The organism is Stutzerimonas nitrititolerans (assembly GCF_003696285.1).
In the GTDB taxonomy this organism is placed as follows: Bacteria; Pseudomonadota; Gammaproteobacteria; order Pseudomonadales; family Pseudomonadaceae; genus Stutzerimonas; species Stutzerimonas nitrititolerans.
Window position 1 is genome coordinate 170,506 of record NZ_RFFL01000004.1, and the last position, 163,430, is coordinate 333,935.

The following is a 163,430-nucleotide window of genomic DNA, read 5'->3' on the forward strand; positions in this document are numbered from 1 at the left end:
TCGCAACCGCCGCCACGCTCGCCGCCGCGCTGGATATCCCGCTCGACCAGCAGCGCCGCCAGATCGGCCGCCAGCCGGCCCAGGCCCAACCCATGACCACGCAGCAACAGATGGGCGATGCGCGGATGAGCCGGCAACTCGGCCATGGCCTGGCCATGCTCGGTCAGTTGCCAGCCACCACGGGCATTGCGGACCAGCGCACCGAGGCGTTCGAGCAGCGCCTGCGCCTGGGCATAGGCGGCGGCCGGCGGCCGGTCCAGCCAGGCCAGCTCGTCCGGCTCGACGCCCCAGCGCACCAGTTGCAAGGCCACGCCCGCCAGATCGGCCTGGAGGATTTCCGCCTCGTCGTAGGCGGCCAGCTGCGCATGCTGATCTTCCGACCACAGCCGATAGCAGACACCCGGCTCCAGCCGCCCGGCACGGCCGGCGCGCTGCGTCGCGGAGGCGCGGGAGATGCGCCGCGTCTCGAGCCGCGTCATGCCGCTACCGGGGTCGAAGCGCGGCACGCGCGCCAGCCCGGCGTCGATCACCACCCGCACGCCCTCGATGGTCAGGCTGGTCTCGGCGATGTTGGTGGCCAGTACCACCTTGCGCATACCTGTCGGCGCGGGCTCGATGGCCGCGCGCTGGTCTGCCAGATCCAGCTCGCCGTGCAGCGGGCAGAGCAGGATATCGCTGCGCCCTTCCAGCGATTCGGCCAGCGCCTCGTTGACCCTGCGGATCTCGGCCTGGCCCGGCAGGAACACCAACAGGCTGCCCGGCTCTTCGTCCAGCGCCTGCAACACCGCCTGCAGCACCCACGGTTCGATCCGCTCGCCCGCCTGAAACGGCCGCGACCAGCGCTGCGCCACCGGGAACATGCGCCCTTCACTGCGCACCACGGGCGCGTCGTTAAGCAGGCTCGACAGCCGCTCACCTTCCAGCGTCGCCGACATCAACAGCAGCTTGAGCGGCTCGTCGCGCAACATCAGACGCGCGTTGAGCGTGAACGCCAGCGCCAGGTCGGCATCCAGGCTGCGCTCGTGGAACTCGTCGAAGATCACCAGACCGACGCCTTCCAGGCCCGGGTCGTCCTGCAAGCGACGGGCGAGAATGCCCTCGGTGACCACCTCGATGCGGGTCCTGGGGCCGACCTTGCTGTCGAGGCGAATGCGATAGCCCACCGTCTCCCCGACCTTTTCCCCCAGTTGGCTGGCCAGCCGCTCGGCCGCCGCCCGCGCCGCCAGCCGCCGCGGTTCGAGCATCAGGATGCCCTGCCCGGCCAGCCAGCTTTCATCCAGCAGCGCCAGCGGCACGCGGGTGGTCTTGCCGGCGCCGGGCGGTGCCTCCAGCACGGCTTCGTCACGCTGATGCAGCGCCTGGCGCAGGGCCGGCAACGCCTGTTCGATGGGCAAGGGGGTCATGGCTACTCCGCGGTCGAGGCGGCGATTATAAGGGTGCGGGATGATAAAGCCGCTGGCCGAACAGGGCAGCATCGGACCTGTCTGATATCAGCGAAATATCAACGCCGTGCTTGTATAGTTGCGCCACTTTCCATGGAGGTCCCTATGCGTACTCGTTCCCGTGTCATCGGCGGCGTGCTGGCCGTCTCCCTGTTCACCCAGCTGGCCGCCTGCGGCACGCTGTTCTACCCCGACCGCCGCGGGCAGATCGACGGCAAGATCGACCCCGCCATCGCCGCGCTGAATGCGGTCGGGCTGCTGTTCTATGTCATCCCCGGGCTGATCGCCTTCGGCATCGACTTCGCCACCGGCGCCATCTATTTCCCCGATGAGAACTACAGCGTGGCGCCCGAGACGCTGCACGAAGCCATCGGTGCCGATGGCCAGATCGACATGCTGCGCCTGAAGGCCATCATCGAAGACCAGACCGGCCGCAGCCTGCCGCTGGACGATCCGCGCCTGATCCGGCACAGCGGCAGCGTCGAACAGCTCGCGGCCTTCGGCCTGCGACCGGCGGCCTGATGACTCACACACGATGAGCATCAACGCCGAACACGCCCGACTGCTGCGCCGCGCCACCAGCGCGGCGCTGGCGACCGCGATGCTGCTGGCCCTGAGCAAGGCGGTGGCCTGGTGGCTGAGCGGCTCGGTGAGCCTGCTGGCGGGCCTGACCGACTCGCTGCTCGATGGCGCCGCCTCGCTGCTCAACCTGCTGGCCGTGCACTACTCGCTGCGCCCGGCCGACGACGATCACCGCTACGGCCACGGCAAGGCCGAGGCCCTGGCCGGACTCGGCCAGGCGGCGTTCATCTGCGTCAGCGCGATCCTGGTCGGGGTGCAGGGCGTCGACCGCCTGCTGCATCCACAGCCGCTGGGCGCGCAGGGCGTGGGTATCGCGGTGATGGTCTTCTCGCTGGTGATGACCGCCCTGCTGCTGAGTTACCAGCGCCACGTGGTCAAGGTGACCGGCTCCACGGCGATTCGCGCCGACTCGCTGCATTACCGCTCAGATCTGTTGCTCAACGCCAGCATCCTGCTCGCCCTGGTGCTCGCCGGTTTCGGCTGGGAACGCCTTGACGCGCTGTTCGGCATGGGCATCGCGTTCTACATCCTGTGGAGCGCGGTGAGCATCGTGCGCGAAGCCGGCGCGGTGCTGATGGACACCGAACTGTCGCCCGAGATCAGCGAGCACATGCAGCAACTGGTTCGCGACATACCCGGCGTGCACGGCTGCCATGACTTTCGCACGCGCATCTCGGGTACCCGCTGGTTCGTCCAGCTGCACCTGGAGCTGCCTGGCGAATTGCCGCTGTCGCGTGCTCACGACTTGTGCGTGGCAGCCGAAGAGGCGATCAGCAGCCGCTATCCGCAGGCGGAGGTGCTGGTGCATGCCGATCCGCTGGAGGTCACGCCTGGGGATCGGTAAGAAGCAGCAAACTCGCCAGGCCGGCCTTCATGATCCACAACGAAAAAGACCACGCCGAGGCGTGGTCTTTTCGATTCGGTCAGCCGATGGTAACGGCTTCTTCTCGCGGCGCCTCGTGAGTGCCGGGGGCCCGGACCGTCGACCAGGGTAAGGTCTTCGGCAGTCATGGCGGGATCGCTTGCCAGGACCGTTCTTGCCGGGGGCTGAAGTTGAATAAAGCTTACGCCCCGCCAGGCGAAAGATGTTTGCGAATATTGCTGATAACAGCCCCTCTTGCGCAATTAATGCCAAACGCATGATGATTCGCCGCAACCAAACAACGCCCGGGTATCGAAATGAGCAAACTGGACCGCTATGACCTGCGCATCCTCGCCGAATTGCAGCATGACGCGCGCATCTCCAACCAGGACCTGGCCGAACGCATCGGGCTGTCGCCCTCGCCCTGCTCACGGCGAGTCAAGCAGCTCGAGGACGATGGCTATATCGCGCGCCAGGTCGCCCTGCTGGACCGCAAGCAGCTCGGCCTGACGCTGACCGCCTACGTGCTGATCGGCATGGATCGCCATACACCGGAGCGCTTCGAGCATTTCGAAGCCGTGATCGGCAAATGTCCCCAAGTGCTCGAATGCAGCCTGGTCACCGGAATGGACGCCGACTACCAGTTGAAGGTGGTGGTGCCCGACATGGATCACTACCAGCAATTCCTGCTGGGTACCCTGACCCGTATCGAAGGCGTTTCCAGCGTGCGTTCGAGCTTCGTGCTGCGCCAGGTGGTTTCCAGTACCGAGCTGCCGCTGGAGCACTTGCGAAGCTGAGACACAGCTCACACCTCTTACCCAGGCATTTCGAAGGGTTACTTCCTATAATCCGCGCCCCTCTGCCGGCCCGCCCTCGGACAGCCTCCGCTGGGCGACCGAGCACCCTATCGCCTCGCGCCGCAGCAGGCGCGCCTTCGTCAGCCACAGGAATGCCCATGAAAAACACCAACCGCGTCATGCAAAGCTACGGCCGCTGCTGCGCGAGCCCCGGCTTCTTCGACGACTTCTATACGACCTTTCTGGCCAGCTCACCCGCCGTGCGGGAGAAGTTCGCCCAGAGCGACATGGCGGCGCAGAAGCATCTGCTGCGAGCCGGCATTCTCAACCTGGTGCTGTTCGCGCGCGGCATGCCGGACACCAAGCTTCGCGCCCTTGGCAAGAGCCATTCGCGCGAAGGCTTCGACATTCATCCGCAGCTTTACGACATCTGGCTTGAATCCCTGCTGCAGACCATACGCCAGCATGATCCGGAGCTGCAGCAGCAGGATCAGCTGGCCTGGACCGAAGTGCTCGGCAAGGGCATCGACATCATCAAGTCCTACTACTGATCCCGTGCCGATTCGCTCGTGAGCCCGGTCGCCAGAGGCTCACCGCTTTTCGCTCACCACGACGAAACGATAGGGTCTGTTGCCATTTCGTTCGCGGTCGCGCCGGGGCCGGTTTTTGCGCGAGGCAAGGCATGAGGAGAGAAATTTGGTCATCCAAATGAGCGACGAATAACGCCGCATCGCGCAAAAACAGGCCCGGCCCAAAGGGTTGCGCGTCAAATATCGCCATGCGGCGTTGCGGGACTTGGCAAGGGAATGACCATTGCCTGCGCCCCGCGCCTTGCCTGGCGATATTTGACGCAGCAACGCGGCCCGCGACGAAACGACAACAGACCCTAAGGCTCCTGCAAGCCCCGGTGCGGGCGTATACTACGCCGCGCGCCGGCCTGCCGAGCGTGATTCGTCGATGCCAGTCAGGAGAACCATGTGGAACCCGAAGTATTCGAAAAGTGGATGATGATCGCCCTCGTCGGCGGGTTGATCGCCTTCATGGCCTTCATCATCTGGGACCTGGCGAAGAAATCGAAGGCTGGCCGCCTGGGCACCGCGATCCTCTTCCTGGGCCTGGGGCTGTGCCTGTTCGCCTTCCTCGCCAAGCCGGTCATCGGCTACATCATCGAAGTATCCCAGGGCATTCCGCACTAGGGTCTGTTGCCATTTCGTCCGCGACCGAGCCGGAGCCTGACGGTCAGGTACAGGTCGAACGCGCCGCGCCTTCGCGGGCCAATACGATACGCAACACGTTCGCTCGCCCGCTGACGAACCCCACCCGCCCGCCGGCGTTCTCGACGATCCGCCGGACGATGGCCAGGCCCAGGCCGGTGCCCTCGCTGCCCTGGCGGCCCTTGCGGAAGCGCTGGAACATCGCCTCCTGCAGCTCTGATGGCACGCCGTCACCCTGATCGGCGATGTCCAGAATCACCTCGTCGCCCTGCGCGCGAAGCGTCAGCCGCACTTCGCCAGCGCCGTGCACCAGGGCGTTTTCCAGCAGGTTGACCAGCGCCTCGCGCAACTGGTCGGGGTTGCCGCGGCATTCCAGGCCTTCGGCGATATCCACTTCAATACTGCGCCCCTGGGCCTCGAACAGCGGTAGCAGCGCCGCCGTGGCCTCGCGGGCCACGCGCGAGACGTTCGCCCGCTGGAGCGGCCCGTCGCGGCGCTCCACGGCGGCGCCATCCTGACGCGCCAGTTCCAGCAGTTGCCCCACCAGCCGGCGCATCTGGCGCATTTCCATGTTCAGCGCCGGCCAGTCGGGCTGCCCTGTCTGGCGGGCATCCTGCAGACGCAGATCCAGCACCGTCAGCGGTGTACGCAGCTCATGGGCGGCATCGGCGACGAAGCGCCGCTCGGCGGCATAGGCCGCGGCGAGCCGGTCGAGTGCGCTGTTCGCCGCTTCGGCCAGCGGATGAACTTCCCGCGGCAGATCGTCGAGCGGAATGCGCCGTTGCGGCTCGTCCGGGCCAATTCCCCGCGCCAGCAAGGCGGCGCGGCGCACCGGGCGCAATGTCCAGTCGAGCAATAGCAGGATCAGCACGACCGAGATCAGCCCCAGCGGCAGCATGATCACCAGGCTCTGGCGCAGGCGGTCCTGCAGCAGGTCGTCGAGCAGCTCGCGCTCGGCGGCATCGTTGCGCGAGACCATCAGGATGGCGCCGTCTTCCAGGCGCACCGGCACATTGACCACCCGCCCGCCGTAGGGGCTCCAGCGCCACCAGCCCGGCTCGCGCTCCAGCAGCTCGGTGCGCAGCCGCCGTGGGCGCTTCAGATTCTCGGAAAACCACAGCAGCTGCCCATCGGCCGAATACAGGGTGTAGCCCAGCTCGGCACCGGCGTAGTCGCGCGGCAACGTGCTCAGGTCGCTGTCGCTGCGCAACCCCTCGCTGACCGCCCGCGCCTGGAGCGACAGCACCACGCGCCGCAATTCGTCCCGGGTGCCGTACAGGTGCACGGCGATGTTGCCGAACCCCAGCATGAACACCACCAGCAGTGCGACCAGGATGCGTCGATACAGGCTGCGCCGCTTCGGTGCCGTCAGGTTCACGTCAGACAGGGATGACATAGTTGCGACCCTTAATAATGAGATTCATTACCATTCTTACTTGAAACACCGGGGAGTTCGCTTCATGTCTGCGCTGCACATACGTCACCGTCTTTTCCTTCGCTCCACGCTTGCCATCGCCATCACCGTCTGTGCAGCTCCGCACGCTGCGGCAGCCGACGCCAAGGCCGTCAATCTCGACGACATCGTCGTTACCGCGGCGGGCTACGAACAGCAACTGATCGACGCGCCGGCTTCGATCACGGTCATCCGCAAGGAGCAGCTGGAAGGCAAATACTACCGTGACGTGACCGATGCGCTGCAGGACATTCCCGGCGTGTCCATCGAGGGCGGTGCCGGCGGCAAGCTGGAGTCGACCTCGATCAACATCCGCGGCCTGGGCGAGGAGTACACCCTGTTCCTGGTCAACGGCAAACCGCTGGGCTCTTCTGGCGAGGCCTATTACAACGGTTTCGGCAGCGCCACCCAGTTCGGCTGGCTGCCGCCGATGTCGGCCATCGAGCGTATCGAGGTGATCCGCGGGCCCATGTCCTCGCTGTACGGCTCCAGCGCGCTGGCGGGGGTGATCAATATCATCACCAAGAAGGCCACCGCCCGCGAATGGTCCGGCAGCATCAGCTACGACCGGCTGCTGCACGAGGATAGCGACGCCGGCCCCGCCAACCAGGCGCGCTACTACCTGAGCGGCCCGCTGCTGCAGGACCACCTGGCCCTGAGCCTGTATGGCTCGCGCAACCATCGCGACGAGGACGAGATCACAGGCGGCTATGCGCAGAAGACCAGCATCGACAACACCGCGCTGCTCGACATCGTGCTCAACGAGATGCACAGCTTCCAGCTGGAAGCCGGCCGTGGCGAAAGCGACAACGAGCGCACCGAGAAGAGTGGCGCCGCCGGCGAGATGGACAACGTCCGCACCCATTATGGCGTCAGCCATGCGTTGAACTGGGGCAACGATTTCCATACCGACACCTTCTTCATCAGCGAAGAGGTGGAGATCGAGAACGGCGCGGCCTACTCCGAATATTCCAGCACCCTGCTCAACAGCAAGACAGTGCTGCCGTTCGAACGCCACACCATGACCCTGGGCGGCGAGTACAAGTGGGAAACCACCGACCACGACACCGGCCGCTTCTACGGCAGCGACATGGAGCTGGAGCGCTGGCAACGCGCGCTGTTCGTCGAGGACGAATACTACCTGACCGACGCGTTTTCGCTGACCGCCGGCCTGCGCTATGACGAGAACGAGCACTACGGCGAGGAGTTCACCCCGCGCCTGTACGGCGTCTATCGCTTCAGCGACGAATGGGTGCTCAAGGGCGGTGTCAGCGGCGGCTACAAGACGCCGACCCTGAAGCAGGCCGACAGCAGCATCGTCGAGAACGCCGGCCGCGGCCGCTCCTACGACATGGGCAACACCGCGCTCAAGCCGGAGAACAGCGTCAACTACGAGATGGGCCTGATGTGGGATGCAACCAACGGCATCCGCTCGGGCGTCACCGTGTTCTACACCGAGTTCGAGGACAAGATCGGCAAGCGCCTGTACTGTACCAGCCCCGCCAGCGCGCCGGCCTGTACCGTCAACGGCATCGCACCGCGCCAGACCATCAACCAGTACATCAACCAAGACGCCGCCGAGCTGCGTGGCGTTGAAGCCTTCTTCAACACGCCGCTGGGCGAGACGCTGGACCTGAGGGTCAACTACACCTTCTCCGACAGCGAGATCACCGAGTCCGAGGCCTCTCCGGACGATATCGGCAAGCCGTTCAACAACCTGCCCAAGCACATGTTCAACGTCGGCCTGGACTGGCGCACCAGCGACGCCCTGAGTTTCTGGACGAAGGCGCGCTACAAGAGCAAGACGGTTTCCGACGAGGATCTGCAACAGCGTCCGGCCTACACCCTGGTCGACCTGGGCGGCCTGTACCGGATGAGCGAGAACATGGACGTCTACGCCGGCCTCTACAACGTCTTCGACAAGGAGGTCTCCAGCACCGACTACGGCAAGACCCTGGATGGCCGCCGGCTCAACGTCGGGGTGGCGCTGAGCTTCTGAGAGCCTTTACACGATCTTGCGAGCTAGAGCCATGCAAGGCAAAAACAGGTGAGGAAGCGGAGTTTACGGATGTAAATGAGCATGACTCACTTCGTTCGCCCTTCGGGCCGCGCTCAAGCGCGTTAGCCGCAAGCGGCTTGCCGAACCTGTTTTTAACGCAGCAGGGCCGACGCGCAGCAGATCCGAGGCCTCGCTCAGGAAGCGTTCGCCACCAGCCGATAACCCAGCCCGCGCAGGGTCTCGATGCTGCTGTCGGCGCCGGCCGCCAGCAGCTTGCGCCGCAGCCGCGAGACCAGCGCCTCGATGGCATTCGGCGTGACGGCGGCGTCCAGCGAATACAGGCGTTCTTCCAGATGATCCTTGATCACCACCCGTGGCGCGCTGCGCAGCAGCTCGCCGAGCAGTGCCACCTCCCGCTTCGACAGAAGCAGCGGGCGCTGCGCGACCTGCACGTCACGGGTGTCCGGGCAGAGGCTGAGGTTGCCCAGGCGCAGACGTCGTTCGCTGCGCATGCCGGGGCGGCGCAGCACCGCACGCAGGCGCGCCTCCAGTTCGGGCATCTCGAACGGCTTGAGCAGGTAATCGTCGGCACCGGCATCGAGGCCCGCGACGCGGCTTTCCAGCGCGTCGCAGGCGGTGAGGATGATACAGGGCAGGTCGTTGTTGCGCGTCGCACTGCGCGCCGCAAGCAGCGACAGACCGTGCATGTCGGGCAGACCGAGGTCGAGGATCATCGCGTCGTAGCGGCTGAGGCCCAGCATCGCCTGGGCCTGGCGACCGTGTTCGGCCGTATCGACGACGAAACCGGCACGTTGCAGATGTTTGTGCAGCAGCCCGCGCAGCGCCGGATGGTCTTCAACGACAAGCAATTTCATGAGCGTTACCGGGGCCCGGACCGGTGTCAGGCTCCGGTCAGCCAGTGCTGGGATAGTGAATGCCAATCGGATTGATTGAAACATATTATGATTATTATTCTTATTTCCACAAAAATTCCAGCTACTTCCGCGACAGACAGGCAGGGCACGACATGCTCTCGCTGACCCGCATCGCCTCCGCCTGGACGGATGCTCCGCGGCTACGCCAGCGCCTCGCCATCGCCTCGCGGACGATTCTCGCCATTTTCGGCGGCTACGCATTCGCTGCGCTGGCCACCGCGAGCCTGGCCCTGGCATTGCCACTGACGCGACCGCAGGCGGTGCTCGCCGCCACCCTGTCGTCGTTCGCCCTGTATTGCGCCCTGGTGATCTGGGCCTTCGCCGCCGCCAGCGCGACACGCGCCTGGTTGGTGGCCGGCGCGCTCTGCTGCCTGCCGGCGGCCCACCTGCTGCTGACCGGAGCCCGGCCATGAAGCCCCTGGGTTTTCGCCAGGCCAACGCCTGGCTGCATACCTGGACCGGCCTGCTGCTCGGCTGGCTGCTGTATGCGGTGTTCCTCACCGGCACCCTGAGCTTCTTCCAGGAAGAAATCAGCTACTGGATGAAGCCCGAGCTGCATGTCTCGGTAGCGGATAACGGCAGCGCCCTGCGCGCCGTCCACAAGATGCAGGAGCTGGCCCCGACCGCCGCGCTGTGGAACATCAGCCTGCCCAGTGAGCGCAACGCCGCGCTGCAGGTGCAGTGGTTCGACCGGGGCGAACGCATCGGCAAGGGCGGCGGTCAGCGGCGGGTGCTGGATGCCGTGAGCGCGGAGCCGCTCCAGATACGCGAAACACGCGGCGGCGGTTTCCTCTACCGTTTCCATTTCGAGCTGTACGGCCTGCCGCGCGTGGCGGCGCGCTGGATCGTCGGCATCGCCACGATGGTCATGCTGGTGGCCATCGTCAGCGGGGTGATCACCCACAAGAAAATCTTCAAGGACTTCTTCACCTTCCGCCCAAGGAAAGGCCAGCGCTCCTGGCTTGATGCGCACAACGCCACGGCGGTGCTGGCCCTGCCCTTCCACCTGATGATCACCTACAGTGGCCTGCTCCTGCTGATGTTCATGCTGATGCCCTGGGGCGTGGAAAGCGCCTACCAGGGCGACACCCAGCGCTTCTTTGCCGAGAGTGGCGGACGCGGCGGGCGCGGCGCGCCAGTTGGCGAGGAACGGCAGGCGACACCGCTCGTACCGGCGCCACTGACCGATGTCGCGCCCTTGCTGGAACAGGCCGAGCGACGCTGGCCGCGCGGAGTGGCGAGCATCTCGGTGAGCGACCCGGGCACTTCGCGGGCAGTGATCGAACTGCGCGAGCGTGGCGGCGACAGCCTGATCGACCGTGGCGCCAACGAACGGCAGCGCTTCGACGGCGTCACCGGCGAGCCGCTGGCAAGCCCACCACCACCTGAGATAAGCGGCATCAGCGCCACCTACAACGTGTTCAGCAGCCTGCACCTGTTGCGTTTCGCCGGCGCCCCGCTGCGCTGGTTCGCCTTCCTCAGCGGCCTGCTGGGTACCGCGATGATCGCAACCGGCCTGGTGCTGTGGGTGGTCAAGCGCCTGCCGGAACGCCAGAAGCTGGGCCGCACGCCGCTCGGCCAGCGTCTGGTGGAAGCGCTGAACGTCGGCACCATCGCCGGCCTGCCGCTGGCCATCGCGATCTATTTCTGGGCCAACCGCCTGTTGCCCTCGACGCTGGCGCAGCGTGCCGACTGGGAAATCCGCAGCTTCTTCATCGCCTGGGCGCTGTGCCTGATCCATCCACTGCTGCGCCCTCACAAACGCGCCTGGATCGAACAGTTGCAGCTGGCCGCCGTACTGTTCGCCGCATTGCCGGTGTTCGGCCTGGGCCTGCCGCACAGCCACCTGCCAGCGGCACTGTTGCGCGGCGACTGGTTGCTGGCCGGCATGGACCTGACACTGCTGGCCAGCGCCGCGCTATTGGGCTACGCCGCCTGGAAGCTCGCCCGGCACCAACCCGCCCAGCGCCCGCAACGCCAACCGCGCCCCGCGCGCACCACGGAGGCGAGCACGACATGATCGGTCTGAGTCTGGTGTTGTGTTTCAGCGGCTTCAGCGCCCTGTGCCTGGGCCTTGCCCGTCATCACGAACAGGTCTTCGGCCGCAAGCCTGCACAGCGCACGGCATGGGCGCTGCGCCTGCTGGGCTGGCTGCTGCTGGCCTGCGCCATCGTCCCCGCCGTGATGGCGCTGGGCATGTCGGTGGGCCTGGCGTGCTGGGCCGCCCTCCTCAGCCTCGCGGCGGCCCTGCTGGTGTTGCTGCTGACGTACCGGCCTCGGCTGATCGTGCCCCTGGCGCTGGGCGCACCGCCGCTGGTGCTTCCCTTCCTGCTGTTCTGACGAACGTACGGCCCGCCTGTCGCCGTTCAGCGCAGGCGTGCCGGCACTTCCTTCCACTCCCCCGGCTGCAGGCCATCCAGCGTCCAGGGGCCGATACGCACCCGCACCAGCCGCAGCGTCGGCAGCCCGACCGCGGCGGTCATGCGCCTGACCTGGCGATTGCGTCCCTCGCGAATCACCAGCTCCAGCCAGCTGGTGGGCACGCTCTTGCGAAAACGCACCGGCGGATTGCGCGGCCACAGCTCGGGCTCGGCCAGCAGCCTGGCTTCGGCCGGCAGCGTCATGCCGTCGTTGAGTTCGACGCCGTCGCGCAGGCGCTGCAGCTGCTCTTCGCTCGCCTCGCCTTCCACCTGCACCCAGTAGGTCTTGGCCAGCTTGTGCTTCGGATCGGCGATGCGTGCCTGCAGCTGGCCGTCATTGGTCAGCAGCAACAGCCCCTCGCTGTCCCGGTCCAGGCGCCCCGCCGGATAGACGCCCGGCACCGGCACGAAGTCCTTCAACGTGGCACGGCCCTCGGCATCGTTGAACTGGGTCAGCACGTCGAACGGCTTGTTCAGCAGCAGCAGACGCGGCTCGGCGGGACGCGCCTTCGCCACGCGGCGAGGCGTCCCGGATGCGGGACGATGTTTAGGGGACATAAGCGATGTCGGCAAGGAACAGGGCCGGCGATGCTAGGGCCTGTTCCCGTTTCGGCGCAAGCCGGGCCGGCTCACCAGCGCAGGTAGAACATCGCCTTGGCCAGCACCACGATGCCGATCATCTGGGCAAAGATCGCCCAGTGGATCAGGCGGTAGCGCGCCGGCGTCATCCGTCCGCTGCGCAGCAGCATGGCCACGGCGCCAAAGCTGAAGAAGACGCCGATGGCGAGCAGGATCTTCAGCGACAACAAGGTGCCGAAGCTGCTGGCGAACGGATCGGCCAGCGCCTGGCGGTAGTGCCAGGCCAGGCCGATCCCCGCGCCGTAGACGAACAGCACCACCCAGTGCAGCACCATACGCAGACGTGCCCCCACCGCCTTGTCGACACTCTGCATCGCCTCGGGGTCGACCTGCTGGCGCACACGGGCCAGCACGGCCACTTCGACAAACAACGTGCCGATGAAGAAGATCGCGCCCAGCAAATGAACGACGTGCAACAGGGAATAACCGCTCATCTTCACCCCTTGGTTTGTTCAGGTTGCCAGCCTAGCCCCACCACCGAATGGATGCCACCGACCGCCCCGCGCCTCAGGGACGCACCGCAGCCAGGCGGGAGCCGTCACGCTCGACCTGCTGACCCGGCACGAAGCCCTCGGCGGAAGTGCGCAGCCTGGAGGTATTACCCTCGGCATCCTCGAGTACATAGAGGTTATGCTCAAGCCCTGCCGCCTTCTGCACGCCCTGCCCGGTGAAATAGCCCACGCCGCCGCCCACCAGCGCGCCTATCGGGCCGCCGACGGCTGCGCCCAGCATGAACCCGCTGAGACCACCGAAGCCACCGCCCACCGCGCGGTCCTTCTGCACGGAAACCACTTCATCGGCATGCACGGCGGTATTCGCCAGCAGCATTACACTGAACAGAATCGACTTTTTCATACGGAACGCTCCTTGGGATTTTTTCGAGTTGCGCTCATCCTTTATCACGAAGCGTGCCGTATTTTTATCATCTGATATCAATAAGTTACCGACGCAAAGGTTCTATGAACCACAAGCAATGCGGTATTTATGACAATCAGATAAGTAATTAATACCCTTCGGGTTGTTTCTACACTGGCGAGTTCTGGAGAACCACATGATCCAATGCAAACGCGCCTACGAAAGCCCCGCGCCCGACGATGGTCAGCGGGTTCTGGTCGATCGCCTCTGGCCGCGCAACTGCCGCAAGGAAGCGCTGAAACTGGATCAATGGCACAAGGAACTGGCGCCCTCTACCGAGTTGCGGCGGACATTCAAGAGCGGCGAACTGACCTTCGAGGTCTTTCGCGAGCGTTATCGTCAGGAGCTTGCGGCGCACCCGGAATACTGGTGGCCACTGCTGGGGATCGCCGAGCACGAACGCGTCACGCTCATCTATGCCGCGCACGACGAGCGGCAGAACAATGCCCAGGTGCTGGCCGAATGGCTGGAAGAACAGCTCGACCGCCAGGGCCGGCAGAGCTCACCGACGTGCTACGCCGGCGAGCGCTTGTCGTGAAGCGGCTCAGCGCCGGCGATTGACCGTCAGCGCCGCGCGAATCACGTCGGCACCGATTTCCTCTTCGTAGGCCTTCCACACCGGAACCATCTGATCGCGCCACTTCTGGCGCTGCTCCGGCGTCAGCGTGACCAGCTGGCTGCTGCCGCTGGCGAGGATGCGTTCGCGGTCGCGTCGATTGAGCGCGGCCGCTTCCCGGTTCACCATCTGCGTGACTTCCAGGAGGATGCCTTCCAGCTCGGAACGTATCGCGAACGGAATGCTCGTCCAGAACGACGAACTGGTCACCACCATGTAGTTGAGCACCCCGTGATTGCTCTCGGTGATGTACGGCTGAAACTTGTGCATCTGCTGGCTGGCGATGTTCGACCAGGGGTTCTCGGCGCCCTGCACGACGCCGCTCTGCAGCGACTTGGTCACTTCGGAAAAAGGCAGGCGCACCGGCTTGGCGGCCACGGCGGAGAACTGCGATTCCAGCACGGCCGAGTTCTGAATCCGGAAGGCCAGCCCGGCGGCGTCCTTGGGCTCGACCAGCGCACGGGTCGCGGAAAGCTGCTTGAGACCGTTGTTCCAGTAGGCCAGGCCATAAATGCCGGAATCGGCCATCGAGCGAAGCAGCTCGCGGCTCATCTCGCGTTTCTGGAAGCGATCGACGGCCGCCTCGTCGTCGAACAGGAACGGCAGGTCGAACACCTGCAGTTTCTTGGTGTACTTGTCGAATTTGGAAAGCGAAGGCGCGAGCAACTGCACACGACCATCGAGCAGGGCCTGCATCTCGTCGGCGTCGCCGACCAGCGTAGAGTTCGGATAGACCTCGACCTTCACCTTGCCGGCCAGGCGTTCGTGCGTCAGCTTCTGGAACAACAGCGCACCCTTGCCCTTGGGCGTGTCGTCAGCGACCACGTGGGCGAACTTGATGACGATCGCATCGCCCTCGGCCGCCATGAGCGGCGTACTCGCCAGACAAAGACCTGCGACCAGCGCAGCAACACAAGACTTGAACATCTGCCCCCCAACGGGAAAAGCTCGACCCAGCGCCTCGGCAGCACCGTTCGAGTGGTTATCGGATTGCGAAGCGACCGTTTCACACTGCCGTGAACGGGTCGGATTCGAATGGAACGGCCTGATCTGCAACCCCGGGGGCGGCGTCTGGCCTTATTGGAATGCGGTTCGTGAACTGCAGACGCCACTGGCGTCGTCCCGAGCCAAGACGAGAAGTCTTGGGCATCGAGCTCTGCCGCACAAGCGCAGGAAGTCCAACCAGCTCTCAAAAACGGCATGTCGCGCTTATCCGGGCGCACGAACTTTATCGGCGAGGGGCGCTTCTACTGTCGACACCCTGCCCGACCCACCCGCATGAACGAAACCCATACTTCGAGTCCAGACGAAATCGACTGCCTGATCGTCGGCGGCGGCCCGGGCGGGCTGACGGCGGCGCTTTACCTCGCCCGCTTTCATCGCGACTGCCGGGTGGTGGACGCCGGCGCCAGCCGCGCCTCGCTGATTCCTCGCACGCGCAACTACCCCGGCTTCCCGCCCGGCATATCCGGCGAGGCGCTGCTGGCCAGATTGCGCGAGCAGGCAACCGGCTACGGCGCGCAGGTCGAACAAGGCTGCGTGGAGCGGATCGAACCCCATACCGAGGGCTTCACCGCGCATTACGCAGGTAAAAGCTGCATCACCCGCCGCATCATCCTCGCGACCGGCATCGAGGACACCCTGCCGGCAATGCCCGACGCCCGCACCGCCATCGCAGCGGGCAACCTGCGCCTGTGCGCCATCTGCGACGGCTACGAGGTCGACGGCGACAACGTCGCGGTATACGGCGAGGCCGAAGACACCATCCGCCACGCCGTCTTCCTGCGGACCTTCACCGACCGGGTGACCGTCGTGGTTCACGGCGAACGATCGGCCTGCGACGCCGCCATGGAGCTGGCCAGCCACTATGGCATCCGGCTGATCGGCGACGAGGTCGAGGCCCTGCACTGCTGCCCTCAGGGCATCGAGCTGGTCACACGCAATCAGGGCACCCATCACTTCGACATCATCTACCCCAACCTGGGCGCACGCTTTCGCTCCAGGCTGGCGATGGACCTGGGTGCGGCCTGCGACGACAAGGGCGCGCTGATCGTCGACGCCCACCAGGAGACTTCGGTGCCCGGGCTCTATGCCCTGGGCGATGTCGTTTCCGGCAGCCTCAAACAGATGAGCGTCGCCATCGGGCACGCCGCACAGGCTGCCACCGCCGTGCACAACAGCCTGGAAAGCAATCCCTGGGGCGGACCGAACCGATAACGGCGCCACGCGATGCCTTCGACTCGACGAGCAGGCATACTGCCGCTCTCGACCAGGGCCGGAACACATGCGCATCCACGTAACCTTCATCGACCGTATCGGCATCACCCAGGAAGTACTCGCCCTGCTGGTGGCGCGCAACCTGAACCTCGATGCCGTGGAGATGGTGCCGCCCAACGTCTATATCGACGCGCCCGCGATCGACGCGGACGTGCTCGACGAGCTGCGCCAGGCACTGCGCGGCGTGCGTGGCGTGCAGGACATCCAGGTGGTCGACATGCTGCCCGGCCAGCAGCGGCGCCTGCAGCTCGATGCGCTGCTGCAGGCCATGCCGGACCCGCTGATGGCGGTCGACGGCGCAGGCAAGATCCTGATGGCCAACGCCGCGCTGATCGGCCTGGTGGGGCGCGACCCGGAGGGCCAGCTCGTCGGCGAGCTGTTCGATGCGCCCGAACTGCAGGCCGCGATGCTCGAACAGGGCTTTCGCCTGCCCATGCGCGAGATCATCTTCAACGGCCAATCGCTGCTGATCGACGTGATGCCGCTCGCCGAAACGCTTGCCGTCGACGGTGCCCAGCCGGCCGCCGGCGCCCTGCTCACCCTCTATGCGCCCAGTCGCCTCGGCGAGCGCCTGGCTGCGCTGCATCCACACCATGCGGAAAGTTTCGAGGCACTGCTCGGCGACTCGCCGGCCATCCGCACGCTCAAGGCGCGCGGCAAGCGCGTGGCGGCGCTCGATGCGCCCCTGCTGATCCAGGGTGAAACCGGCACCGGCAAGGAACTGGTCGCCCGCGCCTGCCACGCCGCCAGCCCACGCAGCAATGCGCCCTTCCTGACGCTCAGTTGCGCCGCCGTGGCGGAAAACCAGGCCGATGGCGAACTGTTCGGCTACGCGCCGGGCGTTGCCAGCGGCACCCAGCGCGGCGGCAAGCCCGGCCTGCTGGAACTGGCCAACGGCGGCACGGTGTTTCTCGACGAGATCGCCGAGATGTCGCCTTACCTGCAGGCCAAGCTGATGCACTTTCTCAGCGAGGGCAGCTTCCGCCGCATCGGCGGCGAACGCGAGATTCGCGTCGACGTGCGCATCCTCAGCGCCACCCACCGCGAGCTGGAGCAACTGGTCGGTGAAGGCAGCTTCCGTGAGGATCTGTTCTACCGGCTCAACGTGCTCAACCTGAGCGCCCCGCCGCTGCGCGAGCGCGGCGAGGACATCCTGCTGCTGGCCCGGCACTTCCTGCTGCAGGCCTGCACGCAGATCCAGCGCCCACCGTGCCGGCTCGCCCCCTCGACCTACCCGGTGCTGCTCGGCAACCCCTGGCCCGGTAACGTGCGGCAATTGCAGAACATCATCTTCCGCGCCGCAGCGATGTCCGACAGCAGCATGATCGGCCTCGACGACCTGGATATCGCCCGCACCCGATTGGCCCGCGAGGAGGATGAAATCTCCAGCCTGAGCGAGGCCATGGACGCCTTCGAGCGCTCGATCCTGGAAAAGCTCTATGCGAGCTACCCCTCCACCCGGCTGCTGGCGGCCCGGCTGAAAAGCTCGCACAGCGCCATCGCCATGCGCCTGCGCAAGTACGGTATCGGCGGACACGGCTGAGGGCTGAAAGACCAGACCTCCGGCTTCCGTAAACGTCACCGTCGGAAACAGTCGCCCCAGCGCACCTGTCCGCGATCGACCCACCACTGCGCCAATCTGTCGCAGCGATGTATCGATTCAGATACGGCGTATCGAAATGAATACGAACGCTCCACGGCAGCAAACCGAGACTACCGAAAGCATCTGTATCGAATTCAATACAGCGTAATCGAACAACAGGTTGCTGAAAATTCTTAACCAATTGATAAAAAAAGATTTTCTGCAAAGCTGGCATTCCTGTTGCGTTGCTATTCCCAACGGGTTCGGATGGTGACCGTGCCGCCCAGTGGTAACAAGGGCGCACGCCAGCCGGAACCTCGGATGGGTGCCTTGTCTTTCGCACACCGACATGCCGTAAACCAAAACAACAAACGGAGTCGACATGCAATTTCTGAATAATCTGGTCAATGAAATAAACGCGCTGGTATGGGGCCCACCGATCCTGGTGCTGATCCTCGGCACCGGGCTGTTCCTGATGATCAGCCTCAAGTTCATGCCCTGGCGGACCATCCCCCGTGGTTTCCGCCTGATGTGGCAGGGGCGCAGGAACGAGCCCGGCGCCGATGGCGAGATCAGCCCCTTCCAGGCGCTGATGACCTGCCTGGCGGCCACTGTCGGTACCGGCAACATCGCCGGCGTTGCCACCGCCATCTTCCTCGGCGGGCCGGGTGCGCTGTTCTGGATGTGGTGCACCGCCCTGGTGGGCATGGCCACCAAGTACTGCGAAGTGGTGCTGGCCGTGCACTACCGCGAGAAGGACGACCGCGGCGAGCATGTCGGCGGGCCGATGTACGCCATCAAGAACGGCCTGGGCAAGAAGTGGCTCTGGCTGGGCGGCGCCTTCGCCATCTTCGGCGGGCTGGCCGGTTTCGGTATCGGCAACATGGTGCAGGTCAATAGCATGGCGCAGGCCATGGAAACCACTTTCGGCGTGCCGATGTGGATCACCGGCGTGGTCTCGATGGCGATTGTCGGCCTGGTGATCCTCGGCGGCATCAAGCGCATCGGCAAGGTCGCTGCGTCGCTGGTGCCCTTCATGTGCGTGGCCTACATCATCGCCGCCCTGGTGGTGTTGGTGGTCAACTTCGAGGCCATTCCCGGCGCGTTCGCGCTGATCTTCCAGTCCGCCTTCAACCCGGTGGCGGCCACCGGCGGCTTTGCCGGCGCGGCGGTGATCGCGGCGATCCGTTTCGGTGTGGCGCGCGGCATCTTCTCCAACGAGGCGGGCCTCGGCACCGCCGGTATCGCTCAGGCGGCCGGCACCAGCAAATGCCCGGTGCGCTCCGGCCTGATCGGCATGCTGGGTACCTTCATCGACACCATCATCATCTGCTCGATGACCGGCCTGGCGATCATCTGCTCGGGCGTCTGGACCAGCGGCGAAAGCGGTGCGGCGTTGTCGGCGGCGGCCTTCGAGTCGGCGATGCCGGGCTTCGGCGGCGCCATTCTGACCATTGCGCTGGTGGTCTTCGCCTTCACCACCATCCTCGGCTGGAGCTACTTCGGCGAGAAATGCTGGGAATTCATGGTCGGCACCAAGGCAATCTGGCCGTTCCGGGTGGTCTGGGTGCTGGCCGTGCCCTTCGGCGCGATCGCTCAGCTCGACTTCGCCTGGCTGGTGGCCGATACGCTCAATGGCCTGATGGCGATTCCCAACCTGATCTCGCTGCTGATGCTCAGCCCCGTGGTGGTCAAGCTGACCAACGCCTACTTCGCCGAACGCAAGACGCAGGAAGCGCTCGCCAGCGTTCCCCAGTGAATCAGCGTCTAAGCTGATAACAGCCCCAGGCACCTGCGGTCCCTGGGGCTGTCGTTCTTATCGTCGAGCATCCCTCATGTCCCTGAGCACCTTTGATCTGTTCAAGATCGGCATCGGCCCCTCCAGCTCACACACTGTCGGCCCCATGTGCGCAGCCGCGCGGTTCGCCGCGGGTCTGAAGCGGGACGGCCTGCTGGATGCGACCGAGCGCGTGCGCGTCGAGCTGTACGGCTCGCTCGGCGCCACCGGCAAGGGCCATGGCAGCGACAAGGCGGTGATCCTCGGCCTCGAAGGCGAACAGCCGGAACAGGTCGATACCACCCGCATCCCGGAACGGCTGGCGGCGATCCGCGACAACGGCAGCTTGCGTCTGCTAGGAGAAAAGCCGATCCGTTTCGTCGAGAAGGAAGACCTGGCGATGATCCGCAAACCGTTGGACTTCCATCCCAACGGCATGGTCTTCCGCGCCTTCGACGCCGCCGGGCTGCAACTGCGCAGCCGCGAGTATTACTCGGTGGGCGGCGGCTTCGTCGTCGACGAGCAGGCGGCCGGCAGCAACCGCATTGTCGAGGACCAGACACCACTGCCCTACCCCTTCCACAGCGCCCGCGAGCTGCTGGCGCTGTGCGATGCCCATGGCCTGTCGATCAGCCAGTTGATGCTGGCCAACGAAGCGGCCTGGCGCCCGGAGGCGCAGACCCGCGCGCGGCTGCTGCAGATCTGGCAGGTCATGCAGGACTGCGTGAGCGCCGGCTGCCGCACCGAAGGCAGGCTGCCCGGCGGGCTCAAGGTGGAGCGCCGCGCCGCCCGGCTCTATCGCCAGCTCAGCGCGAGCCCCGAGGCCAACCTGCGCGACAACCTCAACGTGCTCGACTGGGTCAACCTCTATGCCCTGGCCGTCAACGAGGAAAACGCCGCCGGCGGTCGGGTGGTGACCGCTCCGACCAATGGCGCTGCCGGCATCATCCCGGCGCTGCTGCATTACTACGCACGCTTCGTACCCGGCGCCAACGACGACGGCGTGGTGCGCTTCCTGCTCACCGCCGCCGCCATCGGCATGCTCTACAAGGAAAACGCCTCGATTTCCGGCGCCGAGGTCGGCTGCCAGGGCGAAGTAGGCGTCGCCTGTTCCATGGCCGCCGGCGCGCTGTGCGAGGTGCTCGGCGGCACACCGCAGCAGGTGGAGAACGCCGCCGAGATCGGCATGGAGCACAACCTCGGGCTCACCTGCGATCCGGTCGGCGGCCTGGTGCAGGTGCCCTGCATCGAACGCAACGCCATGGGCTCGGTGAAGGCCATCAACGCTGCGCGCATGGCCCTGCGCGGCGACGGCAGCCATTTCATCTCGCTGGACAAGGTCATCCGCACCATGCGCCAGACCGGCGCCGACATGAAAAGCAAGTACAAGGAAACCGCCCGCGGCGGGCTAGCTGTCAACATCATCGAATGCTAGGGTCTGTTGACGTTTCGTCGCGAGCCACGTTGCTGCGCCAAATATCGCCAGGCAAGGCGCGGGACGCAGGCAATGGCATTCCCTTGCCAAGTCCCGCAACGCCGCATGGCGATATTTGCCGCGCAACCTAGGCGGCCCCACCCGAAGGGCCGGGACTGTTTTTGCGCGGCGCGGCGTTATTCGTCGTTCATTTGGAATGACCAAACTTCTCTCCTCATGCCTTGCTCCGCGCAAAAACAGGCTCCGGCGTGTCCGCGAGCGAAACGTCAACAGACCCTAGGCCCCTGTTGCCACGGGGCGGCATGTGGCGGCGCGAGATAAAGGCTCGCCACCGGGCCGCTGTTTTACCTATGCTGTCGAACCTGCATGCCAACATAACAATACCGAATGCCGACGAATAACGGCCCAGAGCCCTCCAGCCCGAAGAACACCCACCTGGCCCGAAGCACGCTGGACTATCCCGTGGTGGGCATCGGCGCCTCGGCGGGCGGCCTGAAGGCGCTGATGACCTTCTTCGAGCACATGCCCAGCGACTGCGGCATGGCGTTCGTGATCATCCTGCACCTGTCGCCCCGGCACGAGAGCAGCGCCGACAAGATCCTCCAGAACGTCACGCGGATGCCCGTGCGGCAGGTCACCGGGCCGGTGCCCATCGAGCGCAATCATGTCTACGTGATTCCGCCGGCGATGGTCCTGTCGATGAACGACGGTTACCTGCGCCTGCAGAAACCCACCCGCGCACGCGGACCGCAGGTGGCAATCGACCTGTTCTTCCGCGCCCTGGCCGACGTGCACCACACCCATGCCATCGGCATCGTGCTGTCCGGCAGTGGGGCGGATGGTTCGGTCGGCCTGTCGCGTATCAAGGAACAGGGCGGCGTGACCCTGGCGCAGAGCCCGGAGGATGCCGAGCACGACTCGATGCCCCTGCACGCCATCGAAACCGGCATGGTCGACATCGTGCTGCCGGCGGCGGAAATGCCCCAGCGCCTGATGGAACTCGGCGGTAACCTTGAATCACTCATCGCCCGCAGCCACCCGATGCCGCAGCCTGGCGAAACCGAGCAGGCCGGCACGGACCAGGGCCGGATCGAAAACGAGCATGCGCGCAGCCAGTCCCGCCCCAACGAACTGGCGTTACGCGAGATTCTCGAACTGCTGCGCAATCGGACCGGTCATGATTTCCAACATTACAAGCAAGCCACGGTGTTGCGGCGCATCGAACGCCGCCTGCAGGTCAACGCGCTGCACGACATGCCCGCCTATGCCAGGTTCCTGCACGCTCGACCCGAAGAAACCGCCGCGCTGCTGGCGGACATGCTGATCGGCGTGACCAACTTCTTCCGCGACCGGGAAGCCTTCGAAGCGCTGGAGCGCGACGTCATCCCGGTGCTGTTCGAGCAGAAGGCCGAGGACAAGTCCCTGCGGATCTGGGCCGTCGCCTGTTCGAGCGGTGAGGAAGCCTACTCGCTGGGCATGCTCTTCGCCGACCAGACGCAGCTGAGCGAGCCCAACAGCGAAGTCCAGCTGCAGCTGTTCGCCACCGACATCGACGATCGCGCCCTGGAAACCGCGCGCACCGGCATCTACCCCGAAGCCATCGTGACCGATGTGCCGCCCAGCCGCCTGCGCCAGCATTTCATCAAGGAGCCGGGGCACTACCGCATGCGCAAGGAGCTGCGCGAGCGCATCCTCTTCGCCCGCCACGACATCCTTCGAGACCCGCCCTTCTCCCGGCTCGACCTGGTCTCCTGCCGCAACCTGATGATCTACCTGGACCGGAACATCCAGGTCGAAGTGCTGCGCATGTTCCACTTCGCGCTCAACCCCGGCGGCTACCTGTTCCTCGGCAGCTCGGAGACCGCCGACGCCTGCAGCCAGCTGTTCGAGCCGGTGGACAAGAAGAACCGCATCTACCGCGCCAGGAACCTGGGCTCGGGGGTTCGCAACAGATCCGCCTACCCTTTCCAGGCACTGGTCAACACCCCTTCTCCCAAGGCGCCACTCAGACAGCAGCCTAACGGCGACCGCAAGCGCTCGTTCGCCGAGATGCACCAGCGCGCCCTCGAACAGTACGCCCCGCCCAGCGTGATCATCGATCGCAAGTCGGAAATCGTGCACATGTCCGACCGCGCCGGGAATTTCCTGCGCTACGTCGGCGGCGAGCCCTCGCTGAACCTGATCACCCTGGTCCATCCGCAGCTGCGCTCGGATTTGCGCACCGCACTATGCCAGGCCAGCCACACCGGCAAGAGCGTCGAGGCGCGGCGGGTGAAGCTGGAACGCGACGACCGGCACTGCTACGTGAACATGGTGGTGCGGCCCTTCCAGGACAACGAAGCCGGCGACGAGTACATGCTGGTGATCTTCGATGAAGTCGAAGATTGCATGGACGGCAGCACGCTGGAAAATACCGACCTCAAGGACAGCGTGCTGCTCCAGCTGGAAGCCGAACTGCAGCGGACCAAGGAACAGCTGCAGGTGACCATGGAGCACTCGGAAACCGCCAGCGACGAACTGCGCGCCTCGAACGAGGAACTGCAGGCGATCAACGAAGAGTTGCGTTCGGCCACCGAGGAACAGGAAACCAGCAAGGAAGAGCTGCAATCGATCAACGAAGAGCTCACCACGGTCAACTTCGAACTCAAGACCAAGGTTGACGAAACCAGCAAGATCAACGACGACCTGCAGAACCTGATCTCCTCGACGGACATCGCCACCCTGTTCGTCGACCGCGAGATGCGTATCAAATGGTTCACGCCCCGAGCGCGGGACATCTTCAACGTGATCGGCGCCGACGCCGGTCGCTCCCTGCTGGACATCACCCACCGCCTCGATTATCCGCAGCTCTACCAGGACGCTACGCAAGCCTTCGAAGCGCTGCATCTGGTCGAGCGCGAAATCTGCAATCGCGACGGCGACCACTGGTACCTGGCGCGCTTCCTGCCCTACCGCACGCTGGATGACCGCATCCAGGGCGCCGTGCTGACCTTCATCGACATCACCGACCGCCGCCTGGCCGAAGAACAGCTGCGCGCCGGCGAGGACCACCTGCGGCTGCTGGCACAGAGCACCAAGGGCTATGCGCTGATCACCATGGATTGCGACGGGCTCATCACCAGTTGGAATCGCGGCGCCGCCTATATCTTCGGCTATCGCGAAGAAGAGGTGATTGGCCGCAACATCAGTATCATCTACACCGAAGAGGACCGCCTGGCCGGCATACCGGAAGCCGAGCGCAAACGCGCCCTGGAACAGGGCCAGGCCACCGACGAGCGCTGGCACATGCGCCGGGACGGAACGCGGTGCTTCTTCAGTGGCCTGGTCAATCCGCTGGTGAACAACGACGGCGAAATCACCGGCTTCGCCAAGATCGCCCGCGACGTCACCGAAGATCGACAGCGCAGCAACAGCCAGCAGAATGAGCTGGAAATCATCCAGGCGGCCAACCAGCAGAAGGACGAGTTCTTCGCCGTGCTCTCCCACGAGCTCAAGCACCCGCTCAACCTCATCCAGCTCAACACCGACCTGATCGCGCGCTCCCAGGCCGCCAAGAACACGCCGAACCTGCTCAAGGCCACGCAGGCGATCCAGAGCGCGGTGCGCAGCCAGTCACGGATCATCGACGACCTGATGGACGTCTCGCGCATCCGCACCGGCAAGCTGAAGCTCAACTTCACCACGCTGCAATATCAGGATGTGCTCGGCAGCATCGAGGCGGTGTTCAGCCCGCTGGCCCAGGCCGAGGGCGTCACCTTCGAAAGCTTCAGGCCGGAGCAACCGGTCTTCGTTCGCGCCGACCTGACGCGGCTGGAGCAGATCATCTGGAACCTGCTGAACAATGCCTGGAAATTCACCAAGGCCGGCGATCGCATCTGCATGGAACTCGAGCGCGACGGCGACCAGGCGCGACTGAACGTGATCGACACCGGCGAAGGCATAGCCGCCGACTTCCTGCCCAAGGTATTCGACATGTTCGGCCAGGCCGAGATGCAGCACGCCCAGCGCTCCAAGCACGGCCTGGGCATCGGCCTGGCGCTGGTCAAGCAACTGGTCGAGGCCCACGGCGGCCGTATCGAGGCCTTCTCCGAAGGGCTCGGCCGCGGCGCGCGGTTCAGCGTCTGGCTGCCGATACACCTGCAGACCGAGCTGGCGCTCAACGACCAGGGCAACGCCACCGAACTGGGTGCGTTGGTCGGCATCGACATCCTGCTGGTGGACGACTCGGCGGAAATCCTCGCCACCCTCTGCGAGCTGCTGGAAAGCGAAGGCGCGAACGTGACCACCGCCGACGGAGGCGCCCGAGGCATCGAACTGGCCGAGCAGTCGCGCTTCGACGTGATCCTCTCCGACATCGGCATGCCGGACGTCGACGGCCACAGGATGATGAGCGAGATACGCCGCGGCACCACCAACGCCGATACCCCCAGCATCGCCCTGACCGGCTACGGCACCCTGCGCGACGTGGAAAAGGCCAGGGCGGCAGGCTTCAACCTGCACCTGCGCAAGCCGATCGACCTGCAGGCACTGATCGACGCCGTGACCCAGGCCGTGCATTGAGCTGACCGCAGCCTCCGGGAGGGCCGCGCTCGACGCTAAGCCTTCAGGCCTTGCAACCCGATGGTTCCCGCGCTCCCGCGTGGGAACCCAGCCGGGGCGCTCTGCGCCCAGCGACGCAAAGCATCGCAAGGTGCGCTCCCACGCGGAGCATGGGAGCGATCGAATTGAGCTGACCGCAGCCTGCAGAAGGGTCTCCTCTCGGCGCTAAGCTTTCAGGTCTTGCAACCCGACCCACCGATGGTTCCCGCGCTCCCGCGTGGGAACCCAGCCGGGGCGCTCCGCGCCCAGCGACGCAAAGCATCGCAAGGTGCGCTCCCACGCGGAGCATGGGAGCGATCGAAATCTCCCAAGAGGGCCTCAGGCTTCCTTGCCAATGCCGTACTCACGCAACTTGTTGGCGATGGTGGTGTGTGACACGCCGAGGCGCTTGCCCAGCAGGCGGCTGCTGGGGTGTTCGGCGTAGAGGCTTTCCAGTACGGCTTTCTCGAAGCGGCCGACGATGGCGTCCAGGTTGCCGTCCATGGAGAACTCGCCCAGCGGCTGCGCGGCGCCGTAATCCGGCAGGCGGATGTGCGCCGGTTCGATCACCCCGCCTTCGCACAGCGATACCGCCTGGAACAACGTGTTCTCCAGTTGCCGCACGTTACCCGGCCAGTGGTAGCCGGCCAGCCGTTCCAGCGCCGCAGGAGACAGGCTCGGCAAGGCACAACCGATCTGCCGGCTGGCCTGGTCGAGGAAGTGCAGTGCCAGCGGTTCCAGGCCATCCAGGCATTCGCGCAGCGGCGGGATATGCAGCGACAGCACGTTCAACCGATGATACAAATCACCGCGAAAGCGCCCCTGGCCGCAGAGTTCGGACAGGTCGACCTGGGTCGCGCAGATCACCCGCACATCCAGATAGACCTCCTCGTCGCTGCCCACCCGGCGGAAGCCGCCATCCTGCAGAAAGCGCACCAGCTTGGCCTGCAGCCGTGGGCTCATTTCACCGACGCTGTCGAGGAACAGCGTGCCGCCGGCGGTCAGTTCCAGCAGGCCGAGCTTGCCCTCCGGCCGCGCGCCCTCGAAGGCACCGGGGCCATAGCCGAACAGCTCGGTCTCGGCCATGGATTCGGGCAAACCGGCGCAGTTGAGCGCCATGAACGGCGACTGCCCGCGCGGGCTGGACAGATGGCAGGCGCGGGCCAGCAGTTCCTTGCCGGTGCCGGTCTCGCCCTCGATCAGCAACGGCGCATCCAACGGCGCCATGCGTCGCGCCTCGCGGACCACCGCCATCATCACCTTGGAGCTCTGGAAGATCCGGTCGAAGCCGCGCAGCTCCTGCTTGCGCACCTGGTAGATGCGCTCACCGACACGGTCGGCGCGATGCAGCGTCAGCACGGCGCCGGCCAGCGCCTCGCTGTCGTCGTTGTCCGCTTGCAGCGGAGCGATGTCGGCGAGGAAGACATCGCCCTTGATGGTCACCCGCAGGCCGTTGATGCGCGCCCGGTTCGCCCGTACCAGCTCCGGCAGGTCGAAATCCTCGGCGTAGCGCGACAGGCTCATGCCCGGCACCTCGTCGACCCGCACGCCCAGCAGCTGCGCCGCCGCCCGGTTCGCCGCCACGATGGCGCCGTTCATGTCGATGGACAGTACCGGGAACTCCAAGGCGCCGAGCAGCGCATTGAGCTCCAGCGAATGCCGCTCGCTGGGCATCAGCCCAACCTTGCGCACCTCGAAGACGCCCTGCAGCGCCTCCATCTTCGGCCGCAGCGCCTGCAGTTGCAGGTTCATCAGGTTGGGGCAATGCAGGTAGACGGCATTGCCATGCTCGCCCCCTACCTCGCCGCGGGCGACGTTGATGCCGTAGTCCACCAGCAACTCGAGCATGTCGCGCAGGATGCCGACACGGTTCTGGCAAAGAATCTTGATTCGCATGCAAGGCACCTGATTGTTGTTATGGGCGCGACTATCTGCCGCACACACTTGATTTACGTCAAGATTATTTGACAGTCAATCCGCCGAAGCATGTGATCAACCCAAGGCAGCAGAAGGTCGTAATCATTTCTTTACAAGACCACCTTGTGATCGCGCCTTTCGAGCGCCTGCAAGCGCTACCCAAGGCGCTCACCGGGGTATCAGATGGAGGCATAACAAGATTCAGTCGGCCATCGCGCTCAGGAGGTCAGATGAAACATACGCAATACGTCGCCCGCGAACCGGACGCGCACGGCCATATCCATTACCCGGACGCCGAGCACGCCGTCTGGCAGACCCTGATCGAACGCCAGCTGAAACTGCTCGACGGCCGCGCCTGCCAGGAATACCTGGACGGTATCGAACAGCTCGCCCTCCCCCACGAGCGCATTCCGCAGCTGGACGAAATCAACCGCGTGCTCGCCGCGACCACCGGCTGGCAGGTGGCGCGCGTGCCGGCGCTGATTCCCTTCCAGACCTTTTTCGAGCTGCTGGCAAGCAAGCGCTTCCCCGTTGCCACCTTCATCCGCACGCCGGAAGAACTGGACTACCTGCAGGAGCCGGACATCTTCCACGAAATTTTCGGCCACTGCCCGCTGCTGACCAACCCCTGGTTCGCCGAGTTCACCCATACCTACGGCCAGCTCGGCCTCAGGGCCAGCAAGGAGGAGCGCGTCTACCTGGCGCGGCTGTACTGGATGACCATCGAATTCGGCCTGGTGGACACGCCAGCCGGCCGGCGCATCTACGGCGGCGGCATCCTTTCTTCGCCGAAGGAGACGCTCTATTGCCTCTCGGACGAGCCCGAGCATCAACCCTTCGATGTGGTCGAAGCCATGCGCACGCCATACCGCATCGACATCCTGCAGCCGGTGTACTTCGTCCTGCCGCAACTGCGCCGGCTGTTCGACGTGGCCCACGAAGACATCATGGCCCACGTGCGCAGTGCCATGCAGCTGGGCCTGCACCAGCCGAAGTTTCCGCCGAAAGCCGCGTAGGGTGGAAAACTGCGAAGCATTTTCCACGCGTAGGTTTGGCCGCCACTAACCCGTAGGGTGGATGACGCCGGAAGGCTCATCCACCGCCCACAACGAGGCCTCTTCACAACGTGGCAGACCGAACCCGGCGCGTGGACAAGCCTGCGGCGTTGTCCACCCTACGCTGCTTGACTCTTATCAACCTCACCACAAGGACCGATCATGACTTCTCTCAACCAAGCCCATTGCGAAGCCTGCCGAGCCGATGCGCCGAAAGTCAGCGATGACGAACTGGCCGAGCTGATCAAGCAGATCCCCGACTGGAACATCGAAACCCGCGACGGCCACATGGAGCTGGAGAAGGCCTTCCTGTTCAAGAACTTCAAGCACGCGCTGGCCTTCACCAATGCCGTCGGCGAGATCGCCGAAGCCGAGGGCCACCACCCGGGTCTGCTCACCGAGTGGGGCAAGGTCACCGTCACCTGGTGGAGCCATTCGATCAAGGGCCTGCACCGCAACGACTTCATCATGGCCGCGCGCACCGACGAAGTGGCGAGCCAGGCGGAGGGTCGCAAGTGAGGCATTTCGGCCAGGTCGGACGGGTACCCGGCGATCCCATCCTGGGCTTGCTCGACGCCTATCGCGCCGATCCCAATCCGGCCAAGCTCGACTTGGGCGTGGGTGTCTACAAGGATGCCGAGGGCATCACGCCGATTCCCCAGGCGGTGAAACTGGCCGAACAGCGTTTGATCGCCACCGAGCTGACCAAAAGCTACATCGGCGGTCATGGCGACCCACTGTTCGGCGAGCAACTGCTGCGCCTGGTGCTGGGCGAGCATTCGCCTGCACTGAGCGAAGGTCGCGCCGGCTGCACCCAGACGCCGGGCGGTACCGGCGCACTGCGGCTGGCGGGAGATTTCATCGCCCGATGCCTGCCGGGCCGCAGCCTCTGGCTCAGCGACCCGACCTGGCCGATCCACGAAACCCTGTTCGCCGCCGCACGCCTGCCGGTGCGGCATTACCCCTACGTCGGGGCCGACAATCGCCTGGACGTCGCCGGCCTGCTCGCCACGCTGGTCGAGATTCCGCCCGGCGACGTCGTGCTGCTGCATGCCTGCTGCCACAATCCGACCGGCTTCGACCTGAGCCACGACGACTGGCGCCAGGTCCTGGAAGTGGTGCGCGCACGCGAGCTGCTGCCGCTGTTCGACTTCGCCTACCAGGGCTTCGGCGACGGGCTGGAAGAAGATGCCTGGGCCGTACGGCTGTTCGTCGAGGCGTTGCCGGAAGTGCTGATCACCAGTTCCTGTTCGAAGAACTTCGGTCTCTATCGCGAACGCACCGGCGCGCTGATCGCCATCACGGCGGACGCCTCATCGCTGCAGGACGTGCGCAGCCAGCTCGCCGCGCTGGCGCGCAACCTCTGGTCTACGCCGCCTTCCCACGGTGCCGCCGTGGTGGCGACCATCCTCGCCGACGAACAGCTGCGCCAGCTCTGGCAGCAGGAAGTCGCGGCCAAGCGCCAGCGCATCGCGGGGCTGCGTAACGGCCTGCTCGAAGCGCTGCAGCCCTACGGACTGGCCGAACGCTTCGCACATATCGGCGCGCAGCGCGGGATGTTTTCCTATACCGGACTCACCGCGGCCCAGGTGCGACGCCTGCGCAGCGAGGATGCGGTGTACCTGGTGGAAAGCGGCCGCGCCAACGTCGCCGGGCTGGATGCCGAGCGGCTGGACGACCTTGCGCGCGCCATCGCCCGGGTGGTTTCGGACTGAGCAGCCTAGGGTCTGTTGCCGTTTCGTCGCGAGCCGCGTTGCTGCGAGAAATGGCGCCAGGTTAGGCGTAGGACGCAGGTAATGGTCATTCCCTTACCAAGTCCTACAACGACAGCTGGCGCCATTTCCCGCGCAACCCTTCGGGCCGGGCCTGTTTTTACGCGATGCGGCGTTACTCGTCACTTATTTGGAATAACCAAACTTCGCTTCTCGTGCCTTGCCTCGCGTAAAAACAGGCTCCGGCGCGGCCGCGGACGAAATGGCAACAGACCCTAGCGCCGCAGCCGCCACCGCCTCAGATACGCGCCCGCACCTGCTTGGGGCTGATGCCGAACTGTCGCTTGAAGGCCGTGGCGAAGTTGGCCGGGCTGTTGTAGCCGGCCAGCCAGGCGGCCTCGTTCACGCTGACGCCATCGCGCTCCAGCGCCTGGCGCGCCTGCAGCAGGCGCCGTGTGCGCTGGTACTCGAACAACGTCATGCCATGCAGCGCACGGAACTGGCGCTGCAGCGTGGTGGCATTGACGCCCATCTCCCGGGCGATGCGCTCCTGCGTCCAGTCATCCGCCACGCCGCTATCGAGCAATTCCACCAGCCGCTGCACGCGCTGATGCTCGTGTGGGCGCAAGTCGCCGCTCGGCAGCGTGTCGCCAAGGCTGACCAGCGCTTCGCAAGTGATATCCAGCGCCCGGCTCTCCAGGTACAGACGCTCTAGCAGCGGATCGTAGCCCGGCGGATTGAGCATCTGCTCGGCCAGGGTCAGCAGGCGCGCCGAGGGTTGCCAGGCGCGCGGCGCCAGGTGGCTCTGCATGAAGCGATGCGTCGTGCCGCCGATCTCGGCTCCGGCGGCCTCGAACCACTCAGGCGTCAGGCTGATCACCAGTTTGCGGATGTGCTGGCCGCGCCGGGCCTGGCGGCGGAACAGCACCGGCTCGTTCATCGCCAGAGCCACCCCCTCGGGACGGCAGCGGCGGTCCGGCCGACCGAAAGTGAGCGGCAGCTCGCCGTAACTCACCTCGCTCTGCCCGTCGAGAAACAGCACGAACGACAGGCGCGGACCGACGACGCTCTCGGTGACGAAGTCCTGCAACTCCTCGTAATCCGACCAGTGCAGCGACAGCCCATCGCGCAATTGCAGCCAGCCCACCCGACCATAGAACAGGCGATCGTCGTCGGGCCGCGCCAGGCGCAGACCCGGCTGGCTGGTGACGGGCAACTCGTCGCGGCGGATGAGGTGATCAGGCTGCTGCATGGCGCATATCCCCGGCAATGGAAGATCGCAAAGCAAATGTTGGCTCGCGCAAAGGCTCGGCCCACGGCGTGGTGGCAGACTACGCGCCGTTACATATTGATGCAAATCATTATCATTACTGCGATCACGGGGACAGCCGCCAACCTGCCCCGCCACCCGCGACAGGAGCCGCCGCATGGACAGAACCACCCGCCCCTTCCTTTCCCATCGTTCCCGGCACTGGTTGTTCGTCGGCCTGCTCGCGCCCTTTCCGCTGAGCGCCCTGGCCCAGAGCGTCGCGCCGCAGGACGAGCCGGTCCAGCTGGAGAGCATCACCGTCGAGGGCAACCGGCTGTACGACATGCCATCCTCGGAAGAGAGCGGCGGCTATACGGTGGAAGCGGCGACCGTGGGCACCAAGACGCCCGCCGCGTTGCGCGACATTCCTCAGTCGATCACGGTCTACACCGACGATTACATCAAGGACCGGCAGTTCGTGAACCTGGACGACCTGGCCAAGTACACCGCCGGCCTGCGCACCCTGACCAACGACAGCGGCCGCTCCTCGATCTACGCCCGTGGCTACGAATACGACGAGTTCAATATCAATGGCCTGCCCGCGCCCATGGCCAGTATCAACGGTACCGTGCCCATGCTGGCGCCGTTCGACCGGGTCGAGATCATGCGGGGGCCATCGGGGCTGTTCAACAGCACCAGCGAGATGGGCGGCATCGTCAACATGGTGCTCAAGCGCCCGACCCGTGACTTCCAGGGCAGCGTCACCGGCCGCTATGGCAGCTTCGACACCAGCTACCTGGAAACCGACCTCTCGGGTGCACTGACATCTTCCGGCAACGTACGCGGCCGTACCGTGCTGGCCCAGGCCGACACCAATGGCGAGGTGGACTACAACACCAACACCGCGCAAAACTTCTATGGCGCCCTGGAGTTCGACCTGACCGACAGCACCATGCTGTCGCTGGCTCTCCTGCACCAGAAAAAGGACATCACGCCGCACAACGGTTACCCGACCGACGCCTCCGGCAATCTGCTGAATCTGGACCGCGATACCTTCCTCGGCGCGGACTGGAACTACTTCGACGGCAGGACCACCGATCTCATCGGCGAACTGACCCATCGTTTCGACAATGGCGGCTTCGGCCGGGTTGCCGTGCGCAGTTCGCAACGCGACACCGAGTTCTACTACGCGTTCACCGGCGGTGCCCCGAATGCCGCCGGCAACGCCTCGCTGACCAGCACCGCCCGCGACCTCGACCAGGATGCCCTGGCCCTGGATGCCAGCTACAGTCAGCCGTTCGAGACCTTCGGCCAGGTCAGCGAATTCGTGGTCGGCACCGACTACAAGCGCTACGACACCGACTACCGCGCCGGCGGTGCCTCCACATCGCTCGGCGCCATCGACATCAACAACCCTGCGTCGTCCTCGATTCCCAAACCGGCCGTCAATTACCGCCAGCGGGTAACGAGCGACGAAAAGGAGTTCGGCCTCTATTCCAAACTGACCTTCCGCCCGGTGGAGCGCCTGGCACTGATCGGCGGTGCTCGGGTCAGCTGGTTCGATGGAGACACCAGCACCACGACACTGGCCAACGGCGCCCGAACCAACGGCGACGTACGGGAAAACGCCAAGATCACGCCCTATGGTGGCCTGGTCTTCGACCTGGACCAGTGGCACTCGCTGTATGCCAGCTATTCCAAGGTGTTCAAGCCGCAGACCAATGTCGACGTCGCCGGCGATGTCATCGACCCGCGCGAGGGCGAGCAATACGAGGTGGGTGTCAAGGGCAGCTACTTCGGCGGCGCGCTCAACACCCGGCTCTCGCTGTTCCAGTTGACCGACGAGAACCGCGCGGCGCGTGACCAGAACAACCTCACCGGCACCTACTACCTGTCGATCGGCGAGGCCCGCATCCGTGGTGGCGAAATCGAAGTCAGCGGCAACCCGCTGCCGGGCTGGGAACTGATCGGCGGCTACACCTACATGGACACCGACATCATCAAGGGCGACGCCAACGCCGTGTTCGAACTGATGCCGCAGAACCAGTTCTCGCTGTGGAGCAACTACGAGCTGCAAGGCGGCCCACTGGCCGGGTTGGGGCTTGGCACTGGCATCACCGGCATGAGCCACTTCCAGACCGCAACCGGCATCGAGGCTCCCGGCTACGCCGTGGTGGACGCCAAGCTGTCGTATCCGCTCACGCCCAAACTGACCGCCACGTTCGACGTCAACAACGTCTTCGATCGCGAGTACTACTCGCGCGTGGGATCGACCACCACCTTCAACTTCTATGGTCCGTCGCGTACCTTCCTGGTCGGCGCCCGCTACGAGTTCTGATCCACCCGAGTCGCCGACGCTCATGGCGTCGGTGACTTCATCATGGAGATCCCCATGCCCCAGTTCCACGCCGTGGTACCCACGCCACGCGCCTCGCGCAACATGACCCGCCTGTGCAAGCACTTCGCCCACAAGGCAGAAGTACAGGCGGACGCCGCCCATGCTCAGATCGCCTTCGCCTTCGGCGACTGCCGGATGCACGCCGAAGCTGATCACCTGCTGATCGACTGCCAGGCCGAGGCAGGCGAAGCGCAAAAGCGCCTGTGCTTCGTCATCGCCGATCACCTCGAGCGCTTCTCCGGCGAGGAGGCCCTGCAGGTCGTCTGGCAGGACGGCCCGCTGCCAATCGCTGGCGACGCCCAGCCATGAAGCGGCTCGCCATGGCGACCATCGCCGCACTGGCTACGCCCCTGGCGCCAGCAGCCGCACCCCATGACTGGCAGCCGGTGACCCTGCCGCAGGCCGAACAGCGCATCCTGCATTCGACGCATACCGGTCGCGACTACCGCATCTTCGTCTCACAGCCACGGCATGCACCGCCGCCCAGCGGCTATCCGGTGCTCTACGTGCTCGACGGCAACGCCCTGTTTCCGTCGTTGGCGATCCAGGCCCAGGCACTGGAAGCCCGCCCCGATCCCACGCTGCGCAACAGCGTACTGGTGGTCGGCGTGGGCTATCCGGGCGAAGCACTGTACGACTTCAAGGCTCGCGCCGAGGACTACACGCCCGACGCCGAGGACCGCCAGCGCCTGCCCGACCGCGAGCCGCCACCCTATGGCGGTGCCGAGCGCTTCCTGGATTTTCTCGAAAGCGAACTCAAGCCGATGATCGCCGCGCGCCATCCGGTCGATCCGCAGCGCCAGACGCTGTTCGGCCATTCCTATGGCGGGCTGTTCACCCTCTATGCGCTGCTCAACCGGCCGCAGGCCTTCAGCGGCTACGTCGCGGCGAGCCCGTCGATCTGGTGGTATCAGGGTTATATCGAACGCACGCTGGCAGCCTTCGAAGCACGCGCCCGGCAGCAACCGCTGGACGCCCGCCTGCTGCTCACCGTCGGCAGCGCGGAAGAACCCGCCGCCGACGCCCCGCTGACCGTTCCACGCCAACGCCACATGGCCGAGCGGCGCATGATCGGCAACGCGCGGGACCTGGCCGAACGACTGGAATCCACACCGGGGCTGGAAGTCGGCCTGCGCATCAACGCCGGCGCCAACCACGGCACCAACGGGCAGTTCAGCAGCGTGCAGGCCCTGGAGCTGGCGAGTTCAGGAATGGGGAGCGAGACGAAGGAGGAGAATTGATCGGTTACTGGGCTTAGCGAAGCGCCGGGAGAGTATCGGTTCGCGGCATGCGCTAGCCGAGCCCCCTCTCCCCCGCCCTCTCCCGCAAGGGGAGAGGGAGTAGACCGAGCGAGATGGGATGGTGTACTGGGCCAACAGCGCTTAGCTGCCTAGCTACAGCACAAATGCTTAACCAGTGCAGGAGCTCTTTCTCTTCTCTCGAGAAAGGGTTTTCAAACTGAGAGGTTCTGGGAACAACGGGCTGACTGGCTCAGCACAAATGCACAACCAATGCAGGGCCTGCTTTTCCCCCTCTCCCCTCGCGGGAGAGGGCCGGGGTGAGGGGGCAGCCCCATCGCACCATGCGAGGTGCCACTCGCCAATTAATGCGCGAGCGTCCGCTCCCTATATCCGGAAGCTGCCCACCAGGTGCTTGAGCCGCTCGGCCTGCTGTTCCAGGTCGTTGCAGGCGCGCAGGGTGGATTGCAGGTTCTCCACGCCTTCCTGGTTGAGGGTGTTGATCTCGGTGATGTCCATGTTCAGCGACTCGATCACCGAGGTCTGCTCTTCGGTTGCCGTCGCCACGGACTGGTTCATGCCGTCGATCTCGCCGATTCGCTGGGTGACTTCGCCCAGGCGTTCGCCGGCCCGGTCGGCAATGGTGACGCTGTCCTCGCTCTGCCGCTGGCTGGCGGCCATGTTTTCCACCGAGGCATGCGCGCCGACCTGCAACTCTTCGATCATCTGCTGGATTTCCTGCGCAGAACTCTGGGTGCGATGGGCGAGGTTGCGCACCTCGTCCGCCACCACCGCGAAGCCCCGGCCGGCTTCGCCTGCCCGCGCGGCCTCGATGGCGGCGTTGAGGGCCAGCAGGTTGGTCTGCTCGGAAATGCCCTGGATCACTTCGAGGATGTGGCCGATGTCCACGGTCTTGGCGTCCAGCGCTTCGATCTCGGCGCTGGACGCCCTGATCTTCTCGGACAGCTCGCGCATGGCGGCGATATTCTGCTGGACGACCTCGCGCCCGTCCTCGGCATCCTGGCGCGCACCGCTGGCCTGTAGCGAGGCGTCGGCCGCGTTGCGCGCGATTTCCTGGGCGGCGGCGCCCAGCTCGTTGATGGCCGCCGCCACGCTGTTGGTGCGGCTGGCCTGCTCGTCGGAATTGACCATAGAGGCATTCGAGGCGTTGAGCACGCGTTGCGCCACTTCGTGGACCGCCTGCGTCGCGGACGAGACCTCGCGAATCGAGCCGTGGATACGCTCGACGAAGCGGTTGAAGGATGTCGCCAGTTCACCGAATTCGTCGCGCGACTGCACATCGAGCCGACGCGTCAGGTCACCCTCGCCTTCGGCGATATTGGCCATTGCGCGGCCCATGTCGGTGAGCGGGCCCATCAGCACGCGGATGAGCATGCCCAGCAGCACCAGGATGAAGACCACGGCAACCACGGTCACGATCAGCGCCGAGGTGCGAAAACTCGTCAAGCTGGCGTAGGCCTTGTCGCGGTCCAGGGAAATGCCGACATGCCACTTCACCGATGGCAGGCCGGTGACCGGGCTGAAGCTGAGAATACGGGCATTCCCCGCGTGGCTGGCTTCGCTGTAGCGGCTGTCCAGGCTCGGCGTGTCCTGCGGATAGAGTTCGCGCAGGTTCTTGCCCACCATGTTCTGGTCGGGGTGCACCAGAACCTCACCCTTGGCATTGACCAAAAACGCGTGGCCCATGCCGCCGAAATCCAGCGCATTGATGGCATCCACCATGGTCTTCAGGCTCAGGTCGCCGCCCATCACGCCCAGCGTCTGGCCAGCACGTACCACGGGCGTGGCGACGGTCAGCACCAGGTCCTGGCCGACGTCATCGATGTAGGGCTCGGTGAGGCTGGACGCTTTTGCCGCAATCGCCATCTTGTACCAGGGGCGATCACGTGGCTCGTAGTCATCGGGCAGCTTGGTGAAGGGACGCAGAATCAGGCTGCCGTCCTGCCCACCGAAATAGGAAAGCCTGAACGTCGAGGCCATGGATTGTTGCTCGAGCAGCGCGACGACAGAGTCCGGCTGGCTGTCGTTGGCGACGGATTGCGCCATGCTCTCGACCAGCAGGATGCGCCCGGAGAGCCAGTTCTCGATGTTCTGCGCGGTGATATCACCCATCGCCTTCAGGTCACTTTCGAGACCTGCACGAATGGTATTGCGCTGCTGGTAATCGTTGTAGAGCGTGAACAGCGCAAACGCAGCGGTTACGACCAGGCACGCCGCCAGGAGGATTTTCTGGCTGAACTTGAGACGACTGAACATGAGAGGGCCCCCGCATACAAACCGGTACGTAGTGGCTCCTGCCAGCGCAATCGTCCTTGATATCGATCAGTTTCTCGGCCGTGCGGGGAATAACTTTAAAGCGAGCGTAATAACCACCCATTCATGGCGCTTATGTTTCCTACCCTGAATGGAAAAAACCAGCCGTACGCTCGGCTGGTTTTTCCTGGACGGATGCGGATCAGCGATCTGCCAACGCCGGCATCACTCTTGGTCGCAAGGCCTCGCCAAGCACCGTCAGCAGACCAATCCCGCCGGCGATCCAGTACCAGCGCTGCAAGGGGTCGAAGCCCAGCCAGCCGAGGGCGTGCAGGAACACCATCAGGATCAGCACCGGGCAGACGTAGCGCACCATGTACAGCCACAGCGCATGGCCCAGCGGCGGCAGGTCCAGCTCGTCGCGCATGATCTCGGCACGCAGGCAGTAGCCAGCCAGCAGGCTCATCAGGATGCCACCCAGCGGCATCATCCAGCGCGAGGTCAGGTAGTCGAGCGCATCGAACAAAGTCGTGCCGAACAGCTTCCAGTCCGCGCCGACGTTGAACGACAGCATCGCCAGCAGGCTGATGGTCAGCAGCACCGCGCCAGAACCGATGGCGGCCTTGGTCCGGCTGACCCCGTGCTTCTCGTTGAGGTAGGCGACGGTCGCCTCGATCATGGAAATCGCCGAGGTCAGCGCGGCAATCGACACCATGGCGAAGAACAGCACGCCGAACGCGGTGCCGAACGGCATCTGCTGGAAGGCCAGCGGCAGGCTCATGAAGATCAGACCCGGCCCCGCGCTTGGATCCATGCCGTTGGCGAAGATGATCGGGAAGATCGCCAGCCCTGCCAGCAGCGCCACGCAGGTATCGATGATGGCGACCATGAAGGAGGTCCGCACGATGGATTGGCCGTCAGGAATGTACGAGCCGTAGGTGAGGATCGCACCGGAGGCCAGACTCAACGTGAAGAACGCGTGGCCAAGTGCCGCCAGCAGCGCTTCGCCGGTGAGTTTGGAGGTGTCGAAACTGAACAGGAAGGCGAAGCCTCGATCGAAGCCGCCACTGGTGAACGCATAGCCGACCAGGATCAGCAGCATCACCGCCAGCCCCGGCATCATCCAGCGGAAGGCCCGCTCGACCCCGGCCTGCACGCCCTTGCCGACGATCCACAGCGTCAGCAGCGCGACCAGCACGCTCCAGCCGCCGAGCGCCCAAGGGTTGGCGTTGTGCGCCTCGAAGACCTGCGCCAGGCCTTCGACGCTGCTCGCCGCCAGCGAGCCGTCGAGCATTTTCCAGGTGTAGGCGAAGGCCCAGCCTGCCACCACCACGTAGAAGCAGAGGATCATGAAGCCGGCCAGCATCGCCATGCTGCCCACGGCCTTCCACGCCGGATGGCCGCCACCCTCGCGCACCACACGACTGATGGCGTCGATCGGGCTGCCGCGGCCGCGCCGGCCGATGGCGATCTCGGTCATCATCACCGGAATGCCAATGGCCAGGATGCACGCCAGATACATCAGCACGAAGGCGCCGCCACCGTACTCGCCGGTGATGTAGGGGAATTTCCAGATATTGCCGAGGCCGACCGCGGAGCCGGTCGCAGCGAGGACGAAGCCCCAGCGCGAAAGCCAGAGATTCTTGGGTTTTTCACGAGTCATGCGTCACCTGTTTGTTTTTATCTGTGACGGAAATCGAACCCGCCGCGCTCGTGGCACGACGGAATATGCAAGGCGGATAAACCTTATTGGGCGTCGGGCTGCACCTCCGGAGCGGCGTTACGGAACGCGTCCAGCTCTTCGCAGCGCGCGACCATCTGCAGAATGCGCGGGTAGGCGCCGAGGTCACAGGCAAAACGGCGCGCATTGTATACCTGCGGAATCAGGCATGCCTCCAGATAACCGGGCCGTCCGCCGAGTGACAGCTGGCCGTCGTAGTCGGCGAGCCCCTGCTCGAAGCCGGCCAGGCCGGTGGCGATCCAGTGGCGGACCCACTGCTGTTTCGCCTCATCGTCGACACCCAGCGTGCCGCTGAGATACTGCAGCACGCGGGTGTTGTTCAGCGGATGCACATCGCAGGCGACATGTAGCGCCAGCGAACGCACCCGTGCGCGATCGAGTGGGTCATCGGGCAGCAGCGACGGCAGCGGGAAGATCTCTTCCAGATATTCGATGATCGCCAGGGACTGGCCGATGCGCACCTGGCCATCGACCAGCAAGGGCACCAGCTCCTGCGGGTTGAGCGCCTTGTACTCGGCCGAATGCTGCTGGCCGCCGTCCTTGAGCAAATGCACCGGCACGGTTTCGTATGCCAGTCCCTTGAGGTTGAGCGCGATGCGCACGCGGTAGGCGGCGCTGGAGCGCCAGTAGGAATAGAGGGTCAGCATGAGGGCTCCGGTTCCGATTTTCGGTTCAATCGAAGGGGGACGGCGGATGTGCTTCGCGACATCCACCCTAGGGTCTGTTGCCATTTCGTCCGCAGCCGCGCCGAAACGGCAACAGACCCTACGCCTCATTCGCCGATCACGCCCCGGCGCAACTGGTCCTCCTCGATGGATTCGAACAGGGCCTTGAAATTGCCCTCGCCGAAGCCCTGGTTACCCTTGCGCTGAATGATCTCGAAGAAGATCGGGCCGATCACCGTGTTGGTGAAGATCTGCAGCAGGATGCCGTCGTCGCCCGGCGCGCCGTCGATCAGCAGGTTCAGCTCGCGCAGCTCGTCCAGCGGCTCGCCGTGACCCGGCACGCGGCTATCGACCTTCTCGTAATAGGTGTCCGGGGTGGACATGAAATCCACGCCGTTGGCGCGCAGGCGCCGGACCGTCTCGTAGATATCGTCGGTGGAGAGCGCGATGTGCTGGATGCCCTCGCCGTGGTACTCGCGGATGAATTCCTCGATCTGCGACTTGTCGTCGGCCGACTCGTTGATCGGGATGCGGATCTTGCCGCAGGGCGCGGTCATCGCTCTTGAAAACAGCCCGGTGAGCTTGCCCTCGATATCGAAATAGCGAATCTCGCGGAAGTTGGCGATGCGCTCGTAGAAGCCGGACCAGACGTCCATCTGCCCACGCATGACGTTGTGGGTCAGGTGGTCGATGCAGGTCAGGCCCACGGCGTTGTCGTTCGGCGTGCGGCCCTCGATGTATTCGAAATCGACGTCGTAGATACTCCGGTCACCATAGCGGTCGACGAGGTACAGCAGCGAGCCGCCGATGCCCTCGACGCAGGGGATGTTCAGTTCGCCGAAGTTGGCATGGCTGCCCACCAGTTTCGCGCCCTGGGATTCGACGTAGGCGGCGGCCTGGGCGGCGTTCTTCACGCGGAAGGCCATGGCGCAGGCGCTCGGCCCGTGCTTCTCGGCGAACTCGCGCACATGACCGCTGGGACTGCCGTTGAGGACGATGTTGATGTCGTTCTGCTGGAACAGCCAGACAGCCTTGGAGCGGTGCTTGGCCGTTTCGGTGAAGCCCATCTGGGTGAACAGCGTACGCAGCTGCTCGATGCCTTCGGCGTTCGGCGCGGTGAATTCAACGAACTCGAAACCGTCGGTGCCGATGGGATTGTGCTGCTCGATCTTGTTCACGGCGTTCATTTCGCCTCCTGATTATTGTTGTGAGGGTTAGGGTCTGTTGACGTTTCGACGCGAGCCGCGTTGCTGCGCCAAATATCGCCAGGCAAGGCGCGGGACACAGGCAATGGTCATTCCCTTGCCAAGTCCCGCAACACCGCATGGCGATATTTGCCGCGCAACCTAGGCGGCCCCACCCGAAGGGCCGGGCCTGTTTTTGCACGGCGCTGCGTTATTCGTCGTTCATTTGGAATGACCAAATCTCTCTCCTCATGCCTTGCTCCGCGCGAAAACAGGCTACGGCGCGGCCGCGACGAAACGTCAACAGACCCTGGCTACACGGCTTTGGCTGGCCTCATCACAACCCGGCGCCAGGCACCGGACAACCCCGTATCGAGTCTCCGGGCGACTGGTGATCACGGACTGGCCGTCAGTTTTTCCTTACAGCATCGAACATGGCGGGAAATCTGGTTCCGGGGCTTGCCAGGCGTAACGAAAAACTGACAAGCCGGTGCGGTGGGATGTCGCGGCCTTCGAACGGCCGAATGAATTCGGCCCTACAGTGGCCAAACCGTAGGGCCGAACTTGTTTGGCCTGAGAGCCTCGTCTGCTGCTGACCCGCGGGTGGTGGAAAAGCGCTTCGCGCGTTTTCCACCCTACGGCGAGCCATCGATCACCCGCGTGCTGCCGGTGCCTGTCAGGAAGCCTGGCGCTTGAACGCTTCGGGCCGCGACTCACCACCGGCCTGCAGGCGCTCAAGCGCCAGGCGGTCGGCGATGACCGAGGTCGGCTCGCCACTGGCGGCGGAGCGGGTGAAGATTTCCCGCAGGGTGTCGCCGATGCCCTGGACATGGGCATCGGCCTGCGCGGCGGCGCCGCCAATGCGCTGGTAGTAGACGTCGATGATGCCGCCTGCGTTGATGGCGTAATCCGGTGCCCAGAGCTGGTTGCGCCGCTGCAGCTCGGCGCCGATCTCGGGCGTGGCCAGCTGATTGTTGGCGGCCCCGGCGATCACCGGGGCGCGCAGCACCTCCAGCGTCTGTTCGTTGAGGATGCCGCCCATGGCGCAGGGGGCGAACACGTCGACGTCGAGGCCGTAGATGTCCTGCGGACGAACCACGTTGGCGTCCAGTTCATCCATGGCCTGTTGCACGTTGGCGTCGAAGATGTCTGCCACCCACAGCTCGGCGCCGGCCGCCTTGAGATGGCGTGCCAGGCCCAAGCCGACATGGCCGACGCCCTGGATCGCCACCTTGAGCCCGGCGAGGTCGTCATGTCCGAGCCGATGCCGCACCGCCGCCTGGAGCCCGACGAACACGCCGAGCGCGGTGGACGGCGAGGGGTCGCCGCTGGCGATGCTGCCATCCAGGGTGGTGCGTGGCGATGCGCCCATCACATGGCGGGTGCGCTGGGCGAAGGCCTGCATCTCGGCATCACCCGTGCCCGAGTCGGCGGCGGTGATGTAGCGCCCGCCGAGGCTGTCGACGAAATCGCCCATGGCGTGCAGCAGCGCCTGGCTCTTGCCCGTGTGCGGATCGCCGATGATCACCGCCTTGCCGCCGCCCAGCGCCAGGCCGGCCAGGGAGGATTTGAGCGTCATGCCGCGCGACAGGCGCAGCACGTCGCGCAGGGCGTCGTCGTCATTGGCATAGGGAAACATCCGGCAACCGCCCAGCGCAGGGCCGAGTCGCGTGTCGTGGATGGCGATGATGGCCTTGAGACCCGATGCCTTGTCGTGGCAGAAGACCACCTGTTCGTGGCGGTCGAAATCGGGATGCGCGAATACGGACATGGTTTACCTCGTTTGTTGTCATCAAGTCCGGGCCCTACCGCCGGGCCCACTGAAAGCTTCGCCCCGAGGGCGGGGCTCCCACAAAAAAGCAGCCGGCACACACCGAACCCGTAAAGCCACGCCCCCGCGGCGATTGCGCCGCCCTACAGCTGGCTCATGAATTCTGATCGTGCCCACGCTCCTGCGTGGGCACGTCCCCGGGAGACGCTCCGCGTCCTGAACGCCGAAGCTTTCTGCAAGAGGTTCCCACGCTGGAGCATGGGAACCATCAGACGGAGGCACGTCACGCCGCCGGCTGGAACAGCCGCACGCTCTGTACCTCATCGCCTTTGTCGAGCTGTTCACGCAGCACCTTCTCCTGCTGACGGGCCTTGGCGATGGCGCGCTCCTTCACCGGGCCGTAGCCGCGGATCAGCTCCGGCAGCGCGGCGATGGCCACGGCGGTGCGGTAGTTGGTCGGTTTGAGCTTGGCCAGGAGGTCGTCGACGGTCTTCTCGTAGTCGGCGATCAGCTGGCGCTCCACCCGGCGGTCATGACCATAGCCGAACGGGTCGAGCGGTGTCCCGCGCAGGAAGCGCAGCTTCGCCAGCACACCGAAAATATCCAGCATCCAGGGGCCGAATTCGCGCTTGCGCGGCTCGCCGGTCTTCGGGTCGGCCTTGGCCAGCCAGGCCGGCGCCAGGTGGAACTGCAGCCGATAATCGCCCTCGAACTGCGTCTCGAGTTGCTGGCGGAATTCCGGCTCGCTGTACAGCCGCGCCACCTCGTACTCGTCCTTGTAGGCCAGCAGCTTGAAGTAGTAGTGCGCCACCGCCTTGGACAGCGCCAGGTCGTCGGCCGTGTCGGCCTCGCGCACGCGCTCCACCAGGTAGCGATAACGGCGCGCCAGATCGGCGTTCTGGTACTGGGTAAGGAAGTCCACGCGCCAGTCGACGATCTCTTCGAGGGTCTTGCAGATCGGTCCGGCCAGGCTAGGCTCGGCGGTTTCCACCGGCCGTGCCAGCCGCTCCACCGCGTCGCGCTCGAGCACCGCGCGGCGACCCCAGCGGAAGGCCTGGCGGTTCAGCTCGGTGGACACGTCATTGAGCCCGATGGCCTTCTCGATGGCCTCGGCCGACACCGGTAGCAGCCCCTGCTGGTAGGCGAAGCCGAGCAGGAACAGGTTGGTGGCGATGCTGTCGCCCATCAGCCGCGTGGCCAGCCGGGTAGCGTCGACGAAGTGAGTCTTTTCCGCACCTACCGCATCGGCGATCGCCTGGCGCATGGCCGCACCCGGGACCTGGGCGTCGGGATTGCGGGTGAATTCGGCGGTGGCTCCCTCGAAGCTGTTCACCACAGCGTTGCTGATCCTGTCGTTCAGGCGGGTCAGCGCCTCTTCACCGGCCGCGACGATCAGATCGCAGCCCAGCAGCAGGTCGGCTTCGCCGGCGGCGATGCGCACAGCGTAGATATCGCTCTGCCTGGCGGCGATCCGCACATGGGTGGTCACCGGGCCAAACTTCTGCGCCAGGCCCGCCTGGTCGAGCACCGTGCAACCCTTGCCCTCCAGGTGCGCGGCCATGCCGATCAACGCACCGAGGGTGGTCACGCCGCTGCCGCCGACGCCGGGGATCAGCACGTTCCACGGTCGCTCCAGCGAGGGATGTTGTGGCTCGGGCAACTCGGCCGCCTCGATGCCGCCGGCCACCGCCTCGGGCTTACGCAGCTGGCCGCCGTGCACGGTGACGAAGCTCGGACAGAAGCCCTCGACGCAGGAGTAGTCCTTGTTGCAGGCGTTCTGGTCGATCTCGCGCTTGCGTCCCAGCTCGGTCTCCAGCGGCAGCACCGACAGGCAGTTGGATTTCTCGCCACAGTCGCCGCAACCCTCGCACACGGCGGGGTTGATGAACACGCGCTTGGCCGGGTCCTCGAGCTTGCCGCGCTTGCGCCGCCGGCGTTTCTCGGTGGCGCAGGTCTGGTCGTAGATGATCACCGAGACGCCCTTGAACTCGCGCAGCTCGCGCTGCACGGCGTCCAGCTCGCGGCGGTGATGGAAACTGGCGTTCGGCGCGAAGCTGTCGCGGCTGGGGTACTTGTCGGGCTCGTCGCTGACGATGGCGATGCGCTGGACGCCCTCGTCATGCACCTGGCGGCTGAGCTGGTCGACACGCAGTTCGCCGTCGATGGGTTGGCCGCCGGTCATGGCCACCGCATCGTTGTAGAGAATCTTGAAGGTGATGTTGACCCCCGCCGCCACCGCCGCGCGCACCGCCAGGCTGCCTGAATGGAAATAGGTGCCGTCGCCGAGGTTCTGGAACATGTGCGGGGTGTCGGTGAACGGCGCCTGGCCGATCCAGTTGACGCCCTCGCCGCCCATCTGGGTGAAGGTCTCGGTACGACGATCCATCCACTGCACCATGTAGTGGCAACCGATGCCGGCCGAGGCGCGGCTGCCCTCGGGCACCTTGGTGGAGGTGTTGTGCGGGCAGCCGGAGCAGTAGTGCGGGGTGCGCACGGTGCTGTAGCTGCGCGCGGCCAGGGCCTTCTCCTTGGCGTCGAGAAAGGCCAGGCGGGTCAGGATGCTCTCGCTGGTGTAGATCGGCGCGAGGCGTTTGGCGATCACCCGGGCGATCATCGCCGGGGTCAGTTCGCTGAGGTTGGGCAGCAGCGAACGGCCCTGCTCGTCGAACTCGCCGACCACCCGCGGGCGCTTGTCCACCGGCCAGTTGTAGAGCTGCCCGGTAAGCTGGTCCTCGATGATGCTGCGCTTTTCCTCGACCACCAGGATCTCGTCCAGGCCACGGGCGAACTCGTGCACCGAGACCGGCTCCAGCGGCCAGCTCATGCCGACCTTGAGCACCCGCAGGCCGACCTGGGCGCACAGCGCCTCGTCGAGGCCGAGGTCGTCCAGCGCCTGGCGCACGTCGAGGTAGGACTTGCCGGTGGTGATGATCCCCAGGCGCGGATTGGGCGAGTCGAGCATCACCCGGTTGAGGTGGTTGGCGCGCGCAAAAGCCCGGGCGGCGTAGATCTTGAACAGGTTGAGGCGCTTTTCCTGGGCCAGCGGCGGGTCCGGCCAGCGGATGTGCACGCCGTCCTCGGGCAGCTCGAAGTCCTCGGGGATGCAGGTCTGCACGCGCAGCGGGTCGACCTCCACCACGGCGGAGGAATCGACGTTCTCGGCGATGGTCTTGAGCGCCACCCAGCAACCGGAATAGCGCGACAACTCCCAGCCGATGATGCCGTAGTCGAGGATTTCCTGGACGTTGGCCGGATTCAGCACCGGAATCGATGCAGCAATGAAGGCATGCTCGCTCTGATGCGGCAGCGTCGAGGACTTGCAGCCATGATCGTCGCCGGCCAGCAGCAGCACGCCGCCGTTGGGCGAGACGCCGGCGGCGTTGCCATGTTTGAAGACGTCACCGGCGCGATCGACGCCCGGCCCCTTGCCGTACCACATGGCGAAGACGCCGTCGTGGCGGGCGCCGGGAAACAGATTGGTCTGCTGGCTGCCCCACACGGCGGTGGCGGCCAACTCCTCGTTCAGGCCCGGCTGGAAATGGATGGCGTTCTGCTTGAGGTAGTCACGGGCTTCCCAGAGGCTCTTGTCCAGCCCGCCCAGCGGCGAGCCGCGGTAGCCGGAAATGAAGCCGCCGGTATTCAGGCCACAGGCCTGGTCGCGCTGGTGCTGCAACATCGGCAGGCGGGTCAGCGCCTGGGTGCCGGTGAGGTACAGATGACCGGTTGCAAGGCGGTACTTGTCGTCCAGACGGATCTCGGCCAGGGACATGTGGCGCTCCTCTTTGTTGTTATCGGAGTCAGGGCGGCGTTGTACGCCACCCGCCTGGGCGCAATCGGCGAGGGGTGGCCCCACCGCTGCGCATTTGACTTGCAGTGTGGCCGTGACGGCGGGAGATTTTCTTTCTACTTTTGTAAGGAAACGGCCATCCTGTGCATGAACGTTTCGCCCATAACAACAAAACAGGAAGAAACATGCAGATCCCCCTGAGCAGCATCGACCGCAAGATCCTCCTGCTGCTGCAGCACAACGCCGACCTCTCCGCCGCGGAAATCGCCGACAAGGTGGAGCTGTCGCAATCGCCGTGCTGGCGACGCATTCACCGCATGCAGGAGGAAGGGCTGATCGAGCGCAAGGTCGCCCTGCTCAACCCGAAGAAGCTCGGGCTGAACATGACGGTATTCGTCAACATCAAGCTCTCCGCCCACGGGCGCAGCAATCTGGACGAATTCGAACAGGCGGTAGTGGGCTACCCCGAGGTGCTGGAGTGCCACACCATGGCCGGCGAATCGGACTACCTGCTCAAGGTTGTGGCCAAGGACATCGATAGCTATGAACGCTTCCTGCGCGACCAGTTGCTGCAGCGCCCCCATGTGCAGGAGGCGCATTCGCACATCGCCATGAGCGAGGTGAAGCGGACCACGGAACTGCCGCTGGATTGAGCCCGGGCAAACGGTGGACAAGGCTCCGCCGTTATCCACCCACCGAGCCGGCAGCCGTAGGGTGGATAACGGCGAAGCATTTTCCACGCGTCCAGCCGAACCACGCACAGACCATCGCCGCACAGACAGAATCGACTTAAAGCCCACCCGCCGCTGGTCGATATAACACCATCGCCTGCTCACCCTGGCCCCTCCTTCCCCCAACGATACTTGACGGCAGGTCCGCTGCCGGGAGCCCCCTTGCATGTTCGCCAATATCCGCATCGGTCAGCGCATCGCGATCAGCTTCGTGCTGTTGCTGATCGTGACCGTCACCGTCCTCGCTTCGCTGTTCTTCGGCCGCTTCGAGAATCTTCTGGCCGATGCCGAGCGCCGCGAGTTGCGCAGCATCGTCGATAACGTCAGCACCGCGATCGCCTCGGAAAGCCTCACCGCCGAGCGCCTTTCGGCACTGGTCGCCAGCGTTCCCGAGGTTCAGCAGGCGATGGCCGGGAACGACCGGCAGCGCCTCTCCGAGCTGTTCGTGCCCGGCTACCAGCAGTTGGCGAAGGACTACGGCCTGAGTCAGTTCCAGTTCCACAAGGCGCCGGCGACGTCCTTCCTGCGGGTGCACAAGCCGGCCCAGTTCGGCGACGACCTCTCCGCGATCCGCCAGACCATCGTCGAGACCAACAGCCGTCAGGCGCCCGTGCGGGGCGTGGAATCCGGCGTGGCCGGGCTGGGTATTCGCGGCCTGGTACCGGTCAGGCACGAAGGCCGTCATGTGGGCTCGGTGGAGTTCGGTCTGTCCTTCGGCCAGGCCTTCTTCGACACCTTCAAGACACGCTACGGCGTCGATGTGGGCCTGGTGCTGCGCGACGCAAACGGCGCTTTCGAAACCTTCGCCAGCACCTTCGAAAGTGGCGCCCTGATCAGCGACCGCCAGCGTGCCCAGGCCTTCGCCGGGCAGGACGTGCTCTTCCGGACGGACCTCGGCGAGCGGCCCCTGGCGATACTCGTCGCGGCGGTGCAGGACTTCTCCGGCAAGCCCCTGGGCGTGCTGGAAGTCGCCATGGACCGCAGCCATTACGCCGACGCGCTCGCGGACATGCGCAATACCGCGCTGATCGTCGCCGGTATCGCCATTGCCCTCGGCCTGCTCGTCGCCGCTCTCGTGGCGCGCGGCATCGTGCGGCCGATCCGCGTGGCGGTCGATGCGATGCGCGACATCGCCGCCGGTGAAGGCGACCTCACCCGCCGCCTGGAAGAGCGCGGGCGCAACGAGGTGGCCGAGCTGGGCCAGGCCTTCAACCAGTTCGCCGAAAAAGTGCGCCGGCTGGTCAGCGAAGTGGCGGGCTCCACGTCCCAGGTGGCCGCGGCAGCCGAGGAGATGTCGGCGATCACCGACGAATTCAACCGCGACGTCGCGCAACAGCGCCATGAGATCGAGCAGGTGGCCACGGCGATGAACGAGATGACCGCGACCGTGCAGGATATGGCACGCAACGCCGCCCAGGCCGCAGCATCGGCCCAGGCAGCCGACCGCGAAGCCCAGCAGGGCCAGCAGGTGGTGCACGAGACGGTCAGTTCGATCGAAAGCGTTTCGGTCGAGGTCGAACACACCGCCAGCGCCATCCAGCGCCTGGAAACCGACAGCCAGAGCATCAGCGCCGTGCTGGAGGTGATTCGCGGCGTCGCCGAGCAAACCAACCTGCTGGCGCTGAACGCGGCCATCGAAGCGGCGCGGGCCGGTGAGCAGGGTCGCGGTTTCGCCGTGGTGGCGGACGAGGTGCGCACGCTCGCCTCGCGCACCCAACAATCGACCCTGGAGATTCAGCAGGTGATCGAGCAGCTGCAATCCGGCGCGCGCAACGCCGCCGAGGTGATGCATCGCGGCAGGGCCCAGGTCGATTCCAGCGTGCTCCAGGCCCAGCAGGCCGGCAGTTCGCTGACCAGCATCACCAGCGCGGTGGCCAGCATCAGCGACATGAACGTCCAGATCGCCAGCGCGGCAGAGCAACAGAGCGCGGTGTCCGACGAGATCAGCCAGAACGTGGTGAACATCAACCAGGTGGCCGACCGGGTGACCGAGGCCGCCGGCCAGACCGCGCAGGCCAGCAGTCAGCTCGCCCATCTGGCGGCAGGCCTGCAATCGCTGGTGGGCCAGTTCAAGTATTGATCGAGGCAAACGGCAACGGTGGATGAGGCTGCGCCGTCATTCACCTGCGTCCCGTTCCGTAGGGTGGAAAACGGCCAATGGCCTTTTCCACCTGCGGCCGGACTATTGGCCCGGAATCCCCTGCACCCGTGCGCCCACGCCGATCCTCTGCTCCGCGAACCAGCCCCGGTTGACCTCCAGCGCATAGCGGGCCGGCTCCCGCGAGCAGCGGATCGCCTTGCTCAACGGCTCCAGGTCGATCAGATCGACGACCCTTCCCGCCTCGTCCAGAAAGGCGGCGGACAGCGGCAGCGGGGTGTCCTTCATCCACAGGCAGTGGCGGCGGAAATCGTCGAAGCGAAACAGCATGCCGCGATTCGCCGGCAGCTCGGTGCGCTCCATCAACCCGCGCTCCCGCTCTCGGGCGGTGACGGCATATTCGGCCTGCAGTTCGGCAGCGCCGATTCGCAGCGCCAGCAAGGACTGCGCCTGACCCAGCGAAGGCAGCAGCATCAGCAATAACAGGAAAACCGGCATCGGAGCCTCTCGAAACGCCAAGCAGTGCCTATCCTGTACTGCAAGGCAACGGAGGGACAAGCATGCGACTCGACGGCAAGACCGCTTTGGTCACCGGCTCCACCAGCGGTATCGGCCTGGGCATCGCACGGAAACTGGCCGCGGCAGGCGCGCAACTGATCCTCAACGGCTTCGGCGACAGCGACGCGGCGCAGGCCGAGGTGGCACGATTCGGTGGCCAGGTCGGCTTTCACCCGGCCGATCTTGCACATCCCGAGCAGATCGCCGAGCTGTTCGCCTACGCCGCCCGCGACTTCGCCGGAGTCGACATCCTGGTCAACAATGCCGGCATTCAGCACGTCGCACCGGTGGAGGAATTTCCGCCGGAGCGCTGGGACGCGATCATCGCGGTCAACCTGTCGGCCGTTTTCCATGCCACCCGCCTGGCGCTGCCGGGCATGCGCCAACGGGGCTGGGGACGCATCATCAACATCGCCTCGGTGCATGGCCTGGTGGGATCGTCGCAGAAGGCCGCCTATGTCGCCGCCAAGCACGGCGTGGTCGGCCTGACCAAGGTGGTGGCGCTGGAAACCGCCACCACCGACATCACCTGCAATGCGCTCTGCCCCGGCTGGGTACTGACGCCGCTGGTGCAGCAGCAGATCGACGAGCGCGCCCGGGCCGACGGCGATGTGCAGCGCGCCCGCCATGACTTGCTGGCCGAGAAGCAACCCTCGCTGGAATTCGTCACCCCCGAACAGCTGGGCGAGCTGGCACTGTTTCTCTGCAGCGATGCCGGCCGGCAGGTGCGCGGCGCCGCCTGGAACATGGACGGCGGCTGGGCCGCGCAATGACTGGGTCAGTGCGCGTCAGCCGCTTCCCTTTCGGGCTCGTTGCCATATAGCGAGCGCACCAGCGGCCCCACCGTCAGGCCCTGCAACAGGATCGAGACCAGCACGACGATGTAGGTGAGGTTGAGCAACAGGTCACGCTCCTCGCCCAGCGGCAGGGACAGCGCCAGCGCCACCGAAACTCCTCCCCGCAGGCCGCCCCAGGACAGGATACGAACGGTGCCGCGGGTGATCTGCCGATCGGCGCTGCTCCTCAGCTTGCGCAGCGCCATGATCATCGGCGCCACGGTGAGCACGCGCGACAGCAGCACCGCGCCGCCCAGCAGGAAGGCGGCCACCACGTGCAGCCAGCCGAACGGCAGGATCAGCAGTTCCAGCCCGATGAGCGCAAACAGCAACGCGTTGAGGATTTCGTCGATCAGCTCCCAGAAGCCGTCGACGTAGCGCCGGGTGCTTTCGGTCATCGCGGTCTTGCGGCCCTGGTTGCCGATGATCAGGCCGGCCACGGCCATCACGATCGGCGCCGAAACGTGCAGGTGCGTGGCGACGGCGGAGCCGCCGAACACCAGCGCCAGGGTCAGCATCACCGAGGGCTGATGTTCGCCCACCTGGCGCAGCAGGTAGAACACGCCGTAGCCCAGCGCGATGCCCAGCAGGATGCCACCGACCGCCTCCTTGGCGAACAGCAGGCCGAAGCCGCCCAGGGTCGGCATCTCCCCGAGACTCAGCACCCCCAGCAGGATGCTGAACAGCACCACCGCGGTGCCGTCATTGAACAGCGACTCGCCGACGATGGTGGTCTGCAACGGCTGGGGCGCCCCGCTGCTCTTGAGAATGCCCATGGCCGCGATCGGATCGGTCGGCGAAATCAGCGCGCCGAACAGCAGGCAGTAGATGAAATCGATATGCCAGCCGAACAGCTCGAAGATGAAGAAGGCCAGCCAGGCCACCACGAAGGTCGAGATCAGCACGCCACCAGTGGCCAGTATCCCGATGGGCCACTTGTAGCTGCGCAGGTCGTCGAGGTTGACATGCAAGGCACCGGCGAACAGCAGGGCTGGCAGGAACCAGGTCATCAGCACCGAGGAGAAATCGATGCGCCGCACGATTTCCTGCATCTCGGTTTCGAGAACCGGATAGCCCAGCGCCGAGAAACCCAGTGCGATCAGCGAGAGAACCAGGGCCGTCAGCATCACGCCGATGGTCGGCGGCAGGCGCAGGAAGCGGTAATTGATGTAGGTGAAGAAGGTCGTGAGGGCAATGAACGCCGCTGCGAGGTCAAGCATCGATGGGCTCCGAATCGGTAGGTGACTATCTTATCGCCGCCGATCTTCGTGCGTCTCAGACCTGTACCGGTTTTTCCGCATGGGCGTCGTCGCCATCGCCATAACGCTTCTGGCAGCGTTGGCAAAAGAACGCCCTGCGTTTGCTGCGTCCCAGCGCCTTGGCCTTGCTGAACGGGATGTTGCAGCGCGGACAGATATCCCGACCGTGTGCGAGCCAGTGCGCCTTGAGCGTGCCTTCGCGCTTGTACTGCAGGAACTCGAAGCTGTAGCGCCGCACGTCGGCCACCAACTCGCGCAATTTGCGTGGCGGCAATGCACCGATCGGCGACAGCGGATGGACGCGGATGCGAAACAGCACCTCGTTCTTGATGATGTTGCCGGAGCCGGCGAACAGCGTCTGGTCCAGCAGCGCGTCGCAGGCCAGCATCTGCGGATGCGCACGCAGGCGCTTGAGCGCCGCGCGCGGCGTCCAGCCGTCGGCCATGACATCGACGCTCCAGTCATAGGCAGCATCCAGAAGCCCCTCGATCGTCTGCACCGAACAGCCGTAGAAATTCAGCTCGCCATCGGCGAAGCCCAAGCTCAGGCGTGGCGGCGACTCCTTGCGCTGATTGATCCGGTAGCTGCCGAACAACAGCAGGTGGACACGCAGCGAGACATCCTCCAGCTCGATCAGGAAGTGCTTGCCCCAGCTGCGGAACGAGCGCACCGACTGGCCCACCAGGCGCGTCTTGTCGAGCTTGGCGCTGCCCTGCGCTCGCTCGATGGTCTGGCCGGTGAAGACAGCGGCTTGCTCGCGAAGAATGACGATGGAGGGACCTTCGGGCATGACGATCTCGCTTCGGTCGGACGATATCGTTACGACCGAAGGCGAACACGAAAGGTGCGCTCTGGGCGATCAGGAGCATTTCTGCCGGTGGCGCGGAAGCCCCAGGCACTGCGCAACCAGCGACAGGGAGCGACGCGGGCAACGTTCCCACGCGGATGATTGATGGCTCCCACGCTCCTGCGTGGGAGCCCCAGACACCGCGCAAACAACGACAGGAAGCAACGCGGGTGGCGTTCCCACGGGAGCCTGGGAACGAGCGATGTCACCACTCCAGCTGCAGCTCGCTCTCGAAACGACGCGGCTCGCCGGTCAGCGGATCATCGAATGCCAGCCCGCGCGCCAGCAGTTTCAGCGGCTGCGAATAGTCGTCCCGCTCGCGCAGGTTGCGCTCCAGCAGGTGCGGATAGAAGGGATCGCCACAGATGCCGGCACCCAGCGAAGCCATGTGCAGCCGCAGCTGGTGCTTCTTGCCACTGACGGGAAACAGCGCGTAGCGCCAGAACTCGCCACGGCGCTCCAGCACCTCGATGCGCGTCTCGCTGTTGGGTTCGCCCTCGCCTTCGCGCATCAGGAAGAACGGCTCACCCGGCACCATGCGCAATTGACGCCGCAGCGGGAACTGCAGATGCGGCAGCGCCGGGCAGATCGCCTCGTAGCGCTTGTGGATCGCCCGCTCGCGAAACAGCGCCTGGTAGGCTCCGCGGCTCTGCGGGTTGACCGAAAACAGCACCAGCCCGGCGGTCAGCCGGTCGATGCGGTGGATCGGCACCAGATCCGGGTTGCCCAGCCGTTTGCACAGCCGGGCCAGCAGCGTCTCCTCGACATATTCGCCGGCCGGCATCACCGAGAGGAAATGCGGCTTGTCGGCGACCAGCAGGTGTTCGTCGAGATGCAGGATGCGCTCTTGGAAGGGTACCGGCGTCTCGTTCGGCACCTCGCGAAAATAGTGGATGCGCAGGCCGACCCGGTAGGCATGCTGCGGGCCGATCGGTTGCTGCCGGGCATCCAGCACACGGCCACGCGCCATGCGGTCCAGCCAAGTCGCCCGGTCGATCGCGGGAAAGTGATCGCACAGGCAGTCGAGCACCGTGCGCCAATCGCCGGCTGGCAGATGCAAGGTGCTCGGGCGGGAGTTGGAAGCGGACATGGTGCAAGAACGGCCGGCGATGGAACAGGGTCGCCGATGATACCCGCTCTCGCGCCGAACCCGCGCGGTTCACGACAGCCGCGTGCAGCCCACACGATGCTCGCCGCGAACACGGTGGGAAACCCTCGCCGCCTGGTCCGGTCCAGAGTAGACATCGGGCCGCGAAGAGCGCGTCCAGCGCGCCTCCGGTGGACCAGCCTTCCCTTATGGCTGAATGGCTTTCAGCCCTGCTCAGACGAGGTTTCCATGGCGATGACGGTCGGCGACTTTCTTGTTGAACGCCTGTACCAGTGGGGCGTGCGGCGCATCTACGGCTATCCGGGCGATGGCATCAACGGTGTGTTCGGCGCGCTCAACCGGGCCAACGGCAAGATCAGGTTCATCCAGGCCCGCCATGAGGAAATGGCGGCGTTCATGGCCGCCGCCGATGCCAAGTTCGGTGGCGGCCTGGGCGTCTGCATCGCCACCTCCGGCCCCGGCGCCTCGCACCTGCTGACCGGCCTCTACGATGCGCGCATGGACCATATGCCGGTGCTCGCCATCGCCGGCCAGCAGGCGCTTGCCGCCCTGGGCGGGCATTACCAGCAGGAATTGGACCTGCCGGCGATGTTCAAGGACGTCGCCGGCGCCTTCGTCCAGCAGGCCAGCGCGCCGGCGCAGGTGCGCCATCTGGTCGACCGGGCGATTCGCATCGCCGTCGGCGAGCGCAGGGTCACCGCCATCATCCTGCCCAACGACCTGCAGGAAGCCGAATACAGCGAGCCGCCCCGCGCCCACGGCACCCTGCACTCCGGCATCGGCTACACACGACCGAAGATGGTGCCCTACGAGGCCGATCTGCAACGCGCGGCCGAGGTGCTGAATGCCGGCGAGAAGGTGGCGATCCTGGTCGGCGCCGGCGCGCTGAGTGCCACCGATGAAGTCGTCGCGGTCGCCGAAAGGCTGGGCGCCGGCGTCGCCAAGGCGTTGCTCGGCAAGGCCGCGCTGCCGGACGACCTGCCCTGGGTCACCGGCGCCATCGGCCTGCTCGGCACCGAGCCGAGCTACAAGCTGATCACCGAATGCGACACCCTGCTGATGATCGGCTCGGGCTTTCCTTATTCCGAATTCCTGCCCGAAGAAGGCCAGGCGCGCGGCGTGCAGATCGACCTCAAGGCCGACATGCTCGGCCTTCGCTACCCCATGGAAGTCAACCTGCATGGCGACGCAGCCGAGACCCTGCGCGCCCTGTTGCCGCTGCTCACGGAGAAGACCGAGCGTAAATGGCGTGGCGAGATCGAGCAGTGGCGCGCCGACTGGGAAGAAAAGCTCGAGGCGCGCGCCATGGTCGCGGCCGACCCGATCAATCCCCAGCGGGTGGCCTTCGAGCTGTCGCCCCGGCTGCCCGACCAGGCGATCATCACCAGCGACTCCGGTTCCTGCGCCAACTGGTACGCGCGCGACGTGAAGATCCGCCGCGGCATGATGTGCTCGCTGTCGGGCGGTCTGGCCTCGATGGGCGCCGCCGTGCCCTATGCGATCGCCGCCAAGTTCGCACACCCCGAGCGCCCGGTGGTGGCGATGGTCGGTGACGGCGCGATGCAGATGAACAACATGGCCGAACTGATCACCGTGGCCAAGTACTGGCAGGAATGGCAGAACCCGCAGTGGATCTGCTGCGTGTTCAACAACGAGGACCTCAACCAGGTCACCTGGGAACAGCGAGTAATGGAAGGCGATCCGAAATTCGAAGCCTCGCAGAACATCCCCAACGTGCCCTATCACCGCTTCGCCGAATCCATCGGCCTCAAGGGTATCTACGTGGATCGTGAAGACCGGGTGGCCGCCGCCTGGGAAGAGGCCTTCGCCGCCGACCGCCCCGTGCTGCTCGAATTCAAGACCGACCCCGACGTGCCACCCCTGCCGCCGCACATCAAGCTGGAACAGGCGAAGAACTTCGCAACCACGCTGCTGCACGGCGACCCGGATCAGGGCGGCATCATCAAACAATCGGCCAAGCAGCTGCTCGGCAAGGTCATGCCGGGGCAGAAAAAGAACAAAGACAAGGAATGACGGGCGGGGCGAGCGGGGCATCATCGGCGGGAGTTCGGCGGAAGCCCCCAGCCAACGCCCGGAGTTGCGAATGAGCAGTTCTACGAAGCTGTTCGTGCGGGCTGCGCTTCTTCGCAGCGACTGACATGAACAGGGCGCGCTATGCACACCGAAGCCAATCGATATGCATAGCGCGCCCTGGAGAGAATCAAGCCGGAATCAGTCTTCCTTGTCCTTGAGCACTTCACCGGTCCTGCCATCGAGCTTGAACTCGTACTTCTTGCCGTCCTGCTTCAGGCCCTCGCCCTCCCAACCATCGTTGTCGGCTTCGATGCCGTGCACCTCGGTATACCCAGCGGCCTTGATCTTTTCCACGGCCTGCTCGAGGGTGATCCAGTCGGCGCCAGGCTTGTCCGCCGCGAAAGCGGCACCGGAGCCCAGGATTGCAACAGCGAACGCGGCGGTAAGGGTCTTGTTGTACATCTGAGTCATCCTTCTGCGTCAAAGAAAAGGGTGAGCCACCGTTGCGGCTCGTACTGATTACGAACGCGACGCCAATGTGGAAGTTCCAAAAGCCGCGCCCTGCACAGCCGGCGGACAGCCGAGAGATTCGCAGGGCCTGTCGATTTCGCCGAGCGTCATTCGACCTAGATTCAAGGGGTCATTGCCGCGCGACCATGGCCCGCCGCAGCGTCCTGTCGTCGCGCCACTGGAGGTATCCATGACCAATCATAAGGTTGTCTCCGAGCAGGACTGGCTGGCCGCCCACAGCGCCCATCTGCTCGCCGAGAAGGAAATCACTCGCCAGCGCGATGCACTCAGTGCAAAACGCCGCCAGTTGCCGTGGCGACCTATCGAGCAAGACTATTTGTTTCATGACGCTGATGGCCCGGTTCGCCTGAGCCAGCTGTTCGACGGGCGCAGTCAGCTGGTCATCAAGCACTTCATGTTCGGCCCCGACTGGAATGAGGGTTGCGTCGGCTGCTCGTTCGAGATGGATCACATTCAGGGGGCGCTGGTGCATCTGGAGCACCACGACGTGAGTTTCGCAGTCGTTTCGCGGGCTCCATTCGACAAGCTCGACACCTTCCGCCGGCGCATGGGCTGGCAGTTTCGCTGGGTGTCGTCTGCCGACAGCCGCTTCAACCAGGACTTTCACGTGTCCTTCGAACCCGAGGACATTGTCGAAGGCAAGGTTTTCTACAACTTCGCCTGGCAACCTTTCGTCTGCGAAGAGCTGTCCGGTTTCAGCGTGTTCTACCGAGACGAGCGGGGCGACATCTTCCACACCTTCTCTGCTTATGGCCGCGGCGCGGAAGAACTGCTCGGCACCTACGTCTTGCTCGACATGACGCCCAACGGCCGCAACGAGCACCCGCGTGGCAATCTGACCGACTGGGTACGCCACCACGACCGCTATGACAATGATTCAGGTGTGGCCCCCAGCGGACGCCCCGAATCCGATAGCGTGGGTTGCTGCCACGACCGCAAACGAGAATGAGTGACAGGCATCCTGTGGCTGACGCGGCGTTCAGTTTCAGTTAAGCCGCACCCCTTAACCTGCGAAGCGTCGAAACCAACCACAGGAAACTCATCATGAAAACGCTCGCTACGCTGTTCACTGCCGCCACCCTCGCCGTCACCGCCAACCTGGCCCTGGCCAAGGACATCGGCCCGGACGAAGCCCTTCGCCTGCGCGACGCCGGTACCATCCAGTCCTTCGAGAAGCTCAACGAAGCGGCCCTGGCCAAGCACCCCGGCTCCACCATCGAGGACACCGAACTGGAAGAAGAGTACGGCCGCTACGTCTATCAGCTTGAATTGCGCGACGGCAAAGGTGTGCAATGGGACATCGAACTCGACGCCAAGACCGGCGAAGTGCTGAAGGATCAACAGGACGACTGATGCGTGCCCCTCTTCTGCTGACACTACCCCTGGCTCTGCTGCTCGCCGCCACCCCGGCGGCGAGCCGCGACCTGGGCCAAGACGAGGCCCTGCGGCTGCGCCGTGAGGGCCTCATCATGCCGCTGGAAACCCTGCTGCAGCAGGCGCTGGCGCGCTATCCGGGGGCCAGCCTGCTGGAAGCGGAACTGGAAGAGGACGACGGCATTTATATCTACGAAATCGAACTGCTCACCGCCGACGGCGTCGCCCGCGAACTGGAACTGGACGCCCGCGACGGCCGCCTGCTCAAGGACGAGGAAGACTGATGCGCCTGCTTCTGGTCGAAGACAACGTAGCGCTGGCCGACGAACTGATCGCCAGCCTTGGCCGCCAGGGCTACGCCACCGACTGGCTCGCCGATGGTCGCGATGCCGACTATCAGGGCAGCAGCGAACCCTATGACCTGATCGTGCTCGACCTGGGCCTGCCCGGCAAACCGGGGCTCGAGGTGCTGCGCGCCTGGCGCGCCCGCGGCCTGGCCACCCCGGTACTGATCCTGACCGCGCGCGGCTCCTGGGCCGAGCGCATCGAGGGGCTGAAGGCCGGCGCCGACGATTACCTGACCAAGCCCTTCCACCCCGACGAACTGCTCCTGCGCATTCAGGCCCTGCTGCGCCGCGCCCACGGTCTGGCCAACCAGCCACTGCTACAGGCCGGCGGGCTGGAACTGGACGAGGCGCGCCAGTGCTGCCGGCGCAATGGCGAGGACATCCAGCTGACCGCTGGCGAATTCCGCCTGCTGCGTTACTTCATGCTGCACCCGGGCCAGTTGCTGTCGAAAACCCAGCTCACCGAGCACCTCTACGACGGCGAGAGCGAGCGCGACTCCAATGTCATCGAGGTGCACGTCAACCGTCTGCGCGGCAAGCTCGGCCGCGAACTGATCGAAACCCGCCGCGGCCAGGGCTACCGCTTCGGCGCGAGCGCTTGAAGTCCATCCAGCGCAGCCTCAGCCTGGGGCTGATCGCCGGGCTGCTGGTGGTCGCTCTGCTGCTGGTGCAAACCAGCCTGTGGTTGTTCGAGGCGGGCCTCAAGCGCAGCCTGGCGAACGATCTGCGCGAAGAAACCGAAGGCCTGCTGATTGCCATCGTCAAGGGCCCGGACGGCATCAAACTGGACACCCAGCGCCTCAATCCACGCTATCAGCGACCTTTCTCGGGCCATTACTTCCGCATCGAACTGCCGGATCGAACCTGGCGCTCACGCTCTCTCTGGGATGCCGTTCCCGCATGGCCGGAAACCTCCGGCCTGGCGGCCGAACTGCTGGAAGGCCCGCAACGGCAGCGCCTGCTGGCGTTTAGTGCCGAATACAGGCGCGACGGCCAGCCGATCGTCATCAGCGTGGCGCAGGACTACACGCCAATTCTCGATAGTTTCGCGCGGGTACGCCTGAGCGGGCTGGGCCTGGTAGGCGTGGCACTGCTGGTATTCCTGCTGCTGCAACGCTACGCCATGACCCTGGCCCTGCGCCCACTGGAGCGCGCCCGCCAGCAGATCGCCCAGTTGCAGCAAGGCCAGCGCCAGCAGCTGGACAGCCAGGCACCCGTGGAACTGCAACCGCTGGTCGCGCAGATCAACCACCTGCTGACGCAGACCGAGGAAACCCTGCAGCGTTCGCGGCATGCGCTGGGCAACCTCGGCCATGCGCTGAAAACCCCGCTGGCCGTGCTGGGCAGCCTGATACAACGCGAGGAGCTGGCCGCGCACCCGCAACTGCACGCCGCGCTGCAGGAACAGCTCGGGCAGATCCAGCAGCGCATCAGCCGCGAGCTGACCCGTGCCCGCCTGGCCGGCGACGTGCTGCCCGGCGCCCATTTCGACTGCGCGGCCGAACTGCCGGCGCTGCTCGATACCCTGCGCATGATCCATCAGCGCGACATCCAGCTGCGTTGGACGGCGCCCAGCGACTGCCGGCTACCCTGGGACCGCGAGGATATGCTGGAGCTGCTCGGCAACCTGCTGGACAACGCCTGCAAATGGGCGAATTCGGAGGTCGTGCTGAGCATCGAACGCAGCGCGGCTGGCTATCGGCTGCGGGTCGACGACGATGGCCCCGGCATCCCCGCAGCCGAGCGTGCGCTGGTGCTCGACCGCGGCACCCGCCTGGACGAGCGCGCCGAGGGACACGGCCTGGGGTTGGGTATCGTGCGGGATATTCTCAGTGCCTGGGGCGGCACGCTGTCGCTGCAGGACAGCCCGCTCGGCGGCCTGCAGGTGCAGATTGAACTGCCCGTGAGGTAAGCGGTAGATTTCGTTACTGCAATCTCGCCAGCTCGTTACGCATGTCTTCGAGCATGGTTTCGACCAGCAGGCCATTCTGCACCTGGCGGCCGGACATCATGCGGGTGGCCACGGCGCCGCTGCTCCTGAAACCGACGCGAACCACGAGATAACCATCGGACTGGGGCTCGACGCGCGTCGAGTAAACATCGGGAAAGTGGTCGGCGAGGTGACGAGAGAGGGTTTTCATGGAGCGTCTCATGCGTTGAGCCTGACTCAATGACCTTGTATTTCACTTGGAGATTCCAACCGTTCATCGGCTGACACTCAGTCGTCATACGAATGCAACCTTCTTGGCGTGAAAGCCTCGCTGTCGCCCTGCGTCCGTCCATTCGCTCGCTTGAAGCATGGGGTGAATGCCGGTAGTTTCGGCGGCCCCTATGGGGCGTTGCGAATCGGGCCGGAGGGGCTCCGAGCGCTGAAATCATTTCCGAGGTGAAATACGTGTGATAGCGGCGCATATCCTTAGCGGGCCTGTGACTATGCATGGTGCGGCCCGGCCGTTCGTGTTCGACGTGGCGCATGCCTCGGCCCGAAGTGCAGGTTGCGCCTTGCACGGCGCCTCACTTTTCTTTGCACGCGCAAAGAAAAGTAAGCAAAAGAAAGCGCGCCCCTTCATGCGGGTCCGCCCGCTGCGCAGGCGGACTTCCCTCGCTCCATCGCCGCTCCGGGGGCCAGCGTACAAGGGCCATCCATGGCTCTTTATCGCGGGGAGGCCTAATCCTTTCGCGGCATCCATGCCGCTCACTCCCCTACACGACGATTCCACTCGGCCTCCTACAAGGGGCATTCGGAGTCGCCTGTTAGTCAGTGCATCGAGAGAAGCAAAGCAAAGCAAAGCCGGCATCGCTTCTTCCAGGCAACTCGGACCCGGTTCCCCTTCAGGAGGCCGAGCGCAGGCATTGCGCAGGCGGACGCGAGGCATGGACGCCGAGCGAGGAACGAAGGGGCAGGGACGCCCCTTCGTGACGTGCCCCCGGAGCAATGCCGGAGAGAGGGTAGTCTGGTCGCACAGCGACCAGACCCGGATGCAGGGGTGGCCTTCTTTTTGGTTACTTTTTCTTGGCCAAACAAGAAAAAGTGACGCGCCGTGCAAGGCGCAACCTGTACTTCCCGCCAAGGAAAGTGTGACGACCGAATACACAGCGTCGCGCCACACGCCATCACGAGTTCCCTCACCCAACGAACAGCGCACCCGGCTTTGCACCGTGGCGCTTCCTACTTCGCTCACCGAGAGCCTTTAGCGAATGCGCCTGATCCACACCTCCGACTGGCATCTCGGCCAAACCCTCCACGGCCAGGACCGCGACCACGAACACACCCAATTCCTCGCCTGGCTCCTCGACCAGCTCGTCGCCCACAAGGCCGACGCCCTGCTCATCGCCGGCGACGTCTTCGACACCGTCAACCCACCGTTGAAAGCCCAGGAACGCCTCTACGACTTCATCGTCCGCGCCCACGAGCGCCTGCCGCAGCTGGATATCGTGATGATCGCCGGCAACCACGATTCCGGCGGGCGCATCGAGCTGCCCGGGCCGCTGATGAAGCGCCTCAACGCCCATGCCATCGGCCGCATCAGCTGGATCGATGACGGCCAGCTCGACCATGATCGCCTGCTGGTGCCACTGCACGACGCCAGCGGCAAGGTCGCTGCCTGGTGCCTGACGCTGCCCTTCCTGCGCCCCGCCGAAGTCACCGGTCTCGCGGGCGGTGACGACTACATGGTCGGCATCCGCAGGGTGCACGAACGGCTGATCGCCGCCGCCGAAACCCTGCGTCAGCCCGGCCAGGCGCTGGTCGCCATGAGCCACGCGCACATGGCCGGCGGTGCGGTGTCGGAGGAATCCGAGCGCAACATCGTCATCGGCAACGCCGAAGCGCTGCCGGCCAGCCTGTTTCCCGAGGCCGTCGCCTATGTCGCCCTCGGTCACCTGCACAAGCCGCAGCAGGTCGCCAGCCAGGCGCGCATCCGCTATAGCGGCTCGCCGCTGCCGCTGTCCTTCGCCGAGGTGAATTACCCGCATCAGGTGTTGCTGGTGAACTTCGAAGGTGAACAGCTCGCTCGGATCGAAAGCCTGCCGGTACCGCGCGCGGTGGAGATGATCCGCATCGGCCGCGCGCCGCTGGCCGAGGTGATCACCGCGCTGGAAGCACTGCCGACCATCGGCCTGTTCAGCGAGAACCTGCCCTGGCTGGAAGTGCGCGTGCTGCTCGACGAACCGCTGCCGGACCTGCGCCAGCGCATCGAAACGGCGATCACCGGCAAGGCCTGCCGGCTGGTGCGCATCGCCAGCGAATACGCCGGCCGGCGCGGCGAGGCGGACTCGGAGGTGCTGGTCGGGCTGGACCAGATCAACCCGCAGGAGCTTTTCGCCCGCGCCTGGGAAGAACAGTTCGGCAACCCGCCGGACGAACAGGCGCTGGACGACTTCGCCAAGCTGCTGCAACAGGTCGAGTTCGCCAGCGATGAGGTGGGCCAATGAAGATCCTCGCCATCCGCCTGAAGAACCTCGCCTCGCTGGCCGGCGAACAGGTCATCGACTTCACCGCCGAGCCCCTGGCCAGCGCCGGGCTGTTCGCCATCACCGGGCCGACCGGCGCCGGCAAGAGCACCATTCTCGATGCCTTGTGCCTGGCGCTGTTCGGCAGCACGCCGCGTCTCGATGGCGCCTCGCTGCTGAGCAAGGTGCCGGATGGCAGCGATGAGATCGGCAGTGGCGACGAACGCAACCTGCTGCGTCGCGGTTGCGGCAGCGGCTACGCCGAGGTGGACTTTGTCGGCGTCGATGGCCGGCGCTATCGCGCGCGCTGGGAAGTGAAGCGCGCCCGCGAGAAGGTCGACGGCCGCCTGCAGGCCAGCAGCCAGAGCCTGCTGGACCTGGACAGCGAGCAGTTGCTGGCCAGCGGCAAGAAACGCGAGTTCAAGGAACTGCTCGAAGCCCGCCTGGGCCTCACCCTGGCACAGTTCACCCGCGCCGTGCTGCTGGCGCAGAGCGAGTTCTCCGCCTTCCTCAAGGCCGACGACAACGAGCGCGGCACGCTGCTGGAAAAGCTCACCGACACCGGCCTCTACAGCCGCCTCGGCCAGGCCTCGTTCGAAGCGGCCAAGCGCACCCGCGAATCCCTCGCCCAGCTGCAACAGCAGCTCGGCGGTTTGCAGCCACTGGAAGCCGAAGCACGGCAAGCGCTCGAAGCCCGCCATGGCGAGCAGCAGGACGCGCTGAGAAGCGCGCAGCAACAGCTCAAGACCCTGGAGCAGCAACGCCAGTGGCTGGCCGATCTGATGCGCCTGCAGCACGAACGCGATACCGCCCAGGCGCAGTTGCAGGAAGCCGAAGCGGAGCAGGAAAACCTGGCGGACGCCCGCCGCATCCTCGCCCTGTTCGAGCAACTGGCGCCACAGCGTCATCGCTTCATCCGCCAGGACGAGCTGCAGCACGCGCTGACCAAGGTCGAGGAGACGCTGGTTCGGCATCAGACCGCTGCTGAGCGCCTGCAAGATCGACTCACCGCTCTCGAGCAAGGCTGCCAGCAAGCCGCGACGCAGTTGCAGAGCGCCGAACAGGCGCAACGCGAAGCCGAACCCCGGCTCGCGCAGGCGCGTCGCGACGAGGAACGCCTGCAGCACCTGACGGCCGACCTCGCGCCGATCCGCCAGGAGGCGGCGCAGATCGAGACGAGCCGCCTCGATACCGAAGCGCGTCTCAAGCAGCTGAACGACCGGCAGCAACAGGGCGCGCAACACCTCGCCGAACTGACCGCACAGCTGGAAACCAGCACCGGACTGCAACCCCTGTGTGCGGCCTGGGACGGCTATCGCCCGCGCCTGCAACAAGCCGTACAGCTGGCCGCACGCCTGCAACAGGGCCGCACCGAACTGCCAGGACTGGAGCAGCGCGCGCAGACAGCCGAAGCCGAGCAGAACCAGGCTCGCGCCGCCCTGGATGAGCTGCAACGACAGCTCGGCAGCGAAGCCGGACCGGGTGAACAACTCGCTCGGCTCAACCAGCAACTGGCGCAATGGCGCCAGGCCGAACGCGATGTCGAAGCCTTGCAGACTGCCTGGAGCAGCCAGCAGAACCTGCTGGCGCGCCGGGCCGAACTGCAGCGCGAATGCAGCCGCCTGCAGGCCGAGCAGGAAAATCTGATTCCTGCCGGCAAACAGGCCCGCAACGAACGCGATGCGGCCGAGCAGGCGCTCAAGGTCACGCTCGATCTGCTCGAACGCCAGCGGCTGGCCCGCAGCGAAAATGTCGAGGCATTGCGGGCGGCGCTGGTGCCGGGCGAGCCCTGCCCGGTGTGCGGCAGTGGCGAGCACCCCTGGCACCAGGCCGATGCACTGCTCGCGGCCTTCGATCAGCAGGACGAAAGCGAGGCCGAACGCGCCCGCCAGGCCCTGCAAGCGCAGGATCTGCATCTGCAGGAATTGCGTGACCACCACACTGTCCTCGCCACCCGTCTCAAGCAGGCCCAGCAGCGCCACGCGGAAATTGCCGCCGAGCTGGATGCGCTGGCGCCGCGGCTGGACGCATCGCCCCTGTACGCCAGCCTGCTGGCGCAACCCGACGCCGAGCGTGCGGGCTGGCTGAGCGCCGAATTGAGCACGCTCGGCGAACGCATCGCCGGCGCCAGCCAGCGGCAGAACGAACTGCTCGAGCTGCAGCAACGCAGCGAAGCCCTGCAGCAGGCCTGGCAAACGGCACGTGAAGCCTGCGTACAAGCGGCGCAGCAGCTCGCCCAGCAGCGCGACGCCCTCGCCCGCGACAACCAGCGGCTGGAGGAGGAACTGGCGGCATTCGCCGGCTTGCTGACGGACGCGCAGCTGCTGCAATGGCGCGAGAACCCGGCGCAGACCTTCATGGCGCTGGACGGCGACATCTCCACCCGCCTGCAACAGTTGCAGGCCCAGGCGGAACAGGTCGAAGAGCAGCGCCAGCGCCAGGAAAAACTCCAAGCGCTAGCGCTCGAACAACAACATCTCCAGGAGAAACAGACGGCCTGCGCCGCACGCCTCGCCGATCGCGAGAGCCAGCTGCAAGCCTGCCGGCAAAGCCTGCGCGCCAGCCTCGGCGAGCAGGCCAGCGCCAGTCACTGGCAACAACAGCTGGAAGCGGCGACCCAGGCGGCGCGCGAGCGACAGGCCAACGGCGAACGCCAGCTCAACGAGACCCGGGTCGAACTGGCCCGTCTGACCAGCGAACAGCAGAGCTGCCGCGAGCGTCGCGACGAGTTGCAGCGCGAGGAGGTCAACCTGCGCGACGAACTCGCCGCCTGGCGGGCCGCGCACCCTGAACTGGACGACGCTACATTCACCCAGTTGCTGCACATGGACGACGGCCTTCTCGCCGAAGCACGCCAACGGTTGCAGCACAATGCCGAAGCCCTCACCCGTTGCCGCGAGCGCCTAGAAGGTTGCAGCCAGCGCCTCGCCGCACACCAGGCGCAACATCCCGAGGTGCCGGATGCGGACGCGCTGGAACGGCGATACGACGAGCAGGCGATGAGCTGCGAGCAGGCCGACCAGCGCTGCGCCGAAACCCGCGCGGCGCTGATCGATGACGACAATCGCCGTCATCAGAGCCAGGCGCTGCTGGCGCAGATCGACACGGCCGGCGCCGAACACCAGCGCTGGGCGCGCATCGCTGCGCTGATCGGATCGAGCGACGGCGGCGCCTTCCGCAAGATCGCCCAGGCCTACAACCTCGACCTGCTGGTGCAGCACGCCAACGTCCAGCTGCGCCAACTGGCCCGGCGCTATCGACTCAAGCGCGGCGGCAGTCCGCTGGGGCTGCTGGTGATGGATACCGAAATGGGCGACGAGCTGCGCTCGGTGCATTCGCTGTCCGGCGGCGAGACCTTCCTCGTCTCCCTGGCACTGGCGCTGGGCCTGGCTTCAATGGCGTCGAGCAAGCTCAGGATCGAATCGTTGTTCATCGACGAAGGCTTCGGCAGCCTCGACCCCGAGTCGCTGCAGATCGCCATGGACGCGCTGGACTCGCTGCAGGCCCAGGGACGCAAGGTGGCGGTGATCAGCCACGTGGCGGAAATGCATGAACGCATCCCGGTGCAGATCCAGGTGCAGCGCCAGGGCAATGGGCAGAGTGGTTTGAAGATCGTGGGCTGAGCCACTTGTCGATGGTGATGTGATGGTGCCCACTCTCCCCGACGCAGAGCGCCGGCACAAGCGTTCCCACGCAGGAGCATAGGAACGATCAAACCACACCGCTCCTGATGGTGCCCATGCTCCTGCGTGGGCACCCTGCAAACTAACGCCGCGAAGCGTTTTCCACCGGCTGGCGTCACATGGGAAACCGACGTTGCGAGGCAGGACATGCACGACACTACCCTCACCGCCCAACGGCTCGATGCGATGCACCGCGACGGCTTCGTGCTGCTGTCCGGCGTGCTCGCCCCCGCGAGGATCGCCGAGTTGCGCGAGGCCATCGACCGGCTGACGCCGATAGGCCTGGATTATCAAGGGATGCTCGACGACCACTACAAGTGCGTCTTCAACCGCTCGCCCTTCTGGCTGCAGTTTCTCGACCTGCCGGAGGTGATCGAGCTGGCCGAGGCGGCGCTGGGACCGGACTGCCACGTCATCGGCCAGACCGCCTGGCGCAACCGGCCGGGCTTCATCGGTGGCGACTTGCATGCCGATTATCTGGTGATGACGCTCCCGGAACGCCTGCTGGCCGACCCAGCCTTCGAGCTGCCGATGCAGGTCTGCACCGCGCATCTTTATCTGGATGACATCGACGCCGACCTCTGCCCCACCCTGGTGATCCCCGGCAGCCACCGCGCCGGGCGCAAACCAGAGGCGGGAGAAACCCACTGGCACGGACGCGTGGCCGAGCCGGTGCTGTGCAAAGCCGGCGACGTGCTGTTCTTTCGCAGCGACCTCTGGCACGCCGGCAGCCGCAACCGCAGCGCCGACCGCAGCCGCTACCTGCTGCAGGTGCACTACGGCCGGCGGATGGTGGCGCAGAAGTTCTCACCCTACTTGAACTTCAGCTTCAACCCCGAGGTGCTGGCCGCCGCGTCGCCACGCCAGCGGCGCCTGCTGGGCGAGCACGAACCGGCTGAGTACGACTGACTGGCACGGCACCTGCTACGGATCGCTGGACAGCGCCGCACCCCGCGGCCGCGTCCAGCCGAACCCGAGAGGTAATGCCACATGATTAGCAGCCGCGACCAGGTAACCCAGATGATCATCGCCGCCAAGGTGCGCAAGGGCCTGAAATGGACCCACGCCGCCGAGGCCATTGGCCGTTCCAAGGAATGGACCACGGCTGGCTGCCTGGGCCAGATGGCCTTCGACAAGCCCCAGGCCGAAGCCCTGGGCAAGCTCTTCGAGCTGCCCGACGAGGCGGTCGCCTGGCTGCAGATCGTGCCCTATAAAGGGTCACTGCCCAGCGCCGTGCCCAGCGATCCGCTGATCTATCGCTGGTACGAACTGGTGAACGTCTACGGCACCACGATCAAGGAACTGATCCATGAGGAATTCGGCGACGGCATTATGAGCGCCATCGACTTCTCCATGGATATCCAGCGCGAGCAGGACCCCAAGGGCGATCGCGTCAACGTGGTGCTCTCGGGCAAGTTCCTGCCCTACAAGAGTTACTGAGCCATGGGGGCGGTACGGATTTCGCCGGCGCCATGCTGCCGGCTGGGGGCTTTGTGACTCGCCAGCCAGTCGATTTCGAGCTACATCTTCACCTCTCCCTTGATGGGAGAGGTGAAAACCTTCCCTTTCTCACGAGGAAATGTCCGACGAGCCTGTTCCGAAGGTCACTGCACGGTCGCGCCGATCACCCGGGCGATGCGCGCCTTCTCGTCGGCTGAATCCAGCGTCAACCGCGACAGATAGGCCGCGACGGCCTCGATGTCGTCGGCCGACAGCAGCGCGGCGACGCCCATCATCACCGAGCCGGCGCGCCGGGGGTCGTTCTCGCGGAAACGGGTGAGTGCCGTACGCAGGTATTCGTCCGGCTGGCCGGCGAGCCGCGGCGTGGTCTCCATGCCCTCGGCATGCTGGCCATGGCAGCCGGTGCAGGCGTTGTGGAACAGCGTCTCGCCGCGGCGGCGCAGGTTCTCGCTGACCGTGGTGGCCACCGGGTGCACCTGTTGCTGGCTGAAGTACACGGCGATGTTGACGCGATCTTCCTGCGTCAGGTTCTGCGCCAGCTTGGACATGACGAAGTCGGTACGCTCGCCGCTGGCGAACTTCTCGAAGGCGTTGAACAGATAGAGCGGATTCTGTCCGGCCAGGTTCGGGATGTGCGGCCGCTTGCTGTTGCCCGTCTCCCCGTGGCAGTAGGTGCAGAACAGCGCCCGTTCCTGGCCTGCGGCATAGGCGTGCTGGCGATTTTCGGTGTCGGTCATGACCTGGGCGAAGCGCTGGGCCAGCCCGTCATCGGCGAGGGCGAAGGAAGTGAGACAGCTGAGCAAGACAATGGCAAGGATGCGCATGGGTCGTCCCTGGGCGAGTTTTCATCGGCAGGACTATAGGAATGGCTATCGGGTCGGATACTGGCTCAGATCAACGAAAGCGCCCGCCACCGATCGACGCGAGCCCGGGGTGTGATGCCTTTCACATCGGCGCCAGCCTCATCTGGACACCCTGCGCCCATGCGTCGCATTGACGATAACTTCGATCAATGAGCGCGAGAGATAGAAAAGACGACACAGCGGATGAATATTCGACTAAAGTAGCGCCCCTTTTCCACCACGACGAGCCGCGCCCCATGCTAGATGGACATGCCGAACTGACCATGACCGTACTGATGACCCCGGACAAGGCCAACTTTTCCGGCAACGTACATGGCGGCACTCTGCTCAAGTACCTCGACGAAGTCGCCTATGCCTGCGCCAGCCGCTATGCGGGGCATTATGTGGTCACGCTTTCCGTGGACCAGGTGAACTTCCGCCAGCCGGTGCACGTGGGCGAACTGGTGACCTTCCTGGCCTCGGTGAATTTCGTGGGCAATACCTCCATGGAGATCGGCATCAAGGTCGTTACCGAAGACATCCGCCTGAAGACCGTTCGCCACACCAACAGCTGCTTCTTCACCATGGTCGCCCTGGATGAGAGCGGCCGCCCCGTCCCGGTCCCCAAGCTGACGCCGCAGACGACCGACCAGAAACGCCGCTTCGCCCAGGCCCAGCAACGCCGCCAGATCCGCCGCGAGCTGGAAGAGCGCTACAAGGCCATCAAGGCCGATATCTGACCCCATGGCAGAGGCCGGCACATCGCCGGCCTGAGCGGGCATATCGCGCCCCGCCGGAGCACAAGGCCGGTAAAGCCTTATATAATCCACGGTCTTTTTGCAGACGATACCGAGGATTCCGTGAGCACACTGCCGCCCTGCCCCAAATGCAACTCCGAATACAGCTACGAAGACGGCCAGATGCTGGTCTGCCCCGAGTGCGCCCATGAGTGGTCGGCCGACGCGACACAAGCGGCCGATGACGATGCCCGGGTCATCAAGGATTCGGTCGGTAACGTCCTGCAGGACGGCGATACCGTTACCGTGATCAAGGACCTGAAGGTCAAGGGCTCGTCTTCGGTGGTCAAGGTCGGCACCAAGGTCAAGAACATCCGCCTGTGCGACGGCGACCATGACATCGACTGCAAGATCGACGGCATCGGCGCGATGAAACTCAAGTCAGAGTTCGTGCGCAAGGTCTGACGCGGGAAGCCATGGCCTGATACCACCTCGCCCTGGTGGGACGCGGCGAAAGCAGCCGCAACAGCTGCCTCAGACCAGAAGCTTCGCCCTAAGGGCGGGGCTCCCACGAAAGCAAAGCCCCATGCCGTACCCCTCCCCCCGCGGGAGAGGGCTGGGTAGAGGGAGCACAGCCCTTCCCCCTTCCCTTCATGTTTGATCGTTCCCATGCTCTGCGTGGGAACGCAGCACAGCGCGACGCTTTGCATCGGCGGAACGCGGAGCGTCCAGAATGGTGCCCACGCAGGAGCATGGGCACCATCAGAGTCGCGCTATCACGGAAGGGCAATCAAGGCGTCAGATACGACGAGCGCGTCAGCCCCAGGCGCAGGGCATCGATGTACTGGGTCCGCTCCTTGGCGCTCAGCCTGGCGCTGGCCACCTTGTCGCGGTAATAGGTCATCAGCTCCTCGGGTGACAGGTGCACGTAGCGCAGCATGTCCTCGATGGTGTCGTGGGTCTCGATGCCGGCGTGGTAGTAGCTGCCGTCCTCGCGCTGGTAGACATTCACCGAGTCGGTATCGCCGAACAGGTTGTGCATGTCGCCGAGGATTTCCTGGTAGGCGCCGACCAGGAACACGCCGAGGAAGTACTCCTCGCCGGGCTGTACTTCATGTACCGGCATGCTGCTCTCGATGCTCTGCTCGTCGACGTACTGCTTGATCTTGCCGTCCGAGTCGCAGGTCAGGTCCTGCAGCACCGCGCGCCGGTCCGGCTCCTCGGCCAGGCGCTGCAACGGCACGATGGGCAGGATCTGATCGATGGCCCAGGTATCCGGCAAGCTCTGGAACACCGAGAAGTTGCAGATGTACTTGTCCGCCAGCTTGTCGTTGAGCTCGTCGAGCACTGCGCGGTGCGAGCGTTGACGCGCCTTGAGCTGGTTGTACAGGCGTCGGCAGATGGCGAAGTAGCTCTGCTCGGCCAGCGCCTTCTGCGCCAGGCTGAGCTGGCCGGCGGCGTACTGGGCGCCCGCGTCGCTCATGTAGTGGGTGGCCCGCCAGTAGGTCTCGGTGACCATCTCCGCATCGGTCGGCCCGAGCAGATCCACCAGCGACTGCACGATATCCGGCAGATCAGCATAGTTTTCCACCTCCGGCACCGCGTCGTTGTGCCGCTCGACGTCGGTCACCTGCATCACCAGCACCGCGTGGTGCGCGGTCATCGCCCGCCCGCTCTCGGAGAAGATGTGCGGATGCGGCAGCCCCTGGGCCTCGCAGAACTCCTTGAGCATGCCTACTACAGTGCCGGCGTACTCATCCATGTCGTAGTTGATCGAACTGGCATTGCGCGAATGGGTGCCGTCGTAATCGACCCCCAGCCCACCGCCGACGTCGATATGGTCCATGGGCAGACCCAGGGCGCGCAGCTCTGCGTAATAACGGATCGCCTCGCGGAAACCCTGGCGATAGTCCGCCAGGTTGGCGATCTGCGACCCCATGTGGAAATGCAGCAGGCGAATGCCCTGGTCCATCTCCGCCTCGCGAAAACGCTCGATGACGCGCAGCAACTGCGCAGCCGACAGGCCGAACTTGGAGCGCTCGCCACCGGTATCCGCCCACTTCGAGGAAGCCAGCGACGACAGGCGCACGCGCAGGCCGATCTGCGGCATCAGCTTCAGCTCGGCGGCTTCCTCGATGACCATCGCCACCTCGGATTCCTTCTCGATGACGATGAACACACTGTGTCCGAGCTTCTGCCCCATCAGCGCCAGGCGGATGAACTCCCGGTCCTTGTAGCCGTTGCAGACGATAGTGCCGCCCTTGGGCGCCAGCGCCAGCACCGCCATGAGCTCCGGCTTGGAGCCGGCTTCCAGGCCGATGGAAACCTTCTGCGTGGCGATGATGTTTTCCACCACCGCTTCCTGCTGGTTGACCTTGATCGGGTAGAGCGCGGTGTACTTGCCGCCGTACTCCATGCGCTCGATGTTGGCGTCGAAGGCACCGGTCAGCCGGCGCACGCGGTCCTGCAGAATGTCGGGGAAACGCACCAGCAACGGCAGCGAAAGCCCCGCCTCGCGCAGTTGTTCGATCAGGGCGCTGAACTCGATGGGCGCGCCATCCGGCCCCTGTGGCCGAACCTCCACGCAACCCTGATCGCTGATCGCGAAGTAGCCCGCTCCCCAATGGCGGATGCCGTAGATGCTGCGGCTGTCCGCTGCGGTCCATTGGCTGCCGTCGTCTTTACGTGTGCGTCGAACAGGCATCTAGGCCTCCCTGAACAATGATGGGTAACCCGCCGCGAGGAATGAAAGCCGACGGGAAAGACTGTCCCGGTTGGACAGCCGATGCATGAAGAAATAAGCGCAAGGCCGAACGAGTCGGCAATCAGCCACCGGACTTAAGCGCCTTGAAACCGCGCTTGGCCAGCTCGTCGAGCAACAGTTGAACGTGCTCGCCCTGAATCTCGATGACCCCGTCCTTGAGCGCTCCGCCCGTGCCGCAACGGCGTTTCAGAGCACTGGCCAGCGCCTTCAGTTCATCCTCGGCCAGCGGCACGCCGGTAATGGTGGTCACCGTCTTGCCGCCGCGTCCCTTGCTTTCCCGGCGAACCCGGGCGATGCCGTCACCTTCCGGGAGCTTCGACTGCTTGCAGATACAGGCATCGACCGGCTGGCTGCAATCAGGACAATGCCGTCCCGCATCGGTAGAGAACACCAGCCCGCCAAGACCAGCGAATGAAGTGGTTTTCTTGGCCACGCAAACCTCACGAAGAACGAACCGGCCCCGTCGGAGCAGGGCCGTGAAAGGGCGTTAATTTAGCAGCAAAGCCCGGACGGCGCGCCATCGTCCTCCTTCCCTCACGGGAGAACGCCGGGAAGAGGGTTAGCTGCCATCAGTGGCCAAGGCGCTGCCCAGGCGCATAAGGCGCCGGATCGATCGACGGCTTGCGTCCCAGCATCAGATCCGCGAGCAACTGGCAGGACGCCGGCGCCAGCACCAGACCATTGCGGAAATGCCCGCAGTTGAGCCACAGCCCGTCGAAACCGGACACGGCACCTATATAAGGAACACCATCCGGCGAGCCGGGCCGCAAGCCCGCCCAGTGCTTGACCACCTCGGAATTGGCCAATGCCGGAAGCAGCTCGACCGCGGTCGCCTTGAGACTTTCCAGCGCATCTTCGGTGGGCGCCTTGTCGAAGCCGACGTCTTCGAGCGTACTTCCGACCAGGATATGCCCATCGCGCCGTGGAATCGCATAGCGCCGCTTGGCCAGCACCATGCTCGGCAGAAAGTCCTCGGCACACTTGTAGAGGATCATCTGCCCTTTCATCGGCTTGACCGGTAGCTCGAGCCCCAGTGGGGCCAACAATGCGGCGCTCCAGGCACCGGCCGCCATGACGACCTGTTCGCCGCGCCATTCACCCTCGGCGGTTCGCACACCGACGACGCGGCGACCTTCCTGAATCAGTGCCCCCACCGGGCTGTGCTCCACCACACGAACGTTCGGCATTCGCTGCAGCGCCTCGCGCAACGCCGCCAGCAGACGGGGATTACGCACATTGGCGACGCCCGGCATGAACACCGCCCGCGAAAAACCATCGCCCAGCGCAGGAACAGCCGCACGAACCTGCTCCAGCGGCACCGGATACAACGCCCGCCCCTGGCGCTCGGCCCAGGCAAGCGCCTCGTCTTCGTCCTGCAGATCCAGCCAGTAGAGGCCCGTTGCGTACACCTCGGGATCGATGCCGGTCTGCCGGAGCAGGGTCTGTCCCAGCTGCGGATAATAGTCTTGCGACCAGTGCGCCAGCGCCGTGACCGCCGGGCTGTAACGCCACGGGTACAGCGGTGAAACGATACCGCCTCCGGCCCAGGAAGCCTCGCGTCCCGCCTCACCTGCTTCGAGCAGAACCACCTCCTGCCCCGCACTCGCCAGCAAGTAAGTCGAAAGCAGGCCTATGACTCCGCCGCCCACCACTACCGTCATCTCTCTCGCCACATTCCCCCCGCCAGCTGGATCACATATCCATGCATTCAGTATTGACTTGTCGATTCGTTGCTCTACAACCAGTCTTTCGTTCATTGCAGACCCAACAGCCACCGCAGCAGAACGAAAGGCTCATTCGCCAGGATGGCGACACATGATAAGTGCAAAGGAACCGCACCATGCCGAACAAGGATCAAGGCTTTACGCTTGTTGAATTGCTGATCACGCTTGCGTTGTTAGCCATCGTCGCGAATATCGCCGTGCCGGCCTTCGACGGGCTGGTCACTCGCAATCGCCAGCAGGCGCTTATGGAACAGGTAGAGGCGATACTTGTTAATGCTCGTGCCGATGCGATCTTAAAACGTCGCACAGTCGAGATATGCGGCAGCGCTGATGGGCAAACCTGCTCTAACGACTGGGCTAGCGGCTGGCTGGTGCGCACATCAGACAATCAGTTGCTGCAACTCACCCAACTTCCTACCCATGACGAGCTGCGCTGGAGCGGTTTTCAACAGAGCATCCGCTTTCGCGACAACGGCTCCAGCCCTACCGGCAATGGACGCTTCTACCAGTGCCACAAACAACAAGTGGTCTGGCAGTTGATCCTCAACCGCCAAGGACGCCTGCGACAAGGCACACCGGCAGAGAACAGCAGCGCCGACCAGTGCAGCTCTTAATCTGCGACCTAGCGGCGGCGAATCTTGGCACGGTTCACACCCCCAGTTCCGCACAACACGGATAATCGAACCGTCCGTCCACGCAAAAACGCCAACCATCCTCTATCTCAAGACATGGCAATGGCGCATTTGCATCATCCGCTCACGACTTCCATGGAGCACACCATGTCACGCCGAACCGACATGCACGGATTCACATTGGTCGAGCTGATGATCATCCTCGCACTTCTGGGAATACTCGCGGGTATCGCCATCCCGAGCTTCAACTCTTTGATCCGTAACAACCAGGTGCAAAGCAAAGCTGAGGAACTGGCAGCCTTTCTGCAGTACGCACGTGGGCAAGCGGCAATCAATCGTGCGACCTATGAAGTGAAGATTTGCGATAACGACGATCCTTGGATCATCCGCAAATTCGACACCAGCAATGGCAACAACTGCACAGATGGAGAGATCGAACGCATTTTGGAGCGTCCCCTAGGGCAGATTGAAATCCTCAACACCACACTGAGCGACGACAGACTGCTCTATCGCTCCAACGGCACCGCTACGGCTGCGAGCTTCACCATTTGCCATGATGCCGACCCTAGCACCGGCTACCTGCTCGAAGTGCAGCCCAGTGGCGGCACACTCCTCCATTCACGCGGCAAGCAAGACTCCACCGGCACCGCCTTGGGCAGCTGCAGCTTATGAGGTATGCGATGACGACCAACAAAGGCTTCAGCCTGATCGAAGTACTCGTGGCATTGCTGCTGACCACCATCGGCGTGCTCGGCATGGTGGCCTTGCAGGGACGCAGCATCCAGTACACCCAGGATTCCGTGCAACGCAACACCGCCATCGTACTAGCTGGCGACCTGATCGAAATCATCCGGGCCAATCCGAAAGAACTCTTCAATATGGCGCCACCGCAATTCCCTATGAACAGCGGCATGAAAGATACCTCCCTGCTCTACAAGGAAGCAGGTGAAGACTTCAATAACCGCGCTGCCTGCGTGGCCAGTCCGACTCGTATCGCCAAGACCCCTCAGGAACTGCGCGACTGCTGGGCTGACAGGGTCGAGGCACTGCTTCCGGGCGGTACAGAGCTGTTCAAGGACCACGTTTACATTTGTCGCAGTTCAGCTCCTGACATTTGCGATAACAAGGGCTCGATGATCGAGGTTCGCATGGCGTGGCAAGTTCGCGAGGGAGCTTGCCTTGATGCCAGCGATCCCGATAACACCATTTGCACTTACACCGTGCGGGTAGAACCATGAACAGCATTAAACGCCAATTCGGTCTGTCGATGATCGAACTGCTGATAGCACTCGCGATCAGCAGCTTCCTGATTCTCGGTATTACTCAGGTTTACCTCGACAACAAGCGCAACTATGTCTTTCAGCAGAATCAGGCGGGCAATCTAGAGAATAGCCGCTTTGCCGCGCTGATAATCAGCGACTACTTGAGCAAGGCTGGCTATCGTCGCAAGCCATCGACACTGCTGGACACTGTCTTCCCCAGCCGTCCTGCCGCGGACGAATGTCTTGCCTTTAACGCCGGACACGCCATTACCGGACTCGATCCCAACGAAGGTATCGGCTTCTGCATCCGCTACCAGCCTCGGGTCAGCGGAGAGTTGGATTGCCAGGGCGCAGCAAGCACTGTCGTATATGACGAAGCATTTCCTTCAGCCCCCCCTGACGAAAGTGACCTGACCGTGCTGGCGTTTAAATACGAACCCAGCACTGACAGCCAGCTACAGGAGGGCCGCCTGCTATGCAAAAGCCTGAATGCAGCTAGCCCCCAGTATGGCGAATTGCTTCGTGGCATTGCCGATCTTCGTCTGGATTTCGGCGTGGGTAACACTGACCTGCTCGAGAAGGAAGTCACCACCTTCATCCCGCAAGCGGACTGGTCCCCAGCCAGCGGCGCGATCCGCAGCGTGCGCTATGCCTTGCTGCTCACCAGTCGTGCAGGCCAGCGTGAAGGTGATGACTCGAAGGTCCTCGCCGACTGGTTAGCCAAGGCATCTGCAGACGCCCAGACCAAGCTGCAGGAGGCAGACAACAAGCGCATCTACCAGGTTGTGGGTAGCACACAGACCATCAGGAACCTCATGCCATGACCCCCATCTTTCACAGATCCCAAGGCGGCGCGGTATTACTCGTTTCCCTCGTGATGCTGTTGGTGCTGACCGTGCTAGCAGTCAGCAGCATGCGCGGTGTCACTCTCGAATCGCGTATCACCGCAAACCGCGCTCACGACATGAAATTCCAGAATGTTGCCGACGCAGCTCTTCGCGAAGCCGAATTCCGCTTCTATGGTCCGGGAAACCTGGCCGACAAACTGGAAGCCAATGCTCAAAACTGTTCCACATCAAACACATTGAATCCAAACGGTCTCAATAAGCCCTGTCTGCTCGAAATCAAGACCGATAGCTTGCTTGCCTTCGTCGAGCAACCCGAACTGATAAGCGGCAACTTTCTCGAGGTATCTTCCAGTATCTGGATGCCTTATCGCGGCACCGACCCCGAAGCCGAAACCGAAGGCGATGCGTACTACCACAGCATTCTGGCGGACGAAGCCAGCAACGCTGCCGTCAATGCCGAATACGGCGGTCGCGGCGAGGGAAGTGGCACCTTCTTCTACCTCAACAATGGCAAGACCGGCGACTCCATGTATCTACAGTCGACGCACGCCAACATCTACCTTGGCCTTAACAATTGAGAGCCGACATCATGCTTCGTTTCCGCCTCCACTCTCATGCCAAGACGCTCTCGTATGCAGCCTTCGGCGTAATCCTGCTCAGCTCTGCCAACGCCTTTGCGACGGTATCTCAAAGCCCGTTGAGCCTGACCGTTGGCGTCCCCCCGAACATGCTGCTGACCCTCGATGACTCAGGCAGTATGCGTTGGGCCTTCGCTCCAGATAATAAAAACGGCTATTCCACCACTCGTCGCGCCAAATCGAGCACTTTCAACCCCCTCTACTACAACCCTGAGGCAAGTTACCAAGCGCCAATCGTCTTCGACGCTTCAGGTAACGAGAATCAGCTTTCCACCAGTTTCACCTCAGCACTGGTCAACGGTTATAACATCTCTCGCGGCAACTTGAACCTCTCAGACGACTATAAGGTGTCATGGACCTATGTACTGGAAGAAGGCTTACCTACCAGTTATGGTTACAGCAGTACCAGCAATCGGCTAGCTGAGAACCCTTCCAGCGATTTTTCTTGCTACGTCACCAACTTGAATAATCGACAGGAAAAAACCTGCGATACCGACTCAGGGAAAGTCATAACTATCCGCCGTAATAACTCTGGCTCAGGCTGTACTGCCAGTGCCGATGGCTGGGCTAGCGGAGATTGTTCGTACAACAATAGTACCGGTCGCTATACGGGTAGCTGGGCACGCAAAGGTGTACCGGGGTACTATTACATTTACGACGCAACCAATTCTGCAAACTGTACGCCCGACAACGAAAGTTGTTATAGGCTCAAATTCGTTGAAAATGACGAGCAGCAGAACTTCGCCAACTGGTATTCCTTCTATCGCAACCGTGGCCTTGCCACCATTTCCGCGGCCGCCCTGGCCTTCTATGACCTCTCTCCCGCCGTACGGATCAGTTGGCAGGGGCTGGGGCGCTGCACCAGCTTCAATGGAAATGACAGCAACTGTCGGAACAATGCCTTCAAGGCCTACTCTCCTGAGCACAAAGGACAACTTTATACTTGGCTGCAAAATATCAACTTCAACCAGAGCACGTACTTGCCGGCGGCCATGAAGCGGGCAGGCGAATTCTTCAAGACCTCCACGCCTTGGCAGAAGAACCCCAACGGTACTGGCAACACGACGCAAAATACCTACGCTTGTCGTGCCAGCTACCACATCATGATGACCGACGGCCTGTGGAACGAATCGGTCAGCGCACCCAGCAGTTTCCGCCACGATGCCGCCAATTTCACCCTGCCAGATGGGCGCGCCTATGGTCAAAGAGCCCCTTATTATGACAGCCAGAACAATACATTGGCTGACCTTGCCATGCATTATTGGGCAACAGACCTGAATCCAGACTTAGATAATGAGTTGCCAGCCTACATTCCCTTCAAGAGCGGCGACACCTCCACCGATTATTGGGATCCGCGCAATGACCCTGCCACTTGGCAGCATATGACAAATTTCATGATGGGCCTGGGTTTAACCGAAGCCATGGATCGCCCGGATATCCTTTGGGAGGGCGGGACCCACAAGGGTGCCGGCTACGATGCGCTATTGGCCGGCAATGCAAACTGGCCACCGGCTAGCGCTTCTAGCGGCAATAATAATGTCTATGACCTGTGGCATGCTGCAATAAACTCTCGCGGCGAATTCTTCAGCGTCGACAGTCCGGAAACCATGGTCCAAGCATTCGACGATATTCTTTCGCGTATTGCCGACCGCAAGTCCACCGCAGCTCGCCCCGCTATCAACTCCGGTCAGATCAGCACTGACGAGAACGACAACGGTACGGTCAAGACCGTTTCCTACCAGACCTCCTATGCCAGCGACGATAATTGGTCAGGCGATGTCAAACGCTTCGAGAAAGCCTGGAACTCTCAAAGCAACGCGTTTGAAACTACCGAAATATGGAGTGCCAAAGACAAGATGCCAGGCTGGCAAAACCGCAAGATCATGATTGCCGGTAATGGCAATAGCGGGCTGATGGAATTCAACTGGGACAATGCCGGCTCCGCTGACACTACCGGCACTCTGGCGAACTTGCTCAGCCGCGATCCTGAAAATGCAAACGTAGTCGACAACTTAGGCAAACAGCGTCTGGAATATCTTCAAGGCGATCGCAGCGGTGAAGGCAGTATCTTCCGCCAGCGCAGCGGCGTGCTAGGTGACTTCTACGGTTCTAGCCCGGCCGTAGTGTCCGGGCCGCGCTATCTGATCAATTTCACCAACAGGCTCGAAGGCAACGCTGCCTATACGACCTTTGCAGAGGAAGTTGCCGGACGCACCCCGCGCCTCTATGTTGGGGGCAACGATGGCATGCTGCATGGCTTCAACGCTCAAACCGGGGTCGAGGAGTTCGCTTTCATTCCAACTGCGGTGTTCCCCAAGCTGAACAAGCTGACCGGCGCGAATTACAGTCATGAGTTCTATGTCGATGGCAGCCCCGTCGTGGCCGATGTATACGACGGTGAAGAATGGCGCACTATTCTGGTCGGCACCCTGAAAGCAGGCGGCAAGTCGATATTCGCCTTGGATATCACCCACCCTGGCGAAGAGGAATTGCTCTGGGAGTTCGATGACAGCAAACTACCCGATGATGCTGAGGTGAAGATGGGTTACAGCTTCTCTCAGCCGACCATTGCCCGCCTGCATACCGGAACATGGACCGTAGTGTTCGGGAATGGCTACGAAAGCACCAACAATACCAATGGCAAGGCCGCGCTTTACATTGTCGATGCGATGGAAGGCACGCTGCTCAAGAACCTGGAAGTGGAAGGTGTGGATGGTATCCCCAATGGCCTGTCGACACCCAAGCTTGCCGACTACAATGCCGACGGCGTAGCGGACTATGCCTACGCGGGAGATCTGCAAGGCAACGTCTGGCGTTTCGACTTGCTGCGTAACGGCCGTAGCGACAGCGCGCCCTTCACCACCGAAGACGATAGCGAAAACGTCGTCTCGGATTTCGAGGTGGCCTATGGCGGTCAGCCGCTGTTCAGTGCGGTGGCAGACAACGGCAGCACTCGCCAGCCCATCACCTCCGCGCCCAGCCTCGTACTTCACCCAAGCGGATTCGGTTATCTAGTCGTTTTCGGTACAGGAAAGTTCTTCGAAACTGGCGACAAGGAAGGCGACAAGAGCATCGCACAAACCGTCTATGGCATCTGGGACAAGCAAACCTTGGGCGAGGAGGCCAGCAATCCCAATATCAGCCGCAGCAGCTTGCAAGAACAAGAAATCGTGACCCAGACTACCGTCGAGGCCGACGGCTCGAGCCGCCAAGGCTTGGTCCTTAGCAACAACAATGTAAGCTGGCAGGCAAGCGACAACCAGCCCGCACAGAATGGCTGGTATTTGAACCTACGTCAGAGCGATGGTGAAATGGTCGTGGAGAATATGTCGCAACTGGGCCGCACCGTATTCTTCCAGTCGCTGATCCCTAACGATGACCCCTGCGGCGATGGTGCCACCAACTGGACCTACGCCATCAATCCCTTCACTGGTGGTAGAACGCTCCACAACGCATTCGACTACAAACCCACCACAGATGTCGGCACCACCAACATTTCGGCCGTCCGCCAGGACGGTGAAGGGGGCGGCACTCTTTCGCAGGACTCCGACGGAACGTACCAATACTGCACGGGCCAAGAATGCGTGAACATCTACCCAGACCCCGCCAGTCTGGGCCGCCAGAGCTGGCGCCGAGTCGAAGGGGAATAACGAGATGAAACCAGTAGTATCAGCGGAGCAATCCATGAAACACGTCCAGAACGGTTTCACCCTGATCGAACTCATGATAGTGGTTGCCATCATCGGCATACTGGCGGCCATTGCCTACCCGAGCTATGACGAATACGTCAAGCGTGGCAACCGCACCGAAGGCCAATCCCTGTTGAATGATGCATCCGCACGGCAGGAGCGTTACTTCTCGCAGAACAACGTCTACATTACCTCTAACGCCGATATTGCCAAACTTGGCTTGAGAAGTGGCAATACGTCGGAAACCGGCAAGTACACCTTGGGCGTCAGCCAAGAAAACAATGATGGCGGTTATACACTCACCGCCACGCAGAACTTTGGCGATACCAAGTGTGGCAACCTCATCCTCAATGCATTGGGCACAAAGGATCGCAGTGGTAGCGGAAAATCCGTTAATGATTGCTGGAAGTAAACTGGTGTAGCCGCTAGTTCTAGAGAGTAAACACCGGCTTTAAGAAGCCCGATCCACAGATCGGGCTTCTTATTACAACGCTTTAACCCGCAACTCCTTCGGCATCGAAAACGTCACGTTCTCCGGCCGCCCTTCCAGTTCATCCATTCCTTTGGCGCCCCACTCGCGCAACTGATCGATCACTCCACGCACCAGCACTTCAGGGGCCGAGGCGCCGGCGGTGATGCCGATGCGAGAGTCTTCGGCGAACCACTCGCGCTTGAGGTCTTCGGCGCCGTCGATCAAGTAGGCGGGGGTGTCCATGCGCTCGGCCAGTTCACGCAGGCGGTTGGAGTTGGAGCTGTTGGGGCTGCCGACCACCAGCACCACGTCGCACTCGCCGGCCAGTTGCTTGACCGCGTCCTGGCGGTTCTGGGTGGCGTAGCAGATGTCGTCCTTGCGCGGACCGCCAATGCTGGGGAAGCGCGTGCGCAGGGCGTCGATCACGCGGCTGGTGTCGTCCATGGACAGCGTGGTCTGAGTCACGAAGGCCAGCGACTCGGGATTGCGCACCTGCAATTGGGCGACGTCATCCTCGTCCTCGACCAGGTAGATCGAGCCGCCATTGGCGGTGTCGTACTGCCCCATGGTGCCTTCGACTTCCGGGTGGCCATGATGGCCGATCAGGATGCACTCGCGGCCTTCGCGGCTGTACTTGGTGACTTCCAGATGAACCTTGGTCACCAGAGGACAGGTCGCGTCGAACACCTTCAGGCCGCGTTTGTCCGCTTCCATCCGTACTGCCTGGGACACACCGTGGGCGCTGAAGATAACGATGAAGCCATCCGGCACCTGGTCCAGCTCATCGACGAAGATCGCGCCGCGCTCGCGCAGGTCTTCCACCACGAACTTGTTGTGCACCACTTCGTGACGCACATAGATCGGCGGACCGAAGACTTCCAGGGCGCGGTTGACGATCTCGATGGCACGATCGACGCCGGCACAGAAGCCCCGGGGGTTGGCGAGTTTGATTTGCATGGCGTGTCTCTCGATGCGCGTGGCACGCGGGTTGGATGACAGTTAGGGTGGAGGCGCTTCTTACCTCAACCATGGCGGCCTGCGGTGGATCGGTGAAGCGTGATCCACCCCTACGATCAGAGCGCTTTGACGTCGATGATCTCGACTTCGAAGGCCAGGAGCTTGCCTGCCAGCGGATGATTGAAGTCCACGGTGACCTGTCGGTCGTTGAAGGCCTTGACCACACCCGGCAGCTCGGTCTTGGCGGCATCGTTGAAGATCACCAGCAGGCCTTCGGATAGCTCCATGCCTTCGAACTGACTACGCGGCATAACCTGTACGTTCTGTGGGTTGGGCTGGCCGAAGCCCTGCTCCGGTGCGACCTGCAGGGTGCGCTTGTCGCCCGCCTTGAGCCCGTACAGCTGCTGCTCGAAACCCGGCAGCAGATTGCCGTCGCCGACCTTGAAGGTCGCCGGCTTCTTGTCGAAGGTGCTGTCGACCACATCGCCGTTTTCCAGGCTAAGCGCGAAATGCAGGGTGACTTCCTTGTCCGGCCCAATGCGCTGTTCAGTCATGCGGATTCTCCGGTTTTGTCGCTCTTGAACATGTCCAGCGCCAGCATCACGGCGCCGACGGTGATGGCGCTGTCGGCGATGTTGAACGCCGGGAAATACCAGCGGTTCTGCCAATGCACCAGGATGAAGTCGACCACGTGGCCCAGCACCATGCGGTCGTAGAGATTGCCCAGCGCACCGCCCAGCACCAGGGCCAGCGCCACGGCCAGCCAGGTTTCGCTGGCCTTCAGGCGCTTCATCCAGATCACCAGCACGACGCTGACGGCAATGGCGATGGCAGCGAAGAACCAGCGCTGCCAGCCGTCGTGGTCGGCCAGGAAGCTGAAGGCGGCACCGGTGTTGTAGGCCAGCGTCCAGGCGAAGTAGTCGGGAATGACCTCCACCTTCTGGTACAGGCTGAAATTGGCCTCGAACCAGTGCTTGGTCGCCTGATCGATGGCGATCACCAGCACACTGACCCAGAGCCAGGCGAGCTTGCCGAAGCGGGTGCTCATCGAATGGCTCTGCGCACTGTCACGCATGGTGACGCACCTCGCCCGCGCCTTCGATGTTTTCCACACAGCGGCCGCAGATTTCCGGATGTGCGGCGTGGCTGCCGACGTCCGGCAGATGGTGCCAGCAACGGCCGCACTTGGCATGCCCAGTCTTCTTCACCAGCAGTTTCAGGCCGGCCAGCTCGCTTTCCACCGCTTCGGCAGGCGCCTGGGCCAGCGGTGCGACTTCGACCGCGGAGGTGATCAGCACGAAGCGCAGCTCATCGCCCAGCTTGGCCAGATCGGCTACCAGCGCCTCCTCGGCAAACAGCGTGACTTCGGCCTGCAGGTTGCCGCCGATGGTCTTCGCCGCACGCTGGTTTTCCAGCTCCTTGTTGACCGCAGCCTTGACCGCCATGACCTTGTCCCAGAAAGCACGATCCAGCGCGGCGTCCTGCGGCAGCTCGGCAAGCCCCTCGTACCAGGTGTTGAGCATCACCGACTCGTTGCGCTCGCCCGGCAGGTACTGCCAGATTTCCTCGGCGGTGAACGCCAGGATCGGCGCGATCCAGCGCACCAGCGCCTCGGCGATGTGGTACAGCGCGGTCTGGCAGGAGCGACGCGGCAGGCTGTCGGCACCGGTGGTGTACTGGCGATCCTTGATGATGTCGAGGTAGAAACCGCCCAGCTCCTGCACGCAGAAGTTGTGTACTTTGGAATAGACGTTCCAGAAACGGTACTGCTCGTAGGCTTCCTCGATTTCGCGCTGCAGCAGCAGGGCACGATCGATGGCCCAGCGGTCCAGGGCAATCAGCTGGTCGTTCGGCACCAAGTGCTGCGCCGGATCGAAGCCATCGAGGTTGGAAAGCAGGAAACGCGCGGTATTGCGGATACGCCGGTAGGCGTCGGCGCTGCGCTGCAGGATCTGCTTGGAGACGGCCATCTCACCGGAATAGTCGGTCGCCGAGACCCACAGACGCAGGATGTCGGCGCCCATGCTGTCAGTGATTTCCTGCGGCGCGATGACGTTGCCGAGGGACTTGGACATCTTGCGGCCGTTCTCGTCCACGGTGAAACCGTGGGTCAGCAGGCCCTTATAGGGCGCGTGGCCGTCGATGGCCGCACCGGTCAGCAGCGAGGAGTGGAACCAGCCGCGATGCTGGTCGGAGCCTTCCAGGTAGAGGTCGGCACGCGGACCTTGGTCGTGCCCCATAGGGTGCGAGCCACGCATCACGTGCCAGTGGGTGGTGCCGGAATCGAACCAGACGTCCAGGGTGTCGTTGATCTTCTCGTACTGCGCGGCTTCGTCACCCAGCAGCTCGGCGGCATCCAGCTTGAACCAGGCTTCGATGCCCTGCTGCTCGACGCGCTGGGCGACCTCTTCCATCAGTTCGACAGTGCGTGGATGCAGCTCGCCGCTTTCCTTGTGCAGGAAGAACGGAATCGGCACGCCCCAGTTGCGCTGGCGCGAGATGCACCAGTCCGGGCGGCCGGCGATCATGCCGTGCAGGCGCGCCTGGCCCCAGGCCGGGACGAACTGGGTCTGCTCGATGGCGTCCAGCGCGCGGCGGCGCAGCGAGCTGCCGTCATGGGCGACCTTGTCCATGCCGACGAACCACTGCGCGGTGGCGCGGTAGATCAGCGGCGTCTTGTGCCGCCAGCAGTGCATGTAGCTGTGCTGGATGGCTTCGTGCTTGAGCAGCGCGCCGACTTCGCGCAGTTTCTCGACGATGGCCGGGTTGGCCTTCCAGATGAACTGGCCGCCGAAGAACGGCAGGTCCGGCACATAGACGCCGTGGCTCTGCACCGGGCTGAGAATGTCGTCGTTCTCCATGCCGTAGTGCTTGCAGGTGCGGAAGTCGTCCTCACCATAGGCCGGCGAGGAGTGGACGATGCCGGTGCCGGCGCCAGTTTCCACGTACTCGGCCAGGTACACCGGCGAGAAGCGTTCGTAAAATGGGTGGCGGAAGCGGATCAGCTCCAGCGCCTTGCCTTCGCAACGGGCGATGATCTGGCCTTCGAGGCCGTAGCGTTGCAGGCTGGACTCGACCAGCTCCTCGGCCAGCACCAGCAGCCGATCGCCGGTGTCGACCAGCGCGTAGATGAAATCGGGGTGGACGTTGAGCGCCTGGTTGGCCGGGATGGTCCAGGGCGTGGTGGTCCAGATGACGATGCTGGTCGGCTTGGACAGGTTGGCGACACCGAAGGCGGTCGCGAGCTTGTCGGCATCTTCGACCGCGAAGGCCACGTCGATGGCATCGGATTTCTTGTCCTGGTATTCGACTTCCGCTTCGGCCAGGGCCGAACCACAGTCGAAGCACCAGTTCACTGGCTTCAGGCCCTTGAAGACGAAGCCGCCCTCGACCATCTTCGCCAGGGCGCGGATCTCGCCGGCTTCGTTGGCGAAATCCATGGTCTTGTAGGGGTTGTCCCAGTCGCCGAGCACGCCGAGGCGGATGAAGTCGGCCTTCTGCCCTTCGATCTGCTCGGCGGCATAAGCGCGGCAGCGTTCGCGGGTCAGGTCCGCCGGCTGGTTCTTGCCGAAGGTGGTCTCGACCTTGTGCTCGATGGGCAGGCCGTGGCAGTCCCAGCCCGGCACATAGGGCGCATCGAAGCCGGCCAGGGTTCGCGAACGGACGATCATGTCCTTGATCACCTTGTTCACCGCGTGGCCGATGTGGATGTTGCCGTTGGCGTACGGCGGGCCGTCGTGCAGGACGAATTTCGGGCGACCTTCGCCGATCTGCCGCAGCTTCCGGTACAGGTCAATGCTGTTCCAGCGCTGCAGAATCTCCGGCTCGCGCTGTGGCAGACCGGCCTTCATCGGAAATGCCGTGGACGGCAGATTGAGGGTCGCTTTGTAATCGGTCATTTCAGTCCTGACTCGTGGTGAAGGGTGAAGCCCGCCAGTAGTCGCGGGCGGCGGCGATGTCGGCATCGATCGCCGTCTTGAGTGCCTCGAGCGAGGCGAAACGCTGCTCGTCGCGCAGCTTGCTGTGAAAGGTCACGCGCAGCAGGCGACCGTAGAGGTCACCCTGATAAGCCAACAGGTGCACCTCCAGGTGCGGCTTGCCATCGCTTTCGACCGTCGGGCGCATGCCGATGTTGGCGACGCCGGCCTGAACCTGGCCATCGACCTCGGTGCTCACTATATATACCCCGCTGAGCGGTGTACTCCGACGCTTGAGCTGGATATTGGCGGTGGGCGCGCCCAGTTGCCGGCCAAGCTTCTGCCCGTGCATGACGCGGCCGGTGATGCTGAACGGCCGGCCCAGCAGCTTCTCAGCCAGCGCCAGTTGGCCCTCGGCGAGCACCTGCCGCAGCCGGGAGCTGCTCACCCGCTCGCCGTCGATCTCGATGGTGGTTGCCGCCTCGACGGTGAAGCCCTCCACGGCCCCCATCTTCAGCAGAAAATCGAAATCGCCGGCACGGTCACAACCGAAGCGGAAATCGTCACCGACCTCCAGATGCCGTACGCCAAGCCCCTCTACCAGCGTCGCATGGACGAACTCGGCAGCACTCAGCTCGCGCAGGCGTCGATTGAACGCGAGGCACAGCACCAGGTCCACGCCCTGCTCTCTCAGCAAGCGCAGTTTTTCCCGCAGGCGGGTAAGCCGAGCCGGAGCCTTGTCCGGCGAGAAGAACTCACGGGGTTGCGGCTCGAAGATCACCACGCAACTGGGCAGCCCCAGTTCGGCCGCGCGCTCGCGCAGGCGCGCCAGGATGGCCTGATGCCCCCGGTGCACTCCGTCGAAGTTGCCGATGGTGGCGACGCACCCCCGATGCCGGGGCCGCAGGTTGTGAAGACCTCGAACCAGCTGCATACCGCACTTCTTGCTTGAAAAGTCGTCGATTATACGCACGTACCGCGCGCGCCGGACAGGTTTGCCGCAGGCGGGCGCGAGCAATCAGTGGCGCAAATGGCGCGGCCGCAAGCCCAGCAGCAGCAGTCCGCCGGCGAAGGCTGCTAACCCGCCACACACCAGTAGCGTCAACCGCCACGCTCGTTGCTGCCAGCCCCAAACGAACCATTCCTGCGAAGGCACGTTGAGCCACCAGACCACCGCGACCATCGCCGCGCAGCCCCCCGCCACGCGCAAGGCGAACAGCCACCATCCCGGCGCAGGTCGGTACACGCCGATCTTGTAGAGCCCCCAGAACAGCAGGACCGCATTGAGCATCGACGACAGCGAGGTGGCCAGCGCCAGCCCCACGTGCTTGAGCGGCCAGATCAGAATCAGGTTCATCACCATGTTCGCCACCATGCAGATAATGGCGACGCGCACCGGCGTCTTCAGATCCTGCCGCGCGAAGAACCCCGGCGCCAGCACCTTGATCAGCATGAACGCCAGCACGCCCAGCGAGTAGGCCTGCAAGGCCCTGGCCGACTGCACCACTGCCTCCTCGGTCATGGCCCCGTAATGGAACAGGCTGGCGATCATCGGCTCGGCCAGGATGCCCAGCGCCAGTGCGGCGGGCACGCCCACCAGCATGACCATCCGCAGCGCCCAGTCCATCGTCGACGAAAACGCCTTGGGGTCATCCCCCGCATGCTGACGCGACAGGCTCGGCAGGATTACCGTGCCGATGGCGATACCGAACGCCCCGAGCGGCAGCTCGGAAAGCCGGTCGGCGTAGTACAGCCAGGACACGCTGCCGGTTTGCAGGAAGGACGCCAGCACGGTATCAAGCAGCAGGTTGATCTGGCTGACCGACACCCCGAACAGCGCCGGGACCATCAATAGCATGATGCGCCGCACGCCTTCATCGCCGAACTTGACCCGCGGGCGCGGCAGCAGCCCCAGTCTCGCGACATACGGCAGCTGGAAAGCCAACTGGGCGAAGCCGGCGATGAACACACCCCAGGCCAGCGCCATGATCGGCTGGTCGAAATAAGGCGTCAGAAACACCGCCGAGAGAATCATGCAGACATTGAGCAGAACTGGCGTGAAGCCCGGCACCGCGAAACGTCCGTACGTGTTGAGTACGCCTGAGGTGAAGGCCGTCAGCGAGATCAGCAGCAGATAGGGAAAGGTGATGCGCAGCAGCTCCCCGGCCAGCTGCATCTTGGCCGGCTCGTCGTGGAAGCCGGGCGCGAACAGCATCACCACATAGGGCGAACCCAGAACGCCCAGCGCGGTGATACCGGTCAGGATCAGGCCGAGCATCCCGGCGGTCCTGTCCACCAGCAGCTTGACTTCCAGCTGGGTTCTCTTCGCGCGATATTCCGATAACACAGGCACGAACGCCTGGGCGAAGGCACCTTCGGCGAACAGGCGGCGGAGAAAATTGGGAATCTTGAAGGCGATGAAGAAGGCATCCGCCGCCGCTCCGGAACCGAAGTAGCTGGCCACCACCATATCGCGTACCATGCCCAGCACGCGGGACAGGAGCGTCATCACGCTCACCACCGCACTGGAACGCAGCAACCCGCCTTTGCCGGCTGTATCGGACATTTGTCTTCCCAGGGTCTGTTGATACTCGCAGTCGTTCCAGCCAGAGCCGAATCGGTAGCCAGCTACGACAGTGGACGAGGCCGCGAGTTTAGCGGCAGCCCATCCGTCCGACCAGCATGACGGCCATTCAAACAGACTTGACAAGCATCCGCCGCATCGGCATGATTCGCGGCCTTATTTGCTTTGTAATCCCACGTTTTTCGAGGAGTTCGACGGTGGCCAACAGCCCTTCCGCCAAAAAACGCGCAATTCAGGCTGAGAAGCGTCGCAGCCACAATGCCAGCTTGCGCTCCATGGTTCGTACCTACATCAAGAATGTGGTCAAAGCCATCGACGCAAAAGATCTGGAAAAAGCTCGTACTGCTTACACTGCAGCCGTGCCCGTGATCGACCGCATGGCCGACAAAGGCATCATCCACAAGAACAAAGCCGCTCGTCACAAGAGCCGCCTGAACGGCCACATCAAGGCCCTCGGCGAAGCTGCTGCAGCCTAAACTGCAGGTTCTTGAAAAAAACCGGCCTAGTGCCGGTTTTTTTGTGTCTGCTTTCTGAATAAGGAGGCTGGCGCACGAGCGCGCTACCCCTCACCCCAGCCCTCTCCCACAAGGGGAGAGGGAGCGGGAAAGATTCGTACCGGAGAACACTCTGTCGACCTACGCGCCTTGATTTGCGACTACGGATTGGACGCCCAGGGAAGTATCGGAATGGCCGTCACGGCGTTCTGCGGGCTGCCTTCGATCACCCGGTCGCTGTAGACCAGATAGACCAGCGTGTTACGAGCCTCATCGAAGAAGCGCACCACCTGCATGGTCTTGAACACCAGCGAGGTCCGCTCCTTGAATACCACCTCGCCGTCTTCGAGCTCGTCACTCATGCGAATCGGGCCAACCTGCCGGCAGGCAATCGAGGCTTCGGCGCGATCTTCCGCAAGCCCGAGCCCGCCCTTGATGCCGCCAGTCCGGGCACGGGACAGATAGCAGGTCACACCCTCGACCTTGGGATCGTCGAAGGCCTCCACGACGATCTTGTGATTCGGCCCGAACCACTTGAACACCGTATCGACCTCGCCCACCTCGCGCGCCATGCCCGCCACCGGCCATGCAAGCAGGAAGACCAACGCCTTCGCCAGCCTCATGAACACCTCAGACCAGAATCATATTGTCGCGATGGATCAGTTCCGGCTCGTCGACGTAACCGAGCAGTTTCTCGATCTCGTCGGATGGCCTGCCGAGAATCCGCTGCGCCTCGATAGCACTGTAGTTCACCAGGCCACGGGCAACTTCCTGCCCCTCGGGCCCCACGCAAACCACCATTTCGCCCCGCCGGAAACCACCGGCCACCGCCTTCACACCCACCGGCAGCAGACTCCGATGTCCCTGTCGCAAGGCATGTACGGCACCCGCATCCAGCGTCAGGGTTCCGCGAGTCTGGAGATGCCCCGCCAGCCACTGCTTGCGAGCGGCATGCCGGCTGCGCTCGGGCGCCAGCAGCGTACCCAGCTGCTCACCGGACTTGAGCCTCGCCAGCACCTGCTCGATACGCCCACCGACGATCACCGTATAGGCACCGGAACGCGCCGCCAGACGCGCCGCGCGCAGCTTGGTCTGCATGCCGCCACGTCCCAGCGCGCCGCCGGTCCCGCCCGCCACCGCGTCCAGCGCCGGGTCGTCGGCACGCGCCTCGCTGATCAGATTGGCATCGGGGTTGCTGCGCGGATCGGCGTCGAACATGCCGTCACGGTCGGTCAGGATCACCAGCAGATCGGCCTCGACCAGGTTGGCGACCAATGCCGCCAGCGTGTCGTTGTCGCCGAAGCGGATCTCGTCGGTGACGACGGTGTCGTTCTCGTTGATCACCGGCACGACATTCAGATCGAGCAGTGTCCGCAGGGTGCTGCGGGCGTTGAGATAGCGCTTGCGATCGGACAGGTCGTCATGGGTGACGAGAATCTGCGCCGTTTGCTGATCGCAACGAGCGAAGCTGGCTTCCCAGGCACGGATGAGCCCCATCTGGCCAACCGCGGCGGCCGCCTGCAGCTCGTGGACCGCCCTCGGGCGAGCCGCCCAACCCAGACGACTCATACCGGCCGCCACCGCACCGGAAGAAACCAGCACCAGCTCGATGCCTGCCGCCCGCAGCGCCACCATCTGATCGACCCAGACGGCCATCGCCGCCTGATCGAGCCCCCGGCCGTCCGCAGTCAGCAGCGCACTGCCGATCTTCACCACCCAGCGCCGAGCGCCGCTCACCTTGTCCCGCATCGATCCCGCCTTCTTCCGTAACCGGCCAAACCTTACGATGGGCGACAGACAAGCCGGCCCACCAGCCATCTAAATCGAGAAAGCCCGCAACGAGGCGGGCTTTTCATTTAACGGACGTAGAAGATTTCCGCGCCGCCTTCATCATCGTCATCATCGTCGAAGTCGTCGTCATCCACCTCGTCGGCGGCCTTGACGCCCGCACGGCGCAGCGCGCGCTGATCGTCGAGCTCCTGCAGACGGGCACGCGCCTCATCCTCGATCTGCTGGTCGAGCTCGGCGAGCGCCTCGGCATAGGCCGGCTCTTCGGCAATCCGCTGGGTACGCTCATCGAGGTAGCGCATGATCGCCTGACTCAGCGCCTCGGTGCCCTCGCGCTCCAGCGCCGAGATGACGAACACCGGCCCCTGCCAGTCGAGACGCTCGATCACCTGCCGCACACGCTCCTCGCGATCCTCTTCGAGCAACTGATCGGCCTTGTTCAGCACCAGCCAACGGTCGCGCTGGGCCAGTGCCGGGCTGAATTTCTCCAGCTCGTTGAGGATGACTTCGGCAGCGTCGGCCGGGTCGCTTTCGTCCAGCGGCGCCATGTCCACAAGATGCAGCAGCAGCCGGGTACGCGCTAGGTGCTTGAGGAAACGAATGCCCAGGCCCGCCCCTTCCGAGGCACCCTCGATCAAGCCGGGAATATCGGCCACCACGAAGCTCTTGTAGCGCCCGACACTGACGACACCCAGGTTCGGGACCAGCGTGGTGAAGGGATAGTCGGCCACCTTCGGCTTGGCTGCCGAAACCGCGCGAATGAAGGTGCTCTTGCCGGCATTGGGCAAGCCCAGCAGGCCGACATCGGCCAGCACCTTCAGCTCCAGCTTGAGATCGCGCGCATCACCCGGCTTGCCCGGCGTGGTCTGCCGCGGCGCCCGGTTGGTACTGGATTTGAAGCGGGTATTGCCCAGCCCGTGCCAGCCGCCCTGGGCAACCAGAAGCCGCTGACCCGGCTTGGTCAGATCACCGATCACCTCCTGGGTGGCGGCATCGATCACAGTGGTGCCCACCGGTACCGGCAGGATCAGATCCTCGCCCTTGGCACCCGTACACTCGGTCGACCCACCCTTCTCGCCGTTCGGTGCATTGAAACGACGGGTGTAGCGGTAGTCGACCAGCGTGTTGAGGTTCTCGTCGGCCTCCAGAAAAACGGAACCGCCATCACCACCATCGCCCCCATTGGGGCCACCCTTTTCGATGAATTTCTCGCGACGGAAACTCATCATGCCGTTACCGCCGTCACCGGCCTTTACAAAAATCGATACTTCATCGACGAATTTCATGGGAACGCCTCCCGCCGCATGGGCGGGCTAGAAAACAGGAATATAAGGGTCTTGCAAAGAACCCAGCGAAAACCGATCCGAGCAGCTTCTTTGCAAGAGCCTCACAGGATACAGAAACAAAAAAGCCCCGTCGCATGACAGGGCTTTTCCAGCAACGCCGCGATCAGGCCGCGACGACGCTCACGTAGCGACGGCCATGGGCGCCCTTCACTTCGAACTTGATCACGCCTTCCACTTTCGCGAACAGGGTGTGATCCTTGCCCATGCCAACGCCGTAACCGGCGTGGAACTGGGTGCCGCGCTGACGCACGATGATGTTGCCGGCCTTGATGGCCTGGCCGCCGTACATCTTCACGCCAAGGCGTTTGGCTTCTGAGTCGCGACCGTTGCGGGTAGAACCGCCAGCTTTTTTGTGTGCCATGAGTTCAATACTCCTATAAGGGGATTCAGGCCCTATTAGCCCTGAATACCGGTGATTTTGACCTCAGTGAACCACTGACGGTGGCCCTGACGCTTCATGTGGTGCTTACGACGGCGGAATTTGATGATGGTGACTTTGTCGTGACGGCCTTGAGCGATCACTTCGGCAGTGACCTTGGCGCCTTCGACGACCGGAGCACCGATCTTCACGTCGTCGCCGTTGCCGACCAGCAGAACGCGGTCGAAAGTGACAGCTTCGCCAGTAGCGACTTCGAGTTTTTCAATCTTCAGGTATTCACCTTCGGCAACCTTGTACTGCTTGCCGCCGGTTACGATAACTGCGTACATCTATGTATCTCCGTTGATCCTGCTCACCCAGCGCTTAAGTGAAATAGTTGGTGGCTGGCATGGCTGCTCGAGGTCCGGAGGGACGCTCTTGCAATTGCGTAAGGCAGGGAAATGCCCAGGGGGAAGTTCAGGGTCCGCGATTGTACGCATGCGCCTGCGCCCGCGCAATAGCCGCCGGGCCTCGCCTTGACAGGCCATGACCCGCCCCATAGCATGCCGCGCAATCTCCGAGGAGTACCGGCTTCCGATGCAACCCCAGGCCTTTTATCAAGTCGTGGCTGACGATTTTGCCGCCGTCGACGGCATCATCCGCGACCAGCTGACGTCCCGCGTACCGCTGGTTGAAAAGATCGGGGACTACATCACCTCCGCCGGCGGCAAGCGCCTGCGCCCGCTGCTGGTACTGCTCAGCGGCAACGCGCTCGGCCTCAAGGGCGATCAGCTGCGATTGCTGGCCGCCATCATCGAATTCCTGCACACCTCCACCCTGCTGCATGACGACGTGGTCGACATGTCCGGCATGCGCCGTGGTCGCTCCACCGCCAACGCCCTGTGGGGCAACGCGCCGAGCGTGCTGGTAGGCGACTTCCTTTATGCACGCTCCTTCGAAATGATGGTCGCCCTGGGCTCGATGCCGGTCATGCGCATCATCTCCCAGGCCACCCGAGTGATCGCCGAAGGCGAAGTGCTGCAGCTGTCGAAGGTTCGCGACGCCAGCACCACTGAAGAAGTCTATATGGAGGTCATTCGCGGCAAGACCGCCATGCTGTTCGAGGCCTCCACCCATAGCGCCGCCACCCTGGCCGGCGCCAGCGACGAGCAATGCGAGGCGCTGCGCCAGTTTGGCGACAACCTGGGTATCGCCTTCCAGTTGGTCGATGACCTGCTCGACTACCAGGGCGATGCCGAAACCCTCGGCAAGAACGTCGGCGACGACCTGGCCGAAGGCAAGCCCACCCTGCCGCTGATCTACACCATGCGCGAAGGCACGGCGGAACAGGCCGCACTGGTGCGCAAGGCGATCCAGAAAGGCGGTATCGAAGACCTGGAAAGCATCCGCAGTGCCGTCCAGGCCTCGGGCGCACTGGACTACACCGCACGCCTGGCTCGCGATTATGCCGACCGCGCCATCGCCTGCCTCGAACTGATTCCTGCAAGCCCCTACCGCGACGCTCTGGTGGAACTCAGCCGCTTCGCTGTCGCCCGCACGCACTGACAGCCACTTGAAATACCGGTCCGTTCGTCGGATCGGGTCAACATGGCCTCTCCAGCGCTTGATTGCCTATAGACCTGACCGCCTGCGATCAGGACTGCTTCGTCAGCACTGCCTGATGCCCACGTTGAAAATCGCTTTCAGTCGTGTCGATTTTTTGCGCTTGCACATTTGCAAATAACAATTATTCTCATCAACAGATTCAACTGGAGGTGAGCATGACTTATCTGATCGATGCCTGGCTGGACCGACCACAACCCTATCTGCGGATACTCGACCGCAACACCGGTGCCGTGTGCATTTCGCTGGAGGGAGAAGCCCTGGACGAACTACGCGACCAGGGCGACCTGGACTTGCACGAGCTGAGCACCAGCGAACCCTGCGTACTCAAGGAACAGGTACGCAACCTGTTCCTGTACTCCTATGCCAGGGCGTTGCGCCCCTGAGGCCGAATGAATCGACGCTGCATCGCGTTGGCAGAGGCCAGGTTCACGCCTTCAGCGATTCGGCGCATGGCGTAGGGTGGAAGACTGCGAAGCATCTTCCACGCGTTTGTTTTGGGCCAACCTAACGCGTGGATGTGCTTCGCGACATCCACCCTACGACTCCGTCATGGCTTACAGAACCGCGAGCAGCTCGACGTCGAAAACCAGCACGCTGTGCGGCGGAATGCTACCCACGCCCTGAGCGCCATAGGCCAGTTCGCTCGGTACGTAGAGACGCCACTTGCTGCCGACGCCCATGAGCTGCAGCGCCTCGGTCCAGCCGGCGATCACGCCGCCGACAGGGAATTCGGCTGGCTGGCCGCGCTGATAGGAGCTGTCGAACACGGTGCCGTCGATCAGGGTGCCATGGTAGTGGGTGCGAACCTGGTCATCGCGCCCTGGCTTGGCACCTTCGCCGGCAGCCAGTACTTCATATTGCAAGCCCGAGGCGAGCGTGGTGACGCCCTCGCGCTTGGCATTCTCGGCCAGGAACGCCTTGCCTTCGCTCGCAGCGGCCTCGGCCTTCTTCTGCGCCTCGGCCTGCATGCGCTCGCGAATGACCGCGAAACTGGCATTCAGGTCTTCCGCCGAAACCTGGCTGGCGGCGCCAGCGAATGAATCGCGAATACCTGCGATCACCGCATCCAGGCTCACGCCGGGCGGCGGATTGTCACGCAGCTGGTCGCCCAGCTGACGGCCAATGCCATAGCTTACGCGCGTTTCGTCGGTGGACAGATTAAGGTCGGTCATGCCTGGGCTCCGCTCTGGAAAAAGGTCGCACAGCTTAGGGGCTGCTGCCGTTTCGTCGCAAGCCGCGGACGAAACCGCAACAGCCCCTGGCACAGCTTACCCGGCGAACCGCCTCTCAATGTTTGGTGAGTTTGTCCAGATAGCCCATGGCAAAGGCCGAGAAAACGAAGGTCAGGTGAATGATCACGTACCACATCAACTGTTCGCTTTCGAGCTGCTGGGCGTCCATGAACATCCGCAGCAGGTGAATCGAGGAAATCGCGACGATGGACGCGGCAACCTTCATTTTCAGCGAGCCGGAATCCATCTTGCCCAGCCAGTCGAGCTTCTCATCGCCTTTGTCGACGTTCAGCTGCGACACGAAGTTCTCGTAGCCCGAGAGCATCACCATGACCAGCAGGCCGCCAACCAGCGCCATGTCGATCAGCGACAACAACTTGAGGATCAGATCGCCTTCGCTCAGCGAAAGCACCACCGGCAGGATGTGCCAGATTTCCTGGAAGAACTTGATCGCCAGCGCCAGCAGTGCGAAAGCCAAGCCGAAGTAAATGGGTGCCAGCAACCAGCGTGCGGCATACATGGTGTTCTCGATGAAGCGTTCCATGAGGCTATCCATGGGAAAAAAGAGGTTGGCGAGTATACGCAGCGGCCAGGCGCAGGCAAGGTACCTGCTGCCATCGTTCAACTGTGGATAAGAAAAACGCGCCTCGACCAAGAAGCCGAGGAAATGCTCCGAAAATACACTTCTACCTTCCACCTGCGATCAGGGCCGGGATTCCCAACCGCCCAGGAAGCGCGCCTGATTGGCGTTGACCTTGCGCAGCTCGGCACGCATGTGCAGCTGCCAGATCGCCGGGGAGTCCGAATCGCAATACCCCTGCTTCTGCAGGTTGCTGACGATGGCGTCCAGCACCGATTCAGCGGCGCGAAGCCCGCGGAATGGGCCTTGCGCCTTGATCGCGGTGGGCTGCGCGCCTGCAATGCCGGCGGCGCAGAGCAGCGTCCACAAGCCGTTGCCACCCGTCAGCGGGTGGATGGTGCATTCGATTCGGGTAACCAGGCCCAGGCACTGGCGATTCAGACATAGACTCTGCGACATGACGGCAACCCTCGCGCTCGGTTGCGCACCGTCATCCTGGACGAATGGGCGGGCCAACCGGTTTATCCCCTGAAGCTGTGGATAACCATGTGGATAGGAAGTAGAAACCCTTCCACTGTGCAGACCCGCCGCGAGGCGTAACGTTCCGCTCAATAACCGCACAAAACTGACCGACCAGTCTCTCCTGCAACGACACCCTAGGCTTTGTCCGAATCCGCTTCCGCCGCTGCTACCGCGACCGCATCGGCCGCGCGGGCGTCGCCCTTGTCTTCCTCTTCCAGTCCGATTTCGGCGATGTCGCGCAAGCGCTCCACCACGCGCGCATTGACGCTGCCCTTGGGAAAACGCCCCTGCTCGTCCGCCGCACCGACCGATTCGCCCACCAGCAGCGACAACGCCTCGTCGACGTGGCGTACGGCATAGATGTGGAACTTCTCCTGGCGTACGGCTTCCAGCACGCGCTCCTCGAGCATCAGGGTGGCGACGTTGGCGAACGGAATGATGGCGCCCTGCTCGCCGGTCAGCCCGCGGGCTTCGCAGAGTCGGAAGAAGCCTTCGATCTTCTCGTTCACGCCGCCCACGGCCTGCACCTCGCCGAACTGGTTGATCGACCCGGTGATCGCGAAGCACTGCTTGAGCGGCGTGCGCGAGATGGCCGAGATCAGCGCGCAGCATTCGCCGAGCGAGGCACTGTCGCCGTCGACGTAGCCGTAGGATTGCTCCAGCGCGATGCTCGCCGATATCTCCAATGGAAATTCCTGCGCGTAGCGGCTGCCCAGGTAGCCGGTGAGGATCATCACGCCCTTGGAGTGAATCGGCTGGCCCAGATTGACCTCGCGCTCGATGTCGACGATGCCCGAGCCGCCCGGATAGACGGTGGCGGAGATCCGCGCCGGCATGCCGAACGCCGAGTCGCCCACTTCCAGCACCGTCAGGCCGTTGCATTTGCCGATGGCGGCGCCTTCGCTGTCGATCAGGATGACGCCGGCGAGGATGTCTTCCAGGATGCGCGCCGACACACGTCCGGTCCGCGTGGCCTTGGCTTTCAGCGCGCGCTCGATGTGGCCGACGTCGGTCACGTCGTCCTTGGCCAACTGGCGAATGAAATCCGCCTCGCTGACCAGTTGGAACAGATCGCCGATGCGCGCCGACAGCCGTCCCTGGTGCTCGGCCAGGCGTGCGCTGTAAGTCGCCAGGCGCGCCACCGCCGCTGCACTCAGCGGCGCCATGCCTTCCTCGGACGTGCGTGTCTTCAGCAACTGGGCGAACTGCTCGAGGCTGTCTTCGGCGAGCGGGATGTCCTCGTCGAAATCCACCAGCACGCGGAACATTTCCTGGAAGTCCGGATCCAGGTCCTGCAGCGTGTAGTAGAGCTGGCGCGAGCCGATGATGATCACCTTGACGTTGAGCGCGATGACTTCCGGCGTCAGGGTGACGGTGGCCAGGCGGCCCAGCTCGGCCAGCGGCGATTCCATGCGCAGCTTGCGCGACTGCAGCGCACGCTTGAGCGCTTCCCAGACGAAGGGCTCGCCAAGCATCTTCTCCGCTTCGAGCATCAGGAAGCCGCCGTTGGCGCGGTGCAGGGCGCCGGGCCGCAGTTGCCGGTAGCTGGTGTAGAGCGCGCCCTGGTCGGTGCTGTACTCGATACGCCCGAAGAGGTTGTCGTAGGTCGGATGCGGTTCGAATACCACCGGCGCGCCGCCATCGACCGCGTGACCGACCACCAGGCTCGGGCTGTACTGTTCCTCGAGCAGCTGACGATTCTGGGCTTCGGGGCGGTTCTCGTCGACCAGCTGTTCGACCACGGTCTTCAGCAGGTTGACCTGCACGGCCTGCAGATAGGCCTCGATGCCGGCGTTCTCCCCGTACTTTTCCGAGAGCGGCGCGAGCAGTGGCTGCAGCGCCTGGCTGATGGTCTCGTCGTTGAGCTGGCGCAGCTGGTTGCTGGACTCGCGCTTCCATTGCGGCAGGCTGGCCAGGCCTTCGTTCAGCTGCACTTCCAGCGCGGAAATGTCTTCGTGATAACGCTCGCGTTCGGCCTCGGGCAGCTGCGCGAATTCGGCTTCGTCCATGGACTTGCCGTCCTTCATGGGCGTGAAGGCGATGTTGGTGCTGTCGCGATAGAGGGCGATGTCCTTTTCCAGCGCCAGCTTCTCGATCACGTCCAGCGCCTTGTCGTAGCGCTGGTTGAAGGCGCGGTCGATGGCGCTCTTCTTCTGCTGGAAGCTGGGGTGCTCGAACACCGCGGGAAAGGTCGCCAGCAGGTTGTCGATCAGCTGGCCGATGTCGGCGATGAATGCGGCGGCGCTTCCCTGTGGCAGCTCCAGTACGCGCGGCTCGCGTGGCTCATCGAAATTGTTCACGTAGACCCAGTCGGAGGGTGTATCGAGCCGCTTGCCTTCAGCCTTGAGGTAGCGCCGCACGAAGGAGAAGCGCCCGGTGCCGGGCTCGCCCATCACGTAGACGTTGTAGCCCGGCCGCGGCATCGCCACGCCGAACTGCAGCGCCTCCACGGCGCGCTCCTGGCCCAGCACGCCGAGAAACGGCTCGAGCTCCTCGGTGGTCTTGAAGTTGAACTGACTGGAATCGAAGGGGCGGGTCAGCGCCTCGGGCGCCAGGCGCAGGCCGGCAGCGGCAGATTGGGGCATCGGGAATCCTTGCTGGGTGGTTCATCACCACGATGGTTGCCGCCATTCTGGCGTTGCCATTGCCCAGCTGCAAGGCTGGTCGGACCTGCACTCGCCTTGCCTGACAAGCGCTCGGCGCGATGTTCGCCAAGACGCCTCTGTCGGTCCCAACCGCTCTCCGAACGCCCTGGAAACATTCAGTAGCAAGCTAATTGATCGCTGACGAACAAAGTTCCGTCCCGCTTGATTCAGGTCAACTCGTCGCTCGACAAATAAAGGCTTCCTAGAACCTGCCAATACCAATTCCAAGGAGCCCCTGATGAGCGCCCCACTCCCGATCCTGCTTGGCGGTCTGTTACTGCTCGCCGGCACTGCCCACGCCGATGAGCTGCGCAATCGCGCCAGCGCCATTTTCCAACCCATTCCCGAACAGGTCACCGAAGTTCGCGGCAAGACCATCAACCGGGACCAGGCGGTGCTCGGCCATAAACTGTGGTTCGATCCGCGCCTGTCGCGCAGCCACATCATCAGCTGCAACACCTGCCACAACCTGAGCATCGGCGGCAGTGACAACGTCACCACGTCCATCGGTCACGGCTGGCAGAAAGGCCCTCGCAACTCGCCGACCGTACTCAACGCCGTGTTCAACTCCGCGCAATTCTGGGATGGCCGTGCCAAGGACCTGCAGGAACAGGCCAAGGGACCGGTCCAGGCCAGCGTCGAGATGAACAACACGCCGGACCGCGTGGAAGCCACGCTCAAGAGCATTCCCGAGTACGTGGCCGAGTTCAAGAAGGCCTTCCCCAAGGACAAGGATCCGGTCACCTTCGACAATATGGCCTACGCCCTGGAAGCCTTCGAAGTCAGCCTGACCACGCCCAACTCGCCATTCGACCGCTTCCTCAAGGGTGACGACAAGGCGCTGGATGCCCAGCAGAAGGAAGGCCTGGCGCTGTTCATGGACGCGGGTTGCATCGCCTGCCACAACGGCGTCAACGTCGGCGGCCAGGGTTACTTCCCCTTCGGCGTGATCAAGAAGCCGGGTGCGGACATCCTGCCGGAAGGCGACAAGGGCCGCTTCGCGGTCACCAACACCGCCGCCGACGAGTACGTGTTCCGCGCCGCACCGCTGCGCAACATCGCCCTGACTCCGCCGTACTTCCACAGCGGTGAGGTCTGGGACCTGGAAGAGGCAGTGGCGATCATGGGCGACAGCCAGCTGGGCCGCCAGCTCAAGGACAACGAGGTGAAGGCCATCACCGCGTTCCTGCACAGCCTGACCGGTGATCAGCCGCAGGTCGCCTATCCGGTGCTGCCCGCCAGCACCGCGACGACGCCGAAGCCCGAGTAAGAGCCCTCGGCCACAGGAACCTGCAGGCGCCCTGCCTGCAGGTTCGACGTATCCCTTCCCCTGGTCTAGCCTTCGAGTACCCGCTCCGAACGGTGAAGACCCATGGCCCTGCACCATGCCCGCTCGGGTGAAGTGGTCGGCCTGCTGGCCCATCCACAAGCCCCAACCCTGCAATCGCAAGCGATCGTCAGCACCCCCGAGCTCGAGGTGATGCGCCTGTGCCTGCCCGCCGGCAAGCAGGTTCCGCCCCACGCCGTCGCCGGCCCCATCACCCTGCTCTGCCTGCAGGGTCAGATCGAAGTCCAGGCCCACGGCGGCTGGCAACCGATGCGCGCGAACGATCACCTGTACCTGGCCGGCCAGGTCGAGCATGCGCTGCGAGCACTTACGGACGCGGTGGTGCTAGTCAACATCCAGCGCCGCGCCGCCAGCGCAGCGGAACGAAAGCAGACAAGCCCTGACTAACGATTACCGGCGCGGCGCGGCGCCGATCACCGAAAGGAGCCCAACCTTGGTGAAGTTCTTCAGAGTTCTCAGCTTTGCGGTGCTCGCCCTGATGGCTGCCGCAATCCTCTACGCCGGCATCATGGGCATCGTCCATTGGGCCGGCATCGGCGTCTGACCGGAGCCCGAGATGAACAAGAGACAGACTCGCTCTTTCGCCATCATTTCCACCCTGATCGCCTCCCTGGCCTTTCTCGGCCTGACCATCGACAGTCACCGGCAGTTTCCGAAGCTGACCAATGCCGACAGCATCACGCCCGCAGTCACCCGCGGCCAGGACGTCTGGCACGCCAACAACTGCATCAACTGCCACACCCTGTTCGGGGAAGGCGCCTACTACGCACCGGACCTGACCAAGATCACCCAGTTGCGCGGCGCGCCTTATCTCAAGGCCTTCTTGAAGGCGCCGGAGCGCTTCTACGACGAGCAGCGCCACCGCCGGCTGATGCCCAACCCCAACCTCAGCGACGAGGAGATCGACGACCTGATCGCCTTCTTCGACTGGGTCGCCAATGTCGACAACCAGGGCTGGCCGCCGCGCCCGATACTGGTCACCGGCTCGTCGATTCCCGGCACCAGCCTGAGCATCGCCCAGCAGGACATTTCCGGCCCGGACAAGACCGCCGACCAGATGCCACCCGGCGCCCGCCCCGTTTCCGGCAACGAAGATCCCATCGCCCTCGGCGAAGCGCTGTTCCGTACCGCAACCCCGGCCTGCAACGCCTGCCATTCCATCGCCCCCGGGGTGAACCTGGCCGGGCCAACCCTCGCCGGCCTGGCGGCACGGGCGCAACAGACCATCGACTCGCCGGACTACCAGGGCAAGGCCGACAGCGTCGAGGCCTTCATCCGCGAATCCATCGTTTCGCCCAGCGCCTTCCTGCATCCCGGCGAGATGTATTCGGCAGGAGGCGTGTCCTTCATGCCCACCAGTTACGGCGAGTCGCTGACGGACGAGCAGCTCGATCAGCTGGTGCGGTACCTGGCGTCATTCAAATGATCGCGGCGCCCACGGCCCGCCGGACGAACATGCAGAGGTTCAGCCATGCGCTATAAATCTCAATCGGTCGCCTACTGGTACTTCGCCGTCGCCATGGTGCTGTTCGGTCTGCAACTGGTGTTCGGCCTGCTGTCGGCGACCAAGTACCTGGGGCCGGACCCGCTGCTGAACATCCTGCCGTTCGATGTCACCAAGGTGATTCACACCAACCTGCTGATCGTCTGGGTACTCACCGGCTTCATGGGCGCGACCTACTGGATGGTGCCGGACGAGTCGCGCACAGAGCTGCACAGCACCAAGCTGGCCTACATCCAGCTCGTGCTCTGGACCCTGATGGGCGTGACCGCGGTCATCGGCTACCTGTTCGGCTACGGCACCGGCAACAAGCTGCTCGAGCAGCCCCTGCCGCACAAGATCGTCATCGTCATCTGCATGCTGATCTTCCTTTACAACATCGGCATGACCATCAAGAAATCCGGCCGCTTCACCACCACCGAAGGCGTGCTGCTGCTCGGGCTGGTCAGCTCCGCCGTACTGTTCTTTCCGGCACTGCTGCATTACGAGAACTACACGGTCTCCATCTTCTATCGCTGGTGGACCATTCACCTGTGGGTCGAAGGCGTGTGGATGATGATCATGGGCGCCTTCCTCGCCTACCTGCTGATCCGCCTGTCCGGCGCCGACCGCGAAGTGCTGGAGAAGTGGCTGTACGTGATCGTCGGCCTGGTGTTCATCGCCGGCATTCTTGGCACCGCGCACCATTATTACTGGGTCGGCGTGCCCCATTACTGGTTGCCCATCGGCGGTTTCTTCAGCGCGCTGGAGCCGCTGGCCATCGTCGGCATGGCGATATACGCCTACAGCGCCATGCGCCGCTCGGGGCTGGCGCATCCCAATTCGCTGGCCCTGCACTGGACCCTCGGCAGCACCATCTTCACCCTGTTCGGCGCGGGTCTGCTGGGCCTGGCCCATACCTGGCCGAGCATCAACAAGTGGACCCACGGCACTCTGATCACCGCCATGCACGGTCACGCCGCCTTCTATGGCGCCTACGCCATGATCGTGCTGGCGATGATTACCTACGCACTGCCGTCGCTGACCAACAAGCGCCCGGAGCAAGGCACCACCATCGGCTATTGGGCGTTCTGGCTGCAGCTGGCCGGCATGTTCGGCATGACCCTGTCCTTCGCCACGGCCGGGATCGGCCAGGTGTATCTGGAACGGATCATGGGCATGGGTTACCTGGATGCGCAGCTGAAAATCCAGATCCACTTCGTGATGCTGATCTCCACCGCGAGTATCTTCGCCACGGGCGTGGGGCTGTTCATCTACGACTTCTTCAGCTACCGACCGCGCTTCGAGACGCTGGACAACGAGCTGATGGAGCCTGCCGTGCCCGCCGACCGGGTGGTCTGAGGTGGGCTTGGATCAGTCCATCCGCAGCCTGGCTGCACGCCCGACGGCCGATGAGCCCTGGTATCAGCCGACAGGCAATGAAGTCGCGCTGTTCGAGCAGTGCCACGCACGCGGCCTGGCAGTCATGCTCAAGGGCCCGACCGGCTGCGGCAAGACCCGTTTCGTCGAGCACATGGCCTGGCGCCTGGGCCGTCCGCTGGTGACCATCCCCTGCCACGACGACCTCTCGGCCAGCGACCTGATCGGCCGCTACCTGATTCGCCATGACGGCACCGTCTGGCAGGACGGCCCGCTGACCCGCGCCGTGCGCGAGGGCGCCATCTGCTACCTGGACGAAGTCGTCGAGGCGCGCCAGGACACCGTGGTGGTGCTGCACGCGCTGACCGACTACCGGCGCATGCTGCCCATCGACAAGACCGGCGAGAACATCGAGGCGGCGCCCGGCTTCCAACTGGTGGTGTCCTACAACCCCGGCTACCAGCGCATGCTCAAGGACCTCAAGCCCAGCACCCGTCAGCGCTTCGTCGCCATGGACCTGGACTTTCCCGCGCCGGAATACGAGGCGCTGATCGTGCAGCACGAGAGCGGCGTCGAGCCGGCCGTCGCCAGGGGACTGGTGAGCCTGGCCGAACGTATCCGCCAGTTGCGCGACCGTGGCCTGGCGGAGGTGCCGAGCACCCGCCTGCTGATCGCGGCCGGGACTCTGACGCTCTGCGGCATCCCGGTGCGTGAAGCCTGTTACGCCGCCATCGTCTCGCCGCTTTCGGATGAGCCGTCCATGGTCAGCGCGTTGCGCGATCTGGTCGACGGCACTTTCGTCTAGCCAACCGCCATGGCTGAAGCCGAGGAGCTGGTCAGCGACGCAGCGCGCCATGCGACCATCCATGTGCAGCGGTTGTGGCGGCGCTATCGCCCACTGCCGGAAGGCCCACCAACGGTCATGCTGGTCGATATCGCATCACGCCTGGACTTGCTGATCAGCGCGGTGACCGGCAGCAGCTACCCGATCAGAATCGCCCAACCGCCCGCCTTGCCGACTCTGCTGGCACGCTTTTTCCGCCGCGTCCAGACGCCCTGGCAGCAGCAGCCAATTCCCGCCACCGATGGCCAGCGCCTGTGGCTGCCCGCCGATTCCGGTCTGCAGGACATCGAGCACGGTGCCGAAGCCTACCGGGTGATGGCGCTGCAACAGGCGCTGCGCGCCCAGCGCGGCACGGCCCAGGCGCTGCCTCCCGCCTCACCTGCGCTGCTGGCGGATGCCTACCTGCTGCTCGAAGCCTGGGCAGCGGACGCACAGCTGGCACAAGCGCTGCCCGGCATGACGCCCGCCATCGAGCGGCTGCGCCAGCGCTGCCTGCAACGCCGCCCGCCGCTGGCGGCGTTTTCCCGCTCACGCCAGCCACTGGAAAGGCTGCTCAGGCAACTGCTCGCCAGCCGCTGCGATCCGCCGCCAGGCTTTCCACTGAGCGAATCGCCCGCGCAATCGCTGCGGCTCGCCGAGGGCTTGCTGGCCGATCTGGGACTCTCGATCGGAGATCGCTCCGGAGGCAATGCCCCGCTGCTACGGGACGAGTGGACCGGCACCCTGCATGCGCCCGCGCCCGACAGCGCCAAGGTCAGGCCGAGCCAGGACGCCCCTGCCGACAATGATGCGAATGCCTCGGCACCCCGTAGCGCCAGCCTGCCCCGTCGTCCCCAGGTGCGCGAGTCGAAAGAGGACGAGGATGAAGGCGACGAGGGGATTTTCATGGTGCAGGCCGACGAGCCGCACCAGCATGCCGAGGACCCGCTAGGGCTCAACCGCCCCGTCGATCGCGACGAAGACACCAGTGCCGACGAATATGGCGACATGCTCTCCGAGCTGCCGGAGGCACGGCTGGTAGCAACGCCGGGCAGGCCCAAGGAGGTGCTGATCTCCGACGACCCACCGGACAGCAACACCGCCCTGCAACTCAAGCGTGCCATTACCGATGGCCAGGGGCTGCACTACCCCGAATGGGATTACCGCAGCGGGCATTACTGCCAGCCCGGCGCCACCGTCAGGCTGCTGCCCAACCTGCCCGGCAGCCAGAAATGGGTGGACGACACCCTGAACGAGCATCGCGCCTTGCTGAATCAGATCCGGCGTCGCTTCGAGATGCTCAGGGCGCGCCGTGTCACGCGCAGGCGACAGCTCGACGGGGATGAAATCGATCTGCACGCCTATATCGACAGCTATGCGGATTTCCGCGCCGGTGGCTCGCTGTCCGAGGCGCTGTACCAGTGCCGGCGCAGGGCGGAACGGGACCTGGCCATCACCCTGCTGATCGACGTCAGCGGCTCGACCGACGGCTGGGTTTCGGCCGAGCGGCGCGTCATCGACGTGGAGCGCGAGGCGCTGCTGCTGGTGTGCATCGCGCTCGATGGGCTGGGGGAGCCCTATGCGGTGCAGGCGTTCTCGGGGGAAGGCCCCGATGCGGTGATCGTGCGGGAGCTGAAAGCATTCGACGAAACCTTCAGCAACGAGGTGGCGCTGCGCATCAGCGCGCTGGAGCCCGAGCACTACACCCGCGCTGGGGCCGCCATTCGCCATGCCAGTACGGGCCTGCTACAGCAGGTTGCTTCTCATCGGCTTCTGTTGCTGCTCTCGGATGGCAAGCCGAACGACAAGGATGACTACGAGGGCCGCTACGGCGTGGAAGACATGCGTCAGGCGGTCACCGAAGCCACCTTGCAGGGCATCTCGACGTTCTGCCTGACCATCGACCGCCAGGCCGCCAACTACCTGCCCCGCGTTTTCGGCGCTCAGCAGTACGCCTTGCTGCCCAAACCGGAACTGCTGCCTGGCGTGCTGCTGGAATGGCTCAAGCGGCTGATCACGACCTGAGTATCAGGAGCGGTTCTGCTCCTTGAGCAGATCACGAATCTCGGTCAGCAGCACTTCTTCCTTGGTCGGTGCCGGTGGCGCCGAGGATGCCTCGGCCTCCTGGCGCTTGAGGGTGTTGATCGCCTTGATGGCCAGGAAGATGGCGAAGGCGATGATGACGAAATCGACCACCGTCTGGATGAACATTCCGTAATTGAGCGTCACCGCGGGCGCGTCGCCCACCGCTTCCTTGAGCACTATGGCCAGATCGGAGAAATCCACCCCGCCGATCAGCAGGCCCAGGGGTGGCATGACCACACCGTCGACGAACGAGGAAACGATCTTTCCGAACGCCGCGCCGATGATGATCCCCACCGCCATGTCGATGACATTGCCCCTGACGGCAAAGGTCTTGAATTCGCTGAGAAAGCTCATGTGACTAGTCCTTCTTTCTTGGTTGCTATATGCCCGCAAGCGGCCCGCTAGAGCATAGGCGGGCTTGAAGGCAGAGGCCAGGATCTATTGCCGTTTCATCGCGAGCCGCGTTGCAACGAGAATGGCAACAGCCCCTGACGCGGCGACGAGAGGAAGGATGAAATTCATCCGCTTGATCGCCGTCAACCGGGAAACACCTGCGAAAGACTAAGGTTCAGCTTTTCCTGAACCCCCGGAGCGGCCTTTCATGCACGTCGAACATCACTCTCTGAGCAAGGACTTTCCCGAGAAACAGGCACAGCTGCTGAAACTGAGCCAGGAAGACCCCACTTTTGCCCGCAAGGCCGAGAACTACGAAGCGCTGAGCCAGCGCATCCGCAGCCTGGAAGATGGCGCCGACAGCGCCACGCTCGAATCGCTCAAGCAAGAGCACAGCGTCCTGAAGGAAGACATCGCCCGCGACCTCAAGCGCGCCTCGGGCAGCTGCTGTGGCGGCTGCTGCGGCTGACGCCTGTTCCAGACAACAGCAAGCTCGACAACCCGACCGTAGGGCCGAATTCATTCGGCCCAGCCACTCAACGACCGAACAAGTTCGGCCCTACGGCCAGCCGCCTATCCTTCTAGAGCAACCCGCCGAACCTGAACCCCGCCCCGACCCAGACGAAGGCCACCGCCGTCAGAGTGATCAGCACGATATGCAACCCCAGCTGCGGCAAGCGCTGGGCATCGAGCCGCGGAATCAGCGCCAGGCGTGCATGCACTCCGAGCAGCGCGGTAAAACCCAGCAGCGCCAGCTTGGCCTGCACCAGATGGGCGATGGGCGAATCACCGAACCACTGCGCATGGGGCAGCCACAGGCTCGCCATCCATAGCCCGGTAACGATCTGCACCAGCAACGCGGGAATACCGATGCGCTCGTAGATCTGCTCGAAACTGCGCACGGGCTGCGGGTCGCGCTGGCGCATGGCCTTGGGCAGCACGCCGAACAGCAGCACCAGGTGCCCGCCAACCCAGACGCTGGCACCGAGCAGGTGAAGGAATAGCAGATGACGCATGGCAGTTCACTCCTGATCCTTTGCTGACAGTCTGGCCGCTTATCCGCCGTTTGTGGCTGATAGCGATCAAGCCAAGCCGCTATCATGCGACTCCATTTCCCCGATCCGGAGTTCCCATGGCCAAGGCCAAGCGCATGTACGGCTGCACCGAGTGCGGCTCGACCTTTCCCAAATGGGCCGGCCAGTGCGGCGACTGCGGCGCCTGGAACACCCTGGTGGAAACCGTCATCGAGGGCGCCACGCCCCCTTCGGGTCGCGCCAGCTGGGCCGGCGACCAGGCCAATATCAAGACCCTGGCCGAAGTCAGCGTCGAGGAAGTGCCGCGCTTCTCCACCGCCTCCGGCGAGCTTGATCGCGTGCTCGGCGGCGGCCTGGTGGATGGTTCGGTGGTGCTGATCGGCGGCGATCCGGGCATCGGCAAATCCACCATTCTGCTGCAGACGCTCTGCGCCATCGCCCAGCGCTTTCCCGCTCTCTACGTCACCGGCGAGGAATCCCAGCAGCAGGTGGCCATGCGCGCGCGGCGGCTGGACCTGCCGCAGGACAAGCTCAAGGTGATGACCGAGACCTGCATCGAAGCCATCATCGCCACCGCGCGGCTGGAAAAGCCCAAGGTGATGGTGATCGACTCGATCCAGACCATCTTCACCGAGCAATTGCAGTCTGCGCCGGGCGGCGTCGCCCAGGTGCGCGAGAGCGCGGCGCTGCTGGTGCGCTATGCCAAGCAGAGCGGCACGGCGATCTTCCTGGTCGGCCACGTCACCAAGGAAGGCGCACTGGCCGGCCCGCGCGTGCTGGAGCACATGGTCGATACCGTACTGTATTTCGAGGGCGAGTCCGACGGCCGCCTGCGCCTGTTGCGTGCGGTGAAGAACCGCTTCGGCGCCATCAACGAACTGGGCGTATTCGGCATGACCGATAAGGGCCTGAAGGAAGTCACCAACCCCTCGGCGATATTCCTCACCCGTGCCCAGGAAGCGGTGCCCGGCAGCGTGGTGATGGCCACCTGGGAAGGCACCCGACCGATGCTGGTGGAAGTGCAGGCGCTGGTGGACACCAGCCACCTGGCCAACCCGCGCCGCGTCACCCTCGGCCTGGACCAGAACCGCCTGGCCATGCTGCTCGCCGTACTGCACCGCCACGGCAGCATCCCGACCTACGACCAGGACGTGTTCATCAACGTTGTGGGCGGCGTGAAGGTACTGGAGACGGCGGCGGACCTGGCGCTGATGGCGGCAGTGATTTCCAGCCTGCGCAACCGCCCGCTGGATACCGATCTGCTGGTGTTCGGCGAAGTCGGCCTGTCCGGCGAGATCCGGCCGGTGCCCAGCGGTCAGGAGCGTCTGAAGGAAGCCGCCAAGCACGGTTTCAAGCGCGCCATCGTGCCCAAGGGCAACGCACCCAAGGAAGCGCCGGCCGGGCTGCAGATAATCGCCGTGACGCGTCTGGAGCAGGCGCTGGATGCCTTGTTCGAATAGCCAGCAGGCTGAACGCCTGCGTTCGCCGCGAGGGCGCGGCTCCCACGGAAGCAAACACGGTAGCGCTTTGAGACTGGTGGGAGGGCCGAGCTCGAGTATGGCTGGCTGCCCCCGCATTCGCCGCGGGGACGCAGCCCCAAGAAGTAGCGGCGCGGCGGGGTTGTGTCTTGGTGGGAGCCCCGCCCTCGGGGCGAAGCTTTTCAGAAAGCGACGACCGACCATCCATGGGTCAGTAACTTTTCTAGTCGTCGCCCAGCGCCGCCAGCTCACGGTCCAGCAACTGCTCGTCGCCCAGGTTGAGTTCGACCAGGCGGCGCAGATGGCTGGCCGACTCGAGGTCGATATGCTGGCAGACGAAACCGATCAGCTCGCCCGCCTCATGGGTCATCGCCACCTGCATGCGCACCTCGGCGTCATCGGCCAGGCGTACCCGCGCCTCGAACGGCTGCGTTGCATCGGCATTCCACTGTTCCGGCCGGCGCACCAGCAGCCCCTTGAGCGACAGATCGTACAGTTCTACGGTCCAGTGGCGTTGGCCCTGGACCAGTTCGGTGGCGGCGTCGAATTCGATACGCTGGAAACGTCGACGCTCGCTGGGGATATCACTCATCAGAAATCACTCCGCAGAACCTGGGTTCACTATAGGACAGCTTGCACGGCCGGGCCCTCACAGCCATCGACGCACACGTGCGCAATAGCTTCGGTAAGCCTCACCGAATAGCTGCACGAGCAGCCGCTCCTCATGCCTTATCACCGCACGCTGCATGACATGGATCACCAGGGGTAGCAGCAACCAGGGCCAGAGACTCCCCCATAACAAGGCGATGCCGCAGTAGATCAGGCTGTCTGCCAGATAGATGGGATTACGCGAGAAGCGGAAAGGACCTTCCTCCAGCAGCCTGGCCGGCTTGCCATAGGGATTGACCGTGGTCTTGCGCCAGAGCATCAGCAAACCGGCCCAGAGCATCAGCAGCACGCCAGCGTCGATCAGTCCCCAGCCAAAATAGTGGGTCCAGAGGTTTCGAGGCAGTGCGAGGTGCCACAGCCTGTGCAGCAGCCACGCAAGCGCCAGGAACAGCAGGTATATCGCCGGCGGCGGCAGGAAGACGCCTGTGGCACGTCTGGACATGATCGGCTCTCGTGGCGAACGGCCGTTGCAGTCTATCGTGCAGCAGCGCCGCCGAGACGATCAGGATCAAGAAACGCTGCCATCCCTCCAGACAGCAGAAAGCCCGCCGAAGCGGGCTTTCTGGCGGAACCGGCGGCTACTCAGTTGCCGTATACCGGGAACTTGGCGCAAACGGCCTGGACCTTGGCGCGCACCGCGTCGACCACGGACTCGTCGCCCATCTTGTCGAGGATGTCGCAGATCCAGCCGGCCAGCTCGCGGCACTCGGTTTCCTGGAAGCCACGGGTGGTGACCGCCGGGGTGCCGATGCGCAGGCCGGAGGTGACGAACGGGGAACGCGGATCGTTCGGCACGCTGTTCTTGTTGACGGTGATGAAGGCGCGACCCAGGGCGGCATCCGCGTCCTTGCCGGTGATGTCCTGCTTGATCAGGCTGAGCAGGAACAGGTGGTTCTGGGTACCGCCGGACACCACGTCGAAGCCGCGCTCGATGAACACCTCGGCCATGGCCTGGGCGTTCTTCACCACCTGCTGCTGGTAGGCCTTGAACTCGGGCTGCAGGGCTTCCTTGAAACACACCGCCTTGGCCGCGATCACGTGCTCCAGCGGGCCGCCCTGGGCGCCCGGGAAGACCGCGGAGTTGAGCTTCTTCTCGATCTCTTCGTTCTTCTTCGCCAGGATCAGGCCGCCGCGCGGGCCGCGCAGGGTCTTGTGGGTGGTGGTGGTGACCACGTCGGCGAAGGGCACCGGGTTCGGGTACACGCCCGCAGCGACCAGGCCAGCGACGTGAGCCATGTCGACGAACAGGTAGGCACCGACCTTGTCGGCGATCTCGCGGAAGCGGGCGAAATCCAGCTTCTGCGAGTAGGCGGAGAAGCCGGCGACGATCATCTTCGGCTTGTGCTCGACGGCCAGACGCTCGACTTCGTCGTAGTCGATCAGGCCGGCATCGGTGATGCCGTACTGCACGGCGTTGTACAGCTTGCCCGAGGAGGAAACGCTGGCACCGTGGGTCAGGTGGCCGCCGTGGGCCAGGCTCATGCCGAGAATGGTGTCACCGGCGCTGAGCAGGGCCAGGTAGACGGCGGCGTTGGCCTGGGAGCCGGCGTGCGGCTGGACGTTGGCGTAGTCGGCGCCGAACAGCTCCTTGGCGCGGTCGATGGCCAGCTGCTCGACGATGTCGACGTACTCGCAACCACCGTAATAGCGCTTGCCCGGATAGCCTTCGGCGTACTTGTTGGTCAGTACCGAACCCTGGGCTTCCATCACCGCCGGGCTGGTGTAGTTCTCCGAGGCGATCAGCTCGATGTGGTCTTCCTGGCGCTGGGCTTCCTGCTGCATGGCAGCGAAAAGATCGGCGTCATATTTGGCGAGGGTCAAATCACGGCTGAACATGGCAGTCCTCTGAGAATCAGCTGGCGGTAGTAAAGAGGCGCGGATTCTACCTCATCCGCGGAAACGCGGGTATGAGCGCTGGTCACGTCAACATGAAAGGCTTGAGGCTTCTGGCCCGAGGGTCTGTTCCCGTTTCGTACGCGGCCGCGCCGGAGCCTGTCTTTGCGCGAGGCAAGGCACGAGGAGTGCAGTTTGGTCATCCAAATAAGCGACGAGAAACGCAGCATCGCGTAAAAACAGGCCCGGCCCAAAGGGTTGCGCGGCAAGTGGCGCCATGCGGCGTTGCGAGACTTGGCAAGGGTTCACCATTGCCTGCGTCCCGCGCCTTGCCTGGCGCCACTTGGCGCTGCAACGCGGCTCGCGACGAAACGGGAACAGACCCTAGCAGCGCTCGAAGCTCGCTACGACCTCGCCCGGCGGCATCGGCCGCCCGAGCAGGAAGCCCTGCACTTCGTCGCAGCCGTGTTCGCGCAGGAAATCCAGCTGCGCCTGGGTTTCGACGCCTTCGGCGATGACCGTCATGCCGAGGCTGTGGGCCATGGCGATGATGGCTCGAGTAATCTGCGCATCCTGCTCGCCGGCCGGCAGACCGTCGACGAAGCTGCGGTCGATCTTGAGCACGTCGATGGGAAATCGCTTGAGGTAGTTCAACGACGAATAACCGGTCCCGAAATCATCCACGGCGATGGAGAGGCCGAGTCGCTTGAGCGATTCGAGCATGCGCATCGCCTCGCCGACCTCCTGCATCAGGATGCTCTCGGTGAGTTCGAGTTCCAGGCAGGACGGGGAAATGCCGCTGGCCTGAAGGGTCCTGGCGATACGTTGCTCCAGCGCACCGTCGCCGAACTGCCGCGCCGAGAGATTCACCGAGACCCTGGGTACGGAGCGCCCCGCGGCCTGCCAGGTGGCGATCTGACGGCAGGCCTCGTCGAGAATCCAGTCGCCTACGTCGGCGATCAGCCCCAGCTCTTCCAGCGCCGGAATGAAATCCCCCGGGGGCACCAGGCCGCGCACCGGATGCTGCCAGCGGAGCAGCGTTTCGACCCCGGCCAGGGTCAGGCCATCGGCCAGGAACTGCGGCTGGTAATGCAGCACGAACTGCCGCTGCTCGAGCGCATGGCGCAGGTCGCTTTCCAGCTCCAGTCGCTCCAGCGCGCGGGCATTCATGTCCGCCTGGTAGAACTGGAAGTTGTTCTTGCCACGCGCCTTGGCGTGGTACATCGCGGTGTCGGCGTTCTTCATCAACTGGCTGAGGTCGCCGCCATCCTGCGGACTCAGCGCGATGCCGATGCTGGCGGTGACGAAGAATTCGCGACCGGACAGCGAGAAAGGCATTTTCAGGCTTTGCAGGATGCATTCGGCGGCGTGGATGGCTCGCTTCAAGGCGTCGTCACGATCGGCACAGGTCGACAGCAGGAAGGTGAACTCGTCACCGCCCATGCGCGCCACCGTATCGTCCTCGTCGACGCAGGCGGCCAGGCGCGCGGCGACATCCTTGAGCATGCGATCGCCCGCGGCATGGCCTAGCGAATCGTTGATCGGCTTGAAGCGATCGAGGTCGAGAAACAACAGCACCACCCAGTCACCATGGCGTGCGGCCTGCTGCAGGCTGTTGTACAGACGGTCCTGGAACAGGGTTCGATTCGGCAGCTGGGTAAGGCCATCGTAATAGGCCAGCCGATGGATGCGCTGCTCGCTGGCCTTGCGCTCGCTCATGTCGCTGAAGAAACAGACGTAGCTGGTCAGCGCGCCCTGCTGGTCGCGCACCCCGGTGATACCGACCCAGCCGGGATATGTTTCGCCATCCTTGCGCTTGAGCCAGAACTCACCTTCCCAACTGCCCTGCTGCCTGATGCGGTTCAGGATGAAACCCAGCTGGTTTTCCTGTTGACGATCGGCACCGAGCACGCTCGGCAACTGCCCGATCACCTCCTCGGCGCCATAGCCGGTGATGTGGCTGAACGCCTCGTTGGTCTTGATGATGCCGCCCTCGGCATCGGTGATCACGATGGCCGCGGTGGAATGATCGAACACAGTGGCGGCCATGCGCAGTTGCTCGTCGGCGCGCCGCTGCAGGGTGATGTCCCGGCCGATGCAGAGGATGCCATCGAAACGTCCCTGCTCGTTCCAGATCAGCATGATGCGCAGCTCGATCGGCACGTGCCGGCCATCGGCCGCCCGGCAGTCGACGTGCATCATCTGTACCGGCAATTCCCGACGCAGCAGGTCCACCTGGGCGAAGTCCCGCGCACGCCGCCGCACGGTACGGATCAGGTTGTAGAACATCTCCACCTGACGTGGCTGCATGACCAGTGACTCCAGGCCGTTGCTCGCGGCCCAGGTCGTGCTGTAGCCGAGCACCGTCTGCACCGAGGGGCTGATGTAGTCGATGGCCAATTCGCTGTTGGTGGCGAAGATGATGTCGTTCAAACTCTCGGCGAGCGCCCGGTAGCGCCGTTCGCTGGCCTGGACCGACTGGTTCGCCTCGATCTGCTCGGTTACCTCCCGGGCGATGCCGACCAGCCGCGTGACGCGGCCGAACTCGTCACGGGCCATGGCCTGCTCGGTGATGGCGAACCAGCGCCAGCTGCCGTCACGATGCCGCCAGCGCAGCTGCGAGCGCTGCACGTAACCTTCGCCCATGCCGACGCGCAGGTTGAGCAGCCGGCGGATGTATTCCTGTTCGTCCGGATGGCTGATCGACAGCCAGAAACGGTTGCCGTCCGCATCCCTTTCCGCCTCGCTGTAGCCCAGCCGGCTCGCCAGGTTCTGGTTGCTGTACAGCAACTGGCCTCCGACGAGGTCCTGCACGTAGAGGGTATCCGGGACGGTGCGCAGCAACTCCGCCCAGAAGGCCTCACGCTCGGCCAGGGCGATGCGCACCCGCTGCTCGTCGTCGCGATCCGACGGGTTCCGACGCGCACCCAGCATTTCCGCCCAGCCGCGCTTCAACCACTTGCACAGGCGAGCGAGCCAGAGACGCGGGCTGTTGGACTGCGGTTGGAAATTGGTTCTGGCCACACTGGCAGTCCTGAATAGGGTGGGAAAAGCTCAGCGGAGCGGAGCCGCTTTGCGCGACAAATGGTAGCACCTGGCCATCACCGACGTTCCAGCCCTGGTTTGCTCTGCCCTGTGCATTCGGGTAGCTTTGCCGCACCACCCGGCCTGCCCGCTTTCAGCTGGGTTCGGCCTCATTTTTCTTCCTGTCACGGGCATTCGTTTCCATGGCTCAATACGTCTACACCATGCATCGGCTGAGCAAAGTGGTTCCGCCGAAACGCGAGATTCTCAAGAACATTTCCCTGTCCTTCTTCCCCGGCGCCAAGATCGGCGTGCTGGGCCTCAACGGCGCCGGCAAATCCACGCTGTTGCGCATCATGGCCGGCGTCGACACCGAGTTCGACGGCGAAGCCCGGCCGATGCCCGGCCTGAACGTGGGCTACCTGCCCCAGGAGCCGCAACTCGACCCCGCGAAAACCGTCCGCGAAGTCGTCGAGGAAGCGGTCAGCGTGATCAAGGATGCCCAGGCGCGACTGGACGAAGTCTATGCCGCCTATGCCGAGCCGGATGCCGACTTCGATGCCCTGGCCGCCGAGCAGGCGAAACTCGAAGCCATCCTGCAGGCCGCCGATGGCCACAACCTCGAGCGCCAGCTGGAAGTCGCCGCCGATGCCCTGCGCCTGCCGCCGTGGGACGCCACCATCGGCCACCTGTCCGGTGGTGAAAAACGCCGCGTGGCGCTCTGCCGCCTGCTGCTCTCGGCGCCGGACATGCTGCTGCTGGACGAGCCGACCAACCACCTGGATGCCGACTCGGTGGCCTGGCTGGAGCGCTTCCTCCACGACTTCCCCGGTACCGTGGTGGCCGTCACCCACGACCGCTACTTCCTGGACAACGTCGCCGGCTGGATTCTGGAACTGGACCGCGGTCATGGCATTCCTTACGAGGGCAACTATTCCGGCTGGCTGGAAGCCAAATCCAACCGCCTGGCGCAGGAGTCCAAGCAACAATCGGCTCATGAAAAAGCCATGAAGGAAGAGCTGGAGTGGGTGCGCAAGGGAGCCAAGGCTCGCCAGGCGAAATCCAAGGCCCGCCTGCAACGTTTCGAGGAAATGCAGTCCCAGGAGTTCCAGAAGCGCAGCGAAACCAACGAGATCTACATCCCCGCCGGCCCGCGCCTGGGCGACAAGGTCATCGACTTCAAAGGCGTGACCAAGGGCTACGGCGACCGCGTGCTGATCGACGACCTGTCCTTCAGCATGCCCAAGGGTGCCATCGTCGGCGTCATCGGCGGCAACGGCGCGGGCAAGTCGACGCTGTTCCGCATGATCATGGGCAAGGAACAGCCGGATTCGGGCAGCATCGAGATCGGCGAGACCGTGCAACTGGCCTGCGTGGACCAGAGCCGCGACGACCTGGACGGCAGCAAGACGGTCTGGGAAGCGGTATCCGGCGGCTCCGACGTGATCCGCATCGGCAACTACGAGGTGCCGTCGCGCACCTATGTCGGCCGGTTCAACTTCAAGGGCGGCGACCAGCAGAAGTTCGTCAAGGACCTCTCCGGCGGCGAGCGCGGACGCCTGCACCTGGCGCTGACGCTCAAGGAAGGCGCCAACGTGCTGCTGCTCGACGAACCGTCCAACGACCTCGACGTGGAAACCCTGCGCTCGCTGGAAGAGGCGCTGCTGGACTTCCCCGGCGCCGCCATCGTGATCTCCCACGACCGCTGGTTCCTCGACCGCGTGGCAACCCACATCCTCTCCTACGAGGATGATTCGAGCGTGGTGTTCTTCGAAGGCAACTACACCGAGTACGAAGCCGACCGCCGCAAGCGCCTCGGCGACGCCGCGGCCCAGCCGCACCGCGTGCAGTACAAGAAGCTCGCGCAGTAATTCGGAAGCGCTGCTTGAAACCGAGCCCCCTGCCGCAAAGCCGGGGGCTTTTTCATGGGCGGTCGGTAGCGGGTGGCGCTTCGACGTTCGCCTGGTCGTTGCACAATCGCTGGACGATCGCCTCGACGATCTCGTCGGGGCTCAGGCGGATGTCCATGATCAGCGCTTCCTGCGCTGTCGGCGGCTCCAGGTTGTCGAGCTGGTCCTGCAGCAGCTCGACCGGAAAGAAATGCCCGCGCCGCTGGCTCAGGCGCTCGGCAAGCAATTCGGCCGAACCCTGCAGAAAGACCAGGCGCAGCGCGCTGTCGCCCCGCAGCATTTCGCGATATCGCCTCTTCAGCGCCGAGCAGGCGAAGACATGGTCGTGCCCCAGGCGCTCCTGCGCCGCGATGGCGGCATGCATATTCTGCAACCAGGGCAGCCGGTCCTCATCGGTCAGGGCGACGCCCCGGGCCATCTTCAGCTTGTTGGCTTCGCTGTGAAACTGGTCGGCGTCGGAAAAGCCGCAGCCCAGGCGGGCGGCGAGCGCGGTACCTATGGTGGTCTTGCCGGAGCCGGCGACACCCATGACGACGATGATCATCGAATCTCCCGAAAAGCGGCGCCGTCACTCATTCGAGCACCTGAGCCGACGTCCGAAACATGGCCTGCCAAGCCCTCTTTCGCAGGGAAAACCACCCCAGCGACAGGTCGACGCACTTTCGCGATGCAAAACTTCTTTGCTAAAGTCGCCGGCCACATTTTTTCACGACTGCCGCTGGCGGTCCGCCGAGGGCTCTTTAAATGATCGAATCCGTTGACGCCTTTCTTGCCCGTATTAAGCAGCGCGACCCCCACCAACCCGAATTCCACCAGGCCGTAGAAGAGGTCGTCCGCAGCCTCTGGCCCTTCCTCGAAGCCAACCCACACTACCTGCAGGCCGGCATTCTCGAGCGCATGGTCGAGCCCGAGCGCGCCATCATGTTCCGCGTACCCTGGGTCGACGACCAGGGCCAGGTGCGCGTCAACCGTGGCTACCGCATCCAGATGAACAGCGCCATCGGCCCTTACAAGGGCGGCCTGCGCTTTCATCCTTCGGTCAATGTCGGGGTGCTTAAGTTCCTCGCGTTCGAACAGGTCTTCAAGAATTCCCTGACCTCGCTGCCCATGGGCGGCGGCAAGGGCGGCTCGGACTTCAACCCCAAGGGCAAGAGCGACAACGAAGTGATGCGCTTCTGCCAGTCGTTCATGACCGAGCTGTATCGCCACATCGGCGCCGACCTCGACGTACCGGCCGGTGACATCGGTGTAGGCGGCCGGGAAATCGGCTTCCTCTTCGGCCAGTACAAGCGCCTGTCCAACCAGTTCACCTCGGTGCTCACCGGCAAGGGCTTGGCCTACGGCGGCAGCCTGATCCGCCCCGAAGCCACCGGCTATGGCTGTGTCTACTTCGCCGAGGAAATGCTCAAGAGCGTGCGCAGCAGCTTCGAAGGCAAGCGCGTCTCCATTTCCGGTTCCGGCAACGTGGCGCAGTACGCCGCGCAGAAGGTCATGGAAATGGGCGGCCGGGTCATCTCCCTGTCCGACTCGGCCGGCACCCTGCATTTCCCTGACGGCCTGACCGAAGAGCAGTGGGCGTACCTGATGGACCTGAAGAACGTCCGTCGCGGTCGCCTGGAAGAAATGGGCGCCCACTTCGGCGTGACCTACCTGGCCGACCAGCGTCCCTGGAGCCTGCCGTGCGACATCGCCCTGCCCTGCGCAACGCAGAACGAGCTGGACGGCGAAGATGCCCGCACCCTGCTGAAGAACGGCTGCATCTGCGTGGCCGAAGGCGCCAACATGCCTTCCACGCTGGAAGCGGTGGACCTGTTCATCGAAGCCGGCATCCTCTACGCACCGGGCAAGGCCTCCAACGCCGGCGGCGTCGCCTGTAGCGGTCTGGAAATGAGCCAGAACGCCATGCGCCTGCACTGGACCGCCGGCGAGGTGGATACCAAGCTGCACAGCATCATGCAGTCCATCCACCACGCCTGCGTCGCCTACGGCGAGGAAGACGGCCGCGTCAACTACGTCAAGGGCGCCAACATCGCCGGCTTCGTCAAGGTTGCCGACGCCATGCTAGCTCAGGGCGTCGTTTAAACAGCGGCGCGCTTCAAGCCACGAGCTGCAAGAAAAAGCCCCCATCCGAGCCATCGGGTGGGGGCTTTTCGTTGGCTGCGCTGGGCACCTCGTAGGGTGGAAAACTCGCGAAGCGATTTTCCACGCAGGGGGGATGGCCCTCATACCAGATCGAGGCGCCGCTTGCCCCCTCCACCCTGACAAGTCCCAGTTTGGACCTGCAGAGAAACCATACAAGCGCCGCCCGAGATGTTCCGCGTTTCAAGGGGCGCAAAACATCTCCAATCCGGTTCCAACGTTGGAGCATGGGCACCATCGCCTCCTCCCCCCACGGGGGAGAGTTGTTTCGCCCTTACCAATAGTTCTCCACCGCCACCTGCCCCGGCCTGCGGGTCAGCGCGAGGTTGAGATCGCGGGTCTTGAGCAGAGCCCGGGTGTCTTCGATCATCTGCGGATTGCCGCAGAGCATGATGCGCGAATGCTCGGGCGTCAGTTTCAGATCGGCGGCGCGCTCCAGCTCGCCGCTTTCGATCAGCGTGGTGATGCGCCCGCCCAAGGCACCCGGCACCCGCTCACGGGTGACGACCGGCAGATAAGTCAGTTTGCTGCCCAGCCCCTCCAGGTACTCACGCTCCGGCAATTCGCGGATCAGCTGCTGATAGGCCAGCTCCGAGCCGGTGCGCGCGCTGTAGACCAGCACGATGCGCTCGAAGCGCTGCCACACTTCGAAGTCCTGCAGGATCGACAGGAACGGCGCCAGTCCCGTGCCGGTGGCCAGCAACCAGAGGTCGCGTCCGTCGGGGAAACGATCCAGGGTCAGGAAGCCGAACGCCTGCTTGTCGACCAGCAGCTCGTCGCCAGGTTCGAGGCGGCTCAGCTCGCTGGTGAATTCGCCATCGGGCACCACGATGGAGAAGAAATCGAGAAACTCGTCGTGCGGTGCCGAGACCATCGAATAGGCGCGCCAGACGATGGAACCACTGGGCTTGCGCACCCCCAGCCGCGCGAACTGCCCGGCCGTGAAGCGAAAGCCCGAGTCGCGCGTGGTGCGCAGGGTGAACAGGGTCGGCGTCAGGGTCTGTACCTCGAGCAGACGCTGGCGGGTGAACTTCTCTTCGCTGACGGTCATACTTCACTCCCTCTGCAAACACAGCCGGACGAGCCAGTCGCAACCGCCCGACGTCTGTGACCATTGATACTCCAATCCGTCGCCGACAAACACCATCAGTTCCTATGCCTATTCTTGAAACGCCCTTCGCCCGCCTCGACCTGATCCGTCAGCCCGAGCAGGCCAACGAGCCGCTGCAGGCCTTCGACGCCGCCGACGAATACCTGCTCGCACACCTGCATGAGCAGACGTTGCCGGCCAACGCGCGGGTGCTGGTGCTCAACGACGGCTTCGGTGCCCTGGCCGCCTCGCTGGCGTCCCATGTGCGGGTGACCAGTAGCGGCGATTCCCACCTGGCGCACCTGGCCTTGCAGAAGAATCTGGCGCGCAACGGCCTGCCGAGCGACAGCGTCACCTTCGTGCCCGCCAGCCAGGTCGTCAGCGGCCCGTTCGATTTCGTCCTGATCCGGGTGCCCAAGACCCTGGCGCTGCTGGAAGAACAGCTGATCCGCCTGCACGCCCAGCTCGCCCCGGGCGCACAGGTGATCGCCGCGGCAATGATCAAGCACCTGCCGCGTACCGCCGGCGATCTGCTGGAGAAATACATCGGTCCGGTGCAGGCCTCTCTGGCGGTGAAGAAGGCGCGATTGCTGTTCGCCACTCCGGTCGACAAACCCGCCCCGGTCTCACCCTACCCGACGCGCTACCGCCTGGACGAGCCGCGTCTGGAGCTTCTCAATCACGCCAACCTGTTCTGCCGCGAGGGCCTGGACATCGGCACTCGCGCCTTCCTGCCGCACCTGCCCCAGGCGCTGGGCGATCTGCGTGTCGCGGATCTTGGCTGCGGCAACGGCGTGCTGGGCATCGTTTACGCCCTGCACAACCCACAGGCACAGCTGACACTGGTGGACGAAAGCTATATGGCGGTGCAGTCGGCGCAGGAGAACTGGCAGGCGATCCATGGCGATCGCCCGTTCGAGATCCGCGCCGGCGATGGCCTGGCCGAACAGCCGCCGGCCTCGCTGGACCTGGTGCTGTGCAACCCGCCCTTCCATCAGCAGCAGGTGATCGGCGATTTCCTCGCCTGGCGCATGTTCACCCAGGCCAAGGCCGCGCTGAGCAAGGGCGGCGAGCTGTGGATCGTCGGCAACCGCCACCTGGGCTATCACCACAAGCTCAAGCGGCTGTTCGGCAACGTCGAGCAGGTCGGCGCCACGCCGAAGTTCGTGATTCTCAAGGCGACGCGGACCGCCTGAAGATAGCGATCGTCCGATCGCCCACGAGCCGTATTCGCCTCGCCCCGCGGCTCGATGACGCCGGCATGGCAGGCGCGCTCCACCTGCAGCACCGTCTGGAAGATCGAGAATTGCTTTGGCATTTTTTGGCCCGACGCACAAACCATCAGACGACACCAACCGCCCCTTTCAGGAGGGTGAGTGGAACCGTTGTGTAAGGGAGCGAGCCGCATGGATGCGGCGAGAGGCTTAAAGGGCCATGGACGGCCCTTGTAAGCCGGCCCCTGGAGCAGCGGTGGAGCGAACGAACCCTGCGCGAAGCGCAGGGCCGGATGCAGGGGCAAGACTTTTTGGTTCCTTTTGGGGCGACTGCCAAAAGGAACTCGCCCAGCAGGGCGAAACCCGCGCTGTCAAGAAACTCGATAAACGATCATGAAAGCAATCTTCATGACACTCCAGTCAAGTACCATTTTCATAGCACCTTATCCAACGTAATCGGCAAATCCCTCACCCGCCTGCCGGTCGCGTGATAAACCGCATTGGCCACCGCCGCCGCCACCCCGATGATGCCAATCTCGCCCACGCCCTTGGACCCGAGGTCGTTGACCACGCTGTCGTGCTCCTCGACGAAGATCACCTCGACATCGGGCACGTCGGTCTGCACCGGAACGTGGTACTCGGCAAGGTTGTGGTTCATGTAGCGCCCGAGCCGATGATCGATCAGCGTCTCCTCCTGCAGCGCCATGCCGATCCCCCAGACCACACCACCGACGATCTGGTTGCCGGCGGTCTTGGGATTGACGACGCGCCCCGCCGCGATGGCGCTGACCACCCGCGCGACCCTGATCGTGCCCAGCGCCTCGTCGACGCGCACCTCGACGAACACCGCCGAATGCGTTGCCGTGGCCCATTCCTTGCGCTTCTCACCGGGCTCGACCCGCGCTTCGGCTTCGAGGGTACCGTTGCTGCGCACCACCTCACCGAGATCGACGTGAACGCTCGGATCGCGCTTGAGCAGCAGCCGGCCATCGACAAAGGTCACGTCGTCCAGGCTCGCACCGGCGAAGGGCGAACCGGGGAACTGCTGCACTGCATCCAACACTTTCGCCTGTAGCAGCGCGCAGGCCTGCTGCACGGCGCTGCCCACCGAGGACACCGTGGCCGAACCGCCTTCCAGCGGAGCCTGGGACAGGCTCGAATCGCCGAGGCGGAACTCCACCTTGTCCAGCGCCACACCCATGGCGGCCGCCGCGATCTGGGTCATCACCGTGTAGGTGCCGGTGCCGATGTCAGCGGTAGCGCTGCTGACCACCAGCCGGCCGTCCGGTTCGAGGCAGGCCTTGGCGCTGGCCGGCATCTGCATGGCTTCCCAGACGCCGGTGGCCATGCCCCAGCCGATCAGCTCATGGCCTTCGCGCATGCTGCGCGGTTCCATCGAGCGGCGCGCCCAGCCGAAGCGTTCGGCACCCTGCGCGTAGCAGGCGCGCAACTCCTTGCTGGAATAGGGCTTGTCCTGGTTGCCGTTGCGCTCGGCGAAGTTGACCAGGCGCAGCTGCAGCGGATCGATGCCGCTCGCATGGGCCAGCTCGTCCATCGCACACTCCAGCGCGTAGACGCCAAGGGTTGCACCGGGCGCGCGCATGTCGATCGGGGTGAACACGTCGAGCGGCGCGAGGCGGTAGTCCAGCGAGACGTTGTCGCAGCGGTAGAGCATTCCCGACCACTCCACCTCGTGCTCGGTGAAGTCCTCGAAGCGCGAGGTCTGACCGATGGCGCGGTGCCCCACCGCCTGCAATTGCCCGGTCTCGTTGGCCGCCAGAGACAAATGCTGAATGCTGCGCGGGCGGTAGCCGAAGGTGAACATCTGCTGACGGGTCAGCACCACGCGCACCGAGCGCTTGAGCTTGAGTGCGGCCATCACCGCCAGCGGCAGCTGGTACTGCGGCCGCAGGCCGGAGCCGAAGGCGCCGCCGACGAAGGGCGACAGCACGCGGATCCGTCCCTTGAGACCGAACACGTCCTCGACATAACGCTGGCAGTTCTGCACGCCCTGGGTCTTCTCGTGAATCAGCAGGTCCCCGCCCGGCTGGTAATGCACGGTGCTGGCGTGCATCTCCATGGGGTTGTGATGTTCCACCGGGGTGACGTATTCCTGCTCGATCTTGTGCGGCGCAGCGGCGAAGGCACCGGCGAAATCGCCGCGCGGCTCCGGGGTTTCAGCGGGCGCTTCGTGGGCCTGGTCGCGCGCGACAAGCAGGTCGGTCTGGTGCGGCTCGCTGTCGTACGCGATGCGCACCAGCGAACCGGCGTGGCGCGCCAGCTCCAGGCTTTCGGCCACCACCAGTGCCAGCGGCTGGCCGCTATAGAGCACGCGGTCGTTGTACAGCGGGCGGAACGGCGAGCCTTCGGCCGCATCGTCGTCTTCGTAGGGTTCGTCGTAACTGGCGATGGGCGGGCGGTTCTGGTGAGTCAGCACCAGCACCACGCCCGGCAGCGCCTCGGCTTCACGGCTATCGATACTGCGCACACGACCGCGTGCGATGGTGCTCGACACCACGCTGCCATGCAGCAGGTGCGGCGTGCCGAATTCGGCGGCGTAACGGGCCTGGCCGGTGACCTTGAGCGGGCCATCGACCCGATCCAGCGGCTGGCCGACCGGCGAGCTGAAGGTATTCATCGGACGGTTCCTCGGGCGGCTTCGCCAAGCGCACGGATGATGGCGCGGCGGGCGAGTTCAGGTTTGAAGGCGTTGTGCTGCAGCGGCTGGGCGCCGTCCAACAGCAGATCGGCGGCGATGGCGAAGCTCGCCTCCTCCGCCGGCTTGCCAAACAGCGCCTGCTCGGCGGATTCAACGCGCCAGGGCTTGTGGGCGACGCCACCGAGCGCCAGCCGCGCAGCCTTGATGGTGGTGCCATCCAGTTCCAGCGCGGCGGCCACCGAGACCAGGGCGAAGGCATAGGAGGCACGGTCACGCAGCTTGAGGTAGGCGCAATGCGGCGCGAAGCCCGTCGGTGGCAGCTCCACCGCGGTAATCAATTCGCCTTCGCCCAGGTTGTTGTCGGCTTCGGGCCGCTCACCCGGCAGTCGGTGGAAGTCGGCCATGGCGATGCGCCGTTTGCCGTGCGGCCCCTGCACGTGCACCTGCGCCTCCAGGGCGGCCAGCGCCACGCACATATCCGACGGGTGCACCGCGACGCAGGCCTCGCTGGCGCCGAGAATCGCGTGGATGCGGTTGAGCCCGTCCCGCGCAGGGCAGCCGGAGCCCGGCTCGCGCTTGTTGCACGGCGTGCCGGTGTCGTAGAAGTAGTAGCAGCGCGTGCGCTGCAGCAGATTGCCGCCGGTGCTGGCCATGTTGCGCAGCTGCGGCGAGGCGCCGGCCAGAATGGCCTTGGCCAGCAAGGGATAGCGCTGCTCGATCTGCCGGTTCCAGGCCAGATCGGCATTGCTCACCAGCGCACCGATCATCAGCCCGCCTTCCGGCGTTTCCTCGATCGCACGCAACGGCAGGCGGTTGATGTCGATCAGCTGGCGCGGCTGCAGGACGTTTTCCTTCATCAGGTCGAGCAGGTTGGTACCACCGGCGATGTAACGGCTGTCGGGCCCGGCCAGCGCCAGCGCCTCCTCGATCCGCTCCGGTCGGGCATAGCTGAAGGGCGTCATGGCGCTTTCTCCTGCAACCGCTGGCGGCTGGCCGGCAGGGCTTCTTCCACCGCCGCGAGGATGTTCGGGTAGGCGCCGCAGCGGCAGAGGTTGCCGCTCATCAGCTCGCGAATCTCGTCCCGATCATGGCCGCGGTTCTCGCTGGCCAGGCCCACCGCCGAACAGATCTGCCCTGGCGTGCAATAGCCGCACTGGAAGGCATCGTGGCGGACGAAGGCAGCCTGCATCGGGTGCAGCTCGTCGCCGACCGCCAGGCCTTCGATGGTGGTCAGCCGCGCGCCGTCGTGCATCACCGCCAGGGTCAGGCAGCTGTTGATGCGCTTGCCATCGAGCAGCACCGTGCAGGCGCCGCACTGGCCGTGATCGCAGCCTTTCTTGGTGCCGGTCAGGTCGAGCCGTTCGCGCAGCAGGTCGAGCAGGGTGGTCCAGGGTTGAACGTCCAGCTGATGCTGCTGGCCGTTCACATGCAGGGAAAGGGTGCAGGTGGTTTCGCTCATGTCAGCCTCACGGTTTAGGCGTATGGATCGCTTTCCCTGCGTAGGGTCTGTTGCCATTTCAGCGCGTCCGCGCCGGACAACAGACCCTAGTTACGACTGAAGCGCGGACGGAAATGTTCAGCGGCCGGAAGTGATCCGGAAATTCAACCGAACGTGCCGCCGGTGTAAGATGCGGGGCTTTTTTGCCACCGGCCCGACGATGGGCTTTGCTGTGGTAGCAGACAGCCGCGTTATGCCAACTGCCGAAGCGCGCGAGACGCCAGGCCACGACCGGTACACAAGGGGATTCACATGCTGGAAAAGCTGTTCCAACTCAAGGCGCACAACACCAACGTGCGCACCGAGATGCTGGCCGGTCTCACCACCTTCCTGACGATGGCCTACATCCTCTTCGTCAACCCGAGCATCCTCGGCGAAACCGGCATGGACAAGGGCGCGATCTTCGTCGCCACCTGCCTGGCGGCGGCCTTCGGCTCGGCGGTGATGGGCCTGATCGCCAACTACCCGATCGCCCTGGCGCCGGGCATGGGCCTGAACGCCTTCTTCACCTACACCGTGGTGCTGGGCATGGGCCACACCTGGCAGGTGGCCCTCGGCGCGGTATTCCTGTCCGCGTGCCTGTTCTTCCTGCTGTCGATCTTCAAGATCCGCGAGTGGATCATCAACAGCATCCCGCTGGAGCTGCGCTCGGCCATCGCCGCGGGGATCGGCCTGTTCCTCGCGCTGATCGCCCTGCAGAGCGCCGGCATCGTCGTCGACAACCCGGCGACCATGGTCGGCATGGGCGACCTGAGCAAGCCACAGGCGCTGCTGGCGATCCTCGGCTTCTTCCTGATCATCGGCCTCGAAGCCCGCCGCGTGACCGGCGCGGTGCTGATCGGCATTCTCGTGGTGACGGTCATCAGCATTCTGCTGGGCGTTTCCGAATTCTCCGGCGTGGTGTCGATGCCGCCGTCGCTGGCACCGACCTTCCTGCAACTGGACATCATGGGCGCGCTGGACGTGGGGCTGATCAGCGTGATCTTCGCCTTCCTCTTCGTCGACCTGTTCGACAACTCCGGCACCCTGATCGCGGTGGCGAAGAAGGCCGGGCTGATGCGCAAGGATGGCTACCTGCCGAAGATGGGCCGTGCGCTGATCGCCGACAGCACCGCCGCGCTCGGCGGCTCGCTGCTGGGTACCTCGACCACCACCAGCTACATCGAATCGGCCGCGGGCGTCAGCGCCGGCGGACGCACCGGGCTGACCGCCATCGTGGTTGCCGTGCTGTTCCTGCTGGCCTTGTTCTTCGCCCCGCTGGCCGGCAGCGTGCCGGCCTTCGCCACCGCGCCGGCGCTGCTGTTCGTCGCCGTGCTGATGGCCTCGGGCCTGGCCGAGATCGACTGGAGCGACCTGACCGTCGCCGCGCCGGTGGTGATCACCGCACTGGCGATGCCGCTGACCTACTCCATCGCCACCGGCATCGCCTTCGGCTTCATCGCCTGGGTTGCGGCGAAGGTTCTCGCCGGCCGCGGCCGCGAGCTGAACGCCGTGCTGGTGATCCTGGCGATTTTCTGTGTGATCAAGCTGGGCCTGTTCTAAAAGCCTGGGGTGGATGGCGCCTCGCCCATCCACCTCGATCGGCATGGGTGGGTGAAAACAGCGTCATCCAGCCTGCAAATGTTTCTGCCACCTCGAAGAGTTTTCATGAGCCGTCCGCAATTCGACCCCGCCACCTACGACACTCAACTCGCCGCCAAGGCCGAGCGGCTGCGCGAGCTGCTGGCGCCTTTCGATGCGCCGGCGCCCGAAGTCTTCGATTCGCCGCGCGAGTACTACCGGCTGCGCACCGAGTTCCGTCTGTGGCGCGAGGATGGCCAGCGCCACTACGCGATGTTCGAGCCCGGCAACAACCACACGCCGATCCTGATCGACGACTTCCCCATCGCCAGCCGCCGCATCAACGAGTTGATGCCGCAACTGAAAGCCGCCTGGCAGGCCAGCGAAGCACTGAGCTTCAAGCTGTTCCAGGTGGAGTTTCTGACCACCCTGGCAGGCGATGCCTTGATCACCCTCGCCTATCATCGCCCGCTGGACGACGCCTGGCAGGCCGAAGCCGAACAGCTGGCGGCGACTCTGGGCGTAAGCCTCATCGGCCGTTCGAAGGGCAAGCGCCTCGTCATCGGCCGTGATTACGTGGAAGAGGAACTGGTGGTGGCCGGCCGCACCTTCCGCTATCGCCAGCCGGAAGGCGCCTTCACCCAGCCCAACGGCGAGGTCTGCCAGAAGATGCTGGGCTGGGCTTACGACGTGCTGGGCGAGCGCGACGACGACCTGCTGGAACTCTACTGCGGCAACGGCAACTTCACCCTGCCGCTGGCCACCCGCGTGCGCAAGGTGCTGGCCACCGAGATCAGCAAGTCGTCGGTGAATGCCGCGCTGGCCAATCTGGCCGATAACGGCATCGACAACGTCAACCTGGTGCGCCTGTCCGCCGAGGAGCTGACCCAGGCGCTGAACGAAGTGCGTCCGTTCCGCCGCCTGGCCGGCATCGACCTGAAGAGCTACGCCTTCGGTAGCGTCTTCGTCGACCCGCCCCGCGCCGGCATGGACCCGGACACCTGCGAGCTGACCCGTCGCTTCGAGCGCATCCTCTACATCTCCTGCAACCCCGAGACGCTGGCGCAGAACATCGCCCAGCTGCACGACACCCACCGCATCGAGCGCTGTGCGCTGTTCGACCAGTTCCCCTATACCCACCACATGGAATCCGGGGTGCTGCTGGTGCGTCGATAGGCCAGCACCAAGACGCCCCGCCGCTCATTTCAGCGAAGCATTGCTTACCCTGCAGCCCGGACGGCAAAGCCGTTCCGGTGGCCTGCGACAACCTGCATGGCCGGCTGGCTTGTCAGCGTAAGCTTCGCTTAAGTTTCACGGCATAGACTCACGCCAAATCCACACACGGAGTAGGTGAAATGAGTACTCGACTACCTTTGCGTTACGGCCGGCTGTCCATAGGGCTGCACTGGCTGATGCTGCTACTGATCGCGGCCGTCTACGCCTGCATCGAGCTGAAGAGCAACTTCCCCAAGGGCAGCGAGACCCGCGAACTGCTCAAGCACTGGCACTTCATGCTCGGCCTGGCGGTCTTCGCGCTGGTCTGGCTGCGGTTGCTGGCCCGCCTGATCGGCCCGACGCCGCCGTCCGACGCCAACGCACCACGCTGGGAAAGGATACCGGCACGCCTGATGCACTTGGCGCTCTACGCCCTGATGATCGGCCTGCCGCTGCTGGGCTGGGCATTGCTGAGCGCCGCCGGGAAACCAACCCCCTTCTTCGGTCTGGAGCTACCGCCCCTGCTACCGGCCGACCGCGCCCTGGCCGGCCAGCTCAAGACGGTGCATGAATTCCTCGGCCAGGCCGGCTACTGGCTGATCGGCCTCCACGCAGCGGCCGCCCTGTACCATCACTACCTGCGCCGGGATGACGTACTGCAGCGGATGCTGCCGCAACGCCACCCGTCCTGATACACGGACAGGCCTGTGCGGCTGAAGGAGTCGAGGCGACCGGCCTCATTCGGAGGTTTCCTGACCTCGAAAGGGTGCGGCCGGCGCCTCGGCGCCGATGTCTTCGTCCGACACGGGCCCGTCGCCCAGACGGAAGGGCTGCGGCGCTTCGTCATGTAACCGGCGGGTCGGTGGTTCGATCCGCTCGGGCTCGGGTTCGGGTGTTTCGCGAATCGCCAGCCAGGCCGCGGCGGCCAGCAGCGCGGCCAGCACCCGATAGATCAGCGAAACCAGATCGAAGCCGATCAGCGCGCCGCCATCGAGCCACAGCGAAACCAGTCGTCCCAGCACCAGCGCCAGCAGGGTGATCATCAGCATCACCAGTGCCGGCCGCGCCCGCTCGGGTGCCCGCGCGGCCCACAGCAGAAACAGCGCCAACCCCAGCTGCAAGCCGCCGTAATAGACGCGCATGTGGCTGACCGAGGCGCTTTCCATGAGCAGCATGCCGTTGAGATTGGCCATTTCATAAGGCCGCAGCCAGTAGGCCAGGCTCAAGCCCGCCATGATCACGGCCTGGATGATCAGCACGAAACGGGCAAAACGCATCGAAAGCTCCCCTGATGACTCTCGCACCCCGAGCCCTATCCGACCCGCTCCGCCGATGTTTGGTTCGCCCGCACACACCGTACATGGCCCGCAGCCAGATGCGACATTCGTTCACATGTTGGCGCTTGGGCAAGTCATGACCAGGCGGTATCCTGCCGCCATTCTGTTCGGAGGATTTCCCATGCGCCGTCTGCTGCTCGCCACCACCCTGTTCGCCAGCCTCGCTCAGGCAGCCGAGCCCATCGCCATCGACGTACACCGCGACGCCAACTGCGGCTGCTGCAAGGACTGGATCAAGCATCTGGAAGACAACGGCTTTGCTGTAACCGATCACGTCGAGCCCAACATGGCCGCGGTAAAGGCCAAGCTCGGCGTGCCGCATCGCCTGGGCTCCTGCCACACCGGCGTGATCGACGGAAAATTCGTCGAAGGCCACGTGCCCGCCGCCGACATCCTCAAGCTGCGAGCCCAGCCCGACCTGATCGGCGCGGCGGTTCCAGGCATGCCGATGGGCTCGCCGGGCATGGAAATGGGCGACCGCAAGGACGCCTACCAGGTCATCGGCCTGAACAAGCAGGGCCGTGAATCGGTACTCAACAGCTACTCCGGCAACTAAGCCGGCAATACGAAGCATCCACCGCGTGGAATTTGCACGCGGCGAAGCGGGTCCAAGGGTCTGTTGCGGTTTCTGAAACGGCAACGGACCCTAGCCAGTGAGCCATTTCGGAAGGATGCGGACATGCGTTGGAAAAAGGCGCGGCGCAGCGACAACGTGGTGGATGCCAGGGGCCGCAGCGGCGGTTTCCGTGGCGGTCGCCTGAGCCTGGCCGGTGTCGCCGTGGTCGTGGTGATCGGCCTGCTTTCCGGCCAGGACCCGCTGCAGATCCTCGGCCAACTGGCCAACCAGACCGGTTCTGTTTCTACCCAGCAGGACAGCCCGGCTGCCAATGGCGACGATCCGCAGGTAGCCTTCGTGCAGTCCATTCTCGGCGATACCGAAGACACCTGGCGCGCGCTGTTCCAGCAGTCGGGCGCACAGTATCGCGACCCGACGCTGGTGCTGTTCCGTGGCGGCGTCCGCTCGGCCTGTGGCTTCGCCAGCTCCGCCGTGGGGCCCTTCTATTGCCCGGGCGACCAGCAGGTTTACCTGGACCTGCAATTCTTCGACGAAATGGCCTCACGCTTCGAGGTGGCCGGCGATTTCGCCCAGGCCTATGTGATCGCCCACGAGGTCGGCCATCATGTGCAGACGCTGCTGGGCGTTTCCCAGCAAATGCAGGCGGCGCGCCAGCGCGGTGCGCAGATGGAAGGTGACAACGGCCTGCTGGTGCGCCAAGAGTTGCAGGCCGACTGCTTTGCCGGTGTCTGGGCCTACCACGCACAACAGCGCCATGACTGGCTCGAGGAAGGCGACCTGGAGGATGCGCTGAACGCCGCCAATGCCATCGGTGACGATCGCCTGCAGCAACAGAGCCAGGGCCGGATCGTCCCCGATGCCTTTACCCATGGCACCTCGGCGCAGCGGATGAAATGGTTTCGGACAGGTTTCGACAGCGGCGAACCCGCGCGCTGCGATACCTTCCGGGCATCGCGCCTGTAGCTCGCCTCAGCCGATCCAGCTGAACACTGGCGCATCCACGCCATTGTGTACCCGCACCTGCGTGCTGTGACGCAAACGCACCAGCAAGCGCTTGCCCGCCTGGGTACTGCCGCTCAGGGCCTCGAGCTGTGTCAGCAACTGCGGCCCTTCCATCTGCTCCGCCTCACGCAACAGCTGCAACGCCGCCAGCCAGAGATCGTCCGACTGCGTGGCGCGAGCGGGCTGCTCCGACCGCACGAGGTTCGGCAGCTGCTGCGTCAGCTGTGCCCAGTCCTGCTCATCCAGCTCGACACTGAGGTCGACCGGCAGTTCGCCGATATGGCCACGAATTCGAATCACCTGCGCGTCTCCTGGAAAAACAGCGGAATGCTCCCATGCCTTGCGGAAGCTGGCCAGCGTTCGTCACTTGTTATAACGTAACGAACAATTCAGAGGAGACCCACCATGCGCCACCTGCTGCTTGCCCTGCCCTTCGCGCTGTTGCCCGTCATCGCTCATGCCAACGAGCATCACCACCACGACCACCACGACCACCACGACGAACATGCCAGCCTGGGCAGCCACGAGCATGGCGTGGCTCAGCTCGATGCGGCGCTGGAAGGCACTGTCCTGGAAATCGAACTGCGCAGCCCGGCGATCAACCTGCTGGGCTTCGAGCATGCGGCCAACAGCGCCGAGGACAAGCGCAAGGTAGCCGACGCCCGCGCGCAGCTGGAGCAGCCGGGCAGGCTGTTCGGACTGTCCGCCGAAGCCGGTTGCAAACTTGACGAAGCCCGCCTGGAAAGTCCGCTGTTCGCGGGCAAGGGCCATGAGCATGAGCATGAGCATGAGCATGAGCAGCATGACGCCGGCACGCACAGCGATGTCCATGCGCATTACCGCTACGACTGCAGCACGCCGGATGCGCTGACCGGGCTGGATCTGCGAGCACTGTTCGAGGCCTTCCCCGGCACCGAGAAAATCCAGGCTCAGGTCATCGGCCCGAACGGCCAGCAAGGCAAGCTGCTACGCGCCAACCAGGCGCAGATAACGTTCTGATACAGGATGCCAGCCGTCTCTGGGCTGCAGGCAGTACACTCCGGCTCGCCGTACATCATCCAGACTCTACTCATGACTGCGCTGCTTGAACTTGATCAACTCGGTTTCGCCTGGCCCGGCCAGGTGGAGCTGCTGGACATTCCCGCGTTCTCCCTAGAACGCAACCAGAGCCTGTTCCTCAAGGGCCCCTCCGGCAGCGGCAAGACCACCCTGCTCGGGCTGATTGGCGGCGTGCAGAGAGCTGGACGCGGAACCGTTCGTCTGCTGGGCGAGGATCTCGGCGCGCTTTCGGCCAGCGCCCGGGATCGCTTTCGGGTGGATCACACCGGCTATATCTTCCAGCAGTTCAATCTGCTGCCCTTTCTGTCCGTAGCTGAAAACGTCGCTCTGCCCTGCCGCTTCTCGCGCCTGCGCACCGAACGGGCGCGCGAGCGTCATGGCAGTGTCGACCAGGCCGCCGCGAGCCTGCTCACCCACCTTGGCCTGCCGGCCGAGCTGTTCGGCCGCCGCGCCGAATCGCTCTCCATCGGCCAGCAGCAACGCGTTGCCGCGGCACGCGCGCTGATCGGCCAGCCGGAGCTGGTGATCGCCGACGAGCCCACCTCGGCACTGGATGCCGACAGCCGCGAAGCCTTCCTGCAGCTGCTGTTCGCCGAATGCCGGGCAGCCGGTTCGAGCCTGCTGTTCGTCAGCCACGACCAGAGCCTGGCCCCGCTGTTCGACCGCAGCCTGTCGCTGGCCGAGCTCAACCGCGCCGCGCGCCCTGCGGAGGCATGACGATGTTCCTGTTGCGCCTGGCGCTGGCGAGCCTGAACAACCGCCGCTTCACTGCTCTGCTCACCGTATTCGCCATCGCCCTGTCGGTGTGCCTGCTGCTCGCCGTCGAGCGGGTGCGCAGCGAAACCCGCGCCGGCTTCGCCAGTACCATCAGCGGCACCGATCTCATCGTCGGCGCCCGCTCCGGCTCGGTGAACCTGCTGCTCTATTCGGTCTTTCGCATCGGCAACGCCACCAACAACATCCGTTGGGACAGCTTCGAGCGGTTCGCCGAACACCCGCGCGTCAGCTGGGCGATTCCCATCTCTCTCGGCGACTCGTACCGCGGCTACCGGGTGATGGGCACCAGCGATGCCTACTTCGAACATTACCGTTACGGCCGCAAGCAACCTCTGCAACTGGCCGAAGGTCGCGCGTTCGCGGAGGACCCCTTCGAGGTGGTGCTCGGCGCCGAGGTGGCCGCGGCGTTGCAGCACAAACTGGATGACCAACTGGTGCTGGCGCACGGTGTCGCCACGGTCAGCCTGATCCAGCATGACGACAAGCCGTTTCGGGTGGTGGGCATCCTGAAGCGAACCGGCACCCCGGTGGACCGTACGCTGCACATCAGTCTGGCCGGCATGGAGGCGCTGCACGTGGACTGGCAGCACGGCATGCCGGCACGCGGCGCGGCGCGGGTCGATGCCGAACAGGCGCGCCAGCTGGACCTGCAGCCGCAACAGATCACCGCCTTCCTGCTCGGGTTGAACAGCCGGATCGCGACCTTCGCCCTGCAACGCGAAATCAACCAGTACCGGGGCGAGCCGCTGCTGGCGATCCTGCCCGGCGTGGCCCTGCAGGAACTCTGGAGCCTGGTCGGCACGGCCGAGAAGGCGCTGTTCGTGGTCTCGCTGTTCGTAGTGCTGACCGGGCTGATCGGCATGCTCACGGCGATTCTCACCAGCCTCAACGAACGCCGCCGGGAAATGGCGATTCTGCGTTCGGTGGGCGCCAGGCCCTGGCACATCGCCGGCCTGCTGGTGGTCGAAGCCTTCGCCCTGGCCCTGGCCGGGGTGCTGCTGGGGCTGCTGTTGCTGTATCTCGCCATCGCGGTTGCCCAGGGACCGCTGCAGGGTCACTACGGCATTTACCTGCCGCTGGCCTTGCCGAGTACCTACGAATGGACATTGCTGGCCGCGATCCTGCTGGCGGGCCTGGTGATCGGCTGTGTGCCGGCCTGGCGCGCCTATCGGCAGTCGCTGGCCGACGGTCTGTCGATCCGCTTATGAGGAACACCATGTCACGCCTGCTGCCCGCGCTACTGCTCGCCCTCGCCCTGCCGGTCGCCGCCGAGGTGCGCGAGCTGCAATGGTCCGATCTGATTCCGCCAGGCGCGCCGCCACCGCCGCCGCCCGTGGCCTTGCACGACCTGTCGCAACTGGCCGATGCGCTGGGGGCCGAAGCTGGTCCCGCCGCTATGCAGCAATCACCCGCGGCGCCTGTGGTCGAAGCGCTCGATGGCGTGCAGGTCAAGCTGCCGGGCTATATCGTGCCGCTGGACATGAGCGAGGAAGGCCGCGTCACTGAGTTTCTGCTGGTGCCCTACTTTGGCGCCTGCATCCATGTGCCGCCACCGCCGTCGAACCAGATCGTGCATGCCACCAGCGAACTCGGCGTCAAGGTGGAGCAGCTCTATCAGCCGTTCTGGATCGAAGGTCCGCTGCGGGTCGAACACGCCAGCAGCGAACTGGCCGAAGCCGGCTATCGCATGGATGCGCAGAAGATCTATTTCTACGAGCTGGATTGAATTGGCAGCGGATACATAGGTAGCTGGTGCGCGGTGGCTTGCAGTACGACAAGCGCCCTATGAACCAACGCCTCGCGCGCGGGTGCTACTCCAAAACAAGCAGGCAGTTGCTCGTTACCCCGTGGGAGCCGTGCCCTCGCGGCGAATGCAGGCGCTAGCCTGCCGACAGCCTCGAAACTCACCCTAAAGCGGCCTCATACGAGACGCTGTTTCAGTTGATACGTGCGACCTGACGCTGGCGTTCGAAGCTCAACTCGCCCTCGGCCCATTCACGCCAGGCCCGCACCTGACGGCGCTCGGCACCGGCACGTTCTGCCTGTTTCAACGCATCGAGGCCGGCCTGCCAGTGGGCCTGTTCTAGTTCCAACTGGGCCACGTGGAGCCATAGCTTGGCATTGCCCGACTGAGCGGCCAGCTCCCGATAGATGCGCGACGCCGACGAGCGCTCACGCGCCTGCCACCAGAGCATGCCCAGGCGCTCACGGCGGGTTGCATTGGTTGCCAGCAGACGCGACTCCAGCATGCCCTCGAGCAGCTTCGCACCCTGCCAGGGCTGGCCGGCCGCGCTGGCCAGCAGTACCAGGTTGTCCAGTTCGGATTCACTGAAGCGCAATCCCTTGGCATGGGCCGCGCGCAGCGTCGCGAGCGCCTTGTCTTCGTCGCCGGCCATCTGCTGCAGCCCGGCCAGTTGGCGCCAGGTCTTGGTCTGGTCCGGATGACGCAACAACAGACGGCGCTGCCAGCGCTCAGCCGCCTCGTAACGTTTCAGCTCGGCATTGGCACCGACCAGGAACTGCAGCCAGGTATCGCCGGCATTCGGGTTGGCCTGTACGTAGCGCTCGGCGAGCGGCAGGGCCTTGGCATGCTGGCCCAGCCCCTGATAGGCCTGCACCAGCATCTGCAACACTTCCTCGTTCGCCTGTGCCGGCGAGCCCAGCAACTCGACGACCTTGGCGTAACGCTCCTGCACCAGGTTCAGCTTGGCCAGGTTCAAGCGCTCGTTGGGCAGCAGCGCTTCGTCCAGCTTGCCGCTGGCAACCGCCTTCTCCAGCAGTTGCAGCGCCTGCTTGTTGTCACCTTCGGCCCAGGCGAGATAAGCGCGGCTGCGCCATACCAGGGCTTCCTCGGCACTGCCGGCCTTGGCCTCGACCTGCTGCAGCAGCTTGCGAGCGGTGGCGTAATCACCCTTCTGCTGCGCGCTCTGCGCTCGTTCCAGTGCCATGAAGACGGCAGGGTTGACCACTTGCGCAGCCTGTACGGAGGCCGCGAACAGTAACGAAAGCAGGAGCAGGAAACGTGGCATTTTAGCGTTCTCCTTGCAGGCGGAAGTGAAGGGTCTTGACGGCCTCTCGGGAGACCGCGGCGCCGTTTTCGGTACGCGGCGCGAAGCGCCAGCGAGCTGCTGCGCGACGCGCCTCACGATCGAAAATGTTGCGAGGCTCGGATTCCAACACGCGGATGTTCTCGACCGTGCCGGCGGCGGTGATGGTGAAGGCCAGCTTGATGTGCCCCTCGATACCGCGCTGACGCGCCCGGTAGGGGTATTCGGGACGCACATCGTTCAACGGCATGACCTCCTGTTCCGGCCCGCCAGGCTGCCCCGCTCCCTCAACGGAAGGCGCCGGTGCCGCAGCTGGCGCCGAGGCGCCCGCGGTCAGCCCGGACAGACTGGGTGTGGGTGCGGAAATCGAAATACCGCTATCGATGTTCGGCAGGGCCAGGTCAAGTTTGGGCAGGTTGGCGCTCGGCGTGGCCATGGTCGGTGTCGGCGGCGTAGGCGGTTGCGGCGTCTTCGGCTGAGGCGGCTGCGGTGCCTGCTGCCGGGAACGTGTGCTGGTGTCCTCGTTGCGGCCGTCCATGCGTACGAAGTTGGCGATCGCCACCGGATCGTCCACCACCTCACTGCCCGAAGGGGTGACCATGCTCAGCATGAGCACGAACAGCGACAATGCCACTGCGCAGGCGGCGATGAAGGACAGCCCGACACGAGCCAGCCTCTGATGCATCACAGCGCTCCTGCGGTCGCGGCGAGCGCCACGTCATGTACGCCGGCCTGGCGCGCCTGGTCCATCACCTGGACCACCAGGCCGGTGCGCGCGTCCTGGTCGGCCTGGACCACTACCGCGCCGTCCGGCTGGTCGACGCGCAGACGCTCGATGTGCGCGCGCACGCTGCGTACGTCAACGGCCTTCTTGTCGATCCACACCTGGCCGTCGGCAGTCACCGCGACGAGGATGTTGCCCTTGTCCTGCGCGCTGGCGGTATCCGCCTGCGGGCGCTGGACCTCGACACCGGATTCCTTGATGAAGGAGCTGGTGACGATGAAGAAAATCAGCATGATGAAAACCACATCGAGCATCGGCGTCAGATCGATGCCAGTGTCTTCTTCCTGCAGGTGATGGCGACGCATACGCATCCGGTAATCCTCAATCGTGACGCAGCTGGTCGGCCAGCCGGTCGAGAGCCAGGCGCGCGATTCGCTCGAGACGCGCCAGGCTGAACAGTCCAGTGATGGCCAGCACCATGCCGGCCATGGTCGGCAGGGTCGCCTGCCAGACGCCCGCTGCCATCCCGCGGGGGTTGCCGGTGCCGTTGAGCGCCAACACGTCGAATACGGCGATCATTCCGCTGACGGTGCCGAGCAGGCCCAGCAGCGGATACATGGCGACCAGCGTCTTGCTCAGCCGCAGAGGTCCGGACAGCTGCTGCTGCGCCTGTGCCAGCCAGGCTGCGCGCACCGCACGCTGCCAGCTGCCGGATTCGCCACTCAGCTGTGCCCAGGCCTGGCGCCGTGCTTCCACCCAGTGCGGGAACACCCGGCGCATGAACCAGACGCGCTCGAACACCAGCGTCCAATAGAGAACGCAGAGGGCGGCCAGCGCCCACATCACCACGCCGCCTGCCGCCATGAAGTCGAGCAGCGCATGGCCGCTGTCGACCAGGCTCAGCCAGTAGCCGTGCAGATCAGTCACGGCGCGGCGATCCCGACAGGTGCAGTGCGATCAGACCGGCGCTCTGCTGCTCCAGCAACTGGATCAGGCCCTTGCTGCGGCTGGCCAGCAGGCTGTGCAGGAACAACAGGGGAATCGCCACCACCAGGCCTTGCACGGTCGTCACCAGCGCCTGGGAGATGCCGTCGGCCATCAGTCGAGAGTCACCGCCACCGCTCTGGGTGATGGCCTGGAAGGTGACGATCATGCCAGTTACGGTACCCAGCAGGCCCAGCAGCGGCGCCACGGCAGCGAGCAGCTTGAGCAGCGGCTGGCCACGCTCCAGCGGCGGTGTTTCCTGAAGAATGGCCTCGTCGAGTTTCAGCTCGAGGGTTTCCAGGTCCGACAACTGCGGCTTGGGTCCGAGCACGCCGATGATCCGTCCCAGCGGGTTGTCGCTGCGAGGGGCATTCAGTTCGCGCATCTGGCTGGCGACCTTGCGCCCGACACCGCTGAGATAGGCCATTCGCCAGATCGCCAGCAGCAGACCGAAGATACCCAGCACCATGATCACCCAGCCGACCAGGCCGCCCTGCTGCACCCGATCCCACAGTTCCGGCTGACGCTGCAGCTGCTCCAGCAGGGAGCCCCGGCTCGGATCTACCGGCAGAACCGCCAGCGCATCGCTGCTGCCCAGATAGTCGTCGACCAGCCCCTGCCCGGAGGGTTGCCGCGCGGGAGCCAGCAACTCGCCGGCACTCTCGTCGTAACGCAGGAAGGCGTCCTTGGTGAAAGCCGAGAAAGCACCGACCCGCAGCACCGATTCGACGTTACGCTGGCCGTTGGCGCTAACCACAGGCAGCTCGACCTGCTCGACCCGACCACTCGCGGCCAGGTCTTCGAGCAAGGTCATCCAGAACGCGTCCAGATCCTCGGCAGACGGCAAGGTACGGCTCTCCGCCAGTGCCCGCAGGCGCTGCACACGCTCCGGATACTGGGTGTTGAGCAAACTGTCTTGCCATTGCCCGGCGATGTCGCCCGCGCTCTGGCGCACGACCCCGAACAGTTCCCCCAGATGCCCCACGCGCTGCGCGAGGAGCCTTTCCTGCTCGACCAGCTCGGCTTCCTGACGATCGAATTCAGCTTTCAGGCGCTCGGCTTCGGCCTTCTGCTGTGCGAGCGCGGCATTGGCTCGCGCCAGCAACTGCGCCTGCTCGCTGCGATCCTGCAGGAACGCCTGCTCACGCGCCTGCATGGCGTCGGCTTCGGCCGCACGATCGCTACGAATGCGTTGCAGCAGTTGATCGGGGGTCAGGGGCTCGGCCGCCTGGGCCAGTGCCGGCAGCAGGCCAATGAACAGCAACGTCAGCAAACGGCTCATCGTACGGCCTCCTTGGCCAGGGTCTTCACCGGCAATTCGAGCCAACTGGGTGCTTGTTGCTGGCGGGCGATGGCGATCGCCTTGGTAATGGGGCGGCGCGCGCTGCCGTCGAGTACTTCCCAGGCGCGCGTCTGTGGGTTCCACCAGCCGCTCTCATGAGCGTCCAGCGTCTGGTAATAAAGCATGGTCCGACCCAGCCGCAGGAATTCGACGCTGCGCGTGCCACTCTCGGCGGGCAGTTCACCGCGCCAGGCTTCCAGGGTCCGTCCGTAATCACTCTCGATCTGGTACGCCTCGAGGATGCGACGGTACTTCTCGGCAAGGCTGACATCGGCACGCACCTGCATCTCCTGCAGGCTGGCAAGGCGGTCGGCACGCTCATCGGGCAGGAACGGCAGATCGGCAGCGATGAACTCTTCCAGCACTTCGATCATGCGGCTCATCTGCGGCGCAACCGCTTCCTGGGTGCGTTCGATGCTGTCCAGTTGCCGCTGAAAGCCTTCCAGCTCCTTGCGCTGCGCTGCCGTGAGATCGACCAGTTGCGCGTTGTATGCCTTCAGCGCCTCGGCCTGCTGCACGGCATTACGGTAATCGTTGAGCATCTGCCGGGTGGCATCGTCGAGTTGCTCGATACGCGCTTGCGAAGCCTTGGCTTCTGCAGCCAGGCGCTGACTTTCCTCCAGCGCCGTGTCCAGCGGGGCAGCATAAAGCGGCATGCAGCACGACAGCACGGCGACCGCCAGGAGGCGGGGAATAAAGGCTTGCATTGATGGATCCCTTGCAGACGGACGTCAAACTCGAAAGAGAAACATTATCATCTACCGCAAAACGGATGGCAACCCGGGCAATACGTCGCACACGGGCCGAAGCATTTATTGAGCTGGGTCAAAAATAGGCTTTTGCCGCGCCCTACCATGGCTTCCAACACGCAACAGAACCCTGTCTCGTTGGAGTCCCTTATGCGCAAGACCCTGTTTACCGCTTCCGTGCTGGCCGTGGCCCTGGCCGCCCCTTTCGCCCAGGCTCATCAGGCCGGTGATGTGATCGTGCGTGCCGGTGCGATTACCGTTGATCCGCGTGAAGAAACATCAGGCGTTTTCGTGGACCGTGGAGCGCTGGCTGGCACTGATCTTGGCGGCAAAGCCTCGCTGGACAGCGACACGCAGCTCGGCCTTAACTTTGCGTACATGCTCACAGATCACATTGGCATCGAATTGCTCGCTGCAACACCTTTCCAACATGACGTGTCTATTTCTGGAACAGCCGGCGGTATCGCAGATGGCAAGCTTGGCGACCTTAAGCACCTACCGCCAACCTTGAGCCTCGTCTACTACCCAATGGATAGCAAATCAGCTTTTCAGCCTTATGTAGGCGCTGGCGTTAATTACACTTGGTTTTTCGACGAAAGCGTCGGAAGCGCCGCTACTGCAGGCGGTTTTGATAACTTTCGGGTGAAGAATTCTTGGGGCTGGGCTGCCCAAGTCGGTATGGATTACATGCTGACCGACCAAATCATGGTCAATGCGCAGGTACGCTACATCGATATCGATACCGATGCGTATGTGGACAACACCATTCTTGGCGTTCGCGCCAAAGTCGACGTAGAAGTAGACCCGATGGTCTACATGGTCGGCCTCGGCTACAAGTTCTGACGAAACCGGCAACCGCCGAATCGCAGACAGAACAAAGGCGCCTTCGAGGCGCCTTTGCTTTTCCCGTGATCTACCCCAGCCCTCGCGCCTTTCGTAGGGTGGAAAACCGCGAAGCGTTTTCCACGTCTGCCACTGGCATCCACCTATTGGCGGGCAAGGGGACTAACGACCGAGCAACTTAGCCAGTCCGTCGCGCATATCGGTCGCCGGTTCCGGCAAACGGAAACGCTGCAACAACCGTGCATTGTTCGCCCGCGAATGGCGAATGTCACCGCTACGCGCCGCCTGGTAGCTGACGGGCGGTAGCCCACCCAATACATCCCCGATGGCCGCCAGCAATCCATTCAACGAGGTGGCGCGATTGAGCCCGACGTTGATCGCCCCTTCTTCGACCGTGGCAACCTCCAGCGCCTGCACCAGCAGCTCGACCAGATCGCCGACATAAAGGAAATCGCGGGTCTGCTCGCCATCGCCGAACACGGCGATGGGGAGTCCTTTCTGCGCACGCTCGGTGAAGATGCTGATCACACCCGAATAGGGGGAAGACGGATCCTGGCGCGGCCCGTAGATATTGAAGAAGCGGAACACCACCGGCTCCAGCCCGTGCTGGCTCCGATAGAAATCGAGGTAATGCTCGCTGGCCAGTTTGTCCGCGGCGTAGGGCGTCAGCGGTGCCTTCGGCGTGTTCTCGTCGATGGATTGCCCTTCGCCGTTATTGCCGTAAATCGCCGCGCTGGAGGCGAAGACCACCCGCCGCACACCATTCTGGCGCATGGCCTCGCAGAGATTCAGCGTGCCGACCAGATTGCTCTGGTGCGTACCGACCGGATCTTCCACCGACGCCTGCACGGACGCCACCGCGGCCAGGTGCACCACCGCCGCACACCCCTCGACCGCACGATGCACGGTTTGCGCATCGGCGACGTCACCCTCGATCAGCTCGAGGCGATCGCTGACTGGCAGGTTGCTGCGCTTGCCCGTGGAGAAATTATCCAGCACCCGCACCGTGTAGCCACGTGCGATAAGGGCGTCGACCAGATTGGAGCCGATGAAGCCGGCGCCACCGGTAACCAGAATCGGTGAGTCAGTCATGGCGGTAATAACGATCCAGCAGGTCCGGCAGACCGGCGCGCCAGGCGCGCGGCTTGATGCCGAAGGTATTGAAGATTTTCTTGCAGGCCAGCACGCCATGTTGCGGCTCGTCCGCCGCATCGGGGCAGTCGGCGTGTGCAATCGCGGAAACGCCTTCGAGGGTGAACTGCCGGTAATGAGTCGCCTCGGCGTAAACCGCCTGGCCCACGACCAGCGGCGTCGAAGCCTCGTGACCGCCGTAATGGTAGGTGCCCCAAAGCGGCGCGCCGCAATCGAGCTGCTTGAGCACGGCGAGAATCACCCGCGCCGCATCCTCTACCGGAGTGGGATTGCCGCGCCGATCGTCGGCCAGAAAGAATTCTTCGTGCTGTTCGAGACGTAGCAGAAAGCGTCCGAGCAAGCCGTCCGGGCTGTCATCGAGCAGCCAGCCGAACCGCAACAGCACATGCCTGGGGCACAGCGCACGCACGCTCTGCTCGATCCGGCACAGCGCCCGGCTGCGCGCATCCAGCGGCGCGACCTCATCCTTTTCGTTGTATGCCGTGGTACGCGCACCATCGAATACGCGATAGCTCGAAGGCTGCAACAGGACGAACTGATGATGCTGACAGAGTTCGGCCAGGCGTTCGACGGCACGCTCCTGGCCATTGAGCACTGACTCCTCGACATGACCCGCCTGGAACCAGTCGACGTAATAGGCAAGGTTGATCACGACATCCGGGCGGTTGTCGTCGAGCAGTTTGGTCAGGCTTGGAGCATCCCAGCCCTGTTCGGGCGAAGGGGGGGCAAGGAAAGTGATCTCTTCCTCGCCGCCGAGGCGGATCAGCGCCTGACCCAGGGCATTACCACCGCCCAACAGCATCAGGCGCATTCGCATTCAACCGGACTCAGAAAGGAATATCGTCGTCGAAGCTGTCGTAGTCCGGAGCAGGCTGCTGAGCAGGCTTCGGCTGGGACGGTGCCGGGCGTGCGGCCTGCTGCGGCTCGCGCTGCGGACGCGGCTGGCGCGGCTCATCGGAGCTGCCGCCGCGGCTGCCGAGCAGCTGCATGCTGCCGTTCATATCCACCACGATCTCGGTGGTGTAGCGCTTGACGCCGTCCTTCTCCCACTCGCGGGTCTGCAGGCGTCCTTCGATGTAGCACTGCGAGCCCTTGCGCAGGTACTCGCCGGCAATCTCGGCGACCTTGCCGAACAGCACCACGCGGTGCCACTCGGTGCGCTCCTGCAGCTGACCGGTCTGCTTGTCCTTCCAGCTGTCGGTGGTCGCCAGCGTGATGTTGGTCACCGCATTGCCATTGGGCATGTAGCGGGTTTCCGGGTCGCCGCCGACATTGCCGATCAAGATGACTTTATTCACCCCTCTGGCCATGGGTAACTCCTTATCTGAAACATGAATTAGGCTGGCTCAATGAAGAATCCCGCGCGGCAGGAAAAAAGCCAATGACCGCGAATCTTACCTCAGCCAGCCATGCCGACAACAGCAGGTAACCGCAAGAGACCGGCCGGAGTCGTTTTTTTGCCAGGCACGTCGCGGACAGTATCGCTCAGGCCACGAGCCGATCGAGCGCCGCCCTGTCGAGCTGCTGCGTATCCACCTTGACATAGGCGGCGCCCTCTTCCGCCAGCACGATCGCATCCGAAACGCCTGACACCGCCAGTAGCTGGGACGTCAGCTCGGGATTGGACAGCGCCGATTCCGACAGTGGCAACCGCAGGCTGGTGACGTAGGGCGGCTCACGCATGCTCCAGACGATCAGCAACCACAAGGCGCCAAGCCCGGCACAGCCGGCGAACACGACTTCAAGCCCACCCAGCTGATAGAGCCAGCCACCGAGAATGCCGCCCAGCCCTGCCCCCAGGAACTGGCTGGTGGAATACACCCCCATCGCCGTCCCCTTGCCGCCGGCCGGCGCGACCTTGCTGATCAGCGATGGTAGCGAGGCCTCCAGCAGATTGAAGGCAGTGAAGAAGATCACCATGCCGACCACCAGCGCCCAGAGGCCGTGCCCGAACTGCCAGAAGAACAGCTCGCACAGCAACAGTACGCCAACCGCGCCGAGCAACACGCGGCGCATCTGGCGCTTCTTCTCGCCATAGATGATGAACGGCACCATGCCCAGGAAGCCGACCAGCAGGGCTGTCAGATAGACCCACCAGTGCTCGTCCTTGGGCAGCGCCGCCTCTTCCACCAGCGCCAGCGGCAGCGCGACGAAACTCGCCATGAGGATGGCATGCAGCGCAAAGATGCTGATATCCAGGCGCAGCAGGTCGGGATGACGCAGGGTCGCCCCCAGCGCCTGGCTCGCCACGCCCGATTCACGATGCTGCAGATGGCGCTGCGCGCGCGGCAGGGTGGCGACGATGACGCCCCCCAGCAGCGCCAGCGCCGCCGTCAGCCAGAACAGTGCGGACAAGCCGAACGCCCTGGCCACCAGCGGACCGATCACCATGGCGACGGCGAACGACAAACCGATGCTCATGCCGATCATCGCCATGGCCTTGGTGCGGTGCTGCTCGCGGGTCAGGTCGGAGAGCAGCGCCATCACCGCCGCGGAAATCGCCCCTGCGCCCTGCAGTATGCGGCCGGCGATCACCCCCCAGATACTGTCGGACATGGCCGCCAGCACCGCCCCGGCGGCGAAGATCAGCAAGCCGAAATAGATGATCGGCAGACGGCCGATGCGATCGGAAAGAATGCCGAAGGGAATTTGCAGCAGCGCCTGGGTCAAACCATAGGCGCCGATGGCAAGGCCGATCAGCGCCGGCGTCGCCCCCTGCAGATCCATTCCATAGGTCGCCAGCACCGGCAACACCATGAACATGCCGAGCATGCGAAACGCGAAGACCAGGGCCAGCCCGGAAGCCGCACGGGTTTCGCTGGCGCTCATGCGCTCGCTGTATGGGTCCTGCATCTGGGGGTCTCGCTTGAATGAACCGGCGGCGATTCTAGCAGCCAAGGCATTGGCGGCACAGGCGCGTAGATGCCACAGCGTCGTTTCGATAGAAGCGCTGGAGGTTGAAGGCTGAACGAAAAGCCTCTCGGCCAGCCATCAGCGCTTTTATCGGCTCTTGCCCCTTTACCGTATACTTGCCGGTTTCTCCGCCCGCCACGCGAGGCTGCTTTGGACAAGATTCTGATTCGTGGAGCTCGTACCCACAACCTGAAGAACATCGACCTGACCCTGCCACGCGACAAGCTGATCGTGATCACCGGCCTGTCCGGCTCAGGCAAGTCCTCGCTGGCCTTCGACACCCTCTATGCCGAAGGCCAGCGCCGCTACGTGGAATCGCTGTCGGCCTATGCCCGGCAGTTCCTGTCGATGATGGAAAAGCCCGACGTCGACACCATCGAAGGCCTGTCACCGGCGATCTCCATCGAACAGAAGTCCACCTCGCACAACCCGCGCTCCACCGTGGGCACCATTACCGAGATCTACGACTACCTGCGCCTGCTCTACGCGCGGGTCGGCACGCCGCGCTGCCCCGATCACGATGCGCCGCTGGAGGCGCAGACCGTCAGCCAGATGGTCGACCAGGTACTGGCCCTGCCCGAAGGCAGCAAGCTGATGCTGCTGGCCCCGGTGATCCGCGAGCGCAAGGGCGAGCACCTGGCGGTGTTCGATGAACTGCGCGCCCAGGGCTTCGTCCGCGCGCGGGTCAACGGCAAGCTCTACGAGCTCGACGAGCTGCCGAAACTGGACAAGCAGAAGAAGCATTCCATCGATGTCGTGGTGGACCGTTTCAAGGTCCGCGGCGATCTGCAGCAGCGCCTGGCCGAATCCTTCGAGACCGCCCTCAAGCTGGCCGATGGCATCGCCCTGGTCGCGCCGATGGAAGATGACGACGACGCCGAGGAGATGATCTTTTCGGCGCGCTTCGCCTGCCCGATCTGCGGCCACTCGATCAGCGAGTTGGAACCCAAGCTGTTCTCGTTCAACAACCCGGCCGGCGCCTGCCCAACCTGCGACGGCCTGGGCGCCAAACAGTTCTTTGACGCCAAACGCCTGGTCAACGGCGAACTGACCCTGGCCGAGGGCGCGATCCGCGGCTGGGACAGGCGCAATGTCTACTACTTCCAGATGCTCGGCTCGCTGGCCTCGCATTACGGCTTCAGCCTCGACGAGCCTTTCGACTCACTGCCCGAGAAGCATCAGCAATGCATCCTGCGCGGCAGTGGCAAGGAAAGCGTCGACTTCCGCTATCTCAACGACCGTGGCGACATCGTCAAGCGCTCGCATCCGTTCGAAGGGATCATCCCCAATCTCGAACGCCGCTATCGCGAAACGGAATCCAACAGCGTCCGCGAAGAACTGGCCAAGTACCTCAGCACCCAGCCCTGCCCGGAATGTCGCGGCACGCGCTTGCGCCGCGAGGCACGCCACGTGTGGGTCGGAGACAAGACGCTGCCGGCCGTCACCACACTGCCGATCGGGGATGCGGCCGAATATTTCGGCGGCCTGACGCTGAGCGGCCGACGCGGCGAGATCGCCGACAAGATTCTCAAGGAAATCGGCGAGCGCCTGCAATTCCTGGTCAACGTCGGCCTCGACTACCTGACCCTGGACCGTAGCGCCGATACCCTCTCCGGCGGCGAAGCGCAGCGTATTCGCCTGGCCAGCCAGATCGGCGCCGGGCTGGTGGGCGTCATGTACATCCTCGACGAACCTTCGATCGGCCTGCACCAGCGCGACAACGAGCGCCTGCTCGGCACCCTGCGCCACCTGCGCGACATCGGCAACACGGTGATCGTCGTCGAGCACGATGAAGATGCCATCCGCCTGGCCGACTACGTGCTCGACATCGGCCCCGGCGCCGGCGTGCATGGCGGCCAGATCGTCGCCGAGGGCACGCCGGACGAAGTCATGGCCAACCCCGCCTCCCTCACCGGCGGCTATCTGTCCGGACGGGTGAAGATCCGCTATCCGGCCAAGCGCACCCCGCGCGATGCCGGCAAACTGCTGAAGCTCAAGGGCGCGCGCGGCAACAACCTGCGCAACGTCGACCTGGAAATCCCCGTGGGCCTGCTGACCTGCATCACCGGGGTGTCGGGCTCGGGCAAGTCGACGCTGATCAACAACACCCTGTTCCCGATCACGGCGACCGCGCTCAATGGCGCCACGACGCTCGAGGTGGCCGCGCACGATTCCTTCGACGGCTTGCAGCACCTCGACAAGGTGGTGGACATCGACCAGAGTCCGATCGGCCGCACGCCGCGCTCGAACCCGGCGACCTACACCGGCCTGTTCACGCCGATTCGCGAGCTCTTCGCCGGCGTCCCGGAAGCCCGCTCACGCGGCTACGGTCCGGGACGCTTCTCCTTCAACGTCAAGGGGGGGCGCTGCGAAGCCTGCCAGGGCGATGGCGTGATCAAGGTGGAGATGCACTTCCTGCCGGACATCTACGTGCCCTGCGACGTGTGCAAGGGCAAGCGCTACAACCGCGAAACCCTGGAAGTGAAGTACAAGGGCAAGAGCATCACCGAGGTGCTCGACATGACCATCGAGGAGGCCCGTGAGTTCTTCGATCCGGTACCGGCGGTGGCGCGCAAGCTGCAGACGCTGATGGATGTAGGCCTGTCCTATATCAAGCTCGGGCAGAGCGCGACCACGCTGTCGGGCGGCGAGGCGCAACGGGTCAAGCTGTCCCGCGAGCTGTCCAAGCGGGATACCGGCAAGACGCTGTACATCCTCGACGAACCCACCACCGGCCTGCACTTCGCCGATATCCAGCAGCTGCTGGACGTGCTGCACCGGCTACGCGACCACGGCAACACGGTGGTGGTCATCGAGCACAATCTGGATGTGATCAAGACCGCCGACTGGCTGGTCGACCTGGGGCCGGAAGGCGGCTCCAAGGGCGGCCAGATCATCGCCACGGGCACGCCAGAAGAGGTGGCCGAGATGCCGCAGTCGCATACCGGTCACTTCCTCAAGCCGCTGCTGGAGCGCGACCGGGGGCAAGCGACGAAGTAAGCTTTCGCGGCATTCCGAAAACAAAAAACCGCAGCAGCGCTGCGGTTTTTTTTGCCTCGGGACCAGCGATCAGGCCAGCGCCTCCTCGACCGGCAGATCGAGCGCTGCCGCGACACCGGCACCATAGGCGGGGTCGGCCAGGTAGCAGTGCCTGATGTGCCGCAGCTTGATATGCCGCGCCGCATCGCCCATCGCCCGCGCCGTGTTGCCGAACAGGCGCTGTTGCTCATCGGCCTTCATCAAGCGGAACAGATCGCCCGGCTGGGTGAAGTAATCCGCATCGTCCGCACGGAAATCGTAACGGGCAGCTGCCCCTTCGAGCGCCAGCGGCGGCTCGCTGAAATCAGGCTGCTCCTGCCACTCACCGTAGGTGTTCGGCTGGTAGTGCAGCCGGCCGCCGTGGTTACCGTCGACCCGCATGGCACCGTCACGGTGGTAACTGTGCATTGGACAGCGTGGCGCATTCACCGGGATCTGGTGGTGGTTGACGCCCAGACGGTAGCGCTGCGCGTCACCGTAGGAGAACAGACGGCCTTGCAACATGCGATCCGGCGAGAAGCTGATGCCCGGCACCACATTGGCGGGCGTGAACGCGGCCTGCTCGACGTCCTGGAAGTAGTTGTCGGCGTTGCGATTGAGCTCGTAGTAACCCACTTCGATCAGCGGGTAATCCTTCTTCGACCAGACCTTGGTCAGGTCAAACGGGTGGAAGCGATAGCTCGCCGCCTCGGCTTCCGGCATCACCTGCACATACATGGTCCAGCGTGGGAAATCACCACGCTCAATGGCCTCGAACAGGTCTCGCTGCGAGCTCTCGCGGTCATTGGCGACGATGGCTGCCGCTTCCGCGTCGGTCAGGTTCTTGATGCCCTGCTGGGTCTTGAAGTGGAACTTGACCCAGTAGCGCTGATTGTCGGCGCTGATGAAGCTGTAGGTGTGCGAGCCGAAGCCATGCATGTGCCGGTACGAGGCCGGAATGCCCCGGTCGCCCATCACGTAGGTGATCTGGTGCAAGGCCTCGGGCAGGCCGGTCCAGAAGTCCCAGTTGTTGTTGGCGCTGCGCATGTTGGTGCGCGGATCGCGCTTGACCGCGTGGTTCAGGTCGGGGAATTTCAGCGGGTCGCGGAAGAAGAACACCGGCGTGTTGTTGCCGACCATGTCCCAGTTGCCCTGCTCGGTGTAGAACTTCAGAGCATAGCCGCGGATGTCGCGCTCGGCATCCGCTGCACCACGCTCGCCGGCCACAGTGGAGAAGCGCGCGAACATGGGAGTCTTCTTGCCAACCTCGGAAAAGATCGCGGCCTTGGTATAGCGGGTGATGTCGTGAGTGACCACGAACTCGCCAAAGGCTCCGGAGCCTTTGGCATGCATGCGGCGTTCGGGAATCACTTCGCGGTCGAAATGCGCCAGCTTTTCCAGGAACCACACGTCCTGCAGCAACATCGGGCCACGCGGGCCGGCAGTCAGGGAATTCTGGTTTTCAGCTACCGGCGCACCGGCAACGGTCGTCAACCTGGGCTTGTCAGTCATGTTTAGCTCCTTGGATGGCATCCATCATTACAGCGAAACCGGGGTTACCGGCGGTATGGGTGCCATCATAGGAAGCCGAGCGAAGCGAGACCAATGCGTTGAGTCAACACAGTCGATAGAAAATATGGATATAAAAAAACCGAGCCTGAAGGCTCGGTTCTTTTTCCGAAAAGCCGAGGCTTATTCGGCTGCTTCCACTTCACCAGTAACCGGACGGTCAACCAGTTCGACGTAAGCCATGGGGGCGTTGTCCCCAGCACGGAAGCCGCACTTGAGGATACGCAGGTAGCCGCCCTGACGGGTGGCGTAACGCGGACCCAGATCGCTGAACAGCTTGCCGACGATAGCCTTCGAACGAGTACGGTCGAAAGCCAGGCGACGGTTGGCGACGCTGTCTTCCTTGGCCAGGGTGATCAGCGGCTCGGCGACGCGACGCAGTTCCTTGGCCTTGGGCAGGGTGGTCTTGATCAGTTCGTGCTCGAACAGCGACACCGCCATGTTCTGGAACATGGCCTTGCGGTGTGCGCTGGTGCGGCTCAGGTGACGGCCACTTTTACGATGACGCATGATTGAAATTCCTTACCAAACGATCAGTTCGGTGACTAGGGACGATCAGGCCGTGGCCTTATCGTCCTTCTTGAGACTTGCCGGCGGCCAGTTATCGAGGCGCATGCCGAGGGACAGACCACGCGAGGCCAGAACGTCTTTGATTTCGGTCAGAGACTTCTTGCCCAGGTTCGGCGTCTTCAACAGTTCCACTTCGGTGCGCTGGATCAGATCACCGATGTAGTAGATGTTCTCTGCCTTGAGGCAGTTAGCCGAACGAACGGTCAGTTCCAGGTCATCCACCGGACGCAGCAGAATCGGATCGATCTCGTCTTCCTGCTCGACCACTACCGGCTCGCTGTCGCCCTTGAGGTCGACGAATGCAGCCAGTTGCTGTTGGAGGATAGTCGCGGCGCGACGGATCGCCTCTTCGGGATCCAGGGTGCCGTTGGTTTCGAGATCGATAACCAGCTTGTCCAGGTTGGTGCGCTGTTCGACACGAGCGTTCTCGACCACATAAGCCACGCGACGTACCGGGCTGAAAGTGGCGTCGAGCTGAAGACGGCCGATACTGCGGCTTTCATCCTCATCGCTCTGACGCGCATCAGCCGGCTCGTAACCACGGCCGCGAGCGACCTTGAGCTTCATGTTGATCGAGCCATTGGCCGCCAGGTTGGCGATCAGGTGATCGCCATTGACGATTTCGACATCGTGATCCAGCTGGATATCGGCAGCGGTAACAGGGCCCGCGCCCTTCTTCACCAGGCTCAAGGTCACTTCATCACGGCCGTGCAGCTTGATGGCGATACCTTTGAGGTTGAGCAGGATTTCGATGACATCTTCCTGCACGCCCTCGATGGCGCTGTACTCGTGGAGCACGCCGTCGATCTCAGCCTCGGCCACGGCGCAGCCAGGCATGGAGGACAACAGAATGCGACGCAGCGCGTTGCCCAGGGTGTGGCCGAAACCACGCTCGAGAGGCTCGAGCGTGATCTTGGCACGGGTCGGACTGACCACCTGCACATCGATATGGCGGGGGGTCAGGAACTCATTTACCGAACTCTGCATGGATACACCTATTTTCTAGCCCTTACTTGGAGTAGAGCTCGACAATCAGGTTTTCGTTGATGTCGGCCGACAGATCACTGCGAGCCGGAACACTTTTGAAAACGCCGGATTTCTTGTCGGTATCTACTTCGACCCACTCAACGCGACCGCGCTGTGCGCACAGTTCGAGGGCTTGGGCGATACGCAGCTGGTTACGGCACTTCTCGCGAACGGCAACCACATCACCAGCTTTGACCTGGTAGGACGGGATGTTCACGGTCTGACCGTTGACGGTGATCGACTTGTGGGAAACCAGCTGACGGGATTCCGCACGAGTGGAACCGAAGCCCATGCGATACACGACGTTGTCGAGACGGCATTCGAGCAGCTGCAGCAGGTTCTCGCCGGTAGCGCCCTTACGGCTGGCCGCTTCCTTGTAGTAACCGCTGAACTGGCGTTCGAGCACGCCATAGATACGGCGTACTTTCTGCTTTTCACGCAGCTGGGTGCCGTAGTCGGACAGGCGACCGCGACGCTGGCCGTGAACGCCTGGCGGAGTTTCGATGTTGCACTTGGATTCGAGCGCGCGCGCACCACTCTTCAGGAAGAGATCGGTGCCTTCACGACGAGACAGTTTGCACTTGGGACCAATATAACGAGCCATTCTTCACTGTCTCCTGATTACACGCGGCGCTTCTTCGGCGGACGGCACCCGTTGTGCGGGATCGGCGTCACGTCGGTGATGCTGGCGATTTTATAACCACATCCGTTCAGGGCACGAACGGCGGATTCACGACCTGGGCCCGGGCCCTTGACGTTGACGTCGAGGTTCTTCAGACCGTATTCCAGAGCAGCCTGACCGGCACGCTCGGCCGCTACCTGGGCAGCGAACGGAGTGCTCTTACGCGAACCGCGGAAGCCCGAGCCACCGGAAGTAGCCCAGGACAGAGCATTGCCCTGACGATCGGTGATCGTGATGATGGTGTTGTTGAAAGACGCATGGATGTGGGCGATGCCATCAACCACTGTCTTTTTGACTTTTTTACGAGGACGAGCAGCAGGTTTTGCCATTACTTAAATTCCTACGCGATTACTTGCGGATCGGCTTGCGCGGGCCCTTGCGGGTGCGAGCGTTGGTCTTGGTACGCTGACCGCGCACCGGCAGACCACGACGATGACGCAGGCCGCGGTAGCAACCCAGGTCCATCAAGCGCTTGATCTTCATGTTGACTTCGCGGCGCAGATCACCTTCAACGATGAACTTGGCCACTTCGCCGCGCAGCAGTTCGACCTGCTCGTCGGAGAGATCCTTGATTTTTGCTGCCGGATTCACACCGGTAGCGGCGCAGATGGTCTGCGCACGAGTGCGACCGACACCATAGATGTAGGTCAGCGAGATAACAGTGTGCTTGTTATCCGGAATGTTAACGCCTGCAATACGGGCCATTCAGTGAAACTCCAATTGACAGCTACCCAACGCCCCGGAAGCCAAGAAAAGGGCGCGAGATACTAACGCTGTAGTAACAAATAATCAACCCGGCAGCGCACTAGCTGCCGGGCGTCACGCTTTGTTCACACTCAGCCTTGGCGCTGTTTGTGACGCGGTTCCGCGCTGCAGATCACACGAACGACGCCTTCGCGACGAACGATCTTGCAGTTACGGCAAAGCTTCTTTACCGATGCACGAACTTTCATGACCAACTCCTAGAACCTTACGAACCAATCAGCGGAGCATGCCGCTGCCATAGCCCTTCAGGTTGGCTTTTTTCATCAGGGAATCGTACTGGTGAGACATGAGGTGCGACTGCACTTGCGACATGAAGTCCATCACAACCACGACCACGATCAGCAACGATGTCCCGCCAAGGTAGAACGGCACGTTCGCAGCCACCACCAGGAACTGGGGCAGCAGGCACACGGCCGTCATGTACAGGGCACCGAAAATGGTCAAGCGGGTCAGTACGCCATCGATATAGCGCGCCGACTGCTCACCAGGCCGGATTCCAGGGATAAACGCACCGGACTTCTTCAGATTTTCCGCAACGTCTTTCGGATTGAACATCAATGCCGTGTAGAAGAAGCAGAAGAAGATGATACCGGCGCTGAACAACAGGATGTTCAACGGCTGACCAGGAGCGATCGACTGGGAGATATCCGCCAGCCAGCTCATGCTCTCGGACTGTCCGAACCACTGCCCCAAGGAAGCCGGGAACAGCAGAATACTGCTGGCGAAGATCGCAGGGATGACGCCCGCCATGTTCACCTTCAGCGGCAGGTGGCTCGTCTGCGCAGCGAAAACCTTGCGGCCCTGCTGACGCTTGGCATAGTGAACGGCGATCCGCCGCTGACCACGCTCGATGAACACCACGAAGCCGATGATGGCAACAGCAACCAGCCCCACGGCGAGCAGCGCGATGATATTGATATCACCCTGCCGCGCAGACTCGAAGGACTGCCCCAGCGCACCCGGCAAGCCCGCAACGATCCCCGCGAAGATCAGCATCGAGATACCGTTGCCGACACCTCGCTCGGTGATCTGCTCGCCCAGCCACATCATGAACATCGCACCAGCCACGAAGGTGGTGATAGCCACGAAGTAGAAGCCGAAATCGTTGCTGAACGCCACGCCCTGCCCGGCCAGGCCAACCGACATGCCGATCGCCTGAACGATGGCCAGCACCAGGGTGCCATAGCGGGTGTACTGACTGATCTTGCGACGGCCTGCCTCGCCTTCTTTCTTCAACTGCTCCAACTGTGGGCTGACCGCGGTCATGAGCTGCATGATGATCGATGCCGAGATGTACGGCATGATCCCCAGCGCGAAGATGCTCATCCGCTCCAGCGCACCGCCGGAGAACATGTTGAACAGGCTAAGGATGGTCCCTTCGTTCTGACGGAACAGCTCGGCCAACCTGTCGGGGTTGATCCCCGGCACCGGGATGTGAGCGCCAATGCGATAGACGACGATCGCCATGAGCAGAAAACGCAGACGAGCCCAGAGCTCGGACAGCCCACCATTACTCAGCGCGGAGAGAGCACCTTGCTTAGCCATTTATTCCTCGAACTTGCCGCCAGCCGCTTCGATAGCCGCACGCGCACCCTTGGTGGCGGCGATACCCTGGAGAGTCACCGCACGACCAACCTCACCGGACAGCATGACTTTCACACGCTGAACGTTCTGGTTGATGATATTGGCGTCTTTGAGGCTCTGCAGAGTCACGACATCGCCTTCAACCTTGGCCAGCTCGGAGGTACGCACTTCTGCGCGATCCATGGCTTTCAGCGAGACGAAGCCGAACTTCGGCAGACGACGATGCAAGGGCTGTTGGCCGCCCTCGAATCCGGGCGCGATCTTGCCGCCGGAGCGGGAAGTCTGACCCTTGTGACCGCGGCCACCAGTCTTGCCGAGACCGCTACCGATACCACGGCCCAGACGCAGCTTTTCGCGACGGGCGCCCGGCGCAGAACGTAGATCGTTCAGTTGCATGGCTTAGCCCTCCACACGGAGCATGTAGTAAGCCTTGTTGATCATGCCGCGATTTTCAGGGGTGTCCTGAACTTCGACAGTGTGACCAATGCGACGCAGGCCCAGGCCCTTGACGCACAGCTTGTGATTGGGAATACGGCCGCTGACGCTTTTGATCAGCGTAACCTTGACGGTTGCGTTAGCCATGATCAGCAAATCTCCTCAACGCTCTTGCCACGCTTGGCAGCGATCGACTCGGGCGACTGCATGGCTTTCAGACCCTTGAACGTAGCGTGAACCACGTTGACCGGGTTGGTAGAGCCGTAGCACTTGGCCAGAACGTTCTGCACACCAGCGACTTCGAGGATGGCGCGCATGGCACCACCGGCGATGACACCGGTACCTTCCGAGGCCGGCTGCATGTATACCTTCGAAGCACCGTGGGCGGCCTTCGTGGCGTACTGCAGGGTAGTGCCGTTCAGGTCGACCTGGATCATGTTGCGGCGAGCCGCTTCCATGGCCTTCTGGATGGCCGCTGGCACTTCGCGGGACTTGCCACGACCGAAACCTACACGACCCTTGCCATCACCCACTACGGTCAGTGCGGTGAAGGTGAAGATCCGACCACCTTTTACAGTCTTGGCGACGCGGTTAACTTGAACCAGCTTCTCAATGTAGCCTTCGTCGCGCTTTTGCTCGTTATTTGCCATAACTTAGAACTCCAGCCCGCCTTCACGAGCAGCATCAGCCAGTGCCTTGACACGACCGTGGTACTTGAAGCCAGAACGGTCGAATGCAACCTGAGAGATGCCGGCGGCTTTCGCACGCTCAGCGACCAACTGACCAACCTTCTTGGCAGCGTCGACGTTGCCGGTGGCGGCGTCGCGCAATTCTTTGTCCAGAGTCGAGGCGCTGGCCAGGACCTTGCCGCCGTCGGCCGAAAGGACCTGGGCGTAGATGTGCTGGGAAGAGCGGTACACACAAAGGCGTACGGTTTCCAGCTCGCGCATCTTCAGGCGTGCCTTGCGAGCGCGACGCAGACGAGTTTCTTTCTTTACGCTCATTTGCTATGCCCTACTTCTTCTTAGCTTCTTTACGACGGACTACTTCGTCCGCGTAACGTACACCCTTGCCCTTGTAAGGCTCGGGACGACGGAAGTCGCGAATTTCAGCAGCCACCTGACCAACCACCTGCTTGTCGATACCCTTGATCAGGATATCGGTCTGGCTGGGTGTTTCAGCGGTAACGCCCTGAGGCAGTTCATAGTCCACCGGGTGCGAGAAGCCGAGAGCCAGAGACAGCACTTGACCTTTGGCTTGCGCCTTGTAACCGACACCAACCAGCTGGAGCTTGCGCTCGAAGCCCTGGCTGACACCGATCACCATGTTGTTCACCAGCGCGCGAGTGGTACCGGCCATGGCGCGAGTCTGCTGATCACCATTACGGCCAGCGAAACGCAGCTCGCCAGAATCCTGAATGATTTCAACGGACGGATGAACGTTCAGTTCCAGAGCGCCCTTTGCGCCCTTCACCGAAAGCTGCTGGCCGGTCATCTTGATTTCGACGCCAGCGGGCAGCTTGACGGGGTTCTTAGCAACGCGAGACATGCTTATCCCCCCTTAGAACACAGTGCAGAGCACTTCGCCGCCGACACCAGCAGCGCGGGCCGCACGATCAGTCATCACACCCTTGTTGGTGGACACGATCGAAACACCCAGACCGCCGCGTACTTTCGGCAACTGATCGACGGATTTGTACTGGCGAAGGCCAGGACGGCTTACGCGCTTCAGCTCTTCGATGACCGGACGGCCTTCGAAATACTTCAGCTCGATGGACAGCTGCGGCTTGGCATCGCCACTGACGTTGTATCCCGCGATATAGCCTTCACCTTGAAGAACGTTGGCTACTGCCACCTTCAGAGTGGAAGACGGCATGCTTACGACGGACTTTTCGGCCATCTGGGCATTACGGATACGAGTTAGCATGTCCGCTAACGGGTCCTGCATACTCATGGGCTCTTGGCTCCTAATACGAATAAATAAGCCTTTTACGGCTTGCGTCGCCACTGTTTCGACGCGCACATCAAAATGCGAGGCTCGGGCGAGCCGGACATTCTAGAGACAGACCCAGAACGAATCAAGCCCCTTACGGGGCTTGATTCGCAGACTGTCAGTTGCGGCCGCATGTGCCGCAACCAGAGACTTACCAGCTGGCCTTGACCAGACCCGGTACGTCACCACGCATGGCGGCCTGGCGCAGCATGTTGCGTGCAAGACCGAACTTGCGATACACACCATGCGGACGACCAGTCAGACGGCAGCGGTTACGCAGGCGCGAAGCGCTGGCGTCACGAGGCTGCTTCTGCAGGGAAACCTGGGCTTCCCAGCGCTCTTCCGGCGTGGAGTTCGGGTTGGCGATAACAGCCTTCAGCGCCTCACGCTTCGCAGCGTACTTGGCAACCGTCTGCTGACGCTTCAGCTCGCGGTTCTTCATGCTTTTCTTAGCCATGTGCCTGCTCCAATCAGTTGCGGAACGGGAAGTTGAAGGCACGCAGCAGCGCGCGACCTTCGTCATCCGTCCGGGCGGTAGTGGTCAAGGTGATGTCCAGACCACGCAGCGCGTCGATCTTGTCGTAATCGATCTCCGGGAAGATGATCTGCTCCTTCACGCCCATGCTGTAGTTGCCACGCCCATCGAAGGACTTGGCATTCAGGCCGCGGAAGTCGCGAACCCGAGGCAGGGAGATGGACAGCAGACGATCCAGGAACTCGTACATGCGATCGCCACGCAGCGTCACCTTGACGCCGATCGGCCATCCTTCGCGGACCTTGAAGCCAGCGATGGACTTGCGGGCATGGGTCACTACGACCTTCTGACCGGTGATCTTTTCCAGATCGGCAACTGCGTTATCGATGATCTTCTTGTCACCGATGGCTTCGCCGAGACCCATGTTGAGGGTGATCTTGGTGATGCGCGGAATTTCCATCACGTTACCAAGCTGAAGTTCTTCCTTCAGCTTGGGCGCGATCTGCTTCCGATAAACTTCTTTTAGTCGTGCCATGGTTATCTACCTAGCAGTCTCAAGCTTCAACCGGCTTTTGGGTCGACTTGAAGACACGAATTTTCTTGCCGTCCTCAACCTTGAAACCAACGCGGTCAGCCTTGTTGGTTTCGCCGTTGAAGATAGCGACGTTAGAGACGTGCAGAGGCGCCTCTTTCTCGACGATACCGCCCTGAACGCCAGACATCGGGTTCGGCTTGGTATGACGCTTGACCAGGTTGATGCCACCGACAACCACGCGGTTGTCAGCGAGAACCCGAAGCACCTTACCGCGCTTGCCCTTGTCCTTGCCGGCGATGACGATGATCTCGTCGTTGCGACGAATCTTTTGCATGCGGCTACTCCTTAGAGCACTTCAGGCGCGAGCGAGACGATTTTCATGAACTTCTCGTTACGAAGCTCACGCGTCACTGGCCCGAAAATACGAGTACCGATAGGCTCCTGCTTGTTGTTCAACAGAACAGCAGCGTTGCCATCGAAGCGAATGATGGAGCCGTCCGGACGACGAACACCGTGACGGGTGCGGACTACAACGGCAGTCATCACCTGGCCTTTCTTGACCTTGCCACGCGGAATCGCTTCCTTGACGGTAACCTTGATGATGTCGCCGATGCCGGCGTAACGGCGGTGGGAACCGCCGAGCACCTTGATGCACATAACGCGGCGCGCGCCGCTGTTATCCGCCACATCGAGCATGGATTGAGTCTGAATCATATAATTTCTCCGACCCCTAGCCCTTAGACTTCGACGGCACGTTCAACGACATCAACCAGCATCCAGCACTTGGTCTTCGCCAACGGACGAGTCTCGCGGATGGTGACCTTGTCGCCGATACGGCACTGGTTGGTTTCGTCGTGGGCGTGCAGCTTGGTCGAACGCTTCACGTACTTACCGTAGATCGGGTGCTTGACGCGACGCTCGATCAGTACGGTGATGGTTTTGTCCATTTTGTCGCTGACGACGCGGCCAGTCAGCGTGCGGACAGTCTTTTCAACTTCAGCCATGATCACTTACCTGCCTGCTGGTTGAGCACAGTCTTTACACGAGCGATGTCGCGCTTGACTTGCGAGAGCAGGTGAGACTGCCCCAACTGGCCAGTCGCTTTCTGCATACGCAGATTGAACTGGTCGCGCAGCAGCTCGAGCAATTGCTCGTTCAGCTGCTGAGCGGATTTTTCACGAAGCTCATTCGCTTTCATCACATCACCGTCCGCTTAACAAAGGAGGTGGCGAGCGGCAGCTTTGCAGCAGCCAGGGCGAAAGCCTCACGCGCCAGCTCTTCGGAAACACCCTCGATCTCGTAGAGCACCTTGCCCGGTTGAATCTGGGCTACCCAGTACTCGACGTTACCCTTACCTTTACCCATCCGGACTTCCAGAGGCTTCTTGGTGACAGGCTTGTCGGGGAATACGCGGATCCAGATCTTGCCGCCACGCTTCACGTGGCGAGTCAGCGCACGACGTGCGGACTCGATCTGGCGGGCCGTCAGACGACCACGGGAAACAGACTTCAGAGCGAACTCGCCGAAGCTGACCTTGCTACCGCGCTGAGCCAGGCCACGGTTGTGACCGGTCATCTGCTTGCGGAATTTTGTACGCTTGGGTTGCAACATTTGGCGTACTCCTTACTTGGCAGCTTTTTTACGAGGCGCAGGCGCTTGCGGCTTGAGCTCTTCATGGCGACCACCAATCACTTCGCCTTTGAAGATCCAGACCTTGACGCCGATCACACCGTAGGTGGTGTGCGCTTCGTAGGTGTTGTAATCGATATCGGCACGCAGGGTGTGCAGCGGCACACGACCTTCGCGATACCATTCGGTACGGGCAATTTCAGCCCCACCCAGACGCCCGCTCACCTGGATCTTGATGCCCTTGGCACCAATGCGCATGGCGTTCTGTACGGCGCGCTTCATGGCGCGACGGAACATCACGCGACGCTCCAGCTGCTGAGCTACGTTCTGTGCTACCAGCATTGCATCGAGTTCCGGCTTGCGGATTTCTTCGATGTTGATGTGCACAGGCACACCCATTTGCTTGGTCAGGTCCTGACGCAGCTTCTCGACATCCTCACCCTTCTTGCCGATCACGATGCCGGGACGAGCGGTGTGGATGGTGATGCGTGCGGTTTGAGCCGGACGATGGATATCGATACGGCTAACGGACGCGCTTTTTAATTTGTCTTGGAGGTACTCACGCACGTTCAGATCTGCAAGCAGATAATCGGCGTACGTACGACCGTCTGCGTACCAGACGGAAGTGTGCTCCTTGACGATTCCCAGGCGAATGCCAGTGGGATGTACTTTCTGACCCATCAGATCGACTCCGTTACTTGTCCGCAACCTTGACAGTGATATGGCAAGACCGCTTGACGATGCGATCAGCGCGGCCTTTGGCACGCGGCATGATGCGCTTAAGCGAACGCCCCTCGTTGACGAAGACGGTGGAAACCTTCAGGTCGTCCACATCAGCGCCTTCGTTGTGCTCGGCGTTGGCCACGGCCGACTCCAGCACTTTCTTCATGATCTCGGCGGCTTTCTTATTGCTGAAAGCCAGCAGGTTGAGCGCTTCGCCCACCTTCTTCCCGCGAATCTGGTCGGCGACCAGGCGGGCTTTCTGGGCGGAGATGCGAGCGCCCGACAACTTAGCGGCTACTTCCATCATTCCTTACCCCTTAGCGCTTGCCTTTCTTGTCCGCTACGTGCCCGCGATAGGTGCGGGTACCAGCGAACTCGCCGAGTTTATGACCGACCATGTCTTCGCTCACGAGAACGGGGACGTGCTGGCGACCGTTATGCACAGCGATGGTCAGACCGACCATTTGCGGCAGAATCATCGAACGACGCGACCAGGTTTTCACCGGCTTGCGATCATTCTTTTCCGCTGCCACCTCGACCTTCTTCAGTAGGTGAAGATCGATAAAAGGACCTTTTTTCAGAGAACGTGGCACTGTCGTATCCCTCTAGTTACTTGCGGCGACGGACGATCATGTTGTCGGTGCGCTTGTTCGAGCGAGTCTTCGCGCCCTTAGTCGGGAAGCCCCACGGCGACACCGGATGACGACCACCAGAGGTACGACCTTCACCACCACCATGGGGGTGATCGACCGGGTTCATCGCCACGCCGCGAACGGTCGGACGGATGCCCTTCCAGCGCTTGGCACCGGCTTTACCCAGCGAACGCAGGCTGTGCTCGGAGTTCGAGACTTCGCCCAGGGTGGCACGGCACTCAGCCAGCACCTTGCGCGTTTCACCGGAGCGAAGACGCAGCGTCACATAGGCACCCTCACGCGCGACCAGCTGCGCCGAAGCACCAGCGGAACGAGCGATCTGAGCCCCCTTGCCCGGCTTCAGTTCGACACCATGAATGGTGGAACCCAGCGGGATGTTACGCAGCGGCAGACTGTTACCGGCCTTGATCGGCGCATTGACGCCAGACAGCAGCTGATCACCAGCGCTCACGCCCTTCGGCGCGATGATGTAGCGACGCTCACCGTCGGCATACTTCAGCAGCGCGATGTGCGCAGTACGGTTCGGGTCGTATTCGATACGCTCGACGATGGCAGGAATGCCATCCTTGTTGCGGCGAAAATCGACCAGACGGTAATGCTGCTTGTGACCACCGCCAATGTGGCGAGTGGTGATGCGACCGTTGTTGTTACGGCCACCTGTTTTCGACTTCTTCTCGAGCAGCGGAGCATAGGGAGCGCCCTTGTGCAGCTCCTGGCTGACCACCTTGACCACAAAGCGGCGGCCCGCGGAAGTCGGTTTGCATTTAACGATTGCCATGATGCACCCCTTCCTTACTCAGCACTGCCGGAGAAATCGATATCCTGGCCCGGCTGAAGCGCGATGTACGCTTTCTTCCAGTCGTTGCGCTTGCCCAGGCCGCGAGCGGTGCGCTTGGTCTTGCCCTGAACATTCAGGGTGCTGACCTTGGCGACCTTCACGTTGAACAGGCTTTCGACGGCCTTCTTGATTTCCAGCTTGGTTGCGTCGGTCGCAACCTTGAAAACGAACTGGCTCTTGCTGTCGGCCAGCATGGTTGCCTTCTCGGAGACGTGCGGGCCAAGCAGGACTTTGAATACGCGTTCCTGGTTCATCCCAGCAGCTCCTCGAATTTCTTCACAGCCGACACGGTGATCACCACCTTGTCATAGGCGATCAGGCTGACAGGATCGGAACCTTGAACGTCACGTACATCGACGTGCGGCAGATTACGAGCCGCCAGATAAAGGTTCTGATCGACAGCATCGGAAACGATCAGCACGTCATTCAGGCCCATGCCGGCCAGCTTGTTGGCAAGCAGCTTGGTCTTGGGGCTGTCGACGGCGAAATCTTCGACCACGACCAGACGCTCGGAACGAACGAGCTCGGAGAGGATGGAACGCAGCGCAGCGCGATACATCTTCTTGTTGAGCTTCTGCTCGTGATTCTGCGGACGAGCGGCGAAGGTTACGCCACCGCCACGCCAGATCGGACCACGAGTGGTACCGGCACGTGCGCGACCGGTGCCTTTCTGGCGCCACGGACGCTTGCCGCCACCAGCCACATCGGCGCGAGTCTTCTGCTGCTTGCTGCCCTGACGACCGCCAGCCATGTAGGCGACGACTGCCTGGTGCACCAGCGTCTCGTTGAACTCACCACCAAAGGTACGTTCGGAGACTTCTATGGCTTGTGCGCCATTAACATTCAATTGCATGTGAACTCCCCCTTACCCGCGAGCCTTGGTGGCCGGACGCACGATCACGTCACCACCAGTGGCGCCGGGCACTGCGCCCTTGACCAACAGCAGATTACGCTCGGCATCGACGCGCACGATTTCCAGGGACTGCACGGTTACGCGCTCGGCGCCCATGTGCCCGGACATCTTCTTGCCCTTGAAAACACGACCTGGAGTCTGGCACTGGCCAATCGAACCCGGGACGCGGTGGGATACGGAGTTACCGTGAGTATTGTCCTGACCGCGGAAGTTCCAGCGCTTGATGGTACCGGCAAAGCCTTTACCCTTGGACTGACCGGTGACGTCCACCAGCTGTCCAGCCTGAAAAATCTCGGTATTGATCTGGTCACCAACCTGGAACTCCTCGCCTTCGAGGCGGAACTCCCAGACGCCGCGACCGGCAGCGACATTCGCCTTGGCGAAGTGACCGGCTTGAGCCTTGGTTACACGGGACGCACGACGCTCGCCGACAGTGACCTGTACAGCGCGATAGCCATCGCTTTCTTCATTCTTGAATTGAGTGACACGATTCGGTTCGATCTCGATGACCGTAACCGGAATAGAGACACCATCCTCGGTGAAAACGCGGGTCATGCCGCATTTACGACCGACTACACCAATAGTCATGTTGTAACCTCTTGAGTGTACGGGGCTTTCACCCGCTATGGCCGCCCATTTCAGAGCGTTACACGACTAAAACTCGAGGTTTTAGCCGAGGCTGATCTGCACTTCCACGCCAGCCGCAAGATCGAGCTTCATCAGCGCATCGACGGTTTTGTCGGTCGGCTGAACAATGTCCAGCACGCGCTTATGGGTACGGATTTCATACTGGTCGCGCGCGTCTTTGTTGACGTGCGGAGAAACCAGTACCGTGAACCGCTCTTTGCGAGTTGGCAGTGGAATCGGACCACGCACCTGAGCACCAGTACGTTTCGCGGTTTCCACGATTTCCTGGGTTGATTGATCGATCAGGCGATGGTCAAAAGCCTTCAACCGAATACGGATTTGTTGGTTTTGCATTTTGACCTCAGACTCCAATTAGCCATCCCTACCACGCGCAATACGCCCGGTAAAAGGAGGCGCAATTGTACGGATGCGTCCATAGGGTGTCAATAAATGATCAGCAATAGAAAAAGGCCCCCGAAGGGGCCCCTTTCCACATCGAAGGATTATTCGATGATCTTGGCAACCACGCCGGCGCCAACGGTACGACCACCTTCGCGAATCGCGAAGC

The 163,430-nt window shown here is 63.7% G+C and carries 159 protein-coding genes, 1 tRNA gene and 2 pseudogenes (1 of these 162 running past the window's edge); 69 read left to right on the plus strand and 93 right to left on the minus strand.

Translation table 11 applies throughout. The features are described from left to right. Nucleotides 1-1,403 carry the 5' portion of an ATP-dependent helicase HrpB gene (gene hrpB / locus EA795_RS06445; protein ID WP_014854071.1) on the minus strand. It extends 1,129 nt beyond the left edge of the window, so 1,403 of the gene's 2,532 nt are visible here — the first part of the coding sequence; it begins with the start codon at nt 1,401-1,403; its stop codon lies beyond the left edge, outside the window. A gap of 144 nt (nt 1,404-1,547) precedes the next feature. On the opposite strand from hrpB, the gene EA795_RS06450 reads away from it, so the two are divergent. The 5 genes from EA795_RS06450 (at nt 1,548) to EA795_RS06475 (ending at nt 4,879) form a co-directional block, all read left to right on the plus strand. Continuing rightward, the gene (locus EA795_RS06450; protein ID WP_014854072.1) at nt 1,548-1,964 is read left to right on the plus strand and encodes a hypothetical protein; all 417 of its coding nucleotides are present in this window, start codon (nt 1,548-1,550) and stop codon (nt 1,962-1,964) included. A 13-nt stretch (nt 1,965-1,977) separates the two neighbouring features. Then, nucleotides 1,978-2,868, plus strand: coding sequence for a cation diffusion facilitator family transporter (locus EA795_RS06455; protein WP_014854073.1), 891 nt, complete (start codon nt 1,978-1,980; stop codon nt 2,866-2,868). 335 nt (nt 2,869-3,203) lie between these two features. After that, the gene (locus tag EA795_RS06460; RefSeq protein ID WP_014854074.1) at nt 3,204-3,683 is read left to right on the plus strand and encodes an Lrp/AsnC family transcriptional regulator; all 480 of its coding nucleotides are present in this window, start codon (nt 3,204-3,206) and stop codon (nt 3,681-3,683) included. A gap of 158 nt (nt 3,684-3,841) precedes the next feature. Then, on the plus strand, nt 3,842-4,234 hold the full coding sequence (locus EA795_RS06465; protein ID WP_014854075.1) for a globin: 393 nt from the start codon (nt 3,842-3,844) through the stop codon (nt 4,232-4,234). Nucleotides 4,235-4,660: 426 nt separating this feature from the next. Continuing rightward, a complete protein-coding gene (locus tag EA795_RS06475) occupies nt 4,661-4,879 on the plus strand; it encodes a DUF2788 domain-containing protein (protein ID WP_014854076.1) in 219 nt (72 codons plus the stop codon). 43 nt (nt 4,880-4,922) lie between these two features. Here the strand turns inward: EA795_RS06475 and EA795_RS06480 are convergent, their stop codons facing one another. Then, nucleotides 4,923-6,293: a sensor histidine kinase gene (locus EA795_RS06480; protein WP_122076237.1), complete on the minus strand. Its 1,371-nt coding sequence runs from the start codon at nt 6,291-6,293 to the stop codon at nt 4,923-4,925. A gap of 64 nt (nt 6,294-6,357) precedes the next feature. Between EA795_RS06480 and EA795_RS06485 the strand changes: the two genes are divergently transcribed. Then, nucleotides 6,358-8,349, plus strand: coding sequence for a TonB-dependent receptor domain-containing protein (locus EA795_RS06485; RefSeq protein WP_014854078.1), 1,992 nt, complete (start codon nt 6,358-6,360; stop codon nt 8,347-8,349). A gap of 194 nt (nt 8,350-8,543) precedes the next feature. Here EA795_RS06485 and EA795_RS06490 read toward each other — a convergent pair whose 3' ends face one another. Continuing rightward, nucleotides 8,544-9,224, minus strand: coding sequence for a response regulator transcription factor (locus EA795_RS06490; protein ID WP_065983677.1), 681 nt, complete (start codon nt 9,222-9,224; stop codon nt 8,544-8,546). 152 nt (nt 9,225-9,376) lie between these two features. Between EA795_RS06490 and EA795_RS06495 the strand changes: the two genes are divergently transcribed. Genes EA795_RS06495 through EA795_RS06505 form a run of 3 tightly spaced genes read left to right on the plus strand, consistent with a single transcriptional unit; the run spans nt 9,377 to nt 11,624 of the window. Further along, entirely contained in the window at nt 9,377-9,697 is a 321-nt protein-coding gene (locus tag EA795_RS06495) for a hypothetical protein (protein WP_014854080.1), read from the plus strand. After that, nucleotides 9,694-11,304 (plus strand): PepSY-associated TM helix domain-containing protein, encoded by a 1,611-nt coding sequence (locus EA795_RS06500; RefSeq protein ID WP_014854081.1) that lies wholly within the window; start codon nt 9,694-9,696, stop codon nt 11,302-11,304. Before EA795_RS06495 ends, EA795_RS06500 begins: the two co-directional genes overlap by 4 nt. Then, nucleotides 11,301-11,624, plus strand: coding sequence for a DUF3325 domain-containing protein (locus EA795_RS06505; RefSeq protein ID WP_014854082.1), 324 nt, complete (start codon nt 11,301-11,303; stop codon nt 11,622-11,624). The genes EA795_RS06500 and EA795_RS06505 overlap by 4 nt, the downstream gene beginning before the upstream one ends. Before the next feature lie 26 nt (nt 11,625-11,650). On the opposite strand, the gene EA795_RS06510 is transcribed toward EA795_RS06505, so the two are convergent. From EA795_RS06510 to EA795_RS06520, 3 genes are all read right to left on the minus strand, one after another. Beyond that, on the minus strand, nt 11,651-12,262 hold the full coding sequence (locus EA795_RS06510) for a pseudouridine synthase (protein ID WP_043942665.1): 612 nt from the start codon (nt 12,260-12,262) through the stop codon (nt 11,651-11,653). A 71-nt stretch (nt 12,263-12,333) separates the two neighbouring features. After that, nucleotides 12,334-12,777, minus strand: a complete 444-nt coding sequence (locus tag EA795_RS06515; protein ID WP_014854084.1) for a CopD family copper resistance protein — start codon at nt 12,775-12,777, stop codon at nt 12,334-12,336. 73 nt (nt 12,778-12,850) lie between these two features. Continuing rightward, nucleotides 12,851-13,198: a hypothetical protein gene (locus EA795_RS06520; RefSeq protein ID WP_014854085.1), complete on the minus strand. Its 348-nt coding sequence runs from the start codon at nt 13,196-13,198 to the stop codon at nt 12,851-12,853. Nucleotides 13,199-13,394: 196 nt separating this feature from the next. Between EA795_RS06520 and EA795_RS06525 the strand changes: the two genes are divergently transcribed. Further along, complete coding sequence (locus EA795_RS06525; RefSeq protein ID WP_014854086.1) at nt 13,395-13,796, plus strand: DUF488 domain-containing protein; 402 nt, start codon at nt 13,395-13,397, stop codon at nt 13,794-13,796. Between the two features lie 6 nt (nt 13,797-13,802). Here EA795_RS06525 and EA795_RS06530 read toward each other — a convergent pair whose 3' ends face one another. After that, nucleotides 13,803-14,801, minus strand: a complete 999-nt coding sequence (locus tag EA795_RS06530) for a TRAP transporter substrate-binding protein (RefSeq protein WP_058076101.1) — start codon at nt 14,799-14,801, stop codon at nt 13,803-13,805. A 351-nt stretch (nt 14,802-15,152) separates the two neighbouring features. Between EA795_RS06530 and EA795_RS06535 the strand changes: the two genes are divergently transcribed. The 5 genes from EA795_RS06535 (at nt 15,153) to EA795_RS06555 (ending at nt 25,505) form a co-directional block, all read left to right on the plus strand. Beyond that, nucleotides 15,153-16,091 carry an NAD(P)/FAD-dependent oxidoreductase gene (locus EA795_RS06535; RefSeq protein WP_122076239.1) on the plus strand — a complete coding sequence of 313 codons (939 nt, stop codon included), beginning with the start codon at nt 15,153-15,155 and terminating at the stop codon, nt 16,089-16,091. Between the two features lie 67 nt (nt 16,092-16,158). Next, a complete protein-coding gene (gene gcsR, locus EA795_RS06540) occupies nt 16,159-17,694 on the plus strand; it encodes a transcriptional regulator GcsR (RefSeq protein WP_122076241.1) in 1,536 nt (511 codons plus the stop codon). Nucleotides 17,695-18,115: 421 nt separating this feature from the next. Beyond that, nucleotides 18,116-19,492 (plus strand): alanine/glycine:cation symporter family protein, encoded by a 1,377-nt coding sequence (locus tag EA795_RS06545; RefSeq protein ID WP_014854090.1) that lies wholly within the window; start codon nt 18,116-18,118, stop codon nt 19,490-19,492. 76 nt (nt 19,493-19,568) lie between these two features. After that, a complete protein-coding gene (locus EA795_RS06550) occupies nt 19,569-20,945 on the plus strand; it encodes an L-serine ammonia-lyase (protein WP_122076243.1) in 1,377 nt (458 codons plus the stop codon). Between the two features lie 387 nt (nt 20,946-21,332). After that, nucleotides 21,333-25,505, plus strand: coding sequence for a CheR family methyltransferase (locus EA795_RS06555; RefSeq protein ID WP_122076245.1), 4,173 nt, complete (start codon nt 21,333-21,335; stop codon nt 25,503-25,505). Nucleotides 25,506-25,862: 357 nt separating this feature from the next. Here the strand turns inward: EA795_RS06555 and EA795_RS06560 are convergent, their stop codons facing one another. After that, entirely contained in the window at nt 25,863-27,419 is a 1,557-nt protein-coding gene (locus EA795_RS06560) for a sigma-54-dependent transcriptional regulator (protein ID WP_122076247.1), read from the minus strand. Between the two features lie 251 nt (nt 27,420-27,670). Here EA795_RS06560 and phhA point away from each other — a divergent pair, with 251 nt between their 5' ends. From phhA to EA795_RS06575, 3 genes are all read left to right on the plus strand, one after another. Then, nucleotides 27,671-28,456, plus strand: coding sequence for a phenylalanine 4-monooxygenase (gene phhA / locus EA795_RS06565; RefSeq protein ID WP_014854094.1), 786 nt, complete (start codon nt 27,671-27,673; stop codon nt 28,454-28,456). Nucleotides 28,457-28,657: 201 nt separating this feature from the next. Then, the gene (locus EA795_RS06570; RefSeq protein ID WP_122076249.1) at nt 28,658-29,014 is read left to right on the plus strand and encodes a 4a-hydroxytetrahydrobiopterin dehydratase; all 357 of its coding nucleotides are present in this window, start codon (nt 28,658-28,660) and stop codon (nt 29,012-29,014) included. After that, nucleotides 29,011-30,210, plus strand: a complete 1,200-nt coding sequence (locus EA795_RS06575; protein ID WP_014854096.1) for an amino acid aminotransferase — start codon at nt 29,011-29,013, stop codon at nt 30,208-30,210. The genes EA795_RS06570 and EA795_RS06575 overlap by 4 nt, the downstream gene beginning before the upstream one ends. A gap of 295 nt (nt 30,211-30,505) precedes the next feature. Here EA795_RS06575 and EA795_RS06580 read toward each other — a convergent pair whose 3' ends face one another. Continuing rightward, nucleotides 30,506-31,459 (minus strand): helix-turn-helix transcriptional regulator, encoded by a 954-nt coding sequence (locus tag EA795_RS06580; RefSeq protein WP_122076251.1) that lies wholly within the window; start codon nt 31,457-31,459, stop codon nt 30,506-30,508. Between the two features lie 175 nt (nt 31,460-31,634). On the opposite strand from EA795_RS06580, the gene EA795_RS06585 reads away from it, so the two are divergent. The 3 genes from EA795_RS06585 to EA795_RS06595 are packed head-to-tail and all read left to right on the plus strand — an operon-like array spanning nt 31,635 to nt 35,095. Further along, on the plus strand, nt 31,635-33,794 hold the full coding sequence (locus tag EA795_RS06585; RefSeq protein ID WP_115028321.1) for a TonB-dependent siderophore receptor: 2,160 nt from the start codon (nt 31,635-31,637) through the stop codon (nt 33,792-33,794). A 54-nt stretch (nt 33,795-33,848) separates the two neighbouring features. Then, nucleotides 33,849-34,163, plus strand: a complete 315-nt coding sequence (locus EA795_RS06590; protein ID WP_014854099.1) for a DUF2218 domain-containing protein — start codon at nt 33,849-33,851, stop codon at nt 34,161-34,163. Beyond that, nucleotides 34,160-35,095: an alpha/beta hydrolase gene (locus EA795_RS06595; RefSeq protein WP_122076254.1), complete on the plus strand. Its 936-nt coding sequence runs from the start codon at nt 34,160-34,162 to the stop codon at nt 35,093-35,095. Before EA795_RS06590 ends, EA795_RS06595 begins: the two co-directional genes overlap by 4 nt. 384 nt (nt 35,096-35,479) lie before the next feature. On the opposite strand, the gene EA795_RS06600 is transcribed toward EA795_RS06595, so the two are convergent. The 6 genes from EA795_RS06600 to EA795_RS06630 form a co-directional block, all read right to left on the minus strand. Then, nucleotides 35,480-37,369: a methyl-accepting chemotaxis protein gene (locus EA795_RS06600; RefSeq protein WP_122076256.1), complete on the minus strand. Its 1,890-nt coding sequence runs from the start codon at nt 37,367-37,369 to the stop codon at nt 35,480-35,482. A 199-nt stretch (nt 37,370-37,568) separates the two neighbouring features. Next, nucleotides 37,569-39,029: a sodium-dependent transporter gene (locus tag EA795_RS06605; protein ID WP_115028323.1), complete on the minus strand. Its 1,461-nt coding sequence runs from the start codon at nt 39,027-39,029 to the stop codon at nt 37,569-37,571. A gap of 83 nt (nt 39,030-39,112) precedes the next feature. Continuing rightward, nucleotides 39,113-39,754, minus strand: coding sequence for a maleylacetoacetate isomerase (gene maiA, locus EA795_RS06610; RefSeq protein WP_122076258.1), 642 nt, complete (start codon nt 39,752-39,754; stop codon nt 39,113-39,115). A 125-nt stretch (nt 39,755-39,879) separates the two neighbouring features. Continuing rightward, nucleotides 39,880-40,959 (minus strand): 4-hydroxyphenylpyruvate dioxygenase, encoded by a 1,080-nt coding sequence (hppD, locus tag EA795_RS06615; protein ID WP_058075190.1) that lies wholly within the window; start codon nt 40,957-40,959, stop codon nt 39,880-39,882. A gap of 673 nt (nt 40,960-41,632) precedes the next feature. Then, on the minus strand, nt 41,633-42,727 hold the full coding sequence (locus EA795_RS06625) for a Glu/Leu/Phe/Val dehydrogenase dimerization domain-containing protein (RefSeq protein WP_122076260.1): 1,095 nt from the start codon (nt 42,725-42,727) through the stop codon (nt 41,633-41,635). Between the two features lie 283 nt (nt 42,728-43,010). Next, on the minus strand, nt 43,011-46,496 hold the full coding sequence (locus EA795_RS06630) for an indolepyruvate ferredoxin oxidoreductase family protein (RefSeq protein ID WP_122076262.1): 3,486 nt from the start codon (nt 46,494-46,496) through the stop codon (nt 43,011-43,013). 203 nt (nt 46,497-46,699) lie between these two features. Here EA795_RS06630 and EA795_RS06635 point away from each other — a divergent pair, with 203 nt between their 5' ends. Then, nucleotides 46,700-47,167, plus strand: a complete 468-nt coding sequence (locus EA795_RS06635; RefSeq protein WP_014854107.1) for an Lrp/AsnC family transcriptional regulator — start codon at nt 46,700-46,702, stop codon at nt 47,165-47,167. A 244-nt stretch (nt 47,168-47,411) separates the two neighbouring features. Next, nucleotides 47,412-49,325, plus strand: a complete 1,914-nt coding sequence (locus EA795_RS06640; protein ID WP_122076264.1) for a methyl-accepting chemotaxis protein — start codon at nt 47,412-47,414, stop codon at nt 49,323-49,325. A 102-nt stretch (nt 49,326-49,427) separates the two neighbouring features. Here EA795_RS06640 and EA795_RS06645 read toward each other — a convergent pair whose 3' ends face one another. Next, on the minus strand, nt 49,428-49,841 hold the full coding sequence (locus tag EA795_RS06645) for a DUF192 domain-containing protein (RefSeq protein WP_122076266.1): 414 nt from the start codon (nt 49,839-49,841) through the stop codon (nt 49,428-49,430). Between the two features lie 62 nt (nt 49,842-49,903). Between EA795_RS06645 and EA795_RS06650 the strand changes: the two genes are divergently transcribed. Next, complete coding sequence (locus EA795_RS06650) at nt 49,904-50,674, plus strand: 3-hydroxybutyrate dehydrogenase (RefSeq protein WP_122076268.1); 771 nt, start codon at nt 49,904-49,906, stop codon at nt 50,672-50,674. A 5-nt stretch (nt 50,675-50,679) separates the two neighbouring features. Here EA795_RS06650 and EA795_RS06655 read toward each other — a convergent pair whose 3' ends face one another. From EA795_RS06655 to EA795_RS06665, 3 genes are all read right to left on the minus strand, one after another. Then, a complete protein-coding gene (locus tag EA795_RS06655) occupies nt 50,680-51,957 on the minus strand; it encodes a cation:proton antiporter (protein ID WP_122076270.1) in 1,278 nt (425 codons plus the stop codon). Nucleotides 51,958-52,012: 55 nt separating this feature from the next. Continuing rightward, nucleotides 52,013-52,786 (minus strand): DNA-formamidopyrimidine glycosylase family protein, encoded by a 774-nt coding sequence (locus EA795_RS06660; RefSeq protein WP_122076272.1) that lies wholly within the window; start codon nt 52,784-52,786, stop codon nt 52,013-52,015. Nucleotides 52,787-53,048: 262 nt separating this feature from the next. Then, nucleotides 53,049-53,933 carry an RluA family pseudouridine synthase gene (locus EA795_RS06665; protein WP_122076274.1) on the minus strand — a complete coding sequence of 295 codons (885 nt, stop codon included), beginning with the start codon at nt 53,931-53,933 and terminating at the stop codon, nt 53,049-53,051. 246 nt (nt 53,934-54,179) lie between these two features. Between EA795_RS06665 and EA795_RS06670 the strand changes: the two genes are divergently transcribed. Next, nucleotides 54,180-55,985, plus strand: coding sequence for a thiamine pyrophosphate-requiring protein (locus EA795_RS06670; protein ID WP_122076276.1), 1,806 nt, complete (start codon nt 54,180-54,182; stop codon nt 55,983-55,985). Nucleotides 55,986-56,183: 198 nt separating this feature from the next. Here EA795_RS06670 and EA795_RS06675 read toward each other — a convergent pair whose 3' ends face one another. Beyond that, nucleotides 56,184-56,447, minus strand: a complete 264-nt coding sequence (locus EA795_RS06675) for a PepSY domain-containing protein (protein WP_122076278.1) — start codon at nt 56,445-56,447, stop codon at nt 56,184-56,186. Nucleotides 56,448-56,685: 238 nt separating this feature from the next. Between EA795_RS06675 and EA795_RS06680 the strand changes: the two genes are divergently transcribed. The 5 genes from EA795_RS06680 to EA795_RS06700 all read left to right on the plus strand — a co-directional run bounded on the left by EA795_RS06680 (nt 56,686) and on the right by EA795_RS06700 (nt 60,149). Continuing rightward, nucleotides 56,686-57,465, plus strand: coding sequence for a DUF899 domain-containing protein (locus EA795_RS06680; RefSeq protein WP_122076280.1), 780 nt, complete (start codon nt 56,686-56,688; stop codon nt 57,463-57,465). Nucleotides 57,466-57,560: 95 nt separating this feature from the next. Continuing rightward, nucleotides 57,561-57,869: a PepSY domain-containing protein gene (locus EA795_RS06685; protein WP_014854116.1), complete on the plus strand. Its 309-nt coding sequence runs from the start codon at nt 57,561-57,563 to the stop codon at nt 57,867-57,869. Beyond that, entirely contained in the window at nt 57,869-58,174 is a 306-nt protein-coding gene (locus EA795_RS06690; protein ID WP_122076282.1) for a PepSY domain-containing protein, read from the plus strand. The genes EA795_RS06685 and EA795_RS06690 overlap by 1 nt, the downstream gene beginning before the upstream one ends. Next, a complete protein-coding gene (locus EA795_RS06695; RefSeq protein ID WP_014854118.1) occupies nt 58,174-58,839 on the plus strand; it encodes a response regulator transcription factor in 666 nt (221 codons plus the stop codon). Before EA795_RS06690 ends, EA795_RS06695 begins: the two co-directional genes overlap by 1 nt. Then, on the plus strand, nt 58,836-60,149 hold the full coding sequence (locus tag EA795_RS06700; RefSeq protein ID WP_122076284.1) for a sensor histidine kinase: 1,314 nt from the start codon (nt 58,836-58,838) through the stop codon (nt 60,147-60,149). Before EA795_RS06695 ends, EA795_RS06700 begins: the two co-directional genes overlap by 4 nt. Before the next feature lie 13 nt (nt 60,150-60,162). Here the strand turns inward: EA795_RS06700 and EA795_RS06705 are convergent, their stop codons facing one another. Then, a complete protein-coding gene (locus EA795_RS06705) occupies nt 60,163-60,378 on the minus strand; it encodes a hypothetical protein (RefSeq protein WP_014854120.1) in 216 nt (71 codons plus the stop codon). A 1,057-nt stretch (nt 60,379-61,435) separates the two neighbouring features. On the opposite strand from EA795_RS06705, the gene EA795_RS06710 reads away from it, so the two are divergent. The 4 genes from EA795_RS06710 (at nt 61,436) to cynS (ending at nt 67,812) form a co-directional block, all read left to right on the plus strand. Beyond that, nucleotides 61,436-62,671 carry an exonuclease SbcCD subunit D C-terminal domain-containing protein gene (locus EA795_RS06710; RefSeq protein ID WP_122076286.1) on the plus strand — a complete coding sequence of 412 codons (1,236 nt, stop codon included), beginning with the start codon at nt 61,436-61,438 and terminating at the stop codon, nt 62,669-62,671. Next, on the plus strand, nt 62,668-66,312 hold the full coding sequence (locus EA795_RS06715) for an AAA family ATPase (protein WP_122076288.1): 3,645 nt from the start codon (nt 62,668-62,670) through the stop codon (nt 66,310-66,312). The genes EA795_RS06710 and EA795_RS06715 overlap by 4 nt, the downstream gene beginning before the upstream one ends. Before the next feature lie 207 nt (nt 66,313-66,519). Next, a complete protein-coding gene (locus EA795_RS06720) occupies nt 66,520-67,281 on the plus strand; it encodes a phytanoyl-CoA dioxygenase family protein (protein ID WP_122076290.1) in 762 nt (253 codons plus the stop codon). An 81-nt stretch (nt 67,282-67,362) separates the two neighbouring features. Next, a complete protein-coding gene (gene cynS, locus EA795_RS06725; RefSeq protein WP_058075213.1) occupies nt 67,363-67,812 on the plus strand; it encodes a cyanase in 450 nt (149 codons plus the stop codon). Nucleotides 67,813-67,976: 164 nt separating this feature from the next. Here the strand turns inward: cynS and EA795_RS06730 are convergent, their stop codons facing one another. Next, entirely contained in the window at nt 67,977-68,657 is a 681-nt protein-coding gene (locus EA795_RS06730) for a c-type cytochrome (RefSeq protein ID WP_065983642.1), read from the minus strand. 275 nt (nt 68,658-68,932) lie between these two features. Between EA795_RS06730 and EA795_RS06735 the strand changes: the two genes are divergently transcribed. Further along, nucleotides 68,933-69,415: an acyl-CoA thioesterase gene (locus EA795_RS06735; protein ID WP_014854127.1), complete on the plus strand. Its 483-nt coding sequence runs from the start codon at nt 68,933-68,935 to the stop codon at nt 69,413-69,415. 120 nt (nt 69,416-69,535) lie between these two features. Beyond that, nucleotides 69,536-69,877 carry a zinc ribbon domain-containing protein YjdM gene (locus tag EA795_RS06740; RefSeq protein WP_014854128.1) on the plus strand — a complete coding sequence of 114 codons (342 nt, stop codon included), beginning with the start codon at nt 69,536-69,538 and terminating at the stop codon, nt 69,875-69,877. A 325-nt stretch (nt 69,878-70,202) separates the two neighbouring features. Here the strand turns inward: EA795_RS06740 and speA are convergent, their stop codons facing one another. The 3 genes from speA to thiO form a co-directional block, all read right to left on the minus strand. After that, nucleotides 70,203-72,116, minus strand: coding sequence for an arginine decarboxylase (speA, locus tag EA795_RS06745; protein WP_058074517.1), 1,914 nt, complete (start codon nt 72,114-72,116; stop codon nt 70,203-70,205). A gap of 121 nt (nt 72,117-72,237) precedes the next feature. Further along, nucleotides 72,238-72,609, minus strand: a complete 372-nt coding sequence (locus EA795_RS06750; RefSeq protein WP_042919411.1) for a translation initiation factor Sui1 — start codon at nt 72,607-72,609, stop codon at nt 72,238-72,240. Between the two features lie 136 nt (nt 72,610-72,745). Then, the gene (thiO, locus tag EA795_RS06755; RefSeq protein WP_122076292.1) at nt 72,746-73,837 is read right to left on the minus strand and encodes a glycine oxidase ThiO; all 1,092 of its coding nucleotides are present in this window, start codon (nt 73,835-73,837) and stop codon (nt 72,746-72,748) included. A 179-nt stretch (nt 73,838-74,016) separates the two neighbouring features. Here thiO and EA795_RS06760 point away from each other — a divergent pair, with 179 nt between their 5' ends. From EA795_RS06760 to EA795_RS06790, 7 genes are all read left to right on the plus strand, one after another. After that, the gene (locus EA795_RS06760) at nt 74,017-74,514 is read left to right on the plus strand and encodes a GspH/FimT family pseudopilin (protein WP_122076294.1); all 498 of its coding nucleotides are present in this window, start codon (nt 74,017-74,019) and stop codon (nt 74,512-74,514) included. Between the two features lie 165 nt (nt 74,515-74,679). Continuing rightward, complete coding sequence (locus EA795_RS06765) at nt 74,680-75,204, plus strand: GspH/FimT family pseudopilin (protein WP_043942668.1); 525 nt, start codon at nt 74,680-74,682, stop codon at nt 75,202-75,204. Between the two features lie 8 nt (nt 75,205-75,212). After that, on the plus strand, nt 75,213-75,770 hold the full coding sequence (pilV, locus tag EA795_RS06770) for a type IV pilus modification protein PilV (protein WP_014854135.1): 558 nt from the start codon (nt 75,213-75,215) through the stop codon (nt 75,768-75,770). After that, the gene (locus tag EA795_RS06775; protein WP_014854136.1) at nt 75,767-76,618 is read left to right on the plus strand and encodes a PilW family protein; all 852 of its coding nucleotides are present in this window, start codon (nt 75,767-75,769) and stop codon (nt 76,616-76,618) included. Before pilV ends, EA795_RS06775 begins: the two co-directional genes overlap by 4 nt. Then, on the plus strand, nt 76,615-77,220 hold the full coding sequence (locus EA795_RS06780; protein ID WP_014854137.1) for a PilX N-terminal domain-containing pilus assembly protein: 606 nt from the start codon (nt 76,615-76,617) through the stop codon (nt 77,218-77,220). The genes EA795_RS06775 and EA795_RS06780 overlap by 4 nt, the downstream gene beginning before the upstream one ends. A gap of 11 nt (nt 77,221-77,231) precedes the next feature. After that, nucleotides 77,232-80,930, plus strand: coding sequence for a pilus assembly protein (locus tag EA795_RS06785; RefSeq protein ID WP_205891477.1), 3,699 nt, complete (start codon nt 77,232-77,234; stop codon nt 80,928-80,930). A 34-nt stretch (nt 80,931-80,964) separates the two neighbouring features. Then, nucleotides 80,965-81,381: a type IV pilin protein gene (locus tag EA795_RS06790; protein ID WP_014854139.1), complete on the plus strand. Its 417-nt coding sequence runs from the start codon at nt 80,965-80,967 to the stop codon at nt 81,379-81,381. Nucleotides 81,382-81,453: 72 nt separating this feature from the next. Here the strand turns inward: EA795_RS06790 and ispH are convergent, their stop codons facing one another. From ispH to murJ, 6 genes are all read right to left on the minus strand, one after another. After that, entirely contained in the window at nt 81,454-82,398 is a 945-nt protein-coding gene (gene ispH, locus EA795_RS06795) for a 4-hydroxy-3-methylbut-2-enyl diphosphate reductase (RefSeq protein ID WP_014854140.1), read from the minus strand. A gap of 116 nt (nt 82,399-82,514) precedes the next feature. Then, entirely contained in the window at nt 82,515-82,952 is a 438-nt protein-coding gene (locus EA795_RS06800) for an FKBP-type peptidyl-prolyl cis-trans isomerase (protein WP_014854141.1), read from the minus strand. Continuing rightward, the gene (gene lspA, locus EA795_RS06805; protein WP_043942858.1) at nt 82,949-83,446 is read right to left on the minus strand and encodes a signal peptidase II; all 498 of its coding nucleotides are present in this window, start codon (nt 83,444-83,446) and stop codon (nt 82,949-82,951) included. Before lspA ends, EA795_RS06800 begins: the two co-directional genes overlap by 4 nt. Nucleotides 83,447-83,465: 19 nt before the next feature. Continuing rightward, complete coding sequence (gene ileS, locus EA795_RS06810) at nt 83,466-86,297, minus strand: isoleucine--tRNA ligase (RefSeq protein WP_122076296.1); 2,832 nt, start codon at nt 86,295-86,297, stop codon at nt 83,466-83,468. Nucleotide 86,298: 1 nt separating this feature from the next. Beyond that, nucleotides 86,299-87,249 (minus strand): bifunctional riboflavin kinase/FAD synthetase, encoded by a 951-nt coding sequence (gene ribF, locus EA795_RS06815; RefSeq protein ID WP_122076298.1) that lies wholly within the window; start codon nt 87,247-87,249, stop codon nt 86,299-86,301. Nucleotides 87,250-87,333: 84 nt separating this feature from the next. Then, complete coding sequence (murJ, locus tag EA795_RS06820) at nt 87,334-88,881, minus strand: murein biosynthesis integral membrane protein MurJ (protein WP_122076300.1); 1,548 nt, start codon at nt 88,879-88,881, stop codon at nt 87,334-87,336. A gap of 215 nt (nt 88,882-89,096) precedes the next feature. Here murJ and rpsT point away from each other — a divergent pair, with 215 nt between their 5' ends. Next, nucleotides 89,097-89,375: a 30S ribosomal protein S20 gene (rpsT, locus tag EA795_RS06825; RefSeq protein ID WP_014854146.1), complete on the plus strand. Its 279-nt coding sequence runs from the start codon at nt 89,097-89,099 to the stop codon at nt 89,373-89,375. 179 nt (nt 89,376-89,554) lie between these two features. Here rpsT and EA795_RS06830 read toward each other — a convergent pair whose 3' ends face one another. The 5 genes from EA795_RS06830 to rplU form a co-directional block, all read right to left on the minus strand. Beyond that, nucleotides 89,555-90,016, minus strand: a complete 462-nt coding sequence (locus EA795_RS06830; protein WP_122076362.1) for a CreA family protein — start codon at nt 90,014-90,016, stop codon at nt 89,555-89,557. Between the two features lie 7 nt (nt 90,017-90,023). Next, nucleotides 90,024-91,142 carry a glutamate 5-kinase gene (proB, locus tag EA795_RS06835; protein WP_014854148.1) on the minus strand — a complete coding sequence of 373 codons (1,119 nt, stop codon included), beginning with the start codon at nt 91,140-91,142 and terminating at the stop codon, nt 90,024-90,026. A 107-nt stretch (nt 91,143-91,249) separates the two neighbouring features. Continuing rightward, nucleotides 91,250-92,467, minus strand: a complete 1,218-nt coding sequence (gene cgtA / locus EA795_RS06840) for an Obg family GTPase CgtA (protein WP_058074503.1) — start codon at nt 92,465-92,467, stop codon at nt 91,250-91,252. Nucleotides 92,468-92,630: 163 nt separating this feature from the next. Beyond that, the gene (rpmA, locus tag EA795_RS06845) at nt 92,631-92,888 is read right to left on the minus strand and encodes a 50S ribosomal protein L27 (protein ID WP_014854150.1); all 258 of its coding nucleotides are present in this window, start codon (nt 92,886-92,888) and stop codon (nt 92,631-92,633) included. A 35-nt stretch (nt 92,889-92,923) separates the two neighbouring features. Further along, the gene (gene rplU / locus EA795_RS06850) at nt 92,924-93,235 is read right to left on the minus strand and encodes a 50S ribosomal protein L21 (RefSeq protein ID WP_058074502.1); all 312 of its coding nucleotides are present in this window, start codon (nt 93,233-93,235) and stop codon (nt 92,924-92,926) included. A gap of 247 nt (nt 93,236-93,482) precedes the next feature. On the opposite strand from rplU, the gene EA795_RS06855 reads away from it, so the two are divergent. Next, the gene (locus tag EA795_RS06855; RefSeq protein WP_058074501.1) at nt 93,483-94,451 is read left to right on the plus strand and encodes a polyprenyl synthetase family protein; all 969 of its coding nucleotides are present in this window, start codon (nt 93,483-93,485) and stop codon (nt 94,449-94,451) included. Between the two features lie 215 nt (nt 94,452-94,666). After that, nucleotides 94,667-94,894 carry a PA4570 family protein gene (locus EA795_RS06860; RefSeq protein WP_014854153.1) on the plus strand — a complete coding sequence of 76 codons (228 nt, stop codon included), beginning with the start codon at nt 94,667-94,669 and terminating at the stop codon, nt 94,892-94,894. Nucleotides 94,895-95,065: 171 nt separating this feature from the next. Here the strand turns inward: EA795_RS06860 and bamJ are convergent, their stop codons facing one another. From bamJ to EA795_RS06880, 4 genes are all read right to left on the minus strand, one after another. Further along, nucleotides 95,066-95,683 carry a BamJ family beta-barrel-assembly machinery protein gene (bamJ, locus tag EA795_RS06865; protein ID WP_014854154.1) on the minus strand — a complete coding sequence of 206 codons (618 nt, stop codon included), beginning with the start codon at nt 95,681-95,683 and terminating at the stop codon, nt 95,066-95,068. Between the two features lie 115 nt (nt 95,684-95,798). Beyond that, nucleotides 95,799-96,287, minus strand: coding sequence for a TIGR00645 family protein (locus EA795_RS06870; RefSeq protein ID WP_014854155.1), 489 nt, complete (start codon nt 96,285-96,287; stop codon nt 95,799-95,801). A gap of 159 nt (nt 96,288-96,446) precedes the next feature. Next, a complete protein-coding gene (locus tag EA795_RS06875) occupies nt 96,447-96,782 on the minus strand; it encodes a PA4575 family protein (protein WP_014854156.1) in 336 nt (111 codons plus the stop codon). 197 nt (nt 96,783-96,979) lie between these two features. Beyond that, nucleotides 96,980-99,430: a Lon protease family protein gene (locus tag EA795_RS06880; RefSeq protein ID WP_122076302.1), complete on the minus strand. Its 2,451-nt coding sequence runs from the start codon at nt 99,428-99,430 to the stop codon at nt 96,980-96,982. A 298-nt stretch (nt 99,431-99,728) separates the two neighbouring features. Between EA795_RS06880 and EA795_RS06885 the strand changes: the two genes are divergently transcribed. The 6 genes from EA795_RS06885 to EA795_RS06910 all read left to right on the plus strand — a co-directional run bounded on the left by EA795_RS06885 (nt 99,729) and on the right by EA795_RS06910 (nt 106,546). Next, entirely contained in the window at nt 99,729-100,760 is a 1,032-nt protein-coding gene (locus EA795_RS06885) for a cytochrome-c peroxidase (RefSeq protein WP_014854158.1), read from the plus strand. Nucleotides 100,761-100,862: 102 nt separating this feature from the next. Further along, nucleotides 100,863-101,225 (plus strand): cupin domain-containing protein, encoded by a 363-nt coding sequence (locus tag EA795_RS06890; protein ID WP_014854159.1) that lies wholly within the window; start codon nt 100,863-100,865, stop codon nt 101,223-101,225. 169 nt (nt 101,226-101,394) lie between these two features. Next, nucleotides 101,395-102,264 (plus strand): c-type cytochrome, encoded by an 870-nt coding sequence (locus EA795_RS06895; RefSeq protein ID WP_122076304.1) that lies wholly within the window; start codon nt 101,395-101,397, stop codon nt 102,262-102,264. Between the two features lie 45 nt (nt 102,265-102,309). Beyond that, on the plus strand, nt 102,310-103,680 hold the full coding sequence (locus tag EA795_RS06900) for a cbb3-type cytochrome c oxidase subunit I (RefSeq protein WP_058077169.1): 1,371 nt from the start codon (nt 102,310-102,312) through the stop codon (nt 103,678-103,680). A gap of 7 nt (nt 103,681-103,687) precedes the next feature. Beyond that, complete coding sequence (locus EA795_RS06905) at nt 103,688-104,503, plus strand: CbbQ/NirQ/NorQ/GpvN family protein (protein WP_122076364.1); 816 nt, start codon at nt 103,688-103,690, stop codon at nt 104,501-104,503. 9 nt (nt 104,504-104,512) lie between these two features. Next, nucleotides 104,513-106,546: a nitric oxide reductase activation protein NorD gene (locus EA795_RS06910; RefSeq protein ID WP_122076306.1), complete on the plus strand. Its 2,034-nt coding sequence runs from the start codon at nt 104,513-104,515 to the stop codon at nt 106,544-106,546. A 3-nt stretch (nt 106,547-106,549) separates the two neighbouring features. Here EA795_RS06910 and mscL read toward each other — a convergent pair whose 3' ends face one another. Beyond that, on the minus strand, nt 106,550-106,960 hold the full coding sequence (gene mscL / locus EA795_RS06915) for a large-conductance mechanosensitive channel protein MscL (protein ID WP_122076308.1): 411 nt from the start codon (nt 106,958-106,960) through the stop codon (nt 106,550-106,552). A gap of 247 nt (nt 106,961-107,207) precedes the next feature. Between mscL and EA795_RS06920 the strand changes: the two genes are divergently transcribed. Then, nucleotides 107,208-107,468: an HP1242/YdcH family protein gene (locus EA795_RS06920; RefSeq protein ID WP_014854164.1), complete on the plus strand. Its 261-nt coding sequence runs from the start codon at nt 107,208-107,210 to the stop codon at nt 107,466-107,468. 112 nt (nt 107,469-107,580) lie between these two features. Here the strand turns inward: EA795_RS06920 and EA795_RS06925 are convergent, their stop codons facing one another. Continuing rightward, complete coding sequence (locus EA795_RS06925; RefSeq protein ID WP_122076310.1) at nt 107,581-108,015, minus strand: CopD family protein; 435 nt, start codon at nt 108,013-108,015, stop codon at nt 107,581-107,583. 116 nt (nt 108,016-108,131) lie between these two features. Between EA795_RS06925 and radA the strand changes: the two genes are divergently transcribed. Next, nucleotides 108,132-109,493: a DNA repair protein RadA gene (radA, locus tag EA795_RS06930; RefSeq protein WP_122076312.1), complete on the plus strand. Its 1,362-nt coding sequence runs from the start codon at nt 108,132-108,134 to the stop codon at nt 109,491-109,493. A gap of 241 nt (nt 109,494-109,734) precedes the next feature. Here radA and EA795_RS06935 read toward each other — a convergent pair whose 3' ends face one another. From EA795_RS06935 to EA795_RS06955, 4 genes and pseudogenes are all read right to left on the minus strand, one after another. Beyond that, nucleotides 109,735-110,103: a PilZ domain-containing protein gene (locus EA795_RS06935; protein ID WP_014854166.1), complete on the minus strand. Its 369-nt coding sequence runs from the start codon at nt 110,101-110,103 to the stop codon at nt 109,735-109,737. Nucleotides 110,104-110,160: 57 nt separating this feature from the next. Beyond that, nucleotides 110,161-110,622 carry a methyltransferase family protein gene (locus EA795_RS06940; RefSeq protein WP_115028357.1) on the minus strand — a complete coding sequence of 154 codons (462 nt, stop codon included), beginning with the start codon at nt 110,620-110,622 and terminating at the stop codon, nt 110,161-110,163. Between the two features lie 140 nt (nt 110,623-110,762). Then, a complete protein-coding gene (gene glyA / locus EA795_RS06945) occupies nt 110,763-112,016 on the minus strand; it encodes a serine hydroxymethyltransferase (protein ID WP_122076314.1) in 1,254 nt (417 codons plus the stop codon). Between the two features lie 381 nt (nt 112,017-112,397). Beyond that, nucleotides 112,398-114,923: pseudogene (locus tag EA795_RS06955) on the minus strand (sensor domain-containing protein); the annotation flags it as partial. A gap of 317 nt (nt 114,924-115,240) precedes the next feature. Between EA795_RS06955 and ettA the strand changes: the two are divergent. Next, nucleotides 115,241-116,908 carry an energy-dependent translational throttle protein EttA gene (gene ettA / locus EA795_RS06960; RefSeq protein ID WP_014854170.1) on the plus strand — a complete coding sequence of 556 codons (1,668 nt, stop codon included), beginning with the start codon at nt 115,241-115,243 and terminating at the stop codon, nt 116,906-116,908. Between the two features lie 52 nt (nt 116,909-116,960). Here the strand turns inward: ettA and EA795_RS06965 are convergent, their stop codons facing one another. Beyond that, nucleotides 116,961-117,491, minus strand: a complete 531-nt coding sequence (locus tag EA795_RS06965) for a gluconokinase (protein ID WP_122076321.1) — start codon at nt 117,489-117,491, stop codon at nt 116,961-116,963. A gap of 200 nt (nt 117,492-117,691) precedes the next feature. On the opposite strand from EA795_RS06965, the gene gdhA reads away from it, so the two are divergent. Next, nucleotides 117,692-119,029, plus strand: coding sequence for an NADP-specific glutamate dehydrogenase (gdhA, locus tag EA795_RS06970; RefSeq protein ID WP_115028363.1), 1,338 nt, complete (start codon nt 117,692-117,694; stop codon nt 119,027-119,029). Nucleotides 119,030-119,360: 331 nt separating this feature from the next. Here gdhA and EA795_RS06975 read toward each other — a convergent pair whose 3' ends face one another. Next, on the minus strand, nt 119,361-120,137 hold the full coding sequence (locus tag EA795_RS06975; RefSeq protein WP_122076323.1) for a ferredoxin--NADP reductase: 777 nt from the start codon (nt 120,135-120,137) through the stop codon (nt 119,361-119,363). Nucleotides 120,138-120,241: 104 nt separating this feature from the next. Between EA795_RS06975 and EA795_RS06980 the strand changes: the two genes are divergently transcribed. Beyond that, nucleotides 120,242-121,372 carry a methyltransferase gene (locus tag EA795_RS06980; RefSeq protein ID WP_122076325.1) on the plus strand — a complete coding sequence of 377 codons (1,131 nt, stop codon included), beginning with the start codon at nt 120,242-120,244 and terminating at the stop codon, nt 121,370-121,372. 451 nt (nt 121,373-121,823) lie between these two features. Here the strand turns inward: EA795_RS06980 and EA795_RS06990 are convergent, their stop codons facing one another. Genes EA795_RS06990 through EA795_RS07000 form a run of 3 tightly spaced genes read right to left on the minus strand, consistent with a single transcriptional unit; the run spans nt 121,824 to nt 125,508 of the window. Continuing rightward, nucleotides 121,824-124,028 (minus strand): xanthine dehydrogenase family protein molybdopterin-binding subunit, encoded by a 2,205-nt coding sequence (locus EA795_RS06990; protein ID WP_122076327.1) that lies wholly within the window; start codon nt 124,026-124,028, stop codon nt 121,824-121,826. After that, the gene (locus tag EA795_RS06995) at nt 124,025-125,011 is read right to left on the minus strand and encodes an FAD binding domain-containing protein (protein ID WP_122076329.1); all 987 of its coding nucleotides are present in this window, start codon (nt 125,009-125,011) and stop codon (nt 124,025-124,027) included. The genes EA795_RS06990 and EA795_RS06995 overlap by 4 nt, the downstream gene beginning before the upstream one ends. Then, nucleotides 125,008-125,508: a (2Fe-2S)-binding protein gene (locus tag EA795_RS07000; RefSeq protein ID WP_122076331.1), complete on the minus strand. Its 501-nt coding sequence runs from the start codon at nt 125,506-125,508 to the stop codon at nt 125,008-125,010. The genes EA795_RS06995 and EA795_RS07000 overlap by 4 nt, the downstream gene beginning before the upstream one ends. A gap of 291 nt (nt 125,509-125,799) precedes the next feature. On the opposite strand from EA795_RS07000, the gene EA795_RS07005 reads away from it, so the two are divergent. The 4 genes from EA795_RS07005 (at nt 125,800) to EA795_RS07020 (ending at nt 129,207) form a co-directional block, all read left to right on the plus strand. Then, nucleotides 125,800-127,089 carry an NCS2 family permease gene (locus tag EA795_RS07005; RefSeq protein WP_014854181.1) on the plus strand — a complete coding sequence of 430 codons (1,290 nt, stop codon included), beginning with the start codon at nt 125,800-125,802 and terminating at the stop codon, nt 127,087-127,089. A 105-nt stretch (nt 127,090-127,194) separates the two neighbouring features. Continuing rightward, complete coding sequence (gene trmA, locus EA795_RS07010) at nt 127,195-128,283, plus strand: tRNA (uridine(54)-C5)-methyltransferase TrmA (protein ID WP_122076333.1); 1,089 nt, start codon at nt 127,195-127,197, stop codon at nt 128,281-128,283. 179 nt (nt 128,284-128,462) lie between these two features. After that, a complete protein-coding gene (locus tag EA795_RS07015; protein WP_122076335.1) occupies nt 128,463-129,014 on the plus strand; it encodes a cytochrome b in 552 nt (183 codons plus the stop codon). Between the two features lie 114 nt (nt 129,015-129,128). Continuing rightward, nucleotides 129,129-129,207 (plus strand) — tRNA-OTHER (locus EA795_RS07020). A 107-nt stretch (nt 129,208-129,314) separates the two neighbouring features. Here EA795_RS07020 and EA795_RS21615 read toward each other — a convergent pair. Then, nucleotides 129,315-129,599: pseudogene (locus EA795_RS21615) on the minus strand (DUF4345 family protein); the annotation flags it as partial. A gap of 181 nt (nt 129,600-129,780) precedes the next feature. Between EA795_RS21615 and EA795_RS07030 the strand changes: the two are divergent. Both EA795_RS07030 and ypfJ read left to right on the plus strand, forming a co-directional pair. Continuing rightward, nucleotides 129,781-130,215 (plus strand): DUF411 domain-containing protein, encoded by a 435-nt coding sequence (locus EA795_RS07030; RefSeq protein WP_058074474.1) that lies wholly within the window; start codon nt 129,781-129,783, stop codon nt 130,213-130,215. Nucleotides 130,216-130,338: 123 nt separating this feature from the next. Next, nucleotides 130,339-131,199, plus strand: a complete 861-nt coding sequence (gene ypfJ, locus EA795_RS07035; protein WP_058077154.1) for a KPN_02809 family neutral zinc metallopeptidase — start codon at nt 130,339-130,341, stop codon at nt 131,197-131,199. A 6-nt stretch (nt 131,200-131,205) separates the two neighbouring features. Here the strand turns inward: ypfJ and EA795_RS07040 are convergent, their stop codons facing one another. Beyond that, nucleotides 131,206-131,538, minus strand: a complete 333-nt coding sequence (locus EA795_RS07040; protein WP_058077153.1) for a hypothetical protein — start codon at nt 131,536-131,538, stop codon at nt 131,206-131,208. Between the two features lie 105 nt (nt 131,539-131,643). Between EA795_RS07040 and EA795_RS07045 the strand changes: the two genes are divergently transcribed. From EA795_RS07045 to EA795_RS07060, 4 genes are all read left to right on the plus strand, one after another. After that, nucleotides 131,644-132,237, plus strand: a complete 594-nt coding sequence (locus EA795_RS07045; RefSeq protein WP_122076337.1) for a DUF2796 domain-containing protein — start codon at nt 131,644-131,646, stop codon at nt 132,235-132,237. 72 nt (nt 132,238-132,309) lie between these two features. Continuing rightward, nucleotides 132,310-133,014 carry an ABC transporter ATP-binding protein gene (locus tag EA795_RS07050; protein WP_122076339.1) on the plus strand — a complete coding sequence of 235 codons (705 nt, stop codon included), beginning with the start codon at nt 132,310-132,312 and terminating at the stop codon, nt 133,012-133,014. Between the two features lie 2 nt (nt 133,015-133,016). Beyond that, nucleotides 133,017-134,282: an ABC transporter permease gene (locus tag EA795_RS07055; protein ID WP_014854189.1), complete on the plus strand. Its 1,266-nt coding sequence runs from the start codon at nt 133,017-133,019 to the stop codon at nt 134,280-134,282. Nucleotides 134,283-134,290: 8 nt separating this feature from the next. Further along, nucleotides 134,291-134,800: a DUF3299 domain-containing protein gene (locus tag EA795_RS07060; protein WP_014854190.1), complete on the plus strand. Its 510-nt coding sequence runs from the start codon at nt 134,291-134,293 to the stop codon at nt 134,798-134,800. 211 nt (nt 134,801-135,011) lie between these two features. Here the strand turns inward: EA795_RS07060 and EA795_RS07065 are convergent, their stop codons facing one another. The 6 genes from EA795_RS07065 to EA795_RS07090 are packed head-to-tail and all read right to left on the minus strand — an operon-like array spanning nt 135,012 to nt 139,878. Continuing rightward, on the minus strand, nt 135,012-136,103 hold the full coding sequence (locus EA795_RS07065; protein WP_122076341.1) for a tetratricopeptide repeat protein: 1,092 nt from the start codon (nt 136,101-136,103) through the stop codon (nt 135,012-135,014). 1 nt (nt 136,104) lies between these two features. Further along, nucleotides 136,105-136,806, minus strand: a complete 702-nt coding sequence (locus EA795_RS07070; RefSeq protein WP_122076343.1) for an energy transducer TonB — start codon at nt 136,804-136,806, stop codon at nt 136,105-136,107. Next, the gene (locus EA795_RS07075) at nt 136,806-137,216 is read right to left on the minus strand and encodes an ExbD/TolR family protein (protein WP_014854193.1); all 411 of its coding nucleotides are present in this window, start codon (nt 137,214-137,216) and stop codon (nt 136,806-136,808) included. The genes EA795_RS07070 and EA795_RS07075 overlap by 1 nt, the downstream gene beginning before the upstream one ends. 10 nt (nt 137,217-137,226) lie before the next feature. Beyond that, nucleotides 137,227-137,772 carry a MotA/TolQ/ExbB proton channel family protein gene (locus EA795_RS07080; RefSeq protein WP_014854194.1) on the minus strand — a complete coding sequence of 182 codons (546 nt, stop codon included), beginning with the start codon at nt 137,770-137,772 and terminating at the stop codon, nt 137,227-137,229. Next, nucleotides 137,765-139,111 carry a MotA/TolQ/ExbB proton channel family protein gene (locus tag EA795_RS07085; RefSeq protein WP_122076345.1) on the minus strand — a complete coding sequence of 449 codons (1,347 nt, stop codon included), beginning with the start codon at nt 139,109-139,111 and terminating at the stop codon, nt 137,765-137,767. The genes EA795_RS07080 and EA795_RS07085 overlap by 8 nt, the downstream gene beginning before the upstream one ends. Continuing rightward, the gene (locus EA795_RS07090; protein WP_014854196.1) at nt 139,108-139,878 is read right to left on the minus strand and encodes a DUF3450 domain-containing protein; all 771 of its coding nucleotides are present in this window, start codon (nt 139,876-139,878) and stop codon (nt 139,108-139,110) included. The genes EA795_RS07085 and EA795_RS07090 overlap by 4 nt, the downstream gene beginning before the upstream one ends. A 192-nt stretch (nt 139,879-140,070) precedes the next feature. On the opposite strand from EA795_RS07090, the gene EA795_RS07095 reads away from it, so the two are divergent. Further along, entirely contained in the window at nt 140,071-140,763 is a 693-nt protein-coding gene (locus EA795_RS07095; protein ID WP_014854197.1) for an OmpW/AlkL family protein, read from the plus strand. 162 nt (nt 140,764-140,925) lie between these two features. On the opposite strand, the gene EA795_RS07100 is transcribed toward EA795_RS07095, so the two are convergent. The 4 genes from EA795_RS07100 to EA795_RS07115 all read right to left on the minus strand — a co-directional run bounded on the left by EA795_RS07100 (nt 140,926) and on the right by EA795_RS07115 (nt 144,768). Beyond that, complete coding sequence (locus EA795_RS07100; RefSeq protein ID WP_014854198.1) at nt 140,926-141,855, minus strand: NAD-dependent epimerase/dehydratase family protein; 930 nt, start codon at nt 141,853-141,855, stop codon at nt 140,926-140,928. Next, the gene (locus tag EA795_RS07105; RefSeq protein ID WP_014854199.1) at nt 141,848-142,732 is read right to left on the minus strand and encodes a sugar nucleotide-binding protein; all 885 of its coding nucleotides are present in this window, start codon (nt 142,730-142,732) and stop codon (nt 141,848-141,850) included. The genes EA795_RS07100 and EA795_RS07105 overlap by 8 nt, the downstream gene beginning before the upstream one ends. 10 nt (nt 142,733-142,742) lie before the next feature. Further along, nucleotides 142,743-143,225, minus strand: a complete 483-nt coding sequence (locus tag EA795_RS07110; protein WP_014854200.1) for a single-stranded DNA-binding protein — start codon at nt 143,223-143,225, stop codon at nt 142,743-142,745. A 175-nt stretch (nt 143,226-143,400) separates the two neighbouring features. Then, nucleotides 143,401-144,768: an MFS transporter gene (locus EA795_RS07115; RefSeq protein ID WP_122076347.1), complete on the minus strand. Its 1,368-nt coding sequence runs from the start codon at nt 144,766-144,768 to the stop codon at nt 143,401-143,403. 210 nt (nt 144,769-144,978) lie between these two features. Here EA795_RS07115 and uvrA point away from each other — a divergent pair, with 210 nt between their 5' ends. Further along, the gene (gene uvrA / locus EA795_RS07120; RefSeq protein ID WP_122076349.1) at nt 144,979-147,828 is read left to right on the plus strand and encodes an excinuclease ABC subunit UvrA; all 2,850 of its coding nucleotides are present in this window, start codon (nt 144,979-144,981) and stop codon (nt 147,826-147,828) included. A 69-nt stretch (nt 147,829-147,897) separates the two neighbouring features. Here the strand turns inward: uvrA and EA795_RS07125 are convergent, their stop codons facing one another. The 30 genes from EA795_RS07125 to EA795_RS07270 form a co-directional block, all read right to left on the minus strand. Next, nucleotides 147,898-149,358, minus strand: a complete 1,461-nt coding sequence (locus EA795_RS07125) for a catalase (RefSeq protein WP_122076351.1) — start codon at nt 149,356-149,358, stop codon at nt 147,898-147,900. Nucleotides 149,359-149,538: 180 nt separating this feature from the next. Next, nucleotides 149,539-149,925, minus strand: coding sequence for a 50S ribosomal protein L17 (gene rplQ, locus EA795_RS07130; protein ID WP_014854204.1), 387 nt, complete (start codon nt 149,923-149,925; stop codon nt 149,539-149,541). A 45-nt stretch (nt 149,926-149,970) separates the two neighbouring features. Beyond that, complete coding sequence (locus EA795_RS07135; RefSeq protein ID WP_122076353.1) at nt 149,971-150,972, minus strand: DNA-directed RNA polymerase subunit alpha; 1,002 nt, start codon at nt 150,970-150,972, stop codon at nt 149,971-149,973. Nucleotides 150,973-150,994: 22 nt separating this feature from the next. Further along, on the minus strand, nt 150,995-151,615 hold the full coding sequence (gene rpsD / locus EA795_RS07140) for a 30S ribosomal protein S4 (protein WP_065983038.1): 621 nt from the start codon (nt 151,613-151,615) through the stop codon (nt 150,995-150,997). Nucleotides 151,616-151,632: 17 nt separating this feature from the next. After that, nucleotides 151,633-152,022, minus strand: a complete 390-nt coding sequence (gene rpsK / locus EA795_RS07145; protein ID WP_014854207.1) for a 30S ribosomal protein S11 — start codon at nt 152,020-152,022, stop codon at nt 151,633-151,635. Between the two features lie 19 nt (nt 152,023-152,041). Next, entirely contained in the window at nt 152,042-152,398 is a 357-nt protein-coding gene (rpsM, locus tag EA795_RS07150; protein WP_014854208.1) for a 30S ribosomal protein S13, read from the minus strand. 131 nt (nt 152,399-152,529) lie between these two features. Then, a complete protein-coding gene (gene rpmJ / locus EA795_RS07155; RefSeq protein WP_014854209.1) occupies nt 152,530-152,646 on the minus strand; it encodes a 50S ribosomal protein L36 in 117 nt (38 codons plus the stop codon). Nucleotides 152,647-152,674: 28 nt separating this feature from the next. Further along, the gene (secY, locus tag EA795_RS07160) at nt 152,675-154,003 is read right to left on the minus strand and encodes a preprotein translocase subunit SecY (protein ID WP_014854210.1); all 1,329 of its coding nucleotides are present in this window, start codon (nt 154,001-154,003) and stop codon (nt 152,675-152,677) included. Continuing rightward, nucleotides 154,004-154,438, minus strand: a complete 435-nt coding sequence (gene rplO / locus EA795_RS07165; protein WP_014854211.1) for a 50S ribosomal protein L15 — start codon at nt 154,436-154,438, stop codon at nt 154,004-154,006. A 3-nt stretch (nt 154,439-154,441) separates the two neighbouring features. After that, nucleotides 154,442-154,624, minus strand: a complete 183-nt coding sequence (rpmD, locus tag EA795_RS07170) for a 50S ribosomal protein L30 (protein ID WP_014854212.1) — start codon at nt 154,622-154,624, stop codon at nt 154,442-154,444. Nucleotides 154,625-154,626: 2 nt separating this feature from the next. Next, complete coding sequence (rpsE, locus tag EA795_RS07175) at nt 154,627-155,127, minus strand: 30S ribosomal protein S5 (protein WP_014854213.1); 501 nt, start codon at nt 155,125-155,127, stop codon at nt 154,627-154,629. A 3-nt stretch (nt 155,128-155,130) separates the two neighbouring features. Continuing rightward, the gene (gene rplR, locus EA795_RS07180; protein ID WP_014854214.1) at nt 155,131-155,481 is read right to left on the minus strand and encodes a 50S ribosomal protein L18; all 351 of its coding nucleotides are present in this window, start codon (nt 155,479-155,481) and stop codon (nt 155,131-155,133) included. A gap of 10 nt (nt 155,482-155,491) precedes the next feature. After that, nucleotides 155,492-156,025, minus strand: a complete 534-nt coding sequence (gene rplF / locus EA795_RS07185) for a 50S ribosomal protein L6 (RefSeq protein WP_058074455.1) — start codon at nt 156,023-156,025, stop codon at nt 155,492-155,494. Between the two features lie 12 nt (nt 156,026-156,037). Further along, complete coding sequence (gene rpsH / locus EA795_RS07190; protein WP_014854216.1) at nt 156,038-156,430, minus strand: 30S ribosomal protein S8; 393 nt, start codon at nt 156,428-156,430, stop codon at nt 156,038-156,040. Between the two features lie 190 nt (nt 156,431-156,620). Then, a complete protein-coding gene (gene rpsN, locus EA795_RS07195; RefSeq protein ID WP_014854217.1) occupies nt 156,621-156,926 on the minus strand; it encodes a 30S ribosomal protein S14 in 306 nt (101 codons plus the stop codon). Between the two features lie 13 nt (nt 156,927-156,939). Continuing rightward, on the minus strand, nt 156,940-157,479 hold the full coding sequence (gene rplE, locus EA795_RS07200; protein WP_014854218.1) for a 50S ribosomal protein L5: 540 nt from the start codon (nt 157,477-157,479) through the stop codon (nt 156,940-156,942). 19 nt (nt 157,480-157,498) lie between these two features. Further along, a complete protein-coding gene (gene rplX, locus EA795_RS07205) occupies nt 157,499-157,813 on the minus strand; it encodes a 50S ribosomal protein L24 (RefSeq protein ID WP_014854219.1) in 315 nt (104 codons plus the stop codon). A gap of 11 nt (nt 157,814-157,824) precedes the next feature. Beyond that, entirely contained in the window at nt 157,825-158,193 is a 369-nt protein-coding gene (gene rplN, locus EA795_RS07210; RefSeq protein WP_014854220.1) for a 50S ribosomal protein L14, read from the minus strand. A 23-nt stretch (nt 158,194-158,216) separates the two neighbouring features. Further along, nucleotides 158,217-158,483, minus strand: a complete 267-nt coding sequence (gene rpsQ / locus EA795_RS07215; RefSeq protein WP_014854221.1) for a 30S ribosomal protein S17 — start codon at nt 158,481-158,483, stop codon at nt 158,217-158,219. Between the two features lie 2 nt (nt 158,484-158,485). After that, nucleotides 158,486-158,677: a 50S ribosomal protein L29 gene (rpmC, locus tag EA795_RS07220; RefSeq protein WP_003289209.1), complete on the minus strand. Its 192-nt coding sequence runs from the start codon at nt 158,675-158,677 to the stop codon at nt 158,486-158,488. Then, nucleotides 158,677-159,090: a 50S ribosomal protein L16 gene (rplP, locus tag EA795_RS07225; RefSeq protein ID WP_014854222.1), complete on the minus strand. Its 414-nt coding sequence runs from the start codon at nt 159,088-159,090 to the stop codon at nt 158,677-158,679. The genes rpmC and rplP overlap by 1 nt, the downstream gene beginning before the upstream one ends. 12 nt (nt 159,091-159,102) lie before the next feature. After that, nucleotides 159,103-159,789 (minus strand): 30S ribosomal protein S3, encoded by a 687-nt coding sequence (gene rpsC / locus EA795_RS07230; RefSeq protein ID WP_014854223.1) that lies wholly within the window; start codon nt 159,787-159,789, stop codon nt 159,103-159,105. A 13-nt stretch (nt 159,790-159,802) separates the two neighbouring features. Then, complete coding sequence (gene rplV / locus EA795_RS07235) at nt 159,803-160,135, minus strand: 50S ribosomal protein L22 (RefSeq protein WP_014854224.1); 333 nt, start codon at nt 160,133-160,135, stop codon at nt 159,803-159,805. Nucleotides 160,136-160,148: 13 nt separating this feature from the next. Further along, complete coding sequence (rpsS, locus tag EA795_RS07240; RefSeq protein WP_065983037.1) at nt 160,149-160,424, minus strand: 30S ribosomal protein S19; 276 nt, start codon at nt 160,422-160,424, stop codon at nt 160,149-160,151. A 16-nt stretch (nt 160,425-160,440) separates the two neighbouring features. Continuing rightward, nucleotides 160,441-161,262 (minus strand): 50S ribosomal protein L2, encoded by an 822-nt coding sequence (rplB, locus tag EA795_RS07245; RefSeq protein WP_065983036.1) that lies wholly within the window; start codon nt 161,260-161,262, stop codon nt 160,441-160,443. 14 nt (nt 161,263-161,276) lie between these two features. Beyond that, on the minus strand, nt 161,277-161,576 hold the full coding sequence (gene rplW, locus EA795_RS07250) for a 50S ribosomal protein L23 (protein ID WP_014854227.1): 300 nt from the start codon (nt 161,574-161,576) through the stop codon (nt 161,277-161,279). Beyond that, entirely contained in the window at nt 161,573-162,175 is a 603-nt protein-coding gene (gene rplD, locus EA795_RS07255) for a 50S ribosomal protein L4 (RefSeq protein WP_014854228.1), read from the minus strand. The genes rplW and rplD overlap by 4 nt, the downstream gene beginning before the upstream one ends. 12 nt (nt 162,176-162,187) lie before the next feature. Beyond that, nucleotides 162,188-162,823: a 50S ribosomal protein L3 gene (gene rplC, locus EA795_RS07260; protein WP_014854229.1), complete on the minus strand. Its 636-nt coding sequence runs from the start codon at nt 162,821-162,823 to the stop codon at nt 162,188-162,190. 81 nt (nt 162,824-162,904) lie between these two features. Then, entirely contained in the window at nt 162,905-163,216 is a 312-nt protein-coding gene (rpsJ, locus tag EA795_RS07265; RefSeq protein WP_003186070.1) for a 30S ribosomal protein S10, read from the minus strand. Nucleotides 163,217-163,365: 149 nt separating this feature from the next. Then, a partial coding sequence (locus EA795_RS07270; protein ID WP_016393389.1) for a hypothetical protein occupies nt 163,366-163,430 on the minus strand: 65 nt, incomplete at its 5' end.

Coding starts and splice junctions, on each gene's coding strand:
- rpsN (WP_014854217.1), bottom strand. CDS start 156,926: ATGGCTAAGAAAAGCATGAAGAACCGCGAGCTGAAGCGTCAGCAGACG.
- EA795_RS07095 (WP_014854197.1), top strand. CDS start 140,071: ATGCGCAAGACCCTGTTTACCGCTTCCGTGCTGGCCGTGGCCCTGGCC.
- EA795_RS06480 (WP_122076237.1), bottom strand. CDS start 6,293: ATGTCATCCCTGTCTGACGTGAACCTGACGGCACCGAAGCGGCGCAGC.
- rpsM (WP_014854208.1), bottom strand. CDS start 152,398: ATGGCCCGTATTGCAGGCGTTAACATTCCGGATAACAAGCACACTGTT.
- EA795_RS07060 (WP_014854190.1), top strand. CDS start 134,291: ATGTCACGCCTGCTGCCCGCGCTACTGCTCGCCCTCGCCCTGCCGGTC.
- ettA (WP_014854170.1), top strand. CDS start 115,241: ATGGCTCAATACGTCTACACCATGCATCGGCTGAGCAAAGTGGTTCCG.
- trmA (WP_122076333.1), top strand. CDS start 127,195: ATGAGCCGTCCGCAATTCGACCCCGCCACCTACGACACTCAACTCGCC.
- maiA (WP_122076258.1), bottom strand. CDS start 39,754: ATGCTGACCCTCTATTCCTACTGGCGCTCCAGCGCCGCCTACCGCGTG.
- EA795_RS07070 (WP_122076343.1), bottom strand. CDS start 136,806: ATGCATCAGAGGCTGGCTCGTGTCGGGCTGTCCTTCATCGCCGCCTGC.
- EA795_RS06525 (WP_014854086.1), top strand. CDS start 13,395: ATGATCCAATGCAAACGCGCCTACGAAAGCCCCGCGCCCGACGATGGT.
- EA795_RS06715 (WP_122076288.1), top strand. CDS start 62,668: ATGAAGATCCTCGCCATCCGCCTGAAGAACCTCGCCTCGCTGGCCGGC.
- EA795_RS06660 (WP_122076272.1), bottom strand. CDS start 52,786: ATGCCCGAAGGTCCCTCCATCGTCATTCTTCGCGAGCAAGCCGCTGTC.
- EA795_RS06980 (WP_122076325.1), top strand. CDS start 120,242: ATGCCTATTCTTGAAACGCCCTTCGCCCGCCTCGACCTGATCCGTCAG.
- EA795_RS06940 (WP_115028357.1), bottom strand. CDS start 110,622: ATGTCCAGACGTGCCACAGGCGTCTTCCTGCCGCCGCCGGCGATATAC.
- EA795_RS06705 (WP_014854120.1), bottom strand. CDS start 60,378: ATGAAAACCCTCTCTCGTCACCTCGCCGACCACTTTCCCGATGTTTAC.
- rpsJ (WP_003186070.1), bottom strand. CDS start 163,216: ATGCAAAACCAACAAATCCGTATTCGGTTGAAGGCTTTTGACCATCGC.
- EA795_RS06965 (WP_122076321.1), bottom strand. CDS start 117,491: ATGATCATCGTCGTCATGGGTGTCGCCGGCTCCGGCAAGACCACCATA.
- EA795_RS06485 (WP_014854078.1), top strand. CDS start 6,358: ATGTCTGCGCTGCACATACGTCACCGTCTTTTCCTTCGCTCCACGCTT.
- EA795_RS07115 (WP_122076347.1), bottom strand. CDS start 144,768: ATGCAGGACCCATACAGCGAGCGCATGAGCGCCAGCGAAACCCGTGCG.
- EA795_RS06510 (WP_043942665.1), bottom strand. CDS start 12,262: ATGTCCCCTAAACATCGTCCCGCATCCGGGACGCCTCGCCGCGTGGCG.
- EA795_RS06500 (WP_014854081.1), top strand. CDS start 9,694: ATGAAGCCCCTGGGTTTTCGCCAGGCCAACGCCTGGCTGCATACCTGG.
- EA795_RS06520 (WP_014854085.1), bottom strand. CDS start 13,198: ATGAAAAAGTCGATTCTGTTCAGTGTAATGCTGCTGGCGAATACCGCC.
- EA795_RS07090 (WP_014854196.1), bottom strand. CDS start 139,878: ATGCAAGCCTTTATTCCCCGCCTCCTGGCGGTCGCCGTGCTGTCGTGC.
- EA795_RS07050 (WP_122076339.1), top strand. CDS start 132,310: ATGACTGCGCTGCTTGAACTTGATCAACTCGGTTTCGCCTGGCCCGGC.
- ileS (WP_122076296.1), bottom strand. CDS start 86,297: ATGACCGATTACAAAGCGACCCTCAATCTGCCGTCCACGGCATTTCCG.
- EA795_RS07015 (WP_122076335.1), top strand. CDS start 128,463: ATGAGTACTCGACTACCTTTGCGTTACGGCCGGCTGTCCATAGGGCTG.
- ribF (WP_122076298.1), bottom strand. CDS start 87,249: ATGCAGCTGGTTCGAGGTCTTCACAACCTGCGGCCCCGGCATCGGGGG.
- secY (WP_014854210.1), bottom strand. CDS start 154,003: ATGGCTAAGCAAGGTGCTCTCTCCGCGCTGAGTAATGGTGGGCTGTCC.
- speA (WP_058074517.1), bottom strand. CDS start 72,116: ATGCCTGTTCGACGCACACGTAAAGACGACGGCAGCCAATGGACCGCA.
- rplW (WP_014854227.1), bottom strand. CDS start 161,576: ATGAACCAGGAACGCGTATTCAAAGTCCTGCTTGGCCCGCACGTCTCC.
- EA795_RS06560 (WP_122076247.1), bottom strand. CDS start 27,419: ATGCGAATCAAGATTCTTTGCCAGAACCGTGTCGGCATCCTGCGCGAC.
- rpsC (WP_014854223.1), bottom strand. CDS start 159,789: ATGGGTCAGAAAGTACATCCCACTGGCATTCGCCTGGGAATCGTCAAG.
- EA795_RS07055 (WP_014854189.1), top strand. CDS start 133,017: ATGTTCCTGTTGCGCCTGGCGCTGGCGAGCCTGAACAACCGCCGCTTC.
- EA795_RS07045 (WP_122076337.1), top strand. CDS start 131,644: ATGCGCCACCTGCTGCTTGCCCTGCCCTTCGCGCTGTTGCCCGTCATC.
- EA795_RS06900 (WP_058077169.1), top strand. CDS start 102,310: ATGCGCTATAAATCTCAATCGGTCGCCTACTGGTACTTCGCCGTCGCC.
- cgtA (WP_058074503.1), bottom strand. CDS start 92,467: ATGAAATTCGTCGATGAAGTATCGATTTTTGTAAAGGCCGGTGACGGC.
- EA795_RS06680 (WP_122076280.1), top strand. CDS start 56,686: ATGACCAATCATAAGGTTGTCTCCGAGCAGGACTGGCTGGCCGCCCAC.
- mscL (WP_122076308.1), bottom strand. CDS start 106,960: ATGAGCTTTCTCAGCGAATTCAAGACCTTTGCCGTCAGGGGCAATGTC.
- EA795_RS06460 (WP_014854074.1), top strand. CDS start 3,204: ATGAGCAAACTGGACCGCTATGACCTGCGCATCCTCGCCGAATTGCAG.
- lspA (WP_043942858.1), bottom strand. CDS start 83,446: ATGAGCACCCGCTTCGGCAAGCTCGCCTGGCTCTGGGTCAGTGTGCTG.
- thiO (WP_122076292.1), bottom strand. CDS start 73,837: ATGACGGTAGTGGTGGGCGGCGGAGTCATAGGCCTGCTTTCGACTTAC.
- EA795_RS06595 (WP_122076254.1), top strand. CDS start 34,160: ATGAAGCGGCTCGCCATGGCGACCATCGCCGCACTGGCTACGCCCCTG.
- EA795_RS07105 (WP_014854199.1), bottom strand. CDS start 142,732: ATGCGAATGCGCCTGATGCTGTTGGGCGGTGGTAATGCCCTGGGTCAG.
- rplP (WP_014854222.1), bottom strand. CDS start 159,090: ATGTTGCAACCCAAGCGTACAAAATTCCGCAAGCAGATGACCGGTCAC.
- rplD (WP_014854228.1), bottom strand. CDS start 162,175: ATGCAATTGAATGTTAATGGCGCACAAGCCATAGAAGTCTCCGAACGT.
- EA795_RS07065 (WP_122076341.1), bottom strand. CDS start 136,103: ATGCCACGTTTCCTGCTCCTGCTTTCGTTACTGTTCGCGGCCTCCGTA.
- EA795_RS06710 (WP_122076286.1), top strand. CDS start 61,436: ATGCGCCTGATCCACACCTCCGACTGGCATCTCGGCCAAACCCTCCAC.
- EA795_RS07075 (WP_014854193.1), bottom strand. CDS start 137,216: ATGCGTATGCGTCGCCATCACCTGCAGGAAGAAGACACTGGCATCGAT.
- EA795_RS06515 (WP_014854084.1), bottom strand. CDS start 12,777: ATGAGCGGTTATTCCCTGTTGCACGTCGTTCATTTGCTGGGCGCGATC.
- proB (WP_014854148.1), bottom strand. CDS start 91,142: ATGCGGGACAAGGTGAGCGGCGCTCGGCGCTGGGTGGTGAAGATCGGC.
- EA795_RS06855 (WP_058074501.1), top strand. CDS start 93,483: ATGCAACCCCAGGCCTTTTATCAAGTCGTGGCTGACGATTTTGCCGCC.
- rpsH (WP_014854216.1), bottom strand. CDS start 156,430: ATGAGTATGCAGGACCCGTTAGCGGACATGCTAACTCGTATCCGTAAT.
- ypfJ (WP_058077154.1), top strand. CDS start 130,339: ATGCGTTGGAAAAAGGCGCGGCGCAGCGACAACGTGGTGGATGCCAGG.
- EA795_RS06650 (WP_122076268.1), top strand. CDS start 49,904: ATGCGACTCGACGGCAAGACCGCTTTGGTCACCGGCTCCACCAGCGGT.
- rplQ (WP_014854204.1), bottom strand. CDS start 149,925: ATGCGTCATCGTAAAAGTGGCCGTCACCTGAGCCGCACCAGCGCACAC.
- EA795_RS06530 (WP_058076101.1), bottom strand. CDS start 14,801: ATGTTCAAGTCTTGTGTTGCTGCGCTGGTCGCAGGTCTTTGTCTGGCG.
- EA795_RS06490 (WP_065983677.1), bottom strand. CDS start 9,224: ATGAAATTGCTTGTCGTTGAAGACCATCCGGCGCTGCGCGGGCTGCTG.
- rpsD (WP_065983038.1), bottom strand. CDS start 151,615: ATGGCTCGTTATATTGGTCCCAAGTGCAAACTGTCTCGTCGTGAAGGC.
- EA795_RS06665 (WP_122076274.1), bottom strand. CDS start 53,933: ATGTCCGCTTCCAACTCCCGCCCGAGCACCTTGCATCTGCCAGCCGGC.
- EA795_RS06880 (WP_122076302.1), bottom strand. CDS start 99,430: ATGCCCCAATCTGCCGCTGCCGGCCTGCGCCTGGCGCCCGAGGCGCTG.
- EA795_RS06645 (WP_122076266.1), bottom strand. CDS start 49,841: ATGCCGGTTTTCCTGTTATTGCTGATGCTGCTGCCTTCGCTGGGTCAG.
- murJ (WP_122076300.1), bottom strand. CDS start 88,881: ATGTCCGATACAGCCGGCAAAGGCGGGTTGCTGCGTTCCAGTGCGGTG.
- EA795_RS06790 (WP_014854139.1), top strand. CDS start 80,965: ATGAAACACGTCCAGAACGGTTTCACCCTGATCGAACTCATGATAGTG.
- EA795_RS07100 (WP_014854198.1), bottom strand. CDS start 141,855: ATGACTGACTCACCGATTCTGGTTACCGGTGGCGCCGGCTTCATCGGC.
- rplR (WP_014854214.1), bottom strand. CDS start 155,481: ATGAGCGTAAAGAAAGAAACTCGTCTGCGTCGCGCTCGCAAGGCACGC.
- rpsE (WP_014854213.1), bottom strand. CDS start 155,127: ATGGCAAATAACGAGCAAAAGCGCGACGAAGGCTACATTGAGAAGCTG.
- EA795_RS06455 (WP_014854073.1), top strand. CDS start 1,978: ATGAGCATCAACGCCGAACACGCCCGACTGCTGCGCCGCGCCACCAGC.
- phhA (WP_014854094.1), top strand. CDS start 27,671: ATGAAACATACGCAATACGTCGCCCGCGAACCGGACGCGCACGGCCAT.
- EA795_RS07005 (WP_014854181.1), top strand. CDS start 125,800: ATGCTGGAAAAGCTGTTCCAACTCAAGGCGCACAACACCAACGTGCGC.
- EA795_RS06895 (WP_122076304.1), top strand. CDS start 101,395: ATGAACAAGAGACAGACTCGCTCTTTCGCCATCATTTCCACCCTGATC.
- EA795_RS06720 (WP_122076290.1), top strand. CDS start 66,520: ATGCACGACACTACCCTCACCGCCCAACGGCTCGATGCGATGCACCGC.
- EA795_RS06635 (WP_014854107.1), top strand. CDS start 46,700: ATGCAGATCCCCCTGAGCAGCATCGACCGCAAGATCCTCCTGCTGCTG.
- EA795_RS06640 (WP_122076264.1), top strand. CDS start 47,412: ATGTTCGCCAATATCCGCATCGGTCAGCGCATCGCGATCAGCTTCGTG.
- EA795_RS06580 (WP_122076251.1), bottom strand. CDS start 31,459: ATGCAGCAGCCTGATCACCTCATCCGCCGCGACGAGTTGCCCGTCACC.
- EA795_RS07030 (WP_058074474.1), top strand. CDS start 129,781: ATGCGCCGTCTGCTGCTCGCCACCACCCTGTTCGCCAGCCTCGCTCAG.
- EA795_RS06920 (WP_014854164.1), top strand. CDS start 107,208: ATGCACGTCGAACATCACTCTCTGAGCAAGGACTTTCCCGAGAAACAG.
- EA795_RS07000 (WP_122076331.1), bottom strand. CDS start 125,508: ATGAGCGAAACCACCTGCACCCTTTCCCTGCATGTGAACGGCCAGCAG.
- rpsQ (WP_014854221.1), bottom strand. CDS start 158,483: ATGGCTGAAGTTGAAAAGACTGTCCGCACGCTGACTGGCCGCGTCGTC.
- EA795_RS06735 (WP_014854127.1), top strand. CDS start 68,933: ATGCTAGATGGACATGCCGAACTGACCATGACCGTACTGATGACCCCG.
- EA795_RS06695 (WP_014854118.1), top strand. CDS start 58,174: ATGCGCCTGCTTCTGGTCGAAGACAACGTAGCGCTGGCCGACGAACTG.
- EA795_RS06860 (WP_014854153.1), top strand. CDS start 94,667: ATGACTTATCTGATCGATGCCTGGCTGGACCGACCACAACCCTATCTG.
- EA795_RS07125 (WP_122076351.1), bottom strand. CDS start 149,358: ATGACTGACAAGCCCAGGTTGACGACCGTTGCCGGTGCGCCGGTAGCT.
- rplE (WP_014854218.1), bottom strand. CDS start 157,479: ATGGCACGACTAAAAGAAGTTTATCGGAAGCAGATCGCGCCCAAGCTG.
- rplN (WP_014854220.1), bottom strand. CDS start 158,193: ATGATTCAGACTCAATCCATGCTCGATGTGGCGGATAACAGCGGCGCG.
- EA795_RS06655 (WP_122076270.1), bottom strand. CDS start 51,957: ATGCTTGACCTCGCAGCGGCGTTCATTGCCCTCACGACCTTCTTCACC.
- EA795_RS06535 (WP_122076239.1), top strand. CDS start 15,153: ATGAACGAAACCCATACTTCGAGTCCAGACGAAATCGACTGCCTGATC.
- rpmA (WP_014854150.1), bottom strand. CDS start 92,888: ATGGCACACAAAAAAGCTGGCGGTTCTACCCGCAACGGTCGCGACTCA.
- radA (WP_122076312.1), top strand. CDS start 108,132: ATGGCCAAGGCCAAGCGCATGTACGGCTGCACCGAGTGCGGCTCGACC.
- EA795_RS06875 (WP_014854156.1), bottom strand. CDS start 96,782: ATGTCGCAGAGTCTATGTCTGAATCGCCAGTGCCTGGGCCTGGTTACC.
- EA795_RS06675 (WP_122076278.1), bottom strand. CDS start 56,447: ATGTACAACAAGACCCTTACCGCCGCGTTCGCTGTTGCAATCCTGGGC.
- EA795_RS06495 (WP_014854080.1), top strand. CDS start 9,377: ATGCTCTCGCTGACCCGCATCGCCTCCGCCTGGACGGATGCTCCGCGG.
- bamJ (WP_014854154.1), bottom strand. CDS start 95,683: ATGACCGACCTTAATCTGTCCACCGACGAAACGCGCGTAAGCTATGGC.
- EA795_RS06550 (WP_122076243.1), top strand. CDS start 19,569: ATGTCCCTGAGCACCTTTGATCTGTTCAAGATCGGCATCGGCCCCTCC.
- EA795_RS06990 (WP_122076327.1), bottom strand. CDS start 124,028: ATGAATACCTTCAGCTCGCCGGTCGGCCAGCCGCTGGATCGGGTCGAT.
- EA795_RS06545 (WP_014854090.1), top strand. CDS start 18,116: ATGCAATTTCTGAATAATCTGGTCAATGAAATAAACGCGCTGGTATGG.
- EA795_RS06670 (WP_122076276.1), top strand. CDS start 54,180: ATGGCGATGACGGTCGGCGACTTTCTTGTTGAACGCCTGTACCAGTGG.
- EA795_RS07135 (WP_122076353.1), bottom strand. CDS start 150,972: ATGCAGAGTTCGGTAAATGAGTTCCTGACCCCCCGCCATATCGATGTG.
- pilV (WP_014854135.1), top strand. CDS start 75,213: ATGACGACCAACAAAGGCTTCAGCCTGATCGAAGTACTCGTGGCATTG.
- rplU (WP_058074502.1), bottom strand. CDS start 93,235: ATGTACGCAGTTATCGTAACCGGCGGCAAGCAGTACAAGGTTGCCGAA.
- gcsR (WP_122076241.1), top strand. CDS start 16,159: ATGCGCATCCACGTAACCTTCATCGACCGTATCGGCATCACCCAGGAA.
- EA795_RS07110 (WP_014854200.1), bottom strand. CDS start 143,225: ATGGCCAGAGGGGTGAATAAAGTCATCTTGATCGGCAATGTCGGCGGC.
- EA795_RS06975 (WP_122076323.1), bottom strand. CDS start 120,137: ATGACCGTCAGCGAAGAGAAGTTCACCCGCCAGCGTCTGCTCGAGGTA.
- EA795_RS06995 (WP_122076329.1), bottom strand. CDS start 125,011: ATGACGCCCTTCAGCTATGCCCGACCGGAGCGGATCGAGGAGGCGCTG.
- EA795_RS06605 (WP_115028323.1), bottom strand. CDS start 39,029: ATGACTCGTGAAAAACCCAAGAATCTCTGGCTTTCGCGCTGGGGCTTC.
- ispH (WP_014854140.1), bottom strand. CDS start 82,398: ATGCAAATCAAACTCGCCAACCCCCGGGGCTTCTGTGCCGGCGTCGAT.
- EA795_RS06685 (WP_014854116.1), top strand. CDS start 57,561: ATGAAAACGCTCGCTACGCTGTTCACTGCCGCCACCCTCGCCGTCACC.
- EA795_RS06690 (WP_122076282.1), top strand. CDS start 57,869: ATGCGTGCCCCTCTTCTGCTGACACTACCCCTGGCTCTGCTGCTCGCC.
- EA795_RS06910 (WP_122076306.1), top strand. CDS start 104,513: ATGGCTGAAGCCGAGGAGCTGGTCAGCGACGCAGCGCGCCATGCGACC.
- gdhA (WP_115028363.1), top strand. CDS start 117,692: ATGATCGAATCCGTTGACGCCTTTCTTGCCCGTATTAAGCAGCGCGAC.
- EA795_RS06925 (WP_122076310.1), bottom strand. CDS start 108,015: ATGCGTCATCTGCTATTCCTTCACCTGCTCGGTGCCAGCGTCTGGGTT.
- EA795_RS06765 (WP_043942668.1), top strand. CDS start 74,680: ATGTCACGCCGAACCGACATGCACGGATTCACATTGGTCGAGCTGATG.
- rpmC (WP_003289209.1), bottom strand. CDS start 158,677: ATGAAAGCGAATGAGCTTCGTGAAAAATCCGCTCAGCAGCTGAACGAG.
- EA795_RS06505 (WP_014854082.1), top strand. CDS start 11,301: ATGATCGGTCTGAGTCTGGTGTTGTGTTTCAGCGGCTTCAGCGCCCTG.
- rplO (WP_014854211.1), bottom strand. CDS start 154,438: ATGCAACTGAACGATCTACGTTCTGCGCCGGGCGCCCGTCGCGAAAAG.
- EA795_RS06890 (WP_014854159.1), top strand. CDS start 100,863: ATGGCCCTGCACCATGCCCGCTCGGGTGAAGTGGTCGGCCTGCTGGCC.
- hppD (WP_058075190.1), bottom strand. CDS start 40,959: ATGAACGCCGTGAACAAGATCGAGCAGCACAATCCCATCGGCACCGAC.
- EA795_RS06800 (WP_014854141.1), bottom strand. CDS start 82,952: ATGACTGAACAGCGCATTGGGCCGGACAAGGAAGTCACCCTGCATTTC.
- EA795_RS06730 (WP_065983642.1), bottom strand. CDS start 68,657: ATGCGCATCCTTGCCATTGTCTTGCTCAGCTGTCTCACTTCCTTCGCC.
- rplC (WP_014854229.1), bottom strand. CDS start 162,823: ATGACTATTGGTGTAGTCGGTCGTAAATGCGGCATGACCCGCGTTTTC.
- rplB (WP_065983036.1), bottom strand. CDS start 161,262: ATGGCAATCGTTAAATGCAAACCGACTTCCGCGGGCCGCCGCTTTGTG.
- EA795_RS07085 (WP_122076345.1), bottom strand. CDS start 139,111: ATGAGCCGTTTGCTGACGTTGCTGTTCATTGGCCTGCTGCCGGCACTG.
- EA795_RS06935 (WP_014854166.1), bottom strand. CDS start 110,103: ATGAGTGATATCCCCAGCGAGCGTCGACGTTTCCAGCGTATCGAATTC.
- rpmJ (WP_014854209.1), bottom strand. CDS start 152,646: ATGAAAGTTCGTGCATCGGTAAAGAAGCTTTGCCGTAACTGCAAGATC.
- EA795_RS06585 (WP_115028321.1), top strand. CDS start 31,635: ATGGACAGAACCACCCGCCCCTTCCTTTCCCATCGTTCCCGGCACTGG.
- rplV (WP_014854224.1), bottom strand. CDS start 160,135: ATGGAAGTAGCCGCTAAGTTGTCGGGCGCTCGCATCTCCGCCCAGAAA.
- EA795_RS06885 (WP_014854158.1), top strand. CDS start 99,729: ATGAGCGCCCCACTCCCGATCCTGCTTGGCGGTCTGTTACTGCTCGCC.
- EA795_RS06625 (WP_122076260.1), bottom strand. CDS start 42,727: ATGTCCGTATTCGCGCATCCCGATTTCGACCGCCACGAACAGGTGGTC.
- EA795_RS06630 (WP_122076262.1), bottom strand. CDS start 46,496: ATGTCCCTGGCCGAGATCCGTCTGGACGACAAGTACCGCCTTGCAACC.
- EA795_RS06465 (WP_014854075.1), top strand. CDS start 3,842: ATGAAAAACACCAACCGCGTCATGCAAAGCTACGGCCGCTGCTGCGCG.
- EA795_RS06760 (WP_122076294.1), top strand. CDS start 74,017: ATGCCGAACAAGGATCAAGGCTTTACGCTTGTTGAATTGCTGATCACG.
- EA795_RS06600 (WP_122076256.1), bottom strand. CDS start 37,369: ATGTTCAGTCGTCTCAAGTTCAGCCAGAAAATCCTCCTGGCGGCGTGC.
- EA795_RS06780 (WP_014854137.1), top strand. CDS start 76,615: ATGACCCCCATCTTTCACAGATCCCAAGGCGGCGCGGTATTACTCGTT.
- rpsK (WP_014854207.1), bottom strand. CDS start 152,022: ATGGCAAAACCTGCTGCTCGTCCTCGTAAAAAAGTCAAAAAGACAGTG.
- EA795_RS06830 (WP_122076362.1), bottom strand. CDS start 90,016: ATGAGGCTGGCGAAGGCGTTGGTCTTCCTGCTTGCATGGCCGGTGGCG.
- rpmD (WP_014854212.1), bottom strand. CDS start 154,624: ATGGCTAACGCAACCGTCAAGGTTACGCTGATCAAAAGCGTCAGCGGC.
- rplX (WP_014854219.1), bottom strand. CDS start 157,813: ATGCAAAAGATTCGTCGCAACGACGAGATCATCGTCATCGCCGGCAAG.
- EA795_RS06570 (WP_122076249.1), top strand. CDS start 28,658: ATGACTTCTCTCAACCAAGCCCATTGCGAAGCCTGCCGAGCCGATGCG.
- EA795_RS06785 (WP_205891477.1), top strand. CDS start 77,232: ATGCTTCGTTTCCGCCTCCACTCTCATGCCAAGACGCTCTCGTATGCA.
- rplF (WP_058074455.1), bottom strand. CDS start 156,025: ATGTCTCGCGTTGCTAAGAACCCCGTCAAGCTGCCCGCTGGCGTCGAA.
- glyA (WP_122076314.1), bottom strand. CDS start 112,016: ATGTTCAGCCGTGATTTGACCCTCGCCAAATATGACGCCGATCTTTTC.
- cynS (WP_058075213.1), top strand. CDS start 67,363: ATGATTAGCAGCCGCGACCAGGTAACCCAGATGATCATCGCCGCCAAG.
- EA795_RS06870 (WP_014854155.1), bottom strand. CDS start 96,287: ATGGAACGCTTCATCGAGAACACCATGTATGCCGCACGCTGGTTGCTG.
- EA795_RS06555 (WP_122076245.1), top strand. CDS start 21,333: ATGCCGACGAATAACGGCCCAGAGCCCTCCAGCCCGAAGAACACCCAC.
- EA795_RS06775 (WP_014854136.1), top strand. CDS start 75,767: ATGAACAGCATTAAACGCCAATTCGGTCTGTCGATGATCGAACTGCTG.
- EA795_RS06590 (WP_014854099.1), top strand. CDS start 33,849: ATGCCCCAGTTCCACGCCGTGGTACCCACGCCACGCGCCTCGCGCAAC.
- EA795_RS06450 (WP_014854072.1), top strand. CDS start 1,548: ATGCGTACTCGTTCCCGTGTCATCGGCGGCGTGCTGGCCGTCTCCCTG.